Raw genomic sequence first — 230,686 nt, 5'->3', positions numbered from 1 at the left:
TTTGATACAATTATCGAAGGGAATCTATCCGAACAAACTTCTATGGACGCTTACACGATAACTATTTCCAAAGCAGGTACATTGACGATTACGACGAAAGTTTATTTTAATGCTGCGTTAATGGAACTTCGCGGAGCGAAAAACGAGGCAATAGATCATATGGTAGGAATTTATCATGGTCGACCGGAAAATCCCACCACGCTTACAAAGGTTTTTCACCTTGAACCTGGTGTATATACTTTATTTGTAAAAGATATGAATAAAACAAGTTTTGGTGATTATAGTGTTCTCGCTACTTTTGATCCTGCGAATAATAATGAAGTCGAACCGAATCAGACGTTTACAGAGGCAATGCCGATCCCAGTGAACGGGGAAAAAATCAGAGGATTTCTTAGCTGGGCTGATAGGGACGACTATTACAAAGTGAAAATGGACGAACCCGGTAGATTGGTAATAGACGTTGACTCCCAGTTGGGGCGCGGAAGCCTTTACTTATACGATTCAAAAGAGAAAGAGGTATATCGGAAATTTTTAAGTGACTATCAGGGGCTGCCCATACTTTCGAAATCCCATATGGATCTGGAGGCGGGTATCTACTATATCCGTATGAATGGCAACAGCTTTTCTTACCAACCAATCTATGAAATGAACGTCTCATTTTTCCCTGCTAACAATGAAGAGGTTGAACCGAACAATAGTAGGGGAACTGCGATCCCACTTCTAATCACTGACGATAAGACCCATATCGGCTTCTTAAGTTATACGGATATGGTTGATTACTATCAAATTGAAATGAAGTATGACGGCTATCTGACGATTGATTTTTCATCTGAATTCAGCGGGTATGAATGGATGGATGAAAAGGGTAATGCCTATGGCTTCTTGCATATAAGTGATGGGGAAGTTGGAAAACCGGAACAATCGTCGAAAAGGTTGGAACTTAAGAAAGGTATCTATTATTTTATTCCCAAGACAACGGACTATCGGGAGGGCGGCTTATATACAATGTCCTTTAAGGTGGAACATGCATTTAAGGATGTAGCTAATAGATATTCAGACGCCGTTACGTATTTGGCGAACAAAGATGTGACAAACGGAATTTCGGCGAGCGAATTTGGTGTCAATCAACGAATTAAACGGGTGGATGCAGCGATTTGGCTTGCTAAGATCATGAACCTTGATACATCGGATGCAGGTCCAACCCCATATGTAGATGTTCCGAAAAGAGCATGGGGCGCGGTGAATGCCTTAAAACGGGAAAAGATTGTGAATGGTAAGTCGGCGACTCATTTCGGTGCAGATGACACAATGACCCGTGGCGAAATGGCGTTGTTGATCCAAAGGGCATATAAATTATCGGGCGATGGAGTGACGCATCCTTTCACGGATGTCTCTTCGCGCTATGACGAAGCGGTTAGGGCTTTAATGAAGAATATCATTACGCAAGGAAAGACAGTGAATAAGTTTGGAACGGATGATGCCATTACCCGTGGTGAAATGGCATTGTTTTTATACCGTGCAGAATTGAACTAACGATAGGAAGAGGAAAACAACTTGAAGAATATCAGCATCTTAGTCATCACTCTTTTACTGTTTTTATCAGGATTTACAGGAGCAACAACAGTAGCGCATGCGGACACAGTTTTACCTTTTAATACAACTATTTCAGGGAACATTTCCGAACAAGCTCCAATGGACGCGTACACGATAACTGTACCGAAGGCAGGTACATTGACGATTACTGCGAACGTTCATTTTAATGCAGCACTAATGGAACTCCGAGATTCTAATAATGAGCTTACAGGCCATCCTGAAGGAATTTATAATGGTCGTCCAGAAAATGCTACTTCGCTTAGCAAAGATATTAACGTCGAACCGGGTGTATATACTTTATTTATTAAGGATGCCAATAAAGATAGTTTCGGTAATTATAATGTGAGTGTGTCATTTAACCCGGCAAATAATAATGAGACCGAGCCGAATCAGACATTTACGGAAGCGATGCCGATAAAGGTGAATCGGGAACGGATCAGAGGGTTTATTAGCTGGAATGATACTGCAGATTATTACAAAGTCGAATTGGATGAACCTGGTCGTTTGGTAATCGACATTGACTCCAAAATGTTCAATGGATCTGTCCGCCTGTATGATTCCGAAGGGGAAATGATTTCTTGGGATAGTCTTGGATTCTATAACGGCTTGCCGCTACATTGGAAATCGCATACTGATCTTGAAGCGGATACTTACTATATTAGTATAAAAGGTAATGACTATTATCAAGGTATTTATGAAATGGACGTCTCTTTCATCCCAGCCAACAATGATGAGATTGAACCGAATAATAGTAGGGAATCGGCAACCCCGATTGCAGTAAACGACAACAAGATCCATACCGGTTTCCTAAGTCATACGGATAAAGAAGATTATTATCGGATTGAAATGAAGTATGACGGGTTTTTAACGATTGATTTTTCATCCGAATTCAGTGGGTATAGTTTGATGAAAGAACGAAGCATTTCGTATGATTCCCATTTGAGTAGCGGTGCTGTCGGGAAACCAGAAAAGTCATCTAAACGGATTGAGCTTAAAAAAGGCACGTATTATTTCATTCCTTCCATAAAAGTACTTTGGCAGGGCGGTGTATATACAATGTCCTTCAGAGCTGAACCTGCGTTTAAGGATGTAACTGGCAGATATTCACCCGCAGTCACGTACTTGGCAGAAAAGGAAGTTGCAAAAGGGATTTCGGGAAGCGAATTTGGCGTCAAAGATAACATCAAGCGGGTAGACGCAGCGATTTGGCTAGCTAAAATAATGAATCTTGATTTATCGGATTCACGCCCGACCCCATATGTCGACGTTCCGGAAAGAGCGTGGGGCGCGGTGAATGCCTTAAAAAGGGAAAACATTGTAAACGGAAAATCATCGACTCATTTCGGGGCAAATGACACGATGACCCGCGGTGAAATGGCATTGTTGATCCAAAGGGCATATAAATTATCAGGCGATGGAGTGAAGCTTCCCTTCACCGATGTCTCGTCGCGCTATGAGAATGCGGTAAGGTCTTTGATGAAGAATAATATAACGCAAGGGAAATCGGCGAGTAAGTTTGGAACTGACGAGGCCATCACCCGTGGTGAAATGGCGTTGTTTTTATACCGCGCGGATAAAAAGTAAGGATGAAAAAGAGTGGTCTATGGACTGCTCTTTTTTTATGGGTGTGTATATAGGACTTCGTGGGGATTACATTATCAGAAAACTTAATTATAATTTAGTTAAGGAGGATCATAAGGAGGGTCATTTAATGAAGAAACGCTATTTGATCGGCGGATTATTATTGTTTATTCTCCTCTTTGCACTCGTAACTAATCCCTCAGAGAAGGAGTATTTGCAATTTAGCGAAGAGCATTATGGCCCGCCGCCACTATTAGCAAAAATAGAAACCGAAAGAATAAACTTCTTGCTCTTTTCAACATACACGCCAATTTATCATTTTGAATACGGAATTACCTATTTAGGTGCATTCGGAATGTTTTTTCAAATATCCGATGGACAGTTTGACTATCCGAGGTGGTTGGAATTATTTAAGTAAATTTTTTATTTGACCAATGAAAGGAGAACGGGCTGCCGGAGTAGAAATTGTAATGAAAGGTTAGGGGAGGTATGGATATGCTACCGCAGGAGTTGGCTGTTGAAAAAATTAGTGAAAGCTTGAAGAGTGATCCTCGTGTCCAAGCGATCTTTCTCAAAGGGTCGATGGGGAGGGGCGAGCATGATGCACATTCGGACGTCGATCTCTATTGCTTGGTGAACGAGGAGGATAAAAAGGATTTTCTTGCGAGCCGGGTGAAGCATTTACAAGCGTATCGCGACATTATTTTAATGGATGATATTTTCATTGTAGCCCCTCAGATTATCGCGGTGTTCGATGATTTATTACATATTGATTTATTCACGGTGACTAAAGAAACATTTGTGGGTGGTGACCATTTCAAGGTGCTGTATGATCCATATCATTTGCTGGATGAATTGATGGAGACGCCAGGGCTGGTGTTGTCGGAGGAGGAATATCGGGACGATGTCATGGATGTCGGGTGGTTTTTATTCCAATACTCGAAGTCCGCTGCACGGGGGAATGATATTTGGTCGGTTCGGATGCTGACGAATGTCGTGCATCATTTGGGAAGGGTGCTGCTCTATCGATATGCACCGGAACGGGCGAAGTTGGGGTTGAAGACGATTGAACAATCATTGCCGAGGTCCGTTGTATCAGAGTTGACGGAAATTCTGGAGTTCATCACACCCGGAAAGCATGCGCAGGCTGTAGTTCTAATGAGCAGATTGCTCGATAGGGAGTATGAATGGATTCGGTTGCAGTGGAGTGAAGAAAGTCAGCAGATGAGGTTTCTGCGGAGAATGATTGATGGGTATATAGGGGAAAGGGAGGAGGAAGAGGTATGACGCAAGTTTGTGTGATTGGCATTCATGTGCCGGATTTAGAAAAGGCGATTGATTTTTATACGGGGGTTTTGGGGTTTGAGGTGAACAAGGAGTATGGACCGAAGATTGTAACACTCGTTCACGGGGATTTGCCTATTGTGTTGGAGGAAACGGAAGTGGCGGCGTTTAATAAGACATCTTCAGGCGTTGAGCTGACACTGAAAACGGATGACATCCATCGATCCCTTGCGATACTAAAAGAACATGATGTCGAATTGATTATCGCAGAACCCGCAGATTGCCCGCCAGGAAAGTATATCAGTTTTCGTGATCCTTTCGGGAATGTGTGGGAGTATTTGCAGTTTAATTGAATAATTAGTTTTCCATTGAGTGAATATGCTAAACTAGTAAATAGCGGAATACTATTTAAGGAGTTGAACCATATTCATTTATAAGCCTAGAAAAGCCCCTCTTTTGTTAGAAGGGCTGGAGGCGGCGATTAGGCGATTGCCAAATCACCATGAAGCGATTCCTGTTTTGCGTTCGAAGTATGCGGCGGTCCAAGCCGGATTTGGCGGCGAACAGGAATTGGACAAGGTGCTTGAGGACTATGATTTTTCAATGAAGCATGGCATTTTCCACGATCTATCGTTACTGTCCAGCACCCATTTTCAAATTGACTCGCTCTTCATCACCCCATCATATGCGGTTTTGTTTGAAGTGAAAAACATTGCGGGTGAATTGACGGTGACTGAAAATCCACCACAATTAATTCGCGTGTTGGATTCCGGACAGGTGAGCGGATTCAAAAGCCCGATTGCCCAACTTGAAAGCAACTGTGAACTGTTTCAAGACTGGTTGTATAGTCGAGACATCTCATTGCCGGTATACGGGGCAGTTGTACTCGCCTACGCCAAGCAACGCATTGAAGTATTCGATACGAAAATCCCTGTTTTATTCCCAAGCGCGGTTCCCACTTTCATTCGCAAACTCCCAACAACCTCCCCATTGTTGGATGACGAAACGTTTGCTATCCTTTTAACGCAGCTAAGCAGCTCCCATCGCGATTTCATTCCCTCTCCTATCTGTAAGACATATTCCATTCGACACAGCGACATTCGGACGGGCGTGATTTGCCCGGGATGTGGGTTAATTGGCATGGAGAAATACAATGGTGGGTGGCGTTGTTTATCCTGTGCAAGGGCGAGCCGAGATTCCCACAAACAAGCGATACGAGACTGGTTCCTTTTGTTTGGTGGCGGAATGAGGAATAAAGATTGTCGAGAGTTTCTGAGAGTTGATCGGCAGCAGACTGCCCATCGGCTATTGACGTCTATGGATTTAGATGTGGAAGGGGCTAAACGAAACAGGTTGTATATCATGAAATTTGATATGGAAAGCAAAAAGCGCACATAATTTGTGCGCTTTTTTGATGTCGATAGGCCGTTTCGGTGATAAACTCGTTCAAGTCGGTGATAACACTTCGAGTTTCGGTGATAAAAGGGTAAGATTCGGTGATAAACCCGCGATATTCGGTGATAACTCCCTAGGAGCCGGCGAAAAAGGAAATCACCCATGAAAAAGGTGCTTAGATCGGCACATCTTGTTGAAAACTGCCGATTCGGTGATAAAGGACTGAGAATCGGTGATAAACTCGTTCAAGTCGGTGATAACGGTTCGAGAATCGGTGATAACACGTCTAGAATCGGTGATAACGCCGCGTGCAAAGCACCACGCCCCATCACTCCACCTCAATCAACCCACTCTCCACCAAAAACTCCTCTGCTACCCTCTCCACCATCATGCCGTCGTTGTCGACTTTGGCATTCATTTTTTGCATGGCTTCTTCGTTGATCATGCCTTCGAGCTGTTTCAAGACGGCTTCGATTTCAGGGTACTCCTTCAGCGTTTCTTTCCGCACGAGTGGGAGTGCGTGGTAAGGAGGGAAGTAGGATTTGTCGTCTTCCAATACACGCAAGTCGAATTCCTGCAGCTGACCATCTGTCGTGTAGGAGTTGATGACGTCAACTTCGCCTGCATTAATGGAACGGTACATGATGCCGTGGTCCATACCTTTGACGTTCTTGAACTTCAATCCATATTCCTTCGAAAAGCCGGGGAGTCCGTCGGGGCGATCGATGAATTCGAAGACCGCGCCTAACGTGAAATCTTCGGAGTAAGCAGCGAAGTCACTAAATGTGACGACGCCAAGTTCTTCCGCTTTTGATTCGTCCAACGCGAGGGTGTACGTGTTGTTGAAGCCAAACGTGTTGAAGGCGATAATGCCGTCTTCACCGACGAGTCGTCTTGTCATTTCCAACGTTTCCTCTGCGTTGCCTGGCTCCTCATGGTAATAGTTGACGACGATTGTCCCTGTGTAATCGGGAACGACGTCGATATTGCCGTTCAGCATCGCATTCCATACGACGTTGGAGCCGCCGAGGTTTTCTTTATAGATGACTTTAATATCTGTTTTATTCTCAATCAACTGCCCCATGACGTGGGACAAAATGATGCTTTCCGTATTGTTCCGCGAACCGAGCGTCAATGAATCTTCTTCAATGAAGATGCATCCGGTCAACATGCTTGCGACAACTGCAATGAGCAGTAATGAAATAAACTTTTTCCTCATTACACTTTCAATCCTTTCGGTGTCGTCCAGCGCTCAACCGAGCTGAAGAACACTTCTAGAATGATGGCAAGCAGTGCGGCCGGGATCGCGCCAAGAAGGATCAGTCCATCGATTCCACGCGTAATTCCAAGGAAAATGAAATCGCCGAGTCCGCCAGCACCAATAAATGCGGCAAGTGTAGCGTTACCTACGTTAATGACTGCAGCTGTCCGGATTCCGGCCATGATGACAGGAATTGCCAGCGGAAGCTCAACTTTGAAAAGAATTTGCATGCTCGTCATGCCCATTCCTTTGGCTGCTTCCCGAGTAGCCGGGTCGACGTCGCTAATACCTGCGTACGTGTTTCGCGCAATCGGCAGCAGCGAATAAAGGAAAAGTGCAGCAATCGCCGTTTTCACGCCAATCCCGAAAATAGGGATCATGAAACCGAGCAAGGCGAGACTTGGAATTGTCTGCATGACGCCTGTGCCACCGAGTACGAGTGTCGTCAGTTTTGGAACTCGGGTGACAAGGATTCCTAGGAACACGCCGAGAATGATCGCGATCAACATCGAAAAGAACACAAGCTGAATATGAACGGATGTCGCTTCGAGAACTTCTCTCCAGCGCATCTGCGATTGTTCGGTCAATTGTTGCCAAATAGATAAATTATTCATATAGCAACCACCTCTACTTCCGTTTCCGTCCACTGGCTGGACAATGCGGATAGCAACGAACCGCGTGTTACAAGACCAACGACCTTATTCTTTTCATCCACGATAGGAATCAGGCCGAACGGTGATTCATCCATCATGATGATGGCGTCTTTTGCGGAAGCAGTGTCTTGCAAGATGTGGCTGATCGGCTGCATGAGTTCTTCAATGGTACAGATGTCGTTCACTTTCTTGATGACGTCGTAGGCGGATACGATGCCTAGCAGATTTTTTGAATCATCTACAATGATGAGATCCGTGATTTTCCTCTGCCGGATAAGTGAAATTGCCTTTTCAGGAGAACTTTGAGGAAGAGATGTGACAACCGATTCGGACATAATGTCAATAACCGGCATCAGTTCAGGGTTTTGGATAATTCGATGCTTGCCAATAAACTCCTCGACAAAACCGTGGGCAGGTTCGTGAAGTAATTTCTCTGGAGTGTCCAACTGAAGAAGCTTTCCGTCTTTCATTATTGCGATGCGGTCACCCATTTTGAGTGCCTCGTCCATATCATGAGTTACAAAAATGATAGTCTTATTCAATTTTTTCTGTAATGAAATGAGTTCACCCTGCAATTGCTCCCTTGTAAGCGGGTCCAATGCGCTGAACGGTTCATCCATTAAGATGATTTCGGGGTCGGATGCAAGTGCACGGGCAATACCAACGCGCTGTTGTTGTCCCCCGGAGAGTTCTTTTGGATAGCGTTTTGCGTAGATTTTAGGATCGAGTCCGACCAATTCAAGCAGTTCGTTGACTCTTGGTTTGATTTTTTCCTGGCTCCATCCGTTTAATTCAGGAACGATGGAGATGTTTTTTTCAATCGTATAGTGGGGGAATAAACCGATCTGTTGGATCACATAGCCGATGCCTCTTCGAAGGTCGGAAGCGACATACGATTTGTTATCCTTACCGTTTATCGAAATCTTCCCACTTGTATGCGGTTGCATCCGATTAATCATTTTCATCGTAGTTGATTTACCTGAACCACTCGGACCGATGAGAACGAGCAGCTCGCCTTTCGGAATTTCAAAGCTAACAGAATCAACAGCCTTGAACCCGTCATCATATACTTTACTTACGTTTTCAAATTTCAGCATATAATCCTCCTATGTTTTTTCACAAAACTGTAATGTGTTGAATTTGGAATGAAAATATAAAGCGGCAACAAAAAAAGAAGACATTTATGCTTCCTGAACAATCAGGTGCGTCTGTCTCGCTAATTAGTATATCATATTTCGGAGATGGAAGTAATGGAAATTGGATATTTAGTAGGTTTTTAGTATATGTATTTTGTGAGACTTAAGACCTTCGCGTGTGTAACTTTTCGCAAACTAGCGAATGGATGATAAACCAATCCTATTCAGTGATTTAGTGCTGAAAGTAGTTAATGAATTAGTTTAAGAAGGTGATGAAGTACCGAGAGTCGGTAATGAAGGAAAACACCTATGAAGATAATTCCTTTTACCTATAAAAATACAGAAACTTGCGAGTCGGTGCTAACACCCGCCACCTAGCTGAAGGTTCGACCATTGTAGAAGTGTCCGACCTCGGCGGAAATGAACTATAATACTAACTAACGAAAGGGTGTGCAGCGGATGGAGATGAATGTTTTCATAGTGGAGGACGATCGGGCGATATTTGACTCGCTGAAGGAAAGGCTTGGGCAGTGGTCGCTTCAAGTGTCGGGGCCAGAAGATTTCCATGACGTGATGGGGGCTTTCATCCAAACGAAGCCTCATCTGGTCATACTCGACATCCAGCTTCCCGCTTATGATGGATTCCATTGGTGCCGAGAAATCCGCGCGGTTTCGAAGGTGCCGATCATCTTCCTGTCGTCGCGCGATCATCCGATGGATATGGTGATGGCGATGAATATGGGGGCGGATGATTATGTTCAGAAGCCGTTCCATACAGATGTGCTGCTTGCGAAAATCCAAGCGACACTCCGTCGTACATATGCGTACACAGAAGAGCCGGCGGATGTGCTTGAGTGGAACGGCGCGATGATTGATATGAAGCGCGGTGTCATTCGACTTGATGGAAATGAAGTGGAACTGACGAAAAATGAATTCTTCATCTTGGCGGTGCTTGTCCAGGCGAAGGATGAAATTGTGTCACGCGATGAGTTGATCCGCAAACTTTGGGATGACGAACGGTTCGTTAACGACAACACATTGACCGTAAATGTGACGCGGCTGCGCCAAAAACTTGCAGACATCGGACTTGGTGACGCGATTCTCACAAAAAAAGGAATGGGTTATATGGCGGTCAGCCTGTAGGGGGATACGATGTTCATTGCATACTTGAAGGATATGAAAAGTTGGATACTCCTGTTTGCCGGATCTATTGCGGTCACTGACTTAATGGTTTTGATTGATAAGGGGCTGGCAATGAAGCTAAGCTCCCTCATTTACCTTAACCTGCTGCTCGTTGCTATTTTCATTTCATTCCTCATCTGGCGCTACAAAAAGGAGACGCAATATAAGAAAGAACTTCTTCAAATTACTGAAGATCCTTCAAGGGACTGGCAGGAAGGGCTTCCGGAACCGCATTTCAATCGTGACGAAACAATCAATGATCTGTTGAGGCATGTGGCGGATGCTCATTTGCAGAAGCTTTCGGAAGTGAAAGCCGCCAACCTTATGGAAAGCGACTATACAGCGGCGTGGGTGCATGAAGTGAAGGCGCCGTTGACGTCGATGAAACTGACAATCGACGCAAATCGTCAAGATCCGGCCATCCGTAAAATAGAGTCAGATTGGCTGCGTGTCCATTTGCTGATCGATCGGCAGCTCTATATTTCACGATTAACCACGCTTGAATCGGATTATGTATTGGAGAAAATTAAGGTGCAACAGTTGCTCACACCCGAAATCCGCGAGCTGCGATCTTGGTTTATTGAGAAAAATATCGCAGTAGAAATCGAAGGTGATATGGAAGTGCTCACGGATAGCAAATGGTGCCGCTTCATCATCCGCCAATTGTTGACGAATGCAGTGAAATACAGTCCGGCAGGCGGCGTCATCTGTATTCGAACTAGTCTATCACCGGGAGGAAATCCGGTTTTATCAATAAAAGACGATGGCCCGGGAATCCCGGCTCACGATTTGCCCCGTATTTTCGACAAAGGGTTCACCGGGGGCACGGGAAGGCTGCATAATGCTGCGACAGGACTCGGGTTGTATCTTGCCCAACAAGTGGCTGGGAAGATTGGAATATCCCTGTCGGCGCACTCCGAAATAGACAATGGAACGACGATGAAAATGATGTTTTCAACCGAAAACAAGTTTGACGCCACACGAACATGACAATAATGTCACATTGGCCGACCTGTTTGTCATCTAAATCAAACGACCGGAAAAAGTTCACCCGTTAAGATAAAGGTATTGCAAACAGGGAGGGCACAATGATGGATCAATATAAAACAGTATTACATGCTCAAAACATCCGAAAATCTTACGGAACTCGCGGAAATGTGCAAGAAGTATTGAAAGGGATCGACTTGCGGGTAATGGAAGGCGAATTTGTCGGAATCATGGGGGCATCCGGTGCCGGGAAAACGACGCTTTTGAATGTCCTCGCGACGATCGACCGTACGACGGAAGGCTCGATTCTTATTGGAGATTCTGATATTTCGAGGATGAAAGACCGTGAACTGTCTGCATTCAGGCGAGACAAATTAGGGTTCATTTTCCAAGATTATAATCTTCTCGACACATTGACGGTGAAGGAAAATATCTTGCTGCCCGTGTCGCTCGGAAAAATGAGAAAGCGGGTGGCGGAAGATCAATTCAACTCGATTGCCGATATTTTAGGTATTAAAGAATTAGCAGATAAATATCCACATGAAATTTCCGGGGGCCAAAAGCAACGGACTTCCGCGGCACGTGCGCTCATCAACAAGCCATCCATGGTCTTTGCGGATGAACCTACGGGCGCGCTTGATTCGAAATCGGCGTCTTCGTTGCTCGGAACATTGGAGGATGTCAATAAACAACGCGGCGTCACGATCATGATGGTGACACATGACCCTGTCGCATCGAGCTACTGCAGCCGTGTTGTCTTCCTGAAGGACGGCAATATTTACTCGGAGCTGTACCGCGGCGATAAAACGAGACAGGCCTTCTTCCAGGAAATCCTGAAAGTCCAAGGTGTCCTCGGGGGTGACAGCGTTGACGCTCTTTGATCTCGTCCTCCGCAGCATGCGGAAAAACATCAAGCATTATTACTTATACTTTTTTGCGCTTATTTTAAGTGTCGTCCTGTACTTTGTCTTTGCGACTTTGCAGCATGATCCGTCGGTTGTTGAGAGGTCTGGCGGGAGCATGGGTGCGGCGTTTAAAGTGGCAGGAATTCTACTGTTATTCATCGCAGGTATTTTCGTCGTTTATGCAAATGCGATTTTCTTGAAGAGAAGAAGCCGTGAAATCGGGCTGTATCAACTGATTGGCCTGACAAAAGGATCAGTCTCGCGTCTGTTGATTATCGAAAATTCCTTGCTGAGCGCCGGGGCGTTAGCGATTGGGATTGGCATAGGGATTCTCGTGTCACGCGTATTTTTATTATTGTTAATGAAGCTCATTGGCTTTGATGGATTTATCGAAGTGGAGTTTTCGACGGCGGCTGTCATCCAGACGGTGATTGTATTTCTTGGAATCACCATTCTCACGTCAATGCAAATGCTCGTTGCAGTCTACCGCAACACGTTGCTTGGACTATTCAATGCCGAGAAGACCGGCGAGCATCCGAAAAAGCCGAAAGCTATCAGGTCAGCCTTTCTTGCAATTTTAGGAATAGCCCTCATTGCGTTCGGATACTGGCTTTCCGGCCGCATGTTGAATGCTTTGCTGTTCATCAATATGATCGTCGTTTTGGTTACGACAATTCTCGGTACTTTTTTATTGTTCCGCGTGGCGATCGGCTGGGTACTGTATCAGATCCGCAAAAGGAAGAAGGGCCATCTTGGATTGTATAACAGCTTGTCGCTTGCGCCGATCATGCATCGGATGAAGGGCAATGCGAATTCACTGACGATCATTACGGTATTATCAGCGATGACGCTGACAATGTTGGCAGGCGTGTATTCCCTATATTATTCGACGGAAAAAGAAGTCCGTCTCATATATCCTTTTGATTTTGCATTTGATGATTTTTGGTATGAAGACGGTAAAGGTGCTGCCGAAAAATTCATCAGCGAACTAGATAAGCAACAGATTACGTATACGTATTCAACAGTTGAAACGCTAGAAGTGGAAAGTGAATTCAAAGGTGGCAGTGTGTCAGAATTGATGTCCAATTCGTTTGGAGCAAAAATAATAAGCGACAAACAATTGCAGCAAGCTGGAGTGGATATTCAAATTCCTCATTCCGATGCCGCGTATCTATACGATGCAGGTATATATTGGTTATTGAAAACGATGGAAGTTCCATTCAATGTCAAGTTGTCAAATGCAGAAATAGAATCTGACTTGAAAGTTGTGAAAGTGAACGAAGGAAATGTATTAAATTCTGCAGCTGCGACACAACTTGTTGTGAAAGATGAATTTTATCATGAATTAAAAGAGCTGTTTCTGAATGACGAAAACGAATGGCGCAATTCAAATACCTATGTCATCGACGTTCTTGACCGTGATCAGCTTGCCGAAGCTTCTGCGATTTTCAAGCGGATTAATGAGGAAGATGATCGGCACGGATTTGATTACTATTCCCAATACGCTTCGGGGATGGAGAACAATGGTCTATTCATCTTTATCTCTGGGTTCCTGGGGCTCGTGTTCCTCATTTCGACAGGAAGCATTTTGTACTTTAAGCAAATGACGGAGGCGGAGCAAGAGAAAAGCAGCTATGCAACGTTGCGTCAGCTAGGTTTTACAGCGCAAGACATTATGCGCGGTATCGTCCGCAAGCAAATATTCGTCTTCGGCGTGCCGTTGATGATTGGGCTGTTGCATTCCATCTTTGCGATAAAAGCCGCGTCATTCATGTTCATGTCCGATATTACATTGCCCGCATCCATCGCTATGGGGATCTACGTGCTTATTTATCTCATGTTCGCATTTTTGACGGTCGGGTATTACCGGAAAACGGTGAAGGCCGCGCTTTGATTGTTTCATATAGCGAGTCAACGGTGGTAAAGTCATTCGAATCGGTGGTAAAGTGCTGAGAATCGGTGATAACCCCCCGAGAATCGGTGATGAATCGCCCAAAGTCGGCGATAACCAATATTTACTGGCAGTATTCGATACTTTTTTTCCATAAATGGGTTGAAAAATGCCGAGTCGATGATAAAATAATCAAGTCAGAGTAATATGAAGCGCTTTCATGAAAAGTGGAAGTTAGCTTCTAGACCGTCTGAGCCCATGTTGGCTCAGCGGTTTTTCTGTTTTTGAAATGTGAGTTATTTGCGCGACTGGGTAAAGATAGTAAGTGAAATATGATGATGGAGAAGGAGTGGATAGTGTGGGCGTAGTGGAGTGGCTGGTGGGACCGGCGAATGATTTTATTTGGACATATATATTGATTGGGCTTTTATTGCTCATTGGTCTTTATTTTACGATAAGAACGAAATTTGTCCAATTTCGTTTATTTGGAGAGATGTTCAGACTCATTTTCGAGAAAAGAGAAGGCAACCGTGGCGTGTCAGCGTTCCAGGCGTTTACAATTAGTGCGGCGTCCCGGGTCGGTACAGGGAACGTAACTGGCGTAGCGCTTGCCATCGGGATTGGCGGACCGGGCGCGGTCTTCTGGATGTGGGTCATTGCCATTATCGGCATGGCGACGGCATTCATTGAAAGTGCGCTTGCGCAAGTGTATAAAGTTCGGGACGGCGACACATTCCGCGGAGGGCCTGCCTATTACATGGAGAAGGCGCTAGGCCTTCGGAAGCTTGGAATCGTTTTCGCGATTCTCCTAACGATGTGTTTCGGTTTTATTTTTAATTCGGTTCAGTCAAATACGATCAGCCAGTCATTCCATGATGTATTCAATCTACCCTATTGGGTGGTCGGTCTACTACTTGTCATATTGACGGCAATTATCATTTTCGGCGGCGTGCAAAGGATTGTCAAAGTGACGCAAGCAATTGTCCCAATCATGGCGGTGTTTTACTTGCTGATTGCGCTGTACGTTGTCGCTATTAATATTACGGAAGTTCCTGCCATGATTGCCCTCATTTTTGAGCATGCTTTTGGAATTAAGGAAATGGCTGGCGGCGGTATCGGGGCTGCCATGATGCAAGGTATCCGACGTGGTCTGTTCTCAAATGAAGCTGGTATGGGGAGTGTGCCGAACGCTGCGGCGACGGCGAGTGCGACGCATCCGGCGAAGCAAGGGCTTGTTCAAAGTCTTGGCGTATTTTTCGATACGATCATCATTTGTTCTGCGACAGCTTTTATCATCCTCCTTGCAGGACTTTATGACAAAGGGGAAGAGAGCGGAATTTTGCTGACGCAATCCTCGATGGCCGTTCACGTCGGTTCTTGGGCGCCTTATTTCGTCGCGATTGCGATCATGTTCTTCGCATTCAGCTCAATCGTCGGGAATTACTATTACGGTGAAACAAATATTGAATTCATCAACACGCATAAATCGTGGATGACGGTCTACCGAATTGCGGTGCTCGGCATGGTCATGTTCGGTGCGCTCGCAAAAGTGGATATCGTCTGGAGCATGGCAGACCTGTTTATGGGCTTGATGGCAATTATAAATCTCCTCGTCATCTTGGCACTTGGAAAAGTCGCATTCCGCGTTTTGGATGATTACACGAAACAGCGGAAACAAGGGAAGAATCCTGTGTTTAAAGCGGATTCTAGTCTGAAAGGTGCCGACTGTTGGAGGGAAGAATAAATAAAAGCAATCGTCCTACCAGTGAATGGTGGGACGATTGCTTTTTTATTGAGTTTACATTTCCTCGGGCGCCTTCATGCCGAGTAGACGCAAAGATTCCTTCAAAACGATGACGACACATTCCGTTAGCGCAATCCGGTATGCTTTGTTTGTGGAGTCGGAAAGGACTTGCACATTCCCGTAAAACGAGTTGAACGCTTGGGCAAGGTCGACCGCATATTTTGCGATGACGGAAGGGTCCAGTTCTTCGGCCGCCCGTTTGACGGAGTGCGGAAATTGTTCGAGCAGCTTGATCGTTTCCCATTCGTGATCATTCACTTCGTTAATCGCGAACGAGTTCGTTGCCCCCGCCTTCCGCAAGATGGAGTTTGCCCGCGCATGCGCATATTGGACGTACGGCCCGGTTTCTCCTTCTGTCTGGAGCATCGTTTCAAGATCGAATTCGATATCATGTTTCCGATGCTGCTTCAAGTCGCTGAAGAGGATGGCGCCGACACCGACACCTTCTGCCACTTCAGATTTATTGGCAAGCATCGGGTTTTTTTCTTCGATATTTTTCTGTGCAAGTTCGATAGCTTCCTTCAATACTTCCTCGAGCAAGACAATCTTTCCTTTACGCGTTGACATCTTCTTTCCGCCCTGCAAGATAAGCCCGAACGGTACGTGCACGATGTCGCTTGCCCAGTCATGCCCCATTTTGCCAAGCACTTGTTTCACTTGCGTAAAGTGGAGGCTTTGTTCATTCCCAACAACGTAGATGGATTTGACGAAGTCGTAATTGGTTTTGCGATCAATGGCAGCTGCCAAATCCCGCGTCGCATATAAAGTAGCTCCATCTGATTTTTTAATCAAACATGGCGGCATGCCTTCTTCAAGCTCCACAACCATGGCCCCGTCGGATTCGACCAATAGGCCTTTATCTTCGAGTTCTTGAACGATTGGCTCCATTTTGTCGTTGTAGTACGCTTCGCCGTTATAGGAATCGAAAGTGACCCCTAGTAGATCGTAAATTCGCTGGAATTCCTGCAACGACTCGGTTTTGAACCATTCCCACAGGGCTAGTGCGTCTGCATCGCCGTCCTCAAGCGCTTTGAATGCCGCCCGACCTTCATCATTTAAAGTTGGATCCAGCTCGGCTTCTTCATGGAAACGGATATACAGCTTCAGCAATGTCTTGATTGGCTCTTGACGGACATCCTCCTCGTTGCCCCACTTCCGGTACGCGGTTAGGAGCTTCCCGAATTGCGTGCCCCAATCACCGATGTAATTGATTTTCATCGTTTTGTAGCCGTTTTTTTCGAGCAAGTAAGCGATAGAATTTCCGATGACCGTGGAGCGGAGATGCCCCATGGAAAACGGTTTTGCGATGTTCGGGGAGGATAGATCGATCGTCACCACTCCGTCGTTGCCTTCGTTGGATGAGCCGTAGTTGACGGATTTGTCTAGGATTATACGCAGGATATCATCAGTGATAGCAGTACGGTTCAGGAAAATATTCACGTACCCATTGACGGCTTCTGTTTTTCGGATGGATGGATGTGTAAGCGAACCGGCAATTTCTTCCGCAATGGCGACGGGTGATTTCCGTAAAGCCTTCGCGAACGGAAAGCAAGGCAATGCAAAATCGCCTAGCTTTGAATTTGCCGGCCGCTCCAGCATATGTTCCTCTAATGGAACCGGGCTGACTGTCTGTAAAGCTTGCAAAATATCCATTTTCATTCTCACGAACCCCTTTTTAGGTAAAATAAAAAGCCTTCATCTCAATAAATGAGACGAAAGCTTGTTCCGCGGTACCACTCAAATTGCCCCTGTCAGTATGGATAGAGGCCTCTTTCTCCTAACGGCGAGACACCGGCTTCTCCTACTTCATTCAGAAAAGCATCTCCGAAGTGCGCTTCATGAATCCACTCCACCAGGCTCCCACCAATCCCGGCTCGCTTTGGAAGTAAAGACTCAGTACTCTCTTCGTCATTGATATTGTAGTTGAATGTATCAAATCAGTGATTGGCTGTCAATGGGCAATTGGCGTAACTTTCACACGAATCATCCGTCTAACTTAATGAGTAGGAGGTTTTGGAATGAAAAACAAATTACTAGTTCTGTTTGCCAGTGCATTACTGCTAGGAGGATGTGGAACTGGCCCATCCTCTAAAAATGTTGCGGTTGATGATAGTGATAGTGGATGGAAGTCGTTGAAAACAGTGAGCGGACGAGAAATCATTGCTGAATTGAAGCAAACCGTTGAAGAGACACCTCAGCGGGACGAGAGGGCGACTATTGAAACGCCCCCTGAGTTTGAGGAGCCTACGAAAGAAACGGTGGAGGATTTGAATGTCAAAGCAATTGAAGGGCCCGCTGTCTTCCAGGCGGTGGAAAAAGTTTACGGCGAAGGTGGCATTCATCATGATGGCGTCATCTTCTTCGAACTTCAGACGAAGGGTGCTGGGCAATCCGGCGTGTGGATCGGGTTAAAGGAGCCGGATGAACGCGTCCAGCAGTTGATTGATCTGCTGCAGCCGAAAGTGGATGCGGGTGAGATCTTAGCGGAACCGATTTATATATTCCGCAGCCCGCATACGGAAAAGGAGCTTTACGAATTGCAGGATGAAGTCGCTGAAGCATTGAAAGGACTAGAATCGGAACGGGGATCATTCGGTCTGTACGTCGATGTCATCACAGGCAATATTGAAATCACCCATGATTTCCTGAAACCGGAGCAGCAAGAGAAGCTACGGGAGCAGTTCGCCGACCATACGATCAATATCGAGCAAGATGGAAGGATGGTCCCGGAGCCGGGGGAATCAACCATTATTGCACCTGAACAAACATATACAGATACACCTGTTGCGGAAGGTGGATTCATATTGGAGGCGGGGGATGGGAGAATTTTTGTGGCAGGTGGAACGGAAAGTGTTGTGTTTTACAAATTCCCGGAAGCCGACAAGCTGAAAGCCGGCCAACGTGTGAATGTGGAACGATCAGGTCCAATTCTTGAATCGTATCCTGGACAAGGGACCGCGAAGTTTGTAGAAGTCTTGCCGGATTATAAGCCGGCGGGTGCGAAGCTTTCCGAGTCGCAGGCTGTCGCGAAAGCATTAGAAGTGGCGGGTGAGAGATTGTCGAACGGATATGTTGTCATCGAAGAAGTTTCATTTGATGAGAATGAAAAGAAGTGGGTATTCAAGCTCCTGCCGGATGATGGTGAAGGGATATTGGAAGTTGCAGATCAATAGAAGTTTGGGCACAACCGTCACTTGTGGCGGTTGTTTTTTAATGGGGAATATTGGTCAAACGGGGATAAATTCTACTTGACCGATGATAACCCGCTTCCGAACGGTGATAAAGTTCGTTTAAGCGGTGATAAACTCCGTCAGAGCGGTGATAAACGGTTTTGGAGGTGAAAATTACTTTAGAAAAGCAGAAATTCATTCCAAAACAACTCCAATTGTCGTCAAACGGTGGTAAATTTGCGAGAGTCGGTGGTAACAGCCCAAGAGTCGGTGATAAACCATGGCAAGTCGGTGATAAACCATTTTGCGCTGCAAGAAAAGAATCTTTCCTGGTTTCCAGCCATTTGGCGTAACGTTAACGTGAATCGTCCGTCTAATTTGTTGATTGGGAGGTTTTGGAATGAAATATAGTGTGTCACTGATAATGGTAAGTGCTGCTTTATTGCTAGGAGGATGTGGAACGGCTGGCACGGATGCATCCTCGATAAATGGGACGGTTGTGGAGAGCGGGAAGAAGTCGGTGAAAAAAGTGAGTGGACGTGAAATCATTGCTGAATTGAAGCAATCAGTTAAAGAATCGCCCGAACGGGATAAGGCAGCTGCTGCACAAACGGAAAGCTATGAATACAAAGAGGGCTTATTTGGAGAACCGACTCCGGAATTGGCGGAGGATATGGCCGTGCAAGCGATTGAAGGACCAACCGCAATAGAGGCTGTGGAAAAGATCTATGGCGGTTACGCAGGTTTTGATAAAGAAGGAATCCTCTTTTTTGAAAATCAGATGAGTGGTGCGGAGCAATCCGGCATTTGGATCGGCGTGAAGGAGCCGGACGAGCGAGTTCAAAAGTTGCTTGATGAGCTACAGCCGAAAGTGGATGCAGGCGAAATCTTGGCGGAACCGATCTATATTTTCCGTAGTCCACATACGCAAAAGGAGCTATATGATCTGCAGGATGAAGTCGGACAAGCGTTAAAAGGGATGAGATCGGAACGGGGATCATATGGATTATCCGTAAATACAATTACAGGAATTGTTGAAATCAACCATGACTTTCTGAGACCGGATCAGCAGAAGGAACTGGAGAATATGTTCCCGAACAAGATATTCCAATTCGAACAGGAAGGCAGGATGGTTGCTGAGCCTGGGGAATCGAGCATTATTTATCCGAAGCAAACATTCACGAATACTCCTGTTTCGGAAGGTGGTTTCATATTATCAGCTAAGGAGGGGCAGTTCTTTATTGCAGGTGGAACTGAAGGTGCTGTCTATTACCAATTCCCGGAAGCGGATAAGCTGAAAATCGGCCAACGTGTGAAAGTTGAAGCCTCCGGCGGCATTATGGAATCCTATCCTGCGCAGGGTAGTGCAAAGTTTGTGGAAGTCTTGCCGGATTATAAACCAGTAAGCGCAACGCTTTCCGAATCGCAGGCTGTAGCAAAGGCCGTAGAAATGGCCGATGGAAAAACAGGATTTGGCTACTTGGTTATTCAAGAAATTTCTTTTGATGAGAAAGAAATGAAGTGGATCTTTAAAATTATTCAAGGTGAAAAGGAAGCAACGTTGGAAGTTGCAGATCAATAAAATTTAGAGCAACCGTCACTTGTGGCGGTTGTTTTTTTATGAGAAAAATGAGCGAATTGTAGTCAATCGGTGATAAATTCACCAGAATCGGTGGTAAAGTGCTGCGAATCGGTGTAACGGGCGTAGAATCGGTGGTAAACGTCCGAGAATCGGTGATAAACCTTGGCAATTCGGTGATAACCATTTTCCATCTTAGAAAACCTCCCCCTCGGTTTCCATCCACCGACCTTGGGTATGCTATCAGCAAAGGAGGGATAAAATTGTCGAAAAAACTACAGTCTGCTATTCGAGAGCACGCTTTCCCGTTGAATGATCAAGCACTTACTACGATTGTGGACGCAATTGGGGATGCACGGATTGTCCTTCTAGGCGAAGCGACGCATGGAACTTCAGAGTTTTACAAAGTTCGCGCGGCATTATCAAAACGACTTATTCAGGAAAAAGGATTCACTATAATTGCAGTTGAGGGAGATTGGCCATCCGCTCAGGCGGTTAATCGTTATGTGAAAGGATTCGATGAAGAGGGGAAATCCGCTCACCAAATACTGGCACAATCCTTCAATCGCTGGCCTACATGGATGTGGGCGAATGAAGAAGTTGCAGAGCTTGTCGAATGGTTGAAGAGTGACAATGACGGAAAGGATGCAGCCGAAAAGACAGGGTTTTACGGTATCGATATGTATAGCCTTTATGAGTCCATTGATGAAGTGCTTCGCTTTCTCAAGGAAAATCCGCAGTATAAAACCGATTTGGAGTTGGCAAAGAAGGCATTCTCTTGTTTCGAGCCGTATAATCGGATGCCTGAGCATTATGCGCTGTCGACAGCCCATTTCACAGGTGAATGCATTCGCGAGGTCACAAACTTGCTGACGACGATCCGCAGTCATGAAGATCTTTATTCGAATGAACAGGAGAAGGACTTGAATGTGACGATGAATGCTTTAGTCGCGAAAAATGCTGAATCATATTATCGCGCAATGATGCAGGACGACGCCATCTCGTGGAATATACGCGATATGCATATGGTGGAGGCAATCAATGAAATTCTGAACTATCACGGAAGCGATGCGAAAATCATCATTTGGGAGCATAATACCCATGTCGGCGATGCGTCGGAAACATCGATGGCCAAGCACGATATGATCAATGTCGGTCAGCTCGTCCGGGAAAAGTATGGCAGAGAAGAAACATTTGCCATCGGTTTTGGAACATATGAAGGGACGGTCATTGCCGGCGAAAGCTGGGGCGAGCCGTTCCAAAAGATGAATGTGCCACCAGCCACGCTCAATTCATGGGAAGGGCAGATGCATGCAGCTAAACCTGAGGATCAAGTGATACTATTCACGGAGGAAAACCGTCATTTATTCAATGAATGGATCGGCCATCGCGCAATTGGGGTCGTCTATAATCCGGAGTTCGAGGCGTATGGGAACTATGTGTCGTCGCGCGTTGGTAATCGATATGATTCTTTTATTTTTGTGGATCAAACAAATGCGCTGAAACCATTCAACAAATAAGAGCCATGCCTCGATTGCACGGCTCTTTCCTTTAAAGTATGGCATTCGCTATGATTTTATCAAGTTTACGGATATCGACTTTTTTACTCAGATTCAATTTGAGTTTTCCTGCCTTTGTCCATAGTTCGATTTCTGCGTTAAAATCGATCCGACCCGCATTTTCACTGGAATACATAGTAATCGATTTGAATGGGATTGTGTAGATTCCACCTTTTTACCTGTAAGTCCTTGCTTGTCCGCGATGATGAATCGTTTATTTGTAACGACTGCAACGTCACGAATTGTTTTATACGCAACCTCGGCCACTTCACCGTCAATAAGCAAATCCTTAATCTCCTCCGGAACTGGAACTTCTTCTGTAAACGTCCAAGCCATCAGTGCAGTTAAATCAGCCATTGGAACCCCTCCTTTTATTTTATAATTTTATCATCACATATGTGAGTATAGAAGTATAGAAGGATATTGAATTCTGGAAAAATATCTTTCTACCTATTTACGATTAAAACACAACATGTTAGGGTAATAGATGTACATAGCACACAACATATAGTATCGAACGATGGAATGGTACCGTTATCGGTTTAAAAGGGAATCCGCAAATCGGAGCTGTCCCCGCAACTGTAAACGCAGACGACCGTCTCAAAAACCACTGCAGCATGTAGCTGCGGGAAGGGGAGATGGAAGGAGGAAGCGTTAGCCAGTAGACCTGCCGTCCATCGTCCAGCGACACTTTCTTCGGGGGTTGAGAGGTGGAAGCGAGCGGGTTTTTGCTTTCATTTTTCAAGAGGGACCCGATCTGTTTCCTAATCTAAATCCATGAGCGATGACTCTACCGAAAAGGTGGAATCATCGCTTTTTTCATTGCCAAGCCTAACTTAAAGGAGATGGATGATGTGACGATTATCACTGAAACAACAGGCATTATGGACAAGCTTCTAGCGGAATTTGGTGCGGAGAAGTTGGAGCCGCTTTTGACGGCGAGTTCGCGTTGGAAGGAGCGGCACCCTGAAGGGACTGACTCCGATTGGTCGAAAGCGATGATTTTGGAGGCGCTCAGCAATATTGACGAAGCGTCAGCATACTGGACATTCGTTGCTGCGCGAATCTATTTGCAGGAAGTTTATTTCCGCCAGGAAAGTGTAAGGGGGGCGAAAGCGTATACGGATTTTGCCGACAATGTGGAGCGGCTCATTAAGAAAGGCTTGTATACATCTGTTTTGATTGAAAAATATTCCCGCGATGAATTGGAGGAGGTAGGAAAGTTCCTAGAACCAGAGCGGGACAAGCTGTTCACGTATATTGGATTGAAAACGCTTGTGGATCGGTACGTTGCGGTTGATTTCAATAAAGATCCTGTCGAATTGCCGCAGGAACGTTGGCTCATCATCGCGATGACGCTCATGCAAAATGAAACTGAGAACCGCCTCGGGAAAGTGGCGGAGGCGTATTGGGCAATGAGCAACCTATATATGACTGTAGCGACGCCTACGCTTTCGAACGCAGGCAAGCCGCATGGCCAGCTGTCCAGCTGCTTCATTGATACGGTCGATGATTCGCTGCAAGGCATTTATGATAGCAATACCGATATTGCCAATCTATCGAAATATGGTGGGGGCATCGGAGTTTACATGGGCAAGGTCCGTTCGCGCGGTTCTTCGATAAGAGGATTCAAAGGGGCTTCGAGTGGCGTCCTGCCTTGGATTAAGCAGCTGAATAATACAGCCGTCAGCGTTGATCAGCTCGGCCAACGTCAAGGAGCAATCGCCGTTTACCTCGATGTATGGCATAAAGATATTTTCACATTTCTTGATCTGAAGCTGAACAATGGAGACGATCGCTTGCGTGCACATGATATTTTCACTGGCGTCTGCTTGCCGGATATTTTCATGGAGCAAGTCGAAGCCCGTGGTGATTGGCATTTATTCGACCCACATGAAGTGCGTACAGTAATGGGGTATTCATTGGAAGATCATTATGATGAAACGAAGGGAACCGGTTCGTTCCGCGTGAAGTACGAGGAATGTGTCAACCATCCCGAACTGACGAAAGAGACCGTCCCGGCGATTGAAATTATGAAACGCATCATGCGCAGCCAGCTCGAAACAGGGACGCCGTTTATGTTTTACCGTGATGAAGTGAATCGGGCGAATCCGAATAAGCATGAAGGTATGGTGTATTCGAGTAATCTGTGTACAGAAATAACTCAAAATCAGAGTCCGACACAATTCGAGTCCGTCTCGCTCAAAGAAGATATCGTCATCACCCGTTCGAAGCCCGGCGATTTTGTCGTATGCAATTTGTCGTCCGTAAACCTTGGACGTGCTGTTCCTGCGGATGTATTGGAACGGCTCGTCACAATCCAAGTCCGCATGCTCGACAACGTCATTGATTTGAATAAAATACCGGTCGTGCAGGCGCAACGGACGAATGCCCGTTACCGGGGTATCGGACTCGGGACGTTCGGTTGGCATCATTTGCTTGCGTTGAAGAACATCCAATGGGAATCGGATGATGCGGTAGAGTTTGCGGATGAGCTCTATGAGAAAATAGCGTATTTAACGATTAAAGCTTCAATGGAACTGGCAAGTGAAAAAGGGGCGTATCCTTTATTCGAAGAATCGGATTGGCAAACAGGGGTTTATTTCGAGCAACGTCAATACGACTCGAAGGAATGGCGTGACCTGCGCTTCGATGTTGCTACGAACGGCATCCGGAACGGTTATTTGATGGCAGTTGCGCCGAATAGCTCGACGTCAGTCATCGCTGGATCTACGGCTTCAATCGATCCAATATTTAAACCGTTTTATCATGAGGAAAAGAAAGACTACAAGCTGCCGGTCATTGCGCCAGATCTTGATCACAACACATATGACGTATACCGCCGCTCCGCGTATATTGTCGATCAGCGCTGGTCCATCAAGCAGAATGCTGCAAGACAGCGCCATATCGACCAGGCGATCTCGTTCAATATTTACGTGCCGAACAATATCCGCGCATCCGTCCTCCTCGATTTGCATATGCAAGCGTGGAAATCTGGCATGAAAACGACGTATTACATGAGATCGACGGCATCTGACATCGAGGAGTGCGAATGGTGTCATTCCTGATAGCCTATGCTTCATGGAGCGGCAATACGGAGGAAGTGGCGGAAATTGTGGAGGAGACGCTGCTGTCTGAAGGGATGGATGTGACGGTGCATCGGATCGGAAGTGGTCCGGTACCGGATCCACGCAGATTCGATGCGATGGTCATCGGTTCATTCACATGGGACAAGGGCTCCACGCCTGACGAAGTGAAGGATTTCGTCGCGGGTGTCGGTTACAAACCGAGGAATGTGTATGTCTTCGGAACAGGGGATACGCAGTTTGGAGGGGACGAGTTGTTTTGTGGAGCTGCTGTCAAGCTGGCGCGGTTTTATGAATCGAAATTTGAACCTCTTAAAATTGAACAAAGCCCCCGTGGTATCCAAGAAATGAAAGTCATCGAATGGTCGAAAGGAGTCGTTCAACATTGGCAACACTTACACGCGTTAAAGTGCTAAACCCGGCACATCCAAATAAATCAACAGCGATTTTCGGCGGGGAAGCGAGTGGGATTCTGAATTGGAATGATCTGGCCCATCCGCACTTCTACACATTGCGACAAAAAATACGCTCCCTTTTTTGGACGGCGAATGAAGTCGATATGACGCAGGACGTGAAGCAATTTCCGAACTTATCGAAAGCAGAGCAGGAAGCTTTCCTCAAGATTATCGGATTGCTTGCGACGCTCGACGGTCCCCAAACCGTTATCGCCATGAAGATTGCGGATTTCGCAACCGATCCTTCGGTGAAATCAATCATGGCGACGATTGCCGATCAGGAAAGCGAGCATAACCATAGCTACGCGTATGTCCTTTCATCCGTGACGACACTCGACAAGCAAATGGCTTCATTTGAAATGGGCCGTACCGACGAAGTGCTTTTGAAACGGAATGAGCGGATCGTTGACATTTACAACGAATTCGCCGAGAATCCCACGATTGAAACGGTATTAAAAGCGATGGTGTACACTACATTGCTGGAAGGTTTGTTCTTCTACAGCGGCTTTGCATTCTTCTATAATCTCGCGCGACACCAGAAAATGGTCGGCACATCGACAATGATTTCCTACATTAATCGGGATGAATTGCAGCACGGCAAAGCAATCAGCGACATTTTTCGCGCTGCGCTTGCTGAAAATCCTGAGTATAATACCGAAGCTTTTACAGAATGGATTTATGATCAATTCCGCCATTCGGTCGAACAGGAAATCATCTGGAGTCGTTATGTGCTAGGGGAGATTGACGGCATCGATCTGGATGAAATGGCGGGCTACGTCAAATACCGTGCGAATAAAATGCTTCGTATGCTTGGACTAAGTGAAATCTACCCCGAGTTTACGGATAATCCAATGAAATGGATTCGCGCCTACGTCGACAATTTCGACGATACAAAGACGGATTTCTTTGAGCAGACGTCACGGCAATACGTAAAAACGAGCGATTTGAATGGGTTTGATGATTTATAAGAATGAAAAGAACGCTGGCTATTCAACTCGGCCATGCGTTCTTTTTATCATTTATTCCCGGTCAGCCGCTCGCTCGTATCCATTACATCACCGGCAATCCGCTTATTGAATGTCTTCCGCCAGCTCGCCGATAATTCATCCAACTGAAGAATTTTCCGTGCGCCGTCCACGTCATCTTTCGCATGGTGCATGAGTCGATTCGCTTCGGATACCGTTATGGCGAGTTCAGGACGCGAAATATGCACCAATTCGTCTGAAGGAGAGACGATTCCTTCCTTCATTACACGGAAATAAAATCCTGTATAGCCTGTATTCTGCACAAGTAGAGGCATGTCTTTACGGTCATGGATGAGCGACAACTTGAAGCAAGGCTGTCGCGGCTGGCTCACTTGTACAATCGCTTCGCCGATTTGGAATGAATCTCCGATGCATACTTCATCCTCTGTCAATCCTCTGAGTGTCAAATTTTCTCCGAACGCACCCACGTCTAACGTTTTCCCCAATTCCTCTTCCCAGTAAGGGTAGTGCTCGTACGGATAGACACATACTGCTTTATCCACTCCGCCATGATTGACGAGATCACCTTGCCCATCGCCATCAAAATTTACTTTGGATAGATAAACAGGTTCCGCAACAGGTTTTTTATTGATACCAGTCGTCACATCTATTTTCCCGAACTGCAAGTCTTGCGGTTTACCAACATTCAATGAAATAATTTCAAATCGCTCCATATCATTCACCCCGATTATCTATTAGCACTTCAACTTATTTGAAAAACACTGTGTAGACGAAGAAGGCCATTGCCCCGATTGCGAATCCCGCTACTAATTTCAGCACTTGCTTCATCTCAATCCACCATCCGTTTCCGATAGATGACAACCGTAAGAATGAGCGAAGCAATCACCCATCCTAAAATGATTGCAAATTCGACAAGCACATCACCGAAACCAGCTCCTGCTTCCACTTTTGTAGCTAATTCAACTAACTGGATATTCGGCAAGTATGTTGCCACTTGTAAAATAGGATATTTCTCCACTACCAAGGTAATGAATGAACCAAGCGAAAAGACGATAATAACCGGCATTACAATAACAGACGCTTCCAAAACGGACTTGGAATAAAGGCCAAGCAATGTTCCCAACGCGATATAGAAAAATGATGATAAAACAATTGCTGCTGCAATGATCACGAAGTTTGCAGGCTTATATTCCGCCAAGTAGATCGTGAAAAACACAACAACCATCGTCATAATGAACGTCAGCAAGCTCTTTCCGCCAAGAATATCAGCCGTACTTGCGGGGGAAAGCATCAGTCCGCGCAACGTGTTCTTTTCTTTCTCTTCAGCGATCAAACAGCATTGGACAAAAGCAGCGACCATTCCAAACGTCATGTTAACAAGCATAAAATGGGTATCAATAGAATCAACGCCCATTCGCCCGTAAAAAGCACCTGAAATAATCGGGACGAAAATTACTGACGACACAGCCAAATTCCGTGAGAAATCCTTAAAGTCTTTTTGCAATATCGCATTCACGCGTTTCCATGAAATCATCATGCTAATTTCCTCCCTGTCACTTGAACAAAAATATCCCCTAAAGTAGGTTCGTTCGAATGGATCGTTACAACTTGATTTGCACTCATATACTCGAATACTTGCCTTGCTCCCTCTGAACCTGCCGGCAAAATGACTTTTTCACCGCTTATCAATTCAACTGTAATTGTCGAATCAGAGTATCTCTTTTTCAATTTGTCTGGCGTATCCAATAGCTGGATTTTCCCTTTATCCAGAAAGGCGATCCGATCACATAGCGTTTCTGCTTCGTGCATGTCATGCGTCGTGAGGAAAATCGTCGTTCCTTTTGCGTTTAATGCGCGCAGCCCTTCATGGATATGAAGTGAATTTGTCGGATCGAGAGCGGACGTCGGCTCATCCAGGAAAAGCAATTCCGGTTCGTGGATCAAAGCCCTCGCAAGTGTCACGCGCTGTGTCATCCCTTTGGATAAGGAAGATACTTTTTTCGATTTCTCTTCTTTCAAATTAACAGCATCAAGTACTTCATCGATTTTCGAGTGGGGCACATCATATAGATCACAATATAGCTTCAAGTTATCGTAGATTGATAACCTGCCATATAACCCGCTATTGTCTGTCAGCACTCCGAACCGTCTGCGATACTCCGATTTCTTTAATTGGGAAACAGATTCTCCAAAAACGCTTGCAGTTCCACTCGTAGGAGTTAGTTGTCCAGTCAAAATTTTAATCGTCGTTGTTTTCCCCGATCCGCTTGGTCCAAGGAATCCAAAGATCTCACCTTTCTTTACTTGGAAGTCGACGCTTTCAATCGCCGTTTGATTCGCAAAGACTTTTGCTAAACTGCTCACCTCAATAATATTCTCCATTTCCATCCTCCTGTCGTATGTTCCCTCATTTCGTATTTGCACCTTCAGAATAAGTGAAATCGGTATGGGCTACATCATATTTCGGATGAAAAGAGTTTAATAGGGGGTGAGTGGAGCGAAATTGCACATGACTGGACCGTTTTTTTAGATGGAATTCCCGTCATGAATGATGAACAGAGTATTTCCCGGGTTGAATCGTCAAATACTGTCAAAATATTTCCGGGGAAATAATACAATATTCTACAAAGTTACAGTCCAAGCATCTCTTTCAGCTCGACCATTTTCGTTTTCGATAAAGGAATTGTCGATTTATCGGCGTCATCCAAAACGAGGCTATAGCTGTTCCTCGTCCAAGTGATGACTTCCCGCACTTTCTGCAGATTCACGATATACGAACGGTGGCAGCGGAAGAAGCCATACGGAAGCAACCGAGCTTCCAATTCATTCAATGTGGAAACTGAAGGGAATGATTCTCCTTTTATATGTAAAAAAGATTGACCTTCATTGCTTTCGATATAATCGATTTCAGGCGGGTCGAATAAGACGATTTTTTCATTGACCTTCGTAGGAATCTTTTCGAAACGGACAGGCATGGATTCGGACACGGAAGAAGAATCTTCTCTATCTTCATCCAATAATGTATGAACGGCATGTAGTCCATTTTCATCCAAACGGAAGATTGCGTCGGCAGATGTGACAGCGCTTTCCATATTTCCTGTTAAAATGAATGCGCTGCGTCCCTCTTCCTTCAACTGCTGAAGTACGGCAAGGAAAATCCGCTTTGATTCCAAGTCAAGATTTTGATCAGGTTCTTCAAAAATATGGATATCTGTATTCTGCATAAGTAGGCATGCGAGCTGAACACGTTTTCTCTCGGAATACGACAACTGCCTGATCTTTATATTACGTTTTGAATCCAATTGTACGGTCTGAATAACTTCTTCGAGAGATTCATCAGATTGATAAAGCTGTTTTGTAAAACGGACCATTTCTTCGATGGACAGTCGCTCATATAAGCCGCCATGAAGAAAGAAGAAGCCGATTTTCGTTCGGTTTTCTGAAATGCCGCTTTCCCCAAACCGAATTTCTCCATTCGACAGCTTTGATTTTTCAAGCAATAGCTCAATTAGCTGCTCGCGGACATTGACACTTGAGTAGACGGCAACGACTTTCCCCGCGTCAACCGATAAATTAAAGGCAGGGAAGACGACGGAATCATGAATCCGTTTCTCTGCGTTAATAAAATGAAGTGACACCCAGCATCCCCCGTTTATTTCTAGTTATTATAGATATTATACCAGTTTTTAGAATTATGAATGAACCATCAATTTAACTGATGGTAATTCCGGATGGAAAATAGGCATTTCCCTACTATCTCTCACCAAGTAAATTCTTTACGATGAATTTGAAAATAAAAATTGGGAGGAATTCATTATGTCTTCACTTACCATCGATACACGCGTCTCGGATATTGTCACGGCGTTGCCGCAAAGCGCGGATTTGTTCAGGAATCTTCGTATCGACTATTGCTGTGGAGGAAAAATATCTTTGAAAGAAGCGGCGGAGCAGCGGAATTTGAATCCTATGGAAGTTTTGAATAGCATCCATTCAATAGAAGATAAAAGGGAAAGCCGCATTAGCATGGAGCCTTCTTCATTCGGGGAGAAGACGTTGGTCGCTTACATTCAGGAAAAATACCATGAAGGCTTACGCGATGAATTGCCGATGCTTGCGCCTTATATTACGAAGATAGCCCGAGTCCATGGCGAAAACCATCCGCATTTGCTGCGCGTGCAAGAAATTTTCAAGACGTTGCGTGCAGAACTGATCAACCATACCGATGATGAAGACCAAAATGTATTTCCTCTCATCCTTGAATTTTTGAGTAATCCAACTCCCGAATTGAAGGAGCAATTGAAGCCCCATGTATCCGAATTGGAAGCGGAACATGACAATGCAGGACGGTTGCTTCACGAACTTAGGGAAATCACTAATAACTTCACGCCTCCGGAAGGGGCATGCGGAACATATCGGCTTGCCTATGCAAGATTGGAGCAGCTTGAAAAAGAGACGTTTGAACATGTGCATCTTGAGAATAATGTCTTGTTCGAGCGGATTGCGAAGGCATTGTAATTGATAGGATTGCATTGCTGATCGGGGAATTGCATGCATTTATCAGCATGGCTGGAGATTTATGATCGCTTGTGGACGTTTATGCGCGTTTGTATCGGTTTATGAGCGGTTTTTAACATTTATGCGCCTTTGCAATGATATATGCGTCTTTGCCGGATTTTATGCGTACGTTTATTGATTTATGCGCGATTGCAATTTCCATTCATAAAAAAGCTGCCAAAACGGCAGCTTTTTTATTTAATAGGTGGAACTCCAGGGGCGATATAGGGAAAACCCTAATTTGAAATATTCCGATTACTAGATAACATAAAGGGTAATAGAATAGATAGGTATGTCGATTCCCCCTATCTGCACGCCATTCTAATAGAAGGAGTGAATGCATTCAATGAACAAGTTTAGCATGAAGTATTTCAAGCCGGTTGAGCGTTATTCTGGAAACTGGTCCGTGCTCGAAGAGAAGAGTAGGGATTGGGAGAATATGTATCGCCAAAGGTGGTCCCATGACAAAGTTGTACGGACGACGCATGGCGTTAACTGTACGGGATCTTGCAGCTGGAAAGTGTTTGTGAAAAACGGAATTATAACGTGGGAGAACCAGCAAATCGACTACCCGTCTTGCGGTCCCGACATGCCTGAATTCGAACCGAGGGGTTGTCCGCGGGGAGCGTCTTTTTCATGGTATGAATACAGTCCGTTACGTGTGAAATATCCATACATACGGGGGAAATTATGGCGTATGTGGAGTCGGGCGCTTGCCGAGCTGAAAGACCCTATCAAAGCGTGGGCTAGTATTGTAGAAGACCCTGCGAAAACAGCTGAATACAAAAAAGCGCGCGGAAAAGGCGGGCATGTAAGAATCCATTGGCGTGATGTGAAAATCCTCATCGCAGCCCAGCTGATTTACACCATCCAGAAATATGGACCTGACCGTATTGCAGGCTTCACGCCGATTCCTGCGATGTCGATGGTCAGCTATGCATCGGGCGCACGCTTCCTATCGCTGTTAGGAGGGGAAATGCTTAGCTTCTACGACTGGTACGCGGATCTACCGCCATCCTCGCCGCAGATTTGGGGTGAGCAGACGGACGTCCCTGAATCGAGTGACTGGTTCAATGCCGGCTATATCATTATGTGGGGGTCGAATGTTCCGTTGACGCGGACACCGGATGCGCACTTCATGACGGAAGTCCGTTACAAAGGAACAAAAACTGTTTCCGTCGCGCCGGACTATGCGGAAAGTGTTGTACATGCGGATGATTGGATCGCGCCGAATCCTGGATCTGATGCAGCGGTAGCCCAAGCGATGACCCATGTCATTTTGGATGAGTTTTATGAGCAGCGGAAAGAGCCGATGTTCATTGATTATGCGAAGCAATTCACGGATATGCCGTTCTTGATCACCCTAGAAGAGCATGGCAATGCCTATAAGGCAGGGCGTTTTGTCCGCGCGAGCGATCTTGGTCAAGCGAGCGAACATGCAGAGTGGAAGCCGGTCATCATCGACGGTGCGAAAAATGAAATCATCGTTCCGAACGGTACAATGGGGCAACGATGGGAAAAGGACGCGAAATGGAACCTCATCCTTGAAAACGAGGATGGAACAAAAGTGGAGCCGGTCTTATCCGTAGTCGATCACGGGGCTGAATGGAAAGAGATCCATTTCCCTTACTTCGATAATACGGGCAATGGTGTTTTCACACGAGCCATCCCGGCGAAGAAAGTGAAATTTGCGGACGGTACGGAACGTCTCGTCGCAACTGTCTATGACGTCATGATGAGCCAATACGGCATTAACCGTTCAAATAGCAGATGGGATGCGAAAGGGTATGACGACGCAGAATCCTTGTACACTCCTGCCTGGCAGCAGAAAGTGACGGGCGTCAAACCGGAACTGGTCATCCAAATTGCCCGTGAGTTTGCACAAAATGCAATCGATACAGGCGGACGTTCGATGATCATCATGGGTGCAGGCATCAATCACTGGTTCAATAGCGATACGATCTACCGGGCCATCCTCAATTTAGTTACCCTAACTGCTTCACAAGGAAACAATGGGGGCGGATGGGCGCATTACGTCGGACAGGAAAAATGCCGTCCGATTGAAGGTTGGAGCACGATCGCATTCGCAAGGGATTGGCAGGCGCCTCCTCGCTTGCAAAATGCGACGTCGTTCTTCTATTTCGCCACAGATCAATGGAAATATGAAGAAGGCAGCACAAGTTCTTTGGCTTCGCCGCTCGGAAATAAATCGCGTTATGAACATCCAGCGGATTACAATGTGCTTGCCGCAAGACTTGGATGGCTGCCATCCTATCCGCAATTTAATAGGAACAGCCTGCAGTTGACCGAGGAAGCGCGGCAGGCGGGCAAGACGACGACCAAGGAAATCGTCAATTATACAGTCGACCAATTGAAATCAGGAAAATTGAATTTTGCCATCGAAGATCCGGATGCGCCGGAAAACTTTCCGAGATCACTTTTCGTATGGCGTTCGAACCTAGTGTCGAGTTCTGCAAAAGGTCAGGAGTATTTCATGAAGCATTTATTCGGAGCATCTTCCGGGTTGATTGCGCAGCCGAATGAAGATATGAAACCGGAAGAAATTGTCTGGCGGGATGAAGTGGAAGGGAAGCTCGATCTTCTCGTAGCTCTCGATTTCCGGATGACCGCGACGCCGTTATATGCGGATCTCGTATTGCCGGCAGCGACTTGGTACGAAAAAGTCGATCTGTCTTCAACCGATATGCATCCATTCGTCCACCCGTTCAATCCGGCGGTTGATCCGTTATGGGAATCACGCTCCGACTGGGATATTTTCCGGTCGATTGCCGAAACGTTTGCGGAGATGGCGAAAACACATCTGCCTGGCGTGTATAGGGATTTGGTGACGACTCCGCTTGCACATGATTCCGTGCAGGAAATCGCCCAACCATTCGGTGAAGTGAAGGATTGGAAAAAAGGGGAAGTCAAACCGATACCAGGCAAGACGATGCCTGGTATGACGATTGTTGAACGAGATTACTCGAAAGTGTATGACAAATATATCACGCTCGGTCCTTTGCTCTCGACTGGAAAAGTGGGCGCACACGGCGTTTCATTCTCGGTGGCAGAAGAGTATGAGCTGATGAAAGGCATCAATGGTGTCTACACGGACGGAACGATCAAAGACGGACTGCCGAAATTGTATACGGCGAAAAATGCGGCTGAAGCGATGCTCACTCTTTCATCCGCAACGAACGGACGCGTTTCGCAACGTGCCTTTGAATCGGCTGAACAGGATACGGGCGTTGAGCTGAAGGATATTTCTGCTGACCGGGCGGCTGAACGTTTCACATTCGCCAATATTACAGCACAGCCGAGGGAAGTCATCCCGACGCCTGTCTTCAGCGGATCGAATAAAATGGGCAGACGCTACTCTCCATTCACGACGAATATCGAAAGGCTTGTGCCATTCAGAACGCTGACAGGAAGACAGCATTTCTATATCGACCATGAATTGTTCCTCGATTTCGGCGAATCATTGCCGGTCTATAAGCCGACATTGCCGCCGATGGTGTTGGGACCAAGGGATAAGCCGATTGTGGGAGGACAGGATGCGCTCGTCCTCAGATATTTGACACCGCATGGCAAGTGGAACATCCACTCGACGTACCAGGATAATCAGCATATGTTGACATTGTTCCGCGGCGGTCCGACTGTATGGATTTCCGATCTCGACGCGAAGGAGCATGACATCGACGATAATGCATGGCTTGAAGTGTACAACCGGAACGGTGTTGTTACAGCACGCGCCGTCGTCAGCCACCGGATGCCTAAGGGTACGATGTTCATGTATCACGCGCAAGATAAGCATATCCAAGTTCCCGGATCTGAAATTACGGAGGAGCGCGGCGGAAGCCATAATGCGCCGACCCGTATCCATATGAAGCCGACACAGATGGTCGGCGGTTACGCTCAGCTGAGTTACGGATTCAACTATTACGGGCCGATCGGAAACCAACGTGATGAGTATGTTGCAGTCCGCAAGATGAAGGAGGTCAACTGGCTTGAAAATTAAAGCACAAGTAGCAATGGTCATGAATTTGGATAAATGCATCGGCTGCCATACGTGCAGTGTCACATGTAAAACAGCCTGGACGAATCGGGAAGGCGCCGAGTATATGTGGTTCAACAACGTGGAGACGAAACCGGGCATCGGGTATCCGAAACGGTGGGAGGACCAGGAGCTTTACAAAGGCGGCTGGCATCTGCGCAATGGAAAGCTTGAATTGAAATCCGGATCGAAGCTTTCGAAAATCGCTCTGGGGAAAATCTTCTACAATCCGGACATGCCGGAAATAAAGGAATTCTACGAGCCGTGGACATATGACTATGAAAAATTGACGATGGCACCTGAAAGCGAGCATACGCCTGTTGCGCGTGCGAAATCGGTCATTTCCGGAGATTATATGGACTTGGAGTGGGGTCCGAACTGGGAAGACCAGTTGGCCGGCGCTCATATAACAGGCCCGAAAGATCCGAATATCGAAAAGATTGAAGAAGAGGTCAAATTCAATTTTGAGCAAGCGTTCATGATGTATTTGCCCCGGCTTTGCGAGCACTGCCTGAATCCGAGCTGCGTCGCCTCCTGTCCTGCAGGGGCGATCTATAAGCGCGACGAGGACGGCATCGTACTCGTCGACCAAGAAGCTTGCCGCGGTTGGCGCTATTGCATGACCGGCTGCCCTTACAAAAAAGTGTATTTCAACTGGAAGACGAACAAAGCGGAGAAATGCACATTCTGCTTCCCACGTGTTGAAGCTGGATTGCCGACAGTCTGTTCGGAGACGTGCACAGGAAGAATCCGCTATTTGGGCGTTCTTCTCTATGACGCGGACCGTGTACTCGAAGCGGCATCGACTCCAGATCCTCAAGACCTGTACAAGGCGCAATGTGATTTATTCCTTGATCCGCATGACCCTGAAGTGATCGAGCAGGCGATGAAGGACGGCATTTCGGAGGATTGGATCAATGCAGCGAAGAATTCGCCTGTGTATAAATTGGCTATCGAATACAAGCTCGCATTCCCATTGCATCCGGAATACCGCACATTGCCGATGGTCTGGTATGTGCCGCCGCTAAGCCCGATCATGAACTATTTTGAAGGGAAAGATTCCATCAAGAACCCGGATATGATCTTCCCGGCAATTGAGGAAATGAGAATTCCGATTCAGTACTTGGCAAATATGCTGACGGCAGGTGATACGCAAACCGTGAAAGAAGGGCTTCAGCGCATGGCGATGATGCGTTCCTATATGCGGGCAGTATCGTCCGGCAAGGAATTTGACGAGTCCCGGCTTGAACGTGTCGGCCTGACAGCCGAACAGACGAAGCAAATGTACCGCTTGCTTGCAATTGCGAAATACGAAGACCGTTTTGTCATTCCGACTTCCCATAAGGAAGGTACGATGAACGTCTATCGCTCACAAGGCTCAGCTGGTTACAACGAACAGATGGGTACGTATGGGGAAAGCGTAACGCAAAACCAGTTCAGTTATTCAATGATGGGCGACGACGGCAGCTGTGATGGATGCGGACCTGTCTCTCCAGGAAAAACAGGCAAGGAGATTTACGAAGAAAACTTCTATGGGGGGATCTGGCGTGATTAATCTGGACCGTCTGTACGAAGAGAAAAGCGTCTTCGGGTTTTTTGCCAGCCAGTTGTCCTATCCCGAAAAAATTACGTTCCATCCGCACGTTTTGGAAGAGTCGATCGACTCTTCCGATCCGTCTTATCCCGAAGTAAAGAAGTATTGGGATCTGATGCATGATCATAGTCTTGAAGAAATCCAGGAGATGTATATTAATACTTTCGACTTTCAAAAAGACTGCACGCTGTTCATGACATATGTGAAATACGAAGATTCAAAGGATAGGGGGCAAATGCTGGCCCGGTTGAAAGTGCTCTATGAAATGTTCGGCCTTGTCATGCCGGATAACGAGCTATCTGACTTCCTCCCGCTTATGTGCGAATTCATCTATGCGGCGGAATGGAGAGGGGATCCACGTGCCCAACAAAGCTTTACAATGCTGCTCGCAGTGTTGGAGGATGGATCCTATCATTTGATGAAGGCTCTGGAAAAGTACGAGAGCCCCTACTTTCACCTCATCAAAGGGATGAGGGAGGTATTCAAGTCTTGTATCCAACAGGAGGTTCCTGCCAATGAGTAACCAATTCTTATGGGTGATTTTCCCCTATATTTGCATGGCGGTATTTGTCGTAGGTCATATTTTCCGCTATCGGCATGACAAGTTCGGATGGACAGCAAAATCGAGTGAATTTATCGAGAAAAGACAGCTGATGATCGGCAGCCTGCTATTCCATATCGGCATCATTCCCGTCATTCTTGGGCATGTGGCGGGGCTCGGTATACCGAAAGAATGGACGCGGGCACTTGGCGTAAGTGACCATATGTATCATATGGGCGCGATTTGGGGAGGAGGGTTTTTCGGTGTTGTCACTCTTGCAGGAATGCTTATCCTCACCTCACGCCGCTTCACCCACCGGAATGTCCGGAAGCTATCTTCGGCGTCCGACTTGATCGTTAATAGCCTGCTTCTATTCATCGTTTTCATCGGTGTGTATGCATCATTAGTGACAAACAATTTGAATCCGGGATTCGATTATCGTGACTCCATTTCTGTATGGTTCCGTTCGTTGCTCATATTCAGGCCGGAAGCAGGGTATATGGCCGCTGCTCCGTTGACGTTCAAGGTGCATATTCTGACCGGCTTCCTCATCTTCGCGATGTGGCCGTTCACTAGGCTCGTCCACGTATGGAGTGTCCCATTGAATTATGTCGGCAGGAGCTATATTCTGTATAGAAGATCGCCCGTGAAAGCGGGCAAACGATAAAGAGTTTTCCATAGGGAGCAATGACGATGAAAGATCGGGTGGGATTTAATTACCAGCAAGAGATTGAGCGTTTAAAAGAGTTATTCGGATTCGATTTCGTCAGCATTGCGCTCGTCCAATCGCCGGAACGCGGATTTGAATTGAGATGGACGTATGTGACCGGGAATCTGAACGAGCGTTATCGGCGCATAAAATTGCAATCGGGAAAAGGACTGGCGGGACTCGTCTTCAAGACGGGAAAGCCGATGTTTGTCGGGAATGCAGAGGAAGAATGGACTGCAGGTGACCTGTTCAATTATCCGATTATCACAGCGGAAAAGCTCAAAAGTTTCGGAGCGATTCCCCTCTTTAAAAACAATCGTGTAAAAGGAGTCATGCTTGTCGGGTACCGGACAGGCGGAAAGATGACCGCCGGCCAATTCGAGCAATTCAAGCAGGAAATCGGTTCGGAGTTCGGTCCATTTTATAATAAGGAGATGGTGAAGGATGAATCGGACCAGTACTAATATGTTGTCGAATCTGTTAATGAAACTATACGGCAATTCCGATGAAGCCATCTTCTTTTTTGATAGGCAAGGGAAAGTGCTCGCCATGAATTCCGCCGCAGAAGAGATTATCGATAAGGATGTCTACGAGCAGATGATGGCGGGCAGTACCGGAGCGATCTGTAAAGCGTGCAAAGGTTATACGAGCTCCGAGGAGCCGTTGACATGCGTTTCCTGTTATATGGCTAATCCGGATGAAGACGTCAGCTCCTTCCAAGTATATTTCGATACGAAAGGAAGAGGTGTCATCCCTTATTCCGGCAGCATCCAGACAATTGACGCAGAGACGGGAACCCGGGTTTTCATGCTGAGGAACCTGACCCGCCAATTCAAGACGCAAGAGGAATTGAATCAGAAACAGATGATGAAACGGGTGATCAAAGCACAGGAGGATGAACGGAAGCGCCTTTCCCGCGAGCTGCATGATAGTGTGGCACAGGAAATGCTCAGTTCATTGGTCGATTTGCGTGTCTTGAAATATATGAATATCGAAGAGGAAGTTTTAAAGAAAGTGCAGCAGACGGAAGGCTCGCTCATGCGGTTATTGGATGATATACGCCACCTATCCGTCGAACTGCGGCCCGCTACTCTCGATGATCTCGGATTGGCGGCGGCTTTCCGTACCCATTTCAAATGGTTGGAAAAGAATTATGGACTCATCGTTCATTTCCATCCGGAACTCGAAACTAAACGATATGAAGGAGAAATCGAGACGGTCGTGTACCGTGTCTGCCAGGAAGCCGTCTTTAATGCATTGAAATATGCAGAAGTTGATGAAATGGTTGTCCGGTTGTACGAATCTGAAGACCTTCTTCATTTAATTGTCATGGATGAAGGAAGGGGATTCGAATTGAAAAATACGGATCCGAAAGGCACGGGATTAGGCATCTATGGCATGAAAGAACGGGCTGAACTCGTTGACGGGCACCTTCATATCCGGTCCGAAGTCGGGAAAGGAACTGTGATCCAGTTGGAGGTCCCGGTTGATAAAGGAGGGAATGACGATTGAAGATCATCATTGCCGATGATCATGCGGTCGTCCGCAGCGGTTTCATGCACATATTGAACTTTCAAGATGATATGGAAGTCGTAGCTACCGCCGCGGACGGATTGGAAGCGTATGAACAAGTAGCGAAGCATCGACCCGACATTGTGCTCATGGATTTGAGCATGCCTCCAGGGGAGAGCGGTTTGATTGCAACAGGGAAGATTAAAGAGGACTTTCCGGAAACGAAAGTCGTCATCCTGACGATGTACGACGATGAAGAATATCTTTTCCATGTACTGAAGAATGGTGCGTCCGGTTATGTATTGAAAAACTCGCCCGACGAGGAATTGCTTTCCGCCATTCGGACGGTCTATGACGGAGGCACGTATATCCATCCTTCGATGGCGACATCACTCGTGCGTCAATTCGTAAAGAAGGATTTCGATGAAGCCGAGACGGATCCTTATAAGATTTTATCGCGAAGGGAAATCGAAGTCCTTCCGTTAGTCGCGAAAGGATACGGGAATAAAGAGATTGCAGAAATGCTCTATATATCCGTCAAGACAGTGGAGGCTCATAAATCGAAGATCATGGAAAAACTGAATTTGAAAAGCAGGCCAGAGCTTGTGGAATATGCATTACGGAAAAAGTTCCTGAACTTCTAAGTGGAGGTGTGACGTTTGACGACTGCGAAACAATTCCAATTTGAACTGCCTGCATTGCGGGTGCTTGAAAACGAACACAATTATTTATCGTACCTGATGGACGGCTGGCATGCGATCGTCCTCGGTTTCGAACGGGATATTTATAACGCGGATGAAGCGAGGGAAGCATTGCAGACATTGCGGAAGCTTATCATTGAATTCATAGATCCGCTGAAGAATCATACGGAAAAAGAGGAGGAATTCCTTTTTCCGATGCTATCGAAATATATCGGTGATGAACAAGGACCTATCTTGGCGCTCGAGGAGGAGCACGAAGAGATCGATGCGTATATTGGCCATTTCCTCCATCATACCCGCGGAACTCTAGAAGAGCTGTCATTGCAGGAAATGAAGGATATCGTCAAAGACGCGGGCGAGGCATTTGAAGTGATTACAATCCACTTCGTCAAGGAGCAGTCGATTGTTTTCCCGATGGTCATCAATACACTGCGCATCACGGAGCAGGATCAGCTATTCGAAGAGTTGTACACATCCATCATTTGATAGGCTTGGTGATAATGCTGTTCACTACTTTCAGAAATGGACTGATATATGAATGAATAAAAAAATTCAATTGCCTTTACAGACAGCTAACTTAGTAGTCGGTTTCATGGTATGGGTGCTGATTTCCTCTCTTTTGCCGTTCATCTCGGAGGACATCGCCATTCCGCCTGAAAGGTTGGCGATCGTGACAGCCGTCCCGGTCGTGCTAGGATCCATTTTACGGATTCCGTTAGGATACTATGCAAATATTTTCGGAGCCAGGATCATCTTCATGATCAGCTTCATCTTGCTCCTGTTCCCGGTGTTTTACATAAGTGAAACGACTTCGTTTGCCGGGCTGATCATCGGAGGGACTTTCCTCGGAATCGGGGGCGCCGTATTCTCTGTCGGGGTTACATCTTTGCCGAAATATTACGCGAAAGAGAAGCACGGACTCGTCAACGGGATCTATGGAATGGGGAATATCGGTACAGCCGTGTCGACATTCGCCGCTCCGGTCATTGCGACACAAATCGGATGGTCGATGACAGTCAAACTTTATTTAGTGCTGCTGCTCATTTTCGCTGCATTGAACTTCATTTTTGGCGATAAGCACGAAGCAAAAATTAAAACGCCGATTGTTGAACAGATTAAAGGCGTCTATAAAAATGAGAAACTTTGGTTCTTTTCATTGTTCTACTTCATTACTTTTGGTTCGTTCGTAGCTTTCACAGTTTTCCTGCCGAATTTCCTCGTCACGTATTTCGGATTGGAGAAAGTCGATGCGGGCATGCGGACAGCCGGTTTTATCGTCGTCGCAACATTGCTCCGTCCTGTAGGCGGTTGGCTAGCGGACAAATTCCAGCCATTATTCCTATTGATGGGTGCGTTTGCCGGTCTGACATTAGCGGCCATCGTATTGGCATTCTCGCCTGGCATCGAGCTTTATACGGTCGGCAGCATACTGATTGCAGCTATGGCAGGAATCGGCAACGGCGTCATCTTCAAGCTCGTTCCGTTTTATTTCAATAAACAAGCGGGGATTGTGAATGGAATCGTCTCGATGATGGGCGGATTAGGCGGGTTTTTCCCTCCTTTATTGCTCGCAACCATACACTCCATTACTGGTTCCTATTCAATCGGTTTCATGGCGTTCTCCCAAGTCGCACTTGTAAGCCTTGTCCTCGTTGTCTGGCTATATTATATGGATCGGGTGTCGCTCGCGAAGGAAGTGTTCGATTCGACGGGGCAAGGGATTCTCGTTACGAATCCGAAAGGTACTATTTTGTCAGTAAATCCTGCATTTACTAAACTTACAGGCTATACTGAAGAAGAAGTAATCGGCAGCAATCCGAATGTGCTCAGCTCCGGAAGGCAGTCCAAACAATTTTACACAACCATGTGGAGCATCATTGGCGAAGAGGGATCATGGCAAGGTGAAATCTGGAACAAGCGGAAAGACGGAACGGAGTATTTGGAACTGTTGACGATTAATGCAGTCAAAAACAATTCAGGTGAAGTCGAACGGTATGTCGGTACATTCAGTGACATAACACCTCAACGAGAGGGCGCCCGGTCGCACTGACCGGAAGCCATCAAAAGCGGAAGCGGCCTGCCTAGATGCGACAGGCATAAGACGGCCATGCGAAACGGCGCTTTTTGCCGTGCAGCATGGCTGACTTATGACCCAAGCATCTGGCCGCTGGAGCTAGACGATTCAAAAGCGGAAGCGGCCTGCCTTATGACCCCCGAGTGTATGGGCGCCGGAGTTGGATGATAGCTAGAAGATTGAATCTGGAAGGAGATAGTTAGGGTGGGAACGAGATATTCGCGTCAGACGCTTTTCAAGCCGATCGGCGAAGAAGGACAAGAACGATTGAAAAAAGCACATGTACTCGTCATCGGCTGCGGGGCGCTCGGTTCCCCCATCTCCGAGACATTAGTCAGGGCAGGCGTCGGCAAGCTAACAATTGCGGACCGCGATTACGTGGAAATGTCCAATTTGCAAAGGCAGCAATTGTTCACCGAACAGGACGCTTTGGACGGCGTGCCGAAAGTCGTCGCCGCAGAACGTCGGCTGAAAGAGATTCGACAAGACGTTGATATCCGGACAGTGCTCGATCATGTGGACGCTGCATTGCTTGAAGAGCTGGCGGAAGAAGCCGATCTGATCATGGACGCGACGGACAACTTTGAAACAAGGCTTCTCATGAACGATGTCGCTTGGAAGAAGGGGATCCCTTGGATTCACGGTGCATGCGTCGGGAGCTCGGGCACTGTATTTCCGTTCATCCCGGGTCGGTCGGCGTGTTTCCGTTGTTTGCTGCCGGTCCTCCCTTCGGTCAATGAAACATGCGATACGGCGGGCATTATTGCACCTGCTGTCCAGATCGTTGCGGCGAGGCAGTCCGCGGAAGCATTGAAATGGTTGACGGGCAACAGGGATGCGATGATGACAAAGCTATTGCACGTTGATGTTTGGAATAATACACAAGCGGAGGCTGGCATCTCTCGGATACGGAATGCCCACTGCGAAACTTGTGGAGAAGCACCTACATATCCTTCCTTGAATCAACCGGAAGGCACACATTATGCAGTTCTATGCGGAAGGGAAACCGTCCAGATTGTGCCGGATAGCAGAAGAAGTTTATCAGTCGCAGATGGCGTGCAAGTTGCGGAGCGATTGGGAACGGAATACCGGATGACGCCGTTCTTTGTGGAATTCCATGCAGAAGGGTACCGCTGTGTTTTATTCCAAAACGGCCGGTTGCTTATTCATGGGTTGAAAGATATGAAGCAAGGACGGAAACTGTATCATCAATTTTTTGGGTGATAGGGGGTATATGGCATGTCGAATCTTTCGGACAAGGAAAAGAAGAAATCAATCGCCATCGCCGTCTTGACGGTGAGCGATACGCGGGATAAGGATACGGATAAGAGTGGTGGGACGATCATTCGGATGGCGGAGGAAGCTGGTCACCATATTGCAGATTATCGGATTTGTCCCGATGAGCCGGCAAAGATAGCCGGAAACGTGGGAGAGTGGATTATCACTTCCGCCGTCGAGGCCATCATCATAACGGGCGGTTCAGGAATCGGCTTGCGTGATGTGACGATTGAAACGGTGACGCCGTATTTTACGAAGAAGATTGATGGATTCGGAGAGTTGTTCAGGTTCTTGAGTTATACGGAAGATGTTGGATCGAAGGCGTTGCTGAGCCGGGCAACTGCGGGGTCGATCGATGAACAGGTGTTATTCGCATTGCCGGGGTCATCGAAAGCGGTGAAGCTGGCGATGGAAAAACTGATCCTCCCGGAGCTTCATCATATCGTACATGAACTGACGAAGCATCGGAAGTGATCGCGAAGGAATGGACCTTGAACGCTGAAGAATGGGCCCTTGCCGGAAAGAATGGACCTTGAACGCTGAAGAATGAGCCCTTGTCAGAAAGAATGGACCTTATACGCTGAAGAATGGGCCCTTGTCGGAAAGAATGGACCTTGAACATGGAAGAATGAGCCCTTGTCGGGAAGAATGGACCTTAAACACGAAAGAATGGGTCCTAGTCAGAAAGAATGGACCAAGAGTTCTCGTTTACGTACTAGGAGTTCTCGTTCAACACTGAAGAGCTCTCGTTTTCGCGGAAGGAGTTCTCGTTCCAGCGTATCAAGTTCTCGTTTAACATAGAAGACTTCTCGTTCAACGTCAAAGAGTTCTCATTCACTTGCCGTACGTTCAAAATCGCCGTTTTTCCCGCCGGTCTTTTTCAGCAGCATTGTCGGGCCGATGACCATCTCCTTGCCTGCCGCTTTGCACATATCGTAAATTGTGAGGGCTGCAGCGGAAGCAGCGGTCAACGCTTCCATTTCGACGCCGGTGAGACCTTTCGTTTTCACTTCGGCTTCGATGAGCACCTCGTAATGCTGCTCAGATTCATCAATCTGCCATTCGAAGCGGACATCGACGCCAGTCAGGGCAAGTGGGTGACACATTGGAATGATGGATGATGTGTTTTTTGCAGCCATGACTGCAGCGACTTGCGCGACGGCGAAGACATCACCTTTTTTATTGGTGCCTTCCGTAATTTGCGAGTGGATCAATTCATTTACAATGATCGAAGAAGCAGCGACCGCGGTTCTCGTCGTCACCGCCTTGTCGGAAACGTCGACCATCTTGGCACGTCCCTGTTCGTTGAAGTGTGTCAATTCAGACATTGGATTCATTCCCTTCAAACATAGTACATTTTAGTATATCAGAAGATAGGAGAGTGTTCACAATGGTGGAAATGAGAAAACCGATTCCCGTGGCGGAGGCTGTCAGGCTTGTAATGGAGCACGCAACGCCTTTAGGAACGGAAATGATTGGACTTGAAGGAGCTTACGGAAGAGTCCTTGCCGAGCCAATTATCGCTAAACACGATGTACCTCCTTTTGACCGATCACCTTATGATGGGTTTGCAATCCGGTCGCTCGATTCAGAAGGGGCGGCCGGCGATAACCGGGTGCCTTTTTCAGTCATCGGCGAAATCGGTGCCGGATACGTCGGAGACAAGCCGATCGGTGAAAAGGAAGCATATCGGATCATGACAGGCGCGCAAATTCCGGAAAACGCGGATGCGGTCGTCATGCTCGAGCAGACAGTCGAAACGGACAGTGGTTTCACATTGCGGAAGCCGTTTGAGGCAGGCGAAAACATCTCGTATAAAGGCGAGGATGCGAAGGAAGGGGAGCTGCTTATCGAAGCGGGCTCACTCATCCATCCTGGCACAGTCGCATTGCTTGCGACGTTCGGCTATGCGGAAGTAAAAGTTGCGAAACGTCCGGTCGCCGGTATTTTATCGACAGGGACGGAACTGCTCGATGTGGCGGATGAACTCGTGCCGGGCAAAATCCGGAACTCGAACGGCCCGATGATCCGCGCACAATTGAAGCGGATGGGCATCGACTATAAGTCGTACGGGATGGCGGCGGATGACTTGGATGCCTGCACATCGATTGTCGAGAAAGCGATTGCGGAGACGGATCTCCTTATAACGACAGGTGGCGTGTCTGTCGGTGATTATGATTATTTGCCTGTCATTTACGAGCGGCTTGGCGCGAAGGTTTTATTCAACAAAGTGGCGATGCGACCAGGCAGTGTGACGACCGTTGCTCAGCTTGGAAATAAACTATTATTCGGCCTCTCTGGAAATCCATCCGCCTGCTTCACAGGGTTTGAGCTATTTACAAGGCCGGCGATCCTTGCGATGATGGGGGGAACAGCCCCTTATATGCCAAGGATGACGGCGAAATTGGGGGAGGACTTCACGAAGCCAAATCCATTTACGCGCTTCATCCGCGCCACTTGGACATTCACCGAGGGTGGAATTGAAGCAGTGCCAGCGGGTTTTAATAAATCAAACGCAGTCTCTTCAATTGCAAGAGGGAATTGCCTGATTGTACTACCAAGCGGAACGAGGGGCTTTGTCCAGGGGGATGAAGTCGATATCCTGTTGGTCGGTAGCGAGCAAGGCGTCAGCGAGTGGACATTGTGAAAACGCTTCATGTCGTCGGCTATAAAAATAGCGGCAAGACGACGTTGGTTGCAAGATGGATCGGTTTATTGAAGAAGAACGGTTTGTCGGTCTCCGTTCTGAAGCATCATGGGCATGGCGGAAAACCGGACATGAGCGAAGCCTCGACCGATACGTCGCAATTTTTGGCGAATGGGGCAGATGCAACACTTGTATCGGGTGGCGGCACGATTCAATTAATCTGGAATGAAGAGCCTGAGTTTGCTAGGCTGAAAGAAATGGCTTCGATCGGCAATCCGGATGTTTTATTAATTGAAGGGTATAAAGGAGAAACAGGGGATAAAGTCGTTTTGCTGAGAGATTTGGAAGACTGGCATACATTGCGTCAGTTGGAAGATAAGTTGCTCGTTATCGGGTGTCCAGAAATTGAGATGGAATTTCCTCATATACATTCGCGCGAGGAAACGGAGCAAATCGACGAATGGTTTGTAAAGTGGATTGGAAGGGGAGATGGCGATGAAACAATATGAAATTGTGGAAACACCGATAGAAGTTCAAAAATACATGGATTATGTGCTTCATCCTTCAGCAGGCGCTGTCACGGTCTTTACCGGTAATGTTCGGGAGTGGACGCACGGCGTGAAGACGCTTTACCTTTCGTACGAAGCCTATGTCCCGATGGCGGAAAAGAAAATGGCGGAAATTGGAGCGGAAATGGAAGCGAAATGGCCGGGTGTACGCGTTGCGATCGCCCATCGGATCGGGGAACTGCAAATATCGGATATCGCAGTCGTCATCGCCGTCTCTTCTCCACACCGGAAAGCGGCTTACGAGGCGAATGAATATGCAATAGACCGGATTAAAGAAGTGGTGCCCATCTGGAAGAAGGAAATTTGGGAAGACGGGGAAGAGTGGATCGGTGCTCAGAAGAAATATCCTGCAAAGGGGGTTGAACAGGCATGATCAAAGTGAATTATTTTGCAAGATTGCGTGAGTTGACTGGAAAAGGGGAAGAGACGCTTAACCGCGATTCAATGACGGTCGCTGAACTGCTGAATTGGGCGGAGGAATCGTACCCTGGATTCGGTGCGGATAATGTCCAAGTGGCGGTGAATGAAGAATACGCATTGAAAGATGACGTCATCGAGTCAGGGGATGTTTGTGCTTTCATTCCTCCTGTGAGCGGTGGCTGATGAAAACCGCGGGGATTATACTTGCAGGTGGATTGTCGAGTCGATTCGGGTCCCCTAAGGCTTTTGCCGAATGGGAGGAGCACCCTTTCTATGAATTGTCATTGGCTGCTTTATCTCCATATTGTGAGGAATGTATTGTTGTGACACGTCCTGAGTTGGTGGAACGATTTCCTGAAGATTTGCTTGTGATAACCGACCTTGAACCGTTTGCGGGGCAAGGTCCGATTGCGGGGATATTGTCGGGGATGGAAAAATTGTGTGCAGAACGCTATATCGTGCTGCCTTGTGATATGCCGTTCATGACTGCGGATGTGGTCGAACGGTTGCTCGAATGCCATACTTCCGGCGTGACCGCCGTCGTCTTGGAGGGGAAATATCATCCACTCGTATCAGTCTGGGATGCCGATGCACTCCCGGATTTGCGTGAAGCGCTTGAAAACGGGAAGCGCCGGGTCATGGATGTTCAGGATAAACATGGAGTCCGATGGATTGAAGGCGAACTGTTAACGGAAGATGACGCCCGCCGGATATTCATGAATGCGAACACTCCAGATGTCCTGGAAAGGAGCTGACGAAGATGAATCCGATTGTAGATAAATTAGGCCGCCCGATTCGGGACTTGCGGATTTCTGTGACCGATCGTTGTAATTTCCGGTGCACCTATTGCATGCCGAAGGAGATTTTCGGTGATGATTATGTGTTTTTGCCGAAAAATAAGCTTTTGTCATTTGAGGAAATGGAGCGGTTCGCCCGCCTTTTTGCATCTATTGGCGTGAAGAAGCTTCGCCTGACGGGCGGCGAACCTTTAATGCGACGTGGTCTACCCGACTTAATTGTGAAGCTGACAAAGATCGAAGGAATCGAGGACATCGGACTGACGACGAACGGCGTGCTGCTCGGGCAATATGCACAACCGCTGTATGACGCAGGCCTCCGTCGTTTGAATATGAGCCTTGATGCGATGGATCCGGAGCTGTTTGGGAAAATGAACGGTCGCGGAATTAAGCCAGAACTCATTTTGAAGAATATCGATCGAGCAAAGAACATCGGTTTCACGATCAAAATGAATATGGTCGTACAAAAAGGTGTGAATGAAAGCGAAATTCTCCCGATGGCGGCGTATTTTAAGGAACGCGGCATCACATTGCGTTTCATCGAATTCATGGACGTTGGCAATGACAATGGTTGGAGTTTCGAGAAAGTCGTGACGAAGAAAGAGATCTATGAAATGCTTCGCGCGGAATATGAGATGGAGCCGGCCGAAGAGGAGTACTACGGCGAAGTGGCGAAGCGGTATAGATATGTAGACAACGGTGCGGAAGTCGGTTTCATCACATCGGTTTCGGAATCGTTCTGCTCAACTTGCACAAGGGCGAGGCTTTCATCTGATGGAAAGCTGTACACTTGCTTGTTCGCTTCTTCCGGATTCGATTTAAGGAAATTGATCCGCAGCGGCATGTCGGATGAAGAGCTACTTGACGCCATTAGTGGTGTGTGGGGACGCCGTGCCGACCGGTATTCCGACGAGCGGACGGAGCAGACGGTGAAAAACCGGAAGAAGATTAATATGAGTTATATTGGTGGATGATTGTAGTGACGCCCTACAGCCTTTTTGGCTTGCAGGGCGTTTTTTTGTCGTTGCGGGAGTGGTTCTTAAGTCATGAAATGACCATATATCTTGGGAAATGATCGATATAAGTCGAGAAATAATCGATATATCCACCCAATTGATCGATAAGTGTTGGGAAATGATTGATATACACTGGGAAATGAGCGATAACTTTTCCAGACGACAATTTCGCGATGACAATGACGTTCGACAAGAACGGGGGAGTTCGAAGGTCATGAAATGACGATAACTTTGTGAAAATGACCGATAAGTCGGCTGAAGTGATCGATAAAAACTTTGAAGTGACCGATATCTACCGTGAATTGACCGATAACACCGCTCAAATGACCGATAACTTGATATAAGGCAGAAAAAGAACCGACAGAATTGTGCTAAAATAGAATAAAAGTGAAACGGGAGGGGCTGGAATGAAGCCGAGTGTGTTTATTACAAGAAAGCTGCCGGAAGAAATCGTTGCGCCGCTTAAAGAGAAATTCACTGTCCGGATGTGGGATTCGGAAGAGGTGGCGGTGACAAAGGCTGTATTGCGGGAAGAGATTGCGCAAGTCGACGCGCTTTGGACGATGCTGTCTGATACGATCGACCGTGAATTGTTGGAAAGCGCGACAAACTTAAAAGTGATTTCCAATATGGCGGTCGGCTATAACAATATCGATACAGAAGCGGCGAAGGAGAAGGGCATCGTTGTGACGAATACGCCCGATGTGTTGACGGAAACGACCGCGGACCTTGCATTCGGGTTACTGCTCGCCACGGCGCGCCGCTTCAATACAGCAGAAAAGGAATTGCGGCAAGGCGGATGGCTTTCGTGGACGCCGATGGGTTTCACCGGAATGGATGCACACGGGACAACAATTGGCATAATCGGCATGGGCCGGATCGGCGAGGCGGTTGCGCGCAGAGCTAAGGGGTTCAACATGGATGTGCTCTACCATAACCGCAGCCGGAAACCTGAAGCGGAAAAAGAATACCAAGCCGAATTCGCTGAATTGGACGACCTATTACAGCGGGCGGACCATGTGGTGATTCTAGCCCCGTTCACGGAAGAGACGAAAGGGATGATCGGCGAGCGCGAACTCGCACTCATGAAGAAAACCGCAACCCTCATCAGCGTGTCACGTGGCGGTATCGTCGATGAGGTCGCCCTCTATGACGCGTTAAAAAACGAAACGATTTTCGGTGCAGGACTGGACGTGTTTGAAACGGAACCAGTTCCCATCCGTCATCCATTGCTCACGTTGCCGAACGTCACGGCGGTTCCGCATATCGGAAGCGCAAGCGTCAAAACGCGTCTCACCATGATGAAATTGAATGTCAACGCGATCACCGATGTGCTCGAAGGCAGGGAGCCAACGAACCGAGTCCTATAAGGCAAAAAAATAAGCGCGGAAGAATACTTGGACAGACCAAGCTTCTCTCGCGCCAAATGTCTTCAGCAATTCAAGCCTTTACGCCTTCAAAAAAAATGACGCAATCGATTCATTCACAAGATAAGCGCCAAGCTTCACAGTCCGTCCGTCTTCATCCAATGCGGGATTTACTTCGCATATATCGAAAGATCGCGTTTTCTCATGCCTAGCCACTTTCCGGATGATGGCGCGCACTGTGGATGGATCAAGCCCAAATGGAGAAGGAGCGCTTACGCCTGGTGCGAACGCGGCATTCAAGACATCCGTACATAACGTCAGCATCACAGCGTCATGCTGCTCCATGAAATCATCCAATGCTTCCATCAGCTTATCGAGTTGCCCAGGAATCATTTCGTCTTCATGCACGTATGTAACATCAAGCAAATCCGCCCGGTCGAAAAGTTCCTGCGTGTTTCCATAACGCTGGATGCCGGCGACGAAATACTTCGCATTCTCATCCTGCTCTAAAATCTGCCTGAACATCGTTCCAGAAGAAGGCTGTTCGTCGTACGGGCGCAAATCAAAATGCGCATCAATATTGACGATGCCAAGCGTAGCATCTATGCCAATCGATTCGCGGACTCCTAAATAATGCCCATAAAGAGTTTCATGGCCGCCGCCAAGAATGATTGGCTTTGCACCTTTCGAAAGGATCGCCGTCACCGCTTCGCCAAGTTGCTGTTGAGCAGTCTCCAAGTCTTCGCCGTCACAAGCAATATTGCCGACGTCGAAAAGCCGAGCGGTTTCCGGGAATCGCCACGGAAGATTCGCAAGCCCGCCGCGCAATGCATTCGGGGCTTCCGCCGCACCCAAACGGCCTTTATTCCGCCGGACGCCTTCCTCGCATTCGAAACCGATGATTGCGCATCCGCCAGAAACTTGCTCAATATCGGCCAGTTCAATAACCTGATGATAACGGAAACTCGCACGGTCTTCTATATCATCAGTACGACCTGTCCAAATAGATTCATTGATTTTATTCACCACAATCATCCTTTCTGAAATGAAAGACTTCTTGCCCTCAGTATAAAGCTAGATGGCAATAAATCAAATCCCGAAAATAGGTGATCGCATGAAAATACGACTACTCATCAAAGACTCCCTCGAAGCCCAAGGTCTGAAATGGCTGCTCACGTCCCAATGGAATGACGTGGAAGTTGAAATTGCAGAGGGGGCGGACGTTTCAACGGATGCGTATCTCTACATTATCGACATGAACTACATCATGACAACGGAATTCGAACTGCCGCCGCACGCCATCTGGCTCGGAATTTCCTCCGAAAGGACATTCCAAACGGTTTACAAAGCGCTCTCCCTGAAAGCGGAAGATATTTTATTTCGACCATTCCAGCCCGACCGGCTCGTCAAACAAGTCCAGCAAATCCGCTTCCGCTGGCGGAATGAAAGGACGCGGCTAAAAGGCCCTGTCAAACCACGGGAAGCAGTCGTCACATACGAAGACTTTCTCATCGGGGAGACAAAGCCGGAACACCCAGTGCTTTTCAGTTTAATCGCGCCATCGCGATTGGATGAGCTTGACCATCTCGTCCGCGAACTCGAATTGCATGATTTTCCGACCGCTTATGACATCTTCCCGTTTTCGGATTTTGTGCTCGTCGTCCATCAATTAAAAGATGTGCACGACCTGCAAGAGGCATATTCAATCTTCTTCGCGCAATGGAAACGTCAATCGGACGCCTTGCTAACGGTTTATTTGTATGCAGATCAAAGCCAGAATCGTACGTACAGGGCGCTTTATAAGAAAATGCGCCAGTTTCATGAGCGGATTTTCTATGATGGCTATGATATTTTGACGATCGAGCAGGACGACCTTCAGTGGAGGGACATGGATCCTTTTTTATCACCGCTTGAGCAGCGTGAATGGGTGGAGATGCTCGAAAAACGGCAAGTGGTGTCTATCCGGGAGTGGATGGAACAGGATTTCCTCACACTTGAATCTCCATTCCCTGACCCGGAAATGGTCCGTGTCCGGCTGACGAGCATTCTCGCGCAAATCCGCCGGTACATGACAGCAAAATCATTGAAGTCGCAGGCAATGGAGCAGGCGTACCATGCTTTGTTCGAAACAGTTATCCGTGAGCCGGTCATGTACCATATAATCCGGACTTTCCTCTCCTTCATTGCGGAGCTTCTCCAAAGTACTGAAGGTATCGCGGAAGGCAAAAGAACCCTTGCCGACAAAGTGCAGGAACGGATTGCGGCAAATTATTGGGATGCTTCATGGAACTTGGAGGCATGTGCGGAAGAGTTGAGAATTCATAAAAGTACGTTGAGCAGAAAATATGCAGGGGAAGCGGGCGAGTCTTTCAGCGTGGCATTGCTGAGAACCCGTATAGAAGAGGCGAAGCGTCTGTTGAAAGAGACTGATTTGCCGATTGCCGAAGTTTCCAAGTCTGCCGGCTTCACCCATTCCACGTATTTCAGCAGGCGGTTCAAAGAGGAGACGGGAATGACGCCGTATCAGTTTAGGATGAGGTAGATAGTAATTGAAAGAAAGAGCAGTGAAGAAAGGACGTAGCTTTTCTTCACTGCTCTTCTATTAATAAATTTAAAATCTCTTCCGAAAGAACGGTGTCTTCTTCAAAGCGACGCATAATGGGATGGCAATCAGCAGACCGACGATGTTCTGAATGAGATCACCCGGGATCGATGCGAACGGTTGGATCCAGTTGCCGAACATGATGCCTTGGCCAACAAAGTATACTGCCAGCATGACCGGAATAGATGCGATAGCACCTAAGATGTTGAGTCCGATATGATCTCCTTGATGGCCTTTTGACCAAGCGATCCTACCGACGATATAGCCTTGCAGAGCACGGGCAACGATTGTCGTAGGCGCCCAAATTGCCCAGCCGCCGAAAATATCGAATAATCCCATTCCAATGGCTCCGGCAAGTGCCCCTTTTTTCGGTCCGAAAAGAATCGAAACGATGAAAAGTGCAGCGGTCCCTAGATGGATCAAGCCGCCTTGACCGATCGGAAGTTTGATATTGATGAATACGGTTGACACTAGGACAAGCGTCGACAGAACGGCAGTAAGCACCAAATCGAATGTTTTTGCCCGTGTTGCAGAATGAGTGCTTCGTTGTATAATTTGCATAGGTGTATTTCCTTCCTTGGTTCATAGTTTTTTGATTAACTCAATATTACTAAATAGCTGACCATCACAAAAGTGCCAGATCGGTAAAAACGGTAGAGGTCAGATTGAATTGTCTGTCCGTGTATTCTTGTAACTACCTACTTGTGGTACGATGAAAGAAGTGCAAGTATCGACGTGTTAGGTGGGAAAGCTAATGAAAAAAGTTGCGGTTATCCAAGATATGTCATCCTTCGGAAAGTGCTCGCTCACAGCGGCTATCCCGGTCTTATCTGTCATGGGCGTACAGGCAGTTCCGCTGCCGACTGCCATTTTGACGTCACAGACAGAGTATCCGAGCTATTATTGTGAAGATTTGACATCCAAGATGAATCATTTTACAGAAGAGTGGAGCAAGTTGAGCGCTTCTTTTGATGGCATTCATACGGGTTTCGTGACAGGAAAAGAGCAGATTGAAAACATCTTTTCATTTTTACATACGTTTTACAAGGAAGGGACTACGCTTCTTGTCGATCCGGTAATGGGCGATCGGGGAGAGATGTATGACGTTTTTTCTACGGAGCTGATTAGCTATATGAAGGAACTTGCGAAGCGTGCGGATATCATTACGCCGAACGTTACGGAGTGCTGTTTGCTGACAGGCATGTCATATGACAAGTTGCATAACTACAAAACAAACGACGATTATTTAGCATCAATCGAGGAGGCAGGACGCCAACTACAGTCAATGACCGGCGCAAGTCTCATTATAACTGGATTGAATCCTCCGGCCATTTCGGAAACCAGATACGTAGGTAATATGTATATCGATGGATCCCGCGCCTATCACAGTCTCCAGGAGTATAACGGCATGAGCTATTCAGGGACGGGTGATTTATTTGCATCCGTCATTATGGGCGGTTTGATGCGTGGTCAAGACGTTGCGGAGGCAATGGAGCTTGCAGAGCAGTTCCTAAACGCTGCCATCGAAGCGACAGCGAAGGAACAGATTCCAAGCGTAGCGGGCGTGAATTTCGAAGCGTTTTTAAGGATGTTGTTATAACAATAATCGAAGCGGGCAGTTTCTTGATTAATTCAAGAGAATGTTCGCTTTTTATTAATAATCAATAAAATATTTCATAAATTAATACTCCAAGTGTCAACAAAGTATAATATTACAATTAATCTATAAACAATTAACTGAACTTTCCTTATAGAATGATAGTAACGAAAGGGAGGTTATCAGAAAATGAAAGCGGATACAGTGGAGAAGGTAGTTCAATATAGAGGTACGGAATTGAATACGAAGGGATGGCAACAGGAGGCGGCGCTTCGGATGCTCATGAACAATTTGCATCCTGATGTGGCGGAGCATCCTGAGAAGCTCGTCGTTTACGGGGGAATTGGGAAGGCGGCGCGTAACTGGGAGAGCTTTGACGCCATTGTCCGTTCATTGAAGGAACTTGAGAATGATGAAACGTTATTGATCCAATCGGGTAAACCGGTTGCGATTTTCAAATCACATACAGATGCGCCTCGCGTGTTGATTGCCAACTCGAATATTGTGCCGGCTTACGCCAATTGGGATACATTCCATGAGCTCGACAAGAAGGGCTTGATGATGTACGGACAAATGACGGCGGGCAGCTGGATCTATATCGGGTCTCAAGGAATCGTCCAAGGGACATATGAAACGTTTGCGGAGCTTGCGAAACAGCATTTCGAGGAGTCATTGAAAGGAACGATCACGTTAACGGCTGGGCTCGGCGGCATGGGTGGTGCGCAGCCATTGGCAGTCACGATGGCGGGCGGCGTCTGCATCGGCATCGAAGTTGATGAAACGCGGATCGATCGCCGTATTGAAACGCGTTATACAGATATCAAAACGGATTCCCTTGATGAAGCGATCCGCCTTGCGGAAGAAGCGAAGGTGGAAGGGAAGGCGTTGTCGATCGGTCTTCTCGGAAATGCGGCAGATGTATTGCCAGAAATGATTGCACGTGGATTCAACCCGGATGTACTTACGGACCAGACATCTGCGCATGACCCGTTGAATGGCTATATCCCGTCCGGCATGTCGCTTGAAGAGGCGGCGGAGCTACGCGCTTCCAATCCGGATGAATATGTAAAACGGGCGAAAGCATCGATGGCGAAGCATGTTTCTGCAATGGTCGAGATGATGGATAAAGGCGCGATCACGTTCGATTACGGGAACAACATCCGTCAAGTGGCGAAGGACGAGGGCGTTGAGCGGGCATTTGATTTCCCTGGATTCGTTCCGGCTTATATCCGTCCGCAGTTCTGTGAAGGGAAAGGGCCTTTCCGCTGGGTGGCGCTTTCCGGAGACCCGGAAGATATCCGGAAGACAGATGAAGTCATTTTACGTGAATTCAGTTACAATACACATCTTTGCAATTGGATTCGGATGGCGCAGGAGAAGATTCAGTTCCAAGGATTGCCTTCTCGTATTTGCTGGCTAGGGTATGGCGAGCGTGCGCGTTTCGGGAAGATCATCAATGACATGGTTGCGAGCGGCGAATTAAGTGCACCGATCGTCATCGGACGTGACCACCTCGACTCGGGATCTGTTGCTTCCCCGAACCGTGAGACGGAAGCGATGAAGGATGGTTCAGATGTTGTTTCCGACTGGCCGATCTTGAACGCGATGATCAATGCTGTTGGTGGGGCGACTTGGGTATCAGTCCATCATGGCGGCGGGGTCGGCATGGGGTATTCCCAGCATGCGGGCATGGTCATTGTCGCAGACGGAACGAAGGAAGCGGAAGCGCGGCTTGAACGTGTCTTGACGTCAGATCCTGGAATGGGCATCGCGCGCCACGTCGATGCGGGCTATGACTTGGCCATTCAAACAGCGAAGGAAAAAGGGGTTAACATCCCAATGATGGAAGGTGGAAATCATTGAAACCAATCTGGATTAAACATGCAGCACAACTGGCGACAATCGCGGGCAAGAATGCGCCGCGTAAGCACAAGGAAATGTCTGAACTAGGAATTATTGAAGATGGTAGTGTATGGATTGAAGATGGCGTCGTTACAGCAATCGGGACGACCGAGGAATTGGAGCGTCAATTCGGCGACCGTGCGTCCGAGGCGGACATTATTGATGCGACAGGGCGTCTCGTAACACCGGGACTCGTCGACCCGCATACGCATGTAGTCTATGGAGGAAGCCGAGAGCGCGAATTCGAAATGCGTCTAGAAGGCGCTACTTATATGGAAATCATGAATGCGGGCGGCGGAATCCACGCGACGACGCGGATGACACGTGAAGCAACGGAAGATGAATTGGTGGAGCAATCTACGCGCAGGCTCGATTCATTCCTGAAGCACGGTGTAACGACTGTCGAGGGGAAGAGCGGCTATGGCCTTGATCTGGAAACGGAGCTGAAGCAGCTGCGGGCGACGAAGCGGCTGAATGAAACCCATCCGATCGACCTCGTGCCGACATTCATGGGGGCGCATGCCGTTCCACAAGAATATAAAGGCAATGAAGATGAATATATTGATAGTATTATCAACGATATGCTTCCGATAGTTGCAGAAGAGAAGCTAGCGGTCTTCAACGATGTGTTCTGCGAAGTGGGTGTGTTCACGCCCGAACAATCGGAACGTATTTTGGAGGCCGGGAAGAAACTTGGGTTAATTCCAAAAATCCATGCGGACGAAATCGAATCGTATGGCGGGGCTGAGTTAGCTGCAAAAGTCGGCGCCATTTCAGCGGAACATCTGTTGAAGGCGTCTGACGAAGGGATCAAGCAGATGGCGGAAGCGGGAGTGATCGCTTGTTTATTGCCGGCAACTGCTTTGTACTTACGCGAGGATGCGGCAAAAGGGCGTCAAATGGTTGATGAAGGCGTTGCTGTCGCCATTTCGACGGACTGCAATCCGGGCTCGTCACCGACGACTTCGATGCCGCTCGTCATGAACTTGGCGTGCATCTCGATGCGTTTGACGCCTGCGGAGGCACTTGTCGCGGCGACGATGAATGCTGCTTGCGCCATCCGGATGGAGGACAAAGTCGGTTCGCTCGAAGTCGGCAAGCAAGGGGACGTCGTCATGTGGAATATTTCGAACTACCAGGAGTTGCAGTATTTATTCGGCGTGAATCATGTGGATAAGGTTTGGAAAAAGGGAGAAATGGTCGTAGGGTAAGGACTTGCCGTGAATGAACAATGTAACGCTTCATTCACGGCTTTCATTTAATTTAATTTGACAGAATATTGGGGGAAGGGTGAAAGAGGTATGGCACAAGTGGGGGAGAAAGTTACTACGCGATCGAATCCGGGTATGTGGAAGTTTTTCGTCTTCAGCGCAATCGGTGCATTTATGTTTTTCGTGCCGGTCACGATCGGTGAAAAGAATTCAATCATGCTCGATCATATCGTCACATGGATTCAAACGCATTTCGGAGGGGCTTTACCGTATTATGCATTGGTCGTCATTCTAGCCGGAGCAGTGTATCCGTTCGTTTCAGGTACGTGGAAAAAATCGACCGTCAATATGGTCTTTTCATTTTTCAAGGTGATCGGCTTGGTTGTGGGGATCATGCTCGTTTTCAGCGTAGGACCTGGATGGCTTTTTGATCCAAGCATGGGGCCGTTCCTGTTGAATAAGTTAGTCATCCCTGTTGGATTATTAGTTCCGATCGGTGCGGTATTCCTTGCTTTGTTAGTCGGGTATGGCCTGTTGGAATTTGTCGGCGTCCTCGTGCAGCCGATCATGCGTCCGATTTGGAAGACGCCTGGCAGGTCGGCGATTGATGCCGTCGCTTCATTCGTTGGTTCGTATTCGTTGGGGCTTTTGATTACAAACCGCGTGTACAAGGAAGGGAAATACACAGCGAAAGAAGCTGCCATCATTGCGACAGGATTCTCGACGGTTTCCGCGACGTTCATGGTCGTCGTCGCCAAGACGCTCGACCTGATGAGCATGTGGAATTTGTATTTCTGGACGACGCTGGTTGTCACTTTTATTGTTACAGCAATCACTGTCCACTTATGGCCGTTGCGTTCAATCAAGAACGAGTATTACGAAGGTTCGACGCCGCAGCCGGAAGTGAAGCCGGAAGGGAAGCGCTTTGCAGCAGCCTGGAATGAAGCAATGGAAACTGTCTCGAAAGCGCCTACGTTCGCGCAAAATATTGTGGCGAACGTAAAGGATGGGTTGTTGATGGCTATGGCGATCCTGCCTTCCATCTTGTCGATCGGTCTCTTAGGGCTCGTCTTGGCAGAGTTTACACCTGTATTCGATTGGCTCGGCTACATCTTCTATCCGTTCACATGGGCGTTGCAGCTGCCGGAGCCGATGTTAGTTGCAAAAGCGAGTGCGCTCGGCATAGCGGAAATGTTCCTGCCGGCGTTGCTCGTTGTGGAATCGGCATTGGTCGTCAAGTTCGTCATTGCGGTCGTATCTGTTTCGTCGATCATCTTCTTCTCGGCGGTCGTGCCTTGTATCGTTTCGACGGAAATTCCGATCTCCATTCCGCAGCTTATTGCGATTTGGGTGCAGCGCGTCATCCTGACAATCGTTATTGTGACGCCGATTGCGTATTTATTGCTATAGGTGAGGATTCAGGCACCCGGGGAGCCCGGGTGTTTTTTTATCGATCAATTTCCATGGTATATCGGTCATCTGGAGCGAGTTATCGGTCAGTTCCGAGAAGTTATCGGTCAGTTGGAGCGAGTTATCGGTCATTTTCACAAAGTTATCGTCATTTCGGGACTATCGACCCCCGCTAAAGTGGAGCGAAGCGGCATCACCTCGCCATGTTTGTTATGATGAGGGAAAGCAACATAGGGGGGATACAAGATGATTGGTAGAAACGATCCTTGTACGTGCGGGAGTGGGAAGAAATATAAGAAATGCTGTGGCAAGAAGGGGCCGGATTTAATCGGGTTGATTGTGAATGAAGAATTGGATCAAGTCCTTGGTAATTTCTTCGGGCGGTATCCGAAAGGGGACGACCGGAAAGAGATGACCCGCATGATGCGGGAATGGATTCTCCGTCTATCGGACAGCTGGAGCAAAGAAGATATTGAAGAGGCGGCGGGTGAGTTTTATTTATTCATTTACAATCCGTCGGGATGGCATGAATACATACAGGAACAGCTCGGGAAGGCGAAGCGCGAGGCGGTCATATCCATTTTGAAAGCCTGGGATGAACCTTTCATGCTATTGGCGGAAGTAGTTGGTGCGGACGATGGGATGTTGGAAGTCCGTCAGTTATTCACGGAAGAAGTCTATCATGTCACCCGGAATGAAGGGATGCCGGCCGACCCAGGAACATTGATGTTCGGCTCAGTGCTGCGTGATCCGCGGACAAGGGAGGACGCCATTGCACCGATTTCTTCGATGGTGTTCCTTGCGAAATGGAGCAAGCAGACGAAGCAATCGCTCATGGAATTGCGTGAAGCTCATGAAGGGAAGACGCCGAAGGAATTCATTCGTGCGCATGCGCTTGATATTTATGAGCTTTTCATTAAGCGGAGCTTGGCATCACTGAATGAATTGGTCGAGGAAGTGCTCGTCCCTTCGCAGTTGGATGCATTGAAAGCGTTGGAAGGGGCGATGCGCGAGCTTGGACAGGATGCCGATGCGCGTGAGATTATGCATAAATTGGCGGTCGCGTATTTCATGAATGTCCAACAGGAAATCGCCTCACAGCCGGATCTTGTTGCAGCCGCTGTTTGGACGGGTTCGAAGCTTGGCGTTGTGCGGGGACTTGAAGATAATGAAGCGGAAATTGCGACCCGATACGAAGCGTCCTCCGATGGGATGAAACCATACATTGAAGACTTGTCCTCCTTGTACGAAGAGATGATGGGCAGCTTCGACGAGCCGATGGCGAACGTTGTTTACGACATCGGCACCGATCCGCGACCTTCCGAAAAAGGGCTTTGGGAAACGGCGATGACGACGGCAGGAGTCGTCCAGTCGGAACGCAAACCGAATGTGGATGAAGGAAGGGCGCAAATGCTAGCGTATGAAGCGTATGCGGCGGAAAGTGAAGATGAACGCAGGGAACTTGCAGCAAAGGCAATGGCGATTTCACCCGAACTATCGGATGCGCTATTGCTTGCGGCGGAGTCAGAGAGCAATCCAGGGAAAGCATCCGCTAAATTCGAAAAGGCGATCCGTAATGCGAGCAAGACGTTCGAGCCGGGAGAGAACCCGTGGATGAACCTTCCGAACCGGCCGTTCATGCGGGCCGCTTTCGCGTATGGTGTCCATTTATTCCGGCAAAGAGAGTTTGACGAAGCGGCGGATGTGTTCAAAGATCTCGTCCGCATGAACCCGACGGATAATCAAGGCGCGCGGTATGAAGCGGTTGCTTGTTTGATTCATGCGCAGCGGTTCAATGAAGCGGCTGAACTTATGGTTCGCTATGAAAAAGGATCGCAAAGCGACGCGGCCTATTTATATCTGGATTGGAAACTTGAGCATGATGCATCTGAAGGGAAGTCCGAAGAAGCTGACGAAATGCTTGAAAAAGCGGCGAAGGCGAATGGGCATGTCTTGCATTTGAAGACGTTCAAGGCGAAGACGATTGACTATCCGAAACAATTGAACATCCAACCAGGAAGTGAAGAGGAAGCGCGTTATATTTGGCTATTGTTGAATGGCGAGAATTGAGATAACGCGTCCGTTTATGCGTGAATTTCGGCGTTTATGAGCGATTTTGGCGATTTATGCTCTTCTAGAAGCGTTTATGCGTCGATTTATGAATTTATGCGCGTCTAGTAGCGTTTATGCGCCGATTTCGGGAATTATGCTTCATTCGATAGATTTATGCGTGATTATAGAAGTTTATGCGTATTTCGCACAAGAAAAAACCGGAACGCCGCAGCGTTCCGGTTTTACTCATTCATTTCCCGCCTAGCATATTGAACAATCCACCTGCGATACTGCCTTCATCACGTGAGCCTCCGCCTGGAGTTTGCGGTGCAGCTGCGAAGACGCGGCTTGCGAGTCTGGAGAATGGCAATGATTGGACCCATACCTTTCCTGGTCCTCTCAGCGTGGCAAAGAACAATCCTTCGCCGCCGAACAATGCTGTCTTGATGCCTTTTACCATTTCGATATTATAGTTGACGTCTTGCGTCATGGCGACGAGGCAACCTGTATCGACGCGCAGCGTTTCGCCAGGAGAAAGGGTCTTCTCGATGATCGTTCCACCGGCATGGACGAAAGCCATGCCGTCCCCTTCAAGCTTTTGCATGATGAATCCTTCGCCGCCGAAAAAGCCGACGCCAAGTTTTCTTTGGAATTCAACCCCGACAGAAACCCCTTTTGCTGCAGCTAAAAATGCATCCTTCTGACAGATGATCTTGCCGTTGTATTGGCTTAAATCCATCGGGATGATTTTTCCCGGATAAGGAGCTGCGAATGAGGCGTGTTTTTTGCCGGATCCTTCATTCGTGAATGTCGTCATGAAGAGACTTTCTCCTGTAATCAGGCGTTTTCCTGCTCCCATCAACTTGCCCATGATGCCTCCGCCGGAATTTCCTGAGCCATCTCCGAAAATCGTCTCCATTTCGATTCCGTCTTCCATCATCATCAATGAACCTGCTTCTGCGACAACTGTTTCGCCTGGATCCAATTCAACTTCTACAAATTGCATATCGTCTCCGTACAATTTGAAATCGATTTCGTGATTGTTCATAAAATGCCCCCTAAAAGTTTAGTTGTTGATTACTTGTACGGTGGTAGGCTTCGAAAGTTTCACGAATTTGCTTTAATCGAGTCAATATATTTCCATAGTAGGAATATGACTTCATTTACACGATCGGCAAGTATCTTGCCATTGCTATCTTCACGGAATGAACGGCCGACCACCTCCAAAAGGGATACTCTAGGATTCTCGGCCTGCAATTCGGAGAGAAGGAAGTTTGCGTAGTCCACGCAGTTTCCAATCTGTTCCTGTTCCAATTTCTTTTTTAGAACTAGCAGGTCCTCTTGGAGTTTTTCTTTCAGATCTCCAGCCGGTATTTCTAATGACGAAATTAAATGTTGTTCAAGCAGGACATCCTTCTGTTCAATCATATCGGACATGAGGGCGTCCATCCTTCGGAATGTGAAATGGACAAGTTTTTCAATGTCCGGGTCCTTGGATGAGCCGGCTTTCCAGAAATGGTTCAGTTGTTGGATCATCCCGAGCGTCATGACAGAGCAGTCAAAAGCATGTGGCTTGGCCTCCTCGCCATAGAGGTCGACGAGGCGACCGGCAATCCATTTTAACTCGCTCAGATGGTACGCCTTCACGAAATTTCGGAGCTCTTCATCATTGGAATAAAAAACTGCCTCGTAAATCGGAAGCAGATTCAGTTCCCGGTTCACTTGCATCCGGACGAGGATCTGCCCGGCTAATATGTCTTTATCCTTTTTATCACGCCCGACGAGAAGTTCGCGTCTCCTGATGACAGACTCGTTATGGGCATCTTCTAAAATGGCCATAAGGCATTCATTTTTGGATGTGAAATAATTATAAAATGTCCCTTTGGAAATCTTTGCTTCTTCCAAAATGTCTTGAACGGACGTAGCTGTGAATCCTTTATCGATAAATAGTTTTTTAGCTAATAGCATGACTTGGCGTTTACGTTCGTTCATCTCTATCACCCTTGATTTTCTGAATTTGTACTGTGAGTATAAAATGATTTTACCATGCTTACTACTGATTTGTCAGTGTTGAAAACTTTTTTTGATTGAAAACGATTTCTATATTTGATTATTTTGTACTGACGGTATAAAATATGGAATTGTGTATAGATAAAGATTGAATTTGAATGGGGGCCTTCTATTGGAAATAGATATAAAGAAGATGCACGAAAAGCCTCCTTATGGAATGATAGCGATTTTATTCTTCGGGGCATTCGTCGCAATCTTGAACAATACATTATTGAATATAGCTTTGCCGGTTATTATGAATGAGTTTCAGGTGAAACCTTCAGCCGTCCAATGGCTGACAACTGGTTATATGCTTGTGAATGGAATCATGATTCCGGCAAGTGCTTTCTTTGTACAAAAGTTTACGAACCGTAAATTGTTTTTAACAGCGATGACATTGTTTACGATCGGTACGGCTCTTGCCATCTTTGCACCGACCTTCGGAATGCTCGTTGCGGCACGTATGATCCAGGCTTCAGGTTCCGCTTTGATGATGCCGTTATTGATGAACGTCATGCTCGTCGCTTTCCCGATCGAGAAGAGGGGATCGGCAATGGGGATGTTCGGGCTTGTCATGTTTACGGCGCCTGCAATCGGGCCTACATTGTCAGGTTGGGTTGTCGAGCATTATTCATGGCGCACGCTTTTTGAAATCGTGTTGCCGTTTGCGATTCTGACAATCGTCTTTGCGCTCTGGAAGCTGAAAAACATCACGCCGAATACAGCGGTGAAGTTGGACGTCTTCTCTCTCGTATTATCCACAATCGGTTTTGGCGGCCTATTATACGGATTTAGTTCGGCCGGGGGAGAAAAAGGATGGGGCGATCCGCTCGTTTATGGAACGATTGCAATTGGAGCGGTTTCACTAATCGCATTCATCATCCGCCAATTGCGGATGGACGTTGCGATGCTGGACTTCAGAATTTATAAATATCCGATGTTCGCACTTGCATCCGTCATTTCGATCGTGCTGTCGGTGGCGATGTTTTCCGGGATGATCCTGACGCCGCTTTATGTTCAGGAAGTGCGCGGAATTTCACCGTTTGAAGCGGGGATTTTGATGCTTCCAGGTGCGGTGCTAATGGGGATCATGTCGCCGATCACTGGCCGGCTATTCGATAAATACGGTGCGCGAGTCCTTGCGATCACCGGACTTTTGATCACTGTCATCACAACGTTTTACTTAAGCCGCCTAGAATTGGATTCAGGATATTACTACTTGATGGCTCTATATACAGTTCGGATGTTCGGAATGTCGATGGTCATGATGCCGATCATGACCAATGGCTTGAACCAGCTTCCGATGAAATCAAACCCTCACGGCACAGCGATGAATAATACATTGCAGCAAGTATCGGGGGCGATCGGTTCCGCGATACTGCTTACAATTATGACGAAGCGCATGGAAAAGTCGGGAGAAGCCCTTTTTAACGATACAGTGGCAAGTGGGAATATCCCTACCGATAAAGGCGGGATGGCAGCGATGGAGCATGCAATCGGCTTGAAGGCGATGCTGGAAGGCATTAACTACTCATTCTTGATTGCCACCTTCATATCCGTTGCCGCATTGATCCTCACTCTCTTTGTGAAAAGGGTCCGTCCTCCGAAGTATGAAGAGCAGAAATCACCGGCTGAAAGTGATTCGATAGAAACGAAGACGGTACAGGAATAGTCTCCTGCACCGTCTTTTGTTATAGTTAAGTAGAAAGGTGTGAGCGGAATGATTGGAAGGAATGCTCCTTGTCCGTGTGGAAGCGGAAAGAAATATAAAAGATGCTGTTCTTTGAAGACCGAGATTTCAAATGAGCATTTGGTTGATGATGAGCTAAGGCGGATCGTCTCCGGCTATTTTGAAAACGCAATCAGCCCCGCTGAATTTGCAGAGTACGACCGCTATGAGAGGGAATGGAGCTCTGGTCTTGGCAGATTTTTCAGCAATAAAGAGATCGAACAGGTGACAGGGGAGTATTATTTGTTCATTGCTCGGCTTGACTTATGGAGAGGTCATGTGATGAAGGAGTTGGGTGGCACAGTACGATCGGATACCCGACGGCTTCTGAAGCATTGGAATGATCCTGTCGTTTTGCTTGGCAAAGTGAGCGGGATTTCCGAAGAAACGGTAACCGTTGATCAAATCTTGGATAATGAAACGTACATACTTCCGTTGTCCCCGAGTAATGAATTAAGGGAAGGGGATATCTTATTCGGCATCGCCCTGTACGATGATCGGAAACCTCCGGCGAATGTTTATTTGCTCAACGGCTTATACCGTGTAGCTGATCAGTCCGGTTCCGTCCAGCGGCAGGTCATGGAATTGGCGGAATCTGAAGGATTCGCGGACTACATTGATTTCTATAATGAACATATGATGGATGTCTATAAACTATTGCTATCGCGTGTACACGAGCCTCATTCCGAGGACTTGGCAGTACCGGAAGTTGAAAAATCCATGACGGAACCCCAACTAGAAGTGTTGGAAATTGCTTTGGCGAAACTGGGTGAATTTAACGTAAAGGAACCTTTGAAAAATTTGGTGAAACTCGTCTTTGCGATTTTTTGCCTTCAAGAGGAACCAATCATACGGAAGCCGGAAGTTCTCGCTGCCTCCCTCTTTAAAACGGCTCACGAAGCCGGGATACTGGGAGATGCCGAATTTACACAGACGGACGTTGCGAAACTGTTCGGCGTATCCGTTTCGGCCATGATGAAAAATGTCGAAACATTAAAGTCCTACATCGCGGAAGCGCTCCAAAAATGAATGATCCCGTACAGGTGATGCCCTGTACGGGATTTTATTTTTCATTCCAAAAAGAAGGGATTTGAAAGGATAATGTCGAAATAAATAGACTGTAAGCGGTTTCAAAAAAGTTCGTGTTGGAAAGGGGAAATGAAGACATGCAATTGAACAACTTTATCGGAGGGTCCTGGCAGGATAGCGGGGGAGCGAACTATACGGCTGTCACAAATCCGGCGAATGGGGAAGAGTTGGCGCAAGTACGGTTATCGACAAGTGAAGACGTAGATCTGGCTGTGAAGGCGGCGAAGGAAGCGCAGAAAAAATGGGCGCTTGTTCCTGCACCGAAGCGGGCGGATTACTTATATGCAATCGGAAATCTCATGAAGGAACGAAAAGAGCATTTGGCGCAAGTGTTAACGAAGGAAATGGGGAAAGTCATCGAGGAAGGCCGCGGGGAAGTGCAGGAAGGGATCGACATGGCGTTCTATATGGCCGGGGAAGGGCGCAGGCTGTTTGGGGAAACGGTACCGTCCGAGCTGCAGGATAAATTCGCGATGAGCGTCCGGGCACCGATCGGGGTCGTCGGATTGATCACGCCATGGAACTTCCCGGTGGCGATTGCAACGTGGAAGTCATTCCCGGCAATGGTTGCAGGGAACACATTTGTTTGGAAGCCGGCTACTGAAACGCCGATGATGGCGTATGAAATGGCGAAGATTTTCGAGGAGGTCGGAATTCCTGCCGGAGTCGCCAATATTGTGTTCGGCTCAGGATCTGAAGTAGGAACAGCGATGATCGAGCATCCCGATGTCCGGGTCATTTCCTTCACGGGATCGACCGAAACAGGGCGCCAGGTCGCGGAAACAGGCGGTCGCCACTTAAAGAAAGTGTCACTTGAAATGGGCGGAAAAAACGCAGTCATCGTCATGGATGATGCAGATATCGACCTAGCCGTGGAAGGGATTCTTTGGAGTGCGTTCGGAACGGCGGGCCAACGCTGTACCGCATGCAGCCGGGTCATCGTGCATAAAGATGTTAAGGAAGAGTTGGAAACGAAATTATTGGCATCGATGAAGCATCTGGCGATCGGGGATGGCTTGGACGAGACCGTGAAAATTGGACCGGTCATCAACAGAAAGGCATTGGAGAAAATTCAAAGCTATGTTGAAATTGGAAAAGAAGAAGGCGCGAAACTGTTGGCTGGGGGAAGTGTGCTGACGGATGGCGACTTGGCGAAAGGACATTATTTCGAACCGACATTGTTCACGGACGTGAAATGGGATAGTCGTTTAGCGCAGGAGGAAATCTTCGGCCCGGTTGTATCTCTAATTGAAGTCGGAAGCCTCGACGAAGCGATTGAAGTGAACAACAGCGTCGTTTATGGCTTGTCAAGTTCCATCTTTTCGCGGGATGTGAATAAAGTATTCCGGGCTCAACGGGATCTTGACACAGGAATTGTCTACGTCAATGCAGGAACGACGGGAGCGGAAATCCATCTTCCATTCGGAGGTACGAAGGGAACAGGCAATGGCCACCGGGATTCCGGCGTCGCGGCGCTTGATGTGTTCACGGAGTGGAAGAGCATTTACGTCGACTTCAGCGGAAAACTGCAACGGGCACAAATCGACACGGAGTAAAGTGAAGTAATTTCGGAATGAAGGGGATGTTCAGATGAAAGTGGTTGTATTAGGCGCGGGCTTAATGGGGAAAGAGGCAGTTCGGGATCTTGTGAAAAGCGATGAAGTGACGAAAGTGTATTTGGCCGACTTGAATCTGAGGTCGGCGGAAGATTTCGCGGAGCAGCTCATGTCCGACAAACTGGACCTTTTGCAGCTCGATGCGACAAATGATCTTCAATTGCAGGAAGTGATGGCGCTTGGGGATGTCGTCATCAATGCGCTGTTCTACACGTTCAATGAGAAGGTCGCGCGGATCGCAGTGGAAATAGGGGTCCATTCCATCGATCTCGGCGGACATATCGGCGGTGCGACGGATGCTGTGCTGGGATTGGCGGAAAAAGCTGCGGCGAAAGGGGTTACGATCATTCCGGATTTAGGGGTGGCACCAGGAATGATCAATATCTTGACGGGCTACGGCGCGGGCAAGCTCGACAAAGTGGAAAGCATCAAGCTTTATGTAGGGGGAATTCCAGTAAAGCCGGAGCCTCCGCTTAATTACAACGTCGTGTTTTCACTCGAGGGCGTTTTCGATCATTATACAGATCCGTCCCACGTCATCCGCAATGGCCAACTCCTAGAAGTCCCTTCATTATCAGAAGTGGAAACAATCCATTTCGATGAATTCGGTGAAATGGAGGCGTTCCATACGTCCGGCGGCACGTCAACGCTCACGAAAACGTTCCCGGAAGTACAGACGCTGGAGTATAAGACAATCCGCTATAAAGGTCATGCCGAAAAGTTCCAATTGCTTGTCGACCTTGGTTTATTGTCACGCGACAACGAAGTGAAGGTCGGGGATAAGCAAGTGAAAGTCCGGGACGTCATGCGTGAACAGCTTTCTCCGCAATTGCGATTGGGCGATAAATCCGATGCCGTCCTGCTGCGAGTCATTGTGAGTGGCGAAGCGCACGGGATGCCGGCGACGTATGAGTATAACATGGTGACGAAAAAGGATTTGACGGTAAATGAAACAGCGATGGCCCGTGCGACTGCGAATACGATTTCAATCGTTGCTCAAATGATCGGGAACGGGACGATTACGAAACGCGGCGTCCATCCGCCAGAAACTATTATTCCGGGCGCTGAATACATTGAAGAGATGAAAAAACGCGGTGTCGTCATTGAGGAAACGGTAAGAACGCAAGAGGCGCATGTGTAAACGATGAGCGGGGAAGGGGTTGTGGGAATTGGATTTTGGGTTTACGGAAGAACAGCAAATGTTGCGCAAGACGGCGCGTCAATTCGTAGATGAAGAAATCATGCCGCATATCCAGCGATGGGATGCGGAGGGCGGATTCGATCCGGCCATTTGGAAGAAGCTCGCGGACTTAGGATTCATGGGTGTGTGTGTTCCTGAACAATATGGCGGGAGCGGGATGGACTATAATTCTCTCGCTATTTTATGTGAAGAGTTGGAGCGCGGGGATACAGCGTTCCGGACAGCGGTTTCCGTCCATATAGGCTTGAATTCCATGACGCTCATGCAATGGGGAACGGAAGAACAGAAGCGCGAATTTCTGATTCCGCAAGCGAAGGGTGAGAAAATCGGTGCGTTCGGATTGACGGAACCAGGTGCTGGTTCGGATGTTGCGGCGATGGCAACGACTGCGGTGCGCGATGGGGATGGATATGTCATCAATGGACAAAAGACATGGATTTCTTTGTGTGATGTCGCGGACCATTTCCTTGTCTTCGCTTACACGGATAAGTCGAAGAAGCATCATGGCATCAGCGCATTCATCGTCGAGCGTACGACGCCGGGCTTTTCATCGAAGGCCATTAAAGGGAAATACGGCATCCGGGCAGGCAATACGGGAGAATTGTTCTTCGAAGATATGCGCATCCCGGCTGCGAACTTGTTAGGCAAAGAAGGCGAAGGGTTCAAAATTGCGATGTCCGCACTCGACAACGGACGCTTCACGGTGGCGGCGGGCGCAGTCGGTTTGATCATGGGCTGCCTCGAGGAAAGTGTGAAGTACTGCCACGAACGCGAAACCTTCGGCAAACCGATCGGCAAGCACCAGCTCGTCCAGCAAATGCTTGCCAATATGGAAGCGGGCTACCAAATGAGCCGCCTCCTCGTCTACCGTGCAGGTGAATTGAAGAATAAAGGATTGCGCAACACACGTGAAACGTCCCTGGCGAAATGGCAAGCGTGCGATTTCGCGAATAAAGCAGCAGACGACGCCTTCCAAATCCACGGCGCCTACGGTTATTCGGATGAATACCCAGTCGCCCGCTTCCTACGCAACTCGAAAGCGCCGGTCATTTATGAGGGGACGCGCGAAATCCATACAATAATGCAGGCGGAGTATGTATTGGGTTATCGGGAAGATAAAAAGTTGAGCCATATGTTGCCGGAATGGCCGTTTGACTAATTAGGTAGGGGAAAACGCCAAGAGCCTCAGCGCTATTGGCGTTTCTTTACGGATTGCCCGCCGTTTATGAGCATTAGTCGCATTTTATGAGCATGTTTCGTGATTTATGAGCGTGTTTCGTGATTTATGATCACTTCTTGTGTTTTATGAGCGCGTTTCGTGATTTATGATCACTTTTGCGGTTTAAAGTTCCATACGTTGACAATAATCGGAGGATGAAATGTATAAATTTACAGCTGCATTGGCGAAGATCATTTTTTTCTTCATTGCCAAAATCGAATTGAAGAATACACAAAAGCTGCCTGCTAGTGGGGGATATGTAATTACGTGTGCACATCGAGGGTGGTTGGAAATTATTGCGCTTGGCATTTCATTGCCTCGCCCAATCCACTTTATGGCGAAGAAGGAGCTTTTTAAAAGGAAGATGTTTGCCTCATTCTTAACGAGCATTAAAGCTTTTCCTGTTGATCGTGAAAATCCGTCACCGAGCAGCATTAAAACACCTGTAAAACTTCTGAAATCTGGAGAGGTCGTTGGGATATTTCCTAGCGGAACGAGAAAGACTGAGAACGCACCGGTAAAACGAGGAGCCATCACGATTGCCGCTCTGGCGAAAGTGCCGATTGTGCCGGTTACATATGAAGGTCCGTCAAATCTAAAAGATGCATGGAAAAACAGAAGGGCAACGATTACAATTGGCGATCCATTCATGATTGAAAATGCTAGTAAGGAAGAAATCAGCACTTATACAGAGAGATTGGAACGTGAACTCAATTGATTGACCGGAAGTAATGAAGTGGGAGTGTGTTTATGCTACAGTCATGTAACTTTTTCCATCTGCAAGAAGTCTACGTGTACAAGGATGGTGAATGATGTGAAACAGAAAATTACCGCTTCTCTTGTCGGAATGAGCCTTATGCTGTCTATGGCCGGGTGTGGAACGTCGAATGAAGGTAATCTTCAAATTGCGGAAGGTGTCGAATTTGGTGAAGGAGATTATGGAAAGATTGTTTCTTCAAACAATGAGTTAGGATTTAAATTACTTAAGGAAATCGAAACGGATGATAACGGAAATCTCTTCATTTCCCCGACGAGCCTATTGATGGCGCTAGCGATGGTCTATAACGGTGCAGACGGTGTAACGAAGGAAGGAATCGCAGACGCCATGCAAGTGGAAGGGATAGATCCGATGGATGTGAATAAAGCGAATGCATCCCTCATGACAATCTTGAATAAGAATTCCAAGGAAATCCAACTGCAAGTCGCCAATTCCATTTGGCTTAACGAAGAATATCATTTCCAAGAAGAGTTTTCTCAGCGGACGAAGGATTATTTTAATGCAGCAATAGAGGAAATCGATATCGCAAGCACAGAATCGCCGAAGAAAATCAATGATTGGGTGAAAAAGGCGACGAATGACAAAATCGATAAAATGGTCGATGGTCCATTAGACGAAAATCTCGTTGCCATGTTGCTGAATGCTATTTATTTCAAAGGCGATTGGAAATACCCATTCGATAAGAAGGATACAGATAATCGGAATTTCCAACTGGGGGATGAGGAAGAAAAAGAGATTCCTTTCATGAAGCTCGAAGAAAAACTGATGTATTTGGTCGACAACGAAATTCAGGCGGTCAAACTCCCATATGGTAAAGGAGAGATGAGCATGACCATCGTCCTTCCGAATGAGCAGAAAAACTTCGATGAAATCAAAACTACGCTGTCGGCTGATAAATGGGATGAACTCAGCTCCAATTTCAGAAGCATGAGAGGAACGCTTCTACTTCCTAAGTTCAAAATGGCATACGAAACGGAGCTGAATGGCGCACTTGAAGCCCTCGGAATGGCAGATGCATTCACCGACAGGGCTGATTTCAGTAAGATGGTTGAAGGCGATGTCTCCCTAGCTATTAGCAAAGTAAAGCAAAAAACATATATCGATGTGAATGAAGAAGGAACAGAAGCGGCCGCGGTCACTGGCATACAGATGGAAGTCGCTTCTGGACCGCCGGACGCTCCTTTCGTTATGGATGTGAACCGTCCATTTTTCCTTGCGATTACGGACGAGGAAACAGGAATCATCTTGTTCATGGGTTTTATCGCAAATCCTGAAATATAGAAAGATTCAATTGTGAAAACGAAGTATCCGTGCTAAACTATTCTTACTATTAATCGGACGGGGGTGAGGAATGATGTTGGACACTGTGCATGCACGTGAAAGTCTATTGGAATACTTAGCCACTTCATGTGCGATTACTCATGAAATTGCGCCTAACGGGATACGTATGCCCTTTTTTAGACAATTTCAGTAATCACACAGCTGTTTAGCACATCATTCCTTGCAATATTTTTAGGGAAGGCTGCGTCTAAGCGCAGTCTTTTTTTGTGCTTTCCTAAGCTGTTAAATCAGAGAGGAAGCGGAAAATTATGATTTGTACAATCCGACAAGTTAGCAAAATGTTAGGTGGCAACACCATATTTGAAAATTTATCATTGGACATCAAGACAGGCGACAAGCTAAGCGTCGTGGGACGTAACGGAAGCGGGAAAACAACGTTATTCAAACTCATTGCGGCTATTGAACAACCAGATGCTGGACGCATCCATTATAAGAAGGGATCCAAAATCGGGTATTTATCGCAAATCCCTTCATTTGAACATTCGATGACCGGATATGACGTGCTCCATAGCGCATTCGAAGAACTACGAGCCATTCAACAGCAGTTGTCCGAAATGGAATTGGAATTATCGAACCCGGACACAGTTGACATGGAGCGTCTGCTTCTTCGATACGGTCAATTACAGGATGAGTTTGTCCGGCGTGACGGCTACGCAATGGATTCGGAAATCGAAAAGATTATCAACGGTCTTCAATTGCAGTCGTTTGTCGAACAGGACTTCACCGAGATGAGCGGCGGGGAACAGACTAAAATCATGTTAGGGAAAATACTGCTTTCCCAACCGGACTTGCTGCTTCTCGATGAACCGACGAATCATCTGGATTTATTCGCAGTGGAATGGCTGGAGGCCTATTTGACGGACTATACGGGTACGGTTGTCATCATTTCTCATGACCGCTACTTCCTCGATAACGTCGTGACAAAGATTGCCGACCTTGAAGATGGGGAGCTGCATCTGTATTACGGCAATTACAGTGCATTTGTACAGGAAAAAGAAGAGCGCCTCCTGCGGGAATTTCAAGACTATGAGGAGCAGCAGAAGAAGATCAAGAAAATGAGAGAAGCGATCAAGCGGCTTCGGATTTGGGCGAATGAAGCGAATCCGCCGAATGCAGGATTGCATCGGCAAGCGAGGAATATGGAGCGTGCGCTGGAACGGATGGAGAAGCTTCGGAAGCCGTTGATCGATCCGCGGAAAATGGCATTGTCATTTGAAGCGGCGACGAGAAGCGGCAAGGAAGTCGTCATCATGAAGGACGTTGCGAAAACTTTCGGTTCCAATGAATTATTGCGCGGCGCCGACTTACAAGTATATTGGAAGGACCGTGCCGCGATTGTCGGAAGGAATGGAAGCGGGAAATCGACGGTCTTGAAGATGCTTCTAGGTGAACTTGCTCCTGACGAGGGAGTATGCAAACTGGGGAGCAGTGTGAAAGTGGGCTTCCTCTCGCAACATTTTGCCATCGAGAATCCGAAAGCCCGACTGCTCGATGTCTTTCGGAAAGAGGTCGGCGTAGAGGAAGGCGAAGCACGGCATATACTCGCGAAATTTATGTTTTACGGACCGGACGTGTTCAAAAGGATCGGAGACTTGAGTGGCGGCGAACGTACGAGACTGCGGCTTGCACAGCTGATGCATCAGGACGTGAACTTCCTCGTTTTGGACGAACCGACGAATCATTTGGACATCGAGTCGCGTGAAGTACTCGAAGACGCATTAGAGGATTTTCCAGGAACACTACTCGCCGTTTCGCATGACCGTTATTTCTTGAATAAATTATTTTCCCGTACGGCATGGCTTGATGACGGAACGATGATGATGTTCGAAGGTCCTTTCGATTGGGCGAGGCAGAAATGGCATGAGCGGCAACAATTGAAAGTCATTGAACTGCCCAAGAAAAAGACTGTCGACAAATTGAAGAAACCGAAACAGGGATCAAGCGTGGAAGAAGAAATCACTGCGCTGGAACTCCAAATTGAGCGATTGAAATTAGGGAATGTAACTGCAGAGAAAATTAATTCACTGCAGAACAAACTGGATGCCTATTATGAACAATGGTTACTTGAAAATGGATCATAAATAAAGTCTTACCAATACAAAAGGTGAAAGGTTCAAAACCCTTTCACCTTTTCATTTTAAAAAACAACTTAGATAAATGAATATTATTAAGTTGGTAATTAATATTGTTAATATGGTAATTAAAATTATTGATATTTCGCTTGCCATTTCAAAATGAATGGGATATGATGGATTTACGAAAGGGGAATTCAGATAATTATGGCATATCCCGTTATTAGTCATTGCCCAGTCTGCGATGAAACGCTGAAAGTCACGAAGCTGCATTGCAACCGATGCCATACGACCATCGAAAATGAGTTTGAGCTGTCAAAGTTGGCGGCATTGTCGGGGGAACAGCTCCATTTCGTTGAAGTGTTTTTGGCGTGCAGGGGGAATATTAAAGAAGTAGAAAAGGAACTTGGAATTTCGTATCCGACTGTCCGCGGCAAACTTAACGAAGTCGTCAGTTCACTCGGATATGAGATAAAGAAGAAGAGCGAGGTGGACGAGAAAAAAGTAGTCGCCATGTTGGAGAGCGGAGAAATCACTCCGGAAGAAGCAATAAAACTGTTAAAAGATGAATAGGGGGAATTCATTGTGAAAACGGAAATTGAGAAAGTGTTGACGATGGTGCAAGAGGGGAAAGTCGATGCAGAGAAGGCATCTGAGCTTATTGAAGTGTTGAAAAACAGGGATTCCGGGACTGGGCCGTCATCCAAGCGGACTGCATATTCGGATAAGACATTGAAAATCCGGGTCGTATCGGCCGATAACGACAATGTTTCTGTCAATCTGCCAATCAAGCTAATCAAAGTTCTGCTGAAGGCAGGCCATAACATTGCGGGAAACATTCCACAGTCTGAGAAATACGTGAAAGACATTGATATTGATGTACTCATTGAAGCGATTGAGAATGAACTGGACGGACAAATTGTTGACGTCAAGTCGGCAGACGGGGATACAGTTTCCGTGTTCATCGAATAAATGATGAGAGTCAAGGTGAAAACGGATAAGGTCCGGTTATTCATCCCAATCCCGTATGCGTTCCTGACACTCGGCATAATGATCATGTCTTCTAAACGCCTTCAAAAACTCATTAACAAATGGATAAGGGAGCAATCTGAAGACAAGGAAAATGTGTTTGAAATTCCCCAGATAGATAAGAGGGAATTAAGGGGCATTGTTGCTGAATTGAAAAAACATCGGGGACTGGGATTAGTGAACGTCAAGGCGAAAGACGGCACAGAAGTTATCGTGAAACTATGATAACTTCTTTTTTTGTTGCAATTCGTTGTACATAGGAGTATTATAATGACCGGATGACCGGAATTGATTTATGGTCAATAAAGCGGGGTGGAGAAATGGATCGCAGGCAAGAAATCCTTGAGGCAGCCGCCAAGTCGTTTTCGCTGTTCGGCTTTAAAGCGACGACGATGGACCAAGTCGCCAAAATAGCGAATGTAGGTAAAGGGACGATTTATACATTTTTCGCGAACAAAGAAGAACTGTTTAACGCAATTGTCCTGCAAATGGTCGAAGAGATGCGGGTGGCATCAGATGCGGCAACAGTCGAAGGTGCTTCCTTCGAGCAGAATGCCCATGCCCGGCTCATGCAAATGCTGAAATTCCGGGAGACGCACCAATTGTATGCCAAATTGGTCGATGAAGGAAAAGAACTGCGCACACCGGCAGTCATTGAAGTACTCGCCGATATTGAAAATGAAATCGTCTCTTATATACGAGCGAAAATTGAACTTGCTGTCGATAAAGGCGAATTGAAGCCTTGCGACAGTGAGCTTGTTGCATACCTTCTGTTCAAATCATATATGGCGCTTGTCGTCGATTGGGGCAAAACCCATGAGAATGAAGAGCTGTCCGAAGAGCGGATCGCAGGATTATTGCGCAGCACCATTTTTACAAGTCTCTTAGCTTGAGACTCTTTTTTTATTCACGATTGACCGAATGAGGGTTTTGGTCAATTAGTACAAACGGAGGAATTACGAATGAAAAAATCAATGATATTCGCGGAATGGAAACAGCTTCTCCGTACAAGGAAAGTGCTTGTACCGATGATCGCCATCCTTTTCATTCCGGTTTTATATGCAGGCATGTTCTTATGGGCGTTTTGGGATCCGTATGCCAATATGAACGCATTGCCGGTGGCGATCGTGAATTTGGACAAAGGCGCAGAGTTGGAAGGGAACCAGCTTGCACTAGGCGATGAATTGGTCGACAAGCTGATGGAAGGAAATAATTTTAACATCCAAGAGGTTTCCAAGGCGGACGCGGAGAAAGGCCTGAAAAACCAGGACTACTATATCGCGATTGAAATACCGGAGAACTTCTCGCAGCACGCAACGACATTGCTGGATGAGCACCCTGAGAAGTTGACGATTGTGTACAAGCCGAATGAGGGCTTCAACTTCTTGTCTGCCCAGATCGGGGAGACGGCGATGGAGCGGATCCGGGCGGAAGTGAATGATAAAGTTGCATCAACATATGCGGAGCAGCTGTTTGATTCCATCAAGAAAAGCGGCAACGGATTTGGCGAAGCTGCGGACGGCGCAGGTGAATTGCATGACGGTGCAAGCGAGCTTGCGAAAGGTGCGGATGATCTGAAAGGGTATTTGGAAACGTTGGCGTCGAGCACCATTACATTGATGGATGGCTCGGACCGTCTGGCGAAAGGGACTGCTGATGCCGCGAAAGGCGCTGCGGATTTGAATAAAGGGATCGGCGCGCTCTCTGCGGGTGTTGTGGATCTTCAAAAGGGAGCGGCTCAGGCAACTGAAGGTGCAACCGATTTACAAGGCGGTATTGCCGACTATATTGCTGGTGTTCAGCAATTAAAGGATAGCTATGCGCAAATTGCGCTAAAGGAAGCAGAGTTCGGACAGGTTGTCGGGACAATCAATGATAAAACAGCTGCGTTGAATGGATCTGCGCAGAAACTTGCGGAAGCCTCGAAAAACGTGAATGCTGGCATCAATGATTTGTCGGAAAAACTAGCGCCAGTATTAGCATCATTGCCGGAGGACCAACAGGCAGGTTTGAAGTCGGCACTGGGTCAGCTGCAACAAGGAAGTGCTGAACTGGCAGGCGGCATGTCCGAGCTCACATCAGGAACCGCTGCGCTCAGCGATGGAGCTGCCCAGTTGAACGGCGCGGCCGGTCAATTGCGCGAAGGCCATAAGCAGGCGTTCGCGGGATTGGATAAATTGAACGAATCGTCTTCTGCATTGTCGGAGGGGGTTTCCGCTCTTGCGCAAGGGAACGGGGCATTGGCATCCGGTATTGACCAACTATCGGAAGGTGTCGCGAAAGCGCAAATAGGTTCAACCGATTTGGCGTCCGGCTTGAGTGAGCTGAATGCCGGAACGGGTACATTGAAAGAAGGAACCAGCACGTTGGCTTCTAAATCGAAGGAGCTTGCGGATGGCTCTGCGAAGTTGTCGGACGGCATGAAAGAGTTGGACGAAGGTACGCTGACGTTGCAAGAGAAGCTTGCGGAGGCGAATGCGGCTGCAAGCGAAGTGAATCCGAATGAGAAGACGTATGAAATGGCCGCATCTCCGGTGGATGTTGAGAAAGAGGGCATCAATGAAGTGCCGAACTACGGTACTGGATTTGCACCTTACTTCCTTTCACTTGGATTATTCGTGGGGGCATTACTGTTATCAATCGTCTTCCCGCTCGTCGAACCAGCGATCAAACCGACAGGCGCATTCGGATGGATGGCGAGCAAAGTTTCCGTTTTGGCGATTGTCGGACTCCTACAAGCATTAGTTGCGGTCGGAATCATAAAAGGTGCGCTTGGAATGGAAACGGTCAATTTACCGTTGTTCATTTTGGCAGCAATCATTACGAGCTACACATTCATCGCGATTGTGCAGATGCTAGTGTCGCTGTTTGGCGATCCGGGGAGGTTCATGGCAATTCTCATCTTGATTTTGCAATTGACGACGAGTGCAGGGACGTTCCCGTTGGAATTAATTCCTGAACCTCTTCAAGTGTTCAATACGTTGCTGCCGATGACGTATTCCGTCCAAGCTTTCAAGGCGGCGATCTCCACTGGGGACATGGCGCATCTATGGGCTAGCAACGGTGTGCTAATCGGCTTCATGGTCGCGTGCCTCGCGATTACGTTCGGCTATTTTGCATTGATCTTCAAAAAACGGTATTCAAGAGAAGCTGTAGAGGCATAAGAAAAAGCGATTTGCGGATTGTGGTCTGCAAATCGCTTTTTTATAGTTAGTGGTACTATGCTCGTGTCCAGAGTGGGGGTTACCGCGCCCAAAGAGCAGCGTTCCGCGCCCAAAGAGCAGCATGCCGCGCCCAAAGAGCAGCGTTCCGCGCCCAAAGAGCGGCATGCCGCGCCCAAAGAGCAGCGTTCCGCGCCCAAAGAATAGCATGCCGCGCCCAAAGAGCAGCGTTCCACGCCCAAAGAGCAACACCCTAAAAGATTAAGAACCTACATAATCTCCACCATCAACGTGAATCGTCTGCCCAGTCATATAGCTTGAATCGTTTGACGCGAGGAAAACATAGGCCGGTGCATTTTCAGCCGGCTGTCCGCGGCGTTTCAAAGGTGTGTCCGCTCCGTGCTGCTCGACTTTTTGCGCGTCGAATGTTGCAGGAATCAATGGCGTCCAGATCGGGCCAGGTGCCACGGCATTGACGCGGATTCCTTTCGTAGCCAAATTCAAGGCGAGGGAGCGTGTGAATGACGTGATGGCGCCTTTCGTTGCTGAATAATCGATCAATCCCGGCGAGCCGTTATAAGCTGTTACGGAAGAGGTGTTAATGATGCAATCGCCTTCCTTCATATGGGCCAGCGCCGCTTTTGATAAATAAAACAGTCCGAAGAAATTGGTGTCGAACGTTTCGCGTAGCTGATCGCCAGAAATTTGGGAGATATCGTCCTGCGGAAACTGCTTTCCAGCATTGTTGACGAGAATATTCAAGCTGCCGAATTCCTTGATGACATCGTTGACCAGCTGCTCGCAATTTTCCTCTTCACTAATATCGACACGAATTTTCTTTGCTTTGCCGCCATATTGTTCAATGAGCTCGACGGTTTTATTCGCATCGACGTCCTCGGTCTCGTCCAAATAGGCGATCGCCACATTCGCTCCTTCCTTCGCGAATGCGACTGCGACGGCCCGACCAATTCCGCTGTCTCCTCCGGTGATCAAAGCGTTTTTCCCTTTCAACTTGCCCGAGCCTTTATAATTTTCATCGTCATAGATAGGAAGCGGGTCCATCTCCGCTTCAATTCCAGGCTGCTGATTTTGTGTTTGAGGTGTCACTTGCTCATCTTTTTGTTCGTATTTGTCTTCAGGCATTCATTTATTCCTCCTTAGAAAAATCATCTATTTGAGATATTCCCTGTGTGGGGACTGATAAACGTGGCGGGGGAGAAATCGGAGGATACCGGATCCACGGCCGCGTCCCAAGGTGGTCGCATGAAGACTTGAAACGTGCGTTTGTAACTTGTATAGAAGTATTGGGAGAATAAATAAAATGCGGGGAGAGGCTAATCTCCCGGCATTCGAGAACTCTTCGTATGAGAACGAGAACTTTCCGAGGTAGGATGAGAACTCTTGTCGCATAAACGAGAACTTTTCATGTGAGAACGAGAACTCCATGGTAAGTTGGAGTGAAACAACGGTATTTATTCAAAATGAAAAACATCCGAAGCCGCCGTATTGGCGCTCCGGATGCTGCATGTTTACTTAAAAGAAATAAAGCCCGATACTCACGACAATACCACTCAACAACAAGACGAACACACAATAGCCCATAATGTCCTTCGCGCGCAATCCTGCAATCGCAAGTGCAGGCAATGCCCAGAACGGCTGGATCATATTCGTCCATGCATCGCCCCATGCGATGGCCATCGCAGTCTTCGAGTAGCTGACGCCAAGCGTTTGAGCCGCATCAAGCATGACCGGCGCTTGTACAGCCCATTGTCCTCCGCCTGACGGTACGAAGAAGTTAACGAGTCCCGCCGCATAAAATGTGAAGAGCGGGAAGGTCGCTTCGGTTGAAATGCTGACAAACCATTGCGACATGACTTTCGCTAGTTCTGAATCTACCATCATGCCCATGATCCCTGCGTAGAACGGGAACTGGATGATAATTCCACCTGACGTTTTGACTGCATTTGCAACTGCTGCAAGAAAACGTTTTGGCGTGCCGTGGAAAATGATGCCGAGAATAAAGAAAATCAGATTGACGATATTCAGGTTCAAGTCGAAACCTTTAGTGACAAAGTGCTGTACAAGATAGACGACACCTAATGCACCGATCAGCATGGAAAGGATCACACTATTTTCAAGCCGCGCAGCAGGCGTTTTTTCCTCTGCTTCTTCCACTTCGATTTCCTCTTCCAACAATTTTGGATCGACGCTGACCGTATCCTCCGGTTTTGGCATCATGAAACGGTTTAACAACGGTAAAGTTATGAATAGAACTGCGATAATGAATAGATTATACGTTGAAAAAATCGTTTCGGACGTTGGAACGACACCCATCATGTTGGCGTACGGATGATCCTCCGTCGCGATGGACAATGGAATCGATCCGCCAAGCCCTCCATGCCAGATGATGAAACCGGAGTAAGCGCTTGCAATCAATAGCCGGTAATCGACAGTCGTCACTTTTTTGGCGATTTCCTTAGCGAACAACGCCCCGATGACGAGACCGAATCCCCAGTTGATCCAACAAGCGATGAGCGATACGACGGTCACGAGTAGAATCGCTGTACCAGGCGACTTCGCCAATCCTGCCAATGAACTCAATATCTTCTTGAAAAAAGGACTGCTTGCCAATACATGTCCCGCAACTAATACGATGACCATCTGCATTGTAAATGCGAGAAGCCCCCAGAAACCATTCCCCCAGTGGACAGTCATCTCGAGCGGACCCGAATCCGTCAGTCCAACACCGAGCAAAAAGACAAGCAGTGTCAGAATGGCAACGAATATGTATGGATCAGGCAAGTATCTTTCCATGATCCTATTCGACCATCTTGTAAGTGTTTTCATTCCCCTATACCCCCTATGTTATTTTACCCACTCTATAAGACTACCATATTCGAATGGAACCACAAAAATGTTTTTTCCGAAAGGTGAAACGTAAATCTCTCCGACAAGTCTACTAAGTAAAGAAGCAGACAAAGAAAGGTGATGAAATTGAGGAAACCGATAATATGGTTGATCATTTCGATGATTTTATTCATGGTCGTTGCAGGCATTTCGATCTTCACGAAGAAGGCGGACGTTTCCGCCTATGGTTCTATCGATTCGATCAGCTCTGAGGAAGATTTGAAAGCATATTTCAAAAGAGCAAAAGATATGCAGTCCGTCGCGGTAAGGTTTGATGGAGTTGAAGAGTCTTCGGAAAAAGCCTCCATGGACAGTGCGGAGTCATCGAATGCGGTAGGCGGAGGTGATCATTCTTCGACGAATAATCAAGTTGAAGGCGTTGATGAATCGGATATGGTGAAAACGGATGGCGAATATATCTATTCCATTTTTGCAGGCACGTCTGTGAAAGTCGTTGATATCCGAAACCCTCAAAAGATGAAAGTCGCGGCTGAAATTAAACCGGGTGACGACTATTATCCGTCACAGCTATTTTTACATGACGACTTACTCATTGTTCTCGGAGAAAAAATGCAGCGCTATCCGGATACGGATAAATCAAATGCAATGGATAAAATGATGCCGATGAACAGCTTGACGACTGTCCGTCTGTACAACATCGAAATGCCGGAAAAGCCAGTGTTCATCCGTGAAATTGGAGTGGAAGGCTATATGAAAAGCGCCCGGAAGACGGGGGGCATGCTTTATCTCGTGACAAATGTATTTCCGAACTTCTGGGCAATGGAAGAAATCGAAGGAGACGCATTGCGTCCGCGCATTTTGGATTCGAATGAAAAAGAAGAGAAATTCATGGAATTCAAGGATATCTCCATTTTACCTGGAGCGGTGGATCCTTCCTATTCCGTTATCGCTTCAATTGACTTGACGACGCCGAAAACGGCAGAGCTGAAAACGAAAGGGTTCCTCGGCAGCAGCGACCAGATGTACATGACGAAAGACCATCTTTACTTAACGGCATTGAAATATGAAAAGAGCACGAATTCCCGTGGTGCTGAAATCATGATCTGGAATCCGGGTAAAGCGGATACCGAGATATTCAAATTCAAACTGGACGGGACAAATGTTGATTTTTATCAATCTGCCGAGTTGAGCGGGACGATTTTGAACCAATTCTCGATGGATGAATACAAAGGGAATTTCCGTGTTGTCATGACGGAAGGGAATATGTGGGACGACAAAAACCCGTCCAAAAACCATCTGTATATTTTGAATGAAAAGATGGAAATGACCGGATCGGTGAAAGGCCTTGCTAAAGGGGAGCGCATCTACTCCGCGCGATTCATGGGGGATAAGGCGTATATGGTGACGTTCAGGGAGACTGACCCGCTTTTCGTCATCGATGTTGCGGATCCAGCGAAGCCGAAAGTGTTGGGCGAGTTGAAAATACCGGGGTTCTCAAATTACTTGCACCCATTGGATGAAAATCATTTGATCGGTTTCGGCTATGACACAGTTGCGCAGAAAAATCCTTCGGGAGGTGAGCCGTTGATCCTCACCAAAGGGATGAAGATCTCACTGTTCGACGTAACCGATTTTCATAATCCGAAAGAGAAATATACGGAAATCATTGGAGGGCGGGGCACGTACTCACCTCTGCAATACGACCATAAAGCGCTGTTCCAGCATAAGAAGAGAAATCTGTTCGGCTTCCCGGTCAGCATGTATGAAGAAGGGGCTAAGGATTTCGAAGTGGACTATAAAGGTTCCGGAGCTCTCATTTATGAAATTACACCGGATAGTGGAATCGTACTGAAGGGCGATTTGGTGCAAAAGAAAGCGTCCGGAGAACAATACGAAGAATGGGAGAAGCAGATCCAACGGTTACTGTACAGCGGCGACAGCGTGTTCACGCTATCGATGGACGAAGTCAAAAGCTATAAGCTCGACTCGTTTAAGGAAATCAGCACGATGAAGATGAACTGATGGGAAAGGGGAGGGAGCGCATGCGCTCCCTCTTTTTTTAGTTGAGATGATCATGCAAGGGCCCATTTTTTGCGGTTCAAGGTCCATTCTTTTGATCAAGGGCCCATTCATTACGGTTCAAGGTCCATTCTTTTGATCAAGGGCCCATTCATTACGGTTCAGGGTCCATTCTTTTGATCAAGGGCCCATTCATTGCGTTTCAGGGTCCATTCTTTTGATCAAGGGCCCATTCATTGCGTTTCAGGGTCCATTCTTTTGATCAAGGGCTCATTCATTGTGGTTCAGGGTCCATTCTTTTGATCAAGGGTCCATTCATTCCGTTTCAAGGTCCATTCTTCCGCGCAAGAATTCATTCATTCCATCAATCAAAAAAACGGAACCGCACCCTAGCGGCTCCGTTCCTTATGAAATCTCAGCCCCTTTTACAGGACCTCCGATATAGTACCCCTGAACAGCATCAACGCCCATTTCCTTCAATGCTTCGAACTGTTCCTCAGTTTCGACGCCTTCTGCAATAACATATAGGCCCATCGATTTGCTGAAAAGGATCATCCCTTCGACGAGCTGCCGTGTTTTAGGCATTGTCAGCAGGGAATTGATGAACACTTTATCGATTTTAACTTTGGAAATCGGTAACTGCTGCATATACCGGAAAGAGGCATATCCCGTTCCGAAATCATCTAGGATGAAGCGTATACCGGTCTCTTCAAACGCTTTCATTTGTTGGATGATCGCATGTTCCTGTTCAGCTTGGAAGGCGAACTTCTCCGTAATCTCCAGCTCGATCTTATCAGCAGGGCACTTCGTCTTTTCGAGAATGCCTGTCAGCTTTTCTTTCATTTGTGAGGAATCGCCGAACTCCCGCACAGATGAATTGACAGAAATGCGGATATCCGGCCGATCGGCCATGAGCTTCACCGCGAGTGATGCAGCTTCCTCAAGAACATAGGCCCCAATGGCATGAATCAACCCGTTCTCCTCCGCAATCGGTATGAGCTCATCCGGTTGGATATGCCCGATTTCCGCATCCTCCCAACGGACAAGCGCTTCGTACACGAGAACTTTGCCCGTCGCAATATCCAATTGCGGCTGGTAGACGACCTGCAAGTTGTTGTGGTCAAGCGCTGTCAGCATCTTCTTGTCGATGAGGGAGCGGCGGTTCAACTCTTTGTGGGACTCGGCTGATAAGGAGGAAATGCGCCCTCCGCCTTGTTCGGTAATGGTCTTTGTTGCTGCCAATGCTGCCTTGTACAGATGTGAATAGGAGGATTGATCTTCCGGGAAGCGCACGATTCCGCCACTTACCGATAAAGGCAATGAGTGGTTTTCAACATAGATCGGCTGTTCCTTCAAGAACTCCAGGAATCCTTGGACGAACCAATCCCCGAAGGATGTTAAAACGACAAATTGGCTTACTCCGACCCTTGCGATCGGATCACCTTGGAAAAACCGTTTCAACCGGTTCGTGAATTCTTGGATTAAAACCGATTCCGAATCATACGACTGAAGATCTTTCAGTGTATAATAGTGATCGATTGCTATGTAGACGAACGAAAAGTGCCGGTCCTCAGCAATATATTCATTGACCATCGTCTCCAATTTATGCCGGCTCATCAATCCTGTTTCAAAATCGATAAAGGCGATTTGTTGGAGTTTCTCCTTCAGCTCTACTTCTACTGTAATGTCGAGCTCTAGAAACGTGCAGGACGTGAGTGTATCCTCGTCGTCAAGTACGGGTACTGCCATCATTTGTACGTAATAGGGCTCGCCGTGCCGCGTAAGTTTTTCAACTTTGCCGAACCAGGATTTCCCGTTCGTCACCCGGTTCCATATCGCATGGGCCTGCGCTTGGCTATGTTCATCCTCGGAAAACATTTGCCAAAAGGATTTTCCGAGAATTCGTTTTGGTGTCCAATTGCTTGAAGCTAGGAAGTTATGATTCGTATAAGTAATCAAGCCTTCACCATCCGTACGGGTCACCATTAAGAACTCTACAAGACTGTCCATGACTAGCGGCAGCTCGGTTCTATTTGCTTGGTTTGCCGATTTCATCTTTTTGTCCCCTTTCGGATGTCGTATGTATTTTATTATATAGGAAGTTCAGTGAATTTACATTACATCTTTTATGGCGGATTGAACAGATCTATGAAGTTACTAAACAACTGTAAAAGGTGGTGGAATGATATGGAAAGAGCGAAAGGGATATTCATGATCATCATCGGGGCTATGCTCTGGGGTGCGACGGGGCCAATGATGGAATGGATTCTGAACTCGGGTAAAATGTCCGTCTCCTTCATGCTAATCGTCCGGCTTTTAATTGCCGGCGTGGCGCTTCTTCTCCTATTAAAAATGAAAGGCATACATATTACACGCCCGCTCCGTCATAAGGTGTGGCTGCGTCAAATGGCCATTTTCGGCGTTATCGGAATGCTCGGCGTCCAATTTTCATTCGCAGGCTCCATCAACACGAGCAACGCGGTCGTTGCGACGCTGTTTCAATTCCTAGCGCCGATCTATATCATCCTTTTCGTTTCAATCAGGCAAAAGGTGCGCCCGCCAGCATCCCAAGTGATCGGAATGGTTGTTACAATGGTCGGCCTCTTCCTGCTTTTGACAAATGGGACTCTTTCCGACTTTGCATTGACGAAGGAGGCGCTATTCTTCGGGCTCGCTGTTGGATTCACATTCGCATTCTACACACTGTATCCAGTTCGGCTCATGAATGAATGGGGCGTCCTCCTCTCCGTTGGATGGGGCATGCTCATCGGAGGACTGACGCTCCTTCTCATGAATATATTGAGGTTCGGTAAAGAGATTGGTGCGCTCGCCGACGTGAACCTGTCACTGATGCTGTTACTCATCATCATCGTCGGAACGGCCGCATTCCTTCTATTCCTCAGCAGCATGAAATATATATCGCCGGTGGAAACGAGCATCCTTTCCAGTTTCGAACCATTGACGGCAATAATCATTTCCGTCATCTGGTTTGGCAGTGTGTTAGGCCTTTGGCAAATGGTCGGAGGCGCAATCATGCTCCTCGGCGTCACAGGGATTTCAGTGGCGGGAAGCAAGGCAAAAGAAGACTAATTGATTACACCGGAATCCTGCATAGGCTTCCGGTTTTTAGGGTAATAAAATAAAGTCCTGTAGCCCGATATAACAAGGCTCTCAATGTCTGAACTTCCGGATTAATCAATATACGTCCTATACAGAATTCGCTCCCTATGTCATAATGGTGACAATAAAAATAATTCGTAATGCGAAAGAGTTTTTTGGGGGTCCGGTAAGATGAAAACAGTTTTCTCCTTTGCAAAGCCGTATAAATGGCCGATATTCATTGCCTTATTCCTCATGCTGACCGAACTTTCGGTCGAGCTGATCCAGCCATTATTAATAAAGAAAATTATCGATGACGGCATATTGGCGGAAGATGTCAGCGTCATTTGGACATGGGGAAGCTTCATGATGGGTCTGGCGTTCGTTGCATTCTTATCCGGTGCAATCAATTCCTTCTTCGCCGCCCACGCCGCGCAAAGCTTTGCGTTCGACTTGCGGCAAGCGCTATTCCGCCAAGTGCAGTCATTTTCCATGGCGACCTTCTTACGGTTCCCGACAGCGGGTTTGATCACGCGCATGACGAGCGATGTAACGATGGTGCAAAACGTCCTGTTCATGTCGCTGCGGATCATGATGCGTGCGCCTTTGCTCGTAATCGGAAGCTTGGTCATGGCATTTTTCGTCAATGTGAAACTGGCACTCTACCTCGTCATCGGTGCGCCGGTCCTGCTCATCTTCCTCTTCGTAATGGCGAGGAAAGGAGTCGGCTATTTTTCAACGGTGCAACACAGGCTCGACCGAGTGAACCGCGTCATCCAGGAAAACCTGCAGGCGGTCCGTCTTATCAAAGCGTATTTGCGCGGAATGTACGAAGCGAGCCGATTTTCGAAAGTAGCGGGGGCCCTCCGGAAAGACACCGTCAAAGCGATGCGGATGATGGAGCTCATTTTGCCAGTCCTCTTGTTCATCATGAACGTCAGCTTGATGGCTGTCCTATGGTTCGGTGCCATCGAAATCGGTGATGGGAACGCGCAAGTCGGGGAGCTTGTCGCAATTGTCAACTATGCAATGCGGATGACCGGCGCATTTTCAATGTTTGCATTCATCATCAGCGCATTATCTCGTGCAAAGGCATCCTCTGAGCGTATGGAGGAAGTGCTGCTTGCTGATGAGGATCTTGAAGAAAATACTATGGAAAGCTCGAGTATCGGCAGTCTGGAAGGGGATCTCCGTTTCGATAACGTTTCTTTCCATTATCAAGGAAAGCCTACACCGATTTTGGATAGTGTGTCCTTCCATGTGGCACCTGGGGAGAAGCTCGCCATCATGGGGGCAACCGGGTCGGGGAAATCGACGCTTCTCAATCTCATTCCCCGCATGTTCGAAGCGACCGAAGGAAAAATCTACGTTGGCGGCATCGAAGTGAAGGAGTGGGCGTTGAAGGACTTACGCGATACGATCGGTCTCGTTCCACAGCAATCGATCCTGTTCACGGGATCGATCCTGGAAAACCTCTCATGGGGGGACAGCGATGCGGAGCCTGATGAACTGATCGAGGCGGCGATGAAAGCGCAGATCCACGAATCTATCGATTTATTCCCTCAGAAGTACGGCACGCGGGTCGGACAGAAAGGGGTAAACCTATCGGGCGGGCAGAAGCAACGGCTATCGATTGCCCGGGCACTTGTCCGGAAGCCTTCCATCCTCATCCTCGACGACAGCACGAGCGCATTGGACGTTAAAACCGAAAATGCCTTATGGGAAGCGTTGAAAGGGGAAGCGGCGACGATGCTTGTTGTCACGCAAAAAGTGCAGACGGCTAAAGGTGCGGATCAAATCCTGTTATTAGATGAAGGAAAGGTCGTCGGATATGGTACCCATGCCGATCTCATGGAGCAGTCGGCATTATACCGGAAAATAGCCGAATCCCAATCGGAAGAGGAGGTGGGCGCCGATGTTGCGAACAATTCGTAAACCGTTCGGATATGAACCGATCATAAAGAAAGAGGACATAAAAGGTCCTGGACGAAAGAAAGTGGAGCGTGCGAGTGACTGGAAATCGGTGCTCCACCGGATCTGGAAGCTCGTCGATGAACAGCGGGGGCTGCTCATCCTCGTGCTTGCCCTCGTGCTCGTCAGCTCTGCCCTTGCGCTAATCGGCCCTTTCCTGATCGGGAAAATCATCGATGCGCATATCATCCCGATGGAATTCGATGGCTTGGGCGGAAAAATCGGTATACTGATCGCGATTTACGCTGGATTATCCCTTGCCCTATATTTCCAAAGCTTCTGGATGGTCGGCATTGCACAGCAGACGATTTTCAGACTGCGGACGAGTCTGTTTTCTCACCTTCAAAAGCTGCCCGTCACGTTTTTCGACAAGCGGCAGCATGGCGAATTAATGAGCCGCGTGACGAATGACATCGAAAACGTTAGCCAGACGCTGAATTCATCATTCATCCAAGTGTTCTCAAGCATTTTGACTTTGTCAGGGACGCTCGCCGTGATGCTGTACCTCAGCCCGATTTTGACGTTGCTGACAATGATCATTGTTCCTGTCATGTTCATCGCGATTCGGTGGATCACCCGCCGGACGGGATTGCTGTTCAAAGAGCAGCAGCAAGCGGTCGGACAATTGAACGGGATGATTGAAGAAACGATTTCAGGACAGCGGATCATCAAGGCATTTTCGCAGGAAGAGCGGGTCATGGAGGAATTCGCGGAAAAGAGCGATCGGCTGCGCCGGACGGGCTTCTGGGCACTGACATACTCCGGGTTCATCCCAAAAGTGATGAATATGCTCAACAACGCAGCCTTCGCCATCGTGGCGGGCGTCGGGGGATTGCTTGCACTGAAGGGGGACGGAATCGTCACAATTGGTACGATCGTCATCTTTTCCGAGTACGCCCGCCAATTCACGAGGCCGCTCAATGATCTTTCCAACCAATTCAATACCGTCCTCTCGGCAATTGCGGGAGCGGAACGCGTCTTCAAAATTATGGATGAGCCGATTGAACAAGACGACGCAACGGAGCATGCGGACACAATTCTCGCAGGGGACGTCGAATTCAGGAATGTGTCATTCGGCTATACTGTCGACACGGACGGCTATACGGTCGACAACATCTCCTTCCACGTCAAACCTGGCGAGACGGCGGCTTTCGTCGGAGCGACCGGGGCAGGGAAGACGACAATCATGCAGCTTCTGGCCCGGTTCTATGAAGCGAATGAAGGGCAGATCCTCATTGACGGGATTCCCATCAAAGAACTGCCGCGCGAAACATTGCGGAGCCAGACGGCATTCGTTTTGCAGGATCCATTTTTGTTCGAAGCGACCGTCATGGAAAATATCCGGTACGGCAAGCTTGACGCCACCGACGAAGAAGTGATCGCGGCTGCAAAAGAGGCGAATGCGCATAGCTTCATCTCAAGGCTTGAAAACGGGTATGATACCATCCTGACAGCGGATGGCGGCGAAATTTCACAAGGACAGAAGCAATTGCTCTCCATCGCAAGGGCGCTCGTCGCAGACCCCGTCTTGCTATTACTCGACGAGGCGACAAGCAGCATCGACACCGTCACCGAACTCGCAATTCAGGAAGCGCTCGACAGGCTCATGGAAGGAAGAACGAGCTTCGTCATCGCCCACAGGCTGAACACGGTCCGGAAAGCCGACACTGTCTACGTCATGGATCAAGGCAAGCTCATCGAATCCGGCAGCCAAGAAGAATTGATCGAAAAACAAGGGGTTTATTATACGATGTTGAAGGACTCGAAGATTTGAACACAAAAACAGGCGGGGAACATTTTCCTCGCCTGTTTCATAATCATTTTCGATCTTCAATATCCATCTTCGTGCCATCGTCAAAGTCGATTTCCAAATCGAACTTCGTATACGTGTCTATTCCAAACCACTCCATAATCTTTGCTATGACGTCTTTTTCGTCCATACTCTTCCCTGTCACTACTTTAACGAAAAACGGATCCAGTTTATTGAAAGCTTCCTGATCCCTCAAATTCATACTAGCCAACTTATTCACATACTTGGCCTCATGACCTTTCGCTACTTCATACTCCACGTCAATGACATCTTTCCCATCGACCTCTATCTCCAAGTCGAATTTATTGAAGCCGTACCCGTCCCCTGTATTCAACGTGTCGCCTGACTGATCATTTTCATAGATAAGCGTAGCATCCTCCCGTTTAGGATTATCCGCATTTTTGCCCCCATTTCCGCACGCGCCCAAGACGAGCACGATAGCTAAAAAGAGCATGACGATCTTCATATTGTTCCTCATGATCGCAAACCTCCTGTTGTAGTCTTCTGTTCAGTAATTTCCTTCATTACGCAAAATTAAACACAAAGGCAATTTCGGAGGAATCGCGACATGAGGTAGGGGAGGAATGGGAGCTGTCCGCAAGCATTTATTTAAATCCGCTGGAATTGTGGTTAAGTGGTGATGAAAATGGCTTGAGTGGTGATAAAAGATGTTTAAGTGGTGATTACGATGGCGTGAGTGGTGATAACCAGCGTCCAAGCGGTGATAAAGTACTGTCGACCGGTGAAAACCTATTTTATGGCGTAGGGGAATGGGTGAGTTTATGCTAATCGGTGGTAAACTCGTCCGAATCGGTGGTAACGTGTCGAGAAACGGTGATAAACTCGTTCGAATCGGTGATAACACCCGTCAATTCGGTGATAACCACTTTTGACGCCATAAAAAAACAACCGGCGTTTTCGCCAGTTGTTCCTATCTACCATTTCGCGCGGTGGTCTTCCGCGCAGCCGAGCATTTGCCGGATTCTGAGCGTCGAACCGTCGTGCAGTTTGACGCCTCCGTTGAAATAGCCGACAAGTTGGTTGACGTTCGTTTGTACAAGCTGTGCATTCGTCTTTGATTTTCGTTCGAAAAATGGAGAGAAAGTCAAATTTACATCGTCGGAAAACTTTGTCCCGATATGCCAAGGACGCATGTAATTGTCTTTGTCGTACGTGAAGATGACATCCTCATGCAGTTTCGTCATGACGCCGTCCACAAACACCGCATTTTCCGTCATGCCCGTACCGTCAGTCCATTTACCGCCAAAATTCAGCCCGATCCGCCGACCGCCTAAACGCTGGGAAGCCATCGCCCAATTCCACTCCGCTTCGCGAGGCCAGACGCCGCGTCCGTAATCCAGCACTGCAAAGCTATAATCAGGATTGAAATCATAACGTTTCTCCCCGATCTTCACGAATCCCGTCGTCGGCAATGTATGATGTTTCGCTGTGAATTGGAACCGATCTCGGTTGCGGGGGATGACGACGTTCAACGAATCGTCCTCTTCCGGATGCGTAATATGCAGATCGGCATGGAGCACTTCATTATCAAAGTCCGGTATCGTCACAGATAGATGGGTTTCTCCTTGCAAATGGACCAGCTGAACTGAAATCCGCTCATTGACGAACTTTACACTGCCAAGTACGTCTTCAGGCATCTTCACCCTCCGCCCGACAGGAAGCACAACCTGCTTCTCATAGAAGCGCTGCGTCTCGTAATCGAGCATGTAGACGAAACAGACAGCTGCATAATCCATATGGCTGATCGCCGCTGAAAATAGAAGGTCCTCACCGAACACACACCAATAATTCCATTTCTTCTTCCGCATGAAATGGCCTTTCAGATTGCTTATAATGAACGGACGACGGGCAAATCCGATCGCTTCGGGATTCAGCATCCCTTTCTGATCGCACAGAAACACCGTATCCTTCAGTTCTTTTTCTGCATGTTGCAAGGAGATCTCCCCCATCTATTGTCTTTTTTCTATGACATGTTATAATCTATATTGTAGCAGATTTACGGGGCATTAGCTCAGCTGGGAGAGTGTCACGCTGGCAGTGTGAAGGTCACCGGTTCGAGCCCGGTATGCTCCATTTTAGGAAACCTCATCAAATTAACTTTTGATGAGGTTTCTTTTTTATTTCAGTTGGTCAAATATCTTGTTGTCGTGCTACGTGTGCCCGATTGAAGAAAGGGAGATGAAAAAGTGGAGGGTATGGTATTTCAAATAAGAAATGAACACGGCAAACAGTTGTATGAAATTTTGGAGGGTATTTCAGAATCTTCTTGGTATTGGTCGATAGTCCCGGAAGAATCATATTACTCAAGTAGTAATAACTTAAATGATTTTCGTTCGTCATTATTCTCAGAATCCGAAACAATAATGGATGGCAAATCATTCATGAAGCACATTTCTAAAGAAGATTACTATTTAATATTTGCGGATATTAAAGCCTTTCCTACTTTAGAAAGCATAATAACTATTAATAATGAAACGGATTTCATGAAAAGTTCCTGCAAACTAGGGCTTATAGTGGTTGATTCAGTACAAGTAATTATATATTCACGAGAAAAACAAATTCTCCTGGATATTTCAGAGCGTGCCGAATCCTTGGGTTATAGAGACATCCGATTCTTGAATAACAAAGATACAATTTCAGCCGTGTGGGGATGGATGTAGTAACAGAAAGTGACCATTGGTGGAGCAATAACAAGGGGCACAGTAATGAATAATAAGTTTATGAACGGGGATGGTATCAGTTAACTTGCGATATCTTCTCCGTTCTTTTATTTGTAATTGACATGACACCATTAAGTGTCTTATTATAAGGACACCAAACAGTGTCTAATTCACACATGAGGAGGGGAGGATTTTGATTACTACTGACCAAGAGCGCGACGTTTTTGTAGCGATTGCAGATCCGACTAGACGAAAGTTAATAAGGTTACTGGCAGGTTCAGAGGAGATGGCGCTATACGAATTAACCGCTCATTTTCAAATGGGGCGTACTGCAGTTTCTAAACACTTGGCTATCCTCAAGGAGGCTGATTTAGTAAGGAATCGTAAAATCGGCAGAGAAACAAGGTATCGATTAAATGCAGCTCCCTTACAGGAAGTTAAAGATTGGTTATCTTTTTATGAGGAATTTTGGAATGAAAGAGCGGCAATACTTAAGAATATACTGGAGGAATAGACTATGGCTGATTTAGCATTAGATTTTCAATTCAAGAGTCCCGTTAATAAAGTATGGGATGCCTTAACGAATTCAGAAACACTTGCAAAATGGGTAATGGAAAATAATTTCAAACCGATCGTAGGATACAAATGTCAGTTTCGTAATGAGGCAATCGGTTTAGTTGTAGAGAGTGAAGTATTGGTAGTGGACGAGCCTAACAAGTTATCGTACACATGGGTCGGTGGGCCGATAAATACAATCGTCACATGGACGTTAAAGCAAGAGGGTGAAACTACACACTTACATCTTGAACATACCGGTTTTGAAGAAGAAAACCAGGCGGCATTCAATGGCGCGAAATATGGTTGGTCAAGTATGGTGGACAAGTTGAGTAAACTGTTAGGAGAAATGTAAATGGGCTTTTTTCAAGACGCAATAGCGATATTTAAAAAGAGGGATTTAGTATTCATTAAGAGCTACAAGGAATCAGAAAATGTGTATACGTTCCTATTTGAAAAAGAGAAGGATGTAACGTGGAAAGCAGGACAACATGGTTTGTTTACAATTACTCATAAGAAAATAAAAAATGGAACACGGCCAATTAGTCTGGCATCTGCTCCCTCGGAAGATATTGTTCAACTAACACTTGGTATTAATGATACGCCGAGTGAGTTCAAGAAGGCGATGTTAGAGCTGCAACCGGGCATGAAAATAAGGATGAGTGGGCCAGTAGGGTCGTTTTATTTAAAAGATGACAGTCCTACCATCCTAATCGCAGGTGGAATTGGGATTACACCATTTCGGTCGATGCTGAAACAGATCGTGGCGGAAGGGAATGGAGTCGGAAAACAAATACACCTACTTTATATTGATAGCAAAGGGTCATTTGTCTATAAAGATGAACTCGATAAAATTGCTGACAATACTTCGGTAACTGTAACTTACCTTGATTCGAGGAGTGATTTACAACAAGAGATAAGCAAGCTGTCCGGCTTATATCTGAACAATGGTACCTACTATATTGCAGGACCTAAGACAATGGTGGAAACTCTCTCCGGTCACTTGCAAGGCAATTCTATATCGAAAAAGAGCATTAAAAAGGATGTCTTTTTTGGGTACTAACGGCTTTATGCACAATTAAAGGAACCTTATCAAATTAACATTTGATCGGGTTCTTTTTTATTTGCTTCTTCCAGGCAAGTCCTTGTGAATTTTGTGTTACTGCTATCTTTTTTCAATCGCCATACGTAAGTTCGAGATGACTCCAAGCAATACTATTAATGAGCAAACTGTTTTTTCAAAAGGTGTTCCAAACATTTGTTGTATAAACCCAAAAGACCAAAGTGCGACAAAAAGCCAGCAAATATAGGTTATTCCTCTTTTGTGCGTATGTGGAATATTTTTGCCGGCAATCAGAGTGAATACTCCTCCAATAATAGAAATAAAGATACTGATAATCGATATTGGTAGCTGCGCAGCGAAGGATTCAGAGCGTCCGCCATTAACCCATGTGAATGGAATAATGCCGCTAATAATTAGAACATGGATGCAAACAGTCAAGGCGTAAAAAATAAGCCCCATAAATACAGCAGTTTTCAAGTTGATTTTCCTAAGTTTCTCTAGTATAAAATCACCTCATTTCTTCCTTTTATCATTTTATTTAATCTAGTGAGATACTATTACTACTTGATTTTCCATACGACGCGTTTTTTGTGCTCAAGCCTCAACTGAATTTCTAAGCTTAGATAATAGGTTTAAACTAACCTCTTTAGTTCACTAAGAAAAAGGGCTTTAGGCTTTACTCCTTCAACAATCGTACCCGTTACAATTTGATAGGGGCTCTTATTATTTGCTTGGTCAATGGGCAGGGCACATATGCATACAAAGATGAATATCTTAATGGCGAAGTCATTATGTTAACGGAGGAATCGTTATCGGATATTTTGTGAACGTAGAGCCAGGTGTGAATTTATTCGTTGAGGATCTAAACCCACAAGGCAATAAGACCATAGTGTTTATACATGGCTGGCCATTGAGCCATAAACAGTTCGAATATCAGTTTGATGTTCTCCCATCAATGGGGTTTCGTTGTATCGGCATAGACTGGAGGGGCTTCGGAAATTCGGATAAACCTTTCGATGGCTATACGTTAGATAGACTAGCTGATGATATCCGTGCTGTTGTGGGTGCGCTACAACTAGAGAACTTTGCGCTTGTTGGACACTCAACGGGTGGATCCATTGCGATTAGATATATGACCAGATACAAAGGTTACGGGGTATCCCAGCTAGTCCTTGTCGATGCGGCAGCCCCACTAGGATTCTCTACAGAAACAGCAAATCGATATCTTACACAAACGTTAAATGATCGTCCAAATATGATGCGGGATGTAATTGATGGTTTTTTCTTTCAGTATATAACTAACCAATTCTCTGATTGGTTTTTTCAGATGGGCATGCAGGCTGCAGGATGGTCGACCGCTGCAATCATACAATTGTTAAGAGATTTGAATTTGTATAAAGACCTATCGGAAATTAGTGCCCCCACGTTAATCATTCATGGTATTCATGACAAAGTAATTCCATTTTCACAAGCAAAGGAGGTAAATGAACTTATTCCGAATTCGCGGCTAATCTCATTCAAATATAGTGGTCATGGCGCTTTCTGGGAAGAACGCGATAAGTTCAATCGGTTGTTGACACAATTCATTCGATAGTAAACTCATGCTACTCTACTCGTTTTCATACGATGAGACACGGGGGTGTTCATGAATTGTATAACCGGGAAGCAGCGGTCAGGTATGCGGATGAATGGTGGAATCGCAGGAATCCGGCCTATCCTGCATTCGATGTCGACTGTACGAGTTATATTTCACAATGTCTACGCGCTGGCGGGGCGCCGATGTATGGGTATCCAAACCGCGAACGTGGCTGGTGGCTAAAAGGGGGGACGTGGAGCTTCAGTTGGTCGGTTGCACATTCAATGCGATGGTATTTGGCGGGTTCCAAGAAGGGATTGACTGCGCGACAAGTCTCTTCGCCTGAGGAGCTAGATCTAGGTGATGTCATTTGCTATGACTTCCAAGGGGACGGACGATTCGACCATACAACGATCGTCACGGCGAAGGACGGCGCCATGCCTCTTGTCAATGCTCATACGTATGATGCGTACCATCGGACATGGGATTATAAAGACTCCTATGCATGGCGGGAAAATGCGAAGTATGTCTTCTTTAAAATCAATGATTATTTCACGTGAAGCGGAAAAAGACGGAGCCATTCATTCAGGCAATCCGTCTTTTTATATTTTTTTACTTGTGGAAATAAACATAGATGCATCTTCATGCACAAAAATACGTTCTCCATGATGGAAAGTCTTCATGTCAATTGATGTAAACCCAACATCGGACAACCTTTTCTGCAGTTCTTCATGCGAGAAGCCGTTATGAATTTTCGGGTGATTCACATTATCGTTTTTGTCAAAATCAATAATGATCAGTTTTCCGCCATCGTTTAAAATATTGAAAAGTTCTTTAAGGATTTTTTCGGTATTCGGAATATGAAGGAGGACGAGAGACAGTAAAATGATGTCGGCCTTTAGTTCAGGAGTTTCTTGAGTGAAATCGGAAAATAGAACTTTTGAGTTGGTGATCCTATTGCGAGAAATTTTAGCTTCCGCAACCTCCAACATTTTTTTGGAAGAATCGACCAACAAAACAGAATCCACTAAGTCTGCTAGTTCCAAACTGACCAAGCCAGTACCACTGCCATAGTCTAGTAAAGATTTTGATGTGCTATTTTGTAATTCTGGTCTTACTTCGTTAACAATCACTTTAGCTAATTCGATTCTTTCTTCTGTATCATACCTTTTTGCCATCTGTTCAAAAACGTTATTTTCCATTTATTCTGCTCCTCTTCATAATTAAATTCAGCTACATAATGGATATTATAGCAAGGGTCTCGATAACAAAACACCTCTTCCCGGCATAATCAGGAAGAGGCTATATTAAGAATGATCACGTTTAAATTTTTCTATGTTTATTCATACCACAACATTGCAATTGTCCCTTCGCCTGCATGAACGGCGAGGGTGGAGCTGATGTCGCCGATTTCCACGCTAAGCCCCGGCACTTGGCTGAGAATCAAATCTTTCAATTGCTCTGCCTGTTCCGGTACGTTGCCTTGCATTAAATACACATTTCCTTTGCCTTTCGGATGGCCTTCTGCAACCTTATCGACTAAATACTGTAGCGCCTTTTTTTCCGAACGGACTTTATCAATCGCTTCCAATCTCCCATCAGACGTGATTTGGATGATCGGCTTCACTTTCAACAAGCTGCCGAGGAAGAATTGGACGCCACTCATCCGGCCGCCTTTGTACAACTGTTCCAGTTGGCCGATGTAAATGAAATTCTTCAATGTAGACGTCATTTTTTCGAGCTGTTCTTTGATTTCTGGTACGGATGCTCCTTCGTTTTGCAATTTCATCCCTTTCTCTATCAACCCGGTGATCCCATATGACAAGGAGAGGGAATCGATAAAGGTGATAGGGAAGCCCACGATATCAGCGCCAGCCATGGAAGAGGAGAGCGTGCCGCTCAACTTGGCTGATACATGGATTGCGATTGCTTGCTCATAGTTTTCCGCAATCTTTTTAAACTGCTCGGCAAATTCACCGGCTGACGGTTGGGATGTCTTTGGAAACTCCGTCGCGTTCTTAATGTTTTCGTATAATTGTGTTGGTGTCAGGTCAACACCATCGACAAATTGCTTTTCCCCGAAATGTATATTCAACGGAATCGAATAGAAATCAGGGTGATTTTTGAGTTCTTCTGAAATATAGGCAGTGCTGTCTGTTATCCATGCTATCGGCTTTTTTGTCATTTGGCAGTCATCCTTTTCTAAACATTCGCTTCTTTCATTACTATACTACAGAAAGTAATCCTGCGGAATACAAATAGGATTAAAATTTGGAAGATCATTGAAACTGACGAGGATTTCCCTAGTCGCTCGCTTTTCGTGTATAATGGTCGACAGTATGATACAAAGGGGAGTTCATAATTATGAATGAACAAGCACTTTCGGTAAGAGAAGCAATCATTAACCGCCGCTCGGTTAAAAACTTTAATGGGCAACCGGTCGATCTTGAAAATATAATGTCCATCTTGGAAGATGCCAGATGGGCGCCGAACCATGGTTTACGTAATCCGTGGCGTTTCATCGTTGCCGCCAACCAGGAATACGTAAAGTTCCAGGATGTCCTAAGAGAATATGGCGTTCCTAAGTGGAAAGAGTTGTCCGAAGAGGACTTGGAGAAGCAAATGAAGAAGTTCCGCGCACCTGGAGCCGTCGTCTTCGTCGTCGTCAAAGAGGATGTACGCCAGAAGGAACGACTGGAAGATTTTGCAGCGGCAAGCGCGTTGATTCAAAATGCGATGCTTCTTGCATGGGACCAGGGAATCGGGACATGCTGGAAAACACCGCCATTCATCGACAATCCGAAATTCCGTGAAGAGCTTGGCGTAAAGTCTGGCGAGCGGATCATCAGCATGCTGCAATTCGGCTATTACGATGATATTCCAAAAAACCGTGTACGTACACCGCTTGAAGACATCGTCACGTTTTATGGTAAGGAAGACGAACAGGAAGAAGCATAAGATAAAAGAGCTGTCCGGAAAGTCGACTAATGACTTTCTGCGACAGCTCTATTTTTTTATGAAGGAGTGCCGCACTTAAGAATTCGGATTTGCGCTCAAGACAAGCCGGTCCGCGCTCAAAGCAAGCCACTCCGCGCTCAAAATTGAGCTTTTGCGCTCAAAGCAAGCCGCCACGCGCTCAAGAATCCGCATTCGTGCTCAAAATTCCAATTCCGCGCCCAAGACAAGCTGCTCTGCGCTCAAAGCCGCTTCATATTCAAATTTATTTCTTCAAATCATCCTTCGAAAACTGTGCAAGCTCATAATAATAATCCCCAATAACGCGCAAGCCTTTATCGAAGTTCTCCAAATGGAAATGCTCGTTAGGGGCATGGAAATTCTCGCTCGACAGGCCGAATCCCATAAGGACAACCGGCAAATTCAAAATTTCATCGAATGCTGCCACGATCGGAATCGACCCGCCCATTCGCGTAAAAGCGGTCGGCACATCATATACTTTTTCATATGACTTGCCTGCAGCTTGGATGGCTGGATGATCGAAAGGCGTGATAAAAGGCTTTCCTTTATCGAACTCGCTCACCGTCACCGATACACCGGCAGGTTTATGCTTTTCGATATGAGCCTTCAATTTCTTTACGATGTCCTCCGGATCCTGGTCGGGAACGAGACGGCAAGTGATTTTTGCGCCGGCTTCAGATGGCAATACGGTTTTGATGCCTTCTCCTGAGAAGCCACCGAAGACGCCATTGACTTCCAAAGTAGGGCGTGTCCATGTCCGCTCCAAGTACGAATAGCCTTTTTCGCCGAATAGCTCGCCGACGCCGATTTCCTGCTTCAATGCATCCTCATCGAAGTTAAGTGCTTCGTACGCAGCACGTTCTTCATCCGCTAACGGACGTACATCCTCGTAAAAACCGTCGACTGCAATCGTCCCTTCCTTATCATGGAACGATGCGAGGATTTCGGAGATGGCGTGAATCGGATTTTGCACACCGCCTCCGTAAATACCTGAATGCAAATCGCCTTTTGCACCTCTGACGTCAATCTGGACGCCGGCAAGTCCCCGCAATCCGTAACAAATCGCTGGCTTTCCAGGTCCGTACATGCCGGTGTCGGAAATGACGATAATATCGGCCGCCAATTTCTTTTTATTCTCCTCGATATATTTCTCGAGGTTCGGACTGCCGATTTCCTCTTCACCTTCAATGATGAATTTGACGTTCACCGGCAAGCTTCCGTTTTCATTCATGAGTGCTTCGACCGCTTTAATATGCATGAACACTTGGCCTTTGTCATCACTCGCCCCGCGCGCATACAATTTATTGTCGCGCACTTCCGGTTCGAACGGGCCGCTTTCCCATAGGTTCAACGGGTCGACAGGTTGGACGTCGTAGTGCCCATAAAACAGGATTGTCGGTTTTCCTTCCGCATGAAGCCAGTCCCCATAGACGACGGGATGTCCTTCCGTCTCATCTATCGACAGGTTTTCAAGCCCCGCCTGGTGGAATGAATCCTTTAACCATTCAGCCGCTTTTTGCATATCAGACTTATGCTCTGACAAAGCACTGATGCTAGGAATACGAAGGAAATCTTTCAATTGCTCCAAATGCTCTTCCCGTTTAGATGTGAAGTACGTGTCTATTTTCTCCAACTGACTCATAGTGAATCCCTCATTTCAAAATTATTTCGTGAATGAAAGTATTATATCATGTTGGTAGGAATCAAGTTATTCAAAAGGACGGATTTGCTATGAGTATGTTATGATGATATGTAAAAGTTGCTAAATGAACGAACTGTTGAAGTACAGAAACTCCGGGAGGAATCACTTTTGTTTATAGCACTAGGGTTCTTTTTACTTATGTCGTTCTTCCTTTCAGGGAGTGAGACGGCCCTTACTGCGGTCAACCGCATGAAAGTTCAGCTTCGTGCCGAGCAAGGCGATCCGAAATCGATCAAGCTAAGAAACTTGATTTCGAAGCCGGATCGGATGATCACGGCCATCCTAATTGGAAACAACGTAGCAAATATTATGATGCCGACAATTGTCACAATGATTGCAATCGATAGAGGTTTGAAAGTCGGGGTTTTGACAGGGATTTTGACGGTCGTGCTCATCGTATTCGGGGAAGTGTTGCCGAAGACGATTGCAGCGACGTTTGCCGATCGAATTGCCTACGTCGTAGCGCCAACGATTTCGATATTAGTCGTACTGTTGACGCCATTGACGGTTCTCCTCTCTTTATTCACGAACATCTTCGTTCGTATCATTTCGAAAGGTGCTGTAACGGAAGCTACGTTGACGAAGGAAGAGCTCCGTTCCATGGTGGACATCGCTTCGACGGAAGGGACATTTGAACAGGAGGAATCGCTCCGGTTAAAAGGTGTTCTCGATTTTCCGGAAAAAGACGTCTCTGATGTAATGGAAACGCACCGCACCGATGTGATCGGGCTGCCGATTGAATCGACATACGAAGAAGTACGCGATACGATATTGGAATACTTCTATACACGTTATCCGATTTACGAGGAAAGCATCGATAAGGTCGTTGGGATTTTCTATTCGAAGACGTTGATCGAATGGTCCATGCATCCGGACAAGAAGCTTGCCGATTTGATGGATGAAGAGCCTTTATTCGTAGTCCAGACAGCAAGCGTCGAAAAAGTGTTCAAACTTATGCTTGCGAATAAAAAACATATGGCCATCGTGCTCGATGAATACGGCGGAACGCTTGGTATCGTCACACAAGAGGATATTATCGAAGAAATGATCGGGCAGGATATCGAGGATGAAACCGACTTTGATGAAGAAGTGCTCGTTTATGAAAAGAACGAGGACCTGTTAATCTGTCATGGACGCCTTGAAATTGTCGACGCCATCGACTTACTCGACGTCGAATTGCCGACCGACCACGAAACAATTGGCGGATTCGTCATGCAAGAGCTCGGCCATGTACCTGAAGAAGGGGAACGTTTTACATACGAAAACCTGTACTTCGAAATCGAGGAAATGGATCGCAGCCGTATCGTTAAAATGAAGATCACGAAGCGGTATGATCAGGAAATTGAACAAGAATGACGAACGCCCCGCAGAAAATTGCGGGGTGTTTTTTATTAGTGAAACTTACAACTTTGTAAGTTTAGTGAAAGGCAAGTCGATAGTTTGTAATGGAAGATTCCTTGATAATAAGGACAACAGTTACAAAACGGAGGAGTTATCATATGAAAATCGACTTGACAGAGCTATATGATGAATATGGCCGTTACATATATCATTTATGTTTGAAATTGACTCGCAATAAAGAGGAAGCTGAAGACCTCATGCAAGACGTATGGGTCAAGGTTGTCCGCTACAGCGGAAAGATGGATAGTGTAGACCGTATGAAAGCTTGGCTGACGACAATCTGTATGAACACATTCCGCGACCGTTACCGGAAGGATGTCAGAAGAAGCAAACACGTTATGAACCAACCTGAAACATTGGACGTTCCGATACTCGATTTGGTTCCCAGCGACAATCCGACACCGAGCGAATTGATCGAACAAAACGACATCCAGCTCATGGTGCAGCAGAAAATCGGCGAATTGGACAGCATTTACCGGACAACGATTGAATACTTCTATGTATACCAATATTCGTTGATCGAAATCGCCGAATTGATGAAAGTATCGATCGGCACAGTGAAATCCCGTCTGTTCCGTGCGAAGAAGTACTTGAAGGAATTAATGATGGACGACACAACAGTGAGGGAATACGTCACTGCTTAATCGGATAAATGAAAAATGCCTCTTACACGGGGCATTTTTTATTTTATGCGTATTTGTGAGAGTTTATGGACGTTTATAGCGGTTTATGCGCATCTATACCGATTTATACGCTTTTATCATGATTTATGGACTTCTGTGAGGAGTTATGCGTTATTGGAGGAGTTTATGCGCTCTTGAAGTGGAATTAGTAGTTTGCATCAAGCCAGTTAGGGGAACTTGTAAAGGCAAGTAGAATACGGGGTTGATTGAATGAAGAAAACGAAAAAATGGGTGAGTCCGAAATGGATCATCCTTATGGCCATTCTATTATTCACATTCCTATATGTAGGTGTGATTGTTTGGCATACATATAAACCGCTCCCGGATAATCTGAATTACAAGGGGGATATCCATTGGACCGACGATGTTGAGATGCTCACCGACCTTACGTACGCCCAAAACAAAAAAGGCGATGGGATGGTGCATGAGCTCTCCATCTTTGATGAAATCTACAAAATGATTGACGAGGCGGAGGAGTTCATCGTCCTTGATTTCTTCCTCATGGACCATTATACGGATGAAAAAATCGACTTTCCTAACATCACGGAAACGCTGACGGAGAAATTGATTAAAAAGAAAAAAGAGAATCCGAAAATGCCTATCATTTTTATTACCGACCCCCTTAATACTGGTTACGGCTCTTATGAATCGAAATGGTTCAGCCAAATGGAGGACGCCGGCATTGAAGTCGTCTATACCAATCTCGATGATCTGCGAGACTCGACGCCTATCTATTCGGGGCTCTACCGGACTATCTTCCGCTGGGTAAACTTCGAAAAGGAAGGCTGGATCGCCAATGCAATGTCGAGCAAAGCACCGAAAATGACACTGAGATCCTATATGATCCTATTGAATGTGAAAGCGAACCACCGGAAGACGATGGTGACGGACAAGTCAGCAATCGTGACGTCAGGCAATCCGCATGACGCGAGCGGCCTCCATGGCAATGTCGCCTTGAAAGTGAAAGGCGCAGGCATTTTAAATGATATTTTAGAGGCAGAGGAAGCGGTCGTCCGCTATACAAATGGCGGCTCCTTGCCGCGTGTGAATACTGAGGAGGAGCCCGGCGGCGATTATGCAGTCCAATACTTGACGGAAAAGAAGATCCACGATGCACTTCTCGGCGACATTGCCGCAGCCCAAGAAGGGGATACGATCCGCATGGGCATGTTTTTTATTGCAATGCCTGATATCGTTCAGGCGATTGTCGATGCATCGAATCGCGGCGTCCATGTCCAAATGATTTTGGATCCGAATGAAAACTCGTTCGGCAATGAGAAGTCGGGCTTGCCGAACCGTCCAGTTCTTCAGAAGATGATGGACGAGACGGATGGTGAGCTCGATGTCCGGTGGTACAATACGGTCGTCGGACAATACCATACGAAGCTCGTCGTTGTCCAGACGAAGCAGGAAACGTATATTACGAACGGCTCTGCGAATTTGACGGATCGGACGCTGAACAATTACAACTTAGAGGCAAATTTGAGGGTCGTCGCGTTGAATGACAGCGAGCTAGTCGAAGACATCGATGACTATTTCGACCGTCTTTGGAACAATGAAGACGCTCTTTACACACTCGATTTCAAGGAGTATCAAGATGGATTCACATTCTTCCAACGGGGCATCTACCGCCTTCAGGAATTATTAAAACTGACAACCTATTAAACGCCCAAAAAGGCTGTCCACGAACAGGAATCCCGTTCGTCGGCAGCCTTTTCTTTATTCGGGAAGATCAGCAAGTTGTTTGTTCAGTTCGGCCAGTCTTTCTTCCATCGCGGCAAGGCGCTGCTCCGCTTTATGGACTGAATCCGCGTGACCTGTCGACTCCAGTTTCTCCACGTCGCCCTGCAAGCTGATATAATCCATTTTCAATTCCGCGATTGCTGATTCGATCTGTCGTTTATTCATAAGGAAAACCCCCATCGTTTTCCTTCAGTGTAGCATATCCGACAGCGCTTTTCCGCCCGCTCCGCGTTTCGGGTGTTCCAATAAATAATGGATTGTCTCGACAATTTTATCTTTCCCGTTGCCGAGCCCAAGCGATAGTTGGCGTTCAATTGAACGTTTCCTCAATGGTTCATGCAACAGCGGCTCCATGATGGCATTCAGCAGATTCGACTGCTTCACTTTCCGACCGAGACCGAGATGGACGAATCCGTGCTGTTCTTTCGGAAATGCAAGTCCAAGCTCGAAATCGTTCTGGGAGAGCACGACGCACGGGATTCCCATGACTGCGACTTCATAAGGCATATAGCCCGATGCGCATAAAACCACGTCCGCTGTCGCGTAGACTTCGGCCATATTGTACGGCGGCTGCTGGACAACCGTGTTGCGTCTTCCGAGCGCCATCATCCGGAGTGTGCTGACGTCATGAGGGTAGCACTCACCGACGAGGATAGTCACTTTCAACGGAATCTGCAGCTGGGACACATGCCGGAGTGCGCGGTATGTCAAATTACCTTCATCCTCTTCGCCGAATGAAATGACGAGATGGGGGAGGGGGCCCGGGGCACTTTTCCGCAAACCGGATTTTTCAACAGATGTCAGTGTTGGATCGGCAATGAAAAGCTGGCGATCAATAATAATATGCTCCGCATGCTCTTCGATCGTCTCCTCTAGGAGTGTCTGGAATACGAAGTCCGCTTGATTCTTTCCGTCCCCGAAATCATCGAAATGCAATAGGGAAGGGACGATATTGCGGATTTTCTCCACTTCCTCGGAAACTGTAGGGCCTGTATCACGGATGAGGAGGTCGGGACGGATGAGTGTCAATGTCTGTATGAGATTGGCCTTTTTACCGATCGTAATCGATTTAAAGCCATCGGGAGGTGAAGGGGAGTTTTCACCGACGATGAATAGGACGTTCACTTCTTTCGCGATGTCCTTAGCGAGCACGGATGCCCTTTTTGCCGGGTACGAACCTTTGCCGTCCGACCTTGCAATGTAAAATGCAACAGTTTTCTTTTTTGAGTTTTCTATTGGAATCACCCTTTCTATTCCTGTGTACAAACTACTCTCCTTTTCACCCTATGTTTGGAAAAAACGAGTTATGTACAAATACGTTGAATGAAAAAGGAATTGTGATAAACTATCACTTATTCTTACTGAAACGAGGTGTTTCCGTTGTTCGATTCTTTATTGTTCGACTTGATGCTCGTCATCTTGATCGGAATGCTTTCCCAATGGATCGCATGGAAATACCGCATGCCCGCAATCGTCGTCATGGCACTTGCGGGATTGCTCGTCGGTCCGGTATTCGGATTGATCAATCCGCAAGAAAGCATGGGGGATTTATTTGGCCCGATCATCACGTTTGCAGTCGCTATCATTCTTTTTGAAGGAAGCTTGAATCTGGATGTTAGGGAAATTAAAGGATTCAGCAAACCTGTCGGAAGGATTGTTACAATCGGGGCATTCATCGCTTGGATCGCCGGCTCGTTGGCGGCGCATTATTTGGCGGGTCTTTCATGGGAGGTCTCTTTCATTATCGGAGGGTTGTTCATCGTGACCGGCCCGACAGTGATTCTGCCTTTATTGCGGCAGGCGAAGTTGAAACCGCGGCCAGCGGCAATCTTAAAATGGGAAGGGATTGTCGTCGATCCGTTCGGTGCATTGCTCGCCGTGTTTGCATTTGAATTTATTAAATTCATCAACGCCGAAGTGACGTTGAAGGCGTTGTTGCTCTTCTTCGCAGCTTCCGCGTTTGCAGTCCTTCTCGGATGGTTCGCGGCATTGTTCATCGGGAACGCTTTCGAGCGGGGAAGTATCCCAGAGTTTCTAAAGGCGCCGATCCTTTTCGTCATCGTGCTGTTCACCTTTGTCTTTGCGGATGAAATCATGCATGAAACGGGTTTGCTTGCCGTTACGGCGATGGGGATGAAGATGGCGAATATGCGCCTGACGACATTAAATGATGTGCGTCACTTCAAAGAGAACATTTCTGTACTGCTTATCTCAGGAATATTCGTTATGCTGACCGCGTCTCTAGATCCGAAAATCTTGATTGAAATTTTCAACCCGGCCATCATGTTGTATGTTGCGGCGATGCTGTTTGTCGTCCGGCCATTGTCAATCTGGATTTCCACGATCGGGACGGATTTGAATGTCCGTGAAAAACTGCTGATCGGCTGGATTGCGCCAAGGGGAATTGTCGCGCTGACTGTGTCGGGGTATTTTGCCTCCATCTTGTTGGAAAATGGCTATGAAGATGCGGAGCTGCTCACCGCCCTGACGTTTGCGCTCGTCCTATCAACAGTCGTGCTGCACGGATTCTCAATTGGGTTCATTGCCAGGAAGCTGAATCTGACAACGACCGAAGAATCTGGGGTCGCCATCATAGGCGGAACGCGATTTGCGGCTGAGATGGCGCAATCGATTAAAGATACAGGGAATGAAGTTCTACTCATCGATCAATCGTGGGCGGCGCTAGCAGATGCAAGAAAGCGCGGACTTGATAGTTATATAGGGGATATCCTGTCTGAGCAGGTTGAATATCATATCGATTTGACACCCTACCGGTATATGCTGGCGATGACGAAGGTGGATCTGTACAACGCGCATGTTTGTGCAGACTTTGAGCCGGATCTGGGACGGGATCATTTATTCCAAACGGCCTTCCATGTCGGAAAAGACGTCGAAGCATTCACGGTTATTGGCGGACAGACGTTGTTTTCCCCGTCCATCTCGATCTACAGTCTGGAGGAGCGGATGCATGCAGGGCACGTCATCCGGAAGACGCTCATCACGAAGCAATATAGCTACACGCAATATTTGCGTGAACGGGATGATAAATCGATTCTGCTTTATATTCTGCGGGCTGATGGCTCCATTGAATTCTTCACGCCGAACGTTGAATTGCAGGCGAACGCGGGAGATGCGGTGATCTCCTTATCTTCTCCGGCGAAAACGATCGAGCGGGTGAAGGAGCGGTTGGAAGAGGAGAATGGCGACACGGAAATACCGTACGAAAAATTGGAAGAGATGTTCGCCGAAGATCCCTCTACAGGCAAGCGGGACATCCCGGGAGAGGCCCCGAAGTCGAATGGGAACTCCAAGTAAGCTTATTTTCAGGCAATAGTGTCAAATGTTATGGTACGATTGTCATTGTGAACACAGCTTTAAGGAGGATGGACCAGTGAAAGTTTTGTTTGTGGACGGGACCATTATCGGTAGTAAAACGGGCGCGGTGCTTGACGCGGTCGAGGAATATGTGAGGGTAGCAAGTGGTGATTTCCAAATTGAACGGATGAAAATGGCGGATTATGATCATCAATTCGTCGATGGACGTCCGTCGGAACAATATAACGAAGACATGCAGGAAATGGTTCGGAAGTTTGAAGAGGCGGATGCATATATCATTGCAACGCCGATCTTCCAAGGTTCCATTCCGGGCGTGTTGAAAAATGCATTCGACATGCTGCATCCGCATGCAATGCGCTACAAGCCGGTTTCAATCGTTGCGAATGGCGGCACGTACCAGCATCATCTCGTTCCTGAAAATCAGCTGAAGCCGATTTTAGATTACTTCCGCTGTCTCGTAACACCGAATTTCGTCTACACCCATTCAGGCCATTTCGATCAGGATAACCGCATCATTGATGAAGATGTGCATAACCGCCTGCGCGAGTTGGCAAGGGTGTTTGCGAAGTATACAGAGATGAGCCAAGATCTATCGAAAGATGTATTGGATGCGAATTGAATCTTATTAGTGGCTGTCACAGTAAGTCGGAAATCGACTTTCTGTGGCAGCTTTTTTTAATGGGAGAAGGTCCTGCGTCCAAAGCGTGCTGCTGCTTGCTGAAAGCGAGTTGTTATGCGCCAAAAGCTAGTCACCCCGCGCTCAAAACGAACTGTCCAGCGCTCAAAGTACGCAAATTTCGCCTGACATGCAACGGAACGCGTTCTCCCTTATAATAAAAGTATGTAGAAAGGGGATTTATTCATGTCCAAATCAGTAGTGTTGGCCGAAAAGCCATCCGTAGCGAGGGATATCGCGCGGGTGCTCGGCTGTAATAAAAAAGGAAATGGCTTTTTAGAAGGCACAAAATATATCGTCACATGGGCGCTAGGGCATCTTGTGACGCATGCCGATCCGGAAGGGTATGGCAATGAATATAAGGAATGGAAGCTTGAGTACTTACCGATTATTCCGGAGCCCTTCAAGCTAACGCCGATTCGCCAGACGACGAAACAGTTCAATGCAGTCAAGGCGCAGCTTCGGCGCAGTGATGTAAATGAAGTCATCATCGCGACGGACGCGGGACGTGAAGGAGAACTTGTCGCTCGCTGGATTTTGGAGATGGCGAAGAACCGCAAGCCCGTGAAACGGCTTTGGATATCGTCTGTCACTGACAAAGCGATTAAAGACGGTTTCAACAACTTGAAGGACGGCTGCCAATACGAGAACTTGTTTGAGGCGGCGGTTGCGCGTGCAGAGGCGGACTGGGTTGTCGGAATCAATGCGACGCGCGCCTTGACGGTGAAATACAATGCGCAATTGTCCACGGGGCGTGTCCAGACGCCGACACTCGCTATGATTGCGGAGCGGGAAAAGCAAATCCGCAAATTCAGACCGAAATCATATTACGGTTTGCAGGCGTTGACCGAAACGGCGAGGTTCACATGGTCAGATAAAGCGGGACAAACGCAATCGTTTAATAAAGAAGCGATTGAAAAACTATTGACGAAGCTTGACGGGGTTCATTCCGGAAAGGTGATCGACGTGAAGACGACACCGAAGCAACAGCCGGCACCTCCTTTATTCGATTTGACGGAATTGCAGAAGGAAGCGCATAAACGCTGGTCATGGTCTGCGAAAGAGACGTTATCGACACTCCAAAACTTATACGAGCGGCATAAAGCGGTGACGTATCCGCGGACCGACTCGAAGCATTTGACGTCAGATATGGAAGGGACGCTGAAGGAACGTATTAAAGCTGTCGACATCGGGCCATACCGGAAATCGGTCAATGTGCTTCTGCGATCGAAATCGATCAAGCCGCAGAAAGGCGTTATTGACGACAAGCGTGTATCCGATCACCATGCGATCATCCCGACGGAAGAGACGCCGATCTATCAAAACCTGTCCGATAAGGAACAGCGTTTATATGATCTTATTGTCAAACGGTTCCTAGCCGTCTTCTTCGGTCCGTTCCGCTATGAGCAAGTGACTGCCGAGATGGACGTGAGCGGGGAGATGTTCAAAGCAAAAGGAAGGACAGTCACGGACGAAGGGTGGAAGGCGGTTTATTCCACGGACGAAGAAGAGGAAGATACAGACCGGTTGCCGTCATTCACGAAAGGCGCTGAAGTGAAAATCCGAGCAATCGTCATGACGGATGGACAGACAAAACCGCCAGCACGTTTCAATGAAGGGACATTGCTCGCGGCAATGGAAAACCCTGCGCAGTTCATGGCGGGGGAATCAAAGGATCTCATCAAGACGCTTGGCGAGACAGGCGGCCTCGGAACAGTTGCGACTCGCGCTGACATTATCGAGAAGCTGTTCAGCTCATTCGTCATCGAGAAAAAAGGGAATGATATCTTCACGACGTCAAAAGGCAGGCAGCTGCTTGAACTCGTTCCGGAAGATTTGAAATCCCCGGCTTTGACGGCTGAATGGGAGCAAAGCTTGACGAAAATCGCCAACGGTAAATTGAGAAAAGAAGCATTCATGAAAGAGATGGTGGACTTCTCGAAGAAGACCGTCAGCGAAATCAAAACGGACGATAAAAAGTTTAAACACGATAATGTGACGGGGAAAATGTGCCCGGATTGCGGGAAGCCGTTGCTTGAAGTGAATGGCAAACGCGGCAAAATGCTCGTCTGCCAGGACAGGGAATGCGGTCATCGCCGCAATGTCTCCCAATTGACGAATGCGCGATGCCCGAACTGTAAGAAGAAGCTTGAATTGCGGGGCGAAGGGGACGGAAGGATTTTCGTTTGCAAATGCGGACATAGAGAAAAACTTTCAGCCTTTGAAAAACGCCGCGCGCAGTCCGGAGGCAAGAAGGCAGACAAGCGCGACGTGCAGAAGTTCATGAGAAAGCAGGAGGAAGAGCCTGTGAATACGGCATTGGCGGATGCTTTGAAAAAAATGTTCGATAAGTGATGCGAAACTGGAATTCCAAATCTGCTCACTTAGTAATGGTCGAAAAAATAGAAAGCCTGTCGAAAAAGTAGGTACAAACAATCAGTCACAAGTACCTTTCGAATAATCAGACTTTGGCTCTTTCGCAGGATGTTTCCATATGTGAAGAATGGATATAATACACATAACTGAAAGTGGATACGTATACGTATCGGGAGGTGAGTAACATGAATGCCATCATGACGTTTGCGTCCGCTGCAGACCAAATGCAACGATATGACGCAGTGAAACGCAGAAATGCCGAACAAGCCTATCATCGCCAGGCGGACTACAACGGCCGAAACCAGAAGACGCTCGATGACTTGGAAGCATTGCTGTTAGGGAAGAAGGAACCGGAAGCGGTTTCCGAAATTCGAGAGTTCAAGAAGCTGGATGCCGGGCAAGTGAAGCAGATCGCCCTTCCTCTCGGGAAAACGTTGGAAGAGACGATTGATGCATGGCGGGACGTCCGCAGGGAAGCGATTTCTGTCCAGGAACCGACGATCGCGGATCAACAGCTGGCAGCAACCGCTTCTGCCAAGATCATGGAAACGGAAGCGAGACTCGCCCTCCAAAAGCGCGAGCAATCGCAAATAGAGGCAGAAGCGCACCAGGCAAAGGCGGACGCGTTCAAGGTGGCATCCATGGATCTCCCGTCTGATCTTGAACGGGAAGTGCTATTGGAACAAAAACGCTTTGCAAAGGCGATTTCTGCCTACTCAATCCAAGTGGAAGCGAAGAGCAATGGTTTTATTGCCGAATGGCCGAGTATTAATAAAACAGCCTGACTTGCTTGAAGCAAGTCATGGCCTCCGGCGGATGTCACAGATTTTGAAGGGAGTCATGGATGGTAGTCTAAGTTAGCGACGTCCTGAAAGTGCCTTAATTTCTGCAAAGAACGCAGAAATACGGCAAATCGAACCCTTCGCTGTTCGATACACAATTCAAAATCTGGACGCACTTACGCCGAGGCGTAAGTGATTTAGGAAGGGTCGCCAGTTAATGGCGGCCCTTTTGATCATCAGAAAGGGATATTCTATTATGAAAATAAGAGAAGCATGCTCGAGTGATATTCCTCAAATGGCCTTCTTGATGGTACAGTTAGGATATCCAACTACGGTTGAACAGATGAGGATACGTTTTGAAAAGATTAGTGCAGAACCTTCCTATCATACTCTCGTAATTGAAGTTGAAGGAAAAGTGGTTGGCATGTCTGGTTTGTGCACGGGGATCTTTTATGAGTCGGATGGTATATATGTCCGCATTGTTGCCTTTGTGGTCGATGATAACTATCGCAAAAAAGGTCTAGGCAAACTTTTATTGGCGGAGTCTGAAGAGTGGGCAATGAGCAAAGGGGCAGCTGGTATTGTGTTAAACAGTGGGAATCGAACCGAACGTATAGCAGCGCACGCTTTCTATAAGGCGATGGGATATCGGGAGAAGAGTACTGGTTTTACAAAGCAACTTTAATTTAAATTAGGAGAGTTCTTCAGGAGGTGGATGTGAACTTATGGCGAAGCAGAAGAAACAAGTGAAGACGAATGCGGTGCGGCTATTGGACACTGAACAAGTGCCCTATGAGCTGATGGAATACGATACAGACGATGGCCAATTGGATGGCGTGTCGGTCGCTGCGAAGACGGGGCAAGCGGCGGAATCGGTCTACAAAACACTCGTGACGATTGCCGGTCCGCGGGAGCTGTTCGTCTTCATCGTGCCGGTTGCGGAAGAGCTCGATTTGAAGAAATCTGCGAAGGCGGCGGGTGTAAAGAAGCTCGATATGCTCCCGTTGAAAGACCTGACGAAAGAGACAGGGTATGTTCGTGGCGGCTGTTCCGCAATTGGCATGAAGAAAAAATATCCGACCGTAATCGACGCTTCTGCTGAAAATCTGGACCAATTCGTCGTCAGTGCAGGGAAGCCTGGATTGCAGATGAAATTGTCTCCAAGGGACCTAGCGCTTATTGCCGATGCGTCTTTCAGCGACGTTATTAAAGACTAATCGCATATATCTTGCCTTCTTGGCACGTGCTACAATATAGAAACAGAGAATTAGCTATCCAAGATGGAGTAGCATGGAAAGAAGAATGCAGATGAGAAAGATTTTTGTATGGAGATGGACATTTTTTATTGTCGGCGTCATCGTGTTGTCGCTCGGCATTACGATGACGATTAAAGGGCAGCGCCTTGGCGTCGGCCCGTGGGACGTCCTGCACATCGGCCTATCCCGACACTTCGGGCTGACAATCGGGACATGGAGCATCATCAGTGGCTTGACCCTCATCACTTTGACCTCCATTATGATGAAACAATGGCCGAAGCTCGGGACTTGGTTGAACATGCTCCTGCTAGGCCTATTCATTGACTTTTTCAACTGGATATTGCCAGAATTCGAAACGATGACAGGGCAAGTGATCATCTTCACGCTCGGTGTCATTGTCATGTCTTACGGCGTCGGTATCTATGTCGCGCCCAATGTCGGTGCAGGGCCACGAGACAGCCTTATGCTCATCCTCGTCGACAAGCTTGGGATTAGCATGAAAAAGGTGCGGACGATGAATGAAGTGATTGTCGGCTTCGCGGGCTGGCTATTGGGCGGCCCGGTCGGCATCGGCACAGTCATCATCGCCTTCCTCCTCGGCCAAATCGTCCACTACGCCTTGCCTCAATGCCGCAAGCTGCTACTGAAACTTGCCGGTGAGGAAGATGGACAGGTATTGTTTACTAAATAAATTTAATAAACAATACGTTAGAATCTCAGGTAGCTCCGTTGATAGCAAACAGGGACACAATTCGCATATGAATTGGTGTCCCTGTTTTTGTTGTTGAGTCACCACTAAGATGCTTTATATTGATGGATTGGAAAAAATGTCCCCTAGAATGGACGGAGTCGCTTAGGCGGCTCTTTTGTTTTTTAACTTATAGAAGAGGTATTTCTGGAAGAGTGCTGGAATAGTTAATGTAAGGAGACAGTTCAATTCAATATTTTTGGGGGAGAGATGATTTGAAGAAAATAATATCTGTCATATTTACAATAATGGTTTTAACAGCTTGTTCTGAAACTACGAACCATGATTATAAGTTTAGTGGAGAAAGTGAGCATTGGGAAGCTGAATACTCGTATAAAGGGACAGAAAAATGGGGAGAAAAAAACGGACAAAGAAAGTATTCAATCGAAGATAGTTATCAGCTTGTTTTACAATATAAAGGTTCTATAGAAGAGTTGTCTTCATTACAAACACTTGAATACTCTTTTGAATCGAATAGAAATCACTGGAAGCTAACTGAGGAGTACACGGAACCCCCATTAACAGGTGCATTTTTGTCTTCAGGTGAATCAAAAGGCGGGGCAAAAGTAGGCAAAGATGAAGTGATAAAAGTAACTGTAAAATGGGATGACTTTGAAGAGTCATTTGAACTGCATAATTATAGTGAGTGACTTTGTAGAACGGGCCATGAAAGGAGACAAGGGAATTGAAAAAAATAAGTATAATGGTGATTATTCTTTTGTTGTCGGCTTGTTCAGCGGAAACAATAACGGATGAAAGAACAAAACCAGAAATCAACTCCGGGAAAGTTTCCGATGAAGCTGTTCATCAGCAACTTGATGGGGCAGAAGAACAGGACTACATCAAAATTTCTAAAGATGATGCCCCAAGACTTTGGAGTGATGCTGATGTTCAACTATGGAAGTATGTAACAGACTATTCCCTTTCTGAAGAAATGGGTTATAAGCAAGAAATTACAAGTTGGAGAAAATTAGAAGGTGAATTTGATAAATCGCTTTCAACGCCAAATCAAACTTGGGAAAATCCAGGAAAGCTCCTTTTAGCTTTCATGACTGATGTAGAAGTTAGTAATTATTTAGGGCAAGAAATTTGGGAAATCAATTCACGAATCAAATTTTTGGATGAGAATAATGCATTAGGTTATATCATGAGTTATGGCCTTCATGATGATTCTGCTGCTGGAAGCGATATCAAATTAACGATGAAAAAAGAGAATGGATTTTGGTATATAGAATCTGCTGAAGAACGAGAGCATTGTTCAAGGGGTATCGGTGAAAGTTTCTGTATATAAGTTAATGTAACAAAGATGTAGGAAACTTGTTCCTGTCGTTAACTTGTAACTTCTTTTGACTGTTGAAATATATACTGATTAACCTGGTTATTTACGTTGTCATTTGCACTTTTCTCCCCTCAACCGAACCCTTTCGAAGACAAGCCGTGCTTTTTTTTATTGACTGGGCATATGGTAGAAATGCAAGTAGTCAATTGGGAAAGGATGGTCATCATATACGGGACAATAACGGAATACATGGGGACAGCCTATACAGGGCGAGGGGTCGCGCACAAATACGATACATTGATTGCCACCGCTGACAAAACGATCTTTTTGAAAGCGCCGCCGTCGAACGCGATATCCAAAGTTTTGAACGACGCGGCAGCTCATTTCATCAAAAGGGGCTATGACGTGGACCGCTTTAACAATCCCGTCCTACCTGACAATACGGATGCCATATTTGTAAAAGACATTAATTTATTCATTCTCCAAGCATCCCACCCCGTTTCGCTTGAGCCGACCGAAATCGGCGGCCGCCACCACGTCATCAGCTTTTATGATGCGTATGACGAGGACAAACTGCAAAACCGATCGACAGAAATGGCCGATGTTGTGGAAGAATCAAACCTCGTATTTACCAAAATGATGCAATCCATGTCCGAAGCATTGCGGATCCATGACGAGTGGGAGCAAGTGAATATCGTCAGGATGATGTGGAGTGAACATGAGCAAATGACCGTCTCTTTGAGGGAAGAGCTATTCGGCACAATGAAGCTGCGTAAGAAATCGACAGTATCACATCGGATTGCCGGCTCGTTATCACCGGGCGGGTCCCGCGATTTCATTCCCTCTATCACGAGCTGGACGAAGAGGAGAATCCTCATGAAAGGATTGTCCGGAACGGGAAAATCGACCATGTTGAAGGCGCTCGGAAAGGAGGCAGAAAGCCGGGGGATAGATGTCCTCTACGGTTGGTGTGGACTTGATCCGAAAAGCGTCGACATCCTTTTGTTCCCGGAGTTGTCGGTTTGCCTTTTCGACGCGACACAGCCACATGAATATGATCCAGAGAGTCCATTGGATGAGATTCTTGATCTCGTTTCGATGTGCACGGAAGATGCGGAAGCAGAAGAGAAGATACGCGAAATCAGCGGCCGGTATAAAGAGAAAATCATGGACGCGACAGGCTATATGCATGCGTATGCGCATAGCGAAAACAGGCTGCGCGAAATCGTCGATCAGACAATTATCCGGAAATCCTTTGAGGAGAAAACACGTCAACTTTCAAGATGGATTGACGTCTAAGACAGTTCCTTCTGCGAGTTTTGCCCGCATATGCTAAAATGGGGGCATCAACCGTTTGAAAGGAAGATCATTTTGTCAAAAGTTCTCGATGCGTTTTTACAGGAAAATTTACAGGAACTGCGCGACCAAGGCCTCTACAATGTAATCGACCCGGTGGAAGGTCCGAATGGTCCAGTTATTAAAATCAACGGAAAAGATTTAATCAATCTTTCCTCAAACAACTATTTAGGGCTGGCGACAGACGAAGGTTTGAAAAAGCTTGCAATCGCGGCGACGGAAAAGTACGGCGTCGGTGCAGGTGCTGTCCGGACAATCAACGGAACGCTCGATATCCATATTGAACTTGAGAAGAAACTTGCTGAATTCAAAGGGACGGAAGCGGCGATTTCCTACCAATCCGGTTTCAACTGCAATATGGCAGCAATTTCTGCAGTCATGACTAAGCAGGATGCCATTCTATCGGATGAACTGAACCATGCTTCCATCATCGACGGCTGCCGTCTTTCCGGTGCGAAAATCATCCGCATCAAGCACCAGGACATGGACGATCTGCGTGCGAAAGCGAAGGAAGCGAAGGAATCCGGCCAATATGGAAAGCTAATGTATATTACGGACGGCGTGTTTTCGATGGACGGTAATATCGCAAAGCTTCCTGAAATCGTGGAGATCGCGAAGGAATTCGACTTGATCACTTACGTCGATGATGCGCATGGATCCGGTGTAACAGGAAAAGGGAAAGGGACTGTAAAGCATTTCGGTCTTGAAAAAGAGATTGACTTCCAAATCGGCACATTATCGAAAGCGATCGGCGTCGTCGGCGGCTATGTTGCCGGGACTCAGGCGTTGATCGACTGGTTGAAAGTGCGCTCCCGTCCGTTTTTATTCTCCACTGCATTGCCTGCAGGCGACGTTGCGGCCATCATGGGCGCGTTGGATAAAATCTCAGAGTCGACGGAGCTGCATGACAAGCTTTGGGAGAATGGGAACTATCTGAAGGAAGGCCTTAAAAAACTGGGCTTCGACATCGGAGTTTCTGAAACGCCGATTACACCATGCATCATCGGTGAAGAGAAACTGACGCAACAATTCTCGCAACGGTTGATCGAAGAAGGTGTCTATGCCAAGTCGATCGTCTTCCCGACAGTACCGAAGGGTAAAGGCCGCGTGCGTAATATGCCGATCGCTTCCCATACGAAGGAAATGCTTGATGACGCGCTTGCTATTTATGAAAAAGTAGGTAAAGAACTCGGCGTCATTTCATAAAGTGTAAAAAAACTGTCGTATCAGCGTAAAGCTGATGCGGCAGTTTTTTCATGGAAGAACGAGAAATCCAAGCGCGGCAACGAGAACTTTTCAGTGAGTAATGAGAACTCTATGCTAGTTAACGAGAACTTTTCGCGTAAGAACGAGAACTCTTTGCCGGGTAACGAGAACTTTTGGCGTAAGAATGAGAACACTTTGCTGATTAACGAGAACTCCGCGTCTTTTTTTATCGAAAAGAGGATTAATTCTAGTCATAAAGGGTAATAGATAGTGAGCAGAACACTTTGAAAAGGTGGGCCACAAATGCGATATAATGAAAGCGTCCAACTTTTGCAATCGAATGGCAGAGCCGGAGCGTCGATTGTAAAGTTCAGATATGAAAAAATTAAAAAGATAATGCTAACGATCATCCGCGAAGCCGACATCATTTCATTCGAGGAACTGTCGAACAGGACATTAATAAGGTTGACGCCGTTCGATGGGAACAACCGGTGGTACATGGAAGCGATTGTGACGGACCTTGATGCGAGGGGCCAACTGGAATGCTCAATGCTCAACGGTAAACTATTTGTGAAGTCCATAGGGTAAGCGCGATTGATAGATGAAAAAAAGCCAATCTTAGATAAAGATCGGCTTCTTTGCGTTCTCCATTATTCTCCTATCTCTTACACTTCTTCCGTCGGAAAAACACCCTCCGCCATTCGATTCAACATATGATGTATGACGTAGCGTTGCATGCCGACTGCCTGCTTCGTCGCTAGCGCCGCTTCTTTTTGGAATGAATCCCTTTGTCCCTGCTTCAATGCGATGACCGCCTTCAAGGAATGGACCATCCAAGGCGTTCCTACCTTCGATAACGATTCGGAAGACTTCTCCTTATTATTGCTCATTGTATACCCGATACCTGCATAATAATCACGATAGAAAGTTGTTGTCATCGACCTCGATGTGTCAATCAAACGTCTCCAATCCTTCCGGAACACTAACAGATTGGCATTATAGATATCTTGCACTTCCGCCTGGGGATAGGATTTCAATATTTTGTTCAGCGAATCAATTATTTCTTTATCTGTTCCATGGGCGAGGGCGTACGCATAGCTGAAGATCGGCTTACTCCGGTGGTTGGCCAAATAGCGGTCAATCAGTTTCAAACTTCTCGTTCTGTAGATGATATAGAATGGATAGCCCATCGTCAAAATGAATGTGAACGCCATAATAATCGTGAAAACGAGCCAAGTCTGCATGCCGGACAAAAATAATCCCACCGCCAACAAGGCACTACTAATGATGACTAAAATTAAATTCATATATTTACTGAACATTGTGCACCTCAAGGTTTTTTCTATAGTATACCAGAAAAATATAGGGAAAAGCTGATAAGGAAGGAAAAGCTGTTGTGTTTTACAGGCGCACATAATATAATCTTTTTATATTGATGTTAATGGGTTTATTCAATTATTAAAAAATTATGTCCTTTCCATAAAAGCATTTGAATAGTAGGAGGAGTCAGTATTGAAAAAAATTATGGTGACCGGAGCACTTGGCCAGATCGGTTCGGAATTAATTGGCAAGTTGCAGAAAGAATATGGCGAAGAAAATGTGTTGTCGACAGATATTCGCCAACCGCTCGAGCCGATTGCGGGACCGTTCCAAGTCCTCGATGTGACGGATGGCAAGAAGATGCACGACGTGGCGAAGGATTTCGGTGCGGACACGATTATGCATATGGCGGCGCTTCTATCAGCTAAAGCCGAAGCTGAACCGCTATTTGCTTGGAACCTCAACATGGGCGGACTCATGAATGCGCTTGAGACTGCGCGCGAGCTCAACATGCAATTTTTCACGCCCAGCTCGATCGGGGCATTCGGCCCTTCGACACCGAAGTTGAATACACCGCAAGACACATTGCAACGACCGACGACGATGTATGGTGTCAATAAAGTCTCGGGTGAGCTATTATGCGATTATTACTTCCACCGATTCGGCCTCGACACGCGCGGTGTGCGCTTCCCGGGATTGATTTCCTACGTGGCGCAGCCAGGCGGGGGAACGACCGATTACGCCGTGGATATTTACTATAAAGCAATTACGGACGGGAAGTATGAGTCCTTCATTGCAGAAGGCACGTGCATGGATATGATGTATATGCCGGACGCCTTGCAAGCAATTGTCGACCTGATGGAAGCGGATCCTGCCAAATTGATGCACCGCAACGCGTTCAATGTGACCGCGATGTGCTTCGAGCCGGGCGAGATCGCAGCATCGATCAAAAAGCATATTCCGGATTTTGAATTGACGTATAACGTCGACCCGGTCCGCCAAGCGATTGCGGACAGCTGGCCTGATCACATCGACTCATCAGCGGCTGTCGCAGAGTGGGGATTCAAGACATCATATGATTTGGATGCGATGACTGTGGATATGCTGGAGAAACTGAAGAAGAAATTGAAAGCGTAACATGAAAAAAGCCGCTGATCCGAAATTGGGATCAGCGGCTTTTTAGGCCAATTAAAATAATAAATGTGCAACGCCTGCAACGATCGGCAGGGCGATTAACGTACGCAATAGGAAAATGATGATTAAATCCAAAATGTTGATAGGAATTTTCGTTCCGAGAATCAAACCGCCGACCTCGGACATGTAAATTAGCTGGACGACTGAAATCGTCGCAATCGTGAACAACGTCATTGGCGAAGTGATGGAGCCTTCAGCCAAAATGACCGGCAAGAACATGTCCGCAAAACCTACGACCATCGTCTGTGCCGCTGCCGCAGCTTCCGGAATGCCCAATACGGAAAGGATCGGTTCAAACGGCTTCCCTAAAAACGTGAAGACGCCTGTGTATTCCGCTAGCATGAGCGCTACTGTACCGAAAGCCATGACGACCGGTGCAACGCCGATCCACATATCGAGCACGTTGCGCATACCGTCTGTGAAAATCTTGCCGATGGAACGATTCTTTGAAGCGGTATCAAGCGCGTTTTCGAGTCCGTGATTGAACACATTATAGCCTTCAGGAAGTTTTTCATCATCCCCCGTGAAAGGACGGCCGTCTATGTACTCGGATTTCTTGCCTCTGAGCGGATAAATTCTGGGCATGATGAGCGCCAAAATGATACCTGTCAACAGCACCGTCCCGTAAAACGGAAGGAAGTAGTTCGACATGCCGACCGTGTCGATAATGACGAGTGAAAACGTAATGGAAACGACTGAAAACGTCGTCGCAATGATTGCGGCTTCTCTTTGTGTGTAATGGCCGTCCTCGTATTGCTTACTCGTCAATAGGACACCGATTGTTCCGTCGCCGATCCATGAAGCGAGCGCATCGATGGAGGAACGTCCAGGAAGTTTGAATAAAGGACGCATCACTTTCACCATCATCGTCCCGAAGAACTCCAACAGGCCAAAATTCAATAATAATGGCAATAAAAGACCTGCGAAAAGGAAGATTGTGAATAAGAATGACACAAGGCCATCCGGTGCGAGAAGCAAGCCGCCCGTGTTTTCGCTCCAGATTGCTTCAGGTCCTATTTTGAATGTGACCATGATAGCGAATACAGCCCCGATTAAACGGGTAACTGTCCAGAACGGTGTTACTTTGAATAATCCTTCCATAAGAGAAGGGTTGGAACTTGAACGCGGAATGAAAGCATACAGCAACGAGCCGATTGCCGCGATTACAATAATGATCATTGCAGTCATCGGCATGGCAGGTTCGAGCCAACCGGACAGGATATCCGCGAATTTTGCGATTGGAACTTTCCATTCTTCCCCGAATTTGAGAGGGATCATGAAAAGGATAACGCCGAGTATGGATGGAATTAGAAAGTAGAGCCATGTGGATAAATGATGTTTTTTCAACTCTTTCTTGCTCCTTTATGAATAAAATATCGTTATTCTTGTATAATCATACATACTATCGGGTTTTCATCCAGTTGTAAATACAATGGATGGAAATTGAACTATTCAGTTTTTTGATGAAGTTATAAATAGGCCCCGTCTGCAATTGCAACGGGGCATGGCTGTTTTTGTCTATTCCCAACGATAGGTGAAAAATTTCTCTTCGTGTAGCCATTTCAATGCTTCCGGGTCTTTTTCGGCCAGTCTTTTTTCCATATCACGCATCATCCAGACGGTCTGGGACGCGTGTGCGTTCAATGTATTGAGCTTTTTCTGCGCAGCTCCTTCAACATTATGGATGACGTCAGGTGCGCCAAGTATTTCTGCAGTGTTATTCGCAAACGCAATCGTATACAACGTCGGGCGTTCGGATTCCTTCATCCTTCCGACGGCACCGACGACAGCGCGTCCCGTTGCATCGTGGTCAGGATGGACGGAGAGACCCGGATAGAACGTGATGATGAGGGACGGGTTCGTATCTTCAATCAAATCGGAGACGAGCTTGATCATCTTTTCATCGTCCTCGAATTCAATCGTCTTGTCGCGCAAGCCCATCATCCGAAGGTCCGTCAGTCCCATGGCGGCTGCCGCGTTCTTCAATTCCTGCTTGCGGATCTGCGGAAGTGTTTCACGGTTCGCAAACGGGGGATTGCCAAGATTCCGTCCCATTTCGCCCAGTGTCAAACAGGCGTACGTGACGGGGACCCCCATTTCGAGATATGTGGAAATCGTACCTGACACGCCGAAAGCTTCGTCGTCTGGGTGTGGAAAAATGACGAGCACGTGGCGTTCTTCTTTAATCATCGAAAAGCCTCCTTCACAATCAAGTTGCTTAATATGTAAACGGTGTTTCGCTTATTTCGAGCGCAACGGCAAGTTTACCGTCCGGATCGAGCCCTGCCATGAGCAGCCGATCGTGCTCGTCGACCGTATAGTGAGTGATGCCTTGCGCATAAATCCAACCCGAAGGAAGCTTCAGGCCGACCCGATGCGGCGATTCGCCTGCCACCTTGCCAAGCTCATATTTGACGACGACATTCCGGATGAATGCCCCGGCGTTGAAAAATCCTTCCTTGAAATGGGCAGCATATGCGCCATTCGTCGTTTCAAGATGGATGTAAACGTCTTTATTCGCATAGGAATTCAGCAATTCCTGCAACCGATCCGGTTTCACGATTTCCATGAATAAATCCTCCTTCTTACAAAATGCACATGAATTAAGTATATATAAATGTGTGGCTGAATGCGATTGACGCGGCTTGAGACAAAAGCAGAGGGTGGTTGCAGGGTTATGATGGAGTGGGTCAAAGGTAACAAAATAACAATAAAACTTGGGAAATGATCGATAACTTCTGGGAAATGAACGATAAGTCGGCTGAATTGATCGATATCCTCTGGGAAATGATCGATATCTGCCGGGAAATGAACGATAAACTAAAAAAGCCAGAAGAGGAAGCCCTCTTCTGGTCTTTATACAATTAAATCTCTGTCGCTGTTATTTCAGGTGCGCCTACACGATTCGCGGCGCCGTGCATGACGGGGCCGACGTATTCATTCAACTTCCAGCCGTTCGCAATTGCAGCGGAAACGAATTTCTTTGCTTCGATAACCGCTTCTTTCACGTCAAGCCCATTTGCAAGGTTCGCCGTGATGGCTGCGGCAAACGTGCAGCCCGCGCCGTGGTTGTAATGTGTAGCCGTTTTTTCCGCTTCGAGCAATGTGAAAGTCTTGCCGTCATAAAACAGATCCGCCGCTTTGTCATGTTGGAGCTGTTTACCACCTTTAATGATGACGTTACGTGCGCCGAGTGAATGGATTTTTTCCGCCACAGATTTCATCTGCTCAATTGTAGAAGGGGTTTTCATGCTTGCCAGCTGACCTGCCTCGAACAAGTTCGGCGTCACAATTTCCGCTTTCGGCAGCAAGTATTCCACCATTGCGTCGACAGTTCCCGGATTGAGGACTTCGTCTTCGCCTTTACAAACCATGACAGGATCGATGACAACGTGGTCGAGTCCGGATTCCGCAATCGCCTCGCCTGCAGTTTGGATGACTTCCTCTGTGCTGAGCATGCCTGTCTTAATCGCGTCGATGCCTGTCGAAAGAGCTGTTTTGATTTGCGCTTTCAATACATCAACAGGAAGGGAATAGACGTTGTGGCTCCAATTATTATCGGGATCCATCGTCACGACGACCGTCAGAGCTGTCATGCCGTATGTTCCGTGCTCTTGAAATGTTTTCAGGTCGGCCTGGATTCCCGCGCCGCCTGACGTATCTGATCCTGCAATAGTTAAAGTCTTTTTCATAGTCATAGTTGGATTTCTCCTTTTTGTTGGATTGCATTCACAGTTAATAGTAATCAAATTGATGAAAGAATACAATTATTCCAACCGGGAGGCGGTTTATGCGTGAATATCGACATTTATGCGTGATTGCGGGGATTTATGAGCGGAGATGAGGATTTATGCGCGTCTGCGGAAGTTTATGAGTGAATGGATGATTTTATGCGCGAATCGACGAGTTTATGCGCTTTGCAGGTTTTGGAATGAAAGGCTGATAGCTGCATGCTTATCTGTTGTCCACTACGAAACTTTCGGCTAGTCTAAACGTACAACTATATGTAGAAATATGCGATTACGAGTGTCGAAGGAAGGTGAGAAAAGGGTATGGAAGATAAAAAGAAATTGCAGGAGATTGAAAAACTGCTGAGAGAATTGAAGGCTTCAGAATCCGAGAGTGCCGTCACCGTTGAAGAAGCGTTAGGCAGGAAAAAGAAATCTTGGCGTCCGCGCATGCCATTTAGATTCCTGTCAATGTGGAAACGATCAGCAATCCTGCTGGCCGTACTCCTCCTGCTTGCCGTCATTTCACTTCCGTTCATCGCCTTCCAATTTTTAAAACTAGGGAGCACCTTCACGGAACAGAAAGGTGTGTTCCTTGAACAAATACAAGAATTGAACGAAATGGCGACAGCTGAAGCCTATACGAAAGTCATCATCGAACGGCAGGACAACCAATTATTCGGCCAGAGCATCGGTCTCAATGTGCCGGGGACGAAGCGGCAACTTCTCGTCGTCATTCCGGGCTCGGTGAAGGCGGGCGTCGATTTGTCCAAGCTTACTGAAAAAGATGTAGTCATAAATGAAAAGAGCAAAACCGCGAAGCTTACATTGCCGGCCGCAACCTTCCTCGGAGGAGCGGAAATCTATTTCGATCAAGTCGAAGTGTATTCCTATGAAGGCGCCTTCCGTCAAAAGGCGGATATCGAAGAGGCATACGAACTGGCCGCCGAAGCGAAGACCCTCATCATCGAGGAAGCGACCGGGCAGGGAGTGCTGAAGACGGCACAATTCAACGCAGAAAAAACATTGAAGGAAATGTTTTCATTCGCGGGCTACGACGTGACGATTGAATTCAAGGAGTGAGATGTTTGCAGAAACTAAGGTTCGGCAACGATTGGGATCGAGTGCTTGCGGAGCAATTCCATCAACCGTATTACTTGCAGCTTCGCGATTACCTAAAAACAGAATACGAAAGCCACACAGTGTATCCGCTTATGGAGGATATGTGGACAGCTTTCAAGCTGACGCCATTCAAGGACGTGAAAGTGGTTATTCTAGGACAGGATCCGTACCACGGTCCCGGCCAAGCGCATGGCCTCAGTTTTTCGGTGAAGCCTGGCGTCAGGATTCCGCCGAGCTTGCGGAATATGTTCAAGGAATTGCAGTCCGATATCGGGTGCGCAATTCCTGAAACGGGAACCCTGACCGGTTGGGCGAAGCAGGGCGTGCTTATGCTGAACACCGTCTTGACAGTACGGCAAGGGGAGGCGCATTCCCACCGGAAGCAAGGGTGGGAGCAGTTCACCGACGAAGTGATCCGCTGTTTGTCCGAACGGGACGAGCCGGTCGTTTTCATCCTTTGGGGGCGCCCTGCGCAAGAGAAGAAAAAGCTGATCGATCTGAATAAGAACGCCATCATCGAATCTGTCCATCCGAGCCCGCTCAGCGCGAGCCGCGGCTTTTTCGGAAGTCGGCCGTATTCCACGGCGAACGCCATTTTGGAAGAGTGGAATGAAACGCCGATCGACTGGTGCCGGACAGACGACGGGCTGTAAGGGAAGAGGTGGGGGCATGGCTGTAAATTGTTTTCAATGTCAATACTTCTTCGTAACATGGGATCCGAAAAGTCCGCGTGGCTGCAAGGCATATGGCTTCAAGACTCGTGAACTGCCGTCTATCGTTGTGAGGCGATCATCGGGCATGGAATGTATGAAATACGAACCGAAGAAAGGGGGTGCTAGACAATGATTTCAACGGAACGGATCATCGAGGAAATGCAGCGCCAGCTCAATTACGCAAAAAACGCAGACGACGACCAAGCCGTCCGCGAGGCGCTGACAGCGATTCGGGCGCTCTGCCAAGTCGTGCTCGTCAGCAATGAAAAGAAAGACGAGCCGATCATTACGCCGAGAACGATGGCAATCTCCCATAAGCCGCGGATTTCGTCATTGGAAGGCAGGCCGCTGGACGAGGAAGACGCGAATGGCGGCTCGATCTTTGACTTCTAATCTTTGTAAGGCGAAAATGTTATAGAGAGAATCAACACAAGCGGAAAGTAGGAAATCATATGCCATTTTTCATCATCGCAGGCGCCGTCAACGCGGCAATTGCCGTTGCACTCGGCGCATTCGGAGCACACGCACTGAAAGAGCGCTTGTCCGAACGGTACCTAGCCATCTGGGAAACAGCCGTCCAATACCAAATGTTCCACGCAATCGGACTCATCGCAGTCGGCATCCTCATGAGCTCATCGCTCTTCGGGACGTCAACCGCTTTGACATGGGCAGGCTACTTGCTGCTCGCCGGCATCATCATCTTCTCCGGCAGCCTCTACATCTTGAGCCTATCCGGCATCGGCATTCTCGGTGCCATCACCCCAATCGGCGGCGTCGCCTTCATCGCGGGCTGGATCATGCTCATCATTGCAGCGGTAAAGTTCGGAAGATAATATCGAAACGGTTTGAAGAGCAACAGTTCTTCAGACCGTTTTTTTGAATCGCGTCGTGGGGGAGTGAGGGGACCCATGAGTGGCCCGCGTCCAAAACAAGCCGCCGCGCGTCCAAAGTCGGCGTCTCCGCGTCCAAAGCGAACTGCCCCGCGTCCAAAGCAAGCCTCCGCGCAACCAAAACAACTCTATGCCTCTCCAATACTTCATTAAATACATTTAGCACTTGAACAAAAAAAACAAGTCTTCCGATGCCGCAATAGGCAACGGAAGACTTGTTTTACATTGGCTGCTGGTTGAAATAATTCAGTTCTTCGTTGAACTCTGCATAGTCGAAGTAGATCATTGGCAATAAATAGCGTTTGCCGGCGGCTGTGCTCAAAATGACGTGGTCGCGCCCGGCTGCTTCCACCATCCCCGGGATAGCCAGTGTGTTTTTTCCGGCTTCTACGGCATGTTCGAAGGAGAAATGAAATACGCCGGGTTTGCCGCGGTTGAGGCGGAGGATGTTTTCAATATACGACTCCTCCCGGAATGGCGGCCTTCCTCCGGACGATGGAATTTGTGGCGGTGTTGCAGGCATTTGCATTTGTTGCTGTTGCTGTTGAAAACCTGGATACCAATAATATTGAACCATGTTTTTCATCCTTTCATTTTTAAACTTGCGGGCAATCCTGTTCAGTAGGGGAGAAGCGATACGCTACGGGATAAACCCCTCGGTTCCACCATATGCTTTTGAACTTTCAATGATGACTGAAAAATATGTATACTGGTGGGAGGGGGGAGAGTAAATGCATATTGAAAATAGCATTCCGGTTTTCTTGGAGTTCTGGGAATCCCAGGAACAGCCAACACTTGACGACTTGGAATCGTATCTTACTGAGCATGCGAAAATCTATGAAAAGTATTTTCCAATCCATTGTCCGAGGACGGAGGAGCGACTATCAGCGGCCCTCCAGAAATATGAAGGAAAAATCGGCGACATCTGTTCCATCTCTGCGAGTTTACCCGACGTTATTCAAGAAATGGATGAGAAGTATGAGCAGATGTTCGGACTGGGCTTGGAGCTTTCATTCAAACTGATGGTTGGTACGTTCGGCTCGAATGCATTCGTGACGAGGGATAATCGACGTGAAATCTACTTTGCGGTTGAAAAGCTTTCTGCGGAGCGCGACCATTTGAAAGTGATCACTGCGCATGAAATCGGCCACGTCACGCATTTTGCGCTTGCCTCGCGCGCTGGGATCGATTGGTCGACTGTCGATTGGGGGCATGGCTTGACGACGCTATTCACAGAAGGGGCCGCCACGTATTTATCGAAACGAATTGTTCCGGGACTTCAGGAGCCGGTCTATCTTTCATTCGATGACGAAGGCGAGCCATGGGTGAAGTGCTATGAGGAGAATAAAGCCGAAGTGAAACGGCGCTTTTTGGAAGACGCTTCAGGTGAGTGGGATATGGCGAAGGAGAAGGAATGGTTCCGTCTATCCGGCGGTTCTTATTTCGGCTATAACCGGATTGGTTACATCCTCGGTTTGGACTATGTCGAACAACTCGTCGAGCGGATCGGCGAGGATGCCGCGCTGACGTTTTGGCATGGGAATGACGTGAAGGCGGATATAGTGGAATGGTTAAAGAATTGAAAGGTGAGGGCAGTCTTGGATGGCTCTTTTTTATTTGCGGGAAAGTCTGGGGTTTATGCGTGATTATATGGAAATATGCGTTTAAATTTCTTTTTATGCGTGAGAAATTGGCTTTATGAGCGGATGCAGACATTTATGCTCGGATAATTGGCATTATGCGTGATTCGCGGGATTTATGCGTGAATGAAGTGCCGCCTGTCGCGCCAAATGCTCTTGACCAATCATGGTTTATTTAAAAATCGTATTTGGGGTATGGATGAGCAGAGTGCTTTTACGGAGGAGTGGTAGGATGCCGACATTCAATTCGGAAGGGACGGAGATTTATTACCAGGAGAAAGGGGAGGGCTTCCCACTTGTGCTGCTGCATGGTTTGACTAGCAATAGTGAAATGTTCCGGCATGAGATCGACCAGTTCAAAGAAAAGTATCGGGTCATCGCGCCGGACGCCCGGGGACATGGGAATTCTGAAAAACCGAAGCAATATGAGTTGAAGGACCATATTCAGGATGTCGTCTCGCTCGTCGATCATCTTGGCCTGGATTCATTTTACCTGATTGGAGTGTCGATGGGGAGTTACATCGCGCAGGGAGTTGCCATTGAACTCGGCGACCGGGTGAAGAAGCTTGTTCTTGTCGCGACGAAATCCCATGGCGAGCAAGCTTCCATGGAGGAGCTTTATGAGCGGCACGCCGACGAGATGGCGGGGATGACTGCTATTGATAAAATGATGGCTGCTTCGAAATACATGTTCCATAACCAGAAGGCGGTCGGGAAATGGCTGCATGAGACGGCGGAAAACAGTGAGCAATTGACATTGCATGAGCAGGCGATTGCTTCGAAAGCGTTAGAAGGATTCGATTTCAGGAAGGACCTGCATCGGATCAGTGCGGAGGCGCTCGTCATTGGCGGTTTGCACGACGGACTGAATCCGCCTGAATACGGTGAAGAGACTGCCCAACTTATTCCTGCTGGTGTTTTCCTGGAATTTAAATTATCGGGCCACGCACCGAATGTCGAACAGCCTAGCCTATTCATCGAAGTCGTCTCGAACTTTTTGGAGTGACCTGATGAGCCAAACACGCATAAATCGCTGCAGAAGCGCATAAATCCGGATATTCACGCATAAACCTCTAGAAATACGCATATCGCCGAATATGTACGCATAAATCCGCCCAAAAGCTCATAAACGCCCGCAATCACGCATAACTCAATTCACGCACACAAAAAAAGAGCCCCATTAAGAGGCTCTTTTTCATTAAACTGTGAAGAATGATGACTTCTTCTCTCCATCCAGTATCGTACCGATGAAGAATGAACCGAATACGCCATAGCGCGCGCTCACTTCGTCGAAGCGCATCTCGTAGACTAACTTCTTGAACTGGAGAACATCATCAGAGAACAATGTTACGCCCCATTCGAAATCGTCGAAACCGACGGAGCCTGAAATGATCTGCTTCACTTTGCCTGCATATCCGCGGCCGATCATGCCATGGCTGCGCATCAATTCCTTGCGCTTGTCCATGCTGAGCATATACCAGTTGTCTTCGCCTTCGCGCTTCTTATCCATCGGGTAGAAGCAGATGTATTGGTTGCGCGGGAGTTCCGGATACAGACGTCCACGTACATACGGGTTCTGGTACGGATCTTCATCCGACTCGCCCGCAAGATAATTGGACAGTTCCACGACGGATACATAGGAATAAGCCGGGATCGTATAATCCGCAATCGTCAATTTATTAAATTCAGCTTCGAGCTCCTGCAGTTCATCGATTGTCGGGCGCAGTATCATCAGCATGAAATCCGCTTTCTGCCCAACGACCGTGTAAAACGCATGGCTGCCCGTCTTCGCGTCATCCGCTTGTTGAAGTTTATCCAAATAAGCCATGAACTCGTCGATAGCTGCCTTGCGTTCCTCTTTTGAAATCAACTTCCAGGACGCCCAATCCATCGAGCGCAAATCATGTAGCACATACCAACCATCGAGTGTAATTGCTGCTTCGTTCATATGAATTCAAACTCCTTTAAACGTGATTTACTTCTTCCCATAGTGTAGCATAATGAACACGAAAACACGGTTCTGAAGCATAGAAGTCATACAATCGACAAGAATGCAGGACTGTTCCCGAACGTGGAACTGGTGTATGCTTATAGCAGAAAATCAAAAGTAAAACGATCATCAGGAGAATAAGGAATGTCCAATTTACAACTCCCCAAATGGCGTTTCATCGACGAATCGATGACCGCTAAAAATAGATCCGCATTGGAATCGTTCGCGATGGACGACACGCTCTGCCATCTCGTAGGACAGAAAATGACCGTACCGACCGTCCGCACATGGGTGCATGATGAAACAATCGTCCTCGGCATCCAAGACCATCGGCTGCCGCACATCGAAAAAGCGCTCCCGTTATTCCAGGAAGCTGGCTATAAGGCTATCGTTCGTAATTCAGGCGGTCTCGCGGTCGTCTTGGATGGCGGCGTGCTCAATATTTCCATCGTCCTTTCCGAGCAGGAAGGGGCCATCGATATTCCGGAAGGATATGAAGCGATGGTGGAATTCGTCCGCATGCTGTTCCCGGAAGTCGCGGAGCAAATCGAAGCGTATGAAATCGTCGGATCCTACTGCCCGGGCTCGTACGACTTGAGTATCGGCGGCAAGAAGTTCGCGGGGATTTCACAGCGCAGATTGCGCCAAGGCGTCGCGATCCAAGTGTACTTGTGCGTGGAAGGCAGCGGTGCTGAGCGCGCTCGCCTCATCCGCGATTTATACGAAACCGGTTTGCAAGGTGAGCAGACGAAGTTCACCTATCCGGATATCCGCCCGGAAGTGATGGCGTCGCTGTCCGAGCTCATTGGCGAGCCGATTTCTGTGAATGAAGTCGGCATCCGCGTCCAGCTGCTGTTGCGGTCGCTTTCCGAGGAGGAAGTCCAGATGGGCGGGTTTACGCCTGAGGAGATGGAACTTTATTTGTTTTATTTGAATCGGGTTGTCGAGCGGAATCAGAAGATGCTTGCGAGAAGTCGTTGAAGATGTCACGAATATGCGCGGATAAACTGATTTATGAGCTTTTGCAGTGAAATATGCGTGAGAGAATGCATTTATGCGTTTCTGCATCGATTTATGCGCATTTACAGCGGTTTATGCGTGAAAAACTATGTTTATGCGTTTTTAGCATCGTTTTAATCAAAAAAAACCGCCGGATCAGTGATTGATCGGCGGTTCTTTGGATACGAGATTTCCGTTCCGCTCCATCGTGAAGACAGGGGCCGTACGATCGGCATCGTCTTCCAATGTGACGAGGCGGCGTGCCCGGTTCATGATTTGTACGAATTGTTCGTAGTCGTTCCGAAGTGTTTTATTCTCTTGTTTCAGTTTGTCGATCTCTTTTTGGAGAGACTCGACTTTTTCATTTGCCATTTTAGCAGTCTGCTTCCATCTGAGTGATTCAGTGTCGCCGCCGCCCGTATGGTGTAAACGGATTAAATAGGCGATGACTGTATCAAGCGATAAGGCGGATAAAGGAACTGCCGTCTTTTCATCCTGATCGGTCCCTTGTGCAGGGTTGTATAATTGCTGGCTGCGTCGTTTGAAGTCTGCGCCCAAAACACGCATTGCCTGCTTCCGTTCTTTTTTTGCCTCTGCCAGTTCTTTTTCGTATTCGCGCCGGACGACCGCATTCCATCTGAAACCGCACGCTGCCGCGGTTCTGTTGAGTGCATCTCCGACCTCTTCAAATGCGCTGAGCTGTGTACTGCCTTCCCGGACGTGCCTTAGCACCGTCTCGGCTAATAAAATATCATTTTCCTCAAGCCAAGCATCCTGTCTAACTTTCACCATCTCCTTGCCTCCTGCCATGTTCATAGTCTCTTTCTTACGGTCAGTGTGTACAGTGTGAAAGCCTTTTATTCATCCAAACTGAAACGTAGGTCAAAATAATTGCAATCAATTCAATGAAACCCTTTCTTTTCTCTTGCCGGGTTTTTGATATACTTAAGAAAATGCATCGACGGAGGTGGATGAATAAGTGGATTATAAGAATGAAAAGCTTTTCGAAGAGAAAGTATTCAAGGATCCGGTCCACCGGTATATCCATGTGCGTGACAGAGTCATATGGGACGTCATCGGAACGCGGGAATTCCAGCGGCTTCGCAGGATCCGGCAACTCGGGACGACGTATCTAGTGTTCCACGGGGCAGAGCATAGCCGCTTCCAACACTCGCTTGGCGTCTATGAAATTGTCAGGCGGATCATTGACGACGGCTTCAGCGGACGGGCGGAATGGAATGATGAAGAACGGCTGTTGACGCTTTGCGCCGCTTTGCTGCATGACCTCGGCCACGGTCCGTTTTCGCATGCGTTCGAAAAGGTGTTCACGCTTGACCACGAGAAATTCACGCAGGCGATTTTGACAGGGGACACGGAAGTGAATGAAGTGCTGCGCCGCGTCTCACCCGAATTCCCGCAGCAAGTCGCAGATGTCATCGGAAAAACATACCCGGACAAGCTTGCCGTCAGCCTCATTTCCAGTCAGATCGATGCAGACCGGATGGATTATTTACAGAGGGACGCTTACTATACCGGTGTTTCGTACGGCCATTTCGATATGGAGCGGATTTTGCGCGTCATGCGTCCGGCAGAGGAGCAGGTAGTTATCAAGTTTAGCGGAATGCACGCAGTGGAAGATTACATAATGAGCCGCTACCAAATGTATTGGCAAGTCTACTTTCACCCAGTTTCGCGTAGCGCGGAAGTCATTCTGATTAAAATCCTGCATCGCGCAAAACATCTACATACTGCTGGCTATCCGTTCAAGTATGAGCCTGTCCACTTCAAGTCGTTCTTCGATCGCACATTCAGCCTCGAGGAGTACTTATCATTGGATGAAGGTGTGCTCATGACGTATTTCCAATGGTGGCGCAAAGAAGAGGATGCTATACTAGCGGACTTGTGTGACCGTTTCCTCAACCGGAGATTGTTCCAATATGCCGAGTTCGATCCGGCGAAGGAATATCGGAAAATCGGCGAGCTCGAAAGGCTGTTCAAGGAAGCCGGCCTTGACCCAGAGTACTATCTCGTTACGGATTCCTCATCCGACTTGCCGTATGACTTCTACCGGCCCGGCGAGGAAAATGAGCGTGTGCCGATCTATTTGCAAATGTCGAACGGCGAGCTGAGCGAGCTGTCCCGTTCATCGGAAATCGTCGATGCCATTTCAGGCAAGCGGCGCACCGACCATAAAATTTATTTTCCTGAAGATGTTTTGGAGTCAGAGGGAAATCCGCTATATGAGAAGATTTTACAAATGTTGAGAGGTGAGTAGGTTGCTGCAGGAACATGCTAGAATTGTGCAATTCATTGCCATGGCGGGGGAAGCTCGCGGGCGGAAGAAGTTGCAGAAGATGATCTATATCGCGAAAAAGATGGATTTCCCATTCGCTGAAAAATACGAGTTGCATATGTACGGCCCCTATTCGGAGGAATTGACGCTCCGGGTCGAGGAACTGTGCGAAATGGGCTTTTTAAAGGAGAGCTGCACGGACAAGGGCTCATACGTTCAATATAGTTATAACGTGACGGAAGAGGGCGGCCGTTTTTTGGAAACCGCCGCAGCGCCGCATGAAAAACTTGCGGACTGTATTGATTGGTTGAATGGAAAAAGCTCGCGGTTCTTAGAGCTGGTGTCGACATTGCTGTACTTCGATTATCTGCCGAAGGACGAGCAAATTGCCAAGGTGCATATCGTGAAAAACAAACTGAACTTCACCGACGACGAAATGCATGACGCTTTTGAATTTATTGCGGAGCTGCAGGCGTGTTCGGTTGTAGTGTGATAGATGGAGATCCCCTTTGATATGAGGGGATTTTTTTGTGGAATCGCGTCGGGGAAGGTGCCCGCGCTCAAAGTGGGTCATCCGCGCTCAAAGATGATTCTCTCGCGCCCAATGTGGGTCGCTCCGCGCTTAAAGATGATCCTCCCGCGCTCAAAACGAGTCCCCACGCGTCCAAAGCTCTCCCAGCAAACAAAAAACGATGCGAGAATCTCGCATCGTTCCAATTATTCCTTGTCGCTCAGGCGCTTGCCTCCGGTTGCATAATGATTTTTCGACATTTCTTCGATGATGACAGAAACGTTTTGAATTGGAGCACCCGTTGTTTCAGCAACGACTGCTGAAACTTTCTCACAGAGATTTCGCTTCTGCTCATCCGTGCGTCCTTCAATCATTTTTACAGTTACAATTGGCATACTAGTTCCCCCTTTCGACCATCTTTAGGTATAGTGTATATAATAGCAGAATGGGAGGGGTTATAGGAATGACGAATGAAAAACCGAAACGGAAAATGGGATTCACCATCATAAAAGATGATCCAACCGATGGACATGGAGGATTCGGGATCGGGGCTTTGTCATTGGAAAACGTCTCGCCGGTCATCATCGACATCGAAGAAGGGGAAGCGCGCATCGAGATTGGTGCGATGCATGCCCGCAGCGATACGGAACGAGGCGTGAAATTCACGACGAACCGCGAAGATTCGGAAGGCGGAAAACCGTACTGGCTCGTCTGGGTAACGATTGATTTTAATAAGGAAGGTCCGTATTATGCAGGCGTCACTGCGTGCGAAATGGTCGTGAATCGCGAAAAGCGCAGAGGATATAAGGTTCTTGCGGATCATGTGAATAAAATGGACAAATCGATGAAGCGGCATATCATGGTCGATCATATGGATGATAAATCGAAACAGATCCTTACAGATTTCCTTTCGACTCACAACAAGGAAATGTGGGAGCGCAGCGAACCGAAATTGCACATCGATCTCGGTGCCGATTCGCCTGAATTATGAACAAACTGTGAAATGTTGTGACTTCCCCGACTTCGGTAGTTGAATGTCTACGGAAAAGGAAGTACACTGATTACAGCTTGCGATTGTAAGCTAGGACAACCAAAGCAATGCGACTCCCTGTTAAATGCTGGTTCACTACAACCCAAGCAATGAGCCATCATGCGATAGGCCGCATTCGACGGTAAAAAAGCTTTGCCCCACTGATTCAATTCAGAAGGGCAAAGCTTTTTTGATTTATGAATTAATGCTTCGAGACTTCTCGTTCTCGCTCAAAGAGTTCTCATTAATGCTCCAAGACTTCTCGTTCCTATTCAATGACTTCTCGTTAATGCACCGAAACTTCTCATTCCCGTTCAAAGAGTTCTCGTTAGTGTCGAAAAACTTCTCGTTCATCAAACTAGCTCATTCAAAAAACGAAAACGGAAAAAGCTCGAACGTACCTGAGTCTTCATCGCCATTGTTTCGCTGTTCGCGCAAGTTCTTATCGGTGCATAGCTTTTGAGGCATGTCTTTTTCCTTCAAATACATAAGCCGTTGCTTCGGACATTCATTGACAGCGATGCCTCCGGTTTCGACGTCGACGATGACACTGCTAACGCCTTTAGGGGGAATGAACGGCTCCGGCGTTTTGCCTGCGTGGACCGTTTCCATGAAGTCGATCCATATCTTCTTTGATGCAGCCTTGTCTTCAAGTTCCGTCAATTGCTGGCCGACGTCATAGCCCGTCCAGATACCCGCCGTCAGGGAAGGGGTGTAGCCGATCAAGTATTGGTCGGAAATGGTCGTCCCTGATTTTGCTGCATACGGCCGTTTTTGTTTCGAGCGCATCGACAGACCGGTTGAAACGGAATAATCATTGAAAGCCGGGTCGAACATGCCTGTTAACATATGGGTGAGCACGAACGCATCCTGTTCGGTCATGACCCGTTTCGTACTCTTCTTCGGCTGTTCGTACACCGTTTTCCCATCCGCATCAGTAATGGACAGGATCATCGTCGGTTCCACTTCCAACCCGCCTGAGGCAATTCGATCATACGCGGTCGTCATTTCCAGCAAAGTGACGGTCGAAGTGCCCAATGCGACAGCGGGGGATTCCTGGAATTTAACATCGAGTCCAAGCCGATCCGCCATTTTATTGAACTTTTTGTACCCGATATCCTCAAGCGTCTTCACGGCGTAAATATTATCCGAGATGGCGATCGCCTGTGCGAGTGAGATCGGATGGCCTGCAAATTTGCCGTTGATATTTTTCGGCTCATACGTCGAGCGGCCTTCGTCGTACGTGAAAATGGTACGTTCCGTCGACATGAATGTGAGCGGATTATAGCCATCTTCAAGCGCAGCCGCGTAAAGAATCGGTTTCATCGCGGATCCAGGCTGCCGCTTCGCCTGCGTCACCCGGTTGAACGGGCTCTCTTTGTAATCCATCCCGCCAACAAGTGAAGTGATTGCGCCGGTTTCGGCCTCCATCGACATGAAGCCGACTTGCAGCCCGTTATCAGGCATCCATTTCTTGATGTATTCTTCCGCTGTCTGCTGATGATGCGGGTCGAGCGTCGTCCGGATCGTCCAACCGCCTTCAGCCGGATAGCGCCCTTTCTTGCTTAAAATCCGCTCCGCTTCCCGCCACACTTCATCCAAAAAATAAGGGGCGACCCGCTTCATGTCCTTCCAGTCTTCTGTCTTCAACGCCACAGCGACATCCGCCGCGCGCTGCCGCTGAATTTCGGTGATGAATCCCTGGTTCTCCATGAGGGAGAGGATTAATAATTGGCGCTCACGGGAACGCTCGGGATTGTCGAGTGGGTCGAACACCGCAGGCCCTTTCGCAATCGCCGTAATGAGCGCGGATTCCTCGAGTGTCAGCTCCTTTGCCGACTTCGCGAAATAAAACCTGCTCGCCGCCTCGACGCCGTACATCCCATGACCGAAATAGATCGTATTCAAATAGCCTTCCAAAATGACATCCTTGTCGTAAAAAGTTTCCAACCTGTATGCATAGATGGACTCTTTTATTTTACGGTTCCACGATTTTTCATGTGTCAGAAATAAATTCCGGGCATACTGCATAGTGATGGAGCTTGCGCCTTCCGCTTTTCGCATCGTCTTCACGTCTTTCAATACAGCTCCGGCAATCCGTTTATAATCAAACCCGTTGTGCTCGTAAAAATTACGGTCCTCCGTCGCAATCACTGCGTCGAGCAGAAATGGCGAAATTTCATCGAGACTGACCCAATACCGCCGTTCCGCGGAAAATTTATCGCCGATCTGGCGTCCGTTCTTATCGAGGAACACACTCGCTTTCGGCACGCTCAACGAAGGTGCCCCCGTAATCTGCGCATAAAGACGCAAGGCGAGGAACATCGTGAAAAACGCCGTCAACGCGGTAACAATCAGCAGGGCAATCCGTCGAAAGAAGTTACGTCTTTTCTTTTTCTTTATATAATCGACCCGTCTCATGCAATCCCTTCTCCCACCGTTCTTTGCAGTCAGTATGGAACCGGCGCGCAAAAGTTAAACGGTAAATCGATAAAAACATAGATTTGATTCCGACAATTCGCGATGTATTGGAATAGTACGGGGATAAACGATATAATGAATAGATATTTTGAACGGCAAGGGCGGTGCAACAGTGGAATCAAATAAAGAAGGACGAAACGTCGATGTCCTGCTTCAATCGACGATCCGGCATGTCGGCCAGGCTGCGGACAAGCATGAGCTGAACGCAGAGGGGACATTGGTCGAAAAAGCCGGAAAGACGTATTTGCGTTTTGTCGAAGACCTGAACGGCCAGCAAGTGCAAACGACGGTGAAATTGGAAGAAGAGGACGCATTGATCATGCGGAACGGGGCGGTCCAGATGCGCCTGCCGTTCACGCAGGGAGAAATACGGCCAGGCTCGTACGGAAATGGTCCCGCCACTTTCGATCTTCTCGTGAAGACGACGAAGCTAGAAGTTGGAGCGGACAAATTCATAGCTCATTATGAACTGCATGCAGAAGGCGCATTGTTAGGCAGACATGAACTGAACATTACATATACGGAGGGACAATAATGAACGCAGTTGAAAAGATCCAACAGGAAATTAAAGACGCATTCCGCGAGGCGGTTATCGCTTCCGGACTTGCAGATGAATCGGCAATGCCGGACATCATTCTAGAAACACCGAAAAACAAAGAGAACGGCGACTATGCGACGAATATCGCGATGCAGTTGACGAAACTCGCGAAAAAGCCGCCCCGTGCAATCGCGGAAGCCATTCTCGAGAAATTGGACACATCTTCGACTTCCATTAAATCAATGGAAATTGCGGGTCCAGGATTCATTAATATCAAGCTGAAAAGCGATTACTTAGGGGAAGTCGTCAAAACAGTACTTGCCCAAGGAGCGGATTATGGACGTTCAACGTATGGCGAAAACCTAAAGGTCCAAGTTGAATTCGTCTCTGCAAATCCGACGGGCGACTTGCATCTCGGTCATGCGCGGGGTGCTTCCATCGGTGATTCATTGTGCAATATCCTCGATTTTGCAGGCTTCGATGTATCCCGGGAATATTACATTAATGACGCGGGCAATCAAGTGAATAATTTGGCCCTTTCAGTCGAGGCGCGATACTTCCAAGCATTGGATCTCGAAAAAGAAATGCCGGAAGATGGCTACCAGGGACAGGACATCATCGATATCGGTGAGAAGCTTGCTGAGGAGTTCGGCGATCAGTACGTGAACACTCCGGAAAAGGAACGCCAGGAGTTTTTCAGGAAATATGGCCTTGATTTCGAATTGGCGAAGCTGAAAAAGGACTTGGAAGATTTCCGCGTGCCTTTCGACAACTGGTTCTCGGAAACATCGCTTTATACGGACGGGAAAATCGGCATCGCGCTCGATAAATTGCGTCAGAACGGGCATGTGTATGAAGAGGATGGCGCGACGTGGTTCCGTTCAACGACATTCGGGGATGATAAAGACCGCGTCCTTATTAAAAATGACGGTACGTACACGTATTTGACGCCGGACATCGCATATCACGAAGACAAGCTCCGTCGTGGCTTCGACAAGCTCATCAACATCTGGGGAGCGGACCATCATGGTTATATTCCACGGATGAAAGCGGCGATTGAGGCGCTCGGTTACGACCGCGACACGCTCGAAGTGGAAGTCGCCCAAATGGTGCAGCTGTACAAAGACGGCGAGAAATTCAAAATGAGTAAGCGTACCGGAAAAGCGGTCACACTGCGCGAACTCGTCGAAGAAGTCGGATTGGACGCCGTCCGCTATTTCTTCGCAATGCGTTCCGCCGATTCGCAAATGGACTTCGATCTTGATTTAGCAATTTCGCAGTCGAATGAAAACCCGGTGTACTACGCGCAATACGCGCATGCCCGCATTTCATCGATCCTTCGCCAGGCTGAAGAAACGAATCTTGCGGCTTCGACGGATCACGTGGATTTATTGCAGACAGAGAAGGAATTATCACTCTTGAAGAAACTCGGCGACTTCCCGCGTGCCGTCAGCGATTCAGCAAGAATGCGCTCGCCGCACCGGATAACAATCTATATCCAGGAGTTGGCCGCGGAATTCCATAGCTTCTACAATGCTGAGAAAGTGCTCGACCCGGATAACCGCGACTTGTCCGAAGCACGTCTTGCATTGATCACAGCAACTCGCACGACGATTGCGAATGCGTTGAAACTCATTGGCGTTGCAGCACCGGAAAGAATGTAATAATGATGCGCCCCTCCGCCCGACCAATCGGTGGAGGGGCGTTTTTGTGCACAAATACGCATAAAAGCTGTGAAATACGCATAAATCTGCTGAAAAACGCATAAACGCTATGAATGACGCATAAATCCTAATAAGTACGCATAAACGCGAATAACGACTGAAGAAAATGCACCCCCTCGACATCGCACAAATCTATAGTATAATTAAACTCGAATCACAATTACATAACCAAACATGAAGGTGCCCCGCCGTCAACGCCGGGGTTAAAAGGGAAGCCGGTTCAAATCCGGCGCGGTCCCGCCACTGTAAGTGCTCGCAAGCTGCAACATGCCACTGGATATTTTCCGGGAAGGCGCAGTACGCGATGAGCATAAGCCAGGAGACCTGCCTTCATGAGTCACCCGTACCCTACGAGGATAGGTTTGGTGGAAATCGGCGCGTACATATAAACATCCGCTGTATTTTTACTAAACACATTCCTCCGTCCACAAAACGGGGGATTTTTATTTGGAACAAACAGGAGGAAATCGGAATGAAGAAGACTTGGCAACTTTGGCTAACAGCAATCCTTGCAACGTTCCTGCTCGCGGCATGCGGCACGGACAACGCAGAGAAGGACAACAAATCGGCAACGGAAAATACACAGAAAGAAGAGCAAACGGCGGAAGCTGCATTCCCAATCACGCTCACTGACGCGGTCGGCAATGAAATCACACTCGAAAAAGCCCCTGAAACAATCGTCTCCATGATTCCGAGCAACACGGAAATCCTGTTCGCGCTTGGCTTAAACGATGAAATTGTCGGCGTCAACGACTGGGATAACTATCCGGAAGAGGCATTGGAGAAAGAGAAAATCGGCGGACAGGAATTCAACGTCGAAAAGATAGTCTCAATGACTCCGGACATCGTCTTCGCCCATGAATCCATGCTTGGCACATCTGACGAAGGGCTACAACAGCTTCGCGATGCAGGCATCAACGTATTCGTCGTAAAAAATGCAACGAACTTCGATCAAACATATGAAACGATCAAAACGATTGGCCAGGCAACTGGCAAAACGGATGAGGCTGAAACAATCGTCGAGGACATGAAAGCGAAAGTCGAAGAAGTCCTTGCGAAAACAGACAAGGTCAAAGCGAAGAACATGAAACGCGTATTCATTGAAACATCTGATGCGCCTGAAATTTATACACCGGGCAAAAATACATTCATGCAGGAAATCCTCGACATGATCAGTGCGGAAAACGTTGTAACAGAAGACAACTGGGTCATGATCAGCCCCGAAGAGATCGTCAAACAGAACCCTGACGTCATCATCGTCATGTACAGCTACGTGCCGGATATCGTCGAAAGCGTGAAAAACCGTGACGGCTTCGCTGACATTACAGCTGTCAAAGAAGACGCTGTCGTCCAAGTCGATGAAAACTTGACGAGCCGCACAGGTCCGCGCCTCGCACTAGGTCTTGAAGAAGTGGCAAAAGCCATCTATCCGGAGTTGTTTGGTGAATAAAGCAACACTTGCCTACATCGTGTCCGCCGCCACGCTTATCGTGGCGGTATGGCTCGGTGTTTCGATTGGAACCGTCAAAATTCCGATCAGCACATTTTGGGATTCGTCGGATACGACCGCTTCAAATATCCTATGGAAAATCCGGATGCCCCGCGTCATCTTAGCCGGGCTCGTCGGCGCGTCGCTCGCAATCGCTGGCGCCGCTTTCCAAGGATTGCTGAAAAACCCGCTCGCGGATCCCTACACCCTCGGAGTGTCATCCGGCGCCTCGGTCGGTGCTGTCGTGACACTCTTTTTCGGTTTATCGATTCCAATCCTAGGCACATACACATTGCCCGTTTTCAGCATGACCGGGGCCGCCTTGACGATGTTCCTCGTCATCGGCTTCGCAAGGCTCGTCGACCGCTCGATGAAAATGGAGACAATCATATTAACCGGAATCATCTTCGGATCATTTCTGGGCTCCGTCCTGTCGCTTATGATCGCCCTTACCGGCGAAGAGCTACGGCAAATCATCGGCTGGCTCCTCGGCAGCGTCTCGATGCGCGGCTGGAACTATATCATCATGGTGTTGCCGTTCGTCGTCATCGGTTCCTTCATTCTGTGGATGAACCGGAGGGAATTGAACGCGATGCTATTCGGCGAGGAACGCGCTCATCATTTAGGTGTCAACGTCAAGCGCCGGAAATTCATGATCCTGATCGGCGGTTCTATCCTGACGGGTTCAGCGGTCGCGGTATCCGGAACAATAGGCTTCGTCGGTCTCGTCGTCCCTCATATGACTCGCCTCATGTGGGGCTCCGATCACCGGCATCTGCTTACGTTATCGTTCCTGAACGGCGCAACATTGCTCATCATCTGCGATCTCATCGCCCGGACGATCATTTCGCCTTCGGAGCTACCGGTCGGCGTCATTACAGCGTTCATCGGAGCGCCGGTATTCGCGTACATTTTCTACAGACAGAGAAGGAAAGGGGCCATGTAATATGCTGCAAGTCGATAACCTCAGGGGGGGATACGGCAAGGAGCCGATCGTCAAAAATATCTCATTCCGTGTGAATAAAGGGGAAATCCTCGGCATCCTCGGCCCGAACGGAAGCGGGAAATCAACGCTGCTGAAAATCATTTCAGGCATCTTGCCGAAGCAAGAAGGGACCGTCAACATCGACGGTCAGGACGCCGCGGTTTATTCCCAAAAGCAATTCGCGAAGAAAGTCGCCGTCCTTCCGCAGCTCCATGCGCACGCCTTCTCGCATACCGTGAAAGACACCGTCGCGCTCGGCAGGTATCCGCATCAGACCGGCCTTTTTTCATCATGGTCCGATGAAGACGAGCGGGCGGTGACCGAGGCGCTTGCATATACCGGCATCACCCGCTATAAAGACACAGCGATCGAACTGCTGTCAGGCGGCGAACAGCAGCGGGTATTCGTCGCACAGGCGCTTGCGCAAGAAGCACCGATCCTCCTGCTCGACGAACCGACGAACCATCTCGACATCGCCCACCAACAGCAACTGCTCGACACGATCCGCAATCATGCGATCGAAAAAGGCGTCACGGTCATCTCCGTCTTCCATGACGTCAACCTCGCCTCGCTTTACTGCGACCGGCTGCTCCTCATGGAAAAAGGGGAGATTGCCATAATCGGCGAGCCGCAGGACGTCATCAGGGAAACGATGATCGGCAAAGTGTATAACGCGCGCGTCAAAACGCAGCCGCATCCCGAACTGCCAAAGCCGCAAATGACGCTTCTGCCAGAGAAAACGAAGGAAAGCGAACCGTTCATTGTCACTAAAGAGCACTTCACTGTCTCGGCGGAACGCGTGTCATTCCAAGTCAACCAACCATTAAAAACTGTCTCATCCGCCGTCGTGAACGCCGGGCTCGGCTGGTACCGCGCATTCGTCAACCGCCACGTCGACGAAAACTACAACTGCGACGACGTCAAAGCGGAAATGTCCGCCTATCTCGAACAGCACGGTTACCCGATAGCGGACACCGTCGGGATGATGACCGCCGTCACGACGGAACACGCGGAAATCGGCGAATACGAAGGCGATTTCGGCACGATCCTCGTCATGGTGACAGCGGGCGTCGGCAATGCCGTCGACGTCTCCCAAGTACTCGGCCGTGAACAAAAAGTCGGCACGATCAACACCTGGGTCATCGTCAACGGCCAGCTGCCCGAAGAGGCGTTCATCCAGGCGATGATCACCGCAACCGAGGCGAAAACGAAAGCGCTCCAAACCGAAAATGTCAAAGACCCGCTAACCGGCACAATCGCGACCGGCACATCGACCGACAGCCTCCTCGTCGCAGCGACGCAGGAAGGCGAGCATCTGCCATACGCAGGCCCGATCACCCCCCTCGGAAAACTGATCGGTCACGGCGTCTACGACTGCACCGTCCGCGCGATTCGTGCCTATAAAAAAGCGAAAGGATGGACCTGATTTCGCAAGACCATTTACTGAAATCGGAAGGGTTTACCTAACCTTGCAAGTCCATTTACTAAAATCGGAGGATTGAACATGCAAGCCCATTTTGTTGCAATCGCGATCGGATACATCCTCGACCGGATCATAGGGGATCCCCCGAACTGGCCGCATCCTATACGCTGGATCGGCACATTCATCTCGAAGCTCACCGCGGTCCTGAACAAAGGGCGCGCCCGCGTACTAAAAGGCGCGGGAGTGATGTTCTTTGTCGTGTTCGCTGTTACGGCGATTGTGCTTGTAATCGTCTGGTTTTCCTACGAACTACATATTGCTGCCGGGATTGCCGTCGAAGCGGTTCTCATTGCAATCGGACTCGCCCAGAAAAGCTTGCGGGACGCTGCCCTCGACGTCTACAATCCACTTCAAACGGGCGATCTTGAGGAAGCAAGGACAAAACTGTCATGGATCGTCGGCCGCGACACCGACAAGTTGCAGGAAAACGAAATCGCCCGCGGCGCGATTGAAACGGTATCGGAAAATACAGCGGACGGCATTACGTCTCCGTTGTTCTGGGCATTCCTCCTCGGCGCACCCGGGTTATGGATGTATAAAGCCGTCAACACGCTCGATTCGATGATCGGCTATAAAGATGACCGCTACCGTGAATTCGGCAAGTTTTCAGCACGGGCCGATGACGTGTTGAATTTCATTCCCGCTAGGATAACGGGTTTCTTCATTCTCGTTTTCACTCCGAATGAAGGGGAAATTCCTTTTCGGAAACGGTTTGTCGGCTGGAGCAAGGACGCTAGGAATCACCCGAGCCCAAACAGCGGCTACCTCGAGGCGGCGACTGCTTGGCAGCTCGGCGTGAAACTGGGCGGGAAAAGTACATACAGGGGAACCGTTTCCGAACGACCGGTAATCGGCCCCGGACTGAAGCCGTTGCAAGCGGCGCACATCAAATCGACCATCCGGCAAATGCGCGCGGTGTCTTTCGCCTTCTGGGTGCTAATGACGATCATTGGAGTGATTTTTTATGCAATTACCTGAACACGGGGCGAACCCTCGCCGCGTCTATGAAAAGTTAGGTATGACCGCGCCCTCGCGGATACTGGATTTCAGTGAAAACTGCAATCCGGTGGGACCTCCGCGGACTGTTATCGAGTTGTGGCCGGAACTTCTGACGCGATTAAAGGCCTACCCGGACGCGTCCGGCGAGCCTTTCCTATCAAGTGTGGCGGAATATCATGGGGTTCCGAAGGCATCGGTGTTCGCCGGCAACGGTGCGGCGGAAATATTGTCGCTCATAGCGGAACGGTACCGGGGGAAACGTGCAATCGTCGTCCACCCGACGTTTTCGGAATACGAAGCGACATTGATGGCGAAGGGAGTGGAGATTGAACGGATTTTTGCTTCTGAAGTGGACGGCTTCAAACTGCCGGTTGATGCCATTTTGGAATCGATCTCACGGTCAGATGCTCTGTACCTTTGCACGCCAAACAATCCGACGGGTGTTTTGCCAGAGCGTGAAGATCTACTGACGCTTATCCGGAAGGCGGGGGAGTCGGGCTGTGAAGTGGTTCTCGATGAGGCGTTCATCGATTTCGTTGATGAAAGAAAATCGTTCATTGCCGAATTGAAACATTTCCCGCATGTCATCGTCGTCCGGTCGATGACGAAAATGTATGCAATCCCAGGCATCCGCCTTGGGTATGCAGTCGCGCATCCGCAGGTCATATTGGATTTGAAATCGACGGCACCGCATTGGAATGTCAACGGGCTGGCGGCCGCAATCGGTGCGGTTTGCCTCGACGAGGACGTGTACCGTGAGACCGCGATTCGCCATGCCGCTGAAGAACGTGATAAAATGACGGCGTATTTGAGAGAGCTCGGATGTACGGTGACCGAATCGGAAGCAAACTTCCTATCTTTCAAACCGGAAGATGCCGGAAAGCTGTATACCGATTTGCTCGCGAAAGGCATCGTCCTCCGTCATTCCGAAAATTTCCGCGGTATGGACGGACGCTGGCTGCGGATCGGCATGAAAAGCAGTGCGGAAATGGAAGAATTGCGGAGTGAGCTTGCAGGCGCGCTCATAAATCCGATTAAGTGATCATAAGCTCACGTTTCGCACTCATAAAACTGATTAAGTGATCATAAACTCACGTTCTGCGCTCATAAATCTGATTAAGTGATCATAAGCTCACGTTTTACGTTCAAAAAATTGCCGTGTGCGCTCATAACTGACGAAGGTAAGGGGGTGGTCCGATTTCATGGGAGGAAAACTATCATTCATATCCGGCGGCGTCCGAAGCGGGAAGAGTGCATTTGCGGAAAAGCTGCTTGTCGAGGGGGCTGCCACCGCTGAAGGCAGACTCGTCTACATCGCTTCCGGTCGCGCGGTCGATGAGGAAATGCGACAACGTATTGAGCAACATCAGCTTGACCGGGCGGATGCATGCTGGAGGACAATCGAGCAGTCGGTCGACCTGGAAGAAGTGCTGCCATTCATTCAACCAAACGATTTCGTCCTCTGGGATTGTCTAACGACGTGGCTTGCAAATGAACTATACATGGAACAGAACAATACATACTGCATCCACATTAAAGGGTGCATGGAAAAGAAGACGGCGCGGCTTTATGAAACAGTCGCCGCCATCCGGGAAAAAGCATCGCACTTCATCATCGTTTCCAACGAAGTGCTGGACGAACCGGCTTCAACCTATGATGAAACACGGAAGTACTGTGAATGGATTGGACAGCTCCATCAACATATCGTCAAACTGGCGGACGACGCGATCGAGATGGATTGCGGGCTGCCGCTGTATTGGAAAAAGGAAGGGCAGGTGGCTGTGCGATGAAAGGCATCATGGTGATGGGAACAGCGTCGGATGTCGGAAAGACAATGATCTGCACGGCGCTTTGCAGACTGCTTTCGGACGAAGGGATGCGGGTCGCCCCATTCAAATCGCAAAATATGTCGCGATTTTCCGCCAGGACTGAAGTTGGCGAAGAAATTAGCCGGGCGCAGTTTTTGCAGGCGGAAGCGGCACGGACGAAGCCGGTTATCGACATGAACCCGATTTTGTTAAAGCCGTTGGACAATATGAAATCTGAAGTCCGGTTTTTCGGAGAGACGTTCGAAACGGTGGACGGGATGGAATACCGCAAGCAGTTTTTCGACCGCGGTTTACAAGCAATCCGGACTTCGCTCGATCGGCTCGCGGAATCGTTTGACACGGTCGTCATCGAAGGGGCGGGCAGTCCAGCAGAAGTGAATTTGAACGATCGAGAAATCGTCAATATGCGGGTGGCGGACATTGCGGATGTGCCCGTGTTGCTCGTCGCGGATATCGACCGTGGCGGCGCAATCGCCTCGATCGTCGGGACGCTTCAATTGCTGACGCCTGAACACCAGGCGCGTGTGAAAGGGATCATCATTAATAAATTCCATGGAGAAACCTCTCTGTTCCAGGAGGGTGTCGACTTTATCGAAACGTACACGGGCATTCGCGTGGCGGGGGTCATTCCGCATAAGATGAATCACGGGATTGAAGAGGAGGACATGGATCGACCGCTGACCGAGGTGCCCGCCGGAACGGATGTGTTTGACGCTTGGGCCGCACATGTGAAGGCGCATCTCAATTGGCCGTTCGTCCTGTCGATCATTGCGGGGCAGGTGGACTAATGAACGGATTTATGCTGGCGGTTCAGTTTTTCACCTCTATCCCGATCCGCAAAGAACTGCCGATGGAACGGAAAGACGTGACGGGAATGTATGTCGCGCTGCCGTTTGTCGGGGGGCTAATTGGGCTCGCAATGTATGGCGTGTTGGTCTTGTTAACGGACGTCATCGGCACGGGTTCGCTGCTCGCCGCGGTTTTCGTTATTGTGGCAGGCATTGCACTGACAGGCGGCCTCCATATGGATGGATTCGCGGACACGGGAGATGCGTTTTTTTCGTATCGCGATCGTGTTAAGCGGCTTGAAATATTGGACGACCCGCGTATAGGCGCGTTTGGGGCAATGTCGCTCATTTTGTTGATCGTTGTGAAAATCGCTTTGTTTCAAGAGTTATTTCATCGCAACGACGGGCTGCTGCCGTATTTCATTGCCATCCCGTTACTCGCGCGTGCAGGCATGAACGTCTATTTTTCAACGACACGCCTTGCGAAGGAGAAAGGTATCGCCCATTTCTTCAAAGGGAAGCTGTCTGCAGGAAAGTTAATGGCAGGGTCGGTTATTATGGCGGTTGCCATGACCGCAGTGCTTGGCATTGTCCTTCATTCCATCATCGTGCCAGTCGTGCTCCTAGGTGTTTTATGTGGATCGGCAATCCTTTTTAGAACTTGGTCATTGAAGCATTTCGGTGGCGTCTCGGGTGATTTATGCGGGGCGTTCATCGAAGGGACGGAGGCGTTGTTATGGCTAGTACTCATCATTTGTATTTGATCAGGCATTTGCCGACTGCGGGAAACCTCGAACGTAAATATATCGGGTGGACAGATGATCCGATTGTGCCGGTGGAGGAACCGGTTCGGCCATCTCTCGTGCCTGCGGCTGGGATCGTCTATGGGAGTGATCTCGTAAGGGCGAGGCAAACTGGGGCGCTTTTGATGCCCGATGCAAACTATGTAGCGGATGCAAGATTGCGTGAATGCCATTTCGGCAAGTTTGAAGGGAAAACGTATGCAGAGCTCGAAAAGGATAAGGACTACCGAAATTGGATTGATGATCCGTATTCGTTTAGGCCGCGTGGCGGGGAAAGTTTAGCGGACGTAGAGAAACGTGTGCTGGAAGCATTGGTTTCATTGCCGAATGGCGCCGTTGCTGTCACGCATGGCGGACCGATCCGCATCGCGCTCACCCGATATTCGCCGGTACCGCGGGATTTCTGGTCATGGCAAATTCCGCATGGCTCGGTGTGGAGGCTTGAATGGAGCAATCACAACGAAATGAAGGAGGGCGGACGATGCACGTCTTTATCGGAGGTGCCTATAACGGGAAAAGGGACTATGTAATAGGGCTGCTCACGGATGCTCCGCATCATTGGGTGGAGTGTTCTGAAGGTGAGTTGGAGATCCCATCGAACGGTAAGGTCGTAATCGATCGCATCGAACAGTGGTTAGCGCAGACGCAACTCCCAGAAGCGGAAGCAGTGGAATTGATTCTGAATGAAATCGAAGGCAAGGACATCATTTTCATCTTGACCGATATTGGACGGGGAATCGTTCCGATGGATGCTGAACAGCGGAAGTTGCGCGACACATGCGGAAGACTGTATCAGCGATTGATTGCGGAAGCGGATGAAGTGACGAGGATTTGGTATGGACTTGCACAAACATTGAAGAAAAGGGGAGAAATCAAATGAAAATCTATACGAAAACCGGGGATACAGGAAAAACAAGCCTGATCGGAGGGCGGGTCGACAAGGACAGCCTCCGTGTTGAAGCATACGGGTCAATGGATGAATTGAACTCGTTCATCGGCAAGGCGATGACGGAGTTGGACAGCACGAAGTTTGCGGACCTGCTTACGGATTTGGAAGCGATTCAGAATGAATTATTCGATGGCGGCGGCGATTTGGCGAATGTTATGAAAGAGCGCCATTATAAATTGTCCGAAGAGCCGATCGAAGTGCTGGAGAAGCGGATTGACAACTTGATGGAAGAAGCACCGCCACTTGAGAAATTCATTTTGCCGGGCGGATCGCCTGCTGCTGCGACGTTGCATATCGCTAGGACGGTAACGCGCCGGGCGGAACGATTGACGGTGACGTTGATAAAGGCGGAGGAAGATGTACCGGCAACAGTGCAAAAATATTTAAACCGTCTATCTGACTATCTTTTCGTCGCGGCACGTATCGTCAATGCGCGCCTAGGCGTTCCGGATAATGAATACGTGCGCAGTGCGAAAGTGTTCCGGACGGATAAAAAGAAAGAGGACTGACGATGAAGCTTAGAAAAATGACGTTGACGGCATTATTCGCGGCTCTTTGCGCGGTCGGCGGGTTCATCAAGATCCCGTCCGGAGTCGGCTCCTTGGCCCTCGATACGGTACCGGCGTTGCTGGCGGCTTCATTTTTGCCGCCAATCTTTGTAGGAATCGCCTCGATGACGGGTCATCTCGCGTCCGCCATGTACGCGGGTTTTCCGCTCGGTCCATTCCACATCCTGATCGCGATTGAAATGATGTTCATCCTTTATGTTTTCGCACGTCTACATAAGGCGGGACGGCATGTTGGGAAATGGGTTTTCTTTGTGATCGCGAACGGGTTGCTGGCGCCGTTGCCATTTTATTTCCTCGTATCGCCAGCGTTCTTTGTCGGAGCGGTGCCGACTATTTTAATAGCAACGGCTGTGAACGCAGTAGTGGCGGCGGTCGTCATGCCGGTGCTGGCGAAAGCTGCTGACGGCAGATTCGGAGTCGTCCGATGAGGAATACGATTGCGCTTGGCGATGGTTTCGTTGTCACGACCGATAATTCGGGCGGCATCGGGGAGAAAGCACATGATGTTGTATCGGTTCCGGACAGGTTGACGGCGTTTTTTGCCGCACGGGTTGCATTGCTCGAACAGTGGGCGGCGCAAGCGGATCCGGTTTCGGTCCTTATTCACAATTTCACTGGTCAGGATAGCTGGAATGCATACGTGGCGGGAGTGGAGGACATTTTCCGGGAATCAAACCTGGATGTGCCGGCAATCACGGGCAGCACGGAAACGAATATGGAGCTTATGCAATCGGCAGTAGCCGTTACGATGATCGGTAAGCAGCGGCTCGTTGAGGAAGTCGGCGAGTTCGATTGGTACGTCTACGGCACGCCGCTCGTCGGGAATAAAGTGCTTGATAGGCGTGAAGAAATCGCTTCGTTGCGGTTGATTAAGGAAGGGCTGGACAGCGGGTTGATTCGGAAAATCTGGCCGGTCGGATCGAAAGGGATTCTTGCGGAATATAGAAGGTTAACAGGGGAACCGAAGATCGAGATTGAAGCCGATATAGACATTCGAGCTTCGGCGGGGCCTTCGACATCAGTGCTGCTTGGAATTGACATCCCTAACATCGAAAAAGTCCACAAATTGTTTGGCGGACACCTTTATAAGATAAATGAAATTGACAGCTTCCGGAATGAAAGATGACCGGAGGCTTTTTGTATGGGGGCGAATGTCTCCGCGCCCAAAGTTCGTGGTCCCGCGCTCAAAAACCCCCGACTTGCGCTCATAAACTCGTTTTAGCGCTCATAAATCCTAGGTCCGCGCCCAAAAACTCATTTTAACGCTCATAACTTCACCATCCGCGCTCATAATGGCTCCAGAATCGCCTAAACCTCATTCTAAATGCTCTAAAAATTATCCCTATATAAAATTATCCATTGACTGAATGCTCATTCATAACTTAAACTATGAAATAGATAATCGACACAATACTTATTTTCTACTACACTATTCATAACGTTCCGATAAGGGAAGGAGAGAATTAGAGATGGATGCTTTGTTAATAGTCAACTGGATCCTTTTCCTGGCGGTTGTGGCATATGCGCTCGCATTGTTCACCTATTTGATCAGGACGCGGATCCAATTCATACAGCTTGGGCGGAAGGAAGAGTTCGATAGCAATGTTTCGCGCCGTCTGAGAGAAGTTTGGGTGAATGTTTTCGGGCAGAAAAAGCTATTGAAGGATAAGAAAAGTGGTATCATCCACGTCATGTTCTTCTACGGATTCCTGCTTGTCCAATTCGGGGCGATTGACCTCATTTGGAAAGGGTTGAAGCCTGGCTCGCATTTGCCGTTCGGACCGATTTACGGAGGGTTCACATTCTTCCAGGAAATTGTCGTAGCTGTCATTTTAGTGGCGGTCGTCTGGGCATTCCAACGCCGTTATGTTGAGAAGCTCGTCCGCTTGAAGCGCGGTTGGAAATCGGGGCTCGTCCTTATTTTCATCGGTACGCTTATGGTGTCGACGCTTGTATCAAACGGTATGAACATGATTTGGCAGGGCCATGAAACGACGTGGACGGAGCCAATGGCATCGGCGATTGCAAGCGTTTTCAGCTTCATGAGTCCGGCATCTGCTGCGGTTGTTTTCTTCATCGCATGGTGGATTCACTTGCTGACATTGCTCACATTCCTCGTCTACGTGCCGCAGTCTAAGCACGCGCACTTGATTGCAGGGCCAGTTAATACGTATATGATGCGTTTTGATCGCCGGGGCAAGCTTGCGCCAATCGATTTCGAAGCGCTTGAAGAAGCGGAAGACGAAGATGATATGCCTGCGCTCGGAGTTGGCAAGATTACTGATTTCACACAGAAGCAGATGATCGATTTCTACGCGTGCGTCGAATGTGGCCGCTGTACAAATATGTGTCCGGCGACCGGGACGGGCAAAATGCTGTCCCCAATGGATTTGATTACAAAACTGCGTGATAACCTGACGAATACAGGCGCTCTCGTTACGAAGAAACAGCCGTGGGTACCGACATTCGCATTCGGAAATACGAAGGGGAATCAAATCGCGCTTGCAGCCGGTTTGGAAGGCGCGACGATGGACGATATTTACAGCCCATCTCTTATCGGTGATGTCATTACCGAAGAGGAAATTTGGGCGTGCACGACGTGCCGGAACTGTGAAGATCAATGTCCGGTCATGAACGAACACGTCGACAAAATCATCGACCTTCGCCGTTATCTCGTTATGACGGAAGGGAAGATGGACGCGGATGCCCAGCGTGCGATGACGAATATCGAGCGCCAAGGAAATCCGTGGGGACTTAACCGGAAAGAGAAGGAGAACTGGCGTGATGCTCGTCCGGATCTTCATATTCCGACTGTGAAGGAATTGAAGAAGGCGGACGAAGAGTTCGAATACCTCTTCTGGGTCGGCTCAATGGGTGCATTCGATAACCGCTCTCAAAAGATTGCACTTGCATTCGCGCATCTCATGAACGAGGCGGGCGTTAAATTCGCAATCCTTGGGAATAAAGAGAAGAACTCCGGCGACACACCAAGGCGTTTGGGGAATGAGTTTTTATTCCAGGAACTCGCAACTTCCAATATCGATGAATTTGAAAAAGCGGGAGTGAAGAAGATCGTCACAATCGACCCGCATGCATACAATATCTTTAAGAATGAATATCCGGATTTCGGTTTCAAGGCGGAAGTCGTCCACCATACCGAAATGCTGTACGACCTTGTCATGCAAGGGAAGTTGAAGCCGGTCCATGAAATCAATGAAACGATCACGTTCCATGATTCGTGCTACCTCGGCAGATACAACGATGTCTATGATCCACCCCGTGAAATCCTTAAGGCGATTCCAGGTGTGAACTTGGTTGAAATGAAGCGGAACCGTCAGGACGGCATGTGCTGTGGAGCAGGCGGCGGACTCATGTGGATGGAAGAGGATACCGGCCACCGCGTCAACGTTGCACGTACGGAACAGGCGATGGAAGTGAGCCCGGGCATCATTTCTTCTGGATGTCCATACTGCTTGACGATGCTTTCGGACGGAACGAAAGCGATTGAAGTGGAAGACAAAGTCAGCACGTACGACATCGCAGAATTGCTTGAGAGATCCATTTTCGGTGGGGACTTCCAACATGCTGTTGTGGAGGAAGAAGAACCGATTATGCAATAAAGTATATTGCGAGAGTTTAGAAAGAACGATATAATTAAGAAAATTGGGAGCGGGTGAGCTCCTGTGAAAAAGGGGAGTCTGTGTACTCCCTTTTTTTTCGAATAGTTACCGAGCGAGCGTTCAGTCGTCGCTCTTTATGAAAAATGAAAACGTTATCATATGGAGTGGAGGAGAAGGGAATGGGCAGAACAGTCATCTTGGACGGGGCACGTACTCCGTTTGGAAGGTTTGGCGGTGCTTTATCCACGAAAATAGCAAGTGATCTAGGTGGAATCGCGATTAAGGAAGCGTTGAAGCGATCGGATGTGAAGGAAGAGGAAGTCGATGAAGTGATCATTGGGACGGTGCTTCAGGCGGGACAGGGGCAAATTCCTTCGAGACAGGCAGCGGTGAAAGCGGGGCTTCCGTGGTCAGTGAAAACTGAAACGGTCAATAAAGTATGTGCATCCGGCATGCGGAGCGTCACGCTCGGCGACCAGCTCATTAGACTCGGGGACGAGGAAGTCATCGTTGCGGGCGGCATGGAATCGATGTCGAACGCGCCGTACTATTTGCCGAAAGGGCGATTCGGCTTGAAGATGGGCGATGCGCCATTAGTGGACGGCATGATCTACGACGGCCTGTCCTGTTCATTCTCACCGGACCGCGTTCATATGGGTACGTACGGGAATAAAACGGCTGGCGAGTTTTCATTGACACGTGAAATGCAGGACGAATGGTCACTGCGCAGCCATGAGCGGGCGAATTCCGCAATTGACGAAGGGAAATTCGCCGAGGAGATTGCTGCAGTGGAAATCCCTCAGCGGAAAGGCGATCCGGTCGTAGTTGACACCGACGAAGCGCCGCGTCGCGATACATCGCTTGAATCGCTTGCGAAACTGCGGCCTGCTTTCGGAAAAGACGGCACGATTACGGCAGGGAATGCGCCGGGCGTCAATGACGGTGCATGCGCGCTTGTGCTCATGAATGAAGAACGTGCGTTGAAGGAAGGGAAGCGTCCTCTCGCGACAATTCTCGGTCACGCCGAAGTCGCCATCGAGCCTGAAAACTTCCCGCAAACGCCGGGCCTAGTCATTAATGAGTTACTGAAAAAGACTGGAAAAGAATTGAAGGATATTGATCTATTTGAAATAAACGAGGCATTCGCGGCAGTTGCGCTTGCAAGCTCACAAATCGCTGGGCTCGACCCTGAAAAAGTGAACGTCAACGGCGGAGCAGTCGCACTCGGACATCCAATCGGCGCAAGCGGGGCACGGATCATTCTGACGCTTGCGTATGAACTGAAACGTCGTGGCGGCGGCATCGGTATTGCAGCAATCTGCTCAGGCGGTGGGCAAGGCGACGCGATTATGATTGAAGTTGCGGGAGAATGATAGCCCAGTAGACGCCCAGATTCGGATTTATGCGTGATTGGCGGGATTTATGCGCCGTTTCGGCCGTTTATGCGCGAATTCGGTGATTTATGCGGAATTATAGCGATTTATGCTGATATAAAGAGTTTTATGCGTGTTTGAGAGGATTTATGCGTATTTGTAAGTTGAAATCTTAGTAGACGGAGACGGAGGTACTTCATTATGGAAATCAAAAAAGTGATGGTCATCGGAGCCGGACAAATGGGCGGCGGCATCGCCCAAGTGTGTGCGCAAGCTGGCTTCGACGTGACATTAAATGATATTAAAGAGGAGTTCTACGAAAGGGGGCTTGCGGTCATTGCGAAAAATCTTTCCCGTAACGTCGAGAAAGGCCGCATGACGGAAGATGAAAAAACGGCAGTCCTCGGGCGCATTACGAAATCGCTTGATCTGCAAGATGCGCAAGACGTTGACATTATTATCGAAGCGGCGGTCGAAAACATGGAGATCAAGAAATCGATCTTCGCGAAATTGGATGGTATCACACCGCAGCATACGATCCTTGCGACCAATACATCATCCCTTCCGATCACGGAAATCGCGGCGGCGACAAAACGTCCGGAAAATGTCATCGGCATGCACTTCATGAATCCGGTACCCGTTATGAAACTCGTCGAAATCATCCGCGGACTTGCGACTTCAGACGAAGTGTATCAAGCGGTCGAGGACATGACGAGCAAACTAGCGAAGACACCGGTCGAAGTGAACGACTTCCCTGGATTTGTCGCAAACCGCGTCCTCATGCCGATGATCAATGAAGCAATCTACACGCTGTATGAAGGCGTCGCCTCGAAGGAAGCGATCGACGAAGTGATGAAGCTCGGTATGAATCACCCGATGGGGCCATTGCAACTCGCGGATTTCATCGGTCTCGACACATGCCTGTACATCATGGAAACGCTTCACGAAGGCTTCGGTGACTCGAAGTACCGTCCTTGCCCATTGCTACGGAAGTATGTCAACGCCGGCTGGCTCGGGAAGAAATCCGGCCGCGGGTTCTATGAATATTAATCTTGCTTAATTGCGCTAGTTCGAAGGTCATGAAATGGTGATAACTTTCCGTATTCAATAGATAACTCACCATATTCGATAGATAAAAAACCGGATTCAATAGATAACTATCCATATTCAATAGATAACTTCATGGATTGGATTGATATTAATTCATGAACTGGCTTCCGCAAAAAAGGAATTTCATTAATAAAGGAGTTAATTCCAATGAATTTAACATTCAGCGAAGAACAGCAGATGATGCGCACGATGGTGAGGGACTTTGCGAAGTCGGAAATCGAGCCGTTCATTCCACGGATGGAAGCGGGGGAGTTTCCGCGTGAGATCCTTGCGAAAATGGGCGAGCTCGGCCTGATGGGCATCACCGTCCCTGAGAAATATGGCGGTTCTGAGATGGACTTCGTTTCCTATATCATCGCCATCCACGAGCTGTCGAAAGTGAGCGCGGTCATGGGTGTCATCCTTTCCGTCCACACATCCGTCGGCACGAACCCAATCATGTATTTCGGGAATGAAGAGCAGAAAGACCGCTACTTGCCGAAAATGGCGTCAGGCGAATATTTGGGCGCCTTCTGCCTCACGGAAGCCGGCGCCGGTTCCGACGCTGGATCGCTGAAGACAAAAGCCGTAAACAAAGGCGATCATTACGTACTGAATGGCTCGAAGATGTTCATAACCAACGGCGGGGAGGCGGACGTCTATATCGTCTTCGCATCGACCGATCCGTCGCAAGGGACATACGGCATAACGGGCTTCATTGTCGATAAAGACACACCAGGGCTCATCATCGGAAAAGATGAGGAAAAGATGGGTCTTCACGGATCGCGAACGGTTCAGCTCACTTTTGAAGATATGAAGGTGCCCGCGGAAAACCGCCTTGGCGAAGAAGGGGAAGGCTTCAAAATTGCAATGGCGAATCTCGACGTCGGCCGGATCGGCATTGCAGCGCAAGCACTCGGCATCGGCGAAGCGGCACTCGAAGCGGCAACCGCATATGCCAAGGAACGCGTGCAATTCGGGAAGCCGATCGCTGCAAACCAAGGCGTCGGCTTCAAGCTAGCCGATATGGCGACAGCTTCCGAAGCGGCAAGGCTCCTCGTCTACCGTGCAGCTCAGCTTCGCGCGGAAGGCAAACCATGCGGAAGAGAGGCATCAATGGCGAAACTGTTCGCCTCGCAAACCGCAATGGACAACGCAATCGAAGCAGTCCAAATCTTTGGCGGCTACGGCTACACCGAAGACTACCCGGTCGAGCGCTATTTCCGCGACGCCAAAGTGACTCAAATCTACGAAGGCACAAGCGAAATCCAACGCATTGTCATCAGCAAGCACCTCACAAAGTAAATTGTGTGAGAATTGTGTGGGTGCCTGTGCGTGGTACATTTATGACAATTCAATGATGTGAATAATAATTCACTTGCATAGTAATAGACCGTGGTGGTAACGGTAATCCCGAAATGAAAACATACAATTGTAGTTAATAAACTGAATTGTATGGTGCGCAGGCACCGTACAGGATTCCTGAGGAGGAAGTTGACATGGATTTTAGATTATCGGAAGAGCATGAGATGATTCGGAAAATGGTGCGTGATTTTGCGGAGAAGGATGTTGCGCCGACCGCTGCGGAGCGCGATGAGGAAGAGCGCTTTGATATGGATATCTGGAATAAGATGGCGGAACTCGGATTGACGGGGATACCTTGGCCGGAAGAATACGGCGGCATTGGCAGCGACTATCTTGCGTATTGCATCGCTGTTGAGGAATTATCACGTGTATGTGCGTCGACTGGGGTTACTTTATCCGCACATACATCACTTGCAGGATGGCCGGTCTACAAATTCGGTACGGAGGAGCAGAAGCAGAAATATCTTCGTCCAATGGCAGAAGGAACGAAAATCGGTGCATACGGCTTGACCGAGCCGGGCTCCGGATCCGATGCTGGCGGCATGCGCACGACTGCGAAGCTTGATGGCGACGACTATGTTCTGAACGGCTCGAAGATTTTCATTACAAACGGAGGAATTGCAGACATTTATATCGTGTTCGCAGTGACAGATCCGGAGTCGAAGCATAAAGGAACAAGTGCGTTCATCGTTGAGAAGGACTTCCCAGGTTTCTCGGTCGGGAAGAAAGAGAAGAAACTCGGCATCCGTTCGTCTCCAACGACGGAAATCATGTTCGACAACTGCCGTGTGCCGAAGGAGAACATGTTAGGCGCGGAAGGTGAAGGTTTCATTATCGCGATGAAGACATTGGATGGCGGCCGGAACGGGATTGCTGCGCAAGCGGTCGGCATTGCGCAAGGCGCACTTGACGCGGCGGTCGATTATGCGAAGGAACGCGTCCAGTTCGGCAAGCCGATTGCAGCGAACCAAGGTGTCGGCTTCAAACTGGCGGACATGGCGACGGCGACGGAAGCTTCCCGCTTGCTCACATACCAAGCTGCTTGGCTCGAGTCGAACGACTTATCGTATGGAAAAGCATCCGCGATGGCGAAACTGATGGCAGGGGATACAGCGATGAAAGTGACGACGGAAGCGGTTCAAGTGTATGGCGGATACGGCTATACGAAGGACTATCCGGTAGAGCGATTCATGCGCGACGCGAAGATTACGCAAATCTACGAAGGAACGCAGGAAATCCAACGCCTCGTCATCTCCCGCATGCTCACAAAATAATCGGGGGTGCACTATGCAAGCGAAACGCGAAGTGAAATCGTCGGTCAAAGATGAAAGCCTGATTGAAAAGAGGCGCAAGCAGATCATCGATGGAGCGGTCCAGCTCTTCAAGGAAAAAGGGTTCCACCGGGCGACGACGAGGGAAATCGCCAAAGCGGCGGGCTTCAGCATCGGCACACTCTATGAATACATCCGGACGAAAGAGGACGTCCTCTATCTTGTCTGCGACAGCATTTATAATGAAGTGCAGAGCCGCCTGTCGACGTTGATGGATCAGGAAGGAAATGTCGAAGGACTGCGGATGGCGATCGACTCGTATTTCCACCTGATCGATGACATGTCGGACGAATTCGTCGTCATGTACCAGGAATCGAAGTCATTGCCGAAGGATGCGCTTCAATACGTCCTGAAGAAAGAGATGGAAATGGTCGCCTTATTCAAGAACTTGCTGGAAGCATGCGTGCGTTCAGGCGAACTGCGCATCGATGAGGCAGAGGTCGATATGGCGGCGCATCACGTCGTCGTTCAAGGACAAATGTGGGCTTTCCGCAGATGGGCATTGCGCGACACCTACACCATCGAACAATTCATCAGCGTTCAGACAGACCAACTATTCAAGGGAATCGTGAAGAACCAATAAATTGTGTGGGTGCCTGTGCGTGGTGCATTTATGACAATTCACCAAACTGTATGTAAATACAGTTATATGTGCGTATATTCCCATATCAATCACCTTTCAGTTTAAGAAATATACAATTGTAGTTAATAGACTGAATTGCGTCGGTGCCTGTGCGCGACACATTTATGACAATTCTCCTAAATGTATAATCATACAACGGTGAATGTATAAATGACCGTTACAGCCACATTGTTAGTTCTGTTTTATACAATTGTAGTTAATGAACTGAATAGTGTGCTGCACAGGCACCACAATAGAGGGCACCGCAAAAGAAGTAGCACCATAAAAGAGTTGAGGGGTGTGTGTTGGATGACTACTACTGTAGAGATTTCTAAACCTGAGATTTATAAGCCGAGGCATCATGTTCGTTTTGTGACGGCGTCGAGTTTATTTGATGGGCATGACGCTTCGATTAATATTATGCGCCGTATTTTGCAGTCGACGGGGGCGGAAGTGATCCACCTTGGGCATAACCGTTCTGTCGAGGAGGTTGTGAATGCTGCGATTCAGGAGGATGTGCAAGGGATTGCCATTTCCTCTTACCAGGGCGGGCATGTTGAGTATTTCAAATATATGCACGATCTTTTACAAGAACGAGGGGCTCCGCATATCCGGATTTACGGCGGTGGTGGCGGCGTCATCTTGCCGAAGGAAATTAAGGAACTGCATGATTACGGCATCGCTTGGATTTTCTCACCGGAGGATGGCCGCAAGATGGGACTGCAAGGGATGATCAACCGGATGGTGGAGGAATGCGATTTCCTTACCGAAGTGGAAGATGAGATGGTGAATCTCGAGAAAGTGGGCACTGACAATCCCGAGGTGCTTGCCAACCTGATCACGTACGCGGAAGAGATGTATAACAAAGAAAACCGGGCCGCGATTAAACTAATCGAAAAAGCTAGGGAACTGTCGAAAAACACGCCTGTCCTCGGAATCACAGGCACTGGGGGAGCAGGGAAGTCCTCACTCACGGATGAGTTGATCCGTCGTTTCCTGCGTGAATTGCCGGATAAGAAAGTTGCGATACTCTCCATCGACCCGACGAAGCAAAAGACGGGCGGCGCGCTGCTCGGCGACCGGATTCGGATGAACGCAATCTTCAACAAGCGCGTGTTCATGCGCAGCTTGGCGACTCGCGGATCACGATCAGAGCTCTCTGGTGCTATCAAAGACGTACTCGACGTCGTGAAAACGGCGGGCTTCGATCTGATTATCGTCGAGACAAGCGGGATCGGGCAAGGCGATGCTCAAATCACGGAAGTATCCGACGTGTCAATGTACGTCATGACGAGCGAGTTCGGTGCACCGACGCAGCTTGAGAAGATCGATATGATTGACTTCGCAGACCTGATTGTCATCAATAAATTCGAGCGGAAAGGATCCGAGGATGCACTTAGCCAAGTGCAGAAGCAATACCAACGAAGCCATCTCCTGTTCGATAAAGACCTCGACACGATGCCTGTTTACGGCACGATCGCGAGCCAATTCAACGACAAAGGGACGAACTCTCTGTTTGCTGCGCTCGTTTCGAAGTTGAATGAAAAATGTGGCCTCGACTGGGAGACATCCTATGCCGATTTCGTGAAGACGCAGAAGCAGAACGTCATCATCCCGACCGACCGCATCCATTATTTACGTGAAATCGCGAGCACGATTCGCGACTACCATAAGAAATCCACGCAGCAAGTCGATCTTGCCCGCCGTTTATTCCAACTAGAAGGCGCGATTGAGGCTGTGAATGAAAAACTGACTGACAACGCGCTTACCGCTTCATTGGAATCTCTAGCAAATGGCGTACGCGAAGAGCTTTCTGCGGAATCAAAGCGGATTCTCAACAACTGGGAAACTCTGAAAGAATCATATGCAGGCGATGAATTCATTACGAAAATCCGTGATAAGGAGCTTCGTACGCTACTGACGACGACAAGTTTGTCAGGGTTGAAGATTCCGAAAGTGTCCTTGCCGAAATTCAAGGACTATGGCGAGATCCTTCGCTGGGTGTACAAAGAGAATGTCCCGGGTTCATTCCCATACACAGCAGGCGTTTTCCCGTTCAAGCGGGAAGGCGAGGACCCGAAACGCCAATTCGCAGGGGAAGGAACGCCGGAACGGACGAACCGCCGATTCCATTATCTGTCGAAAGATGACGACGCGAAACGGCTGTCGACGGCATTCGACTCAGTGACGCTATACGGTGAAGATCCCGATGAGCGCCCGGATATTTACGGGAAAGTCGGGGAATCCGGCGTCAGCATTTGTACGCTTGAAGACATGAAGAAGCTGTACGACGGCTTTGACCTATGCGCGCCATCCACATCCGTGTCGATGACGATCAACGGTCCCGCGCCGATCATCCTCGCGATGTTCATGAACACGGCAGTCGATCAGCAAGTGAAGTTGAAAGAAGAAGAACTGGGCCGCGTGCTGACGGTCGAGGAATTCACGGAAGTCCGCAACGCGACGCTCCAAGTCGTCCGCGGAACGGTGCAAGCGGATATTCTGAAGGAAGACCAAGGGCAGAACACGTGCATCTTCTCGACGGAATTCGCGCTCCGCATGATGGGCGACATCCAACAGTATTTCATCGACCAAAAAGTAAGGAACTACTATTCCGTATCAATTTCCGGTTACCATATCGCAGAAGCTGGGGCCAATCCGATTTCGCAGCTCGCGTTCACGCTCGCGAACGGTTTCACGTATGTCGAGTATTATTTGAGCCGTGGAATGAACATCGATGATTTTGCTCCGAATCTGTCGTTCTTCTTCTCGAACGGCCTGGATCCGGAATATACGGTCATCGGCCGCGTTGCTCGACGCATTTGGGCAGTTGCGATGCGCGAGAAATACGGCGCGAACGAACGGAGCCAGAAGCTGAAATATCACGTACAGACATCCGGTCGAAGCCTGCATGCGCAGGAAATCGACTTCAATGACATCCGGACAACGCTACAGGCGCTCATGGCATTGCAGGACAACTGCAACTCGCTCCATACGAACGCCTACGACGAAGCGATCACGACGCCGACGGAAGAATCGGTGCGGCGCGCGATGGCGATCCAGATGATCATTACAAAGGAGCACGGTTTATCGAAAAATGAAAACCCTCTCCAAGGATCTTTCATTATCGAAGAACTGACCGACCTCGTTGAAGAATCCGTCCTCCAGGAATTCGACCGTCTGAACGACCGTGGCGGCGTGCTCGGCTCAATGGAGACGCAATATCAACGGGGCAAAATCCAGGAAGAATCGATGCTCTACGAAATGAAGAAGCACTCGGGCGAACTGCCGATCATCGGCGTCAACACGTACTTGAACCCGAACCCGCCTTCCGAAGAGGACATCGACAATATGGAAATCGCCCGTGCGACGAAGGAAGAGAAAGAGACGCAGATCGCCAACTTGCGTGCCTTCCAATCGAGGCATAGTGATGCAGCAGAAGAAGCTTTGCGGAAACTGCAGCAAGTCGCTGTGACCGGCGGCAACATTTTCGCCGAGCTCATGGAAACTGTAAAAGTCGCGAGCCTCGGCCAAATTACGAACGCATTGTACGAAGTAGGCGGCCAATACCGCCGGAATATGTAATGAAATGAAAGGGAACGCTCTTGCAGGAGGGCGTTCTTTTTTGCACGGCATTCCATTCCGTGAAAACATTTTGAAAAATCATTATGAAAAGTGGATTTTGCCTGTTCCTTCCACGTATAATAAATAGTACAAAGGGAAAGAGGTGAGGAGATGAAGCTGTATCATCATGCATTAATTATCATAGTGATCATCATCCTCATCTTTTCCTTATACGGTGTAGGTTACGGTGCTGTTCCTTTCTTGCTCGCCGCACTTTATCTTGGCATCCTCAGCGTCAAAGAATTCCAACGCTTCAAGAAGAGTAGAAGATGGTAGCATAACAGGCACTTCATTGTATATAATGATAAGTATGCTTTTGCTCAGAGAAAGGACGTGCGTACGATGAATTTGAATTTACATGAATTGACGAAAGAAGAACTACAGGAAGAATCGATGATCGATATCGCTTTTGCCGTATTGACGGAACGACGGGAAGCATTGACACTTGAACAACTAATGAATGAAATCCGTGAATTGACTGGAATGTCGGAGAAGCAAATGAAGGACAAGCTCCTCCAATTCTACACAGATATGAATATCGATGGAAGATTCCTTGCCATTAACAACAACCAATGGGGATTGCGCGAATGGTATCCGGTCGATCAGATTGAGGAAGAAACGGCTCCTGTCGTCAAAGTCCGCAAGAAGAAAAAGAAAAAAGCGTATGACGATGAGGACGAGGACGACGAGGAAGAGGAAGAAATCGACGAGGACGAGTTGTTTGCAGAAGGCTTCGACGAACTCGATGAAGACGAAGAAGAGTTGGATGAAGAGGAAGAGGAAGAGGAAATCATCGAAATCGAAGAAGATTTGATTGATGATGAAGAAGGCCTCGAAATCGTACCCGACGAAGAATTGGAAATTGACGACGAAGACGAAGAAGAGGAAGACGAAGAAGAAGAGGACCTTCTCTGATACTTTCCACTTGACTTCGGACGTTTAAGGATTTAAGCTTCTATTTGGGCTCCTTGAAAAAGGACACATGAATCCGTGTATAAGCGCTCCTCTTGTAGATAGACTACAGTGGAGCGTTTTTTGCATTTTTTTGCATACAACCGAACCCCTAACACAAAGGAGGAGCTATAGATGACTAAATATATCTTTGTAACCGGCGGAGTTGTCTCATCTTTAGGAAAGGGAATCAATGCCGCATCCCTCGGAAGACTTCTGAAAAGCAGAGGCCTGCAAGTCACAAACCAAAAATTCGATCCTTACATCAATTTAGACCCACGTATGATGAGCCCATACCAGCACGGTGAAGTCTTCGTGACGGAAGACGGTGCTGAAACCGATCTTGATATCGGCCACTATGAACGGTTCATCGACATCAAGTTGAACAAATACTCCAACGTTACAATGGGGAAAGTATACTCCTCCGTCCTGCGCAAAGAGCGCCGCGGCGAATACAAAGGGGCGACGGTCCAAGTCATCCCTCATATTACGAATGAAATCAAAAGCCTCGTCAAACGGGCGGGCCAAGAAACGAATGCAGACGTTGTTATTACCGAAATCGGTGGAAGCGTCGGCGATATCGAATCACTTCCATACCTTGAAGCAATCCGTCAAATGAAGACGGATCTTGGCAAAGACGATGTCATGTATATCCACAACACACTCATTCCGTATTTGCACGCTGCCGGTGAAATGAAAACAAAGCCGACACAGCATAGCGTAAAGGAATTGCGCAGTCTCGGCATCCAGCCGAATATGATCGTCGTCCGAAGCGAATATCCGGTCCCGCAGGAAATGAAGGACAAAATCGCCCTCTTCTGCAACATCAAGCCGGAAGAAGTGATCGAAGCTCTTGACGCAGAGACATTGTACGAAGTTCCGATCCGACTGCATGCGCAAAACATGGACAAGATCGTCGTCGATTTCCTCGGTCTCGAAACGAAGGAACCGGATTTGACGGAAATTGAAGAGCTTGTGAACCGCGTCAGAAATCTATCGCGGAAAGTGAAGATTGCGCTCGTCGGTAAATACGTTGAGCTGCAAGATGCTTATATTTCCGGAGTGGAAGCATTCCGACATGCAGGCTACGAATTCGATACAGATATCGAAATTGATTGGATTAATTCCGAAGAAGTGACGAAGGAAAACGCTGAGGAAATCTTGAAAGATGCAGATGGTATCTTTGTTCCAGGCGGCTTCGGAGACCGTGGCATCGAAGGCAAAATGGAAGCGATCAGCTATGCACGTGAAAACGGCGTTCCGTTCTTCGGCGTCGGCCTCGGCATGCAGCTTGCAGCAGTAGAATTCGCTCGTGACGTTCTTGGAATAAAAGACGCACATTCCGTCGAATTCGATAGTGAAACGGAAAACGCAGTCATCGAAAACAACCGCGATTTCGAAGATCGTGCAGAAATCGATCAGGCGTCCGGGGGTATGAGACTCGGCGCGCATCCTTGCAAATTGAAGGAAGGCACGAAAGCACAAGAAGCGTATAACGACGAATTGGTGTACGAACGCCACCGCCACCGCTTCGAATTCAATAACATCTATCGCGAGCAATTCGAAAACGCCGGCATGATCGTGGCAGGGGAAAGCCCGGACGGCCATCTAGTGGAAATTATTGAGTTGAAGGACCACCCGTTCTTCATCGGAACTCAATTCCATCCAGAATTCGCATCACGTCCAACGCGTCCAACACCGCTCATCCGCGAATTCATTCGCGCAGCGCTGACGCATCAAGGGTGATTTTCAATAATAAAAAACAGAAACCATCATGAACTGATGGTTTCTGTTTTTGTTTTTGAGAAGTGACCATAACCCTCTGCGAGTGATCATAAATCTCTGTGAGTGATCATAAAAGCCTGCAAGTGATCATAAATCTCAGTGAGTGATCATAAAAGTCTACAAGTGATCATAACCCTCTACAAGTGATCATAAACCCCCACAACCGCTCATAAAAACCACTCCGGCTTACTCCTCTTCACTCACCATCTCGTCATACGCCATCTTGACCGCCTCGTACAAAAAGAGCGCGGCCAACAAATTCGGCTGGACGATCCGGCTGCCAATATCCTCGCCCGGTAAAATCCCTCTCACGACGCCGGTCGACATATACGTATATGCCAAATCCGCCAGCTCATTGTCCTCCGTCGCCTTCTCGCCTGCAACAACCGCGAATGGAATGAATTTCTCCGCAAGCACACGCGCGAACTGAAGTGCTCGTTCATCCGTTGCTGAACGGGCAAATAGCCAAACCCTGTCCGCAGAATGGATTTCCATCTCCTCTTCATAACGGACTGCGCCACGAAACGGTTCCGCAGCAAAGACCGCGTTCAACCCGACCGCTTCCATTTCATCGAAACCAGCGAAAATGACACGTCCTTCTCCGATCGTCGCCTGGGCCAACAGCCGTGCCGTCTCCTCGACAGCCTCTTCATTATTTGAACCGGCACGCTGCACGAGCCCGCCGATTTGTGTCGTCAATATTTTCATCTAAACCACCTCGTTTCCCATTATATTTTCTCCCGGGAATAAAACCAAGTTTTCCAGTACGGTCTCTCGAATTAAAACAATTTTGCAATAATAATTAAAAAAAAGAGGGTTTTCAGACTTTTTGTCAAATTGATAACTATTGGGTCAATAAATATAAAAAGGGGTGGGCCTTTTGAAGAGTTTGCTAATCGTCGATGATCAAGCCGGAATACGACTTTTATTAAATGAGGTATTCACTAAAGAGGGGTTTGAAGCGAGGTTGGCCGCAAATGGCGCTGAAGCTCTCCAATTGATTACTGAGAAAGAACCCGATTGTGTTTTACTGGACATGAAAATGCCGGGTATCGACGGAGTGGAAGTGCTTAAAAGGCTGAAGAAAGACTGGCCCCAGATTCCTGTCATCATGATGACAGCCTATGGGGAAGTGGAACTGACGGAAGAGGCAATTAAAAACGGGGCAGAGAAGTACTTTACGAAACCATTCAACATTTATGAAGTGAGAGACGCGGTCAAAGAAATTTTACATCGTGGAGAATAATAAAAATACGGAAACGATGACGCGCCGCTGCCACAACCCAGACAGTAGTAAATACTGTCTGTTTTTGTTATGATAAAAGAGGTAAATATCGATTCAAACAATAAATTCATCTCGACGATCCGAGGAGGCTAATGCAATGGCACTTGTTTCAATGAAAGAAATGATGATCAAAGGAAAAAAAGAAGGATATGCAATCGGTCAGTTCAACTTGAACAACCTTGAATACACGCAAGCGATCCTGCAAGCAGCGCAAGAAGAGAATTCACCGGTGATACTCGGTGTTTCCGAAGGTGCAGCACGCTATATGGGCGGGTTTACAACAGTCGTCAACATGGTAAAAGGGTTGATGCATGATTACAACATCACCGTACCTGTCGCTATCCATCTGGACCACGGATCCAGTTTCGAAAAATGTAAAGAGGCGATTGACGCGGGCTTCACATCCGTCATGATCGACGCATCTTCCAAACCTCTTGCAGAAAACATTGAAATCACGAAAGAAGTTGTGGAATACGCCCATTCAAAAGGTGTATCCGTTGAAGCTGAACTCGGCGTAGTCGGCGGGCAGGAAGACGACGTCATCGCTGACGGAGTCATTTACGCGGACCCGGCAGAATGCAAGGAGCTTGTCGACAACACGGATATCGACTGCTTGGCACCGGCCCTTGGATCGGTTCACGGCCCTTACAAAGGCGAGCCGAACCTAGGATTCAAGGAAATGGAAGAAATCTCAAGCCAGTCAGACCTTCCACTCGTCCTCCATGGCGGAACGGGCATCCCGACAAAGGATATCCAACGCGCCATCTCACTTGGAACTGCAAAGATCAACGTCAATACCGAAAATCAAATCGAAGGTACGAAAGCCGTCCGCGAAACATTGAACGCAGACCAGGACGTCTACGATCCACGTAAATACTTGGCACCAATGCGCGACGCTATCAAAAAATCAGTCATCAGCAAAATGCGTGAATTCGGCAGCTCAGGAAAAGCATAATTAATAATAGTTAGATTTATAAGAAGATGTGAGAGTATATTGATTGAAGCGGGAGGCGGCGACTCCTGTGGGAAAGAGAGACAGGGGAGACCCCGCAACGAAGCGAAGCGTAGTGAGGAGACTCACCGCTCGCCCACGGAAAGCGTCCGCCTGTAGCTGAAATCTTAGTAGTAAATAGGAGAAGCATCGAAAACCAAGATGCATTCTCCTTCTTTTCCATTCATAAGAGGAGGAACTATACACATGAAATTTTTCATCGATACGGCAAACTTCGAAGAAATCAAAGAAGCACATAGCTGGGGAATCATCTCCGGTGTAACAACAAACCCATCTTTAGTTGCGAAAGAAAATATTTCATTCCACGACCGCCTGCGCGAAATCACAGCACTCGTACCCGGTTCAGTCAGCGCTGAAGTCATTGCACTCGACGCGGAAGGAATGATTGAAGAAGGACGCGAGCTTGCGAAAATCGCGCCGAACATCACAGTGAAGCTACCAATGACGCCGGAAGGTCTGAAAGCGTGCTCTGTATTCGCTCAAGAAGGCATCAAAACAAACGTGACCCTCATTTTCAGTGCCAACCAAGCATTGCTTGCTGCACGCGCTGGAGCCACATATGTTTCCCCATTCCTCGGCAGACTTGATGATATCGGTCAAGAAGGAATCCAACTGATCAGCACAATCGCGGACATCTTCACAATTCATGACATGGATACGCAAATCATCGCAGCGTCCATTCGCAGCCCGCAGCATATTACAGACGCGGCGCTTGCAGGAGCGCATATCTCGACGACGCCATTCAACGTGCTCAAGCAATTATTCAACCATCCGTTAACCGACAAAGGCATCCAGCAATTCCTCGAAGATTGGGAATCAAGAAAGAACAAGTGAAACGCCTAAAGGAGACTGACATGGACGTTTATAAAATCAGAGGCGGCAATCCTCTACGTGGAACGATAAAAGTAAGCGGTGCGAAAAACAGTGCCGTTGCGTTAATCCCGGCTTCCATCTTGGCAGATTCGCCTGTCACGATCGACGGACTTCCGGAAATCTCAGATGTCCTCACTCTACAAGCATTACTTGAAGACATTGGCGGGAAAGTCGAATTCGAGTCAGGTAAGATGACGATCGATCCGTCGGAAATGGTCGCTATGCCACTTCCGAACGGCAATGTGAAAAAACTGAGAGCATCGTATTACATGATGGGCGCCATGCTTGGTCGATTCAAGCATGCGGCTATAGGACTCCCGGGCGGCTGCCATCTTGGTCCCCGTCCGATTGATCAGCACATCAAGGGCTTTGAAGCATTAGGCGCAAAAGTGACGAACGAACACGGCGCCATCTATTTGCGGGCCGATGAATTACGCGGTGCCAAAATCTATCTGGACGTCGTTTCTGTCGGCGCGACAATTAACATCATGCTTGCGGCGGTCCGTGCCAAAGGGCGGACAATCATTGAAAACGCAGCGAAAGAACCCGAAATTATCGACGTCGCCACATTGCTTTCGAATATGGGGGCAAACATCAAAGGTGCTGGAACGAATGTCATACGTATCGAAGGAGTCGATCGGCTGCATGGAACGAAGCATACGATCATTCCGGACAGGATCGAGGCAGGCACGTTCATGATCATGGCGGCGGCAGTCGGAGATGGCGTTACAATCGACAACGTCATCCCTTTCCACGTCGAAGCGTTGACCGCAAAACTGCGTGAGATGGGCGTTAAGATAGAAGAAAGGGAAGAGCATATTTTCATTCCGAAATCGGAGAATCTGCTGGCGGTGGACGTAAAGACACTCGTCTACCCTGGATTCCCGACAGATCTTCAACAGCCATTTTCCGTACTATTGACGCAGGCGAACGGCTCCTCCGTCATTTCAGACACGATCTATTCCGCGCGTTTCAAGCAAATAGACGAACTACGGCGGATGAATGCCGACGGAAAAGTGGAAGGGCAATCTGTCATTCTATCAGGTCCTACGCCACTACAAGCGGCGACCGTCCGTGCATCAGACCTGCGCGCAGGGGCGGCTCTCGTCATCGCGGGACTGCTTGCTGACGGCGAAACCGAAATCCAGGAGATTCAACATATCGAACGTGGCTACAGTGATCTTATCGAGAAACTCCGCGGCATTGGGGCGGATATCCGAAAAGAGACGGTACCTGAAAAAGCGACCATCACTGATTAATGTGAAACGTTGCTTATGTTATACTAGTAACGAAACTTACAGCGAATCGGACTGCGAAGGGTTCGATTTGCCGTATTTCTGCTGTTTTTGCAGAAATTAAGGCACCCGTCTAGCGCCTGAAGCTAGACAATGAAAAGCGTTTATTTGAGACTATATATTGAAATGCGCTAAACGGGAGGAACAATCATAATGGAACGCAGTTTATCGATGGAATTAGTACGTGTAACAGAGGCAGCGGCTGTATCGGCTGCTCGCTGGATGGGGCGCGGTTTGAAAAACGAAGCGGATGACGCTGCGACGGAAGCTATGCGTACTGTGTTCGATACGATCCCGATGCAAGGGGTCGTCGTTATCGGCGAAGGCGAAATGGATGAAGCGCCGATGCTTTATATCGGAGAAGAGCTCGGAACGGGCCAAGGTCCGGAAGTGGACGTTGCAGTAGATCCGGTGGAAGGTACGAACATCGTCGCATCAGGAGGCTGGAATGCACTCGCGGTCATCGCAATTGCGGACAAAGGGAACCTCCTCAACGCACCTGACATGTACATGAATAAAATCGCAGTCGGACCTGAAGCGGTTGGCAAAATCAACATCGACGCATCCGTCACGGATAACCTGCATGCTGTCGCCAAAGCGAAAAACAAATCAATCGATGAAGTTGTGGCAACTGTCCTGAACCGTGAACGCCATTCTAAAATAATTGAAGAAATCAGAGCAACCGGCGCGCGTATCAAACTTATCGACGATGGAGACGTGGCGGGTGCTATTAATACAGCATTCGATGACACAGGTGTTGATATTATGTTCGGTATCGGCGGAGCTCCTGAAGGCGTCATCGCCGCAGTCGGACTCAAATGCCTCGGCGGGGAAATCCAAGGCCGTCTCGTCCCTTCAAATGAAGAAGAGCGCCTGCGCTGCGAAAAAATGGGAATTGACGTCTCCAAAGTCCTCTATATGGATGACCTTGTAAAAGGCGACGACGCCATCTTCGCTGCAACCGGAGTGACAGACGGCGAACTGCTGCGCGGCGTCCAATTCAAAGGCGGCTACAGCGAAACCCACTCACTCGTCATGCGCTCCAAATCCGGAACAATCCGTTTCGTAGAAGGACGCCACAGCTTGAAGAAAAAACCGAACTTAGTGATGGAAGACTAAGACAAAAGCGAAGGGTGGCGGTTAGACACGACAGGCATAAGACGAAGATGCGAAGTGGCGCCTTTTGCCACATAGCAGCTTTGGCTTATGACCCGAGTGTCTGCCACCCGGAGTCTAGACGTTAATGAATTAATAATAGCAAGCCTCAGCGCCCGGCAATCCGCCGGGCATCCTTCTATTGTCCGATTCACCTACCCGATTGAAAACAAACCCTAACAAACGAAAATCAAATAAAGAGTGGAGTTTACGATACTATGTCAATTCTAACAATCGCCAGCTTGGAAAATATGACACTGAAAGAGTTATATGAGCTTGCAAAGGAATTCAAAATCTCCTATTACAGCAAACTGACAAAAAAAGAACTGATCTTCGCCATCCTGAAAACTCGTGCCGAACAGGAAGGTTTCTTCTTCATGGAAGGCGTACTTGAAATCATCCAATCGGAAGGATACGGATTCCTCCGCCCAATCAACTACTCGCCGAGCTCTGAAGACATCTACATCTCTGCTTCCCAAATCAGACGATTCGATCTACGGAACGGGGACAAGGTGACTGGGAAGGTGCGCCCGCCGAAAGAGAACGAACGCTACTACGGCCTCTTGCAAGTGGAAGCCGTCAACGGCGAAAACCCGGAAGTTGCACGGGAACGCGTCCACTTCCCGGGACTCACGCCGCTTTACCCGGACCGTCATATTAAACTCGAAACAGTACCGCAGAAACTGTCGACCCGCATTATGGACCTGGTGTCGCCAGTCGGATTCGGTCAACGTGGACTTATCGTCGCGCCGCCGAAAGCGGGTAAAACAATGCTATTGAAGGAAATCGCCAATGCGATCACAACAAATCATCCCGAAGCGGAACTGATCGTCCTCCTAATCGACGAGCGTCCTGAGGAAGTGACGGACATCGAACGTTCCGTCAATGCCGACGTCGTCAGCTCGACATTCGACGAAGTACCGGAAAACCATGTGAAAGTCGCTGAACTCGTGTTGGAGCGAGCGATGCGCTTAGTTGAACATAAACGCGACGTTGTCATTCTCATGGATTCCATCACGAGACTTGCTCGTGCCTATAACCTTGTCATCCCGCCAAGCGGCCGTACACTGTCAGGCGGTATCGATCCAGCTGCATTCCACCGTCCGAAGCGGTTCTTCGGTGCGGCAAGGAACCTTGAGGAAGGCGGCAGCTTGACGATTCTGGCAACCGCTCTGATCGACACAGGCTCGCGTATGGATGAAGTCATCTATGAGGAATTTAAAGGGACCGGCAATATGGAGCTGCATCTCGACCGCAGCCTCGCAGAACGTCGTATTTTCCCTGCACTCGACATCCGACGCTCCGGAACTCGGAAAGAGGAACTTCTTCTCCCGAGCGACCAGTTGGAAAAACTTTGGGCAATCCGAAAAACATTTTCGGACGCTCACGACTTCGCAGAACGCTTCCTGAAAAAACTGCGCCAGTCGAAATCCAACGAGGAATTCTTCGACAAGCTCAATGAAGAAATGAAAGCTCATCGCAATGGGAAGGGACTACTGTAATTGTTCTATAATTACTATATTTAAGCGAACGCAAGTTGATTAGAGTGGAAGGCGGCCACTCCTGCGGGAACAGCGCGAGCTGAAAACCCTGGACTGAGCGAAGCGAGGGAAGCGGCTGAAGCCGTGCCCGCGGAAAGCGTCCGCCTGTAGCGGAAAATTACGGTAAACACTCGAAATAAAACTGTTGCACATACAGTACAGATTTGTTATAATTCTTGAGTATGGTTCATGACCATCTGCTGCATATGCGGTTGACATATACGGACCGTGTAAGGCATCAGTCTTATGCAATACCTTACAATAATACTCTGTTCCAGATGGTTCAGGGCGAGAGGAGAGAGACCGATGAGAGCAGGAATTCATCCTAACTACAAACTTGCAAAAGTTACTTGTTCATGTGGAAACACATTCGAAACAGGATCTGTAAAAGAGGAAATCCGCGTAGAAGTTTGCTCGGAATGCCACCCATTCTACACTGGACGCCAAAAATTCGCTTCTGCGGACGGACGTATCGACCGCTTCAACAAGAAGTACGGCTTCAAAGAAGAAGGACAAGAATAAGAACCTTCCAACCCGCCAACATTGTTTGGCGGGTTTTCAATTTGGGAATAAAACAAATAGAAATCATTTTAAATTAACCCCTTTATTTGTAAAAACCAATTCGGCGCGACAACTGAAGCATACTGCGTCCAAAGCGGTGTGCTCCGCGTCCAATACATCCTTCCATAACATATCCTGACATGAAATAAAAGACGTCCTTTCCACGGTTTTTTGATGTATGATAGACATTCCAACAATGAAAAAAACACATTTACATAGAGCGATTATTGAAAGGGGAACCAACATGTACGTAACAATGCAAGGCGGCTGGATAGAAGTGATTTGTGGCAGTATGTTTTCAGGGAAATCGGAGGAATTGATCCGACGTGTGCGCCGCGCACAATTTGCGAAACAGAAAATCGCGGTGTTCAAGCCGGAAATCGACGATCGATACAGCGAGGAAGCGGTCGTCAGTCATAACGGAACGACAGTGATTGCTACACCCGTTGCCGAATCGACTCAGATTGAGCAATTCGTGAAAGACGCTTACGATATCATTGCCATTGATGAAGCTCAATTTTTCGATGAGGGCATCGTCGATGTAGTTATGGAATTAGCGGATCGCGGATTCCGCGTCATCGTCGCAGGACTTGACCAAGATTTTCGCGGTGAGCCATTCGGGCCGATGCCGCAGCTTATGGCCGTAGCGGAAAACGTCACAAAACTGCAAGCCGTCTGCACCGTCTGCGGATCGCCCGCCAGCCGTACACAACGTCTCATTAACGGAAAACCCGCCGGCTACGACGATCCGATCATCCTCGTCGGCGCATCCGAAGCATACGAAGCAAGATGCCGCATGCACCACGAAGTCCCAAACGGCGTAACCGCCAACGTGGCAGTTAACTAATACCGAACAGACAGCATGGACAAGCTCCGTGCTGTTTTTTTTATGCACAGGAATAATACCAACACACTATCCACTTCCGTTGAATACTATGGCTAATGGCAACACTAGTAATACAGGAGGTGGATGAAATGAAAAAATGGCTTGTTCTCCTTGTTCTCTTATGCTCAGTCGGAATGCTCGGCTGTCAACAACAGTCGGCGTCCGAACAACAGACAGATAGTGCGGAAACACCCGCAGCTAAACCTACAGAACAACAAGAACCCCCAAAGCAAACAGAATCGACGAAGCAACCGGTTGGCCAAACGAAAATCATACCGGCGCCGATCCCAGTTATCAACATCATTGACCCGACGTCCAATAAACTGATCCACACATTAACCCCAATCGATCTAGGCTATGAAATGGACATCGCAGCGTACATAGTGAAAATTGAGCAATTTGCAAAAGAGCTCGCGCGCGGAATCGATGGAAAAGCTGGATACGACCAACGGATGGTGCTCGACAGATTGGACGAACATGGCAATCTCATCAAAGGCAACCCGCTAATCCTATTGCGTGAAAGCGTATTAGTGGAGCGGATAATGGAAGCGTCGGCTTCAGGGGGGACGATTGAACTGCCGATCGACGTATTGGAGAGTGGCTACGATTCCGAAGACATCCCTCATTTGGAGGAAGTTGCAATCGCTTCATATACGACCTACTTCAACCCGACGGACGCAGGCAGGAATAAAAACATAGAACTCTCCGCTGCTGCGATTAATAAAATCATCGTTGGCAAGGGAGATCAATTTTCCTTCAACACCGTCGTAGGACCACGAGACGAAGCGAGCGGGTACCAGCCAGCCCCCGAGATCATCAACAAAAAACGCGTCATGGGAATCGGCGGGGGAATCTGCCAAACATCCTCAACCCTATTCAACGCCGTCGATCAGCTTCCGGTGAAATATATCGAACGACACCATCATTCATTAGATATCGGCTACGTCCCGAAAGGCAGAGATGCAACCGTCTCCTACGGTGGCCTTGACTTTAGATTCCGAAATACCGCGGGCGCTCCATTCCTTATCAAAGCTATTTATGGCAAGGATTTTTTAACGATTGAAATCACGACAGCGGAAAAATATATAGACGTTTTTAAGTGAAGCGGCATGCGGCACTCAAAGCGGGCGTTCCCGCGTTTAAAGTGGGAGTGTCCGCGCTCATGATAGTAGTCGAAGCAAATTCAAAAAAATATTTTAAATGCGATTTCGGCTCCAAAATTGAAATTTAAACTGGTTATCCGGTGGATATTCAAATTTCCTCTCATTTTGAAATATTTCATTACTGATACAATGCTTCTGAGGTGATGAAATGTTACTGAAAAAACGGAGCGAACCGTTATCCTTGCTAGGCTTAAAGTCATTAATCAACAGGCTGCCTACCAACCACGAGCAATATTCAAAAATCGAGGAAGATCTCAGAAAAAGAAAAGCCGGATTCGGAGGTGAATTGAATTTTGATAAACATATAAATGAATTTCGACCAAATTATCCATTCGGCTTAATCCATGATATTTGCCTTCTATACAATGGAATTTACTTTCAAATGGATTCAGTGCTGATTCAGCCAGACAAAATTATCATCTTCGAAATTAAAAATCTTGGTGGAAAGCTCACTGTCAAAGCAAGCCCAACGCAGTTCATTCAGGAAATCAAAGGAGAAAGGAAAATTATTCAAAGTCCTATCATCGAGCTTGAACGAAAAATGATATTCATGGACAGATGGTCAAAGGAGAGAGGGCTGGATGTTCCTATAAAAGGAATGATTGGACTGGCCTACACGAACGAATTGTTTATCGAAGAAGAAATAAATACTGATATTTTATTCACTCATGAAATCCCGATCAGGTTGTATAACATGGCAGCCACTGATGAAATATTGAGTAGAAATAACATCAGAAATATTGCCCGCGATATTGTGGATTCACACCAGGAATATAATCCATTTCCTTTGACAAAGACGTTAAACATAGCCAAGGAAGATATAATCCCAGGTGTGATTTGTCCAGAATGCAAACTAAACGGAATGAAGTGGTTCCAGAAGAAATGGCGTTGTCACGGCTGTACTTATCAGGCAGCTGATTGTCATCTGCCTCTTATCGATGATTGGTTCTATATAATGGACAGCGGTATTACCAATCGTCAATTCCGTTCGTTTTCGGGTATTCAAAATCAAGATGTTGCTAAAAGGATTTTGAAGAAGACAGGTCTTGTCATGAAAGGTAGACGCAGGACAGCTTTTTACATAAGGTGATTGCTCGAACGCTTTGTCAAAAGCATTTTTTAAATCGCGTCATGCTTGATCTTTCGCTCCGCGCTTAAAGCAAGCCGCCGCGCGCCCAAAGCGATCTGCCGTGCGCCTAAAGCAATCCGCTTCGCGCCCAAAGCAATGAGATAATACCATCTAATAAGACAAACTATAAAGCGCACACTTATAATCAATAGTATAGGAGTGTTGCTAAAATGGAAACAAAGCCAAGGATGTATACGTTTGAGGAGAAAAAGGAAGTAGTGGAACTATTTTTTGAGGGCTATACAGTTAAAGAGTTGATGGAGAGATTTGATATATCCAACCGAAGAAGAATCTATGAGTGGTCCAAGAAAGTGCGGGATGCCAATTCATTTGACGTCTTAAGGGATCGGCGTGGCCTGATGAATAAAGGAAGAAAGAGGAAGGAATCCATCGAAGAGGAAAATGAACGTCTGAAATTAGAGGTTTTGTATTTAAAAAAGCTTATACGGCTGAGAGAGGAGTGAATGCGACACAAGCCGATTTTGAATTTGTAGAAGCTCATAAGGATGAGTTCTCAATCACGATGTTGACCAAGATAACCGATCATCTAAGCCGTACTCATTACTATAAACTTCTTGACGGTAAAAAGGGGCCGACGCGGGAAGAACGGGATAAGCCGTTATTGAACAAGATGTTGTCCCTCTATATCACCCACGGAGGAAATCTGGGAAATGAGAGGTTCAAGATCGAGCTTTATGAAAAATATGGTGACGTCGTAAATGTGAAGAAGATTTCACGGATGCGGAGGATGTATAACCTTCCTTTGAAGACGAAACGTAGAAAGCCGAGAAAAGCCGGGGAGATTCATCATATTGTAGGTAACCTGTTAAATCGTAATTTCAAAGCGAAGAGACCTGGAAAGAAACTTTGCATCGACATCACCTACCTGAAAGTCGTCAAGCCACGTGAGAACTTCCTGTTCCTCTGCGCCATCACGGATCTGTACAACAATGAAATCGTTGCCTACAGTATCGGGGAGGACATGACGACAGGGCTGGTGTTCAAAGCACTTGATCAACTAAAAGAAAAAGGACTTGTAAAAAAGAACACGATCCTACACAGTGATCAAGGTGTTCAATTCACAAGTCCCAGATACGTGAACCGGTTGAAGGAAATGAAAATCATCCAATCGATGTCCCGCAGAGGCAACTGCTGGGACAATGCCTGCATCGAAAGCTTCTTCGGCAAGTTGAAGACAGAGATGCCGGGCTTCTCCGTTCCGGAGACCCGTAAGGAGATGATCAAAGCCGTCACCGATTACATCACCTATTATAACGAATTGAGGCCGCAATTGAAATTAAAGAAGAGTCCAATCGCTTACCGGCTGACTGAGGCTGCTTGAGCGGAAGGAACGCAAGGCACTGGCTGGCGACTTTACGTGGAGCAGCAGGCATGATAGCCTCATCGGGTAGAACCAGCTGTCACCGGCTGGTTATCCTGGTTCGGGAATCATGCCTGCAGAGGCTCCATGTCAAGTCGCAAACCGGTATATTTGTAAATAAATGAGATGTGCGCAACAAAAATTACTGAGCGTTTTATTAAGTGTCCTATTGACAGGTAGTAAGTCACAATGCACCGTGCGCCTAAAGCAAGCCGCTTCGCGCCCAAAGCAAGTCGCTCCGCGCCTAAAGCGATCCACCGCGCGCCCAAAACAAGCCGCCCCGCGTCCAAATCATACCACCCCCTCAAAGAAATCACTGTATTTCAGCGCCTTATTCCCGTACAATAAACATACAAAAGACTGAGGACGAAGAGGTGCAATGACTATGTTTGAAAGGCTTCAAGCCGTTGAGGATCGATATGAGCGATTAAATGAATTGTTGAGTGATCCGGATATTGTGAGTGATATGACTAAGCTGCGGACGTATTCGAAGGAACAGTCCGATTTACAGGATACCGTCGATGCGTACCGCGAATATAAAAGCGCAACAAAGCAGTATGACAATGCGAAGGAAATGTTGGAAGAGCATTTGGACGATGAAATGAAAGAACTTGTCAAAATGGAACTCGACGAGCTCGATGATCAGATCGAAGCGCTCGAAAAGCGACTGAAGCTATTGCTTGTCCCGAAAGATCCGAACGATGACAAGAACGTCATCATGGAAATCCGCGGGGCGGCGGGAGGCGACGAAGCGGCGCTGTTTGCGGGGAACTTGTACAGGATGTACAGCCGGTTCGCGGAAATGAACCATTGGAAAGTCGAAGTGATGGATTCCTCGCCGACGGAACTTGGCGGCTTCAAGGAAATCATTTTCATGATCAACGGGAATGGCGCGTATTCCAAACTGAAATATGAAAACGGCGCGCATCGCGTCCAGCGAGTGCCGGAAACAGAATCGGGCGGCCGGATCCATACGTCGACCGCCACTGTCGCGGTGCTGCCGGAAGCTGAGGAAGTCGAAATCGACATCCATGATAAGGACATCCGCACCGACACATTTGCATCTTCCGGACCTGGCGGGCAATCGGTCAACACGACGATGTCTGCCGTCCGCCTGACGCATTTACCGACAGGGATCACCGTCTCGTGCCAGGATGAAAAATCGCAGATCAAAAACAAGGAGAAGGCGATGAAAGTCCTGCGCGCCCGCATTTACGATAAATTCATGCAGGAAGCGCAAGCCGAATACGACGAAAAGCGGAAATCCGCTGTCGGGACGGGCGACCGTTCCGAACGGATCCGCACATACAACTTCCCGCAAAACCGCGTGACGGATCATCGGATCGGGCTCACGATCCAAAAGCTCGACCAGATCATCGAAGGGAAGCTCGATGAAGTGATTGACGCACTCAACGTCGAGGACCAGGCAAGACGGTTGGAAAGCTTGGATCAGAATGACTGAACAAATATATAAAGCTTTAAATAAAGCGAAATCCCTTCTCGATTCAAAAGACTTGGACGCGCATGCCGCGCAGCTGCTTATGGAGCATGTCACAAAAAAATCCGGCGCCGCGTTACTCGCGGACTTGCGAGAACCGCTCACGCCTGAACAACAAACCGCTTTCTGGAATAAAACCGAGGACCTGCTTACAGGCAAGCCCGTCCAGCATATTATCGGCACGGAACAGTTTTACGGACTGTCGTTCGAAGTGAATGAACATGTGCTCATCCCGCGCCCTGAAACGGAGGAGCTCGTCCTCGGCGCACTCGAACGGAGCCGCAGGATTCCTGGAAAATGCCGCGTGGCGGATATCGGTACAGGGAGCGGCGCGATCGCGATTGCCTACAAAAAAGAACGGCCGGAAGCGCTTGTCACGGCGACGGACATCAGTGAAGCGGCTCTCAAAGTCGCGAAGCGCAATTCGGAGCTGAACGAAGTCGACATCGATTTCAGGATCGGCAATCTGACGGAGCCGATAAAAACGGAAAAATGGGATGTCGTCCTGTCGAATCCCCCGTACATCGCCATCGAAGAGTCGCAGGAGATGTCGCGCACTGTGGTCGATTTCGAGCCGCATAATGCACTTTTCGCGGATGATGACGGGCTTTTCTTTTATAAGAAGCTTGCGCAAGAATTGCCGCCGCTTATGGAAAATCGATCGCTCATCGGTGTCGAGATCGGCTATCTTCAGGGATCACAAGTGAGCGAATTGTTCCAGAAGGCGTTTCCGGACGCGCGGGTTTCTATTGTAAAAGATGTGAACGGAAAAGATCGAATGATATTTTGCGAGATTGGTGAATAAAACCCCGTAACCCTGGCGACAATGTGGTCAGGAGGGGATCGATATGTTGCAAGACTATGAAATTATGAATCTAAAACCAAATAAGCGGATGGATCGTGTGATGGCGGTAGTCGAGTTCATTCTCGTGCTGTTCCTCATCCAATCCGCGTTGCTGTTATTTACAGGGCAGGCTGAACAGGAAGAGGAGATCAGATTCCGGATCCTTGCGCATTCGAATGCGCCTGCAGACCAGAACTTGAAGGAAGAAATCCGGCTAGTTATCGAGCCGATGATCAATCAAGCGATTTCGCAAGCAGAGTCGAAAACCGAAATTGCTGATAATCTGAAAGCGATAGAAGCGACCGTTCTACAGACCGCGCAATCGATGGCGGGTGGACAGGATGTAAGCTTTGAACGGACGGCAGCCCTGTTCCCGCCGAAGCGTTCCGGTTTGGTTATCACACCTCAAGCTCCGTATGACGCGTATATTTTAAAAATCGGCAGTGGACGCGGCGATAATTGGTGGTGTTCTTTATTCCCGAGAGTCTGTTTTCCTGACAAAGATGTGGAAGAATCAGACGATGAAAAGGTCACTTTCTTCATTTGGGAGTGGATAAAATCGTTGTTTGAATAAAGTTATCCACTTGAAATGTGGATAAGTGGATGAAATTGTGTATAAATGGGGGTTTAAACCGTGGAAACTGAAATTGTTTCAGTGGATAACGATATGGATAACTCAGTTAGTTATCAACAAGCTGTGGATATTTTGAAAAGTGGAGGCGTTGTCGCGTTCCCGACCGAAACGGTGTATGGCCTCGGAGCGCTTGCGACGGATGCGGTTGCCGTGCAGCGGATCTTCGAAGCGAAGGGGCGCCCGTCCGACAATCCGCTCATCGTACATATTGGCAATAAAATAGATGTGGATAACTATGCGGTAAATGTGCCGGAAATCGCAGGCAAGCTGATGGACGCATTTTGGCCTGGCCCGCTGACGCTCGTCTTCCATAAGAGGCCCGGTGTGATCGCGGAAAACGTTACACCGGGCTTCGACACGGTCGGTATCCGGATGCCAGATCATCCAGTAGCACTTAAATTGCTGCGCACGCTTAACGGTCCGCTTGCCGCGCCGAGTGCGAATCGCAGCGGAAAACCGAGCCCGACGGAAGCAGGGCATGTTCTTACTGATCTCGAAGGACGGATTCCGCTCATCGTCGACGGCGGCCGCACCGGTGTCGGCGTTGAATCGACCGTGCTCGACATGACCGCTAGTCCACCAGAAATTCTACGGCCAGGCGGCGTGACACGCGAGATGATCGAGGATGTGATTGGTCCCGTTCACGCTGAAGGCAAGTCGCCGGGCGCCGCCGATGAGGAAGCGCCGCGTGCACCCGGCATGAAATACATGCATTACGCCCCGGAGTCTCCGCTGTACGTCATCCGTCCTGATGAAACTTCGATCAGGGAAGCGGTCAAGCAACTTCACATCGAAGGGAAGCGGGTTGCCGTCATCGGTCCCGACGAGTTCGACATCGCGGATGCGGATTGGTATTTCGCGGTAGGTCCGCTCAATAACAACGAGGCGATTGCAGTGAATCTGTACGGAGCGCTCCGGCAATGCGATTTGACGGACGCCGATCTTATCCTCGCTGCGGAAACGGATTATGAAGGAGTCGGCCAAGCTGTCATGAATCGCCTCCTGAAAGCGGCGGATGGAAAGCGGTTCAACGGATAATGTAATAACAGTTTTCAACTAAGTTTCTGTGAACAACGAATATAGGACATGAATGACCTCCTAAACGCGCGCATAAGATGGATGGATGCGGAAGTTGGGAGGTCAATTCATTGTTGGAAATATTCGCTGCAAGCGTTACGACAATCGATGTCATCGTCGTGTTATCGTTATTACAGTTGCGGAAAGGAAGGCTCGTCCTCGCGCTGTGGATAACATTCCTGAATATATTGCTGCCGTTCGCGGGCTTTGTCATGGGAGATTGGTCCGCCGAACTGTTTTCGGTGTGGAGTCATATGCTATCCGGCGTCCTGCTTGCGTTGATCGGCATCCACATGCTTCTGCACGACGATGATAACAGCATGCTGAAACGGCGGCTCCACCCGGCCATCATTGCGCTCGCCGTCAGCTTGGACACTTTCTCGATCAGCGTTTCTTTCGGTATGCTCCATTTGAATAAAATACTGTTCATCTTGGCATCCGGAGTCCTATCGTTCATTTTTTCCTGCGTGGCACTTTATTTCGGGAGATTCTTAAGCATTAAAAACGGCAGGCTGCTTCGCATCATTGCCGGCTTGGCTTTGTTGACCATGGGGATATTGTCATGTTTCTGACGAAATTGTCTATTTCTTTCTTCATGGAAATCAGGTATTCTAATAGGTAGGTGATCATGAATGAATATTTATTTTATTTGCACAGGAAATACATGCAGGAGTCCGATGGCGGAGGCGATTCTCCGTTCAAAAGAGATAGAAGGTGTAACGGTCCGGTCGGCTGGGGTCAGTGCGGTTGATGGGTTGCCGATTGCTTTGAATGCGAAGACGCTTATTGAAGAGGCGGACATGCCCTACACGCACGTGTCCAACGCGGTCAACGCGGAAGATTTGGAATGGGCGGACCTCGTGCTGACGATGACGATGTCGCATAAGGAGCAGCTGCTGCATTTATTCCCGGAAGCCGCTGAAAAGACGTTTACGTTGAAAGAGTACGCAACGCCCGAAGAATTCGGAGATGTGCATGATCCGTATGGCGGCAGCCTTGCCACTTACCGTACGACATTCGATGAATTGGACGGGTTGATTGAGCGATTGAAGTTGAAGTTGACGGAGGATGGGGAATGAAGAAGAAGTTCGGTTTGCGCAAAAAGATGGTTTTATTTGTAACGGTGCTTGCAGTTATCACGTATTCAACGAGCGCCTTGTTCATCAATTATATCCGGCCGGAGTTCTTTCCAAATGTCCAGCCGTTTGTATTTGAAATCAGTACATATGCAATGGGGATAATTTGGTCGGGCATTTTGGCGGCCCTGTTCAGCACGATATTGACGAAGCCGCTGCAGAACTTGGAGAAAGCGGCGATTGAAGTGGCGGACGGCAAGATCGGTACAGATATCGAGTTGCCGAAGTCATCCGACGAAATCCGCTCTGTTGCGGAAGCGTTCCAGCAACTTGTCGTCAATTTACGGACGATTGTCACGGAAATCGAGACGAATTTCGAAAAGACCGCACAGACCGTCGATAAATTATCGGGTGAGACAAGCAGTGCAGCATTACAGGCGGACGCGGTCGCTTCAACGATCATGGAAATTTCCTCGGGTGCGGAAGCTTCCGCAGTCGCAATCCAGGAAACCGCGGAGGCGATTGAGGATGTACGGATGCTTGCCGCTGAAGTGAGCAGCCGTGCGGAAGATTCATCCGAACAGTCAAAAGAGATGCTAGCGGAACTCGGACGTACAACAGAAGTGTTCCGGACGCTCGTCAAAGGGATCCGGGACATGTCCGATCAAAGCGAGCAGTCGCTCGGCACGATCCGTGAACTTGACCAAAATGCACAGAAGATCGGCGAAATCGTCCAGCTCGTCGGCAGCATTGCAGGCCAGACGAATCTGCTTGCGTTGAACGCATCCATCGAAGCGGCGCGTGCCGGGGAGCATGGAAAAGGCTTTGCGGTCGTCGCAGAGGAAGTACGTGTTCTTGCCGATGAAAGTGCGAAAGCGGTTCATAGCATCGATGAACTCGTGAAAACGATCCAATCCGACGTCTCAAAAGTCGTGAAGGAAATGGAAAAGCAAGTGAGCACGGCAGCAAACGAAGCGAACCGCGCCGATGCCACGAGCGGCAACGTCGAAGCGATGGCGGCAAAAGTGAACGGCATGGCCGATTCCGTCGTCAAAATTTCGGAACTCGTCGAACACCAGTTATCCAATATCGAAACGACCGCCATGCAATCACAGGAAGTCGCGGCGATTGCGGAACAGACGTCGGCTGGCGCAGAAGAAGTCCGCGCAGCCACGGAAGAGCAAGTTAAATCGATTGAGCAGACGGATATTATGGCAAATCAATTGAAGAAACAATCCGAAGATCTCTATAAAGTCATCAGCCAATTCGATCGTTCAGGAGAATAAGCTATTCATTTCACAGCCCGAAATAGTCATACCGGGGCTGTGTTTTTTTATGGAACAATGGTAAAATGATTTGTGAGTAAATTAAGAAAAGAGGGGACGCAATGAAAATCGCAATCTCTTCGGATCATGGCGGCAACCGCTTGCGCCATGAAATCATGGACTTATTATCGGAACTCGGATTGGATTATGAAGACTTCGGTCCGGACTCCGATGAATCGGTCGATTATCCGGATTTCGCCAAACCAGTAGCGGACGGCGTCGCAAGCGGGAAGTTCGACCGGGGCATCCTCATTTGCGGAACAGGGATCGGCATGTCGATCGCTGCGAACAAAGTGAAAGGTATCCGTTGTGCACTCGTCCACGACGTCTTCAGCGCGAAGGCGACGAGAGGGCATAACGACTCGAATATTCTTGCTATGGGCGAACGCGTCATCGGACCGGGTCTAGCAAGAGAAGTGGCGACAGCTTGGCTGGACACATCATTCGAAGGTGGCCGTCACGAGCGCCGCGTCGCCAAATTGTCAGAGCTTGAAAATTAAGTGAGGTGAGCAAGCCAATGGATGATGTATTGAATTTATGGAAGCTTCAGCTTGACCAGCTTCTATCGGAAATGGAAGAGCAGACAACTTTTACACCCGGCACATTCTTCGTCGTCGGCTGCTCGACATCCGAAATCGCGGGCAAACGAATCGGGACAGGCGGTGCGCTCGAAGTTGCCGAAGCCTTATTCGGACCGCTGCAAGCATTCGCGAAAAAGCATGACCTATCGTTGGCATTCCAAGGCTGCGAGCATATTAACCGCGCCTTGACGATTGAACGTAAAGCCGCGGACAAAGCGAATCTCGACTCCGTATTCGTCATTCCGGCGGTACATGCGGGCGGATCGATGTCCACATATGCATTCGAACATTTAGAAGACGCGGTCGTCGTCGAGTCCATCCGTGCGAATGCAGGGATCGACATCGGCCAGACGCTGATCGGCATGCACTTGAAGCCGGTCGCCGTCCCACTCAGGACGTCCATCGACAAGATCGGGGAGGCAGTCGTCACCGTGGCGACCACCCGTCCGAAATTGATCGGCGGCGAGCGGGCGATCTACAAACTTCCTGTGGAAGAATGACGCATCTGCAGATAAATTAACTCAGAAAAGGGGAAATGGAATCATGGATTTAAGCAATGTGAAACGTGAAGATACAGCTGTCTACGAAGCGATCATGGCGGAAAAGAACCGCCAGAACGCCAATATCGAATTGATCGCATCCGAAAACTTTGTGACGGAAGCAGTCATGGAAGCGCAAGGCTCTTATTTGACGAACAAATACGCTGAAGGCTATCCAGGCAAACGCTACTACGGCGGCTGCGAGCACGTCGACGTCGTTGAAAACATCGCGCGCGACCGTGTGAAAGAAATTTTCGGCGCAGGCTATGCAAACGTCCAAGCCCACTCCGGTGCGCAAGCGAACATGGCTGTCTATTTCACAATTCTTGAGCCGGGCGACACTGTCCTCGGCATGAACCTTTCCCACGGCGGACACTTGACGCACGGAAGCCCTGTGAACTTCTCGGGTAAACTTTACAATTTCGTCGAATACGGAGTCAGCAAAGAGGACGAGCGCATCGATTACGAAGACGTCCGTCAAAAGGCGCTTGAGCATAAGCCGAAACTAATCGTTGCAGGCGCAAGTGCATATCCACGCGAAATCGACTTCGCGAAATTCCGCGAAATCGCGGATGAAGTCGGTGCGTATTTGATGGTCGACATGGCGCATATCGCCGGCCTCGTCGCTGTCGGCGAGCATCCGAACCCAGTGCCATATGCACACTTCGTCACATCGACGACACATAAAACGTTGCGCGGCCCACGTGGCGGATTGATCCTCGTGAACGAGGAATTTGCTGAAGAATTCGGCCGTAAAATCGACAAAACGATCTTCCCTGGCATCCAAGGCGGTCCATTGATGCACGTCATCGCTGCAAAAGCGGTTGCATTCGGCGAAGCCCAAAAGCCTGAGTTTAAATCGCATATCCAGCAAGTGAAGAAAAATGCTGCAGCCCTTGCGGAATCCTTAAAGGCAGAAGGCGTCGACATCGTATCAGGCGGAACGGACAACCACTTGTTGCTCGTCAACTTGAAATCACTCGCCATCACAGGCAAGATTGCTGAACACGTTCTTGACGAAGTCGGCATCACTGTCAACAAAAACACAATTCCATTCGACACGGAAAGCCCATTCGTCACATCCGGCATCCGTATCGGAACGCCAGCCGTCACAACTCGCGGCTTTAAAGAGGAAGAGATGAAGGAAATCGGCTCCATCATCGCTCACCTTTTGAAAAATCACGAAGACGAAGCGGTGAAAAAAGAAGCGGCCGAGCGCGTCAAAGCGTTGACAGACCGTTTCCCGCTGTATGCATAATTGAGTAAATGAATTCCCCCTCTCTGCGCGAGAGCGGGGATTTTTTATGGCGAGGAAAAAGTTATGCGCGAGTTCGGAGGAGTTATGCTCATTTTGGGACTTTCAACCCATATCTAGGTCTTGATTTGTCAAAACCACTATGCGCGCAAGGCGGAATTCAACACCGTCAAGCCTACCCGCGCTCATAAATCCATTTTCACGCTCATAAATATCGCCAATCACGCATAAATCGAAATTCCCACGCATAACCGCCGCCAATCACGCATAAATCAGAATTCCCACGCACGAACCGCCGCAATTACGCATAAATCGTAAATTCAACGCATAACCGACATTATCCGCATTCCCAATGTGTAAAGCGACACGTTTCTGTTATAATGTACAGGACATTCCGAAAAGGAGCGATTAGCAAAATGGCAAAAGTACATGTATTCGATCATCCGCTTATCCAGCATAAATTGACACATATCCGTGACGTGAACACAGGAACGAAGGAGTTCCGCGAGCTCGTCGACGAAGTGGCGACATTGATGGCGTATGAAATCACAAGAGACCTTCCACTGACGGAAGTGGAAGTGGAAACACCGGTCCGGACAGCAAAATCAAATGTATTGGCAGGCAAGAAACTGGGAATCGTCCCTATTCTGCGTGCAGGCATCGGCATGGTCGATGGCATCTTGAAATTGATTCCGGCAGCAAAAGTCGGACATATCGGCTTGTTCCGCGATCCGGAAACACTGCAACCTGTTGAGTATTTTGTAAAACTTCCATCCGACGTATCGGAGCGTGAATTCATCCTCATCGACCCGATGCTTGCAACAGGCGGCACGGCGGTGGAGGCAGTAAATTCATTGAAAAAACGCGGTGCGAAAAACATCCGCTTCATGTGCTTGATTGCAGCTCCTGAAGGCGTGAAAGTGTTCACGGAAGCACATCCTGACATCGACGTATACATTGCCGCATTGGACGAAAAGTTGAATGAAAAAGGATATATCGTGCCAGGACTCGGTGATGCAGGCGACCGCCTATTTGGAACTAAATAATAACAGAACACAATAATTTGGAAGGCGTGAATGGATTGAAAAAGAAATGGAAAGTGATGACGATTTTCGGTACGCGGCCGGAAGCGATTAAAATGGCTCCGCTCGTACTTGAGCTGCAAAAGCATCCGGAGGAGATCGAATCGATCGTCACGGTGACTGCGCAACATCGTCAAATGCTCGACCAAGTTTTGCATGCATTCAACATCACACCAACTTATGATTTGAACATCATGAAAGACCGGCAGACGCTTATCGACGTCGCCACACGCGGACTCGAAGGGCTCGACCAAATTATGAAAGAGGCGCAGCCCGACATTGTGCTCGTCCATGGCGATACATCGACGACTTTCATCGGCGGTCTTGCCGCGTTTTACAATAAGATCGCAGTAGGCCACGTCGAGGCGGGACTCCGTACATGGGATAAATTCTCCCCGTACCCGGAGGAGATGAACCGGCAGCTGACAGGCGTTCTTGCCGACCTTCATTTCTCGCCGACCGAAAAGTCTGCGCAGAATCTAGTAAATGAAGGAAAACAGGAAGACCGGATCTACATTACGGGGAACACGGCGATCGACGCACTTCAGACGACGGTGCGGGATGATTACCACCATCCAATCCTTGACCAAATGGGGGAAGACCGACTCATCCTTCTTACCGCGCACCGTCGCGAAAACCTGGGCGAACCGATGCGCAATATGTTCCGGGCGATCGTTCGGATCCTGGAAAAGCATCCGGACACACAAGTCATCTACCCGGTCCATATGAATCCGGCCGTGCGTGAAGTGGCGGACGAAATCCTTGGCTCAAACAAGCGGGTCCATCTGATTGAACCGCTTGAAGTCGTCGATTTCCACAACTTCGCCGCGCGCTCGCACATCATCCTGACTGATTCAGGCGGCATCCAGGAAGAAGCGCCTTCGCTCGGCAAACCGGTCATCGTCCTTCGCGACACGACCGAGCGTCCGGAAGGCATTGAAGCAGGTACATTGAAACTTGCCGGAACCGACGAAGATACAATCTTCAACCTGACAGACACGCTTCTATCCGACGAAGCGGAATACACCGCCATGGCCAAAGCTTCCAACCCATATGGAGATGGCCATGCTTCAGAACGGATTGTCAGCGCGTTAAAGGAATATCTTTCCTTAACGAACTGATATGCGTCAACACGTTTGTGCATGTTGAACAATGCTTGCACATTTATTGCTAAAGCACGTGAAATCAAGCTAATGAGGGATTTTTTCATCGGGTCAAACTGAGGGAAATCCCTCATTTCTTCATTATGAGAGAATCGACTGTGCAAATATGTCTATTATTTGACAACGTGAAGACTTTGTGAAGAATTTCACGGGAATCAATTGACATCAAAATGCCCCTATTGTATGCTAACAAAGGGTAAGAATGATAGGGAACCATACATATGATAAACGCCTCGATGGCAAGCTTCAAGGCGATTCTATCATCGTTCATTGGCGCCGTTCTACGAGGGGCTCCATGAGCGTGCTTGATGGCAACGCTTCCTGGTGGTCAGTTGCTTACGGCAATTCACAAATTACTACAGGTTCCGACCTTTTTCGGAGTCTCTATCAGTACAAGCCCTACTAACTAAGGGAAACGGATCAAACCGTTTGGCACTCCCGTTGTACACTCGCCTCATCTCGAAATCGCCAGACCCGGAAAATACGAATCAGGAGAATCACCCATCATGCATACATTGCGACAGATCTTTAATAGGCAGAAAATTGCTCTCTTTTTTTTGCTCGCACTGTTTGTCATCGGATGGGCTTTTAGTGACTTCAGACCATTTTTCGGTGGATTAATCTTGGGTTCCTTGTTCGGACTGTATAATTTCTGGATTCTTGTCCGTAGAATGGAAAGATTTGATCAGAACATTTCGAAGGGGAAAGAAACAAAGTCAATCGGAACCGCATTGCGATTCGGATCCGGAGTGGCTGCGGCAGCCGTTGCGTTGTCGATGCCAGAGAAATTCGATCTGATCGGTACAGTGGTCGGACTGATGATTCCACACGTTCTATTGCTTGTAGACAGAATCGTAGTCCACGTAAAGCATTTCTAAACTGACACGCATAAGGGAGGTGAACGAAACGTGAACCATGGAAATCCGGATTGGAACATCTACGGATTACACTTTAACCCGTCAAACATCCTCATGCTCTTTGTCACATGTCTAGTCGTTTTCCTTATTGCCGTTCTTTCGACGCGCAATTTGCAGATCAAACCGACAGGCATGCAGAACTTCATGGAATGGATCATGGATTTCGTCAAAGGGATCATTAAGAACAATATGGACTGGAAAACAGGTGGACGATTCCACGTACTCGGAATCACCTTGATCATGTTCGTTTTCGTTGCAAACATGCTCGGTCTTCCATTTTCAATCCAATGGAAAGGTGAACTTTGGTGGAAATCACCGACAGCTGATCCAGTCATTACAATGACGCTCGCTTCGATGGTTGTTGTCTTAACCCATTATTATGGCGTTAAGCAATTGGGGGCGAAAGGATACTTCAAAACGTATCTTCAGCCGATGCCATTCTTGGCACCACTTAAGATAATCGAAGAATTTGCAAATACGTTGACACTCGGTCTTCGTCTTTACGGTAACATTTTCGCGGGAGAGATCCTCATCGGACTTCTTGCGACACTTGGGGCTGGCAGTGCATTCGGTCTTATCGGAGCATTGATCCCGTCACTCGCTTGGTTAGGCTTCTCAGTCTTCATCGGAGCGATCCAAGCATTCATCTTCGTTATGTTAACGATGGTCTACATGGCGCACAAAGTCCAAACGGATCATTAAGCATATATAATAACCATTATAAAATTTATTTAACTATTAGGAGGAAAATACACTATGGGTCTTTTAGCAGCAGCACTTGCAGTAGGTTTAGGTGCACTTGGAGCAGGTATCGGTAACGGTTTAATCGTTTCTAAAACAGTAGAAGGCATCGCTCGTCAACCAGAAGCTCGCGGTATGCTTCAAACAACAATGTTCATCGGGGTAGCGTTAGTTGAGGCCCTTCCGATCATCGCGACAGTTATCGCGTTCATCGTAATGAACAAATAATAAAACAACAATTGTAAATGGCGAAGCACGCGGCAAACTGCCCTTCGCCATTCATTTATGTATCAACAGACGTTTGAAATGGTAATTTGAAGTTGAAATTAAAAATGACGTTCTTTCTATATAATAACGAAAATTGACATGAGCTCTTGAAGGGAGTGAAACAATCGTGTTAGGAAACACCTTCATTCTATTGTCCGCAAACGGCGGAGGATTTTTGTCATCATTGAATAACCCGAATGGCTTGAATCTAGGCGACATCATCGTCACAGTACTATTCTTCACAGTCCTCATGGTACTCCTTAAAAAGTTCGCATGGGGCCCACTTATGGGGATTATGGATCAACGTGCTGAATTGATTGCAAACGAAATCGAAGCAGCTGAAAAAAGCCGCTTGGAATCACACAAACTTTTGGAAGAGCAACGTGCCCTTTTGAAAGAGGCTCGTGAAAACGCACAATCGATTGTTGAAAATGCTCGTAAGCAAGGTGAAACACAACGTGAAGAACTGATGACAGCAGCGCGCGCAGAAGTGAACCGGATGAAAGAATCCGCTACTCTTGAAATCGCGACTGAGAAGGAAAAAGCAGTTGCAGCTGTCCGCGAAGAATTCGTTTCGCTTTCAATCTTGGCGGCGTCCAAAGTACTTGGCAAAGAAATCTCCGAGGAAGACAACCGTGCTTTGATTGAAGAAACGATTGTGAAGGCAGGCGAAAGCCGATGAGTAATTCGGTCGTAGCAAAACGCTATGCGCTCGCCTTATTTGAACTATCTCAACAACATGGACAAACCGGTTCAATTCAGGAAGAGATGAAAGAATTGAAGAAGGCGTTCCGTGACAATAAAGGTCTTGGTGAGCTGTTGGATTCTCCGAAATTATCATCAACGAAGAAGAAGGAAATAATCGCAAACATTTTCAAAGGCGTAAATCCGCTCGTACTGAATGCATTATACGTATTGCTGGATGCGAAGCGCTTGAATGAAGTGCAAAATGTGTTCGATGAATTTCTCACACTTGTAGATGATGCAGCGGGAATCGCAGAAGCGAAAGTATACTCGACGCGCCCGTTGACGGAGCAAGAGACAAACGCCCTTTCGGCCACTTTCGCAAAAAAGATCGGCAAACATTCTTTACGCATTGAAAATATCATCGATCCCAGCCTGATCGGGGGCGTACGCCTTCAAATCGGCAATCAGATTTACGACAGCAGCTTGAGCGCGAAGCTCGACAAACTGCAACGTAAATTGATCGGATCCTAATTTGAAATTGAGGGGTGACATACATGAGCATCAAAGCTGAAGAAATCAGCACGCTGATAAAGCAGCAGATTGAAAACTATCAGTCTGAGATGGAAGTAAGCGAAGTCGGTACGGTTATCAAAATCGGTGACGGTATCGCTCTTGCTCATGGCCTCGACAACGTCATGGCCGGAGAGCTTCTTGAGTTCTCCACAGGTGTCTTGGGTATGGCTCAAAACTTGGAAGCGAACAACGTAGGTATCGTTATCCTCGGACCATACACAGATATTAAAGAAGGCGATGAAGTACGTCGGACTGGCCGTATTATGGAAGTTCCTGTCGGTGAAGAGTTGATTGGACGCGTTGTGAATCCAATCGGTTTGCCGGTAGATGGATTGGGCCCGATCGCAACAACGAAAACCCGTCCAATCGAAAGTCCTGCGCAAGGCGTCATGGCACGTAAATCCGTTCATGAGCCATTGCAAACAGGCATCAAGGCGATCGATGCACTTGTGCCGATCGGCCGCGGACAGCGTGAATTGATCATCGGGGACCGTCAAACAGGTAAAACGACTGTCGCAATCGATACAATTCTGAACCAAGCTGACCAAGATATGATTTGTATCTATGTCGCTATCGGACAAAAGGAATCCACAGTTCGTGGGGTTGTTGAAACACTCCGTAAAAACGGTGCGCTTGATTACACGATTGTTGTAACAGCATCCGCTTCACAACCGGCTCCATTGCTATTCCTAGCACCATACACTGGTGTAACGATGGCTGAAGAATTCATGTTCCAAGGCAAGCACGTCCTTGTGGTCTACGATGACCTTTCAAAACAAGCGGCTGCTTATCGTGAACTTTCCTTGCTACTTCGCCGTCCTCCAGGTCGTGAAGCTTACCCTGGTGACGTATTCTACTTGCACAGCCGTCTACTCGAGCGTGCAGCGAAGTTGAACGATACATTGGGCGCAGGTTCAATCACTGCACTTCCATTCGTTGAAACACAAGCCGGGGACATCTCCGCTTACATTCCAACGAACGTTATTTCCATCACGGATGGACAGATTTTCTTGCAATCGGATCTATTCTTCTCGGGTGTACGTCCAGCGATCAACGCCGGTCTTTCCGTATCCCGCGTAGGTGGTTCCGCGCAAATCAAAGCAATGAAAAAGGTTGCGGGTACACTCCGTCTTGACCTTGCAGCATACCGTGAGCTTGAAGCATTCGCAGCATTCGGATCATCCCTGGATTCAGCGACAAAAGCGAAACTCGACCGCGGAGCACGCACAGTTGAAATTTTGAAACAAGACTTGAACAAGCCGTTGAAAGTTGAATATCAAGTTGTCGTCCTCTATGCGTTGACGCGCGGACTTCTAGACGACATCCCTGTAAAAGATATCCTTCGTTTCGAAGCTGAAATCACAAGCTGGCTCGAGTCAAATCACACTGAAGTGTTTGATCATATCCGTACGACAAAAGATCTTCCGTCTGATGAAGTGATGAAAGATGCAATCAACGCATTCAAGAAGAACTTCGTACCTTCCGAGTGATTTGGATACTGATCTAATTAAACAATAAGGTGGTGAATTGCCAGTGGTATCATTACGCGATATTGAAAACCGTATTAAATCGACAAAGAAGACGAGTCAGATTACGAAAGCGATGCAATTAGTATCGGCTTCCAAATTGACCCGTGCGGAAATGAATGCAAAAGCGTTCGTTCCTTACATGGATAAAATCGAGGAAGTGGTCGGCGCCATCGCAAGCGCGACGAGCGACTCCGGGCATCCAATGCTCGTGAACCGTCCAGTGAAGAAGACAGGTTATATTGTCGTGTCTTCCGACCGCGGTCTCGTAGGAGGCTACAATGCCAACATCTTCCGTACAGCAAGACGTGCGATCGAGCAACGCCATGCTTCGAAGGATGACGTGAAAATCGTCGCCATCGGACGCAAGGGGCTTGAGTTTTTCGAGCGCCTCGGATACGAAGTCGTTGAAAGCCTTGTCGGCGTATCGGACCACCCTTCTTTCGATGAAATAAAAGCAATCGCGAATCGAGCTGTTGGCATGTTCACAGAAGGCGAATTTGATGAAGTGTATTTGTATTACAGCCACTTCGTCTCCGCCATCTCCAGTGAAGTGACGGAAAAGAAATTGCTTCCGCTCACGGACCTTTCATCAGCGTCAGCATTGACTTCGTATGAGTTTGAGCCTTCCGCGGAAGCGATTCTTGAAACGCTTCTTCCGCAATACGCGGAAAGCCTCATCTACGGAGCAGTGCTTGATGGAAAAGCGAGCGAACATGCTTCCAGTATGACAGCGATGAAGACTGCTACGGATAATGCAGGCGAGTTGATCGATTCATTGAGTCTTCAATTCAACCGTGCACGCCAAGCAGCAATTACGCAAGAAATCACAGAAATTGTCGGCGGAGTTGCCGCTCTTGAATAATGCAATTTGAACGGGAAAGTAAGACAGGAGGGAAAAGCATGAGTAACGGACAAATACTTCAAGTTATGGGTCCAGTTGTTGACGTGAAATTCGAAAACGGCCAACTTCCGGAAATCTATAATGCTTTGAAGGTCCAAATCCAACGTCCGAACGAACAACCTGAAACGTTGACGCTTGAAGTTGCACTCCACCTTGGGGACGACTCGGTGCGTACGATTGCAATGTCATCCACTGATGGCCTTCAACGTGGCGCTGCAGTTACAGACACTGGCGCAGCTATTTCGGTTCCGGTCGGCGACGTGACACTTGGACGTGTATTCAACGTACTTGGAGAGATCATCGACCTTGGAGAGGAAGTTCCGGCATCCGAACGCCGCGACCCGATCCACCGTCTCGCTCCACAATTCGAAGACCTTTCAACGAATGTTGAAATCCTTGAAACAGGTATTAAAGTTGTCGACTTGCTTGCACCATACATCAAAGGTGGTAAAATCGGCCTCTTCGGTGGTGCCGGTGTAGGTAAGACTGTCCTTATCCAGGAATTGATCAACAACATCGCACAAGAACACGGCGGTATCTCCGTATTCGCAGGTGTTGGCGAGCGTACACGTGAAGGGAACGACTTGTTCTATGAAATGACGGATTCCGGCGTTATTACAAAAACGGCAATGGTATTCGGACAAATGAACGAGCCGCCTGGCGCACGTATGCGTGTTGCTTTGACTGGTTTGACAATGGCAGAATATTTCCGTGACGAACAAGGCGCGGACGTTCTTCTGTTCATCGACAACATCTTCCGCTTCACTCAAGCGGGATCTGAAGTATCCGCACTTCTTGGCCGTATGCCATCTGCTGTTGGTTACCAACCGACACTTGCAACTGAGATGGGTCAGCTTCAAGAGCGTATCACTTCAACTAACGTAGGTTCTGTTACATCGATCCAAGCGATCTACGTACCGGCCGATGACTATACGGACCCGGCTCCGGCTACGACATTCGCTCACTTGGACGCAACGACGAACCTTGAGCGTAAACTATCAGAAATGGGTATCTACCCGGCGGTTGACCCGCTTGCATCCACTTCACGCGCACTAAGCCCTGATATCGTTGGCGAGGAGCATTACGAAGTGGCTCGTCAAGTACAATCGACGCTGCAACGGTACCGTGAACTTCAAGATATCATCGCGATTCTCGGTATGGACGAGCTTAGCGAAGACGACAAACTTGTCGTAGGACGCGCACGCCGCATCCAGTTCTTCCTATCGCAAAACTTCCACGTTGCCGAGCAGTTCACAGGTCAAAAAGGTTCTTACGTGCCTGTAGCTGAAACAGTTCAAGGCTTCAAGGAAATCTTGGAAGGCCGCTATGACCACCTTCCGGAAGATGCATTCCGTCTCGTCGGACGCATCGAAGAAGTCATCGAAAAAGCAAAAGGTATGGGCGTAGAAGTATAATCTACAGGATCAGGAGGGAAACAAATGAAGACAATTAAAGTCAATATCGTCACTCCCGACGGACCTGTTAGTGAAACTGAAGCGGATATGGTGATCGCCGCCACGGAATCTGGTGAAATCGGGATCCTCCCCGGCCATATCGCAATGGTTGCACCACTCCAAATCGGTGCCCTTCGCCTGAAAAAAGACAACTCGACTGTAAATGTCGCCGTCCATGGCGGGTTCATCGAAGTTCGTCCGGATGTTGTCACCGTTTTAGCACAACAAGCTGAATTGGCTTCTGACATCGACATCGACCGCGCCAAACGCGCAGCGAAGCGTGCGGAACAAGCACTACAAGCAAAAGCTGATAAACTTGAAGCACAACTGGTGGAACTCGACCTCAAACGGGCCATCACCCGCATCAACGTTTATGATATGAAATAATAGCTTTGACTGATTGGCGGGCAGAGGGAGTCTTTCTTCTGCCCGCGTTTTAATGCTTGCGGACGCGCTTCACGCGCTCATAAAACCGCATCAAAGGGAGGCAGGACTATGAACGACGTATTTGCACACAACCCGATGCTTGCCATCGTCTCGCATATTTTCTTCATCGGCCTGTCATTTTATGCACTGCAAGCGATCATGCCGGAGAAAATCATTAAAAAGCACCATGTTTTTCAAGCGCAATTGCTCTTTATTTTATTGAGTTTTGCGATCGGTTCAACCGTATCAAATTTCTTTTTGGACATATCCTATTGGTCAGGAAGGATTCCTACTTTATTTAATTGACATTGTTTGGTGGAATGAAAATCGGGTACATAGTCAGTAGGCTAATGTCTCAGTCAAAACTACTCATATGCCACGGAATCCATGTCATCGCCGCGTCTACATCCAGATGTGAACGGGGCGATGGCATGAAATTAAAATAATAATGTTTAATTTCCGACAAGTTATGGGAATTACATAAGTGTCAATTGGCAATTGCCTAACCATCAATGAACACAAAACGACAAATGGGTACATATTATAGACTATCTTGTAGATAGACGGGAAAATAGCTCTGTAGTTACTTGTTTAATAATGTAGAGCGTTGTAGAATAGTATGTGTTTTTATGTTTAATTTATGATGCAAAAAATCAAATGAAAATTATGGCAAATATTATAAATACTGAGTCGGAGGGGCTTTTTGTGGACAAAATAATTATTAATGGTGGACGCGTTCTTCACGGAAATGTACGTGTGGAAGGCGCTAAAAATGCGGTGCTGCCTATCTTGGCTGCTGCATTGCTCGCGTCGGATGGTCCTAATATCATTCGCGACGTACCGAATCTGTCGGATGTCTCCACGATCAACGAAGTAGTCAAGAGCCTGGATGCGAAGGTCGTTTACGATCCATCCAGAGGGCAAGTAATTATTGACTCAACGGAAAAACTCGCTAGTGAAGCACATTTCGAATATGTACGTAAAATGCGTGCGTCAATTTTGGTTATGGGACCATTGCTCGCGCGCAACGGTTTTGCACGTGTAGCTCTACCGGGAGGATGCGCTATCGGCTCACGTCCGATCGATCAGCATCTAAAAGGGTTCGAAGCAATGGGCGCGGAAATCACATTTGGACATGGACATGTTGAAGCGAAAGCGGAGAATGGTCTAAAAGGTGCCAAAATCTATTTGGACTTCCCAAGCGTTGGCGCTACTGAAAATATCATGACAGCTGCAGCCTTGGCAAAAGGGACGACAGTTATCGAAAACGCGGCGAAAGAGCCGGAAATTGTCGATTTAGCGAACTTCATCAATGAAATGGGCGGAAGAGTCATCGGTGCCGGAACGGATGCAATCCGTATTGAAGGTGTCGAGAAGCTTCACGGAACCATTCATCATATTATTCCAGACCGCATCGAAACAGGCACATTCATGGTCGCTGCGGCAATTACGGGCGGAGATGTGACGATCGAAAACGCAGTTCCTGAACATAACGCTGCACTCATTTCCAAACTTGGTGAAATGGGAGTGAAAATTACGGAATTGGACGAAGGCTTGCGCATCCAAGCGAAGCATCCGTTGAAAGCGGTCGACCTGAAAACAATGCCGCACCCTGGATTCCCGACAGACATGCAATCACAAATGATGGCACTTATGCTGACGGCATCCGGAACAGGAGTGCTCACGGAAACGGTATTTGAAAACCGCTTCATGCACGTCGAAGAATTCCGCCGCATGAACGCGAGCGTCAAAATTGAAGGACGCTCGGTCATCATCTCGGGTCCATCCGATCTGCAAGGGGCTGAAGTTGCGGCGACTGACTTGCGTGCAGCAGCTGCCCTCATCTTGGCAGGCCTTGTTGCGGAAGGCGTTACACGCGTAACGGAACTGGATCATCTGGATCGCGGCTATGTAGATTTCCATAAGAAATTGAAAGCGCTCGGTGCAGACATCGAACGCGTTTCAACGGAAGAAACGAAGAAAGAAGCAGAGAAGCAACTCGTATAAACAGCACTCTTCATACTCTTATTCGTAGACTCCAAAAACTGCTCCTTGCCATATCGGCGAGGGGCAGTTTTTTTGAATGAAATACGGTCCTTCATCATACAATCGAATATGGACAAACTACTAGCCGTTTTATTCATCGCACTACTATTTTTTATTCCCATCCTCATGAAAACGACCGTCGAACCGAAGAACAGCGTGGCAAAGGAAGATCCGTGCGTAATCACTATCACTGTGGAAGGGGTGGACAAGCCTATGCCGCTTGAGGAGTATGTCGTGGGAGTCGTCGCTGGCGAAATGCCAATCGGCTTCCATAACGAAGCCTTAAGGGCACAAGCGATTGCGGCTCGGACATATGTACTGCGGACGACGGATGGTGGCAAGAAGCCGATCGAAGCGACCGTCTCCGCCCAAGTATATAAAACCGCAGCAGAACGGAAGGAACGCTGGGGAAAGAAATTCAAGGAAAACGAGAAGAAGCTACGGGAAATCGTCGCGACGACCGAAGGGGACACGATCGTATATGGTGATGAAATGATCACCGCCATGTTTTTTTCGACATCGAACGGGAAGACTGAGACTGCGCAAAACTACAGCGGCAATCCGATTCCATACTTGCAGAGTGTGGAAAGTCCGGGGGAGGAAGTCGTCGAAGCGAAAGTGGAACGGCACATCGAAATGCCGATTGCGAAGTGGAATGAAGCGCTCGGATCCGTTTGGAAAGCCGATCAGTTCAAAAGCCTCCAGCTCATCCGCAATCAAACGGGACGCGTGCAAAAAGCAGTGTCAATCGGCTTCGAAAAGAGCGGCCGTGAAATGCGGGAAGCACTCGGGCTCGCGTCCACAGACTTTGATATCGCCTACGACGTTACAAACGAAATCGTCCTCATCACGACGAAGGGATACGGGCATGGGGTCGGCATGAGCCAATACGGCGCCGAAGCCTTTGCCCAGAAAGGATGGACCGCTGAAAACATACTGACCTACTATTATTCCGGCACGACAATAAAAAAGTTTGAAGTAGACGAATCTGAATGTTTAAAAACGCCAACACTTGCAAACAATAGCAAGTGAGGTGATGATAATGCGAGAAGAAAAACCGAAATCCCCTTCTCAGAAGAATAAGAGTCAGAAGAATAGATGGTTCTGGCCGGCCATCTACGCGGGAATCGCGATCGTCTTCGTCGGCATGATTTGGGGCTACAATGCCTTCATCCAAAAGGGCCCGAACGAAACTGCCGACGTCGCAACAGATCCGAATGCACCGCCGCTCGTCGAAACAAATGCTGCAAACGAAGTACTCAAATTCCCGTTCAAAGAGGACCAACTCGATGACGTGGCGATTATACAAGAGTACTATGATGCAGACGCCAATGAAGAGTCGCGAGAAAATGCACTACTTGTCTTCAACCAAACGTACAAGACAAACACAGGTATTACGCTCTCGATGGATGACCAACCATTTGAAGTCGTCGCAGCCCTTAGCGGAACAGTGAAAGAAGTCATTATCGATCAATTCCAAGGCAGCAGAATCACAATCGACCACGCCAACGGAATGACAACTATTTACAGCTCCTTGACTGGCATCCTCGTCAAAGAAGGCGACGAAGTCACTCAAGGTCAATCTCTCGGAACTGCTACAAGCAACGAATGGAACACAGTAGCCGGTACACACCTGCACTTCGAAGTGCACAAGGACGGCAACCCAGTCAACCCGCGCTCATTACTAGGATTTTAAACGACCAAACCACTCTCTGTTGCGAGAGTGGTTTTTGTGTTTTGGCAAACAAATGTGTAAACGCGGAAGTTTCTAGGTAGTTGTCGTATGTGATCGCGTTGAATGCATTTTACAAATTAAGGGGTCTGCGAGGGGAGTTCTCGTTCTTCCATATAGACTTCTCGTTAAGCAGCTTGGAGTTCTCATTCATTCATGGCGAGTTCTCGTTAAGTCGCTTGGAGTTCTCGTTCATCCTTGAAAAGTTCTCGTTAAGCCGCCTGGAGTTCTCATTCATCTATGAAGACTTCTCGTTAAGCCGCTTGGAGTGCTCATTCATCCATGGCGAGTTCTCGTTAAGTCGCTTGGAGTGCTCATTCTTCCATGGCGAGTTCTCGTTAAGTAGCTTGGAGTTCTCGTTCTTCCGTATAGAGTTCTCGTATAGCCGCTTGGAGTTCTCATTCATCCGTAAAGAGTTCTCATTAAGCCGCTTGGAGTTCTCGTTCATCCGTAAAGAGTTCTATTCATCCATGAAGACTTCTCGTTCAGCTGCCTGGAGTTCCCGTTCCCGTACTTAGATTTCTCCATAACCCTTGAAAAGTTCTCCTATATTCAACGTAAAAACTAATTTGTCAAAACCATATTTCGCGATTAATAGATGTTCGAATTACAAAACAGCACCGCGGTAAAATTGTCATGCTTGTAATCCGCACATTGTAGCAAAAACTGAATTCAGCCCAAAAACCACTATCAAAAATGATTTTTGACCCCGTTTCCGCGTTTAAATATTTATTTTGTGTAAAACTATTCAAAATTAATCGTCAACTATTTATAATGTACTTGAGGTGATTTAATGATAATAAAGCATAGAAAAAAGAATAAGGAAATTGAGGGGTTAATTGCATTGGAAAGGAGATTGAGACAAGATAATCAAAATAGGCAGCGAATTAAAGAGAAACTCTATTATCTGGAGGCTGGTTATGGAGGGGAATGCCAGTATGATAAATATATAACCGAATTCAAACCACGCTATCCCCATGCCATTCTTCATGATGTTACTTTAATCCATGATGGTATTTATTTTCAAATGGATTCACTTCTAATTACTCCTTCATTCATAATCATTTCAGAAGTGAAGAACATTGCAGAGAAAATCATAGTGAAGTCCAATCCGCTGCAATTCATTAAAGAATATACATCTGGACAACGGATGCCATTACGTAATCCAATTACGGAGGTAGAGCGAAAAAATTATCTGTTGGAGAATTGGCTTCTTGAAAAAAACATTAAAATACCTGTTGAGGGGCTAGTGGCGTTTGCCTACAACAATGAAATGCAAATCGAAGAAAAACCCAATATGGAAATTATGTTTACATATGACGTCCCTGCTCATCTAAGATCATTGGCAGTCAATCCAGAGATTCTTAGCGGTCATGACATTCGGTCATTGGCTTATGAAATTTATAAAAGTCATATGGAATTCAACCCATTCCCGATGACTAAAAGATTCGATATTCATCCCGCAGAAATTATTCCAGGCGTAATTTGTAGTGAATGCGGGAAATTCAACATGAAATGGGAAAGCAGAAAATGGAAATGTCATTCTTGTGGGCAAGATGGGAAGGATGAGTATAAGGCTGCGATCGAAGATTGGTTTATGCTGATCAAAAATACGATGACAAACCGGGAATTTCGGTACTTTACACAACTGGAGTGCCGTCACGTTGCAAAGCATCTATTAGGAAAAGCACAAACAAAACTAATTGGCCATGGTAGAAACGCACACTACGAATTTTTGATGGAGAGGAATAGACAACCAAAATGAATCGCCAATAGTAGTGTGACCTATTGAGTCATCAATATATCAGCTTCTCATGCTCGAGGTTTTCGTACCCGCGCTTGGATTTCTCGTTTATCAATAGAAAAATTTCTCATTCCGGCGCTAGGAGTTCTCGTTTATCAGTAGAAAGTTCTCGTTCCGGCGTCAGGAGTTCTCGTTATTCAGTAGAAAGTTCTCATTACAACACCCATAGTTCTCGTTGACGCCCTGGGAGTTCTCGTTAACTCTGCCGCGGGAATCTGCACCCGATAAAACAATAACCCCGCCACTCCAATCCAGCTTTGACATAACCGCCGTCGCCGCGGCATAAGATAAAGGAAGAAACGGAGCTGACAGGAAAGGAAGAGGGCGTGCACGAGCAAATTCGGAGGCGATGCGTGCGCCTCGGCAAAATGTTGCTGGACACAGGACTTACCGTACGGGCGCTGGCGAAATCGACGGGCTATTCGAAAAGCACGGTCCATAAAGACTTGACGGAACGGCTGCCGAATGTGGATGTGGAGTTGTCTGAAGAAGTCGCCAAAGTACTTGCCTATCATAAGTCTGTCAGACATTTAAGAGGCGGTGAAGCAACAAGGATGAAATGGATGAATGAAAATAAGAAAGCCCGCAACACGTAACGGGAACAGACGGGGACCATCGACCATCCTTGCAGGAAGGCGGAAACCCTGTCTTTTCGCATGGAAAAAAACCAGTCGGGATGATGAATAAAAACGAATATTGTCGTAAGTAATAGTTAATGAATTCACCCATGCCTTTTAGATTGGAATGAAAAAGGCCTACATAAAAACGGTCGTCAAAATACGGACTTCCCAAAATACCCTGTAAAAAACCCCCATTCGACACCATTCAGCAAGCCCTAAATAACTGTATGAATAAATACAAAATTACTGTCAATATTTGTGTTCATTAAAGAATCATTATGGTACAATCTATAGTTAGGAGAATAACGACCGAACTGAAGTTGGAAGGGGAAACGGGATTGATGTTTGCAAAGGATATCGGAATCGACCTAGGGACTGCGAATGTGTTGATTCACGTAAAAGGGAAAGGCATCGTTCTTGACGAGCCTGCAGTCGTAGCGATCGACAAACATTCAAACAAAGTATTGGCGGTTGGTGAAGAAGCGTTTAAAATGGTAGGAAGGACACCTGGCAACATTATTGCCATCCGTCCGATGAAAGACGGCGTCATCGCCGATTTCGACGTGACGGAGATGATGCTGCGCCATTTTATCAATAAACTGAATGTCAAAGGATTCCTTTCGAAGCCGCGGATCCTCGTCTGCTGCCCGACGAACATTACGAATGTCGAGCAGAAAGCGATCCAGGATGCTGCGGAAAAATCCGGCGGCCAAAAAGTATATCTTGAAGAAGAACCGAAAGTCGCGGCAATCGGCGCTGGCATGGATATCTTCCAGCCGAGCGGCAATATGGTCATCGATATCGGCGGCGGAACTACAGATGTCGCAGTATTGTCAATGGGCGATATCGTCACATCCGAATCAATCAAGGCCGCTGGCGACTTGTTTGACAACGACATCATTCAATCGATAAAGAAAAGATATAAATTGCTCATTGGGGAGCGTACGGCGGAAACGATCAAGATCGAAATCGCGACCGTCTTTCCGGGCGGCCGGAAGGAACAGATGGACATTCGCGGCCGCGATATGGTAAGTGGACTCCCTCGCACCATTACAATCAACTCAGATGAAATACGTGAGGCGCTCAGCGAATCGGTCGGCATGATTGTCCAATCCGCGAAAAACGTACTGGAGAAAACACCGCCCGAGCTATCCGCGGACATTATCGACCGAGGCGTATTCCTTACAGGAGGCGGCGCCCTGTTGCACGGGATAGACACACTGCTCGCAGAGGAATTGAAAGTGCCGGTATTCATCTCGGATAATCCACTAAGCTGTGTGGCGATTGGGACGGGTATCCTCCTCGACAACATCGGCAAAAAAGGCCGTTACTAATTAAAATCTTTTTGATCCATCCGATATATAAGAGAAGAACGAAATATGAAAGGAGGCGGGTGCCATATGTTCCGTGGCTTTTACACAGTCGGTTCCGGCATGATCGCGCAGCAGCGCAGGACGGAAATGCTGGCTAACAACATCGCGAACGCCAATACACCAGGATTCAAAGCCGAACAGTCAAGCATCCGTTCATTCCCGGAAATGTTCATGTCGAGCTTGAATGCGCAACGCATCCCAACTCAAAAAGGCATTCAACTCAACGGCTTATCGCCAGTCGGAGAGCTGTCGACAGGTGTTTACATGCAAGAGACGATGCCGCTTTTCACGCAAGGGTCTCTTCGTGAAACGGGCATGACGACAGACATCGCCCTACTCGACGGAAGCCTGCCGATCGACGCGGAAACCGGTGAACAAGGAGCTGTCTTTTTCCGGCTTGAAAATGAAAACGGAAATGAGCTCTACACGAAAAATGGGAATTTCACAATCGACGCGGCCGGTTACTTGACGAATCCGATGGGGTATTATGTGCTCGATACGAACGGTCAACGCATCCAATTGCAAAATGACGACTTCAGTATTTCCGATGCAGGGGACATTATGCAGAACGGTACAGCCGTTGCAACTCTCGGAGTTTCATTCGCGGAACAGCCCGGCGCCCTCCTGAAGCAAGGGAACGGCCTATTTACAAGCGACGCTAATTTGCCTGAAGCGCAAAATTTGGCAGGAGTTGGATATTCATTCCAACAAGGCTTTTTGGAAGGTTCCAATGTCGACGCTGCGAAGTCGATGACGGACATGCTCGCCGCATACCGCGCATTCGAAGCGAATCAAAAAATCCTTCAAGCGTATGACCGAAGCATGGAAAAAGCGGTGAACGAAATAGGACGCGTCAACGGATGATGCGTTTTGAAAGGGGCCGAATCGAATGATACGATCAATGACGACGGCAGTTAACACGATGAACCAATTGCAGAGCCAATTCGATATTATCGGGAATAACCTTGCAAATTCGGCGACAAACGGGTATAAATCGAGTGAAGCCAATTTTCATGAACTACTTTACCAACAATTCAACAACGATAAGGCCGATACAGCTCAGCGCCAATCTCCTGCGGGCATCCGCTATGGCGTCGGTGCTGCGCTCGGTCCTGCGAAAATGAACTGGACGGTCGGTTCTTTGCAGACAACCGGTCGTGAACTCGATTTTGCACTGACCGAACCGAAGCAATATTTCAACCTTATCATGCCCGGAGAAGACGGGGAGCAAACGGTATACACGCGCGCTGGGAACTTTTACGTTTCACCTGTTGAAGGCGGCAACCTGATGCTTGTCAATGGCGATGGGTATCCTGTCGCGAATAGCGCGGGGCAGCCGATCACATTCGCGGACAGCGTGAAGAATTACAGTTTGGTTTCAGGCGGCATCCTTGAAGTGATCCACAATGACGGAAACGTACAGCAAATCCAAATGGGTGTCACGACTATGGAACGCCCGAACTTGATGAGCAGGCTTTCTTCGACACTGCTCGCGCTTCCTGACAATGTGGCGGAACTCGGCGTCGCCGCTGGAGATATACTGACGGAAATGAACGGCGTCAACCGCAACCGGATCAGCATGGAAAACGGGAAGCTTGAAGCCTCCAACGTCAATTACGAAAAAGAGATGACAGACCTGATCAATGTCCAGCGTTCTTACCAATTCAACGCGCGGACGGTCACGCTCGCCGATCAGATGTTAGGTTTGATCAATAACATTCGATAAGCCGCGCTAGGGAGAATCCGAAATGATAGAAGATAAACAGAAACATCCTCAATGGGACCATATGAAACAAAATGACTCCACTGAGCGTCAAATCGTTGCTTCCCGCGTGGAGCGCAACCAACAAAAGAAGCAGAAGTCCATTGACGAGGAAACAAGTGGCAAGCCGCGTATTTGGGTTCAAATTAGACTGTTCCCAATCTGGTTGCGTATTGTGCTCGTCCTTCTGTTGCTTGCGGGTGCAGCAATTCTCGGAGCCATGATCGGCTACGGCTTTGTCGGCGACGGCCAACCCTCCGATGTGCTGAAAAAAGAGACATGGATCCATATACTCGATATCATAAAAGGGAAAGAGTCGTAACGAATCGATCAGCGAAGGGATCGATTTGCCTTAATTTCTGCGTTCTTTGCAGAAATTAAGGCACGTGGTGTTATAACATTAATCACACACTTATTGTAGTGGTTTATTTTTGCTGAATTAAGTCATACATACATTGTCGGGAGGATAAAGGAAATGCTAACTGCAGAACAAATTCAAAAAATCATTCCCCATCGCTATCCCTTCCTTTTAGTCGATAGGATAACTGAAATCGAAGAAGGGAAACGCGTCGTCGGCCTGAAAAACGTCACGATCAACGAAGACTTTTTCAACGGCCATTTTCCAGGCTACCCGGTCATGCCAGGCGTCCTGATTGTCGAAGCGCTTGCACAAGTCGGTGCAGTCGCCATCCTTCAAAAAGAGGAAAATCGCGGCCGCCTCGCATTCTTTGCGGGTATTGACAACTGCCGGTTCAAACGCCAAGTCGTTCCAGGGGACCAATTGAGACTTGAAGTCGAAATCACGCGGATGCGCGGCTCCATCGGAAAAGGGAAAGCGGTAGCGACCGTTGACGGCGAAATCGCCTGCGAAACGGAAATCACATTTGCATTAGGTCCGGTAGCAGAAGCTAAAAATTAATTTGCGCACGTGCAATATGTCAGCTAAAATGAAAGTGCAGTGTGTATATTGAGGCGGACATCACACGCATGCTTATAGTGGGAGGTACCAACCAATTATGTACAATGATCTTTCTCCAAATATAAAGAGCAGCATCACGCGCTCCATCACCCAGACGTTCGAGCAATACATGGCGGACATCGATTGGGACGAAGAGCTGTACGATATCGAAGACTTCATCGATTCATGGCGCGAATACATCACGACAAAAGCTCTTTGGTATACAAGAATTCCGGATGATGTGAAAAGAGAACCGAAATTCCACGAAGACCTCGCCCAGCGAATCAATGAAGTCATCCAACGAATTCTCAGCGAGCCGCCTTCAGAAGAGCAGATCGCCAACATCCAGATCATGCAGGAAAAACTCGATACGCACTTTACATACGACTGCAAAGCGGAAGCTGTCTACGTCGAAATGCAGCTCAAAGACATGCTCGAAAAAGAACAATAAAAAGTATGGATAGTTCCCTCCTTTTTAGCCAACCTACAAGTATCATACGATTTGTATGAGAGAGGCTTGTGGAAAGGAGGGAATTTTCATGTTCAAAAAAGCGATACCGTTCGTACTCGTTTCCGGACTTGTGTTGACAGCATGTGGCGATGCCGGCAACAACGGCAATGGCAACGACGTTCCAGGAAACAACGAAACGCCGATGGAAAACCTGGACAACGGTCTTAACGACACGACTCCACGAGTTAACAACGGCGCAGGACCGGACATGGATGGAATCGATAACGGACTCGATGGAAACGGTGTAAACAACGGAATCATCAATGATGGAAACCGTAACAACGGAGACATGAACGGTGACAACACAACATCACCGAATGATGACATCCTAACAGATGACAACGACACAAATCGTAACCGTAACAACAACCGCTAACCGCAAGCCGCAAGAAAACCGCCACCCCCCGGCGGTTTTTCTTTTTTAAAAATCGCGTCATAAGAAGGCTAAATGCAATAGATTTCCCCGCATTCATTTTAAAAGAGTGTGATTGTCAAAAGCATCTCGCGCGAACACGAATCGGATTTGACGGGAGGTCTTTCCGCGGAACAACTCCACCAAGCGCTCATATATCTCTACATTCACGCATAACGCCCCGCAACCGCGCATAAACCGTGCTATCCACGCATAACGCCCCGCACCTGCGCATAACTCGCGAAATCCACGCATAACGCCCACAACCGCGCATAAACCGCTATATCTACGCATAACTCGCGCTAATCACGCATAAACGCCATCAAAAAAAGCCGCCCTTAACAGGCAGCTCCCACTCACTTTTCTTCCCGATCCTTCTTCAACCGCGGACGCTCGCGCATATCCGACTCGAAACGCTTCAGCAACTCCTCGCCGCCTAGCCCTTCGGTAATCAATTCCTCCAATAAATGCTCCGCATACTGGGTGCGGGCACGCTTCAAACGACCCTTCAACAACACCGAAATATGCTCGCCGATCTGTTCCACGGCATCGACCGCCACGCGGAACCCCGCGGGCTCATTTTCCGGATAGGAAATGACGACGCGCGCTTCCAACAGCTCACCCGACTCCTTCCATCCCTCGAACAATTGCTGGTGCTCCTGATCGATGAAAAGCTCCAAAATCCACATCCGGTGGCTATTCTCCTGATTGATGATAATGCCGTCGACTAGCGGAAAGTCCTGAATCTTATCATCTATCAATATACCGACCGAAATCATTTTGAATGTCTTCAAATGCGCCACCCCGCTCACTTTTTCATCAAGTATACCACACGTCGGAAAAAAACTTCAGAAACAGCCAAGCTCGAATTATCCCGTGTAAATGAAAACTTCCAAACCATTGTCATCATCCACATTCTTCATTTCTCAACCAATAATACAGCCTGAAAACCCTATCAAAACCGGATTTTAGAGATTTGCGCCAATTTTCAATGCGTCATAAGATGAAGACATCACAGAAAGAAAGGAGGGGGAAAAGTGAACCAAGTTGCACTCGTAGGGCGCATGACAAAAGATCCGATTTTACGAAGGCTATCGGAAGGGAGACTGCAGACAAGCTTCATCCTTGCCGTAAACCGCAATTTCAAAAACAAGCATGGCGAAATGGATGCCGACTTCATCCTTTGCACAGCATGGGGGAAAGTTGCGGAAAACACCGCGAAACATTGTGGAAAAGGATCTTTAGTAGGTGTCGGCGGACGGATCCAATCGAGGACATATGAACGCGAAGACAATAGCCGAGTTTTCGTCACTGAAGTGATCGGAGAGGAAATCCGCTTCCTGTCGACAAAGCGGAGAACGAACGACAACTTGTACGGAGAGCCTGAAGGAAATGTGCAACAAAGCGGCGGAAATGAAAGCAAGGCGGAACAGGAGAAGGTCAGCACGAACTTCCATCTGCCGCAAATCGAAAAAGAGGGACTACCTATCTATTGACCTTCAAAGGACGATACATAGGTAGGGAGAATAACCAAAAAGGGGGATCGCCGGAAGCTCGGATACACAAAAAAATGAATAGTGGAATGAAAATATCTAAGTGAGTAAGAAGGAGAACAAAGCGATTAGGATATGAAGGGTGGGGACCCTCCCATATCCACAGGGGGCATCGCGTCCGCCAGACGCAATGCTAGCTGCGTAGGCCGAATGATCTTGGCCGACACCGTGCGGCGGGGACCGCTCCCGCCGCATCTTACCAATACCGAGAGGAGGAAAAACAAATGGATAAATCCCAAAAACAGCTCATCCGCATGGAGCTGCAAGTCGGACAACTCATCCGCATCATCGCACGCCTGAATGAACGGCTCAATGAATTGGAGGAAAGAGAACTCGCGAGAAAAGTCATTCCCATACATATGCGGCGCCAGGCACAGCGATCATGAAAAGACCCCGGCTTCCATAAAAGGAAACCGAGGTCACGCATCTATCTTTCAAACGATAGAAGATCATCCAATTCCGTATCGGACAACTCCGTCAACCATTGACTCGACTGGATCAAATCCGCGGACAGCGCCGCTTTCTCAACAAGCATCTTATCGATCTTCTCTTCAATCGTCCCGACGGTCACAAACTTATGGACATGCACGAACTTCGTCTGGCCGATCCGGTAGGCCCGGTCCGTCGCCTGATTCTCAACTGCCGGATTCCACCAGCGGTCCGCATGCAGCACATGATTCGCCGCTGTCAAATTCAACCCGGTGCCGCCTGCCTTCAACGACAGGATGAAAACCGGGAATTCACCAGCCTGGAACGCCTCGACCAAATGATCGCGCTGCCCCTTCGGCATACTGCCCGATAGGAACGGCACATCGATATCATACAGCTCGCTCAAACATTGACGGATCAATTGGCCCATCCCGATATACTGCGTAAAGATGAGGCACTGCTCACCGTTCGAAGCAATATCCGCAGCCATCGACACGATCCGATTCAACTTCACCGAGCGCTCCAACATCTGATCGGCAGGCGCATGAGGCTCCTTCAAAAACAACGACGGGTGATTGCAAAGCTGCTTCAAGCGGCTCAACATCTTCAAAATGAGCCCTTTCCGCTCAAAGCCGGTCAACGTATCCAACTTGAACTTCGTATCCTCGATGAAACTTTCATAGAGCGCCGCCTGCTCCGTCGTCAACGGGCAATACTCGTTCTGTTCGAGCTTCTTCGGCAAATTCAACTGCAAATCAGGATCGTTTTTCGTGCGGCGCAACAGGAACGGACGGATCTTCGCCCGCAATTTGCGCTTCTCAAGCTCCGAATCATCCCGCTCGATCGGTACGATAAACTGCTCGGAGAACGTCCGGAAGCTTCCGAAATACCCTTTATGGATGAAATCGAAAATCGCCCATAGCTCCGACAGCCGGTTCTCGATCGGCGTCCCCGTCAAAGCAATCTGGTGGTCGCCATGCAATTTCCGGATCGCCCGGGACTGCTTCGTCTGCATGTTCTTAATATTTTGCGCTTCATCGAGCGTAATGCTCGCAAATACAGTGTTGCCAAGCGTCTCATCGTCCTGTGTCGCAGTGCCATACGTCGTCAAAATGACATCCGGCTTGTGCTCTTGAAGAAGCACATTGAACTCTTCCTCCCGAGCCCGCGTCGGACCGTAATGCGTATGCACCTTAAGCGATGGCGCAAACCGCTCGATCTCCTTCTGCCAGTTGCCGAGCACGCTCGTCGGGCAGATGATGAGCGAAGGGGAGTCCGTTTCCGGGCGCGCATGCACATTCAATAAATACGTAATAAGCTGCACCGTCTTCCCAAGTCCCATATCATCGGCCAAAACAGCGCCGAAATGATGCTCACGCATGAAGACGAGCCAATTATACCCGTCGACTTGATAGGGACGGAGCTCCGCCTTCAATTCAACCGGAATACCCGCGTCAGGGAGTCCTTGCTTATTCGAAACCATTTCGACATACTCGCGCAGCGACTGCTTCATCGAAAACGCCAGGAGCGGGTCATCCGAACCATCATCTTCATCAACCGGGATGATCTCCTCGGGAATCTCCTGGAACAGCAGATCCTTCACCGTCCACTCGCCAGCATCCGCCTGCTCCATCAGCTCGCGGATCCGCTTCAGCCAAAGTGGATCGATATGGAACCACTCGTCGCCCGACCGGATATACTCACGATTCTCATCCACCAGCCTACGGAATGAGTCTTGATCGATCTCCTTCCCGGCAAGCGAAAAGTTCCAATCGAATGAAAGAACTTCATTGAGACCGGCTGCTGATCGATACGATTGAACACTCGCACTCGTCCGGACGCGTAATTTCGACTCCGTCACCGACTTCAGCCAAGCCGGTAAAATGACAGCATACCCGAACGACTGGAACACAGGCAGATCTTCCTGGATGAACAGCCGCACTTCAGGATCCGACATCGCAATCGACAAAAACCGGTTCCCAGGCTCAGCCTCGACCGAACGCAGGAAAGACACCATCTCGGACTGCTTCTCCCGGATTTCATCAGCAAAATCCTTCCATTTCGCAGGCAGCGCATCGCTGATTTCCGCATTCGCTTTCCGGACAGCCGGCGTCCAATGCGTCCCGCGTTCGCTGACAACGACAGTTTCGAGCAACCATTCCGTATCCCCGTCTTCATCCGGCTCCGTCAGACGGAAAGCGACCCGGACCGGAATCGTCGAAACGGAGTCGCCAGGCCAACCGTATTTACGCAAATGCGGCAGCAACGCCGGCAACTGATCGAGCCGCATTGCCGATGCATCGAGCTTTTCGCGAATCGCATCATGCAAAATCATCGAAGAAAGGGCGGAAATCCCGATTTTCTCCTCGTCGAATCGGATCATCCCTGCGTCCAACTCTGCGTGCTGCCAGAAGTCGGGTTCATTCCATAAACGGGCCGCTTCCCGCAATGCGGATAAATGGGCCTCGTCATTCGTAGTACGTCCCGCAAACGAAGCGAAAGGATGCGTCTTGCCCGCAAACACTTGCAGGAATTCATTCGTATTCAAATGGACGGCCTCTTCATCGGTCGTTGGCAACAAGCCATACAACGCCTGTTCATTATTGAAGAACAGGAAGGAGGAGAGCCTGTCCGGGGCAACCGCACGTCCGGACGGATCTGTAGCGGTAACCGAATACCGACCTCCCTCGTCCCGTTCAATCGCCAATTGGAAGAGGAGATTCAACGTATCCATTTTCGTCATAAATTCAAATTCCCCTTTTCCATTTCTTCCGACAACGCGCGGAGCCGTCTATACTGCTCGCGAACCGTGTCGATATATCGGTTCCAGAAGTCCGCCTTGCCGCTCTTTTTCGCACCCGCCTTCATATTTTTGAACAACCGTACGGCGCGGCGGTAGCTATGCCTGTTCTTCTCCTGGATGAACCGCATCGCATACGTATGGAGCAACGGCATGACGGAAGCCGGGTCATTCGCGAGAACGAATTTCAACGTATCCGGCTCAAGCCCGTCATACGGAATATTGAACCTGTGCATGAGCGCCGCCCATTCGGCGAATCGCTCCCGCTCGATGAGGAAATCGCCGAACGCGCTTACGCCGTCTTCCCCGTAGATCATGAAAAGCTCTTCGCGGCGCGATTCCGGAAAATGCGCTTCTTCAAGCAATCCGTCGATTTTCCGGATGAAATGATACCGGTCGGTGGAAAACGAAATCCGGCCAAAGAATTCGCCGATATGCGGGTAGATCGTATTCATGATGACGGTGAGGGAACCTGGATCCTCCATCTCGGCAGCTAGATCCGCTAGCGGCAGCCAATGGCCGACAAGCTCGCCGCCCGCCCGTTCCGCTATTTTTGCAAGCGTCTCTTCATCGCCTTTTGTCAGGTTGAAATAAGCGGCGAAAAAGGCGGCGTCCACTGAATCATTGTCAAGCAGATAGGCAAGCTCCTTCTCCTGAGCAGCCGTGTCCTTGTACAGGAACTCCCACATGATCGCGTAGATTTCAAGGCGGACTTCAAAAAGCCCTTTATTCCGAAGGACGAACTCGCGGACTTGTTTTTTCAAAGCGGTGTAAAACGCATCCGTCTCGAACAGTCGAGGATTTTTGCCAAGCGCCTTGCCGATGTCACGCAACTTCTCAATCTGTTCATTGAGCCACATCTTCACTTGCCATTGGCGGTATGTGAAATGATTCGCCTCTTCGAGATGTCCATGCGCAAAAGACCAGCCCGCCTCCAGCAGATGCAACCGGTAAAACAGTTCGAACAGCGGCTTCCATTCATATTCGAAAGGGGACAGCGGAATCACTTTCTGGTCCATCAATGAGCTTTCATGGATGAACACATTCGGATTATCACTTGGTCCGATTTCGCGAAGCGGAGTAGCCAGCCTGTACAACACATCATTCCAGGCTTCGGGCGTCCGTTCCGAAACGGTCAGCGCCATCTGTTCCGTTTCTCTCCGCTGCCAATCATGCAGCCATTCCGTCAAAGAATGGAACTGTGAATAAAGATGGAAGACAACCGCAATCTTATGGGTGCACCAATCATCTTCATCACAAGTGCAAGACGCTTCCGTCATCGAAAGGGAAAGAGTGACAAACTCCTCTGTCACGTCCGATATCACCACTTCGATGGCCGTGGCGTCCTGTGAAAAACGGAAATCGTGCAACGCGCCTTTTCGGACCAACGAAACGGCTTTCCGGATGACATGCGCCTCACCCTGCACATCGGGTCGGAAAGAGTGTTGGATCATGTTCATACATTCATCTATTTCACGCTCATGTAAATAAGAAACTCGTTCCACTGACATGTGCATCGGCTCACTCCCTAAACTAAAGCATTCCCTTTATTATAAGGCTTTCATGCCACAATCGTAAATGATATCATTTAAAGTATAGAAAACAACAAACATAAAGAGCGATGGGGGGGAACCAAATTGGAAACATTAATATTACATATACCAAAAGTCTATGAAAGACGTAATCTACTAATGGGAGACTACACATCGATCGACCATATCTATGTGGAAGACGGAAAAGGCGGCGGATTCATAGCAGCCGAAACATTCATGACGCCCGAGCCCAAATCTGAGGCGATTGTCGTCAACTATCAATCCGATGAAGTGACATTCTTCAATGACAAAGAAAGTAAATTCATCAATCAGCTGTTGAAAAGGAAAATCCCGTTTGAACCGTTGGAAATCCGATTCGTAATGGAACCGAATAAGAAAAATCATCAATCCAAACGTAAGTGAATAAGATAGAAAACAAATCATTCACAAAACATCGTCAACTATGATAGAATAGCAATAATCGGAATATTCAATGATGGAGGGAGAATTATGCTATCAGTTCAGCGCATGACGCCTTTTTTCACTAGCCAAGAGGACTTTCGTCTCCGTCTCGTGTTCGCCTATCAATATTTCTCGATTATCAAAGGCGGTGAAGTATACCAATTTGTCCCCTCTGAAGGAAAAGAGATCGTCGTCAATGTGAAGAGCCTGCAAGTCGAAAACCTTGGAGAAGTGTTCGTCTTCCAACGGGGCAACCGATTCATCCGGCTTCCGCTCTACCAGCTGCTCCTCATCTCGGATCTTCATCTGCATCTGTCATCCATCCTTGAAGGGACATTAAACTTGAAATTGGAAATACCGGAAGAGGTTATCCTGGAAGCGGCAGCGCTGTTAAAAGAAATCGAATCCGACAACCGCCTGCGCATGATCGACTACGCACTTGAAACAAACAACCGCACCTTATTCACTCAACTGACGGAAGGAATGCACGAAAATTGAAAAACAAATCATGAAAAAACACTTATCGTCCTCGAAAAACGATGAGTGTTTTTAATTTGGAGTTTAAATGACTAGATTGATAGGGTATACATATCTAGCTTGCTAACTTGCATAGTACAAGGGCTCCATTAATTCATCAAGGGCTCAATTAATCGCCCGTTCAACTCGTGAGAAAATGCAACGCAATGACGAATACAGTGGAACCCGTCAATCCGAACAAGAAATCCTGCATGGTGAATCGATGCTTATCGTCTTGATCCATCAAAATCCGCTCCTTTGTCGATTTCCCGGGAAATGAGGCGTTACAAGGTATGAACTTCCCACTAGACTGGCCAAATTCTCCAAGATTCATACAAAAAATGACTATTAAAAATTGAATAATCCACGAGATTTGATACAGTTATGTATACAGCATCAAAAAACACCCGAAGAAAGGATTGTCGCTATGTTCTTTGAATACCGATTTTGGCACTTTTTGACGAGACCCTATGAGCTCGCCACCCAGCTGCAAACCGGCACGATGCGACACTTCAACAGAAGGCTCTTGCTCGTTTTTCTTGCAGGCATCGCCTTATTCGCACTCCGTGAAATATGGGGAATGGGAACGGAAGCACTCACGTCAGTAATGACGATAATGACGACAACGGACTACATAATCGCAAGATACGCATCACTTGCGGGAACGATTCTCTGGTCGATCCTATACATAACATTCCATATTTTCGGAGTCGCATTGATCCTGTCAGCACTGACGAAAATCCCATACCGGCAGTTGGTACCGCTGCAAGTGATCATCGCAGGTGTGTTGCTCATGGAAAAGGCGATCATCTTCATCGTCTTTGCAATGAAAGGCGCAACGGTAAGCCTATCATTCCTATCATTCGGCCCGCTCGCCGTCACGGTCATGGACAATTGGTATTTGATCCTTTTCATGAACCAATTGACGGTCACTAGCGCGCTGATCATCACATTGCAATATCGGTACATCCGAGGATTCATCGCGGACGGTAGATGGAAAGAGCATCTTTGGATATTGATCGGCCTGCATGTCGCAATGGCCCTCATCACCGCGGCTGTCGCGTACATCCCGTTCGATTCCATCCTCAATTCACTTTTCGGAGGTGGCTTCTAGATGAATAAACGATTAAGCATCACCGTCGCCATCATCGTCAGCCTCTTCATCGCATTGAACGTCCACGTGCTCTTCTCTGAGAAAAGCACGGTTCCAAAAACATTGTATGTCCACAAGTACGAGCGTATGACTTCCGCACATCATGAGGAGGACATCTTGAAAGAAGGGCTCGTCACGCCTGAAAACATATACACCGTCTACGTCGGCGACGACGAAACAATCGATTCATGGCTCGTCAAGGAAGGCGATCCAGTTCAGGTCGGGGATGAAATCGCATTGCTGCAGACCGGTCGCGCAGAGAGCCAACTCGCGGCATGGGAGGCGGAGGAGGAAGGACTCCTTGAACAACGGAGTGCAGTCGAGTCAACAATCGCAAGCCTCGAATCCGATCGGAGCAGCGCCCGTAATAATTCGTCCCACGTCAATACGACAGAAACACCTGACGGCACAGATGTCGAATTGAACGTCGATGTCCAAGTCGATGTCCACCAAGACGGCGCATTCGCCCAGGCAATCGCCGAAGCGGAGCGCGAACTATCGGAAATAGACAGGAACCTCGCCGTCGTCCAAGCGCAGCTTGAACAGGACGCCACCCGTCCAGCGCTCATCAGCCCGGTGGACGGAACGGTTTCGGAAGTGGACAAGCACGGCTTTACACTCGCCGCTGATATTTATAGTAATAAGAAGCTCGTCACGACATACGCGCAACTTGACGAATGGCAGAAGATCGAAGCCGGCGATCTCGTCCGCATCCAGGAGAATAATCTTGAGACGAACATCGAAGGTACGGTGCATTCCGTTTCCGCAGTGCCTGCGACAGACAGCAGATGGCGCGAAGCGTACGATAAGCTCGATCCGAAAGAACGGGAAAACCCGCTCGACCTATATGAAATCACGATCATGCCGCTCGAGGAGCTATACAACTTACCATTCGGCGCAAACGTGAACGCATCAATCATCGTGAATGAAGCGGAAGCAGTTTCAGTGAAAATCCAATGGCTCGAATCGTATGTGAAAGATAGTGCTATGGTATGGAAGCTGGACGAACAAGGACGCGCCGCCAAAACGAACGTAACGGCTCCATTCATCACGAACAACCGCGCAGTCATTACGGAAGGCCTGAAAACCGGCGATATCGCCTTCTATAACCGTAACATCAATGAAATTAATAACGTATCCAACGTCTTCCTCCCTCTCCCGCTCGAACTCCCGTCAAGGAGCGACTGGAGAACATTCGGATGGAAGAACTACGTAAAATACGGTTTCGTGGAATAAACAGCAAGAAAAAAACCGCCCAAGTGGCGGTTTTTTTATGTCGAAATTTATAGTAAGAAAAATTATTTCACTCAGTAAGTAAAGCTGATTATGATTCTACTTGTCCGACTCAATTAATATACTAAAACAGTGAAACTACTAGTGGAAATGGAGTAGATAAATTGAAAAAGCTAGTCATAATCGCAATCATACTAATTTCATTCATACTTGGAGTGAATGAAGCAGCAGCGGAAGGTGAGGCAAAGCGTTATATCGGTCTTCATGACAAAATGCTGCCGATCGAGAACATCCACGTCATAAGCGGTGATACGAAGGTGCTTTTAGATGAGATTTCCAAACACCTGTACATCACCGTTACAGAAGAAAAAGGAACAATAAAATTAACTAAACACGGGAAAGAAATTACACTTAGAATCCCTGCTGAACAAGAAGCATCTTCTTCAGAGAACCCACTTATTTTCAATGAATCTGGCAAGCTGTTAATCAGCCTGAAGTATTTGACAAACCAATTTGAATTCAAGCTCGAATATTTTCCGGAATATCGAACATTGAGGATTTATAGAGATACTTATCCGCATAAGAGCCACGTGGAGTACAAAGAAATCATAAAGGAATACGTAAAACAGCAACAAAGAACTCCTGTGACAAAAAAGCCGACCGTCTATTTGACGTTCGATGACGGTCCGAATCAATTCACACTGATCAACCACGCGACACTTGAAAAGTACAAAGTACCCGCCACATTCTTCTTCCTCGGCAATCATATGAAACAGAACGAATCCATCGTCAACACCGTATCGAAAAGTGGCCATTACATCGGCTCGCACAGCATGACGCACGACAAGACACTCGTCTACAATTCGACCGAGTCATTCATTGCCGAAATGGCTGGCGGCGCCGAACTCGTTGAACAGCTCACAGGGAAGTCTTCGAATCTCGTACGCGTACCATACGGCAGTAAGCCGCTCGTCACACCGGGCATGCAAAAAAGCCTCATCGCCCGGGGACTTAAACTATGGGACTGGGACGTCGACTCCAATGATTGGCGCTACACGGACAAACAAGCTGGCCAAATCGTGAAAAACGTCCAGGACGGCGTCACAAAAGCCGTGAAATCCGGCGACAAGGACATCATCATCCTCCTGCATGACCGTAGCCAAACAACCATCGCTCTACCAAGAATCATAGAATGGCTTCAAAAAGAAGGCTACAACTTCAAGACATACGAGCCCGACAATCACATCATCCAGAACTTCCTGCGCGATCCACTGCTCTGAATCAAACCTAATTGGTCAAAAGCATTCGACAAACAACACCCTAGAAATCACGCATAACCTCTACGAAATATGCATAAATCGTTACAGCGACGCATAAAACGTGAATTCCACGCATATCCCGTCATATTCACGCATAAATCAAAACCTAATTGGTCAAAAGCATCCATCGCGACAACCAACATCCTAGGAATCACGCATAAACTCCGCGAAACACGCATAAATCGTAAACTCCACGCATAAATCGGCATATTCACGCATAAATCTCGCTACGCACGCATAAATCCAGAAACTCACGCATAATCCGCTGCATACACGCATAAATGAATCGCACTGTCCAATAGATTACCAATGAAATGGTAAAATACCGCTTCGATAAGCATGGACAAGCAACTTAGCTAAATACTCATACTTCCAACTTAACCCATAAATCTTCCGCACTACCCACATCCAGAAACATCCATACCAATAGAACGATTTTTCTGAAGTTTCGCCACCCGAGGCAACAATCACTATTTTCAAATAAATCTCACTATGATATCGTTTAATGGCAGTAATCTACCAAACTACTAAGGGGGAATAGGCATTTGAAAAATCATAATCTCACAAAGCTGTTCAGCACATTTTTAGCACTTATTCTCGTGCTCTCCATGTTCACGCCATTCACGGTATCCGCCAAAACGGATCCTGAAGGCGTTGCCGAAACAGCTCAAACACTAAAAGCTTTCAAAAAGAACCTCCAAGATGAAAGCATCATGCAGCAAAAAGCCGCAATCGCCGAACAGCTCAACCTGCTCGGGGATGAAGCGAAACTGCATGAAAAGCTCCAAAACGTTAAAGGGAACCAACAAGTCCCAGTCATCATCCACCTATCCGAAAAATCAGTAGGGCTCCAAAAAGGAATCCATAAACTAGCTGGAAAATCATTCTCCAACGCGCAAGCACAACAAGCGAAATCCAAAGTGCGCAACCAGCAAGCTGCCGTCAAAAAAGAAATGGCAATCAAAGGCATCAAATTTAACGAAGGCTTCTCCTATGACACCGTACTCAACGGGATGTCCGGAACCGTCAAAGCCGATGACCTTCCGAAACTCCTTGAAGTGAACGGCGTTACACTCGTCGAACCAGACACAATCGTCCACGCTTTCGACACTGGAAAAGACCTAAAAAAACCAGCTCCATCCGAGTCGAAACTTGAAGAGAAGGCAAAAGATGGACATGTCAGCCCTGCCATGGACACAAGCATCGGCTTCCTCGGAATCGAAGCACTATGGGCAGAAGGCTATGAAGGACAAGGCATCAAAGTCGCCGTCCTCGACACAGGAATCGACGCCGACCACCCAGACTTCCAAGGCATCTACAAAGGCGGAAAAAACTTCATTCCGAACAGCAGCACGTACACACGCCCACGCGCTGATGATGACGCATCTGAAACGTCACCTGTAGAACGTCCGGCAGGCACACCTGAATTCAACGCGAACGGCAGCGCATTCTACACATCCCACGGCACACACGTCGCGGGCACAATCGCCGCAGCCGGCAACAACGAATACGGCATTAAAGGAATCGCACCGAAAGTCGACCTATACGCTTACCGCGTACTTGGCGCTTACGGCAGCGGAGCAACATCCGGCATCGTCGCAGCGATCGACACTGCAGTCGTCGAAGGGATGGACGTCATCAACCTATCACTAGGTGGCGGCTCAAACACTGAAACAGACGCTGGATCATTCGCCATCAACAACGCCATGCTCGCAGGCACAATCTCAGTCGTTGCAACAGGCAACTCCGGTCCGAACCGCGGAACGATGGGCACTCCAGCAACAGCCCGCCTCGGCATCGCAGTCGGAAATACGACGAACCCTGAAGCGCACAACTTCGGCGACGTAAACATCAACGCCGGCAGCTACAATCTATCAAAAACACTTAACCTAATGGGCACAACATACGGCGCTAACCTCGACACACAACTTGACGGCGAATACAGCATTGTCGCAGTCCCTGGCGTAGGTTCAGCAGCTAACTATGCAGGACTTGATGTAAACGGCAAAGTTGCACTCGTCTCACGCGGCGAAATCGCATTCGTCGACAAAATCGCAGCTGCGAAAGCAAACGGCGCAATCGCCATCATCGTCCACAACTTCGCAGGCGGAACAGGCGCACCTGGCCCGTCCGGCACATTCCTTGGAGACGCATTCGAATTCATCCCGACATTCGACATGTCCCAAACGGACGGCGAAGCAATCCGTGCAGCACTAGCACAATCAGCAGGCACAATTTCATTCAGCAACTTCAACAAAACAATGACAGCAGGCGACGAAGTGAACAACTCCAGCTCACGCGGACCGTCCACACCGAACTTCGACATCAAACCTGACGTCACAGCACCGGGCACGAACATCATGTCCACAATCCCGATGTACAAAGCGGACTTCCCGGGAGCTACTTACGAACAAGCCTTCACGCGTAAAACGGGAACTTCCATGGCCACACCACATATTGCTGGAATCGCGGCGCTAGTGAAACAAGCAAATCCGAATTGGGACGCCTTCGACGTAAAAGTCGCACTGTCCAACACAGCCAAGGTTCTTGACACTGGCAAGTACGACGTATTCGCGCAAGGGGCAGGCCGCGTACAAGCTTACCAAGCAGCGCACCCTGAAATCCTTGCATACGCACTCGACACTGCAAACAATGATGGAACGGAAGTGGAAAACAAAAAAGGGACAGTGACATTTGGTCCTCAAAAGTTGGATAAAAACATCTCCGTTACGAAACAGATTCTCGTGAAAAACGAGAACGGCAACGGCGGCACATACAACGCTTCCGTACAAGTTACGAAAGGCTTCGGTGACGCAACTGTCACAATAGACAAGCCGACATTCACTTTATCCGGAGAGCAATTGCTCAACGTCACGTTGACAGCATCCGCTGCAAGCACGAAAACCGGCGATGAAATCCTCGGCTACATCAACATCGAAGGCGGAAGCACAACTGCATCATTGCCATTCGCAGCCGACTTCGGCGGGGCACCTGCAACTGCAATAAAAGACATGAGAATTTCTGAAACAGACCTGAGCTTCAACGGCGACGGTGTCAAGGACGAAGCGACACTCTCCTTCACACTTACAGGCGACGTCACAACAAACTACATTGAGCTTTGGGATATCATGGATCCTGAAGGCGGCGCATACGGAGACGGATATATCGGCTACCTACACGCAGGCACTTCACTGGGAGCAGGCTCATACACATTACGGGTCGCAGGACAATACAATCCATGGGGCGGCACTGGCGCGGCTAGGATTCCGGACGGCCTCTACACAATCGACTTTACGGGGGTATCAAAATCCGGCGTCATCGGTGATTACGTCGGACCAGTCGTTGTCAAATCCACAGCAGGCACAATCGAAGGTGTGGTCGAAGGCACAACAGCTACCGGCCAAATCGATGATGCGTACATCCAGTACCAAGAAGAGCTCGTTTTGTACGGCATGGGCTACGACATCAATACAAAACTAATAGCATCTTACGAAGTATTGAAAGGTGAAGAAGTCGTCGCATCCGGCCCAGTCAATCTCGAGCAGGACGGCACATTTACTTTCAATCTTCCTGAACTCAATAAAAAAGATAACTCGGTCAAAGTGAAATACGAAGACGCAGCTGGCAATAAAGCCGAAGCGATCATCTACAACGCTGGAGACCAAGTGGACGATGAAGTTGCATACTCCGTCAACCACGAATCACTAACGCTTAAAGTCGGCGCATCGGAGCAATTGACAGTAACCGAAACAACGACAAAAGCGGACGGAACGACAGAAGAGAAAGACGTCACAGCTGACGCAACATTCACGTCTGCGGACACTAACGTGGCAACAGTCGAAAACGGCCATGTCACTGCAATTGCAGCAGGCACGACTGAAATCACAGTCACATACGACGACTTCACGGCAACAGTGGCAGTCACAGCTGTTGAAGAGCCGCAGCCAGAGCCGGGCAACAGCTTCGTCGTCACGGAAGAAATGCTAGCACAATCAAGCGGTACGATCGTTCTGGATGTGTCTTCAATACAAGGGGAAGTCGACATCGAAATCAACGCTTACGTTTTGAAGGCAATGCAAAAGAGAGAAGTCGTTATCCAAAAAGACGGTGCGGTATTTACACTCCATAAAAACACTTTGAAGGCTTTGAGCGGCGACGTCACAATTTCTGTAGCAAGAAATGACTCTTCAGCAGTAGCCAACGCCGTTTCCGACATCTACTCAATCACGCTTTGGAACGGAATTGGGGAAGCGAAACAACAAGTTACAAGCCTTGGTCATTCAATTGAAGTGGCCATGCCGGTCAACACGAACAGCAATCAAGTCCGTGTGATCGACGCAACCACATCTGCAGAAGTTAGCAAAAACGCAAACGTCAAAAACGGCAAAGTCAACTTCTCAACAAACACTGGCGGCAGTTTCGTAGCCATCAGCAAATAATCCAAAACGAGCCTTTCCGTATCTCGGAAAGGCTCGTTTTTTAAACCTCTTCTAATCACAAAAAAACTGCCACAGAATGTCGATACATCAACATTCCGGACAGCCCTATATAAATCCTGCTTATTTTACCTGCTCGCTCGGTAATTCTTCCTCCACCTCAGGCTTCGCACGATAAACCAAGAAAGCTAAAACAACTGCGACGATTGACATCAAAAAAGCGATAAAATAAACAAGTTCAACGCCTGCCACCATCGCGAAATCGATTGTCATTGGATCTTCAGGCGTGGCGGAGCCTTCCAAAACCTTCATCTGCCTAGCATTCAATATACTGATGAAGACAGAAACGCCAATCGCTCCACCTACCGGCTGCAACGTTGACATGACTGCGGTTCCATGCGGATACAATCTCTTCGGCAACTGATTCAATCCATTCGTCTCCGCAGGCATCATGATTGCCGACACCGTCAGCATGATTAAAATATACCCGATGACAACGACCAAAACAGGCGTGTCGACTGTCAATCTGCTCATCATGAACATCGTTCCACTCAACACAATCGTTGCCGGAATCATCAAGACACGCGGTCCGAATTTATCAAAAAGAGCGCCCATGAACGGCGACATCGCCCCGTTCAAAATGCTTCCTGGCAACAGGACCAACCCTGCAGTGGCAGCCGTCAAAGCCAAAGGACCTTGCATATAGATCGGCAAAATGATTTCCGATGCAAACATCGCCATGATGATAATCAAAAACATGAGGACTGCATGCGTATACATCGGATAGCGGAATACCCGCAAATCCATGACCGGCTCATCCAATTTCAATTGACGAAGCACAAATAGGACGACGCCAATAACACCGACAATCAATGCGGACAGCACATTCACACTAGCAAATCCATCCGCACTTTCTCCGACAGAACTAAAACCGTAAACAATCCCACCGAAGCCAAGTGTCGAAAGCACTAACGAAATGACGTCAATCTTTGGTTTCGTCACTTCCGACACATTCACTAAATGCTTGTAACCAAACGCAATCGAAAACAATGCAAACGGAATGACGAGGATAAATAAATAACGCCAGCCGAAATACTCAACGATCACTCCGGAAAGTGTCGGCCCGATTGCCGGTGCAAACATGATGACAAGGCCAATCAATCCCATCACTTTCCCGCGACGTTCCGGTGGGTAAATCAATAAGAAAACGTTGAAAATGATCGGCATCAGCAAACCGGTTCCAACCGCCTGGATCAATCGTCCGACAAGCAGAATGGAAAATGTCGGGGCGGAGGCACTCACAATGGTCCCAATCGTAAAGACCGTCATCGTGCCAAGAAACAATTGCCGCGTCGTGAACCATTGTAAAAGCAACGCAGATATCGGAATGACGATCGCCATCACAAGCATGAAGCCCGTCGCCATCCATTGCACAGTCGGCAACGATATTGAAAACTCATCCATAAGCGTAATAAGGGCAATATTCAATAATGTTTCATTTAAAATCGCAAAAAAAGCACCGATGATGAGTGAAAGCATGATCGGAATGACTTTTACATTCGGATTATCCGCCAAATACTCATATTTCTTCGGTTCCACAGTGTCCTGCATAAAAAAACTCCTCTCGTCTACCTAAATATTATTAGCATTCTTCCTTGAAAGTAGTCGAAAAGAAGCTTCAAAATAAGAGGACAATAATAACATGCCGATGGGCAATTGGCAATGCTTTTCAAAGATTACCGATTTAAAAACACAATAGTAGTTTAATAGTTCGAATAAAGTGTAATATAGTAATAGAAATGAAACAAACGAGAAAAATAAAGGATGTGCATCCAAGATGAGCCCGAATCGTAAAGCCGCCGAGCTGCTGCAGACCAAGACGGACATCCAAAACTGGGGCGCCCGCCGCGCTTCAAGGGTCAAGAAATATAAAACAACATCCAGGCACGTCAAAGACTACATCGTCCTCGACTTCGAAACAACAGGCTTCCGAGCTGGCGCAGACCGCATCATCCAGATCGGCGCCCTCAAATACATCAATCACGAGCAGATGGAATTCATCAACACATTCATTAATCCGGAGCGACACATTCCGATTACCATCACCCGGCTCACGGGAATCACGAACGAAATGGTCCACTATGCACCGACAATCGAACAAAAAATCGACGAACTCATCGAATTCATCGACGACCTGCCCATCGTCGCCCACAACGCCAGCTTCGACATGGGCTTCCTATACGCCCTCGACAACCTCGAAGGCATCAAGATTCCCGAATACACCGTCATCGACACCGTCAAACTGGCACGCAAAGCCATCACAGAAACGCCGAACCACAAACTCGGCACCCTGGCTAAGCACCTCCAACTCGAACACGACGCCCACGATGCAATCGGCGACTGCCTAGCCACCGCCGCCATCTACCAATACTGCACCCAATAAACCGCCAAAACTGGCGGTTTTTTAAATGAAAAGTGCATAAACAGCTCCAGAAACTCATAAATCCCCACAAAAACGCATAAACCCGTCAAATCACGCATAAATCCAATAACTCACGCATAACCAGCTCCAGAAGCGCATAAACGCATTCAAACACGCATAACGCCCGCAATCAACCCCTTAATTTGTCAAAACCATTCTGCGCGAACGGGGATAGTGAACGACAAACAATACTCCGCGACCTCTATTGGAGTATTCAAAAGAACATATGTAAGTGATACTATGAAATAGATGGAAAACAAAACAGGTTTAGGAAAGGAACTATCAATTTGAAGAAGCAGAACAAATCACTAGACCGCTCGACCAAGCTGTTGGCATTTGTGTACAGCATTTTCATAGTAGTCCCGATCTATTGGATACTCGGCAATGCATATTACATGGATTATCTAAACGGTTTTCTATACTTAGGGGCATTAGTTGGGCTCATGATTATTGCAGCTATCGCATTAATTATTTTCCGGAAAGATAAGTTAAAAAGCCTTATAGCCTTTTTGGTGATTGTAGTACTGTCTCTCTTTTTCGGTTATGAATCGCTTCTCTTGGATTATGAGAGTAATACCTATATTGCAGAGGTTTACAGAGAGCCGGAGGAAATTATACAAAATTCCGGGATATATATCTTGGCGATAGGCCTTAGCGATATTCATTACGTGGATGAGGAGAAAATGGTTAGGGATATTTACGAAAGAGATGGTATTCAACTATTCGATTTGTATAAAATTAAAAATCGAGATAGATATAATAGTAAATCAAAAGAAATAATACATTTTCTGGGATTTGGCAAAGAGCAATTTCACGTTATGGGGGAGAATGTAAAAGGTTTTATTCGGGAAGATATTAAAGTTATCAATGATTTTCTTAATCGTGATAATCTCCGTGGAGATAGTGCCGGTCTCGCGTTAGGACTTTCAGCGATGGTCCATCAAAGCAGCTTGCATAACCGGATTCCACTCGGCGTCACGGGAACGTTAGAACCTAATGGGGATGTCAATCAAGTGGGCGGAATAGCAGGAAAGATGATGATCTCGGAACAAAACGGTTTTCCGTATATCATCGTTCCGTATGCAAATAGGGAAGAAGCGGAAACCGTAAAAGCACGAGAAAATCTAGCAATTGAAATCCTCCCTGTTCATCATATTGATGAAGCAGTAATGGCGATTAAGGAACTTAACGACCAATGACAATCACATAAAAAACATTAATTTGTAAAACCATTCAGCGCGAGCCGGGGCACACTAATCAAGCAACTCACCACGCCCAACATCGACTCGCGCATAAATCCGTCCATTCACTCATAAATCACTCCAATTACGCATAAATGAAGATATCCACTCATAAATCCCTCCAAACAAGCATAACTCCTCGGAAAAGCGCATAACCATCCCCAAGCACGCATAACCTCCAAAATTCACGCATAACCCAAAAAATCTCCGCATATTCCCATGCATCCACGCATAAACTCTATCAATCAAACTAGCAAAATCCATTTTTAACCCGCAAAATCAGCTCAAAATCTATTTTTAAACGCCGAAAACGGCCCAAAATGCAATCTTCATCCAAAGTATTCCAATTGGACACGAAGCAAGCTAAACTAAACATGAGGTGATGAAAAATTGATCTACAAAAAAAGGACAATGCCAAACGAACTGAAAGCACTCATATCCTTGGACAAACGCCTGCCGCACAACCACGCTAAAAAGAACGCCGTCCAAAAGAACCTGTTCATCTACCAAGCAGGCTACAACGGCGAACTCGAATTCGATACCTACATCACAGAATTCCAGCCGGACTACCCGCACGCCATACTCCACGACCTCTACCTGCAGCAAGACGGCGTCTATTTCCAAATCGACTCGCTGCTCATCACGCCATCATCAATCACCATCGTTGAAGTAAAGAATCACAAAGACAAAACGGTCATAAAAGCGAACCCGACCCAATTCATCAGAGTGTTCCAAAACGGCGACCGCAGACCGATGCGCAATCCATACACCGAAGTCGAACGGAAAATACACCTGCTCAAAAACTGGCTCGACAATCGAAGCATCCAAATCCCCATCGACGGCATCCTCACATTCGCACACACCAACGAACTCGCCATCGAGCACCCGTCACCAGAAATGAAAACAATGCTCACATACGAAGCACCCGCTCATTTCCTTTCATTGCCCGTGAATGAACACATTCTCGACGGACACGCAGTCCATAACCTGGCGCTCGCCTTACTCGAACACTATAAAGACTACAATCCATTCCCACTCGCCGACCTATACGACATCGACCCCGCAGACATCGCGCCCGGCGTCATCTGCCCAAGATGCGACCGGCCAGGCATGCAGTGGGGGAGGGAAAAGTGGAACTGCCAATCATGCGGCCACACCGGAAAAAACGAACACCTTCAAACCGTCCAAGACTGGTTCATGCTCATCAAACCGAAAATGACAAACCGCGAATTCCGCTACTTCACCCAGCTCAACAACCGCAATGTCGCCCGCGGCCTCCTCGCCAAATCAGGCCTGCAACTCATCGGAGAACGAAAAGCGGCACACTATATAATAATGAAAGAAAAATCTCCAACTCCATAAATAGCGCTCCCACTGAGGAGCGTTATTTCCTTTTCAATTAATTACGCATAAATCCACCCATTCACGCATAACCTCTCCGATCGAACCCCTTAATTTGTCAAAACCATTCAGCGCGATCCACACTCCCTATTTATATAGAAGAAACTCCGCGCCCCTCCCTAAAGCCGCATAAACTCCTCCAAAAACGCATAAACGCCATCAAAAGTCCATAATCTCCCGCATTCACGCATAAATCCGCAGAATCACGCATAACCGCCGCCATCCACGCATAAATCCCAAAACTCACGCATAACGGCTCGCACCCCCGCACTCCCAATATCTATCAATCTCCAATTACCCCCTCCCTAAAACAAGGAATTCCTGTATAATCAACCTCAAAGACCTAAATCGAACTCCAAATAGAAAGGAGCACCTAAAAATGCCCGCCAAACAAACGCCGCCCGATCAATACAAGCCGGACCCGCGCTTCAAAATCGCGCACAAAGAAGCACTCATCGGCGTCGCACTCGCAATCTTCAACTTCATCTGGTGGTACGGCTTCGCCTACGGACTCGGCTCCCGCCCACCCGAAGAATATACATACATCCTCGGCCTGCCCGACTGGTTCTTCTACAGCTGCGTCGTCGGCTTCATCCTGATGTCCGTCATCGTCATCATCATCACGAAATACGTCCTGAAGGAAGTCCCGCTCGACGCGGATCCGTACGCGGACCCAAACGTAACACCAAAGGAGGAATCACCGACAAAATGAACATCCAAGTCATCATCCCGCTCGTAATCTTTCTGATCGCGATCTTCGCCATCGGCTTCATCGCGTCAAAACAGATGACCTCAACCGGCGGATTCCTCCAAGAATACTTCCTCGGAGGACGCGAACTCGGCGGCTTCGTCCTTGCGATGACAATGGTCGCCACATACGGCAGCGCATCGAGCTTCCTCGGGGGACCCGGAACCGCCTACACAGTCGGCTTCGGCTGGATCCTGCTCGCCATGACCCAAGTCGTCACCGGCTATTTCGTCCTGCTCATCCTCGGGAAAAAATTTGCCATCCTCGGCCGCAAATACAACGCCGTCACGATGATCGACTTCCTGAAGGCGCGCTACAACAGCCCGGCTGTCGCAATCCTATCAGCCATCGCCATCATCATTTTCCTATTTTCCGCCATGACCGCGCAATGGGTCGGCGGGGGACGGCTCATCGAATCGCTAACCGGGCTTCAGTACACGACGGCGCTCTTCATCTTCGCGATCTCCGTCCTCGTCTACGTCACGATCGGTGGATTCCGCGCCGTCGCACTGACCGACGCCGTCCAAGGAGCAATCATGGTCGTCGGAACACTCATCCTGCTCATCGGCGTCATCATCGCGGGCGGTGGAGTCCCGGCCATCATGCAGGATCTATTGAATGAAAACCCGAGACTCGTCACGCCATTCGGGGCAGACGGAACCCTCACCGCCGCATACGTATCCTCCTTCTGGATACTCGTCGGCGTCGGAGTTGTCGGCCTCCCGCAAATGGCCGTCCGCGCCATGAGCTACAAAAGCTCCCGCGCCATGCACCGGGCACTCGTCATCGGAACAATCGTCACCGGCTTCATCATGCTCAACATGCACCTGATCGGCGTCTTCGCGCGCCCCGTCATGCCGGGCATCGACGTAGGGGACAAAGTCATTCCGTTAATCGCGCTCGAAGTATTGCCTCCGTGGCTCGCAGGCATCGTCCTCGCGGCACCGATGGCGGCCATCATGTCGACCGTCGACTCGCTGCTCTTGCTCGTCAGCTCAGCGATCGTCAAAGACGTCTACCTGAACTTCATCAAACCGGAAGCAACCGAAAAACGGGTCAAACAGATAAGCATCGGCGTCACCGGCATCCTGGGAATCATCGTCTTCCTGCTCGCCCTGCAGCCGCCCGACCTGCTCATATTCCTGAACCTATTCGCCTTCGGAGGACTCGAAGCCGCCTTCATCTGGCCAATCGTCCTGGGACTCTACTGGAAATACGGCAACAAACACGGAGCAATACTCAGCATGATCACCGGCATCGCCAGCTACATCGCAATCCACTTCTACAACGCAGCATACGGCAACCTACTAGGCGTCCACACAGTAACGATCCCCGTCGTCCTGTCCCTGATCGCCTACATCATCGGCTCCCTCGCCATCCAGCGAAAAGCCTTCAGATTCTGAATGAAAAGCGGACTCCCATAACCGAGAGTCCGCTTTCCCATCTCAAAAACGCATAAACTGAAAAACTCACGCATAAATACGCCTACATACGCATAAATCTCCCTATACACGCATAAACGCCGGCAAACGCGCATAAACTCTTACAATCACGCATAACGCCTACAACCAACCCCTAATTTGTCAAAACCATTTGGCGCGGACAGAGAAGGGCAGTTCCTCACGAGTCACCCGCGATTGCTGTAGAATAATTTATTAAGACCCTGGGCTTTGCCCAGACCTGCGGAATGGTATTTATTTGAGAATTGAAGAGAACAGGATAGATCTGAAAAGTGAAATCCCCTTATACATATGCTACACTTAACATATACTAAAAAAGACTGAGCGTCGCATAACGCCCAGTCAATTTAATAATTGCAGCTGACATCCGCAAGAAGTGCGGTTGACCAGATTGCGAAAGTGAAATAGTAACCACCTTGCTTACTTGTCGGTTAGCGGAGGGTGGTTACTTTCTTTTGGTGAACAA

Annotated in this window: 223 protein-coding genes, 1 tRNA gene, 1 pseudogene, 2 riboswitches and 1 other annotated feature (1 of these 228 only partly in view); of the genes and pseudogenes, 183 read left to right on the top strand and 42 right to left on the bottom strand. The window is 48.0% G+C overall.

Annotated elements, in window-relative coordinates:
• The 6 genes from OC538_RS09380 to OC538_RS09355 form a co-directional block, all read left to right on the top strand.
• Positions 1-1,533, top strand: partial view of an S-layer homology domain-containing protein gene (locus OC538_RS09380; RefSeq protein ID WP_262174657.1) — the 3' portion only. It extends 93 nt beyond the left edge of the window; only the last 1,533 of its 1,626 coding nucleotides appear in the window; its start codon lies beyond the left edge, outside the window; it ends in the stop codon at positions 1,531-1,533.
• Positions 1,534-1,554: 21 nt separating this feature from the next.
• A complete protein-coding gene (locus tag OC538_RS09375; protein WP_251693267.1) occupies positions 1,555-3,177 on the top strand; it encodes an S-layer homology domain-containing protein in 1,623 nt (540 codons plus the stop codon).
• Between the two features lie 127 nt (positions 3,178-3,304).
• The gene (locus tag OC538_RS09370) at positions 3,305-3,592 is read left to right on the top strand and encodes a DUF4359 domain-containing protein (protein ID WP_251693269.1); all 288 of its coding nucleotides are present in this window, start codon (positions 3,305-3,307) and stop codon (positions 3,590-3,592) included.
• Between the two features lie 77 nt (positions 3,593-3,669).
• On the top strand, positions 3,670-4,461 hold the full coding sequence (locus OC538_RS09365) for a nucleotidyltransferase domain-containing protein (RefSeq protein WP_251693271.1): 792 nt from the start codon (positions 3,670-3,672) through the stop codon (positions 4,459-4,461).
• A complete protein-coding gene (locus OC538_RS09360; protein WP_251693273.1) occupies positions 4,458-4,811 on the top strand; it encodes a VOC family protein in 354 nt (117 codons plus the stop codon). The genes OC538_RS09365 and OC538_RS09360 overlap by 4 nt, the downstream gene beginning before the upstream one ends.
• 136 nt (positions 4,812-4,947) lie before the next feature.
• Positions 4,948-5,856 carry a nuclease-related domain-containing protein gene (locus tag OC538_RS09355; protein ID WP_251693275.1) on the top strand — a complete coding sequence of 303 codons (909 nt, stop codon included), beginning with the start codon at positions 4,948-4,950 and terminating at the stop codon, positions 5,854-5,856.
• A 325-nt stretch (positions 5,857-6,181) separates the two neighbouring features.
• Here OC538_RS09355 and OC538_RS09350 read toward each other — a convergent pair whose 3' ends face one another.
• From OC538_RS09350 to OC538_RS09340, 3 genes are read right to left on the bottom strand one after another with little or no spacing between them, the layout of a single operon-like run.
• The gene (locus OC538_RS09350; RefSeq protein WP_251693279.1) at positions 6,182-7,072 is read right to left on the bottom strand and encodes a glycine betaine ABC transporter substrate-binding protein; all 891 of its coding nucleotides are present in this window, start codon (positions 7,070-7,072) and stop codon (positions 6,182-6,184) included.
• A complete protein-coding gene (locus OC538_RS09345) occupies positions 7,072-7,728 on the bottom strand; it encodes an ABC transporter permease (protein WP_251626762.1) in 657 nt (218 codons plus the stop codon). Before OC538_RS09345 ends, OC538_RS09350 begins: the two co-directional genes overlap by 1 nt.
• A complete protein-coding gene (locus OC538_RS09340) occupies positions 7,725-8,864 on the bottom strand; it encodes a betaine/proline/choline family ABC transporter ATP-binding protein (protein ID WP_251693281.1) in 1,140 nt (379 codons plus the stop codon). Before OC538_RS09340 ends, OC538_RS09345 begins: the two co-directional genes overlap by 4 nt.
• A gap of 498 nt (positions 8,865-9,362) precedes the next feature.
• On the opposite strand from OC538_RS09340, the gene OC538_RS09335 reads away from it, so the two are divergent.
• The 5 genes from OC538_RS09335 (at position 9,363) to OC538_RS09315 (ending at position 15,612) form a co-directional block, all read left to right on the top strand.
• The gene (locus OC538_RS09335) at positions 9,363-10,046 is read left to right on the top strand and encodes a response regulator transcription factor (RefSeq protein ID WP_285846860.1); all 684 of its coding nucleotides are present in this window, start codon (positions 9,363-9,365) and stop codon (positions 10,044-10,046) included.
• A gap of 9 nt (positions 10,047-10,055) precedes the next feature.
• The gene (locus OC538_RS09330) at positions 10,056-11,075 is read left to right on the top strand and encodes a sensor histidine kinase (RefSeq protein ID WP_251693282.1); all 1,020 of its coding nucleotides are present in this window, start codon (positions 10,056-10,058) and stop codon (positions 11,073-11,075) included.
• A 101-nt stretch (positions 11,076-11,176) separates the two neighbouring features.
• Entirely contained in the window at positions 11,177-11,953 is a 777-nt protein-coding gene (locus tag OC538_RS09325; protein ID WP_251693284.1) for an ABC transporter ATP-binding protein, read from the top strand.
• Complete coding sequence (locus tag OC538_RS09320; RefSeq protein WP_251693286.1) at positions 11,931-13,871, top strand: FtsX-like permease family protein; 1,941 nt, start codon at positions 11,931-11,933, stop codon at positions 13,869-13,871. Before OC538_RS09325 ends, OC538_RS09320 begins: the two co-directional genes overlap by 23 nt.
• Before the next feature lie 355 nt (positions 13,872-14,226).
• Positions 14,227-15,612: an alanine/glycine:cation symporter family protein gene (locus OC538_RS09315; RefSeq protein ID WP_410055856.1), complete on the top strand. Its 1,386-nt coding sequence runs from the start codon at positions 14,227-14,229 to the stop codon at positions 15,610-15,612.
• 54 nt (positions 15,613-15,666) lie between these two features.
• Here OC538_RS09315 and argS (OC538_RS09310) read toward each other — a convergent pair whose 3' ends face one another.
• Complete coding sequence (gene argS / locus OC538_RS09310; protein WP_251693289.1) at positions 15,667-17,331, bottom strand: arginine--tRNA ligase; 1,665 nt, start codon at positions 17,329-17,331, stop codon at positions 15,667-15,669.
• 46 nt (positions 17,332-17,377) lie between these two features.
• Positions 17,378-17,593 (bottom strand) — a binding site (T-box leader).
• 97 nt (positions 17,594-17,690) lie between these two features.
• Between argS (OC538_RS09310) and OC538_RS09305 the strand changes: the two genes are divergently transcribed.
• The 3 genes from OC538_RS09305 to OC538_RS09295 all read left to right on the top strand — a co-directional run bounded on the left by OC538_RS09305 (position 17,691) and on the right by OC538_RS09295 (position 20,424).
• Positions 17,691-18,845 carry a DUF3221 domain-containing protein gene (locus OC538_RS09305; protein WP_251693291.1) on the top strand — a complete coding sequence of 385 codons (1,155 nt, stop codon included), beginning with the start codon at positions 17,691-17,693 and terminating at the stop codon, positions 18,843-18,845.
• 158 nt (positions 18,846-19,003) lie between these two features.
• Positions 19,004-19,195, top strand: coding sequence for a hypothetical protein (locus tag OC538_RS09300; RefSeq protein ID WP_251693293.1), 192 nt, complete (start codon positions 19,004-19,006; stop codon positions 19,193-19,195).
• A gap of 47 nt (positions 19,196-19,242) precedes the next feature.
• The gene (locus OC538_RS09295; protein WP_251693295.1) at positions 19,243-20,424 is read left to right on the top strand and encodes a DUF3221 domain-containing protein; all 1,182 of its coding nucleotides are present in this window, start codon (positions 19,243-19,245) and stop codon (positions 20,422-20,424) included.
• Between the two features lie 62 nt (positions 20,425-20,486).
• Here OC538_RS09295 and OC538_RS09290 read toward each other — a convergent pair whose 3' ends face one another.
• Positions 20,487-20,615 (bottom strand): hypothetical protein, encoded by a 129-nt coding sequence (locus tag OC538_RS09290; RefSeq protein ID WP_262174630.1) that lies wholly within the window; start codon positions 20,613-20,615, stop codon positions 20,487-20,489.
• Positions 20,616-20,684: 69 nt separating this feature from the next.
• Between OC538_RS09290 and OC538_RS09285 the strand changes: the two genes are divergently transcribed.
• Positions 20,685-21,941: an erythromycin esterase family protein gene (locus OC538_RS09285; RefSeq protein ID WP_251693297.1), complete on the top strand. Its 1,257-nt coding sequence runs from the start codon at positions 20,685-20,687 to the stop codon at positions 21,939-21,941.
• Between the two features lie 31 nt (positions 21,942-21,972).
• Here the strand turns inward: OC538_RS09285 and OC538_RS09280 are convergent.
• A pseudogene (locus OC538_RS09280) lies at positions 21,973-22,337 on the bottom strand (PH domain-containing protein).
• A 152-nt stretch (positions 22,338-22,489) separates the two neighbouring features.
• A riboswitch (cobalamin riboswitch) is annotated at positions 22,490-22,670 on the top strand.
• 155 nt (positions 22,671-22,825) lie between these two features.
• Here OC538_RS09280 and OC538_RS09275 point away from each other — a divergent pair.
• From OC538_RS09275 to OC538_RS09265, 3 genes are read left to right on the top strand one after another with little or no spacing between them, the layout of a single operon-like run.
• Positions 22,826-25,048, top strand: a complete 2,223-nt coding sequence (locus OC538_RS09275) for a ribonucleoside-diphosphate reductase subunit alpha (RefSeq protein WP_251693299.1) — start codon at positions 22,826-22,828, stop codon at positions 25,046-25,048.
• A complete protein-coding gene (locus tag OC538_RS09270) occupies positions 25,033-25,482 on the top strand; it encodes a flavodoxin (protein WP_251693301.1) in 450 nt (149 codons plus the stop codon). Before OC538_RS09275 ends, OC538_RS09270 begins: the two co-directional genes overlap by 16 nt.
• A complete protein-coding gene (locus tag OC538_RS09265) occupies positions 25,428-26,489 on the top strand; it encodes a ribonucleotide-diphosphate reductase subunit beta (protein WP_251693303.1) in 1,062 nt (353 codons plus the stop codon). The genes OC538_RS09270 and OC538_RS09265 overlap by 55 nt, the downstream gene beginning before the upstream one ends.
• Positions 26,490-26,536: 47 nt before the next feature.
• Here OC538_RS09265 and OC538_RS09260 read toward each other — a convergent pair whose 3' ends face one another.
• The 4 genes from OC538_RS09260 to OC538_RS09245 all read right to left on the bottom strand — a co-directional run bounded on the left by OC538_RS09260 (position 26,537) and on the right by OC538_RS09245 (position 30,145).
• Complete coding sequence (locus OC538_RS09260) at positions 26,537-27,220, bottom strand: MOSC domain-containing protein (protein ID WP_251693305.1); 684 nt, start codon at positions 27,218-27,220, stop codon at positions 26,537-26,539.
• 116 nt (positions 27,221-27,336) lie between these two features.
• The gene (locus OC538_RS09255; protein WP_262174623.1) at positions 27,337-28,044 is read right to left on the bottom strand and encodes an ABC transporter permease; all 708 of its coding nucleotides are present in this window, start codon (positions 28,042-28,044) and stop codon (positions 27,337-27,339) included.
• Complete coding sequence (locus OC538_RS09250) at positions 28,041-28,889, bottom strand: ABC transporter ATP-binding protein (RefSeq protein ID WP_251693309.1); 849 nt, start codon at positions 28,887-28,889, stop codon at positions 28,041-28,043. The genes OC538_RS09255 and OC538_RS09250 overlap by 4 nt, the downstream gene beginning before the upstream one ends.
• Positions 28,890-29,137: 248 nt before the next feature.
• On the bottom strand, positions 29,138-30,145 hold the full coding sequence (locus OC538_RS09245; RefSeq protein WP_251693311.1) for a LytTR family transcriptional regulator DNA-binding domain-containing protein: 1,008 nt from the start codon (positions 30,143-30,145) through the stop codon (positions 29,138-29,140).
• A gap of 178 nt (positions 30,146-30,323) precedes the next feature.
• Between OC538_RS09245 and ric the strand changes: the two genes are divergently transcribed.
• From ric to OC538_RS09185, 12 genes are all read left to right on the top strand, one after another.
• Positions 30,324-31,022 (top strand): iron-sulfur cluster repair di-iron protein, encoded by a 699-nt coding sequence (gene ric / locus OC538_RS09240; RefSeq protein WP_251693312.1) that lies wholly within the window; start codon positions 30,324-30,326, stop codon positions 31,020-31,022.
• A gap of 385 nt (positions 31,023-31,407) precedes the next feature.
• Positions 31,408-35,079, top strand: a complete 3,672-nt coding sequence (locus OC538_RS09235) for a nitrate reductase subunit alpha (RefSeq protein ID WP_251693314.1) — start codon at positions 31,408-31,410, stop codon at positions 35,077-35,079.
• Complete coding sequence (gene narH / locus OC538_RS09230; RefSeq protein WP_251693316.1) at positions 35,069-36,670, top strand: nitrate reductase subunit beta; 1,602 nt, start codon at positions 35,069-35,071, stop codon at positions 36,668-36,670. Before OC538_RS09235 ends, narH begins: the two co-directional genes overlap by 11 nt.
• Positions 36,663-37,232, top strand: a complete 570-nt coding sequence (gene narJ / locus OC538_RS09225; protein WP_251693318.1) for a nitrate reductase molybdenum cofactor assembly chaperone — start codon at positions 36,663-36,665, stop codon at positions 37,230-37,232. Before narH ends, narJ begins: the two co-directional genes overlap by 8 nt.
• The gene (gene narI, locus OC538_RS09220; RefSeq protein WP_251693320.1) at positions 37,225-37,917 is read left to right on the top strand and encodes a respiratory nitrate reductase subunit gamma; all 693 of its coding nucleotides are present in this window, start codon (positions 37,225-37,227) and stop codon (positions 37,915-37,917) included. The genes narJ and narI overlap by 8 nt, the downstream gene beginning before the upstream one ends.
• 26 nt (positions 37,918-37,943) lie before the next feature.
• Positions 37,944-38,423, top strand: coding sequence for a GAF domain-containing protein (locus tag OC538_RS09215; protein WP_251693322.1), 480 nt, complete (start codon positions 37,944-37,946; stop codon positions 38,421-38,423).
• Entirely contained in the window at positions 38,404-39,471 is a 1,068-nt protein-coding gene (locus OC538_RS09210) for a sensor histidine kinase (protein WP_251693324.1), read from the top strand. Before OC538_RS09215 ends, OC538_RS09210 begins: the two co-directional genes overlap by 20 nt.
• Positions 39,468-40,115, top strand: coding sequence for a response regulator (locus OC538_RS09205; RefSeq protein ID WP_251693326.1), 648 nt, complete (start codon positions 39,468-39,470; stop codon positions 40,113-40,115). Before OC538_RS09210 ends, OC538_RS09205 begins: the two co-directional genes overlap by 4 nt.
• A gap of 15 nt (positions 40,116-40,130) precedes the next feature.
• Positions 40,131-40,658, top strand: coding sequence for a hemerythrin domain-containing protein (locus tag OC538_RS09200; protein WP_251693328.1), 528 nt, complete (start codon positions 40,131-40,133; stop codon positions 40,656-40,658).
• Positions 40,659-40,710: 52 nt separating this feature from the next.
• Positions 40,711-42,222, top strand: coding sequence for a nitrate/nitrite transporter (locus tag OC538_RS09195; protein WP_251693331.1), 1,512 nt, complete (start codon positions 40,711-40,713; stop codon positions 42,220-42,222).
• Between the two features lie 228 nt (positions 42,223-42,450).
• Positions 42,451-43,470, top strand: coding sequence for a ThiF family adenylyltransferase (locus OC538_RS09190; protein ID WP_251693332.1), 1,020 nt, complete (start codon positions 42,451-42,453; stop codon positions 43,468-43,470).
• A gap of 15 nt (positions 43,471-43,485) precedes the next feature.
• The gene (locus OC538_RS09185) at positions 43,486-43,998 is read left to right on the top strand and encodes a molybdenum cofactor biosynthesis protein B (protein ID WP_251693334.1); all 513 of its coding nucleotides are present in this window, start codon (positions 43,486-43,488) and stop codon (positions 43,996-43,998) included.
• Between the two features lie 356 nt (positions 43,999-44,354).
• Here OC538_RS09185 and moaC read toward each other — a convergent pair whose 3' ends face one another.
• Complete coding sequence (gene moaC, locus OC538_RS09180) at positions 44,355-44,852, bottom strand: cyclic pyranopterin monophosphate synthase MoaC (protein WP_251693336.1); 498 nt, start codon at positions 44,850-44,852, stop codon at positions 44,355-44,357.
• Between the two features lie 62 nt (positions 44,853-44,914).
• Between moaC and glp the strand changes: the two genes are divergently transcribed.
• From glp to moaA, 6 genes are read left to right on the top strand one after another with little or no spacing between them, the layout of a single operon-like run.
• Positions 44,915-46,171 carry a gephyrin-like molybdotransferase Glp gene (gene glp / locus OC538_RS09175; RefSeq protein WP_251693338.1) on the top strand — a complete coding sequence of 419 codons (1,257 nt, stop codon included), beginning with the start codon at positions 44,915-44,917 and terminating at the stop codon, positions 46,169-46,171.
• A complete protein-coding gene (gene mobB, locus OC538_RS09170) occupies positions 46,159-46,680 on the top strand; it encodes a molybdopterin-guanine dinucleotide biosynthesis protein B (protein ID WP_251693340.1) in 522 nt (173 codons plus the stop codon). The genes glp and mobB overlap by 13 nt, the downstream gene beginning before the upstream one ends.
• Positions 46,667-47,113, top strand: a complete 447-nt coding sequence (locus OC538_RS09165) for a molybdenum cofactor biosynthesis protein MoaE (protein ID WP_251693342.1) — start codon at positions 46,667-46,669, stop codon at positions 47,111-47,113. The genes mobB and OC538_RS09165 overlap by 14 nt, the downstream gene beginning before the upstream one ends.
• Positions 47,110-47,343, top strand: a complete 234-nt coding sequence (moaD, locus tag OC538_RS09160; RefSeq protein ID WP_251693344.1) for a molybdopterin converting factor subunit 1 — start codon at positions 47,110-47,112, stop codon at positions 47,341-47,343. The genes OC538_RS09165 and moaD overlap by 4 nt, the downstream gene beginning before the upstream one ends.
• Positions 47,343-47,915 (top strand): molybdenum cofactor guanylyltransferase, encoded by a 573-nt coding sequence (locus OC538_RS09155; RefSeq protein WP_251693346.1) that lies wholly within the window; start codon positions 47,343-47,345, stop codon positions 47,913-47,915. Before moaD ends, OC538_RS09155 begins: the two co-directional genes overlap by 1 nt.
• Positions 47,916-47,920: 5 nt before the next feature.
• Positions 47,921-48,931, top strand: coding sequence for a GTP 3',8-cyclase MoaA (gene moaA, locus OC538_RS09150; RefSeq protein ID WP_251693348.1), 1,011 nt, complete (start codon positions 47,921-47,923; stop codon positions 48,929-48,931).
• Between the two features lie 70 nt (positions 48,932-49,001).
• Here moaA and OC538_RS09145 read toward each other — a convergent pair whose 3' ends face one another.
• On the bottom strand, positions 49,002-49,166 hold the full coding sequence (locus OC538_RS09145) for a hypothetical protein (RefSeq protein ID WP_262174594.1): 165 nt from the start codon (positions 49,164-49,166) through the stop codon (positions 49,002-49,004).
• Positions 49,167-49,380: 214 nt separating this feature from the next.
• On the opposite strand from OC538_RS09145, the gene OC538_RS09140 reads away from it, so the two are divergent.
• Positions 49,381-50,343: a 2-hydroxyacid dehydrogenase gene (locus tag OC538_RS09140; RefSeq protein WP_251693350.1), complete on the top strand. Its 963-nt coding sequence runs from the start codon at positions 49,381-49,383 to the stop codon at positions 50,341-50,343.
• Between the two features lie 78 nt (positions 50,344-50,421).
• Here the strand turns inward: OC538_RS09140 and hutG are convergent, their stop codons facing one another.
• A complete protein-coding gene (gene hutG, locus OC538_RS09135; RefSeq protein WP_410055855.1) occupies positions 50,422-51,369 on the bottom strand; it encodes a formimidoylglutamase in 948 nt (315 codons plus the stop codon).
• Positions 51,370-51,454: 85 nt separating this feature from the next.
• Between hutG and OC538_RS09130 the strand changes: the two genes are divergently transcribed.
• A complete protein-coding gene (locus OC538_RS09130; RefSeq protein ID WP_251693355.1) occupies positions 51,455-52,882 on the top strand; it encodes a helix-turn-helix transcriptional regulator in 1,428 nt (475 codons plus the stop codon).
• A 69-nt stretch (positions 52,883-52,951) separates the two neighbouring features.
• Here OC538_RS09130 and OC538_RS09125 read toward each other — a convergent pair whose 3' ends face one another.
• Entirely contained in the window at positions 52,952-53,503 is a 552-nt protein-coding gene (locus OC538_RS09125) for an ECF transporter S component (protein WP_251693357.1), read from the bottom strand.
• 193 nt (positions 53,504-53,696) lie between these two features.
• On the opposite strand from OC538_RS09125, the gene OC538_RS09120 reads away from it, so the two are divergent.
• From OC538_RS09120 to OC538_RS09100, 5 genes are all read left to right on the top strand, one after another.
• Positions 53,697-54,542: a pyridoxamine kinase gene (locus OC538_RS09120; protein WP_251693359.1), complete on the top strand. Its 846-nt coding sequence runs from the start codon at positions 53,697-53,699 to the stop codon at positions 54,540-54,542.
• 186 nt (positions 54,543-54,728) lie between these two features.
• Positions 54,729-56,402, top strand: coding sequence for a urocanate hydratase (gene hutU, locus OC538_RS09115; RefSeq protein WP_251693361.1), 1,674 nt, complete (start codon positions 54,729-54,731; stop codon positions 56,400-56,402).
• Positions 56,399-57,652 (top strand): imidazolonepropionase, encoded by a 1,254-nt coding sequence (gene hutI, locus OC538_RS09110; protein ID WP_251693363.1) that lies wholly within the window; start codon positions 56,399-56,401, stop codon positions 57,650-57,652. The genes hutU and hutI overlap by 4 nt, the downstream gene beginning before the upstream one ends.
• 90 nt (positions 57,653-57,742) lie before the next feature.
• The gene (locus OC538_RS09105; protein ID WP_251693365.1) at positions 57,743-59,062 is read left to right on the top strand and encodes a YjiH family protein; all 1,320 of its coding nucleotides are present in this window, start codon (positions 57,743-57,745) and stop codon (positions 59,060-59,062) included.
• Positions 59,063-59,308: 246 nt separating this feature from the next.
• Positions 59,309-61,132 carry a tetratricopeptide repeat protein gene (locus OC538_RS09100; RefSeq protein ID WP_251693367.1) on the top strand — a complete coding sequence of 608 codons (1,824 nt, stop codon included), beginning with the start codon at positions 59,309-59,311 and terminating at the stop codon, positions 61,130-61,132.
• A 232-nt stretch (positions 61,133-61,364) separates the two neighbouring features.
• Here the strand turns inward: OC538_RS09100 and OC538_RS09095 are convergent, their stop codons facing one another.
• Both OC538_RS09095 and OC538_RS09090 read right to left on the bottom strand, forming a co-directional pair.
• Positions 61,365-62,162 (bottom strand): TIGR00266 family protein, encoded by a 798-nt coding sequence (locus OC538_RS09095; RefSeq protein ID WP_251693369.1) that lies wholly within the window; start codon positions 62,160-62,162, stop codon positions 61,365-61,367.
• 59 nt (positions 62,163-62,221) lie between these two features.
• Entirely contained in the window at positions 62,222-63,106 is an 885-nt protein-coding gene (locus OC538_RS09090) for a TetR/AcrR family transcriptional regulator (protein WP_251693371.1), read from the bottom strand.
• 211 nt (positions 63,107-63,317) lie between these two features.
• Between OC538_RS09090 and OC538_RS09085 the strand changes: the two genes are divergently transcribed.
• The 14 genes from OC538_RS09085 (at position 63,318) to OC538_RS09025 (ending at position 78,401) form a co-directional block, all read left to right on the top strand.
• Complete coding sequence (locus tag OC538_RS09085) at positions 63,318-64,835, top strand: DHA2 family efflux MFS transporter permease subunit (RefSeq protein WP_251695211.1); 1,518 nt, start codon at positions 63,318-63,320, stop codon at positions 64,833-64,835.
• A 48-nt stretch (positions 64,836-64,883) separates the two neighbouring features.
• Positions 64,884-65,921 (top strand): YecA family protein, encoded by a 1,038-nt coding sequence (locus OC538_RS09080; protein WP_262174577.1) that lies wholly within the window; start codon positions 64,884-64,886, stop codon positions 65,919-65,921.
• Between the two features lie 137 nt (positions 65,922-66,058).
• On the top strand, positions 66,059-67,537 hold the full coding sequence (locus OC538_RS09075) for an aldehyde dehydrogenase family protein (protein ID WP_251693374.1): 1,479 nt from the start codon (positions 66,059-66,061) through the stop codon (positions 67,535-67,537).
• Between the two features lie 34 nt (positions 67,538-67,571).
• On the top strand, positions 67,572-68,738 hold the full coding sequence (locus OC538_RS09070) for a saccharopine dehydrogenase family protein (RefSeq protein ID WP_251693376.1): 1,167 nt from the start codon (positions 67,572-67,574) through the stop codon (positions 68,736-68,738).
• Between the two features lie 28 nt (positions 68,739-68,766).
• Positions 68,767-69,957 (top strand): acyl-CoA dehydrogenase family protein, encoded by a 1,191-nt coding sequence (locus OC538_RS09065; protein WP_251693378.1) that lies wholly within the window; start codon positions 68,767-68,769, stop codon positions 69,955-69,957.
• Positions 69,958-70,177: 220 nt separating this feature from the next.
• Positions 70,178-70,735, top strand: a complete 558-nt coding sequence (locus tag OC538_RS09060; protein ID WP_251693379.1) for a lysophospholipid acyltransferase family protein — start codon at positions 70,178-70,180, stop codon at positions 70,733-70,735.
• A 96-nt stretch (positions 70,736-70,831) separates the two neighbouring features.
• Entirely contained in the window at positions 70,832-72,076 is a 1,245-nt protein-coding gene (locus OC538_RS09055) for a serpin family protein (protein WP_251693382.1), read from the top strand.
• Between the two features lie 70 nt (positions 72,077-72,146).
• Positions 72,147-72,269, top strand: coding sequence for an RAxF-45 family protein (locus OC538_RS17925; RefSeq protein WP_316044289.1), 123 nt, complete (start codon positions 72,147-72,149; stop codon positions 72,267-72,269).
• Between the two features lie 115 nt (positions 72,270-72,384).
• Positions 72,385-74,217, top strand: coding sequence for a ribosomal protection-like ABC-F family protein (gene abc-f, locus OC538_RS09050; protein ID WP_262174568.1), 1,833 nt, complete (start codon positions 72,385-72,387; stop codon positions 74,215-74,217).
• A 198-nt stretch (positions 74,218-74,415) separates the two neighbouring features.
• The gene (locus OC538_RS09045; RefSeq protein WP_251693386.1) at positions 74,416-74,781 is read left to right on the top strand and encodes a DUF2089 domain-containing protein; all 366 of its coding nucleotides are present in this window, start codon (positions 74,416-74,418) and stop codon (positions 74,779-74,781) included.
• 12 nt (positions 74,782-74,793) lie between these two features.
• A complete protein-coding gene (locus tag OC538_RS09040; protein WP_251693388.1) occupies positions 74,794-75,180 on the top strand; it encodes an SHOCT-like domain-containing protein in 387 nt (128 codons plus the stop codon).
• A gap of 15 nt (positions 75,181-75,195) precedes the next feature.
• The gene (locus OC538_RS09035; RefSeq protein ID WP_316044287.1) at positions 75,196-75,462 is read left to right on the top strand and encodes a hypothetical protein; all 267 of its coding nucleotides are present in this window, start codon (positions 75,196-75,198) and stop codon (positions 75,460-75,462) included.
• A 95-nt stretch (positions 75,463-75,557) separates the two neighbouring features.
• Positions 75,558-76,130, top strand: a complete 573-nt coding sequence (locus tag OC538_RS09030; RefSeq protein ID WP_251695212.1) for a TetR/AcrR family transcriptional regulator — start codon at positions 75,558-75,560, stop codon at positions 76,128-76,130.
• 69 nt (positions 76,131-76,199) lie between these two features.
• The gene (locus OC538_RS09025; RefSeq protein ID WP_251693393.1) at positions 76,200-78,401 is read left to right on the top strand and encodes a YhgE/Pip domain-containing protein; all 2,202 of its coding nucleotides are present in this window, start codon (positions 76,200-76,202) and stop codon (positions 78,399-78,401) included.
• A 258-nt stretch (positions 78,402-78,659) separates the two neighbouring features.
• On the opposite strand, the gene OC538_RS09020 is transcribed toward OC538_RS09025, so the two are convergent.
• Together OC538_RS09020 and OC538_RS09015 are read right to left on the bottom strand one after the other, a co-directional pair.
• Positions 78,660-79,541, bottom strand: a complete 882-nt coding sequence (locus OC538_RS09020) for an SDR family oxidoreductase (protein WP_251693395.1) — start codon at positions 79,539-79,541, stop codon at positions 78,660-78,662.
• 390 nt (positions 79,542-79,931) lie between these two features.
• Positions 79,932-81,245 carry a short-chain fatty acid transporter gene (locus OC538_RS09015; protein ID WP_251693397.1) on the bottom strand — a complete coding sequence of 438 codons (1,314 nt, stop codon included), beginning with the start codon at positions 81,243-81,245 and terminating at the stop codon, positions 79,932-79,934.
• Positions 81,246-81,392: 147 nt separating this feature from the next.
• Between OC538_RS09015 and OC538_RS09010 the strand changes: the two genes are divergently transcribed.
• Positions 81,393-83,288 (top strand): beta-propeller domain-containing protein, encoded by a 1,896-nt coding sequence (locus tag OC538_RS09010; protein ID WP_262174558.1) that lies wholly within the window; start codon positions 81,393-81,395, stop codon positions 83,286-83,288.
• A 402-nt stretch (positions 83,289-83,690) separates the two neighbouring features.
• Here OC538_RS09010 and OC538_RS09005 read toward each other — a convergent pair whose 3' ends face one another.
• Positions 83,691-85,340, bottom strand: coding sequence for an EAL domain-containing protein (locus OC538_RS09005; protein WP_251693402.1), 1,650 nt, complete (start codon positions 85,338-85,340; stop codon positions 83,691-83,693).
• 132 nt (positions 85,341-85,472) lie between these two features.
• On the opposite strand from OC538_RS09005, the gene OC538_RS09000 reads away from it, so the two are divergent.
• The 3 genes from OC538_RS09000 (at position 85,473) to OC538_RS08990 (ending at position 90,129) form a co-directional block, all read left to right on the top strand.
• The gene (locus OC538_RS09000) at positions 85,473-86,375 is read left to right on the top strand and encodes a DMT family transporter (protein ID WP_262174553.1); all 903 of its coding nucleotides are present in this window, start codon (positions 85,473-85,475) and stop codon (positions 86,373-86,375) included.
• Positions 86,376-86,576: 201 nt separating this feature from the next.
• Complete coding sequence (locus OC538_RS08995) at positions 86,577-88,319, top strand: ABC transporter ATP-binding protein (RefSeq protein ID WP_262174550.1); 1,743 nt, start codon at positions 86,577-86,579, stop codon at positions 88,317-88,319.
• Positions 88,300-90,129 (top strand): ABC transporter ATP-binding protein, encoded by a 1,830-nt coding sequence (locus OC538_RS08990; RefSeq protein ID WP_262174547.1) that lies wholly within the window; start codon positions 88,300-88,302, stop codon positions 90,127-90,129. The genes OC538_RS08995 and OC538_RS08990 overlap by 20 nt, the downstream gene beginning before the upstream one ends.
• Before the next feature lie 43 nt (positions 90,130-90,172).
• Here the strand turns inward: OC538_RS08990 and OC538_RS08985 are convergent, their stop codons facing one another.
• The gene (locus OC538_RS08985; protein ID WP_262174543.1) at positions 90,173-90,643 is read right to left on the bottom strand and encodes a YusW family protein; all 471 of its coding nucleotides are present in this window, start codon (positions 90,641-90,643) and stop codon (positions 90,173-90,175) included.
• Positions 90,644-90,935: 292 nt separating this feature from the next.
• Between OC538_RS08985 and OC538_RS08980 the strand changes: the two genes are divergently transcribed.
• Positions 90,936-91,058 carry a hypothetical protein gene (locus OC538_RS08980; RefSeq protein WP_262174538.1) on the top strand — a complete coding sequence of 41 codons (123 nt, stop codon included), beginning with the start codon at positions 90,936-90,938 and terminating at the stop codon, positions 91,056-91,058.
• Between the two features lie 42 nt (positions 91,059-91,100).
• Here OC538_RS08980 and OC538_RS08975 read toward each other — a convergent pair whose 3' ends face one another.
• Positions 91,101-92,135: a DUF2804 domain-containing protein gene (locus OC538_RS08975; protein WP_262174535.1), complete on the bottom strand. Its 1,035-nt coding sequence runs from the start codon at positions 92,133-92,135 to the stop codon at positions 91,101-91,103.
• 51 nt (positions 92,136-92,186) lie between these two features.
• On the opposite strand from OC538_RS08975, the gene OC538_RS08970 reads away from it, so the two are divergent.
• The 5 genes from OC538_RS08970 (at position 92,187) to OC538_RS08950 (ending at position 94,464) form a co-directional block, all read left to right on the top strand.
• A tRNA-Ala gene (locus tag OC538_RS08970) sits at positions 92,187-92,259 on the top strand.
• Between the two features lie 122 nt (positions 92,260-92,381).
• A complete protein-coding gene (locus OC538_RS08965) occupies positions 92,382-92,846 on the top strand; it encodes a DUF2691 family protein (protein WP_262175249.1) in 465 nt (154 codons plus the stop codon).
• 193 nt (positions 92,847-93,039) lie between these two features.
• Positions 93,040-93,360, top strand: coding sequence for an ArsR/SmtB family transcription factor (locus OC538_RS08960; RefSeq protein ID WP_251693442.1), 321 nt, complete (start codon positions 93,040-93,042; stop codon positions 93,358-93,360).
• A 3-nt stretch (positions 93,361-93,363) separates the two neighbouring features.
• Positions 93,364-93,756: an SRPBCC family protein gene (locus OC538_RS08955; protein WP_251693443.1), complete on the top strand. Its 393-nt coding sequence runs from the start codon at positions 93,364-93,366 to the stop codon at positions 93,754-93,756.
• A complete protein-coding gene (locus OC538_RS08950) occupies positions 93,757-94,464 on the top strand; it encodes an FAD-dependent oxidoreductase (protein WP_262174530.1) in 708 nt (235 codons plus the stop codon).
• 102 nt (positions 94,465-94,566) lie between these two features.
• Here OC538_RS08950 and OC538_RS08945 read toward each other — a convergent pair whose 3' ends face one another.
• Positions 94,567-94,941 (bottom strand): hypothetical protein, encoded by a 375-nt coding sequence (locus OC538_RS08945; protein WP_262174528.1) that lies wholly within the window; start codon positions 94,939-94,941, stop codon positions 94,567-94,569.
• A 334-nt stretch (positions 94,942-95,275) separates the two neighbouring features.
• On the opposite strand from OC538_RS08945, the gene OC538_RS08940 reads away from it, so the two are divergent.
• A complete protein-coding gene (locus OC538_RS08940; protein WP_262175245.1) occupies positions 95,276-96,058 on the top strand; it encodes an alpha/beta fold hydrolase in 783 nt (260 codons plus the stop codon).
• 56 nt (positions 96,059-96,114) lie between these two features.
• Entirely contained in the window at positions 96,115-96,600 is a 486-nt protein-coding gene (locus OC538_RS08935; RefSeq protein WP_251693446.1) for an amidase domain-containing protein, read from the top strand.
• 42 nt (positions 96,601-96,642) lie between these two features.
• Here OC538_RS08935 and OC538_RS08930 read toward each other — a convergent pair whose 3' ends face one another.
• Together OC538_RS08930 and OC538_RS08925 are read right to left on the bottom strand one after the other, a co-directional pair.
• Positions 96,643-97,242 carry a class I SAM-dependent methyltransferase gene (locus OC538_RS08930; protein WP_251693447.1) on the bottom strand — a complete coding sequence of 200 codons (600 nt, stop codon included), beginning with the start codon at positions 97,240-97,242 and terminating at the stop codon, positions 96,643-96,645.
• A gap of 137 nt (positions 97,243-97,379) precedes the next feature.
• Positions 97,380-98,225: a DegV family protein gene (locus OC538_RS08925; protein ID WP_262174522.1), complete on the bottom strand. Its 846-nt coding sequence runs from the start codon at positions 98,223-98,225 to the stop codon at positions 97,380-97,382.
• A 179-nt stretch (positions 98,226-98,404) separates the two neighbouring features.
• Here OC538_RS08925 and OC538_RS08920 point away from each other — a divergent pair, with 179 nt between their 5' ends.
• The gene (locus OC538_RS08920) at positions 98,405-98,998 is read left to right on the top strand and encodes a nitroreductase (RefSeq protein WP_251693449.1); all 594 of its coding nucleotides are present in this window, start codon (positions 98,405-98,407) and stop codon (positions 98,996-98,998) included.
• 262 nt (positions 98,999-99,260) lie between these two features.
• Here OC538_RS08920 and OC538_RS08915 read toward each other — a convergent pair whose 3' ends face one another.
• Positions 99,261-100,658 carry a dipeptidase gene (locus OC538_RS08915; protein WP_262174519.1) on the bottom strand — a complete coding sequence of 466 codons (1,398 nt, stop codon included), beginning with the start codon at positions 100,656-100,658 and terminating at the stop codon, positions 99,261-99,263.
• A 168-nt stretch (positions 100,659-100,826) separates the two neighbouring features.
• Between OC538_RS08915 and OC538_RS08910 the strand changes: the two genes are divergently transcribed.
• The 3 genes from OC538_RS08910 to OC538_RS08900 all read left to right on the top strand — a co-directional run bounded on the left by OC538_RS08910 (position 100,827) and on the right by OC538_RS08900 (position 104,467).
• On the top strand, positions 100,827-102,074 hold the full coding sequence (locus OC538_RS08910) for a hemolysin family protein (RefSeq protein WP_262174517.1): 1,248 nt from the start codon (positions 100,827-100,829) through the stop codon (positions 102,072-102,074).
• A gap of 143 nt (positions 102,075-102,217) precedes the next feature.
• Complete coding sequence (locus OC538_RS08905) at positions 102,218-102,763, top strand: RNA polymerase sigma factor (RefSeq protein ID WP_251693452.1); 546 nt, start codon at positions 102,218-102,220, stop codon at positions 102,761-102,763.
• Between the two features lie 249 nt (positions 102,764-103,012).
• Entirely contained in the window at positions 103,013-104,467 is a 1,455-nt protein-coding gene (locus OC538_RS08900; RefSeq protein WP_251693453.1) for a phospholipase D-like domain-containing protein, read from the top strand.
• Positions 104,468-104,521: 54 nt separating this feature from the next.
• Here the strand turns inward: OC538_RS08900 and OC538_RS08895 are convergent, their stop codons facing one another.
• A complete protein-coding gene (locus OC538_RS08895) occupies positions 104,522-104,710 on the bottom strand; it encodes an SE1832 family protein (RefSeq protein WP_251693454.1) in 189 nt (62 codons plus the stop codon).
• 24 nt (positions 104,711-104,734) lie between these two features.
• The gene (locus OC538_RS08890; protein WP_262174509.1) at positions 104,735-105,811 is read right to left on the bottom strand and encodes a PseG/SpsG family protein; all 1,077 of its coding nucleotides are present in this window, start codon (positions 105,809-105,811) and stop codon (positions 104,735-104,737) included.
• A gap of 114 nt (positions 105,812-105,925) precedes the next feature.
• Between OC538_RS08890 and OC538_RS08885 the strand changes: the two genes are divergently transcribed.
• From OC538_RS08885 to OC538_RS08830, 12 genes are all read left to right on the top strand, one after another.
• Positions 105,926-107,860, top strand: coding sequence for a cation:proton antiporter (locus OC538_RS08885; RefSeq protein WP_262174507.1), 1,935 nt, complete (start codon positions 105,926-105,928; stop codon positions 107,858-107,860).
• A gap of 76 nt (positions 107,861-107,936) precedes the next feature.
• Positions 107,937-108,500 carry an NADPH-dependent FMN reductase gene (locus OC538_RS08880; RefSeq protein ID WP_251693457.1) on the top strand — a complete coding sequence of 188 codons (564 nt, stop codon included), beginning with the start codon at positions 107,937-107,939 and terminating at the stop codon, positions 108,498-108,500.
• A gap of 243 nt (positions 108,501-108,743) precedes the next feature.
• Complete coding sequence (locus OC538_RS08875) at positions 108,744-110,912, top strand: DNA topoisomerase III (RefSeq protein ID WP_262174503.1); 2,169 nt, start codon at positions 108,744-108,746, stop codon at positions 110,910-110,912.
• 206 nt (positions 110,913-111,118) lie between these two features.
• Positions 111,119-111,718: a hypothetical protein gene (locus OC538_RS08870; RefSeq protein ID WP_262174501.1), complete on the top strand. Its 600-nt coding sequence runs from the start codon at positions 111,119-111,121 to the stop codon at positions 111,716-111,718.
• Between the two features lie 253 nt (positions 111,719-111,971).
• Positions 111,972-112,400, top strand: a complete 429-nt coding sequence (locus OC538_RS08865; protein ID WP_262174499.1) for a GNAT family N-acetyltransferase — start codon at positions 111,972-111,974, stop codon at positions 112,398-112,400.
• A 40-nt stretch (positions 112,401-112,440) separates the two neighbouring features.
• Positions 112,441-112,932 (top strand): Cys-tRNA(Pro) deacylase, encoded by a 492-nt coding sequence (ybaK, locus tag OC538_RS08860; RefSeq protein WP_262174496.1) that lies wholly within the window; start codon positions 112,441-112,443, stop codon positions 112,930-112,932.
• 91 nt (positions 112,933-113,023) lie between these two features.
• Positions 113,024-113,662: a YczE/YyaS/YitT family protein gene (locus tag OC538_RS08855; RefSeq protein ID WP_262175241.1), complete on the top strand. Its 639-nt coding sequence runs from the start codon at positions 113,024-113,026 to the stop codon at positions 113,660-113,662.
• Positions 113,663-113,934: 272 nt separating this feature from the next.
• Positions 113,935-114,369 (top strand): hypothetical protein, encoded by a 435-nt coding sequence (locus OC538_RS08850; protein ID WP_262174493.1) that lies wholly within the window; start codon positions 113,935-113,937, stop codon positions 114,367-114,369.
• 35 nt (positions 114,370-114,404) lie between these two features.
• Positions 114,405-115,010, top strand: coding sequence for a hypothetical protein (locus tag OC538_RS08845; RefSeq protein ID WP_262174489.1), 606 nt, complete (start codon positions 114,405-114,407; stop codon positions 115,008-115,010).
• A gap of 180 nt (positions 115,011-115,190) precedes the next feature.
• Positions 115,191-116,297: a nucleotide kinase gene (locus tag OC538_RS08840; RefSeq protein WP_251693465.1), complete on the top strand. Its 1,107-nt coding sequence runs from the start codon at positions 115,191-115,193 to the stop codon at positions 116,295-116,297.
• 72 nt (positions 116,298-116,369) lie between these two features.
• On the top strand, positions 116,370-117,560 hold the full coding sequence (locus tag OC538_RS08835; RefSeq protein ID WP_262174485.1) for a glycine C-acetyltransferase: 1,191 nt from the start codon (positions 116,370-116,372) through the stop codon (positions 117,558-117,560).
• A 303-nt stretch (positions 117,561-117,863) separates the two neighbouring features.
• The gene (locus OC538_RS08830) at positions 117,864-118,148 is read left to right on the top strand and encodes a DUF6958 family protein (RefSeq protein WP_251693467.1); all 285 of its coding nucleotides are present in this window, start codon (positions 117,864-117,866) and stop codon (positions 118,146-118,148) included.
• Between the two features lie 77 nt (positions 118,149-118,225).
• Here OC538_RS08830 and OC538_RS08825 read toward each other — a convergent pair whose 3' ends face one another.
• Positions 118,226-118,882 (bottom strand): hypothetical protein, encoded by a 657-nt coding sequence (locus tag OC538_RS08825; protein WP_251693468.1) that lies wholly within the window; start codon positions 118,880-118,882, stop codon positions 118,226-118,228.
• 190 nt (positions 118,883-119,072) lie between these two features.
• Here OC538_RS08825 and OC538_RS08820 point away from each other — a divergent pair, with 190 nt between their 5' ends.
• Positions 119,073-120,017, top strand: coding sequence for an L-threonine 3-dehydrogenase (locus tag OC538_RS08820; protein WP_262174481.1), 945 nt, complete (start codon positions 119,073-119,075; stop codon positions 120,015-120,017).
• A 51-nt stretch (positions 120,018-120,068) separates the two neighbouring features.
• Here OC538_RS08820 and OC538_RS08815 read toward each other — a convergent pair whose 3' ends face one another.
• The 3 genes from OC538_RS08815 to OC538_RS08805 all read right to left on the bottom strand — a co-directional run bounded on the left by OC538_RS08815 (position 120,069) and on the right by OC538_RS08805 (position 122,643).
• A complete protein-coding gene (locus OC538_RS08815; protein WP_262174478.1) occupies positions 120,069-121,421 on the bottom strand; it encodes a YjiH family protein in 1,353 nt (450 codons plus the stop codon).
• 171 nt (positions 121,422-121,592) lie between these two features.
• Entirely contained in the window at positions 121,593-122,264 is a 672-nt protein-coding gene (gene bshB2 / locus OC538_RS08810; RefSeq protein WP_262174476.1) for a bacillithiol biosynthesis deacetylase BshB2, read from the bottom strand.
• A gap of 28 nt (positions 122,265-122,292) precedes the next feature.
• A complete protein-coding gene (locus OC538_RS08805; protein ID WP_251693472.1) occupies positions 122,293-122,643 on the bottom strand; it encodes a YojF family protein in 351 nt (116 codons plus the stop codon).
• A 155-nt stretch (positions 122,644-122,798) separates the two neighbouring features.
• On the opposite strand from OC538_RS08805, the gene OC538_RS08800 reads away from it, so the two are divergent.
• Complete coding sequence (locus tag OC538_RS08800) at positions 122,799-122,942, top strand: hypothetical protein (protein WP_262174473.1); 144 nt, start codon at positions 122,799-122,801, stop codon at positions 122,940-122,942.
• On the opposite strand, the gene thiD is transcribed toward OC538_RS08800, so the two are convergent.
• Positions 122,939-123,772 carry a bifunctional hydroxymethylpyrimidine kinase/phosphomethylpyrimidine kinase gene (thiD, locus tag OC538_RS08795; protein WP_262174468.1) on the bottom strand — a complete coding sequence of 278 codons (834 nt, stop codon included), beginning with the start codon at positions 123,770-123,772 and terminating at the stop codon, positions 122,939-122,941. The two genes, OC538_RS08800 and thiD, sit on opposite strands and share 4 nt — an antisense overlap.
• 354 nt (positions 123,773-124,126) lie before the next feature.
• Between thiD and OC538_RS08790 the strand changes: the two genes are divergently transcribed.
• Genes OC538_RS08790 through OC538_RS08770 form a run of 5 tightly spaced genes read left to right on the top strand, consistent with a single transcriptional unit; the run spans position 124,127 to position 126,470 of the window.
• Positions 124,127-124,885, top strand: coding sequence for a DUF4230 domain-containing protein (locus OC538_RS08790; protein WP_262174465.1), 759 nt, complete (start codon positions 124,127-124,129; stop codon positions 124,883-124,885).
• 5 nt (positions 124,886-124,890) lie between these two features.
• Entirely contained in the window at positions 124,891-125,577 is a 687-nt protein-coding gene (locus tag OC538_RS08785; RefSeq protein ID WP_262174463.1) for a uracil-DNA glycosylase, read from the top strand.
• A 16-nt stretch (positions 125,578-125,593) separates the two neighbouring features.
• Positions 125,594-125,770, top strand: coding sequence for a uracil-DNA glycosylase (locus OC538_RS08780; RefSeq protein ID WP_251693476.1), 177 nt, complete (start codon positions 125,594-125,596; stop codon positions 125,768-125,770).
• On the top strand, positions 125,767-126,030 hold the full coding sequence (locus OC538_RS08775; RefSeq protein WP_262174459.1) for a YwdI family protein: 264 nt from the start codon (positions 125,767-125,769) through the stop codon (positions 126,028-126,030). The genes OC538_RS08780 and OC538_RS08775 overlap by 4 nt, the downstream gene beginning before the upstream one ends.
• 59 nt (positions 126,031-126,089) lie before the next feature.
• Complete coding sequence (locus OC538_RS08770) at positions 126,090-126,470, top strand: DUF423 domain-containing protein (protein WP_251693478.1); 381 nt, start codon at positions 126,090-126,092, stop codon at positions 126,468-126,470.
• A gap of 277 nt (positions 126,471-126,747) precedes the next feature.
• Here OC538_RS08770 and OC538_RS08765 read toward each other — a convergent pair whose 3' ends face one another.
• The gene (locus OC538_RS08765) at positions 126,748-127,104 is read right to left on the bottom strand and encodes a spore coat protein GerQ (protein ID WP_251693479.1); all 357 of its coding nucleotides are present in this window, start codon (positions 127,102-127,104) and stop codon (positions 126,748-126,750) included.
• Positions 127,105-127,258: 154 nt separating this feature from the next.
• Between OC538_RS08765 and OC538_RS08760 the strand changes: the two genes are divergently transcribed.
• Positions 127,259-128,110 carry an aminopeptidase gene (locus OC538_RS08760; RefSeq protein WP_262174452.1) on the top strand — a complete coding sequence of 284 codons (852 nt, stop codon included), beginning with the start codon at positions 127,259-127,261 and terminating at the stop codon, positions 128,108-128,110.
• A gap of 289 nt (positions 128,111-128,399) precedes the next feature.
• Positions 128,400-129,173, top strand: a complete 774-nt coding sequence (locus OC538_RS08755) for an alpha/beta fold hydrolase (RefSeq protein WP_262174449.1) — start codon at positions 128,400-128,402, stop codon at positions 129,171-129,173.
• A gap of 192 nt (positions 129,174-129,365) precedes the next feature.
• On the opposite strand, the gene hemQ is transcribed toward OC538_RS08755, so the two are convergent.
• Positions 129,366-130,115 (bottom strand): hydrogen peroxide-dependent heme synthase, encoded by a 750-nt coding sequence (gene hemQ, locus OC538_RS08750; protein ID WP_262174447.1) that lies wholly within the window; start codon positions 130,113-130,115, stop codon positions 129,366-129,368.
• A 186-nt stretch (positions 130,116-130,301) separates the two neighbouring features.
• On the opposite strand from hemQ, the gene OC538_RS08745 reads away from it, so the two are divergent.
• Entirely contained in the window at positions 130,302-131,138 is an 837-nt protein-coding gene (locus OC538_RS08745; RefSeq protein ID WP_262174443.1) for a biotin/lipoate A/B protein ligase family protein, read from the top strand.
• Between the two features lie 174 nt (positions 131,139-131,312).
• Here the strand turns inward: OC538_RS08745 and OC538_RS08740 are convergent, their stop codons facing one another.
• The gene (locus tag OC538_RS08740; protein ID WP_262174440.1) at positions 131,313-131,948 is read right to left on the bottom strand and encodes an RsfA family transcriptional regulator; all 636 of its coding nucleotides are present in this window, start codon (positions 131,946-131,948) and stop codon (positions 131,313-131,315) included.
• A gap of 187 nt (positions 131,949-132,135) precedes the next feature.
• Between OC538_RS08740 and OC538_RS08735 the strand changes: the two genes are divergently transcribed.
• Positions 132,136-133,431 (top strand): HD domain-containing protein, encoded by a 1,296-nt coding sequence (locus OC538_RS08735; RefSeq protein ID WP_262174436.1) that lies wholly within the window; start codon positions 132,136-132,138, stop codon positions 133,429-133,431.
• Position 133,432: 1 nt separating this feature from the next.
• A complete protein-coding gene (locus OC538_RS08730; RefSeq protein WP_262174434.1) occupies positions 133,433-133,942 on the top strand; it encodes a YwgA family protein in 510 nt (169 codons plus the stop codon).
• Between the two features lie 224 nt (positions 133,943-134,166).
• On the opposite strand, the gene OC538_RS08725 is transcribed toward OC538_RS08730, so the two are convergent.
• Positions 134,167-134,355: a 2-hydroxymuconate tautomerase gene (locus tag OC538_RS08725; RefSeq protein WP_251693487.1), complete on the bottom strand. Its 189-nt coding sequence runs from the start codon at positions 134,353-134,355 to the stop codon at positions 134,167-134,169.
• Between the two features lie 68 nt (positions 134,356-134,423).
• On the opposite strand from OC538_RS08725, the gene OC538_RS08720 reads away from it, so the two are divergent.
• Positions 134,424-134,951, top strand: coding sequence for a YwhD family protein (locus tag OC538_RS08720; protein ID WP_262174431.1), 528 nt, complete (start codon positions 134,424-134,426; stop codon positions 134,949-134,951).
• A gap of 402 nt (positions 134,952-135,353) precedes the next feature.
• Here the strand turns inward: OC538_RS08720 and OC538_RS08715 are convergent, their stop codons facing one another.
• On the bottom strand, positions 135,354-137,411 hold the full coding sequence (locus OC538_RS08715; protein WP_262174428.1) for a transglycosylase domain-containing protein: 2,058 nt from the start codon (positions 137,409-137,411) through the stop codon (positions 135,354-135,356).
• 172 nt (positions 137,412-137,583) lie between these two features.
• Between OC538_RS08715 and OC538_RS08710 the strand changes: the two genes are divergently transcribed.
• The 25 genes from OC538_RS08710 to OC538_RS08590 all read left to right on the top strand — a co-directional run bounded on the left by OC538_RS08710 (position 137,584) and on the right by OC538_RS08590 (position 165,348).
• A complete protein-coding gene (locus OC538_RS08710) occupies positions 137,584-138,006 on the top strand; it encodes a DUF1934 domain-containing protein (protein ID WP_262174425.1) in 423 nt (140 codons plus the stop codon).
• Positions 138,006-139,673, top strand: a complete 1,668-nt coding sequence (gene argS, locus OC538_RS08705) for an arginine--tRNA ligase (RefSeq protein ID WP_262174421.1) — start codon at positions 138,006-138,008, stop codon at positions 139,671-139,673. The genes OC538_RS08710 and argS (OC538_RS08705) overlap by 1 nt, the downstream gene beginning before the upstream one ends.
• A gap of 221 nt (positions 139,674-139,894) precedes the next feature.
• Positions 139,895-140,080, top strand: a riboswitch (cobalamin riboswitch).
• 125 nt (positions 140,081-140,205) lie between these two features.
• A complete protein-coding gene (locus tag OC538_RS08700) occupies positions 140,206-141,183 on the top strand; it encodes an ABC transporter substrate-binding protein (protein WP_251693492.1) in 978 nt (325 codons plus the stop codon).
• Complete coding sequence (locus OC538_RS08695) at positions 141,176-142,168, top strand: FecCD family ABC transporter permease (protein WP_262174417.1); 993 nt, start codon at positions 141,176-141,178, stop codon at positions 142,166-142,168. The genes OC538_RS08700 and OC538_RS08695 overlap by 8 nt, the downstream gene beginning before the upstream one ends.
• Before the next feature lies 1 nt (position 142,169).
• The gene (locus OC538_RS08690) at positions 142,170-143,633 is read left to right on the top strand and encodes an adenosylcobinamide amidohydrolase (protein ID WP_262174414.1); all 1,464 of its coding nucleotides are present in this window, start codon (positions 142,170-142,172) and stop codon (positions 143,631-143,633) included.
• A 78-nt stretch (positions 143,634-143,711) separates the two neighbouring features.
• The gene (gene cbiB / locus OC538_RS08685) at positions 143,712-144,668 is read left to right on the top strand and encodes an adenosylcobinamide-phosphate synthase CbiB (protein WP_262174411.1); all 957 of its coding nucleotides are present in this window, start codon (positions 143,712-143,714) and stop codon (positions 144,666-144,668) included.
• A complete protein-coding gene (cobD, locus tag OC538_RS08680) occupies positions 144,655-145,731 on the top strand; it encodes a threonine-phosphate decarboxylase CobD (RefSeq protein ID WP_262174406.1) in 1,077 nt (358 codons plus the stop codon). The genes cbiB and cobD overlap by 14 nt, the downstream gene beginning before the upstream one ends.
• 160 nt (positions 145,732-145,891) lie before the next feature.
• Positions 145,892-146,479, top strand: a complete 588-nt coding sequence (locus tag OC538_RS08675; RefSeq protein WP_262174403.1) for a bifunctional adenosylcobinamide kinase/adenosylcobinamide-phosphate guanylyltransferase — start codon at positions 145,892-145,894, stop codon at positions 146,477-146,479.
• Positions 146,368-147,306, top strand: coding sequence for a cobyric acid synthase (locus OC538_RS08670; RefSeq protein ID WP_262174400.1), 939 nt, complete (start codon positions 146,368-146,370; stop codon positions 147,304-147,306). Before OC538_RS08675 ends, OC538_RS08670 begins: the two co-directional genes overlap by 112 nt.
• Positions 147,306-148,070 (top strand): adenosylcobinamide-GDP ribazoletransferase, encoded by a 765-nt coding sequence (gene cobS, locus OC538_RS08665; RefSeq protein ID WP_262174398.1) that lies wholly within the window; start codon positions 147,306-147,308, stop codon positions 148,068-148,070. Before OC538_RS08670 ends, cobS begins: the two co-directional genes overlap by 1 nt.
• Entirely contained in the window at positions 148,043-148,639 is a 597-nt protein-coding gene (locus OC538_RS08660) for a histidine phosphatase family protein (protein WP_262174396.1), read from the top strand. The genes cobS and OC538_RS08660 overlap by 28 nt, the downstream gene beginning before the upstream one ends.
• Positions 148,591-148,989, top strand: a complete 399-nt coding sequence (locus OC538_RS08655; protein WP_262174394.1) for a bifunctional adenosylcobinamide kinase/adenosylcobinamide-phosphate guanylyltransferase — start codon at positions 148,591-148,593, stop codon at positions 148,987-148,989. The genes OC538_RS08660 and OC538_RS08655 overlap by 49 nt, the downstream gene beginning before the upstream one ends.
• On the top strand, positions 148,986-149,567 hold the full coding sequence (locus OC538_RS08650; RefSeq protein ID WP_262174392.1) for a cob(I)yrinic acid a,c-diamide adenosyltransferase: 582 nt from the start codon (positions 148,986-148,988) through the stop codon (positions 149,565-149,567). The genes OC538_RS08655 and OC538_RS08650 overlap by 4 nt, the downstream gene beginning before the upstream one ends.
• Before the next feature lie 2 nt (positions 149,568-149,569).
• Positions 149,570-150,055 carry an ECF transporter S component gene (locus OC538_RS08645; RefSeq protein ID WP_262174390.1) on the top strand — a complete coding sequence of 162 codons (486 nt, stop codon included), beginning with the start codon at positions 149,570-149,572 and terminating at the stop codon, positions 150,053-150,055.
• Positions 150,052-150,753 carry a hypothetical protein gene (locus tag OC538_RS08640; protein ID WP_262174388.1) on the top strand — a complete coding sequence of 234 codons (702 nt, stop codon included), beginning with the start codon at positions 150,052-150,054 and terminating at the stop codon, positions 150,751-150,753. The genes OC538_RS08645 and OC538_RS08640 overlap by 4 nt, the downstream gene beginning before the upstream one ends.
• Positions 150,754-151,096: 343 nt before the next feature.
• Entirely contained in the window at positions 151,097-153,247 is a 2,151-nt protein-coding gene (locus OC538_RS08635) for a (Fe-S)-binding protein (RefSeq protein ID WP_262174386.1), read from the top strand.
• Between the two features lie 179 nt (positions 153,248-153,426).
• A complete protein-coding gene (locus tag OC538_RS08630; protein WP_262174384.1) occupies positions 153,427-154,620 on the top strand; it encodes an acetyl-CoA C-acetyltransferase in 1,194 nt (397 codons plus the stop codon).
• A gap of 201 nt (positions 154,621-154,821) precedes the next feature.
• Complete coding sequence (locus OC538_RS08625) at positions 154,822-155,670, top strand: 3-hydroxybutyryl-CoA dehydrogenase (protein ID WP_262174382.1); 849 nt, start codon at positions 154,822-154,824, stop codon at positions 155,668-155,670.
• Between the two features lie 207 nt (positions 155,671-155,877).
• Positions 155,878-157,014 carry an acyl-CoA dehydrogenase gene (locus OC538_RS08620; protein WP_251693508.1) on the top strand — a complete coding sequence of 379 codons (1,137 nt, stop codon included), beginning with the start codon at positions 155,878-155,880 and terminating at the stop codon, positions 157,012-157,014.
• A 194-nt stretch (positions 157,015-157,208) separates the two neighbouring features.
• Positions 157,209-158,348 (top strand): acyl-CoA dehydrogenase, encoded by a 1,140-nt coding sequence (locus OC538_RS08615; protein ID WP_262174380.1) that lies wholly within the window; start codon positions 157,209-157,211, stop codon positions 158,346-158,348.
• Between the two features lie 13 nt (positions 158,349-158,361).
• Positions 158,362-158,988 carry a TetR/AcrR family transcriptional regulator gene (locus OC538_RS08610; RefSeq protein ID WP_262174379.1) on the top strand — a complete coding sequence of 209 codons (627 nt, stop codon included), beginning with the start codon at positions 158,362-158,364 and terminating at the stop codon, positions 158,986-158,988.
• A 348-nt stretch (positions 158,989-159,336) separates the two neighbouring features.
• Positions 159,337-162,612: a fused isobutyryl-CoA mutase/GTPase IcmF gene (icmF, locus tag OC538_RS08605; RefSeq protein ID WP_262174378.1), complete on the top strand. Its 3,276-nt coding sequence runs from the start codon at positions 159,337-159,339 to the stop codon at positions 162,610-162,612.
• A 150-nt stretch (positions 162,613-162,762) separates the two neighbouring features.
• Positions 162,763-162,927 carry a hypothetical protein gene (locus OC538_RS08600; RefSeq protein ID WP_251693512.1) on the top strand — a complete coding sequence of 55 codons (165 nt, stop codon included), beginning with the start codon at positions 162,763-162,765 and terminating at the stop codon, positions 162,925-162,927.
• 66 nt (positions 162,928-162,993) lie between these two features.
• On the top strand, positions 162,994-163,566 hold the full coding sequence (gene rpoE / locus OC538_RS08595; RefSeq protein ID WP_316044286.1) for a DNA-directed RNA polymerase subunit delta: 573 nt from the start codon (positions 162,994-162,996) through the stop codon (positions 163,564-163,566).
• A gap of 171 nt (positions 163,567-163,737) precedes the next feature.
• The gene (locus OC538_RS08590) at positions 163,738-165,348 is read left to right on the top strand and encodes a CTP synthase (RefSeq protein ID WP_251693513.1); all 1,611 of its coding nucleotides are present in this window, start codon (positions 163,738-163,740) and stop codon (positions 165,346-165,348) included.
• A 225-nt stretch (positions 165,349-165,573) separates the two neighbouring features.
• Here the strand turns inward: OC538_RS08590 and OC538_RS08585 are convergent, their stop codons facing one another.
• Entirely contained in the window at positions 165,574-166,095 is a 522-nt protein-coding gene (locus tag OC538_RS08585) for a DUF2529 domain-containing protein (protein WP_262174377.1), read from the bottom strand.
• Positions 166,096-166,267: 172 nt separating this feature from the next.
• Between OC538_RS08585 and OC538_RS08580 the strand changes: the two genes are divergently transcribed.
• The 47 genes from OC538_RS08580 (at position 166,268) to OC538_RS08350 (ending at position 207,419) form a co-directional block, all read left to right on the top strand.
• Entirely contained in the window at positions 166,268-166,633 is a 366-nt protein-coding gene (locus OC538_RS08580; RefSeq protein ID WP_285846872.1) for a response regulator, read from the top strand.
• A gap of 136 nt (positions 166,634-166,769) precedes the next feature.
• Positions 166,770-167,627 (top strand): class II fructose-bisphosphate aldolase, encoded by an 858-nt coding sequence (locus OC538_RS08575; RefSeq protein WP_262174376.1) that lies wholly within the window; start codon positions 166,770-166,772, stop codon positions 167,625-167,627.
• Between the two features lie 243 nt (positions 167,628-167,870).
• Positions 167,871-168,518, top strand: coding sequence for a fructose-6-phosphate aldolase (gene fsa, locus OC538_RS08570; protein WP_262174375.1), 648 nt, complete (start codon positions 167,871-167,873; stop codon positions 168,516-168,518).
• Positions 168,519-168,538: 20 nt separating this feature from the next.
• The gene (locus tag OC538_RS08565) at positions 168,539-169,816 is read left to right on the top strand and encodes a UDP-N-acetylglucosamine 1-carboxyvinyltransferase (protein WP_251693518.1); all 1,278 of its coding nucleotides are present in this window, start codon (positions 168,539-168,541) and stop codon (positions 169,814-169,816) included.
• A gap of 189 nt (positions 169,817-170,005) precedes the next feature.
• Complete coding sequence (glpX, locus tag OC538_RS08560; protein WP_251693519.1) at positions 170,006-170,971, top strand: class II fructose-bisphosphatase; 966 nt, start codon at positions 170,006-170,008, stop codon at positions 170,969-170,971.
• 254 nt (positions 170,972-171,225) lie between these two features.
• Positions 171,226-172,509: a transcription termination factor Rho gene (gene rho, locus OC538_RS08555; protein WP_251693520.1), complete on the top strand. Its 1,284-nt coding sequence runs from the start codon at positions 171,226-171,228 to the stop codon at positions 172,507-172,509.
• Between the two features lie 345 nt (positions 172,510-172,854).
• On the top strand, positions 172,855-173,070 hold the full coding sequence (gene rpmE / locus OC538_RS08550) for a 50S ribosomal protein L31 (protein ID WP_251693521.1): 216 nt from the start codon (positions 172,855-172,857) through the stop codon (positions 173,068-173,070).
• 283 nt (positions 173,071-173,353) lie between these two features.
• A complete protein-coding gene (locus OC538_RS08545) occupies positions 173,354-173,956 on the top strand; it encodes a thymidine kinase (protein ID WP_262174372.1) in 603 nt (200 codons plus the stop codon).
• Positions 173,957-174,084: 128 nt separating this feature from the next.
• Complete coding sequence (locus OC538_RS08540; RefSeq protein ID WP_262174370.1) at positions 174,085-175,098, top strand: VanW family protein; 1,014 nt, start codon at positions 174,085-174,087, stop codon at positions 175,096-175,098.
• Positions 175,099-175,306: 208 nt separating this feature from the next.
• Complete coding sequence (locus OC538_RS08535; protein WP_262174367.1) at positions 175,307-176,248, top strand: nuclease-related domain-containing protein; 942 nt, start codon at positions 175,307-175,309, stop codon at positions 176,246-176,248.
• 209 nt (positions 176,249-176,457) lie between these two features.
• Positions 176,458-176,751 (top strand): helix-turn-helix domain-containing protein, encoded by a 294-nt coding sequence (locus tag OC538_RS08530; protein ID WP_262173613.1) that lies wholly within the window; start codon positions 176,458-176,460, stop codon positions 176,749-176,751.
• Positions 176,748-177,629: an IS3 family transposase gene (locus OC538_RS08525; RefSeq protein WP_262173614.1), complete on the top strand. Its 882-nt coding sequence runs from the start codon at positions 176,748-176,750 to the stop codon at positions 177,627-177,629. The genes OC538_RS08530 and OC538_RS08525 overlap by 4 nt, the downstream gene beginning before the upstream one ends.
• Before the next feature lie 424 nt (positions 177,630-178,053).
• The gene (prfA, locus tag OC538_RS08520; protein ID WP_262175235.1) at positions 178,054-179,130 is read left to right on the top strand and encodes a peptide chain release factor 1; all 1,077 of its coding nucleotides are present in this window, start codon (positions 178,054-178,056) and stop codon (positions 179,128-179,130) included.
• Entirely contained in the window at positions 179,123-179,971 is an 849-nt protein-coding gene (prmC, locus tag OC538_RS08515; protein ID WP_262174364.1) for a peptide chain release factor N(5)-glutamine methyltransferase, read from the top strand. The genes prfA and prmC overlap by 8 nt, the downstream gene beginning before the upstream one ends.
• Positions 179,972-180,014: 43 nt before the next feature.
• Positions 180,015-180,584, top strand: a complete 570-nt coding sequence (locus OC538_RS08510) for a stage II sporulation protein R (protein WP_262174361.1) — start codon at positions 180,015-180,017, stop codon at positions 180,582-180,584.
• A 60-nt stretch (positions 180,585-180,644) separates the two neighbouring features.
• A complete protein-coding gene (locus OC538_RS08505) occupies positions 180,645-181,682 on the top strand; it encodes an L-threonylcarbamoyladenylate synthase (RefSeq protein ID WP_262174358.1) in 1,038 nt (345 codons plus the stop codon).
• Between the two features lie 110 nt (positions 181,683-181,792).
• Entirely contained in the window at positions 181,793-182,293 is a 501-nt protein-coding gene (locus OC538_RS08500) for a manganese efflux pump MntP family protein (protein WP_262174356.1), read from the top strand.
• 60 nt (positions 182,294-182,353) lie between these two features.
• Positions 182,354-182,800, top strand: a complete 447-nt coding sequence (locus tag OC538_RS08495; RefSeq protein ID WP_262174354.1) for a low molecular weight protein arginine phosphatase — start codon at positions 182,354-182,356, stop codon at positions 182,798-182,800.
• Positions 182,797-184,083, top strand: a complete 1,287-nt coding sequence (locus tag OC538_RS08490; protein WP_251693531.1) for a methyl-accepting chemotaxis protein — start codon at positions 182,797-182,799, stop codon at positions 184,081-184,083. The genes OC538_RS08495 and OC538_RS08490 overlap by 4 nt, the downstream gene beginning before the upstream one ends.
• A 101-nt stretch (positions 184,084-184,184) precedes the next feature.
• The gene (rpiB, locus tag OC538_RS08485; protein ID WP_251697754.1) at positions 184,185-184,622 is read left to right on the top strand and encodes a ribose 5-phosphate isomerase B; all 438 of its coding nucleotides are present in this window, start codon (positions 184,185-184,187) and stop codon (positions 184,620-184,622) included.
• 17 nt (positions 184,623-184,639) lie between these two features.
• Complete coding sequence (locus OC538_RS08480) at positions 184,640-185,203, top strand: TIGR01440 family protein (protein WP_262174349.1); 564 nt, start codon at positions 184,640-184,642, stop codon at positions 185,201-185,203.
• 43 nt (positions 185,204-185,246) lie between these two features.
• Entirely contained in the window at positions 185,247-186,500 is a 1,254-nt protein-coding gene (gene glyA, locus OC538_RS08475; RefSeq protein ID WP_262174346.1) for a serine hydroxymethyltransferase, read from the top strand.
• A 413-nt stretch (positions 186,501-186,913) separates the two neighbouring features.
• Positions 186,914-187,543, top strand: a complete 630-nt coding sequence (upp, locus tag OC538_RS08470) for a uracil phosphoribosyltransferase (RefSeq protein ID WP_251693535.1) — start codon at positions 186,914-186,916, stop codon at positions 187,541-187,543.
• Positions 187,544-187,599: 56 nt separating this feature from the next.
• On the top strand, positions 187,600-188,700 hold the full coding sequence (wecB, locus tag OC538_RS08465) for a non-hydrolyzing UDP-N-acetylglucosamine 2-epimerase (protein ID WP_410055870.1): 1,101 nt from the start codon (positions 187,600-187,602) through the stop codon (positions 188,698-188,700).
• A gap of 548 nt (positions 188,701-189,248) precedes the next feature.
• Positions 189,249-189,620 carry an ATP synthase subunit I gene (locus OC538_RS08460; protein WP_262174344.1) on the top strand — a complete coding sequence of 124 codons (372 nt, stop codon included), beginning with the start codon at positions 189,249-189,251 and terminating at the stop codon, positions 189,618-189,620.
• Positions 189,621-189,650: 30 nt separating this feature from the next.
• Complete coding sequence (gene atpB / locus OC538_RS08455) at positions 189,651-190,361, top strand: F0F1 ATP synthase subunit A (protein WP_251693538.1); 711 nt, start codon at positions 189,651-189,653, stop codon at positions 190,359-190,361.
• Positions 190,362-190,415: 54 nt separating this feature from the next.
• Entirely contained in the window at positions 190,416-190,628 is a 213-nt protein-coding gene (gene atpE, locus OC538_RS08450; protein ID WP_060209511.1) for a F0F1 ATP synthase subunit C, read from the top strand.
• 190 nt (positions 190,629-190,818) lie between these two features.
• A complete protein-coding gene (gene atpF / locus OC538_RS08445) occupies positions 190,819-191,349 on the top strand; it encodes a F0F1 ATP synthase subunit B (protein ID WP_251695217.1) in 531 nt (176 codons plus the stop codon).
• Positions 191,346-191,885 carry a F0F1 ATP synthase subunit delta gene (locus OC538_RS08440; protein WP_262174342.1) on the top strand — a complete coding sequence of 180 codons (540 nt, stop codon included), beginning with the start codon at positions 191,346-191,348 and terminating at the stop codon, positions 191,883-191,885. Before atpF ends, OC538_RS08440 begins: the two co-directional genes overlap by 4 nt.
• 23 nt (positions 191,886-191,908) lie before the next feature.
• Positions 191,909-193,417, top strand: coding sequence for a F0F1 ATP synthase subunit alpha (atpA, locus tag OC538_RS08435; protein ID WP_251693540.1), 1,509 nt, complete (start codon positions 191,909-191,911; stop codon positions 193,415-193,417).
• 43 nt (positions 193,418-193,460) lie between these two features.
• Positions 193,461-194,318: an ATP synthase F1 subunit gamma gene (gene atpG / locus OC538_RS08430; protein WP_251693541.1), complete on the top strand. Its 858-nt coding sequence runs from the start codon at positions 193,461-193,463 to the stop codon at positions 194,316-194,318.
• A gap of 38 nt (positions 194,319-194,356) precedes the next feature.
• A complete protein-coding gene (gene atpD / locus OC538_RS08425) occupies positions 194,357-195,772 on the top strand; it encodes a F0F1 ATP synthase subunit beta (protein WP_251693542.1) in 1,416 nt (471 codons plus the stop codon).
• Between the two features lie 24 nt (positions 195,773-195,796).
• Complete coding sequence (locus tag OC538_RS08420; RefSeq protein ID WP_251693543.1) at positions 195,797-196,198, top strand: F0F1 ATP synthase subunit epsilon; 402 nt, start codon at positions 195,797-195,799, stop codon at positions 196,196-196,198.
• A gap of 108 nt (positions 196,199-196,306) precedes the next feature.
• A complete protein-coding gene (locus OC538_RS08415) occupies positions 196,307-196,543 on the top strand; it encodes a DUF1146 family protein (protein WP_251626224.1) in 237 nt (78 codons plus the stop codon).
• Positions 196,544-196,942: 399 nt separating this feature from the next.
• The gene (gene murA / locus OC538_RS08410; protein ID WP_251693544.1) at positions 196,943-198,244 is read left to right on the top strand and encodes a UDP-N-acetylglucosamine 1-carboxyvinyltransferase; all 1,302 of its coding nucleotides are present in this window, start codon (positions 196,943-196,945) and stop codon (positions 198,242-198,244) included.
• A 72-nt stretch (positions 198,245-198,316) separates the two neighbouring features.
• Positions 198,317-199,315 (top strand): stage II sporulation protein D, encoded by a 999-nt coding sequence (gene spoIID / locus OC538_RS08405; protein WP_262174335.1) that lies wholly within the window; start codon positions 198,317-198,319, stop codon positions 199,313-199,315.
• Between the two features lie 10 nt (positions 199,316-199,325).
• Positions 199,326-199,979 (top strand): M23 family metallopeptidase, encoded by a 654-nt coding sequence (locus tag OC538_RS08400; RefSeq protein WP_262174333.1) that lies wholly within the window; start codon positions 199,326-199,328, stop codon positions 199,977-199,979.
• A gap of 80 nt (positions 199,980-200,059) precedes the next feature.
• Positions 200,060-200,533, top strand: a complete 474-nt coding sequence (locus OC538_RS08395; RefSeq protein WP_262174332.1) for a hypothetical protein — start codon at positions 200,060-200,062, stop codon at positions 200,531-200,533.
• A gap of 326 nt (positions 200,534-200,859) precedes the next feature.
• Positions 200,860-201,780, top strand: a complete 921-nt coding sequence (locus tag OC538_RS08390; protein WP_262174331.1) for a nuclease-related domain-containing protein — start codon at positions 200,860-200,862, stop codon at positions 201,778-201,780.
• Positions 201,781-202,145: 365 nt separating this feature from the next.
• On the top strand, positions 202,146-202,415 hold the full coding sequence (locus tag OC538_RS08385) for a sporulation transcriptional regulator SpoIIID (RefSeq protein WP_251693548.1): 270 nt from the start codon (positions 202,146-202,148) through the stop codon (positions 202,413-202,415).
• Between the two features lie 365 nt (positions 202,416-202,780).
• Entirely contained in the window at positions 202,781-203,773 is a 993-nt protein-coding gene (locus OC538_RS08380; protein WP_251695218.1) for a rod shape-determining protein, read from the top strand.
• 66 nt (positions 203,774-203,839) lie between these two features.
• A complete protein-coding gene (locus OC538_RS08375; protein WP_262174327.1) occupies positions 203,840-204,676 on the top strand; it encodes a flagellar hook-basal body protein in 837 nt (278 codons plus the stop codon).
• Between the two features lie 25 nt (positions 204,677-204,701).
• Positions 204,702-205,538 carry a flagellar hook-basal body protein gene (locus OC538_RS08370; RefSeq protein WP_251693550.1) on the top strand — a complete coding sequence of 279 codons (837 nt, stop codon included), beginning with the start codon at positions 204,702-204,704 and terminating at the stop codon, positions 205,536-205,538.
• A 22-nt stretch (positions 205,539-205,560) separates the two neighbouring features.
• Complete coding sequence (locus OC538_RS08365) at positions 205,561-205,896, top strand: DNA-directed RNA polymerase subunit beta (protein WP_262174324.1); 336 nt, start codon at positions 205,561-205,563, stop codon at positions 205,894-205,896.
• 153 nt (positions 205,897-206,049) lie between these two features.
• Positions 206,050-206,493 (top strand): 3-hydroxyacyl-ACP dehydratase FabZ, encoded by a 444-nt coding sequence (gene fabZ, locus OC538_RS08360; RefSeq protein WP_251693551.1) that lies wholly within the window; start codon positions 206,050-206,052, stop codon positions 206,491-206,493.
• 97 nt (positions 206,494-206,590) lie between these two features.
• Positions 206,591-206,983 (top strand): hypothetical protein, encoded by a 393-nt coding sequence (locus OC538_RS08355; RefSeq protein WP_251693552.1) that lies wholly within the window; start codon positions 206,591-206,593, stop codon positions 206,981-206,983.
• Between the two features lie 88 nt (positions 206,984-207,071).
• Positions 207,072-207,419: a hypothetical protein gene (locus OC538_RS08350; protein WP_251693553.1), complete on the top strand. Its 348-nt coding sequence runs from the start codon at positions 207,072-207,074 to the stop codon at positions 207,417-207,419.
• A 392-nt stretch (positions 207,420-207,811) separates the two neighbouring features.
• Here OC538_RS08350 and OC538_RS08345 read toward each other — a convergent pair whose 3' ends face one another.
• Positions 207,812-208,249 (bottom strand): YwpF-like family protein, encoded by a 438-nt coding sequence (locus tag OC538_RS08345; protein ID WP_251693554.1) that lies wholly within the window; start codon positions 208,247-208,249, stop codon positions 207,812-207,814.
• A 243-nt stretch (positions 208,250-208,492) separates the two neighbouring features.
• Between OC538_RS08345 and OC538_RS08340 the strand changes: the two genes are divergently transcribed.
• Together OC538_RS08340 and OC538_RS08335 are read left to right on the top strand one after the other, a co-directional pair.
• Positions 208,493-208,951: a single-stranded DNA-binding protein gene (locus OC538_RS08340; RefSeq protein ID WP_262174322.1), complete on the top strand. Its 459-nt coding sequence runs from the start codon at positions 208,493-208,495 to the stop codon at positions 208,949-208,951.
• 281 nt (positions 208,952-209,232) lie between these two features.
• Positions 209,233-209,394: a hypothetical protein gene (locus tag OC538_RS08335; RefSeq protein WP_262174320.1), complete on the top strand. Its 162-nt coding sequence runs from the start codon at positions 209,233-209,235 to the stop codon at positions 209,392-209,394.
• Positions 209,395-209,435: 41 nt separating this feature from the next.
• On the opposite strand, the gene OC538_RS08330 is transcribed toward OC538_RS08335, so the two are convergent.
• Positions 209,436-212,180 carry a DEAD/DEAH box helicase gene (locus OC538_RS08330; RefSeq protein ID WP_262174318.1) on the bottom strand — a complete coding sequence of 915 codons (2,745 nt, stop codon included), beginning with the start codon at positions 212,178-212,180 and terminating at the stop codon, positions 209,436-209,438.
• Positions 212,177-213,754: a hypothetical protein gene (locus OC538_RS08325; protein WP_262174315.1), complete on the bottom strand. Its 1,578-nt coding sequence runs from the start codon at positions 213,752-213,754 to the stop codon at positions 212,177-212,179. Before OC538_RS08325 ends, OC538_RS08330 begins: the two co-directional genes overlap by 4 nt.
• Positions 213,755-213,874: 120 nt before the next feature.
• Between OC538_RS08325 and OC538_RS08320 the strand changes: the two genes are divergently transcribed.
• The 6 genes from OC538_RS08320 to OC538_RS08295 all read left to right on the top strand — a co-directional run bounded on the left by OC538_RS08320 (position 213,875) and on the right by OC538_RS08295 (position 222,891).
• Complete coding sequence (locus tag OC538_RS08320) at positions 213,875-214,192, top strand: hypothetical protein (protein ID WP_251693558.1); 318 nt, start codon at positions 213,875-213,877, stop codon at positions 214,190-214,192.
• Between the two features lie 87 nt (positions 214,193-214,279).
• On the top strand, positions 214,280-214,729 hold the full coding sequence (locus tag OC538_RS08315; RefSeq protein WP_251693559.1) for a transcriptional regulator: 450 nt from the start codon (positions 214,280-214,282) through the stop codon (positions 214,727-214,729).
• Positions 214,730-215,174: 445 nt separating this feature from the next.
• A complete protein-coding gene (locus OC538_RS08310) occupies positions 215,175-215,861 on the top strand; it encodes a hypothetical protein (RefSeq protein ID WP_262174312.1) in 687 nt (228 codons plus the stop codon).
• Positions 215,862-217,136, top strand: coding sequence for an efflux RND transporter periplasmic adaptor subunit (locus OC538_RS08305; RefSeq protein WP_262174310.1), 1,275 nt, complete (start codon positions 215,862-215,864; stop codon positions 217,134-217,136).
• Between the two features lie 161 nt (positions 217,137-217,297).
• Positions 217,298-218,413 carry a polysaccharide deacetylase family protein gene (locus tag OC538_RS08300; RefSeq protein ID WP_262174309.1) on the top strand — a complete coding sequence of 372 codons (1,116 nt, stop codon included), beginning with the start codon at positions 217,298-217,300 and terminating at the stop codon, positions 218,411-218,413.
• A gap of 584 nt (positions 218,414-218,997) precedes the next feature.
• Positions 218,998-222,891, top strand: a complete 3,894-nt coding sequence (locus tag OC538_RS08295; RefSeq protein ID WP_316044285.1) for a S8 family serine peptidase — start codon at positions 218,998-219,000, stop codon at positions 222,889-222,891.
• A gap of 120 nt (positions 222,892-223,011) precedes the next feature.
• Here OC538_RS08295 and OC538_RS08290 read toward each other — a convergent pair whose 3' ends face one another.
• The gene (locus OC538_RS08290; protein WP_262174307.1) at positions 223,012-224,499 is read right to left on the bottom strand and encodes an MDR family MFS transporter; all 1,488 of its coding nucleotides are present in this window, start codon (positions 224,497-224,499) and stop codon (positions 223,012-223,014) included.
• Positions 224,500-224,725: 226 nt separating this feature from the next.
• On the opposite strand from OC538_RS08290, the gene OC538_RS08285 reads away from it, so the two are divergent.
• From OC538_RS08285 to panF, 5 genes are all read left to right on the top strand, one after another.
• Complete coding sequence (locus OC538_RS08285; RefSeq protein WP_262174305.1) at positions 224,726-225,331, top strand: PolC-type DNA polymerase III; 606 nt, start codon at positions 224,726-224,728, stop codon at positions 225,329-225,331.
• Positions 225,332-225,813: 482 nt separating this feature from the next.
• Positions 225,814-226,569: a S16 family serine protease gene (locus OC538_RS08280; protein ID WP_262174304.1), complete on the top strand. Its 756-nt coding sequence runs from the start codon at positions 225,814-225,816 to the stop codon at positions 226,567-226,569.
• A gap of 432 nt (positions 226,570-227,001) precedes the next feature.
• Entirely contained in the window at positions 227,002-227,973 is a 972-nt protein-coding gene (locus OC538_RS08275) for a nuclease-related domain-containing protein (protein ID WP_262174303.1), read from the top strand.
• Between the two features lie 418 nt (positions 227,974-228,391).
• Positions 228,392-228,724 carry a YhdT family protein gene (locus OC538_RS08270; RefSeq protein ID WP_251693569.1) on the top strand — a complete coding sequence of 111 codons (333 nt, stop codon included), beginning with the start codon at positions 228,392-228,394 and terminating at the stop codon, positions 228,722-228,724.
• A complete protein-coding gene (gene panF, locus OC538_RS08265; protein WP_262174302.1) occupies positions 228,721-230,163 on the top strand; it encodes a sodium/pantothenate symporter in 1,443 nt (480 codons plus the stop codon). The genes OC538_RS08270 and panF overlap by 4 nt, the downstream gene beginning before the upstream one ends.
• The last annotated feature ends 523 nt before the right edge of the window (positions 230,164-230,686 follow it).

Origin of the sequence: Saccharococcus sp. Marseille-Q5394, from assembly GCF_946901335.1 — a bacterium.
Lineage (GTDB): Bacteria > Bacillota > Bacilli > Bacillales_A > Planococcaceae > Sporosarcina > Sporosarcina luteola_C.
The sequence above is the reverse complement of the archived record's forward strand: the minus strand, read 5'-3'. Positions and strand labels throughout refer to the sequence as shown.

Coding starts and splice junctions, on each gene's coding strand:
- OC538_RS08715 (WP_262174428.1), bottom strand. CDS start 137,411: ATGAGACGGGTCGATTATATAAAGAAAAAGAAAAGACGTAACTTCTTT.
- OC538_RS08565 (WP_251693518.1), top strand. CDS start 168,539: ATGGACGTTTATAAAATCAGAGGCGGCAATCCTCTACGTGGAACGATA.
- OC538_RS08745 (WP_262174443.1), top strand. CDS start 130,302: ATGTCCAATTTACAACTCCCCAAATGGCGTTTCATCGACGAATCGATG.
- OC538_RS09250 (WP_251693309.1), bottom strand. CDS start 28,889: ATGGAGAATATTATTGAGGTGAGCAGTTTAGCAAAAGTCTTTGCGAAT.
- OC538_RS08370 (WP_251693550.1), top strand. CDS start 204,702: ATGATACGATCAATGACGACGGCAGTTAACACGATGAACCAATTGCAG.
- OC538_RS08400 (WP_262174333.1), top strand. CDS start 199,326: ATGCGAGAAGAAAAACCGAAATCCCCTTCTCAGAAGAATAAGAGTCAG.
- OC538_RS08615 (WP_262174380.1), top strand. CDS start 157,209: ATGGATTTTAGATTATCGGAAGAGCATGAGATGATTCGGAAAATGGTG.
- OC538_RS08290 (WP_262174307.1), bottom strand. CDS start 224,499: ATGCAGGACACTGTGGAACCGAAGAAATATGAGTATTTGGCGGATAAT.
- OC538_RS08285 (WP_262174305.1), top strand. CDS start 224,726: ATGAGCCCGAATCGTAAAGCCGCCGAGCTGCTGCAGACCAAGACGGAC.
- OC538_RS08980 (WP_262174538.1), top strand. CDS start 90,936: ATGGGTGAGTTTATGCTAATCGGTGGTAAACTCGTCCGAATCGGTGGT.
- OC538_RS09340 (WP_251693281.1), bottom strand. CDS start 8,864: ATGCTGAAATTTGAAAACGTAAGTAAAGTATATGATGACGGGTTCAAG.
- moaD (WP_251693344.1), top strand. CDS start 47,110: ATGATCAAAGTGAATTATTTTGCAAGATTGCGTGAGTTGACTGGAAAA.
- OC538_RS08760 (WP_262174452.1), top strand. CDS start 127,259: ATGCATATTGAAAATAGCATTCCGGTTTTCTTGGAGTTCTGGGAATCC.
- OC538_RS08480 (WP_262174349.1), top strand. CDS start 184,640: ATGGATGATGTATTGAATTTATGGAAGCTTCAGCTTGACCAGCTTCTA.
- OC538_RS09290 (WP_262174630.1), bottom strand. CDS start 20,615: ATGGAAAATGGTTATCACCGAATTGCCAAGGTTTATCACCGATTCTCG.
- atpE (WP_060209511.1), top strand. CDS start 190,416: ATGGGTCTTTTAGCAGCAGCACTTGCAGTAGGTTTAGGTGCACTTGGA.
- OC538_RS09165 (WP_251693342.1), top strand. CDS start 46,667: ATGAAACAATATGAAATTGTGGAAACACCGATAGAAGTTCAAAAATAC.
- OC538_RS08875 (WP_262174503.1), top strand. CDS start 108,744: ATGTCCAAATCAGTAGTGTTGGCCGAAAAGCCATCCGTAGCGAGGGAT.
- glyA (WP_262174346.1), top strand. CDS start 185,247: ATGGATTTAAGCAATGTGAAACGTGAAGATACAGCTGTCTACGAAGCG.
- OC538_RS08965 (WP_262175249.1), top strand. CDS start 92,382: ATGGTATTTCAAATAAGAAATGAACACGGCAAACAGTTGTATGAAATT.
- OC538_RS08270 (WP_251693569.1), top strand. CDS start 228,392: ATGCCCGCCAAACAAACGCCGCCCGATCAATACAAGCCGGACCCGCGC.
- OC538_RS08930 (WP_251693447.1), bottom strand. CDS start 97,242: ATGGAAAATAACGTTTTTGAACAGATGGCAAAAAGGTATGATACAGAA.
- OC538_RS09195 (WP_251693331.1), top strand. CDS start 40,711: ATGAATAAAAAAATTCAATTGCCTTTACAGACAGCTAACTTAGTAGTC.
- OC538_RS09325 (WP_251693284.1), top strand. CDS start 11,177: ATGGATCAATATAAAACAGTATTACATGCTCAAAACATCCGAAAATCT.
- OC538_RS09000 (WP_262174553.1), top strand. CDS start 85,473: ATGGAAAGAGCGAAAGGGATATTCATGATCATCATCGGGGCTATGCTC.
- OC538_RS08900 (WP_251693453.1), top strand. CDS start 103,013: ATGAAGAAAACGAAAAAATGGGTGAGTCCGAAATGGATCATCCTTATG.
- OC538_RS09335 (WP_285846860.1), top strand. CDS start 9,363: ATGGAGATGAATGTTTTCATAGTGGAGGACGATCGGGCGATATTTGAC.
- OC538_RS08995 (WP_262174550.1), top strand. CDS start 86,577: ATGAAAACAGTTTTCTCCTTTGCAAAGCCGTATAAATGGCCGATATTC.
- ric (WP_251693312.1), top strand. CDS start 30,324: ATGTCTTCACTTACCATCGATACACGCGTCTCGGATATTGTCACGGCG.
- OC538_RS08610 (WP_262174379.1), top strand. CDS start 158,362: ATGCAAGCGAAACGCGAAGTGAAATCGTCGGTCAAAGATGAAAGCCTG.
- ybaK (WP_262174496.1), top strand. CDS start 112,441: ATGGCGAAGCAGAAGAAACAAGTGAAGACGAATGCGGTGCGGCTATTG.
- OC538_RS09085 (WP_251695211.1), top strand. CDS start 63,318: ATGCACGAAAAGCCTCCTTATGGAATGATAGCGATTTTATTCTTCGGG.
- OC538_RS08700 (WP_251693492.1), top strand. CDS start 140,206: ATGAAGAAGACTTGGCAACTTTGGCTAACAGCAATCCTTGCAACGTTC.
- OC538_RS08985 (WP_262174543.1), bottom strand. CDS start 90,643: ATGAGGAACAATATGAAGATCGTCATGCTCTTTTTAGCTATCGTGCTC.
- OC538_RS08495 (WP_262174354.1), top strand. CDS start 182,354: ATGAATATTTATTTTATTTGCACAGGAAATACATGCAGGAGTCCGATG.
- OC538_RS09255 (WP_262174623.1), bottom strand. CDS start 28,044: ATGATGATTTCATGGAAACGCGTGAATGCGATATTGCAAAAAGACTTT.
- OC538_RS08490 (WP_251693531.1), top strand. CDS start 182,797: ATGAAGAAGAAGTTCGGTTTGCGCAAAAAGATGGTTTTATTTGTAACG.
- OC538_RS08805 (WP_251693472.1), bottom strand. CDS start 122,643: ATGGAAATCGTGAAACCGGATCGGTTGCAGGAATTGCTGAATTCCTAT.
- OC538_RS08280 (WP_262174304.1), top strand. CDS start 225,814: ATGATTATTGCAGCTATCGCATTAATTATTTTCCGGAAAGATAAGTTA.
- OC538_RS08670 (WP_262174400.1), top strand. CDS start 146,368: ATGGATTGGACAGCTCCATCAACATATCGTCAAACTGGCGGACGACGC.
- OC538_RS09275 (WP_251693299.1), top strand. CDS start 22,826: ATGGATGATGTGACGATTATCACTGAAACAACAGGCATTATGGACAAG.
- OC538_RS08840 (WP_251693465.1), top strand. CDS start 115,191: ATGCAAGTAGTCAATTGGGAAAGGATGGTCATCATATACGGGACAATA.
- OC538_RS08955 (WP_251693443.1), top strand. CDS start 93,364: ATGGCTGATTTAGCATTAGATTTTCAATTCAAGAGTCCCGTTAATAAA.
- OC538_RS09045 (WP_251693386.1), top strand. CDS start 74,416: ATGGCATATCCCGTTATTAGTCATTGCCCAGTCTGCGATGAAACGCTG.
- cbiB (WP_262174411.1), top strand. CDS start 143,712: ATGCAAGCCCATTTTGTTGCAATCGCGATCGGATACATCCTCGACCGG.
- OC538_RS08350 (WP_251693553.1), top strand. CDS start 207,072: ATGTTCAAAAAAGCGATACCGTTCGTACTCGTTTCCGGACTTGTGTTG.
- OC538_RS09130 (WP_251693355.1), top strand. CDS start 51,455: ATGAAAATACGACTACTCATCAAAGACTCCCTCGAAGCCCAAGGTCTG.
- OC538_RS08355 (WP_251693552.1), top strand. CDS start 206,591: ATGTACAATGATCTTTCTCCAAATATAAAGAGCAGCATCACGCGCTCC.
- OC538_RS09365 (WP_251693271.1), top strand. CDS start 3,670: ATGCTACCGCAGGAGTTGGCTGTTGAAAAAATTAGTGAAAGCTTGAAG.
- OC538_RS09260 (WP_251693305.1), bottom strand. CDS start 27,220: ATGGAGCGATTTGAAATTATTTCATTGAATGTTGGTAAACCGCAAGAC.
- OC538_RS08870 (WP_262174501.1), top strand. CDS start 111,119: ATGAATGCCATCATGACGTTTGCGTCCGCTGCAGACCAAATGCAACGA.
- OC538_RS08365 (WP_262174324.1), top strand. CDS start 205,561: ATGATAGAAGATAAACAGAAACATCCTCAATGGGACCATATGAAACAA.
- OC538_RS09015 (WP_251693397.1), bottom strand. CDS start 81,245: ATGAAAACACTTACAAGATGGTCGAATAGGATCATGGAAAGATACTTG.
- cobS (WP_262174398.1), top strand. CDS start 147,306: ATGAACGGATTTATGCTGGCGGTTCAGTTTTTCACCTCTATCCCGATC.
- OC538_RS09125 (WP_251693357.1), bottom strand. CDS start 53,503: ATGCAAATTATACAACGAAGCACTCATTCTGCAACACGGGCAAAAACA.
- OC538_RS09120 (WP_251693359.1), top strand. CDS start 53,697: ATGAAAAAAGTTGCGGTTATCCAAGATATGTCATCCTTCGGAAAGTGC.
- OC538_RS08925 (WP_262174522.1), bottom strand. CDS start 98,225: ATGACAAAAAAGCCGATAGCATGGATAACAGACAGCACTGCCTATATT.
- OC538_RS08905 (WP_251693452.1), top strand. CDS start 102,218: ATGAAAATCGACTTGACAGAGCTATATGATGAATATGGCCGTTACATA.
- OC538_RS08895 (WP_251693454.1), bottom strand. CDS start 104,710: ATGAATAAACGACAGATCGAATCAGCAATCGCGGAATTGAAAATGGAT.
- OC538_RS09025 (WP_251693393.1), top strand. CDS start 76,200: ATGAAAAAATCAATGATATTCGCGGAATGGAAACAGCTTCTCCGTACA.
- OC538_RS08625 (WP_262174382.1), top strand. CDS start 154,822: ATGGAAATCAAAAAAGTGATGGTCATCGGAGCCGGACAAATGGGCGGC.
- atpA (WP_251693540.1), top strand. CDS start 191,909: ATGAGCATCAAAGCTGAAGAAATCAGCACGCTGATAAAGCAGCAGATT.
- OC538_RS08775 (WP_262174459.1), top strand. CDS start 125,767: ATGATTTCAACGGAACGGATCATCGAGGAAATGCAGCGCCAGCTCAAT.
- thiD (WP_262174468.1), bottom strand. CDS start 123,772: ATGACTATGAAAAAGACTTTAACTATTGCAGGATCAGATACGTCAGGC.
- moaC (WP_251693336.1), bottom strand. CDS start 44,852: ATGTCTGAATTGACACACTTCAACGAACAGGGACGTGCCAAGATGGTC.
- rpoE (WP_316044286.1), top strand. CDS start 162,994: ATGAATTTGAATTTACATGAATTGACGAAAGAAGAACTACAGGAAGAA.
- OC538_RS08690 (WP_262174414.1), top strand. CDS start 142,170: ATGCTGCAAGTCGATAACCTCAGGGGGGGATACGGCAAGGAGCCGATC.
- OC538_RS09005 (WP_251693402.1), bottom strand. CDS start 85,340: ATGAAATCGGCAAACCAAGCAAATAGAACCGAGCTGCCGCTAGTCATG.
- icmF (WP_262174378.1), top strand. CDS start 159,337: ATGACTACTACTGTAGAGATTTCTAAACCTGAGATTTATAAGCCGAGG.
- OC538_RS08600 (WP_251693512.1), top strand. CDS start 162,763: ATGAAGCTGTATCATCATGCATTAATTATCATAGTGATCATCATCCTC.
- OC538_RS08575 (WP_262174376.1), top strand. CDS start 166,770: ATGGCACTTGTTTCAATGAAAGAAATGATGATCAAAGGAAAAAAAGAA.
- OC538_RS08915 (WP_262174519.1), bottom strand. CDS start 100,658: ATGAGTCAGTTGGAGAAAATAGACACGTACTTCACATCTAAACGGGAA.
- OC538_RS08630 (WP_262174384.1), top strand. CDS start 153,427: ATGGGCAGAACAGTCATCTTGGACGGGGCACGTACTCCGTTTGGAAGG.
- OC538_RS08765 (WP_251693479.1), bottom strand. CDS start 127,104: ATGGTTCAATATTATTGGTATCCAGGTTTTCAACAGCAACAGCAACAA.
- rpiB (WP_251697754.1), top strand. CDS start 184,185: ATGAAAATCGCAATCTCTTCGGATCATGGCGGCAACCGCTTGCGCCAT.
- OC538_RS08990 (WP_262174547.1), top strand. CDS start 88,300: ATGTTGCGAACAATTCGTAAACCGTTCGGATATGAACCGATCATAAAG.
- OC538_RS09020 (WP_251693395.1), bottom strand. CDS start 79,541: ATGCCTGAAGACAAATACGAACAAAAAGATGAGCAAGTGACACCTCAA.
- OC538_RS09185 (WP_251693334.1), top strand. CDS start 43,486: ATGTCGAATCTTTCGGACAAGGAAAAGAAGAAATCAATCGCCATCGCC.
- OC538_RS09070 (WP_251693376.1), top strand. CDS start 67,572: ATGAAAGTGGTTGTATTAGGCGCGGGCTTAATGGGGAAAGAGGCAGTT.
- OC538_RS08440 (WP_262174342.1), top strand. CDS start 191,346: ATGAGTAATTCGGTCGTAGCAAAACGCTATGCGCTCGCCTTATTTGAA.
- OC538_RS08330 (WP_262174318.1), bottom strand. CDS start 212,180: ATGACGAAAATGGATACGTTGAATCTCCTCTTCCAATTGGCGATTGAA.
- upp (WP_251693535.1), top strand. CDS start 186,914: ATGGCAAAAGTACATGTATTCGATCATCCGCTTATCCAGCATAAATTG.
- prfA (WP_262175235.1), top strand. CDS start 178,054: ATGTTTGAAAGGCTTCAAGCCGTTGAGGATCGATATGAGCGATTAAAT.
- OC538_RS09295 (WP_251693295.1), top strand. CDS start 19,243: ATGAAATATAGTGTGTCACTGATAATGGTAAGTGCTGCTTTATTGCTA.
- fsa (WP_262174375.1), top strand. CDS start 167,871: ATGAAATTTTTCATCGATACGGCAAACTTCGAAGAAATCAAAGAAGCA.
- OC538_RS09305 (WP_251693291.1), top strand. CDS start 17,691: ATGAAAAACAAATTACTAGTTCTGTTTGCCAGTGCATTACTGCTAGGA.
- OC538_RS09060 (WP_251693379.1), top strand. CDS start 70,178: ATGTATAAATTTACAGCTGCATTGGCGAAGATCATTTTTTTCTTCATT.
- OC538_RS09075 (WP_251693374.1), top strand. CDS start 66,059: ATGCAATTGAACAACTTTATCGGAGGGTCCTGGCAGGATAGCGGGGGA.
- prmC (WP_262174364.1), top strand. CDS start 179,123: ATGACTGAACAAATATATAAAGCTTTAAATAAAGCGAAATCCCTTCTC.
- OC538_RS09080 (WP_262174577.1), top strand. CDS start 64,884: ATGATTGGAAGGAATGCTCCTTGTCCGTGTGGAAGCGGAAAGAAATAT.
- OC538_RS08800 (WP_262174473.1), top strand. CDS start 122,799: ATGATCGATAACTTCTGGGAAATGAACGATAAGTCGGCTGAATTGATC.
- OC538_RS08725 (WP_251693487.1), bottom strand. CDS start 134,355: ATGCCAATTGTAACTGTAAAAATGATTGAAGGACGCACGGATGAGCAG.
- OC538_RS08335 (WP_262174320.1), top strand. CDS start 209,233: ATGGATAAATCCCAAAAACAGCTCATCCGCATGGAGCTGCAAGTCGGA.
- wecB (WP_410055870.1), top strand. CDS start 187,600: ATGACGATTTTCGGTACGCGGCCGGAAGCGATTAAAATGGCTCCGCTC.
- OC538_RS09215 (WP_251693322.1), top strand. CDS start 37,944: ATGAAAGATCGGGTGGGATTTAATTACCAGCAAGAGATTGAGCGTTTA.
- atpD (WP_251693542.1), top strand. CDS start 194,357: ATGAGTAACGGACAAATACTTCAAGTTATGGGTCCAGTTGTTGACGTG.
- OC538_RS08640 (WP_262174388.1), top strand. CDS start 150,052: ATGAGGAATACGATTGCGCTTGGCGATGGTTTCGTTGTCACGACCGAT.
- OC538_RS08375 (WP_262174327.1), top strand. CDS start 203,840: ATGTTCCGTGGCTTTTACACAGTCGGTTCCGGCATGATCGCGCAGCAG.
- OC538_RS08770 (WP_251693478.1), top strand. CDS start 126,090: ATGCCATTTTTCATCATCGCAGGCGCCGTCAACGCGGCAATTGCCGTT.
- OC538_RS08380 (WP_251695218.1), top strand. CDS start 202,781: ATGTTTGCAAAGGATATCGGAATCGACCTAGGGACTGCGAATGTGTTG.
- bshB2 (WP_262174476.1), bottom strand. CDS start 122,264: ATGATTAAAGAAGAACGCCACGTGCTCGTCATTTTTCCACACCCAGAC.
- glp (WP_251693338.1), top strand. CDS start 44,915: ATGGTGGAAATGAGAAAACCGATTCCCGTGGCGGAGGCTGTCAGGCTT.
- OC538_RS09360 (WP_251693273.1), top strand. CDS start 4,458: ATGACGCAAGTTTGTGTGATTGGCATTCATGTGCCGGATTTAGAAAAG.
- OC538_RS08305 (WP_262174310.1), top strand. CDS start 215,862: ATGAATAAACGATTAAGCATCACCGTCGCCATCATCGTCAGCCTCTTC.
- OC538_RS08865 (WP_262174499.1), top strand. CDS start 111,972: ATGAAAATAAGAGAAGCATGCTCGAGTGATATTCCTCAAATGGCCTTC.
- OC538_RS09235 (WP_251693314.1), top strand. CDS start 31,408: ATGAACAAGTTTAGCATGAAGTATTTCAAGCCGGTTGAGCGTTATTCT.
- OC538_RS08540 (WP_262174370.1), top strand. CDS start 174,085: ATGAAAAAATGGCTTGTTCTCCTTGTTCTCTTATGCTCAGTCGGAATG.
- OC538_RS08460 (WP_262174344.1), top strand. CDS start 189,249: ATGCATACATTGCGACAGATCTTTAATAGGCAGAAAATTGCTCTCTTT.
- OC538_RS09090 (WP_251693371.1), bottom strand. CDS start 63,106: ATGAACGAACGTAAACGCCAAGTCATGCTATTAGCTAAAAAACTATTT.
- OC538_RS09330 (WP_251693282.1), top strand. CDS start 10,056: ATGTTCATTGCATACTTGAAGGATATGAAAAGTTGGATACTCCTGTTT.
- OC538_RS08645 (WP_262174390.1), top strand. CDS start 149,570: ATGAAGCTTAGAAAAATGACGTTGACGGCATTATTCGCGGCTCTTTGC.
- abc-f (WP_262174568.1), top strand. CDS start 72,385: ATGATTTGTACAATCCGACAAGTTAGCAAAATGTTAGGTGGCAACACC.
- narI (WP_251693320.1), top strand. CDS start 37,225: ATGAGTAACCAATTCTTATGGGTGATTTTCCCCTATATTTGCATGGCG.
- OC538_RS09350 (WP_251693279.1), bottom strand. CDS start 7,072: ATGAGGAAAAAGTTTATTTCATTACTGCTCATTGCAGTTGTCGCAAGC.
- OC538_RS08655 (WP_262174394.1), top strand. CDS start 148,591: ATGCACGTCTTTATCGGAGGTGCCTATAACGGGAAAAGGGACTATGTA.
- OC538_RS08740 (WP_262174440.1), bottom strand. CDS start 131,948: ATGGTGAAAGTTAGACAGGATGCTTGGCTTGAGGAAAATGATATTTTA.
- moaA (WP_251693348.1), top strand. CDS start 47,921: ATGAATCCGATTGTAGATAAATTAGGCCGCCCGATTCGGGACTTGCGG.
- rpmE (WP_251693521.1), top strand. CDS start 172,855: ATGAGAGCAGGAATTCATCCTAACTACAAACTTGCAAAAGTTACTTGT.
- OC538_RS08755 (WP_262174449.1), top strand. CDS start 128,400: ATGCCGACATTCAATTCGGAAGGGACGGAGATTTATTACCAGGAGAAA.
- OC538_RS09105 (WP_251693365.1), top strand. CDS start 57,743: ATGGCACAAGTGGGGGAGAAAGTTACTACGCGATCGAATCCGGGTATG.
- argS (WP_251693289.1), bottom strand. CDS start 17,331: ATGAAAATGGATATTTTGCAAGCTTTACAGACAGTCAGCCCGGTTCCA.
- OC538_RS08950 (WP_262174530.1), top strand. CDS start 93,757: ATGGGCTTTTTTCAAGACGCAATAGCGATATTTAAAAAGAGGGATTTA.
- OC538_RS08545 (WP_262174372.1), top strand. CDS start 173,354: ATGTACGTAACAATGCAAGGCGGCTGGATAGAAGTGATTTGTGGCAGT.
- OC538_RS09030 (WP_251695212.1), top strand. CDS start 75,558: ATGGATCGCAGGCAAGAAATCCTTGAGGCAGCCGCCAAGTCGTTTTCG.
- OC538_RS09270 (WP_251693301.1), top strand. CDS start 25,033: ATGGTGTCATTCCTGATAGCCTATGCTTCATGGAGCGGCAATACGGAG.
- glpX (WP_251693519.1), top strand. CDS start 170,006: ATGGAACGCAGTTTATCGATGGAATTAGTACGTGTAACAGAGGCAGCG.
- panF (WP_262174302.1), top strand. CDS start 228,721: ATGAACATCCAAGTCATCATCCCGCTCGTAATCTTTCTGATCGCGATC.
- argS (WP_262174421.1), top strand. CDS start 138,006: ATGAACGCAGTTGAAAAGATCCAACAGGAAATTAAAGACGCATTCCGC.
- hemQ (WP_262174447.1), bottom strand. CDS start 130,115: ATGAACGAAGCAGCAATTACACTCGATGGTTGGTATGTGCTACATGAT.
- OC538_RS08675 (WP_262174403.1), top strand. CDS start 145,892: ATGGGAGGAAAACTATCATTCATATCCGGCGGCGTCCGAAGCGGGAAG.
- hutU (WP_251693361.1), top strand. CDS start 54,729: ATGAAAGCGGATACAGTGGAGAAGGTAGTTCAATATAGAGGTACGGAA.
- OC538_RS17925 (WP_316044289.1), top strand. CDS start 72,147: ATGATGTTGGACACTGTGCATGCACGTGAAAGTCTATTGGAATACTTA.
- OC538_RS08535 (WP_262174367.1), top strand. CDS start 175,307: ATGTTACTGAAAAAACGGAGCGAACCGTTATCCTTGCTAGGCTTAAAG.
- OC538_RS09210 (WP_251693324.1), top strand. CDS start 38,404: ATGAATCGGACCAGTACTAATATGTTGTCGAATCTGTTAATGAAACTA.
- OC538_RS08590 (WP_251693513.1), top strand. CDS start 163,738: ATGACTAAATATATCTTTGTAACCGGCGGAGTTGTCTCATCTTTAGGA.
- OC538_RS08530 (WP_262173613.1), top strand. CDS start 176,458: ATGGAAACAAAGCCAAGGATGTATACGTTTGAGGAGAAAAAGGAAGTA.
- OC538_RS08660 (WP_262174396.1), top strand. CDS start 148,043: ATGGCTAGTACTCATCATTTGTATTTGATCAGGCATTTGCCGACTGCG.
- OC538_RS08415 (WP_251626224.1), top strand. CDS start 196,307: ATGAACGACGTATTTGCACACAACCCGATGCTTGCCATCGTCTCGCAT.
- OC538_RS09155 (WP_251693346.1), top strand. CDS start 47,343: ATGAAAACCGCGGGGATTATACTTGCAGGTGGATTGTCGAGTCGATTC.
- OC538_RS09140 (WP_251693350.1), top strand. CDS start 49,381: ATGAAGCCGAGTGTGTTTATTACAAGAAAGCTGCCGGAAGAAATCGTT.
- OC538_RS08975 (WP_262174535.1), bottom strand. CDS start 92,135: ATGGGGGAGATCTCCTTGCAACATGCAGAAAAAGAACTGAAGGATACG.
- OC538_RS08830 (WP_251693467.1), top strand. CDS start 117,864: ATGCGATATAATGAAAGCGTCCAACTTTTGCAATCGAATGGCAGAGCC.
- fabZ (WP_251693551.1), top strand. CDS start 206,050: ATGCTAACTGCAGAACAAATTCAAAAAATCATTCCCCATCGCTATCCC.
- OC538_RS08720 (WP_262174431.1), top strand. CDS start 134,424: ATGACGAATGAAAAACCGAAACGGAAAATGGGATTCACCATCATAAAA.
- cobD (WP_262174406.1), top strand. CDS start 144,655: ATGCAATTACCTGAACACGGGGCGAACCCTCGCCGCGTCTATGAAAAG.
- OC538_RS08780 (WP_251693476.1), top strand. CDS start 125,594: ATGGCTGTAAATTGTTTTCAATGTCAATACTTCTTCGTAACATGGGAT.
- OC538_RS09370 (WP_251693269.1), top strand. CDS start 3,305: ATGAAGAAACGCTATTTGATCGGCGGATTATTATTGTTTATTCTCCTC.
- OC538_RS09100 (WP_251693367.1), top strand. CDS start 59,309: ATGATTGGTAGAAACGATCCTTGTACGTGCGGGAGTGGGAAGAAATAT.
- OC538_RS08310 (WP_262174312.1), top strand. CDS start 215,175: ATGTTCTTTGAATACCGATTTTGGCACTTTTTGACGAGACCCTATGAG.
- OC538_RS08825 (WP_251693468.1), bottom strand. CDS start 118,882: ATGTTCAGTAAATATATGAATTTAATTTTAGTCATCATTAGTAGTGCC.
- OC538_RS09345 (WP_251626762.1), bottom strand. CDS start 7,728: ATGAATAATTTATCTATTTGGCAACAATTGACCGAACAATCGCAGATG.
- OC538_RS08585 (WP_262174377.1), bottom strand. CDS start 166,095: ATGAAAATATTGACGACACAAATCGGCGGGCTCGTGCAGCGTGCCGGT.
- OC538_RS08420 (WP_251693543.1), top strand. CDS start 195,797: ATGAAGACAATTAAAGTCAATATCGTCACTCCCGACGGACCTGTTAGT.
- OC538_RS08790 (WP_262174465.1), top strand. CDS start 124,127: ATGGAAGATAAAAAGAAATTGCAGGAGATTGAAAAACTGCTGAGAGAA.
- OC538_RS08620 (WP_251693508.1), top strand. CDS start 155,878: ATGAATTTAACATTCAGCGAAGAACAGCAGATGATGCGCACGATGGTG.
- OC538_RS08855 (WP_262175241.1), top strand. CDS start 113,024: ATGAGAAAGATTTTTGTATGGAGATGGACATTTTTTATTGTCGGCGTC.
- OC538_RS08635 (WP_262174386.1), top strand. CDS start 151,097: ATGGATGCTTTGTTAATAGTCAACTGGATCCTTTTCCTGGCGGTTGTG.
- OC538_RS08325 (WP_262174315.1), bottom strand. CDS start 213,754: ATGCACATGTCAGTGGAACGAGTTTCTTATTTACATGAGCGTGAAATA.
- rho (WP_251693520.1), top strand. CDS start 171,226: ATGTCAATTCTAACAATCGCCAGCTTGGAAAATATGACACTGAAAGAG.
- OC538_RS08315 (WP_251693559.1), top strand. CDS start 214,280: ATGCTATCAGTTCAGCGCATGACGCCTTTTTTCACTAGCCAAGAGGAC.
- OC538_RS09095 (WP_251693369.1), bottom strand. CDS start 62,162: ATGAACAATCACGAAATCGATTTCAAATTGTACGGAGACGATATGCAA.
- OC538_RS08510 (WP_262174361.1), top strand. CDS start 180,015: ATGTTGCAAGACTATGAAATTATGAATCTAAAACCAAATAAGCGGATG.
- OC538_RS08920 (WP_251693449.1), top strand. CDS start 98,405: ATGAATGAACAAGCACTTTCGGTAAGAGAAGCAATCATTAACCGCCGC.
- OC538_RS08650 (WP_262174392.1), top strand. CDS start 148,986: ATGAAAATCTATACGAAAACCGGGGATACAGGAAAAACAAGCCTGATC.
- OC538_RS09265 (WP_251693303.1), top strand. CDS start 25,428: ATGGTCGAAAGGAGTCGTTCAACATTGGCAACACTTACACGCGTTAAA.